Origin of the sequence: Leminorella grimontii, from assembly GCF_039789245.1 — a bacterium.
Classification (GTDB): Bacteria; Pseudomonadota; Gammaproteobacteria; order Enterobacterales; family Enterobacteriaceae; genus Leminorella; species Leminorella grimontii.
Map to the genome: position 1 here is coordinate 1,870,801 of NZ_CP146357.1, position 230,686 is coordinate 2,101,486.

At 52.9% G+C, this 230,686-nt stretch carries 190 protein-coding genes, 3 tRNA genes, 5 pseudogenes, 1 riboswitch and 1 other annotated feature (2 of these 200 running past the window's edge); of the genes and pseudogenes, 81 read left to right on the forward strand and 117 right to left on the reverse strand.

Going from position 1 to position 230,686, the window contains the following annotated elements:
• Nucleotides 1–96, forward strand: partial view of a fatty acid metabolism transcriptional regulator FadR gene (gene fadR, locus V8L73_RS08875; RefSeq protein ID WP_027273310.1) — the 3' end only. Its footprint begins 624 nt before the window's first position; 96 of the gene's 720 nt are visible here — the last part of the coding sequence; its start codon lies off the left edge, out of view; the stop codon is at nt 94–96.
• 417 nt (nt 97–513) lie between these two features.
• Here the strand turns inward: fadR and yegQ are convergent, their stop codons facing one another.
• Nucleotides 514–1,890 (reverse strand): tRNA 5-hydroxyuridine modification protein YegQ, encoded by a 1,377-nt coding sequence (gene yegQ, locus V8L73_RS08880; RefSeq protein WP_261831031.1) that lies wholly within the window; start codon nt 1,888–1,890, stop codon nt 514–516.
• A gap of 180 nt (nt 1,891–2,070) precedes the next feature.
• On the opposite strand from yegQ, the gene V8L73_RS08885 reads away from it, so the two are divergent.
• Entirely contained in the window at nt 2,071–3,990 is a 1,920-nt protein-coding gene (locus V8L73_RS08885; RefSeq protein WP_347254666.1) for a hypothetical protein, read from the forward strand.
• A gap of 9 nt (nt 3,991–3,999) precedes the next feature.
• Here V8L73_RS08885 and V8L73_RS08890 read toward each other — a convergent pair whose 3' ends face one another.
• The 6 genes from V8L73_RS08890 to V8L73_RS08915 form a co-directional block, all read right to left on the reverse strand.
• Complete coding sequence (locus V8L73_RS08890) at nt 4,000–5,004, reverse strand: LacI family DNA-binding transcriptional regulator (protein ID WP_347254667.1); 1,005 nt, start codon at nt 5,002–5,004, stop codon at nt 4,000–4,002.
• 154 nt (nt 5,005–5,158) lie between these two features.
• Nucleotides 5,159–6,088, reverse strand: coding sequence for a dihydrodipicolinate synthase family protein (locus V8L73_RS08895; protein WP_027273306.1), 930 nt, complete (start codon nt 6,086–6,088; stop codon nt 5,159–5,161).
• A gap of 20 nt (nt 6,089–6,108) precedes the next feature.
• Entirely contained in the window at nt 6,109–7,068 is a 960-nt protein-coding gene (locus tag V8L73_RS08900; protein WP_261831028.1) for a phosphoglycerate dehydrogenase, read from the reverse strand.
• 39 nt (nt 7,069–7,107) lie between these two features.
• Nucleotides 7,108–8,409, reverse strand: coding sequence for a TRAP transporter large permease (locus V8L73_RS08905; protein WP_347254668.1), 1,302 nt, complete (start codon nt 8,407–8,409; stop codon nt 7,108–7,110).
• Nucleotides 8,410–8,418: 9 nt separating this feature from the next.
• Nucleotides 8,419–8,919 (reverse strand): TRAP transporter small permease, encoded by a 501-nt coding sequence (locus V8L73_RS08910; RefSeq protein WP_051155548.1) that lies wholly within the window; start codon nt 8,917–8,919, stop codon nt 8,419–8,421.
• 76 nt (nt 8,920–8,995) lie between these two features.
• Nucleotides 8,996–10,006: a TRAP transporter substrate-binding protein gene (locus tag V8L73_RS08915; protein WP_036023121.1), complete on the reverse strand. Its 1,011-nt coding sequence runs from the start codon at nt 10,004–10,006 to the stop codon at nt 8,996–8,998.
• A 526-nt stretch (nt 10,007–10,532) separates the two neighbouring features.
• Between V8L73_RS08915 and V8L73_RS08920 the strand changes: the two genes are divergently transcribed.
• Nucleotides 10,533–11,708 (forward strand): immunity 26/phosphotriesterase HocA family protein, encoded by a 1,176-nt coding sequence (locus V8L73_RS08920; RefSeq protein ID WP_347254669.1) that lies wholly within the window; start codon nt 10,533–10,535, stop codon nt 11,706–11,708.
• 191 nt (nt 11,709–11,899) lie between these two features.
• Here the strand turns inward: V8L73_RS08920 and V8L73_RS08925 are convergent, their stop codons facing one another.
• The 12 genes from V8L73_RS08925 to sbcD form a co-directional block, all read right to left on the reverse strand.
• Nucleotides 11,900–12,793 carry a hypothetical protein gene (locus V8L73_RS08925; protein WP_347254670.1) on the reverse strand — a complete coding sequence of 298 codons (894 nt, stop codon included), beginning with the start codon at nt 12,791–12,793 and terminating at the stop codon, nt 11,900–11,902.
• 95 nt (nt 12,794–12,888) lie between these two features.
• Nucleotides 12,889–13,596 (reverse strand): two-component system response regulator BaeR, encoded by a 708-nt coding sequence (gene baeR, locus V8L73_RS08930; protein ID WP_051155547.1) that lies wholly within the window; start codon nt 13,594–13,596, stop codon nt 12,889–12,891.
• Complete coding sequence (gene baeS / locus V8L73_RS08935; protein WP_347254671.1) at nt 13,593–14,987, reverse strand: two-component system sensor histidine kinase BaeS; 1,395 nt, start codon at nt 14,985–14,987, stop codon at nt 13,593–13,595. Before baeS ends, baeR begins: the two co-directional genes overlap by 4 nt.
• A gap of 23 nt (nt 14,988–15,010) precedes the next feature.
• Nucleotides 15,011–16,420, reverse strand: coding sequence for a multidrug transporter subunit MdtD (gene mdtD / locus V8L73_RS08940; protein WP_027273299.1), 1,410 nt, complete (start codon nt 16,418–16,420; stop codon nt 15,011–15,013).
• 17 nt (nt 16,421–16,437) lie between these two features.
• A complete protein-coding gene (gene mdtC / locus V8L73_RS08945) occupies nt 16,438–19,518 on the reverse strand; it encodes a multidrug efflux RND transporter permease subunit MdtC (protein ID WP_347254672.1) in 3,081 nt (1,026 codons plus the stop codon).
• A complete protein-coding gene (locus V8L73_RS08950; RefSeq protein ID WP_027273297.1) occupies nt 19,515–22,643 on the reverse strand; it encodes an MdtB/MuxB family multidrug efflux RND transporter permease subunit in 3,129 nt (1,042 codons plus the stop codon). Before V8L73_RS08950 ends, mdtC begins: the two co-directional genes overlap by 4 nt.
• A complete protein-coding gene (locus V8L73_RS08955) occupies nt 22,640–23,857 on the reverse strand; it encodes an MdtA/MuxA family multidrug efflux RND transporter periplasmic adaptor subunit (RefSeq protein ID WP_347254673.1) in 1,218 nt (405 codons plus the stop codon). Before V8L73_RS08955 ends, V8L73_RS08950 begins: the two co-directional genes overlap by 4 nt.
• A 315-nt stretch (nt 23,858–24,172) precedes the next feature.
• Nucleotides 24,173–24,658 (reverse strand): hypothetical protein, encoded by a 486-nt coding sequence (locus tag V8L73_RS08960; protein ID WP_027273296.1) that lies wholly within the window; start codon nt 24,656–24,658, stop codon nt 24,173–24,175.
• A complete protein-coding gene (locus tag V8L73_RS08965; RefSeq protein WP_027273295.1) occupies nt 24,655–25,455 on the reverse strand; it encodes a hypothetical protein in 801 nt (266 codons plus the stop codon). The genes V8L73_RS08960 and V8L73_RS08965 overlap by 4 nt, the downstream gene beginning before the upstream one ends.
• 242 nt (nt 25,456–25,697) lie before the next feature.
• The gene (rdgC, locus tag V8L73_RS08970) at nt 25,698–26,609 is read right to left on the reverse strand and encodes a recombination-associated protein RdgC (protein ID WP_027273294.1); all 912 of its coding nucleotides are present in this window, start codon (nt 26,607–26,609) and stop codon (nt 25,698–25,700) included.
• A gap of 124 nt (nt 26,610–26,733) precedes the next feature.
• Entirely contained in the window at nt 26,734–30,414 is a 3,681-nt protein-coding gene (locus V8L73_RS08975; RefSeq protein WP_347254674.1) for an AAA family ATPase, read from the reverse strand.
• Nucleotides 30,411–31,670 carry an exonuclease subunit SbcD gene (gene sbcD, locus V8L73_RS08980; RefSeq protein WP_347254675.1) on the reverse strand — a complete coding sequence of 420 codons (1,260 nt, stop codon included), beginning with the start codon at nt 31,668–31,670 and terminating at the stop codon, nt 30,411–30,413. Before sbcD ends, V8L73_RS08975 begins: the two co-directional genes overlap by 4 nt.
• A 211-nt stretch (nt 31,671–31,881) precedes the next feature.
• Here sbcD and phoB point away from each other — a divergent pair, with 211 nt between their 5' ends.
• Both phoB and phoR read left to right on the forward strand, forming a co-directional pair.
• Entirely contained in the window at nt 31,882–32,571 is a 690-nt protein-coding gene (phoB, locus tag V8L73_RS08985; RefSeq protein WP_347254676.1) for a phosphate regulon transcriptional regulator PhoB, read from the forward strand.
• A 14-nt stretch (nt 32,572–32,585) separates the two neighbouring features.
• Nucleotides 32,586–33,875 (forward strand): phosphate regulon sensor histidine kinase PhoR, encoded by a 1,290-nt coding sequence (phoR, locus tag V8L73_RS08990; protein WP_347254677.1) that lies wholly within the window; start codon nt 32,586–32,588, stop codon nt 33,873–33,875.
• Nucleotides 33,876–33,941: 66 nt separating this feature from the next.
• On the opposite strand, the gene trpA is transcribed toward phoR, so the two are convergent.
• The 6 genes and pseudogenes from trpA to V8L73_RS09015 all read right to left on the reverse strand — a co-directional run bounded on the left by trpA (nt 33,942) and on the right by V8L73_RS09015 (nt 40,846).
• Entirely contained in the window at nt 33,942–34,748 is an 807-nt protein-coding gene (gene trpA, locus V8L73_RS08995) for a tryptophan synthase subunit alpha (protein ID WP_347254678.1), read from the reverse strand.
• A complete protein-coding gene (gene trpB / locus V8L73_RS09000) occupies nt 34,748–35,938 on the reverse strand; it encodes a tryptophan synthase subunit beta (protein ID WP_261831015.1) in 1,191 nt (396 codons plus the stop codon). Before trpB ends, trpA begins: the two co-directional genes overlap by 1 nt.
• 64 nt (nt 35,939–36,002) lie before the next feature.
• Nucleotides 36,003–37,364: a bifunctional indole-3-glycerol-phosphate synthase TrpC/phosphoribosylanthranilate isomerase TrpF gene (trpCF, locus tag V8L73_RS19860; protein ID WP_422655615.1), complete on the reverse strand. Its 1,362-nt coding sequence runs from the start codon at nt 37,362–37,364 to the stop codon at nt 36,003–36,005.
• A 3-nt stretch (nt 37,365–37,367) separates the two neighbouring features.
• Nucleotides 37,368–38,363: pseudogene (gene trpD, locus V8L73_RS19865) on the reverse strand (anthranilate phosphoribosyltransferase); the annotation flags it as partial.
• A 71-nt stretch (nt 38,364–38,434) separates the two neighbouring features.
• Nucleotides 38,435–38,537, reverse strand: a sequence feature (Trp leader region).
• 168 nt (nt 38,538–38,705) lie between these two features.
• Nucleotides 38,706–39,278: pseudogene (locus tag V8L73_RS09010) on the reverse strand (glutamine amidotransferase-related protein); the annotation flags it as partial.
• Complete coding sequence (locus tag V8L73_RS09015; protein WP_347254679.1) at nt 39,278–40,846, reverse strand: anthranilate synthase component 1; 1,569 nt, start codon at nt 40,844–40,846, stop codon at nt 39,278–39,280. The pseudogene V8L73_RS09010 and the gene V8L73_RS09015, both read right to left, overlap by 1 nt.
• Before the next feature lie 391 nt (nt 40,847–41,237).
• Here V8L73_RS09015 and V8L73_RS09020 point away from each other — a divergent pair, with 391 nt between their 5' ends.
• On the forward strand, nt 41,238–41,528 hold the full coding sequence (locus tag V8L73_RS09020) for a putative quinol monooxygenase (protein ID WP_027273283.1): 291 nt from the start codon (nt 41,238–41,240) through the stop codon (nt 41,526–41,528).
• Between the two features lie 93 nt (nt 41,529–41,621).
• Here V8L73_RS09020 and rne read toward each other — a convergent pair whose 3' ends face one another.
• Nucleotides 41,622–44,813, reverse strand: a complete 3,192-nt coding sequence (rne, locus tag V8L73_RS09025; RefSeq protein ID WP_347254680.1) for a ribonuclease E — start codon at nt 44,811–44,813, stop codon at nt 41,622–41,624.
• A gap of 55 nt (nt 44,814–44,868) precedes the next feature.
• Here rne and V8L73_RS09030 point away from each other — a divergent pair, with 55 nt between their 5' ends.
• Together V8L73_RS09030 and rluC are read left to right on the forward strand one after the other, a co-directional pair.
• Nucleotides 44,869–45,015, forward strand: a complete 147-nt coding sequence (locus tag V8L73_RS09030) for a hypothetical protein (protein ID WP_154656326.1) — start codon at nt 44,869–44,871, stop codon at nt 45,013–45,015.
• Between the two features lie 409 nt (nt 45,016–45,424).
• Complete coding sequence (rluC, locus tag V8L73_RS09035) at nt 45,425–46,378, forward strand: 23S rRNA pseudouridine(955/2504/2580) synthase RluC (protein ID WP_027273281.1); 954 nt, start codon at nt 45,425–45,427, stop codon at nt 46,376–46,378.
• A gap of 66 nt (nt 46,379–46,444) precedes the next feature.
• Here the strand turns inward: rluC and V8L73_RS09040 are convergent, their stop codons facing one another.
• Entirely contained in the window at nt 46,445–47,035 is a 591-nt protein-coding gene (locus V8L73_RS09040; RefSeq protein WP_347254681.1) for a Maf family protein, read from the reverse strand.
• A 250-nt stretch (nt 47,036–47,285) separates the two neighbouring features.
• Between V8L73_RS09040 and yceD the strand changes: the two genes are divergently transcribed.
• The 14 genes from yceD to V8L73_RS09110 all read left to right on the forward strand — a co-directional run bounded on the left by yceD (nt 47,286) and on the right by V8L73_RS09110 (nt 59,109).
• On the forward strand, nt 47,286–47,807 hold the full coding sequence (gene yceD / locus V8L73_RS09045; protein ID WP_027273279.1) for a 23S rRNA accumulation protein YceD: 522 nt from the start codon (nt 47,286–47,288) through the stop codon (nt 47,805–47,807).
• 16 nt (nt 47,808–47,823) lie between these two features.
• Complete coding sequence (gene rpmF, locus V8L73_RS09050; protein ID WP_071783248.1) at nt 47,824–47,994, forward strand: 50S ribosomal protein L32; 171 nt, start codon at nt 47,824–47,826, stop codon at nt 47,992–47,994.
• Between the two features lie 14 nt (nt 47,995–48,008).
• Nucleotides 48,009–49,037, forward strand: coding sequence for a phosphate acyltransferase PlsX (gene plsX, locus V8L73_RS09055; RefSeq protein WP_261831011.1), 1,029 nt, complete (start codon nt 48,009–48,011; stop codon nt 49,035–49,037).
• Nucleotides 49,038–49,043: 6 nt separating this feature from the next.
• Nucleotides 49,044–49,997, forward strand: coding sequence for a beta-ketoacyl-ACP synthase III (locus tag V8L73_RS09060; RefSeq protein WP_027273277.1), 954 nt, complete (start codon nt 49,044–49,046; stop codon nt 49,995–49,997).
• A 22-nt stretch (nt 49,998–50,019) separates the two neighbouring features.
• Nucleotides 50,020–50,949, forward strand: a complete 930-nt coding sequence (gene fabD / locus V8L73_RS09065; protein WP_027273276.1) for an ACP S-malonyltransferase — start codon at nt 50,020–50,022, stop codon at nt 50,947–50,949.
• Between the two features lie 33 nt (nt 50,950–50,982).
• Nucleotides 50,983–51,717: a 3-oxoacyl-ACP reductase FabG gene (gene fabG, locus V8L73_RS09070; protein ID WP_027273275.1), complete on the forward strand. Its 735-nt coding sequence runs from the start codon at nt 50,983–50,985 to the stop codon at nt 51,715–51,717.
• A gap of 153 nt (nt 51,718–51,870) precedes the next feature.
• Complete coding sequence (gene acpP / locus V8L73_RS09075; RefSeq protein WP_027273274.1) at nt 51,871–52,107, forward strand: acyl carrier protein; 237 nt, start codon at nt 51,871–51,873, stop codon at nt 52,105–52,107.
• Nucleotides 52,108–52,194: 87 nt separating this feature from the next.
• Entirely contained in the window at nt 52,195–53,436 is a 1,242-nt protein-coding gene (fabF, locus tag V8L73_RS09080) for a beta-ketoacyl-ACP synthase II (protein ID WP_071783247.1), read from the forward strand.
• Nucleotides 53,437–53,589: 153 nt separating this feature from the next.
• The gene (gene mltG, locus V8L73_RS09085; protein ID WP_347254682.1) at nt 53,590–54,609 is read left to right on the forward strand and encodes an endolytic transglycosylase MltG; all 1,020 of its coding nucleotides are present in this window, start codon (nt 53,590–53,592) and stop codon (nt 54,607–54,609) included.
• 2 nt (nt 54,610–54,611) lie between these two features.
• Nucleotides 54,612–55,247 (forward strand): dTMP kinase, encoded by a 636-nt coding sequence (gene tmk, locus V8L73_RS09090; RefSeq protein WP_027273271.1) that lies wholly within the window; start codon nt 54,612–54,614, stop codon nt 55,245–55,247.
• Entirely contained in the window at nt 55,244–56,221 is a 978-nt protein-coding gene (gene holB, locus V8L73_RS09095) for a DNA polymerase III subunit delta' (RefSeq protein ID WP_347254683.1), read from the forward strand. Before tmk ends, holB begins: the two co-directional genes overlap by 4 nt.
• Before the next feature lie 27 nt (nt 56,222–56,248).
• Nucleotides 56,249–57,028: a metal-dependent hydrolase gene (locus V8L73_RS09100; RefSeq protein ID WP_347254684.1), complete on the forward strand. Its 780-nt coding sequence runs from the start codon at nt 56,249–56,251 to the stop codon at nt 57,026–57,028.
• A 259-nt stretch (nt 57,029–57,287) separates the two neighbouring features.
• Nucleotides 57,288–58,010, forward strand: coding sequence for an RNA ligase family protein (locus V8L73_RS09105; protein ID WP_027273268.1), 723 nt, complete (start codon nt 57,288–57,290; stop codon nt 58,008–58,010).
• Nucleotides 57,994–59,109 (forward strand): AAA family ATPase, encoded by a 1,116-nt coding sequence (locus tag V8L73_RS09110; RefSeq protein ID WP_027273267.1) that lies wholly within the window; start codon nt 57,994–57,996, stop codon nt 59,107–59,109. Before V8L73_RS09105 ends, V8L73_RS09110 begins: the two co-directional genes overlap by 17 nt.
• Before the next feature lie 60 nt (nt 59,110–59,169).
• Here V8L73_RS09110 and sodB read toward each other — a convergent pair whose 3' ends face one another.
• Nucleotides 59,170–59,748 (reverse strand): superoxide dismutase [Fe], encoded by a 579-nt coding sequence (sodB, locus tag V8L73_RS09115; protein WP_027273266.1) that lies wholly within the window; start codon nt 59,746–59,748, stop codon nt 59,170–59,172.
• A gap of 313 nt (nt 59,749–60,061) precedes the next feature.
• Between sodB and V8L73_RS09120 the strand changes: the two genes are divergently transcribed.
• Nucleotides 60,062–60,397, forward strand: coding sequence for a Grx4 family monothiol glutaredoxin (locus tag V8L73_RS09120; RefSeq protein WP_027273265.1), 336 nt, complete (start codon nt 60,062–60,064; stop codon nt 60,395–60,397).
• Nucleotides 60,398–60,472: 75 nt separating this feature from the next.
• On the opposite strand, the gene rnt is transcribed toward V8L73_RS09120, so the two are convergent.
• Nucleotides 60,473–61,126 (reverse strand): ribonuclease T, encoded by a 654-nt coding sequence (gene rnt, locus V8L73_RS09125; RefSeq protein ID WP_027273264.1) that lies wholly within the window; start codon nt 61,124–61,126, stop codon nt 60,473–60,475.
• Between the two features lie 145 nt (nt 61,127–61,271).
• Nucleotides 61,272–61,679, reverse strand: a complete 408-nt coding sequence (gene gloA / locus V8L73_RS09130; RefSeq protein WP_027273263.1) for a lactoylglutathione lyase — start codon at nt 61,677–61,679, stop codon at nt 61,272–61,274.
• Between the two features lie 296 nt (nt 61,680–61,975).
• Here gloA and V8L73_RS09135 point away from each other — a divergent pair, with 296 nt between their 5' ends.
• The 8 genes from V8L73_RS09135 to pdxY all read left to right on the forward strand — a co-directional run bounded on the left by V8L73_RS09135 (nt 61,976) and on the right by pdxY (nt 68,398).
• A complete protein-coding gene (locus tag V8L73_RS09135; RefSeq protein WP_027273262.1) occupies nt 61,976–62,215 on the forward strand; it encodes a DUF1289 domain-containing protein in 240 nt (79 codons plus the stop codon).
• 164 nt (nt 62,216–62,379) lie between these two features.
• Nucleotides 62,380–62,904 (forward strand): superoxide dismutase [Cu-Zn] SodC, encoded by a 525-nt coding sequence (sodC, locus tag V8L73_RS09140; protein ID WP_347254685.1) that lies wholly within the window; start codon nt 62,380–62,382, stop codon nt 62,902–62,904.
• A 305-nt stretch (nt 62,905–63,209) separates the two neighbouring features.
• On the forward strand, nt 63,210–63,662 hold the full coding sequence (gene slyA, locus V8L73_RS09145; protein WP_027273260.1) for a transcriptional regulator SlyA: 453 nt from the start codon (nt 63,210–63,212) through the stop codon (nt 63,660–63,662).
• Nucleotides 63,663–63,767: 105 nt separating this feature from the next.
• A complete protein-coding gene (gene anmK, locus V8L73_RS09150; RefSeq protein WP_347254686.1) occupies nt 63,768–64,871 on the forward strand; it encodes an anhydro-N-acetylmuramic acid kinase in 1,104 nt (367 codons plus the stop codon).
• 30 nt (nt 64,872–64,901) lie between these two features.
• Nucleotides 64,902–65,201, forward strand: a complete 300-nt coding sequence (locus V8L73_RS09155; protein ID WP_027273258.1) for an MliC family protein — start codon at nt 64,902–64,904, stop codon at nt 65,199–65,201.
• 173 nt (nt 65,202–65,374) lie between these two features.
• Nucleotides 65,375–66,022 (forward strand): pyridoxamine 5'-phosphate oxidase, encoded by a 648-nt coding sequence (pdxH, locus tag V8L73_RS09160; RefSeq protein WP_036023110.1) that lies wholly within the window; start codon nt 65,375–65,377, stop codon nt 66,020–66,022.
• Nucleotides 66,023–66,134: 112 nt separating this feature from the next.
• On the forward strand, nt 66,135–67,406 hold the full coding sequence (gene tyrS / locus V8L73_RS09165) for a tyrosine--tRNA ligase (RefSeq protein WP_261831001.1): 1,272 nt from the start codon (nt 66,135–66,137) through the stop codon (nt 67,404–67,406).
• A gap of 131 nt (nt 67,407–67,537) precedes the next feature.
• Nucleotides 67,538–68,398, forward strand: a complete 861-nt coding sequence (gene pdxY, locus V8L73_RS09170) for a pyridoxal kinase PdxY (protein WP_027273255.1) — start codon at nt 67,538–67,540, stop codon at nt 68,396–68,398.
• 65 nt (nt 68,399–68,463) lie between these two features.
• Here the strand turns inward: pdxY and gstA are convergent, their stop codons facing one another.
• The 9 genes from gstA to V8L73_RS09215 form a co-directional block, all read right to left on the reverse strand.
• Nucleotides 68,464–69,069 (reverse strand): glutathione transferase GstA, encoded by a 606-nt coding sequence (gene gstA, locus V8L73_RS09175; RefSeq protein WP_347254687.1) that lies wholly within the window; start codon nt 69,067–69,069, stop codon nt 68,464–68,466.
• A gap of 233 nt (nt 69,070–69,302) precedes the next feature.
• Nucleotides 69,303–69,938, reverse strand: coding sequence for an endonuclease III (gene nth, locus V8L73_RS09180; protein WP_027273253.1), 636 nt, complete (start codon nt 69,936–69,938; stop codon nt 69,303–69,305).
• 11 nt (nt 69,939–69,949) lie between these two features.
• Nucleotides 69,950–70,645: an electron transport complex subunit E gene (locus V8L73_RS09185; RefSeq protein WP_027273252.1), complete on the reverse strand. Its 696-nt coding sequence runs from the start codon at nt 70,643–70,645 to the stop codon at nt 69,950–69,952.
• Nucleotides 70,642–71,271 (reverse strand): electron transport complex subunit RsxG, encoded by a 630-nt coding sequence (rsxG, locus tag V8L73_RS09190; RefSeq protein ID WP_261830998.1) that lies wholly within the window; start codon nt 71,269–71,271, stop codon nt 70,642–70,644. Before rsxG ends, V8L73_RS09185 begins: the two co-directional genes overlap by 4 nt.
• Nucleotides 71,272–71,280: 9 nt before the next feature.
• Entirely contained in the window at nt 71,281–72,330 is a 1,050-nt protein-coding gene (rsxD, locus tag V8L73_RS09195; RefSeq protein WP_347254688.1) for an electron transport complex subunit RsxD, read from the reverse strand.
• Complete coding sequence (rsxC, locus tag V8L73_RS09200) at nt 72,331–74,490, reverse strand: electron transport complex subunit RsxC (RefSeq protein ID WP_347254689.1); 2,160 nt, start codon at nt 74,488–74,490, stop codon at nt 72,331–72,333. It abuts the gene before it with no gap.
• Nucleotides 74,483–75,061, reverse strand: a complete 579-nt coding sequence (rsxB, locus tag V8L73_RS09205; protein WP_027273248.1) for an electron transport complex subunit RsxB — start codon at nt 75,059–75,061, stop codon at nt 74,483–74,485. Before rsxB ends, rsxC begins: the two co-directional genes overlap by 8 nt.
• A complete protein-coding gene (gene rsxA, locus V8L73_RS09210; RefSeq protein ID WP_027273247.1) occupies nt 75,061–75,642 on the reverse strand; it encodes an electron transport complex subunit RsxA in 582 nt (193 codons plus the stop codon). Before rsxA ends, rsxB begins: the two co-directional genes overlap by 1 nt.
• A gap of 118 nt (nt 75,643–75,760) precedes the next feature.
• Nucleotides 75,761–77,467: a formate--tetrahydrofolate ligase gene (locus tag V8L73_RS09215; RefSeq protein ID WP_347254690.1), complete on the reverse strand. Its 1,707-nt coding sequence runs from the start codon at nt 77,465–77,467 to the stop codon at nt 75,761–75,763.
• A gap of 226 nt (nt 77,468–77,693) precedes the next feature.
• Here V8L73_RS09215 and V8L73_RS09220 point away from each other — a divergent pair, with 226 nt between their 5' ends.
• From V8L73_RS09220 to rlmA, 5 genes are all read left to right on the forward strand, one after another.
• Entirely contained in the window at nt 77,694–78,674 is a 981-nt protein-coding gene (locus tag V8L73_RS09220; protein ID WP_347254691.1) for a bile acid:sodium symporter family protein, read from the forward strand.
• A gap of 200 nt (nt 78,675–78,874) precedes the next feature.
• Nucleotides 78,875–79,792, forward strand: a complete 918-nt coding sequence (gene lpxL, locus V8L73_RS09225; RefSeq protein ID WP_027273244.1) for an LpxL/LpxP family Kdo(2)-lipid IV(A) lauroyl/palmitoleoyl acyltransferase — start codon at nt 78,875–78,877, stop codon at nt 79,790–79,792.
• Nucleotides 79,793–80,082: 290 nt separating this feature from the next.
• Complete coding sequence (cspE, locus tag V8L73_RS09230) at nt 80,083–80,292, forward strand: transcription antiterminator/RNA stability regulator CspE (protein ID WP_027273243.1); 210 nt, start codon at nt 80,083–80,085, stop codon at nt 80,290–80,292.
• A 187-nt stretch (nt 80,293–80,479) separates the two neighbouring features.
• The gene (locus V8L73_RS09235) at nt 80,480–80,686 is read left to right on the forward strand and encodes a cold-shock protein (protein WP_027273242.1); all 207 of its coding nucleotides are present in this window, start codon (nt 80,480–80,482) and stop codon (nt 80,684–80,686) included.
• 131 nt (nt 80,687–80,817) lie between these two features.
• Nucleotides 80,818–81,636: a 23S rRNA (guanine(745)-N(1))-methyltransferase gene (gene rlmA, locus V8L73_RS09240; RefSeq protein WP_347254692.1), complete on the forward strand. Its 819-nt coding sequence runs from the start codon at nt 80,818–80,820 to the stop codon at nt 81,634–81,636.
• 46 nt (nt 81,637–81,682) lie between these two features.
• Here the strand turns inward: rlmA and V8L73_RS09245 are convergent, their stop codons facing one another.
• Nucleotides 81,683–83,050 carry an L-serine ammonia-lyase gene (locus V8L73_RS09245; RefSeq protein ID WP_027273240.1) on the reverse strand — a complete coding sequence of 456 codons (1,368 nt, stop codon included), beginning with the start codon at nt 83,048–83,050 and terminating at the stop codon, nt 81,683–81,685.
• 209 nt (nt 83,051–83,259) lie between these two features.
• Nucleotides 83,260–83,832 carry a CoA pyrophosphatase gene (locus V8L73_RS09250; RefSeq protein ID WP_347254693.1) on the reverse strand — a complete coding sequence of 191 codons (573 nt, stop codon included), beginning with the start codon at nt 83,830–83,832 and terminating at the stop codon, nt 83,260–83,262.
• A gap of 197 nt (nt 83,833–84,029) precedes the next feature.
• Here V8L73_RS09250 and V8L73_RS09255 point away from each other — a divergent pair, with 197 nt between their 5' ends.
• The gene (locus tag V8L73_RS09255; RefSeq protein ID WP_071783245.1) at nt 84,030–84,206 is read left to right on the forward strand and encodes a YoaH family protein; all 177 of its coding nucleotides are present in this window, start codon (nt 84,030–84,032) and stop codon (nt 84,204–84,206) included.
• A 25-nt stretch (nt 84,207–84,231) separates the two neighbouring features.
• On the opposite strand, the gene V8L73_RS09260 is transcribed toward V8L73_RS09255, so the two are convergent.
• The gene (locus V8L73_RS09260; RefSeq protein ID WP_027273238.1) at nt 84,232–84,735 is read right to left on the reverse strand and encodes a YgjP-like metallopeptidase domain-containing protein; all 504 of its coding nucleotides are present in this window, start codon (nt 84,733–84,735) and stop codon (nt 84,232–84,234) included.
• Between the two features lie 397 nt (nt 84,736–85,132).
• On the opposite strand from V8L73_RS09260, the gene cspE (V8L73_RS09265) reads away from it, so the two are divergent.
• Complete coding sequence (gene cspE, locus V8L73_RS09265; protein WP_027273237.1) at nt 85,133–85,342, forward strand: transcription antiterminator/RNA stability regulator CspE; 210 nt, start codon at nt 85,133–85,135, stop codon at nt 85,340–85,342.
• A 59-nt stretch (nt 85,343–85,401) separates the two neighbouring features.
• Here cspE (V8L73_RS09265) and V8L73_RS09270 read toward each other — a convergent pair whose 3' ends face one another.
• Nucleotides 85,402–87,345, reverse strand: coding sequence for an exoribonuclease II (locus V8L73_RS09270; protein ID WP_347254694.1), 1,944 nt, complete (start codon nt 87,343–87,345; stop codon nt 85,402–85,404).
• 233 nt (nt 87,346–87,578) lie between these two features.
• On the opposite strand from V8L73_RS09270, the gene ppnP reads away from it, so the two are divergent.
• Nucleotides 87,579–87,863: a pyrimidine/purine nucleoside phosphorylase gene (gene ppnP, locus V8L73_RS09275; RefSeq protein WP_027273235.1), complete on the forward strand. Its 285-nt coding sequence runs from the start codon at nt 87,579–87,581 to the stop codon at nt 87,861–87,863.
• A 53-nt stretch (nt 87,864–87,916) separates the two neighbouring features.
• Here the strand turns inward: ppnP and fabI are convergent, their stop codons facing one another.
• The 7 genes from fabI to pspF form a co-directional block, all read right to left on the reverse strand.
• Complete coding sequence (fabI, locus tag V8L73_RS09280; RefSeq protein WP_027273234.1) at nt 87,917–88,705, reverse strand: enoyl-ACP reductase FabI; 789 nt, start codon at nt 88,703–88,705, stop codon at nt 87,917–87,919.
• Nucleotides 88,706–88,892: 187 nt separating this feature from the next.
• Entirely contained in the window at nt 88,893–89,705 is an 813-nt protein-coding gene (gene sapF / locus V8L73_RS09285) for a putrescine export ABC transporter ATP-binding protein SapF (RefSeq protein WP_036023103.1), read from the reverse strand.
• Nucleotides 89,705–90,700: a putrescine export ABC transporter ATP-binding protein SapD gene (gene sapD, locus V8L73_RS09290; RefSeq protein WP_027273232.1), complete on the reverse strand. Its 996-nt coding sequence runs from the start codon at nt 90,698–90,700 to the stop codon at nt 89,705–89,707. The genes sapF and sapD overlap by 1 nt, the downstream gene beginning before the upstream one ends.
• Nucleotides 90,700–91,590 (reverse strand): putrescine export ABC transporter permease SapC, encoded by an 891-nt coding sequence (gene sapC, locus V8L73_RS09295; protein ID WP_027273231.1) that lies wholly within the window; start codon nt 91,588–91,590, stop codon nt 90,700–90,702. The genes sapD and sapC overlap by 1 nt, the downstream gene beginning before the upstream one ends.
• Nucleotides 91,577–92,542 (reverse strand): putrescine export ABC transporter permease SapB, encoded by a 966-nt coding sequence (gene sapB, locus V8L73_RS09300; RefSeq protein ID WP_027273230.1) that lies wholly within the window; start codon nt 92,540–92,542, stop codon nt 91,577–91,579. The genes sapC and sapB overlap by 14 nt, the downstream gene beginning before the upstream one ends.
• Nucleotides 92,539–94,215, reverse strand: a complete 1,677-nt coding sequence (gene sapA, locus V8L73_RS09305) for an ABC transporter substrate-binding protein SapA (protein ID WP_261830991.1) — start codon at nt 94,213–94,215, stop codon at nt 92,539–92,541. Before sapA ends, sapB begins: the two co-directional genes overlap by 4 nt.
• A 140-nt stretch (nt 94,216–94,355) precedes the next feature.
• The gene (pspF, locus tag V8L73_RS09310; RefSeq protein WP_261830990.1) at nt 94,356–95,372 is read right to left on the reverse strand and encodes a phage shock protein operon transcriptional activator; all 1,017 of its coding nucleotides are present in this window, start codon (nt 95,370–95,372) and stop codon (nt 94,356–94,358) included.
• A gap of 192 nt (nt 95,373–95,564) precedes the next feature.
• Here pspF and pspA point away from each other — a divergent pair, with 192 nt between their 5' ends.
• The 6 genes from pspA (at nt 95,565) to V8L73_RS09340 (ending at nt 99,654) form a co-directional block, all read left to right on the forward strand.
• Nucleotides 95,565–96,236, forward strand: a complete 672-nt coding sequence (pspA, locus tag V8L73_RS09315; protein WP_261830989.1) for a phage shock protein PspA — start codon at nt 95,565–95,567, stop codon at nt 96,234–96,236.
• A gap of 75 nt (nt 96,237–96,311) precedes the next feature.
• The gene (gene pspB / locus V8L73_RS09320) at nt 96,312–96,545 is read left to right on the forward strand and encodes an envelope stress response membrane protein PspB (RefSeq protein WP_027273226.1); all 234 of its coding nucleotides are present in this window, start codon (nt 96,312–96,314) and stop codon (nt 96,543–96,545) included.
• Complete coding sequence (pspC, locus tag V8L73_RS09325) at nt 96,545–96,889, forward strand: envelope stress response membrane protein PspC (protein WP_261830988.1); 345 nt, start codon at nt 96,545–96,547, stop codon at nt 96,887–96,889. The genes pspB and pspC overlap by 1 nt, the downstream gene beginning before the upstream one ends.
• A 98-nt stretch (nt 96,890–96,987) precedes the next feature.
• On the forward strand, nt 96,988–97,236 hold the full coding sequence (locus V8L73_RS09330) for a hypothetical protein (RefSeq protein WP_027273224.1): 249 nt from the start codon (nt 96,988–96,990) through the stop codon (nt 97,234–97,236).
• The gene (locus V8L73_RS09335; RefSeq protein ID WP_261830987.1) at nt 97,199–98,596 is read left to right on the forward strand and encodes a YcjX family protein; all 1,398 of its coding nucleotides are present in this window, start codon (nt 97,199–97,201) and stop codon (nt 98,594–98,596) included. Before V8L73_RS09330 ends, V8L73_RS09335 begins: the two co-directional genes overlap by 38 nt.
• A complete protein-coding gene (locus tag V8L73_RS09340) occupies nt 98,593–99,654 on the forward strand; it encodes a YcjF family protein (RefSeq protein WP_261830986.1) in 1,062 nt (353 codons plus the stop codon). Before V8L73_RS09335 ends, V8L73_RS09340 begins: the two co-directional genes overlap by 4 nt.
• Nucleotides 99,655–99,700: 46 nt before the next feature.
• Here the strand turns inward: V8L73_RS09340 and V8L73_RS09345 are convergent, their stop codons facing one another.
• Nucleotides 99,701–100,969, reverse strand: a complete 1,269-nt coding sequence (locus V8L73_RS09345; protein WP_347254695.1) for an O-acetylhomoserine aminocarboxypropyltransferase/cysteine synthase — start codon at nt 100,967–100,969, stop codon at nt 99,701–99,703.
• Between the two features lie 288 nt (nt 100,970–101,257).
• On the opposite strand from V8L73_RS09345, the gene tyrR reads away from it, so the two are divergent.
• On the forward strand, nt 101,258–102,817 hold the full coding sequence (gene tyrR, locus V8L73_RS09350) for a transcriptional regulator TyrR (protein ID WP_027273220.1): 1,560 nt from the start codon (nt 101,258–101,260) through the stop codon (nt 102,815–102,817).
• Nucleotides 102,818–102,888: 71 nt separating this feature from the next.
• On the opposite strand, the gene tpx is transcribed toward tyrR, so the two are convergent.
• Nucleotides 102,889–103,392, reverse strand: a complete 504-nt coding sequence (tpx, locus tag V8L73_RS09355; protein ID WP_027273219.1) for a thiol peroxidase — start codon at nt 103,390–103,392, stop codon at nt 102,889–102,891.
• A 385-nt stretch (nt 103,393–103,777) separates the two neighbouring features.
• Here tpx and V8L73_RS09360 point away from each other — a divergent pair.
• Nucleotides 103,778–104,608, forward strand: a pseudogene (locus tag V8L73_RS09360) (L,D-transpeptidase family protein); the annotation flags it as partial.
• Nucleotides 104,609–105,007: 399 nt separating this feature from the next.
• Here the strand turns inward: V8L73_RS09360 and V8L73_RS09365 are convergent.
• From V8L73_RS09365 to V8L73_RS09380, 4 genes are all read right to left on the reverse strand, one after another.
• The gene (locus tag V8L73_RS09365; protein ID WP_036023098.1) at nt 105,008–105,220 is read right to left on the reverse strand and encodes an LPP leucine zipper domain-containing protein; all 213 of its coding nucleotides are present in this window, start codon (nt 105,218–105,220) and stop codon (nt 105,008–105,010) included.
• Between the two features lie 339 nt (nt 105,221–105,559).
• On the reverse strand, nt 105,560–106,972 hold the full coding sequence (gene pykF, locus V8L73_RS09370) for a pyruvate kinase PykF (RefSeq protein WP_347254696.1): 1,413 nt from the start codon (nt 106,970–106,972) through the stop codon (nt 105,560–105,562).
• Nucleotides 106,973–107,347: 375 nt separating this feature from the next.
• Nucleotides 107,348–107,818 (reverse strand): hypothetical protein, encoded by a 471-nt coding sequence (locus V8L73_RS09375; protein WP_027273217.1) that lies wholly within the window; start codon nt 107,816–107,818, stop codon nt 107,348–107,350.
• A complete protein-coding gene (locus V8L73_RS09380) occupies nt 107,815–108,588 on the reverse strand; it encodes a transcriptional regulator (protein ID WP_347254697.1) in 774 nt (257 codons plus the stop codon). Before V8L73_RS09380 ends, V8L73_RS09375 begins: the two co-directional genes overlap by 4 nt.
• Nucleotides 108,589–109,324: 736 nt before the next feature.
• On the opposite strand from V8L73_RS09380, the gene V8L73_RS09385 reads away from it, so the two are divergent.
• The 5 genes from V8L73_RS09385 to V8L73_RS09405 all read left to right on the forward strand — a co-directional run bounded on the left by V8L73_RS09385 (nt 109,325) and on the right by V8L73_RS09405 (nt 118,953).
• The gene (locus V8L73_RS09385) at nt 109,325–109,714 is read left to right on the forward strand and encodes a winged helix-turn-helix domain-containing protein (RefSeq protein WP_036023096.1); all 390 of its coding nucleotides are present in this window, start codon (nt 109,325–109,327) and stop codon (nt 109,712–109,714) included.
• A gap of 133 nt (nt 109,715–109,847) precedes the next feature.
• A complete protein-coding gene (locus V8L73_RS09390) occupies nt 109,848–110,612 on the forward strand; it encodes a hypothetical protein (protein WP_347254698.1) in 765 nt (254 codons plus the stop codon).
• 38 nt (nt 110,613–110,650) lie between these two features.
• Entirely contained in the window at nt 110,651–117,148 is a 6,498-nt protein-coding gene (locus V8L73_RS09395; RefSeq protein ID WP_347254699.1) for a YadA-like family protein, read from the forward strand.
• Between the two features lie 82 nt (nt 117,149–117,230).
• Complete coding sequence (locus V8L73_RS09400; protein WP_347254700.1) at nt 117,231–118,010, forward strand: OmpA family protein; 780 nt, start codon at nt 117,231–117,233, stop codon at nt 118,008–118,010.
• Between the two features lie 16 nt (nt 118,011–118,026).
• Entirely contained in the window at nt 118,027–118,953 is a 927-nt protein-coding gene (locus V8L73_RS09405; protein WP_347254701.1) for a hypothetical protein, read from the forward strand.
• A 54-nt stretch (nt 118,954–119,007) separates the two neighbouring features.
• On the opposite strand, the gene prpF is transcribed toward V8L73_RS09405, so the two are convergent.
• The 3 genes from prpF to V8L73_RS09420 all read right to left on the reverse strand — a co-directional run bounded on the left by prpF (nt 119,008) and on the right by V8L73_RS09420 (nt 122,028).
• The gene (gene prpF / locus V8L73_RS09410) at nt 119,008–120,165 is read right to left on the reverse strand and encodes a 2-methylaconitate cis-trans isomerase PrpF (RefSeq protein WP_347254702.1); all 1,158 of its coding nucleotides are present in this window, start codon (nt 120,163–120,165) and stop codon (nt 119,008–119,010) included.
• Between the two features lie 234 nt (nt 120,166–120,399).
• A tRNA-Val gene (locus V8L73_RS09415) sits at nt 120,400–120,476 on the reverse strand.
• A 178-nt stretch (nt 120,477–120,654) separates the two neighbouring features.
• Nucleotides 120,655–122,028 carry an MATE family efflux transporter gene (locus V8L73_RS09420; RefSeq protein ID WP_027273209.1) on the reverse strand — a complete coding sequence of 458 codons (1,374 nt, stop codon included), beginning with the start codon at nt 122,026–122,028 and terminating at the stop codon, nt 120,655–120,657.
• 238 nt (nt 122,029–122,266) lie between these two features.
• On the opposite strand from V8L73_RS09420, the gene V8L73_RS09425 reads away from it, so the two are divergent.
• Nucleotides 122,267–122,881, forward strand: a complete 615-nt coding sequence (locus V8L73_RS09425) for a riboflavin synthase subunit alpha (RefSeq protein WP_347254703.1) — start codon at nt 122,267–122,269, stop codon at nt 122,879–122,881.
• Nucleotides 122,882–122,932: 51 nt separating this feature from the next.
• On the opposite strand, the gene aegA is transcribed toward V8L73_RS09425, so the two are convergent.
• Together aegA and V8L73_RS09435 are read right to left on the reverse strand one after the other, a co-directional pair.
• Entirely contained in the window at nt 122,933–124,930 is a 1,998-nt protein-coding gene (gene aegA, locus V8L73_RS09430) for a formate-dependent uric acid utilization protein AegA (RefSeq protein WP_347254704.1), read from the reverse strand.
• Nucleotides 124,931–125,234: 304 nt separating this feature from the next.
• Nucleotides 125,235–126,761 carry a YdgA family protein gene (locus V8L73_RS09435; RefSeq protein ID WP_347254705.1) on the reverse strand — a complete coding sequence of 509 codons (1,527 nt, stop codon included), beginning with the start codon at nt 126,759–126,761 and terminating at the stop codon, nt 125,235–125,237.
• Between the two features lie 264 nt (nt 126,762–127,025).
• Between V8L73_RS09435 and fumC the strand changes: the two genes are divergently transcribed.
• Nucleotides 127,026–128,423 (forward strand): class II fumarate hydratase, encoded by a 1,398-nt coding sequence (fumC, locus tag V8L73_RS09440; RefSeq protein ID WP_347254706.1) that lies wholly within the window; start codon nt 127,026–127,028, stop codon nt 128,421–128,423.
• A gap of 86 nt (nt 128,424–128,509) precedes the next feature.
• Nucleotides 128,510–129,106, forward strand: a complete 597-nt coding sequence (locus tag V8L73_RS09445) for a hypothetical protein (protein WP_347254707.1) — start codon at nt 128,510–128,512, stop codon at nt 129,104–129,106.
• Nucleotides 129,107–129,114: 8 nt separating this feature from the next.
• Here V8L73_RS09445 and V8L73_RS09450 read toward each other — a convergent pair whose 3' ends face one another.
• Both V8L73_RS09450 and V8L73_RS09455 read right to left on the reverse strand, forming a co-directional pair.
• Nucleotides 129,115–129,261, reverse strand: a complete 147-nt coding sequence (locus V8L73_RS09450; RefSeq protein ID WP_347254708.1) for a DUF2770 family protein — start codon at nt 129,259–129,261, stop codon at nt 129,115–129,117.
• Between the two features lie 14 nt (nt 129,262–129,275).
• Entirely contained in the window at nt 129,276–130,544 is a 1,269-nt protein-coding gene (locus tag V8L73_RS09455; RefSeq protein ID WP_347254809.1) for an MFS transporter, read from the reverse strand.
• 277 nt (nt 130,545–130,821) lie between these two features.
• On the opposite strand from V8L73_RS09455, the gene mlc reads away from it, so the two are divergent.
• The 3 genes from mlc (at nt 130,822) to V8L73_RS09470 (ending at nt 133,784) form a co-directional block, all read left to right on the forward strand.
• On the forward strand, nt 130,822–132,042 hold the full coding sequence (gene mlc, locus V8L73_RS09460) for a sugar metabolism global transcriptional regulator Mlc (RefSeq protein ID WP_347254709.1): 1,221 nt from the start codon (nt 130,822–130,824) through the stop codon (nt 132,040–132,042).
• 226 nt (nt 132,043–132,268) lie between these two features.
• Nucleotides 132,269–132,940 carry a dethiobiotin synthase gene (gene bioD / locus V8L73_RS09465; RefSeq protein ID WP_027273202.1) on the forward strand — a complete coding sequence of 224 codons (672 nt, stop codon included), beginning with the start codon at nt 132,269–132,271 and terminating at the stop codon, nt 132,938–132,940.
• Between the two features lie 94 nt (nt 132,941–133,034).
• Complete coding sequence (locus tag V8L73_RS09470) at nt 133,035–133,784, forward strand: SDR family NAD(P)-dependent oxidoreductase (protein ID WP_027273201.1); 750 nt, start codon at nt 133,035–133,037, stop codon at nt 133,782–133,784.
• A gap of 85 nt (nt 133,785–133,869) precedes the next feature.
• On the opposite strand, the gene osmV is transcribed toward V8L73_RS09470, so the two are convergent.
• From osmV to V8L73_RS09520, 10 genes and pseudogenes are all read right to left on the reverse strand, one after another.
• On the reverse strand, nt 133,870–135,009 hold the full coding sequence (gene osmV / locus V8L73_RS09475) for an osmoprotectant ABC transporter ATP-binding protein OsmV (RefSeq protein ID WP_027273200.1): 1,140 nt from the start codon (nt 135,007–135,009) through the stop codon (nt 133,870–133,872).
• A complete protein-coding gene (gene osmW, locus V8L73_RS09480) occupies nt 135,010–135,639 on the reverse strand; it encodes an osmoprotectant ABC transporter permease OsmW (RefSeq protein ID WP_373876148.1) in 630 nt (209 codons plus the stop codon).
• A gap of 29 nt (nt 135,640–135,668) precedes the next feature.
• Nucleotides 135,669–136,613: a glycine betaine ABC transporter substrate-binding protein gene (locus V8L73_RS09485; protein WP_347254710.1), complete on the reverse strand. Its 945-nt coding sequence runs from the start codon at nt 136,611–136,613 to the stop codon at nt 135,669–135,671.
• 19 nt (nt 136,614–136,632) lie between these two features.
• Nucleotides 136,633–137,361 (reverse strand): ABC transporter permease, encoded by a 729-nt coding sequence (locus tag V8L73_RS09490; protein WP_027273197.1) that lies wholly within the window; start codon nt 137,359–137,361, stop codon nt 136,633–136,635.
• Between the two features lie 378 nt (nt 137,362–137,739).
• A complete protein-coding gene (locus V8L73_RS09495; protein WP_051155546.1) occupies nt 137,740–138,087 on the reverse strand; it encodes a DUF1161 domain-containing protein in 348 nt (115 codons plus the stop codon).
• Nucleotides 138,088–138,230: 143 nt separating this feature from the next.
• Nucleotides 138,231–139,622: an L-cystine transporter gene (locus V8L73_RS09500; protein WP_027273196.1), complete on the reverse strand. Its 1,392-nt coding sequence runs from the start codon at nt 139,620–139,622 to the stop codon at nt 138,231–138,233.
• A gap of 202 nt (nt 139,623–139,824) precedes the next feature.
• Entirely contained in the window at nt 139,825–140,376 is a 552-nt protein-coding gene (locus tag V8L73_RS09505) for a hypothetical protein (RefSeq protein WP_347254711.1), read from the reverse strand.
• Nucleotides 140,377–140,393: 17 nt separating this feature from the next.
• Nucleotides 140,394–140,840, reverse strand: a pseudogene (locus V8L73_RS09510) (phosphotransferase); the annotation flags it as partial.
• Nucleotides 140,841–141,254: 414 nt separating this feature from the next.
• Nucleotides 141,255–142,439 (reverse strand): PLP-dependent aminotransferase family protein, encoded by a 1,185-nt coding sequence (locus V8L73_RS09515; protein ID WP_347254712.1) that lies wholly within the window; start codon nt 142,437–142,439, stop codon nt 141,255–141,257.
• Between the two features lie 244 nt (nt 142,440–142,683).
• Nucleotides 142,684–142,965, reverse strand: coding sequence for a hypothetical protein (locus tag V8L73_RS09520; RefSeq protein ID WP_261830966.1), 282 nt, complete (start codon nt 142,963–142,965; stop codon nt 142,684–142,686).
• 257 nt (nt 142,966–143,222) lie between these two features.
• Between V8L73_RS09520 and gcvA the strand changes: the two genes are divergently transcribed.
• The gene (gene gcvA, locus V8L73_RS09525; RefSeq protein WP_261830965.1) at nt 143,223–144,158 is read left to right on the forward strand and encodes a transcriptional regulator GcvA; all 936 of its coding nucleotides are present in this window, start codon (nt 143,223–143,225) and stop codon (nt 144,156–144,158) included.
• Nucleotides 144,159–144,249: 91 nt separating this feature from the next.
• Here the strand turns inward: gcvA and V8L73_RS09530 are convergent, their stop codons facing one another.
• The 3 genes from V8L73_RS09530 to V8L73_RS09540 all read right to left on the reverse strand — a co-directional run bounded on the left by V8L73_RS09530 (nt 144,250) and on the right by V8L73_RS09540 (nt 158,442).
• Nucleotides 144,250–147,513 carry an autotransporter outer membrane beta-barrel domain-containing protein gene (locus tag V8L73_RS09530; RefSeq protein WP_347254713.1) on the reverse strand — a complete coding sequence of 1,088 codons (3,264 nt, stop codon included), beginning with the start codon at nt 147,511–147,513 and terminating at the stop codon, nt 144,250–144,252.
• Nucleotides 147,514–148,010: 497 nt separating this feature from the next.
• The gene (locus V8L73_RS09535; protein ID WP_347254714.1) at nt 148,011–154,916 is read right to left on the reverse strand and encodes an autotransporter outer membrane beta-barrel domain-containing protein; all 6,906 of its coding nucleotides are present in this window, start codon (nt 154,914–154,916) and stop codon (nt 148,011–148,013) included.
• Nucleotides 154,917–155,598: 682 nt separating this feature from the next.
• Complete coding sequence (locus V8L73_RS09540) at nt 155,599–158,442, reverse strand: autotransporter outer membrane beta-barrel domain-containing protein (RefSeq protein ID WP_347254715.1); 2,844 nt, start codon at nt 158,440–158,442, stop codon at nt 155,599–155,601.
• Nucleotides 158,443–159,308: 866 nt separating this feature from the next.
• Here V8L73_RS09540 and V8L73_RS09545 point away from each other — a divergent pair.
• Complete coding sequence (locus V8L73_RS09545; RefSeq protein WP_347254716.1) at nt 159,309–160,211, forward strand: LysR family transcriptional regulator; 903 nt, start codon at nt 159,309–159,311, stop codon at nt 160,209–160,211.
• Nucleotides 160,212–160,260: 49 nt separating this feature from the next.
• Here the strand turns inward: V8L73_RS09545 and V8L73_RS09550 are convergent, their stop codons facing one another.
• The gene (locus tag V8L73_RS09550; protein WP_347254717.1) at nt 160,261–160,719 is read right to left on the reverse strand and encodes a (R)-mandelonitrile lyase; all 459 of its coding nucleotides are present in this window, start codon (nt 160,717–160,719) and stop codon (nt 160,261–160,263) included.
• Nucleotides 160,720–161,039: 320 nt separating this feature from the next.
• Here V8L73_RS09550 and V8L73_RS09555 point away from each other — a divergent pair, with 320 nt between their 5' ends.
• Nucleotides 161,040–162,026, forward strand: a complete 987-nt coding sequence (locus tag V8L73_RS09555) for an aldo/keto reductase (protein WP_347254718.1) — start codon at nt 161,040–161,042, stop codon at nt 162,024–162,026.
• Nucleotides 162,027–162,078: 52 nt separating this feature from the next.
• Here the strand turns inward: V8L73_RS09555 and V8L73_RS09560 are convergent, their stop codons facing one another.
• The 9 genes from V8L73_RS09560 to V8L73_RS09600 form a co-directional block, all read right to left on the reverse strand.
• A complete protein-coding gene (locus V8L73_RS09560) occupies nt 162,079–162,513 on the reverse strand; it encodes a DUF2501 domain-containing protein (protein WP_347254719.1) in 435 nt (144 codons plus the stop codon).
• Nucleotides 162,514–162,568: 55 nt separating this feature from the next.
• Nucleotides 162,569–162,991 (reverse strand): nuclear transport factor 2 family protein, encoded by a 423-nt coding sequence (locus V8L73_RS09565; protein ID WP_261830956.1) that lies wholly within the window; start codon nt 162,989–162,991, stop codon nt 162,569–162,571.
• A gap of 94 nt (nt 162,992–163,085) precedes the next feature.
• Nucleotides 163,086–163,649 (reverse strand): RNA 2'-phosphotransferase, encoded by a 564-nt coding sequence (gene kptA, locus V8L73_RS09570; RefSeq protein WP_373876142.1) that lies wholly within the window; start codon nt 163,647–163,649, stop codon nt 163,086–163,088.
• Nucleotides 163,650–163,672: 23 nt separating this feature from the next.
• The gene (locus tag V8L73_RS09575) at nt 163,673–164,422 is read right to left on the reverse strand and encodes an SDR family NAD(P)-dependent oxidoreductase (protein WP_347254720.1); all 750 of its coding nucleotides are present in this window, start codon (nt 164,420–164,422) and stop codon (nt 163,673–163,675) included.
• Nucleotides 164,423–164,499: 77 nt separating this feature from the next.
• Nucleotides 164,500–166,824, reverse strand: coding sequence for a hypothetical protein (locus V8L73_RS09580; RefSeq protein WP_347254721.1), 2,325 nt, complete (start codon nt 166,822–166,824; stop codon nt 164,500–164,502).
• Nucleotides 166,825–166,854: 30 nt separating this feature from the next.
• Nucleotides 166,855–166,926: transfer RNA gene (locus V8L73_RS09585), tRNA-OTHER, on the reverse strand.
• A 41-nt stretch (nt 166,927–166,967) separates the two neighbouring features.
• Nucleotides 166,968–167,039 (reverse strand) — tRNA-Arg (locus V8L73_RS09590).
• A 58-nt stretch (nt 167,040–167,097) separates the two neighbouring features.
• Nucleotides 167,098–167,592 (reverse strand): WapI family immunity protein, encoded by a 495-nt coding sequence (locus tag V8L73_RS09595; protein WP_347254722.1) that lies wholly within the window; start codon nt 167,590–167,592, stop codon nt 167,098–167,100.
• Between the two features lies 1 nt (nt 167,593).
• Nucleotides 167,594–168,742, reverse strand: coding sequence for a tetratricopeptide repeat protein (locus V8L73_RS09600; protein WP_347254723.1), 1,149 nt, complete (start codon nt 168,740–168,742; stop codon nt 167,594–167,596).
• Nucleotides 168,743–168,911: 169 nt separating this feature from the next.
• Here V8L73_RS09600 and V8L73_RS09605 point away from each other — a divergent pair, with 169 nt between their 5' ends.
• Both V8L73_RS09605 and V8L73_RS09610 read left to right on the forward strand, forming a co-directional pair.
• The gene (locus tag V8L73_RS09605; RefSeq protein ID WP_027273182.1) at nt 168,912–169,493 is read left to right on the forward strand and encodes a flavin reductase family protein; all 582 of its coding nucleotides are present in this window, start codon (nt 168,912–168,914) and stop codon (nt 169,491–169,493) included.
• 182 nt (nt 169,494–169,675) lie between these two features.
• Nucleotides 169,676–170,377 carry a transporter substrate-binding domain-containing protein gene (locus V8L73_RS09610; RefSeq protein ID WP_347254724.1) on the forward strand — a complete coding sequence of 234 codons (702 nt, stop codon included), beginning with the start codon at nt 169,676–169,678 and terminating at the stop codon, nt 170,375–170,377.
• Between the two features lie 27 nt (nt 170,378–170,404).
• Here V8L73_RS09610 and V8L73_RS09615 read toward each other — a convergent pair whose 3' ends face one another.
• The 6 genes and pseudogenes from V8L73_RS09615 to V8L73_RS09635 form a co-directional block, all read right to left on the reverse strand.
• Nucleotides 170,405–170,749 (reverse strand): hypothetical protein, encoded by a 345-nt coding sequence (locus V8L73_RS09615; protein WP_261830948.1) that lies wholly within the window; start codon nt 170,747–170,749, stop codon nt 170,405–170,407.
• 97 nt (nt 170,750–170,846) lie between these two features.
• Nucleotides 170,847–180,470: an autotransporter outer membrane beta-barrel domain-containing protein gene (locus V8L73_RS09620; RefSeq protein WP_347254725.1), complete on the reverse strand. Its 9,624-nt coding sequence runs from the start codon at nt 180,468–180,470 to the stop codon at nt 170,847–170,849.
• 147 nt (nt 180,471–180,617) lie between these two features.
• Nucleotides 180,618–180,716 (reverse strand): annotated as a pseudogene (locus V8L73_RS19870) (ESPR-type extended signal peptide-containing protein); the annotation flags it as partial.
• Nucleotides 180,717–180,997: 281 nt separating this feature from the next.
• Nucleotides 180,998–181,780, reverse strand: a complete 783-nt coding sequence (locus V8L73_RS09625; protein ID WP_347254726.1) for a TIGR03915 family putative DNA repair protein — start codon at nt 181,778–181,780, stop codon at nt 180,998–181,000.
• 10 nt (nt 181,781–181,790) lie between these two features.
• Nucleotides 181,791–183,050 (reverse strand): putative DNA modification/repair radical SAM protein, encoded by a 1,260-nt coding sequence (locus V8L73_RS09630; protein WP_347254727.1) that lies wholly within the window; start codon nt 183,048–183,050, stop codon nt 181,791–181,793.
• Nucleotides 183,051–183,208: 158 nt separating this feature from the next.
• The gene (locus tag V8L73_RS09635) at nt 183,209–183,637 is read right to left on the reverse strand and encodes a universal stress protein (RefSeq protein ID WP_027273176.1); all 429 of its coding nucleotides are present in this window, start codon (nt 183,635–183,637) and stop codon (nt 183,209–183,211) included.
• Between the two features lie 278 nt (nt 183,638–183,915).
• On the opposite strand from V8L73_RS09635, the gene V8L73_RS09640 reads away from it, so the two are divergent.
• Complete coding sequence (locus V8L73_RS09640) at nt 183,916–184,923, forward strand: purine nucleoside permease (protein WP_347254728.1); 1,008 nt, start codon at nt 183,916–183,918, stop codon at nt 184,921–184,923.
• 39 nt (nt 184,924–184,962) lie between these two features.
• On the opposite strand, the gene V8L73_RS09645 is transcribed toward V8L73_RS09640, so the two are convergent.
• From V8L73_RS09645 to V8L73_RS09665, 5 genes are all read right to left on the reverse strand, one after another.
• Nucleotides 184,963–185,397: a GNAT family N-acetyltransferase gene (locus V8L73_RS09645; protein ID WP_347254729.1), complete on the reverse strand. Its 435-nt coding sequence runs from the start codon at nt 185,395–185,397 to the stop codon at nt 184,963–184,965.
• A 116-nt stretch (nt 185,398–185,513) separates the two neighbouring features.
• Nucleotides 185,514–186,563, reverse strand: a complete 1,050-nt coding sequence (locus V8L73_RS09650) for an aldo/keto reductase (RefSeq protein ID WP_347254730.1) — start codon at nt 186,561–186,563, stop codon at nt 185,514–185,516.
• Nucleotides 186,564–186,582: 19 nt separating this feature from the next.
• Entirely contained in the window at nt 186,583–186,936 is a 354-nt protein-coding gene (locus V8L73_RS09655; RefSeq protein WP_347254731.1) for a TIGR04076 family protein, read from the reverse strand.
• Nucleotides 186,923–188,362, reverse strand: coding sequence for a Na+/H+ antiporter NhaC family protein (locus V8L73_RS09660; protein WP_347254732.1), 1,440 nt, complete (start codon nt 188,360–188,362; stop codon nt 186,923–186,925). Before V8L73_RS09660 ends, V8L73_RS09655 begins: the two co-directional genes overlap by 14 nt.
• Nucleotides 188,363–188,471: 109 nt before the next feature.
• Entirely contained in the window at nt 188,472–188,894 is a 423-nt protein-coding gene (locus V8L73_RS09665) for a pyridoxamine 5'-phosphate oxidase family protein (RefSeq protein ID WP_347254733.1), read from the reverse strand.
• A 92-nt stretch (nt 188,895–188,986) separates the two neighbouring features.
• On the opposite strand from V8L73_RS09665, the gene V8L73_RS09670 reads away from it, so the two are divergent.
• The 4 genes from V8L73_RS09670 (at nt 188,987) to ilvN (ending at nt 192,249) form a co-directional block, all read left to right on the forward strand.
• The gene (locus V8L73_RS09670) at nt 188,987–189,925 is read left to right on the forward strand and encodes a YafY family protein (protein WP_347254734.1); all 939 of its coding nucleotides are present in this window, start codon (nt 188,987–188,989) and stop codon (nt 189,923–189,925) included.
• A 135-nt stretch (nt 189,926–190,060) separates the two neighbouring features.
• A complete protein-coding gene (gene ivbL, locus V8L73_RS09675; RefSeq protein WP_071783243.1) occupies nt 190,061–190,156 on the forward strand; it encodes an ilvB operon leader peptide IvbL in 96 nt (31 codons plus the stop codon).
• Between the two features lie 111 nt (nt 190,157–190,267).
• Nucleotides 190,268–191,962, forward strand: a complete 1,695-nt coding sequence (gene ilvB / locus V8L73_RS09680) for an acetolactate synthase large subunit (protein ID WP_347254735.1) — start codon at nt 190,268–190,270, stop codon at nt 191,960–191,962.
• Nucleotides 191,963–191,964: 2 nt separating this feature from the next.
• The gene (gene ilvN / locus V8L73_RS09685) at nt 191,965–192,249 is read left to right on the forward strand and encodes an acetolactate synthase small subunit (RefSeq protein ID WP_261830938.1); all 285 of its coding nucleotides are present in this window, start codon (nt 191,965–191,967) and stop codon (nt 192,247–192,249) included.
• Nucleotides 192,250–192,794: 545 nt separating this feature from the next.
• On the opposite strand, the gene V8L73_RS09690 is transcribed toward ilvN, so the two are convergent.
• A complete protein-coding gene (locus V8L73_RS09690; RefSeq protein ID WP_347254736.1) occupies nt 192,795–193,418 on the reverse strand; it encodes a helix-turn-helix domain-containing protein in 624 nt (207 codons plus the stop codon).
• Nucleotides 193,419–193,902: 484 nt separating this feature from the next.
• A riboswitch (yybP-ykoY riboswitch) is annotated at nt 193,903–194,082 on the forward strand.
• Nucleotides 194,083–194,095: 13 nt separating this feature from the next.
• Here V8L73_RS09690 and mntP point away from each other — a divergent pair.
• On the forward strand, nt 194,096–194,671 hold the full coding sequence (mntP, locus tag V8L73_RS09695; RefSeq protein WP_261830937.1) for a manganese efflux pump MntP: 576 nt from the start codon (nt 194,096–194,098) through the stop codon (nt 194,669–194,671).
• Between the two features lie 13 nt (nt 194,672–194,684).
• Here mntP and modD read toward each other — a convergent pair whose 3' ends face one another.
• The 3 genes from modD to V8L73_RS09710 are packed head-to-tail and all read right to left on the reverse strand — an operon-like array spanning nt 194,685 to nt 197,065.
• Complete coding sequence (gene modD / locus V8L73_RS09700) at nt 194,685–195,533, reverse strand: ModD protein (RefSeq protein ID WP_347254737.1); 849 nt, start codon at nt 195,531–195,533, stop codon at nt 194,685–194,687.
• Nucleotides 195,534–195,542: 9 nt separating this feature from the next.
• Nucleotides 195,543–196,373 carry a class I SAM-dependent methyltransferase gene (locus V8L73_RS09705; RefSeq protein ID WP_347254738.1) on the reverse strand — a complete coding sequence of 277 codons (831 nt, stop codon included), beginning with the start codon at nt 196,371–196,373 and terminating at the stop codon, nt 195,543–195,545.
• Nucleotides 196,374–196,375: 2 nt separating this feature from the next.
• Nucleotides 196,376–197,065: a TetR/AcrR family transcriptional regulator gene (locus V8L73_RS09710; protein ID WP_027273162.1), complete on the reverse strand. Its 690-nt coding sequence runs from the start codon at nt 197,063–197,065 to the stop codon at nt 196,376–196,378.
• Between the two features lie 206 nt (nt 197,066–197,271).
• Between V8L73_RS09710 and eptA the strand changes: the two genes are divergently transcribed.
• Complete coding sequence (gene eptA, locus V8L73_RS09715) at nt 197,272–198,912, forward strand: phosphoethanolamine transferase EptA (RefSeq protein ID WP_347254739.1); 1,641 nt, start codon at nt 197,272–197,274, stop codon at nt 198,910–198,912.
• Between the two features lie 10 nt (nt 198,913–198,922).
• Nucleotides 198,923–199,306, forward strand: a complete 384-nt coding sequence (locus V8L73_RS09720) for a diacylglycerol kinase (RefSeq protein WP_347254740.1) — start codon at nt 198,923–198,925, stop codon at nt 199,304–199,306.
• 53 nt (nt 199,307–199,359) lie between these two features.
• On the opposite strand, the gene qseC (V8L73_RS09725) is transcribed toward V8L73_RS09720, so the two are convergent.
• The 4 genes from qseC (V8L73_RS09725) to qseB are packed head-to-tail and all read right to left on the reverse strand — an operon-like array spanning nt 199,360 to nt 203,422.
• On the reverse strand, nt 199,360–200,709 hold the full coding sequence (gene qseC / locus V8L73_RS09725; RefSeq protein ID WP_347254741.1) for a quorum sensing histidine kinase QseC: 1,350 nt from the start codon (nt 200,707–200,709) through the stop codon (nt 199,360–199,362).
• Complete coding sequence (locus V8L73_RS09730) at nt 200,706–201,368, reverse strand: response regulator (protein ID WP_347254742.1); 663 nt, start codon at nt 201,366–201,368, stop codon at nt 200,706–200,708. The genes qseC (V8L73_RS09725) and V8L73_RS09730 overlap by 4 nt, the downstream gene beginning before the upstream one ends.
• 39 nt (nt 201,369–201,407) lie before the next feature.
• Nucleotides 201,408–202,763, reverse strand: a complete 1,356-nt coding sequence (qseC, locus tag V8L73_RS09735; RefSeq protein WP_027273157.1) for a quorum sensing histidine kinase QseC — start codon at nt 202,761–202,763, stop codon at nt 201,408–201,410.
• Nucleotides 202,760–203,422: a quorum sensing response regulator transcription factor QseB gene (gene qseB, locus V8L73_RS09740; RefSeq protein WP_027273156.1), complete on the reverse strand. Its 663-nt coding sequence runs from the start codon at nt 203,420–203,422 to the stop codon at nt 202,760–202,762. Before qseB ends, qseC (V8L73_RS09735) begins: the two co-directional genes overlap by 4 nt.
• 164 nt (nt 203,423–203,586) lie before the next feature.
• Between qseB and V8L73_RS09745 the strand changes: the two genes are divergently transcribed.
• The 5 genes from V8L73_RS09745 (at nt 203,587) to V8L73_RS09765 (ending at nt 207,530) form a co-directional block, all read left to right on the forward strand.
• Complete coding sequence (locus V8L73_RS09745) at nt 203,587–203,988, forward strand: YgiW/YdeI family stress tolerance OB fold protein (protein WP_027273155.1); 402 nt, start codon at nt 203,587–203,589, stop codon at nt 203,986–203,988.
• Nucleotides 203,989–204,359: 371 nt separating this feature from the next.
• Nucleotides 204,360–205,214 carry a YadA C-terminal domain-containing protein gene (locus tag V8L73_RS09750; protein ID WP_347254743.1) on the forward strand — a complete coding sequence of 285 codons (855 nt, stop codon included), beginning with the start codon at nt 204,360–204,362 and terminating at the stop codon, nt 205,212–205,214.
• 34 nt (nt 205,215–205,248) lie between these two features.
• Nucleotides 205,249–205,575: a hypothetical protein gene (locus V8L73_RS09755; RefSeq protein WP_347254744.1), complete on the forward strand. Its 327-nt coding sequence runs from the start codon at nt 205,249–205,251 to the stop codon at nt 205,573–205,575.
• Nucleotides 205,576–205,886: 311 nt separating this feature from the next.
• Nucleotides 205,887–206,750 (forward strand): hypothetical protein, encoded by an 864-nt coding sequence (locus V8L73_RS09760; RefSeq protein WP_027273154.1) that lies wholly within the window; start codon nt 205,887–205,889, stop codon nt 206,748–206,750.
• Nucleotides 206,751–206,915: 165 nt separating this feature from the next.
• Nucleotides 206,916–207,530, forward strand: a complete 615-nt coding sequence (locus V8L73_RS09765) for a LysE family translocator (protein ID WP_027273153.1) — start codon at nt 206,916–206,918, stop codon at nt 207,528–207,530.
• 39 nt (nt 207,531–207,569) lie between these two features.
• On the opposite strand, the gene V8L73_RS09770 is transcribed toward V8L73_RS09765, so the two are convergent.
• The 5 genes from V8L73_RS09770 to hutW form a co-directional block, all read right to left on the reverse strand.
• Nucleotides 207,570–208,340 carry a heme ABC transporter ATP-binding protein gene (locus tag V8L73_RS09770; protein ID WP_036023077.1) on the reverse strand — a complete coding sequence of 257 codons (771 nt, stop codon included), beginning with the start codon at nt 208,338–208,340 and terminating at the stop codon, nt 207,570–207,572.
• Nucleotides 208,327–209,325, reverse strand: coding sequence for a FecCD family ABC transporter permease (locus tag V8L73_RS09775; protein WP_051155566.1), 999 nt, complete (start codon nt 209,323–209,325; stop codon nt 208,327–208,329). The genes V8L73_RS09770 and V8L73_RS09775 overlap by 14 nt, the downstream gene beginning before the upstream one ends.
• 34 nt (nt 209,326–209,359) lie before the next feature.
• Entirely contained in the window at nt 209,360–209,980 is a 621-nt protein-coding gene (locus V8L73_RS09780; RefSeq protein WP_261830929.1) for an NAD(P)H-binding protein, read from the reverse strand.
• The gene (gene hutX / locus V8L73_RS09785) at nt 209,977–210,489 is read right to left on the reverse strand and encodes a heme utilization cystosolic carrier protein HutX (RefSeq protein WP_422655616.1); all 513 of its coding nucleotides are present in this window, start codon (nt 210,487–210,489) and stop codon (nt 209,977–209,979) included. Before hutX ends, V8L73_RS09780 begins: the two co-directional genes overlap by 4 nt.
• 93 nt (nt 210,490–210,582) lie before the next feature.
• On the reverse strand, nt 210,583–211,884 hold the full coding sequence (gene hutW / locus V8L73_RS09790) for a heme anaerobic degradation radical SAM methyltransferase ChuW/HutW (protein WP_347254746.1): 1,302 nt from the start codon (nt 211,882–211,884) through the stop codon (nt 210,583–210,585).
• 417 nt (nt 211,885–212,301) lie between these two features.
• Between hutW and V8L73_RS09795 the strand changes: the two genes are divergently transcribed.
• The 4 genes from V8L73_RS09795 (at nt 212,302) to V8L73_RS09810 (ending at nt 218,474) form a co-directional block, all read left to right on the forward strand.
• A complete protein-coding gene (locus tag V8L73_RS09795; protein WP_347254747.1) occupies nt 212,302–214,458 on the forward strand; it encodes a TonB-dependent receptor in 2,157 nt (718 codons plus the stop codon).
• An 11-nt stretch (nt 214,459–214,469) separates the two neighbouring features.
• Nucleotides 214,470–215,312, forward strand: coding sequence for a heme/hemin ABC transporter substrate-binding protein (locus V8L73_RS09800; RefSeq protein ID WP_347254748.1), 843 nt, complete (start codon nt 214,470–214,472; stop codon nt 215,310–215,312).
• A 184-nt stretch (nt 215,313–215,496) separates the two neighbouring features.
• The gene (locus V8L73_RS09805) at nt 215,497–217,542 is read left to right on the forward strand and encodes a TonB-dependent receptor domain-containing protein (RefSeq protein WP_347254749.1); all 2,046 of its coding nucleotides are present in this window, start codon (nt 215,497–215,499) and stop codon (nt 217,540–217,542) included.
• A gap of 56 nt (nt 217,543–217,598) precedes the next feature.
• Nucleotides 217,599–218,474: an alpha/beta hydrolase gene (locus V8L73_RS09810; protein ID WP_347254750.1), complete on the forward strand. Its 876-nt coding sequence runs from the start codon at nt 217,599–217,601 to the stop codon at nt 218,472–218,474.
• A 31-nt stretch (nt 218,475–218,505) separates the two neighbouring features.
• On the opposite strand, the gene V8L73_RS09815 is transcribed toward V8L73_RS09810, so the two are convergent.
• The 7 genes from V8L73_RS09815 to V8L73_RS09845 form a co-directional block, all read right to left on the reverse strand.
• Nucleotides 218,506–220,956, reverse strand: coding sequence for a DUF3772 domain-containing protein (locus V8L73_RS09815; RefSeq protein WP_347254751.1), 2,451 nt, complete (start codon nt 220,954–220,956; stop codon nt 218,506–218,508).
• 53 nt (nt 220,957–221,009) lie between these two features.
• A complete protein-coding gene (locus tag V8L73_RS09820) occupies nt 221,010–222,938 on the reverse strand; it encodes a U32 family peptidase (protein WP_347254752.1) in 1,929 nt (642 codons plus the stop codon).
• A 157-nt stretch (nt 222,939–223,095) separates the two neighbouring features.
• Nucleotides 223,096–223,383 (reverse strand): IS1/IS1595 family N-terminal zinc-binding domain-containing protein, encoded by a 288-nt coding sequence (locus V8L73_RS09825; protein ID WP_036023075.1) that lies wholly within the window; start codon nt 223,381–223,383, stop codon nt 223,096–223,098.
• Between the two features lie 263 nt (nt 223,384–223,646).
• Nucleotides 223,647–225,191 carry a TolC family protein gene (locus V8L73_RS09830; RefSeq protein WP_027273143.1) on the reverse strand — a complete coding sequence of 515 codons (1,545 nt, stop codon included), beginning with the start codon at nt 225,189–225,191 and terminating at the stop codon, nt 223,647–223,649.
• Nucleotide 225,192: 1 nt separating this feature from the next.
• On the reverse strand, nt 225,193–225,723 hold the full coding sequence (locus tag V8L73_RS09835; RefSeq protein ID WP_347254753.1) for a hypothetical protein: 531 nt from the start codon (nt 225,721–225,723) through the stop codon (nt 225,193–225,195).
• An 88-nt stretch (nt 225,724–225,811) separates the two neighbouring features.
• Nucleotides 225,812–227,992, reverse strand: coding sequence for a peptidase domain-containing ABC transporter (locus V8L73_RS09840; RefSeq protein WP_071783241.1), 2,181 nt, complete (start codon nt 227,990–227,992; stop codon nt 225,812–225,814).
• A gap of 21 nt (nt 227,993–228,013) precedes the next feature.
• Nucleotides 228,014–229,099 (reverse strand): HlyD family secretion protein, encoded by a 1,086-nt coding sequence (locus V8L73_RS09845; RefSeq protein WP_161624100.1) that lies wholly within the window; start codon nt 229,097–229,099, stop codon nt 228,014–228,016.
• A 1,038-nt stretch (nt 229,100–230,137) separates the two neighbouring features.
• On the opposite strand from V8L73_RS09845, the gene V8L73_RS09850 reads away from it, so the two are divergent.
• Nucleotides 230,138–230,686, forward strand: partial view of an Ig-like domain-containing protein gene (locus tag V8L73_RS09850; protein WP_347254754.1) — the 5' end (the start) only. Its footprint extends 3,054 nt past the window's final position; 549 of the gene's 3,603 nt are visible here — the first part of the coding sequence; the start codon lies at nt 230,138–230,140; its stop codon lies beyond the right edge, outside the window.

The window sequence follows — 230,686 nt, forward strand, 5'->3', positions numbered from 1 at the left end:
ATGGAATGCGTTCGCCACTACGGTAAGGCAAGCGGCGTTATTTGGCAGAAAATGCAGCACTCGATCCGCGAAGAACATCTCCAAGGCAGCCGCTAAGCGCCTTTCCGCTCCCCACTTTCTTTATTCTTTTCGGTCTGCGTGGCTTAACGCAGACCGAAATTATCAAAAATATGTTTGCCAGCAATAGGGTAAATATCAAGCATTGCCCACGCTCAACGTTAGACGTATCGAATTAAATTTTAAGAAAATTCTCTGATGGGGAATAGGGGGCTGAAAAGCACAAGCGGAGTTTCTATACCCCGTTTCTATACCCCCTTAAAAAAAGAAACCAGCCCAAGGGAGATTGGACTGGTAAGGAGGTGGTTTCTATTAAACAGATAATAGGAACACATCTAGTTATTAATCTTTAGGACTGCGATGTTAGTCTATTTTTTTCCTCATAGATGTGATCGGTTTCTAAAAATTTACACATCATGACGTTTTTTTACTCACTCAGCTTGCGGAAACGCCGTTTTATGCATTGTTGGATGCACTGTGGGGATTGCGCGTGTCGTTTCCGTCACCGAGATTACGCATCAACAAAGCATACTCAAGGCTGACGTCGTCAGGCACCGGCAGATAAACCAGATGCCCGTTTCCCGGCGCGACGTCGGTCGCTTCACCCTTGCGATTTAGCATTTCCTTAATCACAAAGTGAACGTTGCCCTGCGGCGTCATCATCTCAACGCTGTCGCCGACGGAAAACTTGTTTTTCACCTCAACGGCCGCCATGCCGTCACGACGCTCTCCGGTAAATTCGCCGACGAACTGCTGACGGTCGGACACCGAATAGCCGTAGTCATAGTTTTGGTATTCATCGTGTACGTGGCGACGCAGAAAGCCTTCGGTGTAGCCGCGGTGGGCGAGGGACTCAAGCGTCGTTAACAGCGAGTCGTCAAACGGCTTGCCGGCGACGGCGTCGTCGATAGCGCGGCGATATACCTGAGCCGTACGCGCACAGTAGTAGAACGACTTGGTTCTGCCTTCAATTTTCAGCGAATGTACGCCAAGCTCGGTCAGGCGGGCGACGTGCTGAATGGCGCGCAAATCCTTGGAGTTCATGATGTAGGTACCGTGCTCGTCTTCAAAGGCGCTCATGTACTCGCCCGGGCGCATGGACTCTTCCAGCATAAACACTTTATCCGTCGGTTCGCCTGCGCCGAGGGTCGGCTCCACGTTTTTCACCGCAATCGGCTCATGAATATGAACGATGTTGCCGACGTCGTCCTCTTTGCCTTCCTGAACCTTATACTCCCAACGGCAGGCGTTGGTACAGGTGCCCTGATTGGGATCTCGCTTGTTGATATAGCCGGAAAGCAGGCAGCGGCCGGAATAGGCCATGCAAAGCGCACCGTGAACAAAAACTTCCAGCTCGATGTCGGGCACCTGCTGGCGGATCTCTGCGATCTCGTCCAAAGACAGCTCGCGCGAAAGAATGATGCGGGTCAGCCCCATTTGCTTCCAAAACTTGACCGTCGCCCAGTTGACGGCGTTGGCCTGAACGGACAGGTGAACGTCCATATGGGGGAAGGCTTCGCGCACCATCATGATGAGCCCGGGATCGGACATGATCAGCGCGTCGGGCCCCATTTCCACTACCGGCGTCAGGTCGCGAATAAAGGTTTTCAGCTTGGCGTTATGGGGCGCGATATTCACTACCACGTAAAACTTTTTGCCCAGCGCATGGGCTTCATTAATGCCCAACTGAAGGTTCTGGTGGTTGAATTCGTTGTTACGCACTCGAAGGCTATAGCGCGGCTGGCCGGCATACACTGCGTCTGCGCCGTAAGCAAAGGCATAGCGCATATTTTTCAGCGTACCGGCCGGAGAAAGAAGTTCCGGTTTAAACATAGGTTATCTCTGTATTGTCTGATCGCAGGTCAGAGCCGCGCGGGACATAGCCCTTTGGCGCGACTTTGGGAACGTTTTCCCAAGGCGGGGATTGTAGACTGCTAAAATCATGATAGCAATCATTGACGCTCTATAATGATAAGGGCAATTATTAGGTACTCTTTTTTACGGAATGTAGTTATGAAAACGTCCCCTTTACTGCTGTGCGTTCTTTTGGGCGCCTTCAGCCTTTCCGGCTATGCAAAAGAAGCAACCTATGGCGAATCGATGGTGCAGCAGTGGCTGAATGAAGAAGGCAGCCCCGATATGAGCAGCGCAGAAAAAGAGAAGCAGCGCCTGTCATATCTAAGCTGGCGGGCAGACATTGACGCCGCGGTAGAGCAGGGGCGAAAAGGGGAGCTATCGAACGCGCTGAGGCTGGCCCAGCGCGCGCGCCAAACGGCGGATTCGATGCCCGCTTTCAACATGTATGAGTATCAGCATACCATTGAGCTGATACTGTATCTGTTGGAAAAGCAGCATAAGTTCTCTGAGGCCAGCCAGCTGGCGGAAGAGTTTGCCAACAAGCCCTGGGGCGTTGTCGCTTCCGAGCCTGACAAGTGGCTGAATATTGCTATTTCCGATGCCTCCAATGCCGGGCGGATTAACGACGTCTATCGGCTTCAGATGCAGATGTTTCTCCAGTCTCGGGCCTGGCCTCAAATATGGACCATAGATGAACAAACTCACCGGCTCGACTACTCGTTGGCGAAGATGAGTTTTCCCCTCGTTCAGGACGGATGGGTGTTGGCGAGCTTCGATCCGGCTGACGAACGCTGCGACAGGGCCGAGATAACCTATATTCGCGACAGAGGGCTGGATAGCGCCGCGATGCTGAGCTTTTCCGTTTCATATCGTGAACCGGACTATCGCGATCCGGACGATCCGCCGCAGGGTGGCCCATCCTTTGCGCAGAAGAACCTCGACCATTGGCTGGACTACCAAACGAAATCTGATAAGGAGGCGATAAATAATTCGCTTCCGACGCTGAGTTTTCCGCAGGCCGTATCGGCAAGAACGTCGAAGGTATTGCCAGGAAACGATGAACATCCCGCTGACGTTCGCGCACGCTGGGCCGTGGCGCGAGGGGAGTGGATGCTGGAAGCGCAGGTTAACGTCTACGAAGATAAAGTGTCGGCGATGACGCCCAAGATTGAAAAGCTGTTCGCCGCGCTGACGTGGGACGACGCCCCCAAACTGTACGGGAAAATGACGATGAAAGAACGTCTGGATAAACTGTCGCCCAGCAGCCTGCGTATGGGGGATTCTCCATGGGAGGAGGTTATCGAACAGGCGACGCAGGCATTAAATGACGCCAAATTTCCCTATGAGCTGGTACAGCTTTACGGCGCGCTGGGTATCGCTCAGTATCGGATGAACGATCTGCAAAAAGCCAGCCAATCGCTGAACAGCATGATGGAGATGCAGAAGTACAGCCACAACGGCGATTACAGCGTTTATGATACCGCTTTGAAATACGTTGCGGATGTCGCCTGGAGCGAAGGGCGAACTGAGCGGGGGAAAGAGCTTGATAAGGCGGTGGTGACGTCCGGATTTTTTGGCCGATACTGGGCGTTCACGCAGGACAATACCGCCGTCGTCAGCAAAACGTACGACCTGACCCTGCCTGTGAGGATCGGTGACTTTCATCTGGAAGCGGACGGTGAAACGCAATTCTATTATCACAATTTGAAAACCGGCCAACTGGTATCGCTGGAAATTGAAAAAAGGCCGAAAGCCTCAACCTCAACGCCGCAGTTTGGCGAACAGCTGCAACAATATTTGAACCGAAGGTTTTCGACCGTGGAAACGGGTAAAGCTTCTCCCATAACGTTGGCTGAGGGATCATTCGCCAAGGCGGGAACCGCGTGGTCGTTCAAAGTGGTGAACAATGAATATGTCGACGGTCTCTACTTGGTGGCCGTTCAGCGAGGCGAGCAGTTAATGCTGCTGCGCAGCGCCTCTCAAAAGAAATATCCAGAGAATCAGCGGGGCTCGAAGGCGTTTATCGAGAAGTTCGTCTGGAAATCGGCTGATTTATCCCAACCGCTGGCTAGGTAACGCGCGCGTTTAGGGCAAGGGCGACATCAGCGTCGCCCTGCATACCTGAAGGCCAAACTTCGGACGGCCGGCAATCTGCTCTTCCATCGCGTTGAACGCGTTAGCCGCCAGCGCCTCCTTATCTTGGCGCATAGACCATACGCGGTTGGTTAAAAAGCTCAGCATCACGTACTCATCGAAGGTGCCAATATTCATTTCCGGAGGAATTGCGCCGAGCCGATTTTTAACGGCAAAAAGCGCGCCTTCCATCACCGTCAGCGAAGAGGCGATAAGCGCCTTTGGCGTACAACCGTGTCGATCGATAAAGGCATTCATCATCAGTTCCCCGTCGTCGATGGCGTCATAGGGGCTACAGGAAATGAGGTCGTCTTCCCGGCGCTTTTCGACAGACGTTATTGCCTGACGGTAGCCCTCCATGCGAGCAACGATGGTCGGCAGCGTTGGATTGCCGGCGAAGAAGTGAACGGGCGAAGGCTGCTGCCTGAGCATGGCGTCGGTTAGCGTAAAGCCGGCGTCGAGGTTGTCCGTCACGATAGCAGCAATGTTTGGCAGCGTGCTGCCGAAGTCGCGGTCGAGAAACACCAGCGGCTTTTTTCGATGCTTTACGTGGTGTTCCTGACTTTTTTTAGACGTCGGCGCAATGAATATGCCGTCAACGTTGCGTTCTTCCAGCGCTTTTACCAACCGGTTCTCGTAGGCCTCGTCGCCATAAGTGCAGCTGGTCATGAGCTGATAGCCCTCCTGACGACAGCGCGTCTCCAGCTTTTCCGACAGCTTGGCGAAAAAAGGGTTGGACAGTCTGGGAACGACAAGCCCCAGCGTGTAGGTTTTTTTCATTCTCAGGCTGCGAGCCGTGTAGTTCAGCGTATAGCCATGCTCTGCGACGTAGTCTTCAACCTTTTTTTGGGTAGCCGGACTGATGCGATATTGTTCCGCTTTGTTGGTCAACACCAGACGAACCGTGGTGATAGAGACGTTAAGAGCCTGCGCGATTTCTTCAGCGGTTTTAGCCATAGCGCTAGTGAACCTTTTGATGAGGAAACGAGAACGGCGCGTAATAAAAACGCACGAAAGCGGTCATTCTGAAGGAGTTTGGCGAAAGAAACAATCGATGAAAACGATTCGCGCGCGGCGTGGAAAACCCGCGCGCGAATGAACATTCAAGCGATCAGGGCCTCAGTCCGACTTTACGCTGATAGTCTTCCGTGCCTTCGCGGATCTGATCCAGAATAACGCTGAGCGCCCACTGGGTTTCCAACACGTCATCTGCGGTCACCCGGCAGTGTGTGCTTTTGAAAATGCCCAGACGCTGTTGATAAATTTTGGCATTTTTGGGATAGCCGCATTTCTCAACCAGCGCAGACAGCGAAAGAAAGCGGGCTACTTCGTCGGCTAACGCTGAACGGCGGCTTCCCTGTGACTGCAGCCATACGTAAAGTTCAGGATGCACGTTGGCCATTACGCCGCAAAATCCGCGCGCGCCTGCTAACATCGCGGGATAGGCGATAGCCGCATTGGCGTTGACGATGCTTAGCGGCGTATTTTTTGTCAGCGACAGGCGGCGTTGAACGGTCGCCAGATCGCAGCTAACGTCTTTTATCACCACAAAGCGCCCGCTGTTGGCGCAAAACGTCAGCTCTTCATCCGTCAACAGGCGGCGATAGGGGGCCGGGCACTCGTAAAGCCCCAGCGGAAGCTCTGGCGGCAGCGTATCCAACAGCGCCCGCAGATTGGATAAAAAGACCTCTGTTCCCTCGTTTTTAGGATCCAGATGGTTGGTCACTAAAACCAAGGCGTCCGGGCCGGTTTGCGCCACGGCCAGCAGCTCGCGCTTCTGGTCTTCCAGCTCGTCGCTGATGTGGCCGGAAGAGATAACCGGCACGCGCCCGTTGACCTGTTTTATCACGTAGCGGGAAAGTTCCACGCGCTCTTCCAAAGAGAGATAAATCATCTCGCTGGACTGGCAGACGGCAAACAGCGCGTCAATACCGCTGGCGATATACCATTCAATAAGGCGATCCAGACTGGGGTAGTCGATTTTATTATCCGGGGTAAAGGGGGTCAGCATAACCGGAATAATGCCGTTAATAGTCTTCATGAAGTCTCCTGTTGCTTATTTCAATTTAATAAATTCTTGGGTTCTCGCCCGTTGAACACGTCCAGAATCGCCTGTGCGGTCAAAAGTCCGATATCGTGATAGGTTTTATAGGTTTCTGCGGCGGTGTGGGGCGTAGTGATGACGTTGTCGAGCGTAAATAGCGGATTGCCTTTTTGCGTTGGTTCAGCCTCGTAAACGTCGATTGCCGCCCCGGAAAGCCTGCCGGAGGTAAGCGCACGGTAGAGCGCGGCCTCATCCACCAGCGCGCCTCTGGCGGTATTGATGAAATAGCTTCCGGGCTTCATCATGCTGAAGGCGTCGTCATTCATAAAATGGTAGGTCTCTTTCAGGCTGGGGAGCAGCAGAATGACGACGTCGGAGGTGCGCAAGATCTCCTCTTTATCGCAAATTGTGACGTTGAGCGCCCGCGCGGCCTCAAGGTTGGGATACTTGTCGTAGGCCGATACGTCAACATCAAAACCCATCAGCTTTTTCGCCACGCAGCGGGCGATGTTGCCAAAGCCCAGCAGGCCGACCTTTCTGTTTATCAGCTCGTCACCGACGAAGCGATCCCATTGCCCTTGCTGCGTGGTTTGATAAAGCTGAGGGATGTTGCGCATGGCGGATATCAACAGTCCGATGGTTAATTCCGCTACGGCGTTGGCATTCATACCCGCAGCGTTGGTGACCTTGATGTTGGCTTTTGAAGCATCTTCAAGATTAATATTGTCAACGCCGACGCCAAAACGACAAATTGCCTTCAGCCTGGGCGTCAGGCTAAATATGCTGCTGTTCCAGTCGTCAACGCCGGCTACCACGGCGTCGGCCTGCGGTGCGAACTCTTGCAGTTCGGAAAACGTCATCGGGCGCCCGAACGGGTTCTCAATAATTTCACAGCCGTGTTCTTCAAGCAGCTTTTTCCCCGCAGCGCACAGCCGCGAGTAGTTTGTTGCGGTTACTAACACCTTTTTCTTTTCCATATTTTCCTCGTCAGAGATTAACTAAAAACGATTCCATCGCTATGAATTCAGTACGGACGGCAAATAAAGAGAAATAGCCGGGATATAGCTGATGAGCGCCAGCGCCAGCAGCATGACCAACAGGAAGGGGAATATGGCCTTAATCACTCGGGCTATGGGGATTTCACTAATATTGCTGGCGACAAACAGGTTGATGCCGAGCGGCGGCGTACAAAAACCGATGGCTAGATTGCAAGTTAAGATGACGCCGAAGTGGACGGGATTGACGCCGAAGCCGACCATAACCGGCAGCAGGATGGGCGTCAGGATAATAATGGCGGCAATGGTGTCCATAAACATGCCGACGACCAGCAGCATCAGGTTGATAAGTAAAATAACCGTCCACTTATCGTTGGAAAGAGACGTAATGAATTCAGCGACCTGATTGGGCACCTGTTCAATGGTCAACAGCTTGCCGAAGGGGCTTGCCATGACCACCATGATAAGACAGCAAACGGAAGTGACGCTGGTGCGGGTCAGAATGTCCGGCATGTCTGACCATTTAAGCTCTTTATAAATAAACAGGCTGACGAACAGCGCATAGGCGACGGTAACGCCAGCGGCTTCGGTCGGCGTGAATATGCCGCCGTAGATGCCGCCGAGAATGATGATAGGCACCAGGAGCGCCCACCAGCTGCTGTTGGCGATGCCGCCAGCGATGGGCGGCGCTTCTTCTTTTATTCCCTGCGTCAGCTCCCGATCGTTTTTCTGATGGCGCAACAAGTAGCGCGACAGAAGGGCATAAAACAGCGCGAAAAGAATGCCGGGCACGATGCCGGCCAGAAACAGCGCGCCGATGGATTCGCTGGCGGTCACGCCGTAAATGATGAAGGGAATCGACGGCGGGATCATTACGCCCAGCGTGCCGGAGGCCGCGGTGACGGCGGTGGAAAAGGTCGGGTCGTAGCCATACTTCTTCATCTCGGGGATCATGTTGCTGCCAATGGCGGCGACGGTCGCCGGAGAAGAGCCGGAAATAGCCGCGAAGATCATACTGGCCAGCACGTTAACGTAGGCCAGCCCGGCTTTTACGCTGCCAACTACGCGCGCGGCGGAGGCGATGATCCTGCGCGACAGCCCGCCGGTCTGCATAATTTCGCCTACCAGTACAAACATAGGGATGGCGATAAGCGGAAAGTTGTTGCCGCCCATGACCGCGCTTTTCGTCAGCAGCGCCATACCGCCGGGCGCGCCGGGAACAAAATAGATGACGATAAAGGTGGCTATTCCCATGCATACGCCGATGGGATAGTTCAGAACCAGAAGGATCAGGAAAACGGAAAAAAGAACTAACGTAACCATGATGTCCCCTTAATGTTTATTAAAACGCCCGATATCCAGAACGGCGTTTTGAAACAGGCGAAATGAGGAAAGCAGGGCGCCTAAAGGCATCGAGGCGTAAAGCCAAAACATGCTGACGTTCTGTTTGTCGATAGGCCAGGCAAGGACGACGGAAGACTGGCGAAGCACCAGCGGGGACGTGGCCTGCTTATAGCTGTAGTAGCAAAGAAAGATGAAAAAGACGGCCATGGATAATTGAGTGAATATGGCGATGCCTTTTCTGATTTTGTCTGGGAACAGATCGACGATAAGCGGAATGCTAACGTGCTTTTTTAATTTAAAGCCGTAACTAATTCCAATCCAGATAAACCAAACAAAAAGCCAGCGGATAAACTCTTCAGACCAGGCCAGGGAGGATTGAAATACGTAGCGCATAACGACCTGAATAATGATAAATGCGCTCATCAGGCCCAGCGTTAATATTAATAATCCTTTTTCGAGGTTCTCGTTAATATAGTAAATAATTTTCATAACGCGTTTTCCGGCAATGGGATGCCCGCCTTCCTGTTTCAGAAGGCAGGTGAGGGTCGGGTTTTATATGCCTTATCTACTGCTTATTAGCGTGATATGCCTTAATGCTGCTCTCCAGCTTGTCCCAGTTTTCCTGGCCGATGGATTTAATCATCTGAGGACGAACCTCATTGACCTTCTCTTTGAATGCGGCGATTTGCTCTGGCGACAGCGAATTGACTTTAAGCCCAGCCTTTTCCAGAAAAGCGACGTAGCCGTCTTCTTCCTGCTTAATTAACTCCTGTTGATAGGCCATGGCGGATTTCATCGCATCTTTAATCAGCGTTTGGTATTTTTCCGGCAGCGAGTTGTATTTATTCAGGCCGATTAATACGACGTCGGTGCTATAAACGATATTGGCCAGAGAAACGTATTTCTGCACTTCATAAAAGCGGCTGGTGACAATTTGGCTTAGCGGGTTGTCCTGCCCGTCGACTACGCCCTGTTGCAGGGCCGAATAGAGCTCGCCGAACGCCATGGGAGTCGGGTTTGCGCCCATGTGACGATAGGCGAGAATGTGGGAGTCTATCTGCATGGTGCGTATTTTCAGGTTTTTCAGATCGTCGGGCTTATAAATCGGCCCGCGGTTATTGGTTATCTGGCGAAAGCCGTTTTCCGCCACGGCCAGTCCTTTAAGCTCCAGGGGTTCAAGCTTGCTAAACAGATATTGACCAAAGTCGCCGTTGAGCACGCTCAGCGCCTCTTCGCGGCTGGTGAAGACGTAGGGCATTTCGGTAATGCCGAACGCTTTATCCCAGTTGGCCAACAGGCTCATTGATTGGGAGGTCATGTCCAGCGTACCGGTTTGGACGTATTCGAGCTGTTCGAGGCTGTTGCCCATTTGGTCCGCCGGGAAGATTTGAACGTCTATCTCGCCGTTCGACCCTTTTTTAACCTCGTCGGCAAATTTTTCCCACGCTTTGTGCATATGAAAAGAGGTTTGGGCGCTGTGCCCGACTTTGAGCGTATATTGCGCGGCAAGAGCGGCAGAGGTGCAGGTAAGCCCGCAGGCTAAGGTTAGGGTAAAGAGGAGTTTGTTCGCTTTCATAGAGTGGTCCCTTTTATGTTGGTTATAAACCGGTTCCCCTTGATAGGCAGAGAGGTATAAAGGCGATATTTTTTGTTTTTCTATGTGCTAATTCGAATTAGCAGGTTACTTGAAGCAAAGTGAAAGACTAGGGGTTTTTATCAGGAATGTGATTTTTGTCGGAAATAATTTGTGTTTTATGGCGCCATGTTTAAATGAATATTATGTTTATTAATGGGTTATGGTTTTTTCATGGGGGATAAAAAATTATTGAAGCGTTCTGTGAACGAAGAGGGAGGTTATTGTTGTCCAGATATTAATTCAGCACAGAAATGGTATGTTTCATAATTAGCGTTTTAAGAATGTCCAACTGAGCGTCTGTTTCCTGCGGGCGGTGATATGGTATCATTGTTGTCTGTCGCCCATGCCAGCTTTTGCCACGGCGGATAGTGAAGTGTCCGTCAGGCCTACCGTCAGCAACCCGCGATATGTTGAGTGTTAGCCGTGAGGACAGATAGCAAGTAAATTAATAACGATTGAGATATAAATGGGAAAATTATTATTTGAGCTAACAAACGAGCAGAGAAAATATTTAGGACTTATTCCTGTAGAAGAACATTGGGAATTAGTAAGGTTGAACGATATGTATCTCTATTTCGACAATGACGTTATTCGCAAGAAAATTGTGGCAACCAATAATAGTTACATAGAGCAAGAGCTTTGCGAAAAAACATCTGAAAACAGGACGATACTACTTCCTAAAACAGCAAGAGGAAAGCCAAAGAAATTAAATTTCACAGCAACGCAATCATTTAGCCCGTTTGGCGTGTATTTCAATTTTTTGTCAACCGGTTATATTTCTATTGCAAACTACACAACACAAACTACTTTTTTCTCGGGAAATCTTGGCAAGGATAAAACCATTGAAGATTTAAAAAAATGGATAGATCAATGGATTGCAGAAACAACCGAAGAAGACTTATCTGAAATTGAATCATTTAAATCAGCCAAACGCCAACATTGTAAATTTAAAGAGGGCGATTTTTTTATTTTCAAAATTGGGCGCAGGAATTGGGGTTTTGGACGGATATTAATAGATATTGCCAAATTGAGAAAAGACAAAAATTTCAGGCTAAAGAAGAATTACGGGTTGGACAACTTCATGGGTAAGGCTTTGATTGTAAAAATATATCATAAAATAGCTGATACCCAATGTATTAATTTGAATGAATTATCCAACTGCACGGCCTTACCAGCCCAACCTATTATGGATAATCACTTTTACTATGGAGAGAACAAAATAATTGGACATAAAGAACTAAATTTGAATGATTACAGCGATATGCTTATTTCCTATGGTAGAAGTATTAGCTCAAAAGACAGAGAGACGGTTTACTTGCAATATGGATTAATATTTAAAGAAGCTAACATTTCAAAATTTGATAAATACCTTGTGGAAAACGAAAAAAACCAATATGGGTATTATGAAGAAAACCCATATAGGAACGAGAGTATTGGTTTTGGATTAGATATTGAAAAATTAGAGCAATGTATAGCAGAAAAATCAAATCAACCATATTGGAATAGCAATCATCATTATAAAATTAAGAACGATTTACGAAACCCTAAAAATATATCCATTAAGAGAGAAATTTTCAGCGCCTTTGGACTTGATGCAGATAAAAGTTATGCCGAAAATTTGAAGCTAATAAAATCGAATTAAAATGTTGCTCATTCAGCTGCACACACGCTTCCAGCGGGCGGCGATGCGGTAACATCACCCTTTGTCACCCGCGCCATCTTTTGTCTGGACGAGCAGCGAAGCGTCCGCAATTGACGACGCGGAGTGAAAGCAGATTCAGGCTTGCCGCGAATAGCGGCAGTGAGAAGCCCGCAAAGTAACGACATCTCCCATTACTCTGTTCCTGCCAACACCGTTTCTTTATTTATTGCCTCGTCATCCCAATAGCTAAAGGTAGATCGAAAAGCACTCTTCCTTTGAACGGCATAGTTAGGAAACAGCTCAATTTCATCGGAGACGGCTCTGGTACAGTCGTTATGGGAGTTCCATTCCGTACAGTCGCTTTTTTTGCTGCCGAAGTAGAACGATGACACGCTGATTTCGAGCGAACTGTCCTGACGCCCCTGTTTGTCGTACAGATAAATAATATGGGAGTTGGGGCTGGTGAATGAAAACGGCATGCCGCTGCCGTTGTAGAAAAAACGATTATCACCGCCGTCCGAGCCGAGCAGGGTTACGTTAGCAATACGCTTTGCGCTGTCTAACAGATAGCTGCCACGCGTTTCACCACTTTCGATTTTTTCTTTGCTGCCGGCGGTATAGTTTTCTATTGATCCGACGATAAGCCCGTTAGCGTCGGTGCGATAGCGGGTTGTCCCTTCGCGCGCGAATGCCAGCACCCGCTGTTTGGCAAAGATGTTATACATAGTGACGCTGTAACTATTTAGCCAGCCGTCGTCCATTTTCGTCAGGCCGTATTCCGAATCCAGAATAAAGCGCTGCTCGTTTTTTACCAGCTGATAGTGCATGTCGAGGATCTGGCCGCAGCGGTCATAGTTAAAGACCGAATAAAAGGCAGAGCCGGTGTCATCGCTTTCGGTGTAGGTCTCAACGCGCTTGACGGGCGTTGTATAGGGGTAACTTAAAAGAATAAGGTGGTTATTGGCGTTGACGCTTTCGCTGATTGCGCAGCCCTCTGAGGGCGCTGCAAGCGCATTCTGCGCACAGAACGCAGCGGTAACGCTAAGAAAGACCGCCGCAGCGGCGCTCTTTGATTGATATTTCATTCGACAGTGGACTCCATTGTCTTTCCTTGTATTAGGCCGTATTCCTTCAATTATGGGCGACATTGCGCATAAATCACTAAGGAATATAGCCTGGACTATCCCTCAAAACGGTATCCTAATCCGTAAACGGAGCGAATAAAGACCCGTTCTGCGTCCAACGTTTCCAACTTGCGGCGCAGGTTTTTTATATGACTGTCGACGGTGCGGTCGGTAACGACGCGGTAGTCATCATACAGATTATTTAGCAGAGATTCACGGGTCAGCACCTGTCCGGGATTGGCCATAAGCGCCTTAAGCAGTCGGAACTCAGCGGCGGTGAGGTCAAGCTGAAGTTCGCGATAGGACACCCGAAACTGCGTCTCGTCAAGCCTCAGGGCGTCGTCCTGAGCCGATAGCGGGCGGGGCGTCGTATAGCTGCGTTTGAGCAGCGCCTTAACTCTGGCGACCACCTCTCTGGGGCTGTAGGGCTTGCACACGTAGTCGTCAGCGCCGATTTCAAGCCCGGAAAGCCGGTCCAGCTCTTCGGTTTTCGCCGTCACCATAATAACGGGCACGTCGGAAAAGAGGCGAATTTCGCGGCAGAGGGTCATACCGTCGACGCCGGGCAGCATCAGGTCCAGAAGAATGAGCGAAGGCGGAAAACGGCGAACGTGCTCAACCACTTCGCCGCCGTGGGTTAACAGCTGCGTCTGATAGCCGGCCGCCTGCAGGTAGTCGACCAGCAGGCGCCCAAGCTTGGGTTCGTCTTCAACGATGAGGATGGGGGGCAGGCCGCCTTCGGCCAGTTCGCTTTTTTCTGTCATCGTACCGCTGCGCTCGCCGTAGAAATGAGAGGTAAGGTTACCGCAATTTCCAGTCCGCCTAAAGGGGAATGCGCTGCGCTAATGCGCCCGTCATGTGCGTTTACGATATTCCAACAGATAGAAAGCCCAAGCCCTGAGCCGCCGCTGGTGCGGTTGCGCGAGAGTTCGGTACGATAAAAGCGTTCAAAGATTTGCGTCATCTGCTCGTCCGTCACGCCGGGCGCGGAGTCCTGCCAGCGGATTAACAGGTTTTCTTTCTCTATATCGGCCGAAACGATAAGCTGCCCGCCGGGCTCGGTATCGGTATAGCGCAGGCTGTTTTCCAGCAGGTTATTGAACAGCTGGGCAAGCCTGTCGGGATCGCCGAAGATAACCGCTTTTGGCGGCAGGCAGGTCTCGATATCCAGGCCCTTTTGCTCAAAGCGCCCCCGATAGATAGCCAACGACTGTTCGAGAACGTCGATAACGTTTAGCGGCGCTTTCTTATAGCTCAGCGCGCCGAGGTCGGAAAGAGAGAGCTGGTGAAGATCGTTAACCAGCTTCGTCAGCGCGCTGACCTCCGCCTGAAGCGACTGAAGCGACGTTGGCGTTAGCTGGCGGACGCCGTCTTCCATGGCCTCAAGCTCACCCTGCAGGACGGCCAGCGGCGTTCTCAATTCGTGAGACACGTCGGCGATGAAGGCGCGCCGCATAGACTCGTTTTTCTCAAGCGTATGGGCAAGCAGGTTAAAGTCGTTGGCAAGCGTACCCAGTTCATCCTTGCTGGCGACGGCGACCCGGGCGCTGAAGTCGCCGGCGGCAAGCTTATGGGTGGCGTTGACCAGCGTTTTTACGCGAGAAAGCAGGCTGCGGGATACCAGCAGCGTCATCAGGGCAGCCAAAAAGGTGGACAGCGCGACTAAAATCCAGCTGGTGCGGCTTTGCTGCAAAGAGAAGTTGATATCGGCCTGCCGGGTTAGCTTTTCGCTGGGAACGGCGACGATCCAGCCGATGATTTTACCGTCGAGAGTAATGGCGGTGCGCGTCGCTTCGTTCGGCACGGGGTGGGACGAGCCGGAGATCAAGCGATCGTGAGTGTCGAACACCCAAAAGGGAACGCGCCATCCGGGCGGGGGCGGCATGTCTTCATGGCCGTCGTTTTGGTCAAAAGAGCGAAGGAGGCGGTAGAGCTGTTTCTCGTTATAGCGAAGGAAGTCCCAGTTTCCCTCAATGCGATAGCGCTCGGCCAGAGAGTTCGCCAGCAGGTTAAAGCGCTGTTCGTTAGAGTGGCGAATATAGTCGGTAAATCCCCGCTCAAAGCTTAAGCGTGCGCCCCAGTTCATGGTAACGATAACGAGCATACAGGTCGCCAAAATGGCGAGAAAGAGCTTACCGGTAATGCCTATTTTCATCTCTCGGCTTCTCCGTCAGGGCGTTAACGCTTCTTGCGCGATTCAAGCTGAACGTTTGGCGCATTATTAAGCGGAACTCGCATAAAGATAAAGGTTGGGATCGTCATAATCAGCGCCATGCCAAAGTAGGTGTGTAAAAACGCCTGCTGGATCTCAGGCGTTCCCGCCGCGGCCTGATGGGCTGAAAACACGCCCAGCAGAATGCCCGCGATGCTGACGCCAAGACTCATGGAAAGCTGCATGACCATCGACAGCATGCTGTTGCCGCCGCTGGCGAATTCGTCGGGCAGATCCTTAAGCGTCAGAGTGTTCATGGTGGAGAAACGCACCGCGTTGGTCACGCCGAGCAGGTACAGGATAAACGGCAGCGCCCAGAACCAGCCCCGTATGCCGCAAAGGGCGACAAGCAGCGTAAACACCGGCAGAGCAAGCGTGGAGACGCACAGAACGTGGCGATAGCCGAAGCGGTTGACGATGCGAACCACCAGCCGCTTCACGCTCATGCTGCCGATAATCAGCGGGATCATCATCAGCCCCGCGTGGAGGGGCGAAAACCCGAGCCCGACCTGAAGAAACAGCGGCGTCATAAAGGGCATCATGCCGCTGCCGATGCGGGCCAGCAGGCTTCCGCTTAGCCCGACGGAAAAGGCGGGGATGCGGAACATCGACAGGTTGAAAATAGGCGATTCTGCCCGGCGGGCATAGAGCCAGTAAAGGCCGAGCGAACAGGCGCCGCAGGCGCAAAGCAGAATGATGGCGGAATGCGTCAGCCCCAGCCCGCTGTGGCCGTCCAGCGACAGGGTCAGCGTCGCCATGGCGACCGCCAGCAAAATAAATCCCACCATATCAAACCGGCGCGGCGGCATCTTATAGTTGGGCATCAGCCAAAACGTGGCCAGTGCGCCGATAATCCCGACCGGCAGGTTAATCAAGAAGATCCAGTGCCAGCTGGCGTATTCGACCAAAAAGCCGCCCAGCGCCGGTCCTACCAACGGGCCTACCTGACCAGGAAGCGTGACGAAGGTCATGGCCGCCATATATTGCTCTCTGGGGACGATTTTCATCACCGTCAGGCGGCCTACCGGCACCATCATCGCGCCGCCGATGCCCTGGACGATGCGGGCGCGGATAAGCTCTTGCAGGCTTTCGGCCTGTGCGCAGAGCAGCGAGCCTAGAGTGAACAGCACGATGGCGGCAAGAAATACGCGCTTAACGCCGATGCGATCGGCCAGCCAGCCGCTGGCGGGTAGCCCAATCGCCACCGTCAATACGTAAGAAACGATAACCGACTGCATGCGCAGAGGGCTTTCGTTCAGGCTGTGGGCCATGGCGGGCAGGGCGGTATTGAGGATCGTCGTGTCCAGCGACTGCATAAAAAAGCCGAGAGCAACGATCCACAGCTGCCATCGTACGTGAGGGGCGTTATCGGTCATGAACGGACTCCTGAAAATTATGCCCGCTGCCCTATGGCGCGGCCTGACGCTCTGCGGCGTTCAAACCAGCGGCTAAGGCGGTCGAAATAAAGATAAATCACTGGCGTGGTGTACAGCGTCAGAAGCTGACTGACGATAAGGCCGCCGACGATGGTGATACCAAGGGGTTGACGCAGCTCCGCGCCGTCGCCGCTGCCCAATACCAGCGGCACCGCGCCTAGGATAGCCGCCAGCGTGGTCATCATAATGGGGCGAAATCGCAGCAGGCAGGCCTGATAGATAGCTTCACGCGGCGTCAATCTGCCTTCTCGCTCCGCCGCCAGGGCAAAGTCGACCATCATGATGGCGTTCTTTTTCACCAGGCCTATCAGCAGCATCACGCCGATGAGTGCTATCAGGCTAAACGGCGTATCGAAAAGCTCTAGGGCGAGTATAGCGCCAACGCCTGCCGACGGCAGCGTAGAAAGGATGGTCAGAGGATGAATATAGCTTTCATACAGGACGCCGAGCACGATATAGACGGTTATCACAGCGGCGACGATCAGCATAATTTGTGACTGCAGCAGCTCTTTAAACACCTGTGCGGTACCGGCGAACGAGCCGCGGACGGCCGGCGGGACGCCCAGCGCCGTCATCGTGCGCTCTATGGCAGAGGTCGCGTCTGACAGTGAATAACCGTCGGCCAGGTTAAAAGAGACCGTAGAGGCGGCTGAAAGCCCCTGATGGTTGACCGAAAGCGGCGCATTGGAAGGGTACCACTGCGCAAAATAGGAAAGGGGGACGGCCTTGCCCTCGCCGTTAATGACAAACATTTTGTCCAGCGCGCTGGGGTCCTGAGCGTATTGCGGCGCCACTTCCATGACGACCTTGTACTGGTTGAGCGGCTGGTAAATGGTGGAAATCTGCCGCTGGCCGAAGGCGTTATTTAAAAGCGCGTTGGCCGCCGTTACGTCGATGCCGAGGCGCGACATGGTCTCTCTGTTGTAGGTCAGGGCGATTTCCGCGCCCTTGTCCTGCTGATCGGAGTTAACGTCCGCCAGTTCGGGCAGCGCCGCCAGCGCTGCGCGAATTTTAGGTTCCCACTGACGAAGCGATGCAAGGTCGTCGGACAGCAGCGTGTACTGATATCCGGCGTTGGCCTGACGGCCGCCGACCCGTACGTCCTGTACCGCCATAAGATACAGGCTGGCGCCGGGCTCTTTGGCCAGCTTGCCGCGCAGGCGGCTAATCACCTGCTGTGCGGTGTCCTTACGCTCACCGAGCGGTTTGAGCGAGATAAACATTGAGCCGCTGTTGGTGCGCGAACCGCCGGTAAAGCCGGTTACGTTGTCAACGTCGGGATCGCCGTTGACTATCTTCATGAAGGTGCTCATCTTTTGCTTCATGGCCTGAAACGAAATGCTCTGGTCGGCCTGAACGAAGCCCATCAGCCTTCCTGTATCCTGTTCGGGGAAAAAGGTTTTCGGCACGATCGTATACAGCCAAACGTTTAGCGCTACGGTTGCGATAAAGAGAGTCAGCACCAGCGGCGCGCGGTTAAGCATCCAGGCAAGCGATCGCGCATAGCCGTGCTGCATGGCGAGAAGCCAGCGGCCAAAGCCGCGTTCGCTCTTGGGAGGATGAGCCTTAAGCAGCCGTGCGCACATCATGGGCGTGAGCGTCAGAGAAACCACCAGCGAAATGCCGATGGCGACCGACAGCGAGACGGCGAATTCGCTGAACAATCGGCCGGGCAGGCCGCTCATAAACAGCAGAGGGATAAACACCGCCACTAAAGAGAGGCTCATGGAGAGTACGGTAAAGCCTACTTCACTCACGCCCTTAAGCGCGGCGTCAAAAGGCTTAAGGCCGTTTTCAATATGGCGCGCCACGTTTTCCAATACGACGATCGCATCGTCCACCACGAAGCCGGTGGCGATGGTGAGCGCCATCAGCGACAGGTTATTCAGGCTAAATCCCAGCAGATACATGGCGGCGCAGGTGCCTATCAGCGATACGGGCACCGCGACGGCGGGAATAAGCGTCGCGTGGCCTTCGCGTAAGAACAGTAAAACCACCAGAATAACCAGCGCAACTGAAATGGCCAGCGCGCGTTCGACCTCGCTTAGCGAAGCGCGAATAGTCGGGGAACGGTCCTGAGCGATAGAAAGGTTAATTGCGCTGGGAATGGCGCTTTGCAGCTCCGGCAGCTCCTGGCGTATGCGGTTGACGGTGTCGATAATGTTGGCGTCCGCCGCTCGGCGCACCATGATGAGGATAGCCGGTACGCCGTTGGCCATCCCAGCGGTGCGGACGTCCTGCACGGAGTCGGCGACGTCGGCAACATCCTGCAGCCTGACCGGCGTGCCGTTTTGGTAGTGAATAATCAGCGAACGATAGCCTTCGGCGGTTTTTATTTCATCGTTTGTCTGCACCTGCCAGTTCTGTGATTCCAGATTCAGAGAACCCTGCGGCCTGCGCACGTTGGCTTTATTGATCGCGTTTCTGACGTCGTCCAGAGAGACGCCCTGATTAAAAAGCGCCTGCGGATTTAGCTCCACCCGAACGGCCGGCAGGGAGCTGCCGCCAACGCTGACGTCGCCTACGCCCTCCAGCTGCGAGATTTTTTGCGCCAGTTGGGTAGAGGCGTAGTCGTACAGCTCACCCGGCGAATAGACGTCAGACGTCAGCGTCAGGATCAGGATAGGCGCGTCGGACGGGTTCGCCTTGCGGTAGGTGGGACGAGACGGCATGCCGCTTGGCAGCAGGTTTTGCGCGGCGTTGATCGCCGCCTGCACGTCTCGCGCCGCGCCGTTGATGTCGCGGTCCATGTCAAACTGCAAAATGATGCGAGTGCTGCCCAAAGAGCTGCTGGAGGTCATTTCGTTGACGCCAGAGATAGAGCCCAGCGCGCGCTCCAGCGGCGTGGCCACCGAGGCGGCCATGGTTTCCGGCGACGCACCGGGCAGCGATGCGCTGACGGAAATCACCGGGAAGTCTATCTGCGGCAGCGGCGAAACGGGAAGCAGCCGAAAGCCCAGCAGGCCGGCGAGCACAATCGCCAGCGTCAGCAGGGTGGTCGCCACCGGCCGGTGAATAAACAGGGCGTAGAACCTCACGGCGCAACCTCTTGCTGCTCTGGCTTGCGTACGACCAGGCGGTGGCTAAGGCGGTCAAACAGCAGGTAAATCACCGGCGTAGTGAACAGCGTCAGCACCTGGCTTACCAGCAGGCCGCCAACCATGCAGATGCCCAACGGCTGCCTGAGCTCTGCGCCGATGCCCTGGCTTAGCATCAGCGGCAGCGCGCCGAGCAGGGCCGCCATGGTCGTCATCAGAATGGGGCGAAAACGCAGCAGGCAGGCCTGATAGATAGCGTCATAGGGCGACTTGCCTTCCTCTCGCTCGGCGGCCAGCGCGAAGTCGATCATCATGATGGCGTTTTTCTTGACGATGCCTATCAGCAAAATGATGCCGATGATGGCGATGATGTCCAGCTCCTTGCCAAATAGCATCAGCGCCAGCAGTGCGCCGACGCCTGCGCTGGGCAGAGTTGACAGAATGGTGACCGGATGAATAAAGCTTTCATACAGCACGCCCAGCACGATGTACATCGTGACGATCGCCGCCAGGATAAGCCACAGGGTGCTGGTTAACGAGGCCTGAAACGCCAGCGTGGCGCCTTGGAATTGAGTGACAATGTCACTTGGAAAGTTAAGCTCGCGCTCCGCGTCGGTGATGGCGCGGGTTGCTTCCCCCAGCGAGACGTTCGGCGGCAGGTTAAAGGAGACAGTGGCGGCCGGGAACTGGGAGATTCGGTTGACGGAAAGCGGCGCAAAGCGTTCTTCAACGGTGGCGATGCTGGTTAAGCGAACGGGCTGACCGCTGGCGTTTTTTAGGTAAATAGCGTCAAAGGCGTCCATCACCCGGTCTTTATCGACCTGCTGCTCCAGCACTACGCGGTACTGATTAGCCTGGGTATAAATGGTGGAAATCAGGCGCTGCCCAAAGGCGTTATACAGCGCGTTGTCGATAGCGCTCATATCGATCCCAAGCCTGCTCGCGTCGTCGCGGTTGACGTTCACATAGGCCATCAGACCGCGATCCTGCCAGTCGCTGGTGACATCAGCCAGCTGCGGCAGCGCTTTAAGGCGTTCGAGCAGTACCGGCACCCATTGGGTTAACTGCTCTTGCGACATGGCCTGTAGCGTAAACTGATACTGCGTTCGGCTGATTTTGTCTTCAATGGTTAAGTCTTGTACCGGCTGTAGATATAGCGTTATGCCGGGCACGCTTTCTACTCGAGCGAGCAGGCGATCGATGATTTCCGGCGCCCGCGCGTCGCGCTGGCTTAAGGGCTTCAGGTTGATTTGAACTCGCCCGCCGTTGAGCGTGGCGTTGTTGCCGTCGACGCCGATAAACGACGAAACGCTTTCAACGTCGGGGTCTTTTAACAGCAGTGCGGTCACTTCCTGCTGGCGCTTGGCCATCGCGCTGAATGAAATGGCCTGCGGCGCCTCCAGCGTTCCCTGAATGAGCCCGTTATCCTGCAGCGGAAAGAAGCCTTTGGGGATGAACAGATAAAGCGTGACGGTGAGCGCCAGCGTGCCGAGAGCCACGCCGAGCGTAGTCATCGGGTGCTTGAGCACGACGGTGAGATAGCGGCCATAGCCGGCGACCACGCGAGTAAAGAAGTTCTCAAAGGCTAAAGAGAAGCGGTTTTGTTTACGCAGCGACTCATGGCTCAGCAGGCGGGCGCACATCATCGGCGTCAGGGTGAGCGAAACCACGCCGGAAAGCAGTATCGCCACCGCCAGCGTTAGCGCGAATTCGTGAAACAGCCTCCCGACCACGTCGCCCATAAACAGCAGGGGAATAAGCACGGCCACCAGTGAAACGGTGAGGGACACGATGGTAAAGCCGATTTCTCCCGCCCCTTTAAGCGCGGCGTTAAGCGGTTTCTCTCCCTGTTCGATATAGCGAGAAATGTTTTCTATCACCACGATGGCGTCATCGACAACGAAGCCAGCGGCGATGATCATCGCCATCAGCGTCAGGTTATTAATGGAAAACCCGAGGAAATAGATGATGGCGAACGTGCCAACCAGAGAGAGCGGGACCGCGACGCTGGGAATAATCGTTGCGGGCAGATTGCGTAAAAACAGATAGATAACCAAAACTACCAGCGCGACGGCCAGCATAAGCTCTAGCTGCACGTCGTCAATGGAGGAGCGAATGGTGATGGTTCGGTCAGTCAGTATTTGTACGTTGACGGCGTTCGGCAGGCTGTTGGTTAACTGGGGCAGCAGGCTGCGAATTTCATCGGCGGTGGTAATCACGTTGGCGCCCGGCTGGCGCTGAATGTTGATGATGATGGCCCGCTTTTGATTCGCCCAGGCTGCAAGCTGGGCGTTTTCTGCGCCGTCTTCAACGGTGGCGATATCCTTGAGCCGGATAGGCGCGCCGTCTTTGTAGAAAATAATCAGCTGACGGTAATCTTCCGGCGAGCGCATCTGGTCGTTGGCCGACAGGGTGGCGGAACGGGTTGGCCCGTCGAGGCTGCCCTTCGCCGAGTTAACGTTGGCGCCGGTGATGGCGCTTCTTACCGTTTCGCTATCCAGCCCGTAGGCGGCCAGCGCCTGAGGATTCAGCTTTACTCTGACCGCCGGGCGTTCGCCGCCGGACAGGCTAACCAACCCGACGCCGGAAACCTGCGATATTTTCTGCGCCACGCGCGTTTCCACCATGTCGCGCACCTGCGACATGGGGACGGCATCGGAAGTCACGGCAAGCGTCAGGATTGGCGCATCGGCCGGGTTGACCTTACTGTAAATCGGCGGATAGGGCAGATCGCCCGGCAGCAGGTTGGTCGCTGCGTTAATGGCGGCCTGAACCTCCTGTTCGGCGACGTCCAGCGCCAGATCGAGCTGAAACTGAAGCGTAATGACCGACGCGCCGCCGGAGCTTTGGGAAGACATCTGCTTTAAGCCGGACATCTGTCCCAGCTGTTGCTCCAGCGGCGCGGTGATGGCCGAGGTGGTGACGTCCGGCCCGGCGCCGGGATAAAGCGTAACGACCTGAATCGTCGGGTAGTCGACTTCGGGCAGCGCGGAAACCGGAAGCGCCCGGTAGCCGAGAATGCCCGCCAGCAGGATTGCCACCATCAGCAGCGTGGTCGCAACCGGGCGGAGAATGAAAAGGCGGGACAGGCCGCCGCCCGTCGGCAGAGCGCGCTCGGCTTTCATTTCGTTGACGGTCCCCGGAGACCGCCATCCTTCGCGGCGCCAGGCGTGACGACCTCTACCTGCACGCCTTCCTTGAGGCGGTCGACGCCGTCGGTAACGACGCGCTGTTCTGGCGACAGCCCGCTGTTAATGACGCTCAGCTCGCCGTAGCGCAGACCGACGGTTACGGCCTGCTTCGTCACTTTGCTATCGTCGCCGAGGACCCAGACAAAGTTTTCATTGTTGCCGGTCTGTACGGCGGCGGCGGGAATGACGAGGGCGTTTTTAAGCGTATCGACCTTGATGCGTGTATTAACGAACTGATTGGGGAAGAGGCGTTCATCCTGATTGTCAAAGCGCGCCTTGAGCTTAATGGTGCCCGTAGCCGCGTCGATCTGGTTGTCCAGGCTTAGCAGCGTGCCGGTGGCGATAAGCCGCTTATTTTCCCGATCCCAGGCCTCAACGATCAGAGGCGCGCCGCTTCGATAGGTTGGGAGTATGTCGCTTAGCGCGGCTTCGGGTAACGTAAACAGGACGTCGATGGGGCGAGTCTGCGTAATAACCACCAGGCCAGTGCTGTCACCACTGGTGACATAGTTGCCGACATCAACCTGACGCAGGCCTACTCGACCGGAAATAGGGGCGGTAACTCGGCTGTAGGTCAGCATCAGGTGAGCGTTATCCAGCGTCGCTTGGGCCGCCTTGATGCTGCCTTCGGTTTGTTTGACCAGCGCAGTTTGTTCATCCAACTGCTGCTGTGAAATCATTTTGGTTTTAATCAGCGACTGATAGCGCGCCAGATCTCGCCTGGCGTTGACCAGCGTCGCCTGTAGGTTTTGTAGCTGGCCTTCGGCTTGAGCCCGCTGTATTTCGAAAGGGCGAGGGTCTATTTCAACCAGCAGGTCGCCTTCTTTAACGTCTTGTCCTTCGATAAAGTGGATGGCAACGATCTGGCCTTCAACGCGGTTGCGAACGATAACGGTGTTTGAGGCGGTTACTGTCCCCAAGCCGCTCAGGTAGCGGGGAACGTCTTGAGTCGTGGCGACAGAGGCCTGCACCGGAGGCATCGGCATATTGCGACGGCCCGTTGGCGCCTGGGTCTGGCCACTGGCATTTTTCACCGTTGACGTTCCGCTGTCAGTCGGTGATTTGAAGTAAAAGTAAGCCCCAGCGGCAAGTACCGCGACAATCGCAACGGTTAAAGGGCGTAACAGTCGGGAAGAAGGTCGTGTCATGTGGATTGTTCACCATAATAGCCCCGTCCAGTGGGCTATTCTCCAGAATTGGACGTCTTGGCGCTTAGTATAAATCGATGGCCAATAAAAAGAATGAAAGAAATATGAAGGTTTATATCCGTCATACTTCAAGTTGCCTGTGCGTTGGCTGCGTAATTCCCCCTACGGGGTTCACCCTTTCAGGGCCAGCGCTTTGCGCTGTTTAAAACGCCATAGGCGTTTTGTCATACAACTCGAATTATTTAGGATATAGCAATGAAAGGTCAGCGTTTTCACGAAATTTCGTAAGACGAAAAGCGCTGACCGGCGAACGCACTACTGGCAAATAAAATACGGCAGCGTTCCGTTGGAAAAAATCTTCTTGCCGCTATTCATATCAATGACGTGCAGATAGGTCGATTCATGGCGTTCCGTACTAAAGCGGTAAAGGTAGCGTTCGCCCAATTCATTGGGGAGCGTGTCGTGCGACGTGCGTAAGATATCGGTAGTATTTAGAGTAAAGTCATTGTTTTTACTGCGGTAATAGTCAAACAGAATCGTTCTGTCAATGATATAACGCTGGCCGTCGGTCTCAATGTACCCCGTTATCATGTTCTTGCCTTTACCGTTTTTAAAATGAAACGTCATGTTGGATATCATTAGCGCATCCGTACTCTTATCGCTTCTTTCAAACAGATAAGAGCCATGGGTAGAGCAGGTGAACGAGTCCTGTTGGCGGGTGTAGAACAGATAAATGCTGGTTATCAGCAGTATTGTTGCTCCCACAGCAGCGATGATGATAAGAGACAGGCTACGTTTCATTTGACCTTCACCACATAGTAATTAACGCAGGGAGCGTCATCTTTATCCGGATCGCCCTGACAGACCTGAAAGGACTCCCGCCTGTCGTCGGCGGGAAGGCTGAAGTACACGTTTTTAGGTGTAGAACAGTCTATTTTCAAACTGTCGATGCGCTGTTTCAGGCGAGCTAAATCGGTTGGCTTTTGGTTATGGATAAACACCTTACAGCTGTAATAGTTGCCCTGATAGTGATAGTCGGCGTAGTAGTTAGGCCGGCTGGAAAACAGCGACAGGGCGCCATAGAGCAGGATGATAAACAGCGCCGCCAGCAGCGCAACGCGAATGTAGTACCAAATAAACCGGCGAAGCCGACTTTGGGAAGACGTCTGAATATTGGATTTCTCCGCCAGAAGCGTCGCGTTGAGAATGGGCCTCTTGGCAATATAGGGTTTTTCTTTGCCGTTGTTGTTAAAGGTTCTGTAGCTGGCAATAACCTTAAGTTCAACGTCGGTTGAAAGCTGAACGCCGTAAGAGTAGGTGGTTAATATGGGTTCCGGCTCTCGAATTTTCAGAAACGATTCAGAGATGCCTTCCAGTATGTGTACCAAAAGCGCGGTGGCTTCAGAAGAAGGCGGGCGGTGAATTTCCTGCGCCAGCTGATCGAAGGGAATAATCTGATAACCGCTGTCTATCAGGCGCAAAAACAGGCGCTTAGCGTGTCCGTCGAGCGTGCTTATCTGCCGCGGGTCGTCAAGGCGGCTTAACGTACCGGTATGCGTATTAAAAAGAACCCGGTCGTTAATGATATAATTATGCAAACGCTCCCTCCGTTTACTTTCGCTAAATTGGTTCGCAAAACTGTGTTTTTAGCAAATTATGGAACTAATGGGTCAAAAACTAAAAAAGAGTAAAACTATAATTCTGTTTATAATGTGTTGTAAGCAGGAGGGTAGTTTACCACTCCTGCCTACAATGAAAATATAAATCCCACCATTTTTAGACCGTCGCGCCTTTATTTATTCTTAGCGCGAGAGGTTGAAAAACCATGTATATATAAAGGTTATTCTGCGCGTTCGCCGCCGAGCGCCTCGATGAGCTCGCTAATTAACGCGGCGGTCTCTCCCGTCATAAGAGAAAAGTCTGCGTCAAAGCGGGCTGCGTAATCCTCTTTATCAATGTCCTGATTTTGTTCACGCAGCGTTTCCGTAAACTTGATGCGCTTCAGACTGCCGTCGTCGGCCAGCATAAACTCAATGCGCTCGCGCCAGTCCAGAGCCAGCTTGGTGACGAGCTTACCTGCCTCGATGTGCGTTGCGATTTCGTCGCACACCAGCTCCTGCCCTTTACAGCGAATCACTCCACCGCCTTCCAACAGCGCCTTAAGTTCGGCTTCCTCTTGAAGCGTAAAGCCTTCCGGCAGTTGTCCGGAACGAACCCACTCGGTCAGCGTCAGCTCGATGGGGCTTTCCATCGTAAGAGGCACGACCGGCAGCGAGCCAAGGCTCTTGCGCAGCAGGGCCAGCGTATCTTCTGCTCGTTTGGCGCTGGCTGCGTCGATCATAATCAGGCCGTTTACCGTATCTATCCACAGGCTGGTCTGGTTGAAGCGACTGAAGGCGCGAGGGAGGAGCGTATGGAGCACTTCGTCTTTCAGCGCGTCTTTTTCCGTTTTCTTCAACTTGCGGTGCTGCTCCGCTTCAAGCTGTGCGATTTTCGCATTGAGCGCCTGCTTAATGACCGGCGCCGGCAAAATTTTCTCTTCTTTACGGGCAACGATGAGGATCTGGTTACCCGTTGTGTGCGTTAATGCGTCGCTGTGCGAACCCATCGGCGAAACCCAGCCTGTTTTAGCCATATCCTGACTGCCGCAGGGGGTGAACGTTAGCGGCTTGAGCTGCTTTTCCATTTCGTCAGCAGAGAGTGAAACCTCACGGCTGAGGCGATAAATCATAACGTTTTTAAACCACAACATACTTATTTCCATTTAACGTAAAGAGAGCAGCGCTCTGTATAAACATAGATGCCATCATACCCAATCGCAACGTGGCTTGCCGCACTTTTACTTCAGGCCGCGCGTCGCTATTGGAAATAACGCACTAATTTCTAAACTTTTCGTCTAACCGACTCACGCCAAGCCCGTTCACCTTTTTCACATTAATCTGTACCGGAATTCGCTCTTTCATTGCGTCAATATGGCTAATGACGCCAATGGTTTTCCCGCTGGCGTTAAGGTTGTCCAGAGCGTCGAGGGCGATGTCGAGGGTTTCGCTGTCCAGCGTGCCGAATCCTTCATCCAGAAACAGGGAGTCGATGCGCGTTTTATGGCTCACAAGGTCGGATAGCGCCAGCGCCAGCGACAGGCTGACTAAAAAGCTCTCGCCGCCGGACAGCGTGCGAGTATCACGCACGCTGTCCGCCTGCCAGGTGTCAATGACCTGCATTTCCAGCGCGCCGTCTGACTTGCGCTGAAGCTGGTAGCGACCGTGCAGCCTCTCAAGCTGAAGATTGGCCAGATAGACCAGGTGATCCAGCGTCAGGCCCTGCGCGAACCGGCGGAACTTGGCGCCGTCGCTTGCGCCGATCAGCGCGTTTAGCGTCGACCAGTCGTCCAGATTTTTCTGATGGCGGGCAATAAGCGCCTGAAGCTCTCCCTGGCGTTCGCGGGCGATCCCATCTTCCGTCAGCTTTTGGCGAACCTCCCCCTGAAGCACGCTGTTGGCGCGGATCTCCTGAGAAAGCTGCGCCAGCCGCTCCGCGATCGTCTGGCGAGTTTCACCATGCGGCAGGTGAGCGGGGCGCGTTTCGACGTGCTGGAGAAGGCGCTGTTCGGCCGACTGAACCAGCGCGGTAGCCTGAGCGAACGCCGTTGCCAGGCACTCTTTAAGAGCGTTAAGCGACAGTCGTTCTTCGTCGCTAAGCCGGGCGGCCAAAAAGGCGTCTTCGTCGCTGAAAACGCTGGCGTTGAGCGCCTGAAGGAAAAGCGTTTCGAGCTTCGTCAGGCGTTCCCGGCTCTGGCGAAGCTGTAGGTCGAGCGCCGACAGCCGCCCGCTCATCGACTGCAGCTCGCTGTTGTTTTGCTGCCAGCGTTGGCGAGTTTGGGCCAGCGCCTGTTCTCGTTCAGCACGCGCCTTTGTCATTTCACGCAGGGCTTCCGCCGTCGTTCGTTCGCCAAAGAGCGCCAGGCGCTCCTCGTTTAAGCGCTCGACCTCTTTTTGACCGGCGGCAAGCCGCTCATCGACGTCCTGTAGCTGGGCCTGTATATGCGATATGCGCTCCCGCTGCGCGAGAAGATCGCCATTGAGCGCAACGGCCTGCTGCTCCAGCTCTGCGGATTCAGCGCGGTGGGTTTGCCATTGGCGCCATTCGCCTTCGCGGGCGCTAAGCCAGTCCGCATAGCCTTCTGGTAAAGGCAGGGGAAGCGAATGCTTTTCCAGCCGCTGGCGCAGCTGTTCCAATCGGCTTTGATATTTATCGTCAGCAGATTTGAGCCGCTCTTCCGACTGCTGGCTTTGCTGCGCGCGGTGCGCGAGATCCTGCGCCAGCAGCGTTACGCGCTGTTGAGCCTCTTTCAGGCTGACGGCGTGCTGATTTAACCGCTCTTTCTGCTGTTGGAGATCTTTTTCCGCCAGTTCCAGATGCGAGAGGTTCTCTTCCAGCGCTTGTTCGTGCAGCAAAAGGGCGCTCAGATGGTCATTGAGGCCTCGTTCATCCTCAATGCTAAAGGTTGCCTCTGACGTTTGGCCAAGCGTTTGCCACTGGGATTGCGCTTCGGTCAACGAGCGGTCTAACGCCGTCGCTTCGGTTCGCAGGCGCTGAACTTCGTCTTCTCGCGCCTGAATCTGGCTCAGTAGCCGTACGTCGTCATCGTGCAGACGCTGAACGTCGGCCTTTAGCGCAGCGAGCCGCTCCGCACTGCCGTTATCGCTATGGGCGCCGCTTTTTTCATTAAGGGGATGCTCCAGCGCGCCGCAGAGCGGGCAGGGAGTGCCTGATTTCAGCTGTGCTCTCTCTTGCGCAAAGCGGGCTAGCAATACTTCTTGTTGGTGTAGCGTTTCCAAATCGGCCAAATGGGCCTGCTTATCTTCCAGCTCTCGCCGGTTGGTCGCTCGCCTGACCTTTTGTTGCTCAATATCGACCATGAGCAGCGCCTGTCGTTCACCGAGCGCGCTGCGCCGGACCTGCGTTTCTAAATAGCGAGCCTGAAGCTGGCGCTGCTCGCGCGCGCCCTCTCGGGCGTTTGCCAGCGCCGTCCGCCGTTTTCGAAGGGACGCCAAGTCGCATTCAGCCGCTAACGCACGATGCTGTTTCTGAAGGCGCTCAAACGCCTCTTGCTGGGACTGAAGCCTCGTTTGTTCTTCCTGCTGCTCCTGAGACGTTTGGGTGAAGGCGCGCTCAAGATTTTCCCGATCCTGGCGGCGCTGTTCTACGTCTTGAGCCAACAGGACAAGCTCGGCTTTTTGTCTCGTTAGCTCTTCCATCAGGCTTTGCCACAGGGGGAGGTTTTCCCCCCACTGAGCGTGCTGCTTGTGGCGAGAGAAGTAGTCTTCCAGGTCGCTTTGTCGTCGTTCAAGCATCTCGCTCTGGGCAAGCTGTGCTGCGTGAGCAGAAGACGCGTTTTGCTTCTGCCCGGTCAGTTCAACCCTCTGCGCCGTCCACTGCTCCAGCTCCTGACGCCTGGCGGCAATGTGTAAATCGAGCGGCGCTATCCGTTCATCGATCAGCGTTCTCGTTTGTTCATGCTCAATGAGCATGGCGCTTAGCGCCTTTTCTTCCTGTTCACAGGCCCGCTGGCTCTGTGTGACGTTCAGGCGAAGCCGTTCCGTCTCTGTCGTTAAGCGAACAAGCGTTTGTTCCAACTCACGAGTTTCATCCCGCAGCCGCTGGCGTTCGCCGTAAAGGGGATTAAGCTTTTCAGCCGGTTCGCTTTGCCGCAGGCGCTCCAGCCGATCGGCGCTCTTTTGCAGCTCGTCCTGAGCGTCGGTTAACTGCCGCTGGGCCGTCGATAGCTGCTGCCGATAGTCGTCCTGCTGGGCCAGCCACTGCCCGTCGTTGGTCAACTGCTGAATTTGCTGCTCCAGGACCTGCTCCTGTTGGTGAAGCTGTTGTGCCTGTTCGCGTAGCGAATTCAGCTCCTCATCGCCAAGCAGCCGTACGCCCTCGAATCGGGCGTACAGCGCCTCCAGCTCGCTTTTGGCCTCTTTATGGCGCAGGAAGACCCGCTCGGAAATCTGGCCGTATATCTCGGTGCCGGTCAGCTCTTCCAGCAGCTCAGCCCGTTCGTTAGGTTCGGCGTTGAGAAAGGCGGCGAACTCCCCTTGGGAGAGCATCATGGACTTGGTGAAGCGTCCGAAATCGAGGCCGGTGATTTGAGCTATGGCCTCAAGCTTGTCGCGAACCTTATCGGTGATGATTTTTCCGTCGCTCAAATAGGCGAGTTCAACCTTCGGCGCCTGCAGGTTGCCGTCCGCTAGGCCTTTGGCGCGCCGCTGGCTCCAAAAGGCGCGGTAGCCGATGCCCTGAACCTCAAATTCGACCTCCGCCAGAGATTCGGCGGTATGGTTGGTCATCAGATCGTTTTGCGTCGGGCCGACGGCGAGGCGGGGCGTTTTGTGATAGAGCGCCAGGCAGATGGCGTCCAGCAGGGTGGTTTTACCCGCTCCGGTGGGGCCGGTGATGGCGAACAGCGCATTGTCGCAAAAAGGCGACTGCGTGAAGTCGATTTTCCACTCGCCCTTAAGCGAATTGAGGTTTTTAAGGCGTAGGCTGAGAATTTTCACTTTATCTCCTCCTGTGCCTTTTGTTCACCCTCAAGCCTGACTTCATCCAATAAGCCGTTAAACATCTCTCTTAGCCGAGGATAGCGCGAAGCGACGTTTTCATCGGGAGATTCCTGCTGCTCCTGCGCCAGTCGGCGCTCAAAAACGTCATTGGCGGTCAGTTCGGTCAACGTTTCTTTCTCCTGTCGTTCCAGATGGCGATGCGTCATGGTTTTGCTGCGCCGCAGCAGAACGATCTCCACCGGCAGGTCGTCGGCCATTAGTTGAATGCGCTTTTGTAGATCGCTAAGGTAAAGTGCGGTATCGACTTCTATATCCAGCCAAACGGGGCGCTCCTCGCTGGACGATTTAAACGCGTCAAGCCTGGCCAGCACCTCGTCGATATCGCCTTTGATTAAGCGCATGGGCTGGAATTCCGGCACCGGCAGCAGCGTTATTTGCGGCGAAGCGTCAGGATTAAGGTCGACTAAAACGACGCTCTTTTCCTGGCCGGTTTCGTCAAAGCTTAGGGCAATGGGGGAACCGGAGTAGCGAACGTGTTCAAGGCCTGCCACCCTCTGAGGCCGGTGAATATGGCCCAGCGCGATGTAGTCGGCCGGCGGGAAGGCCTGTGCGGGAAACGCGTCAAGCGTACCGATGTAAATCTCTCTGACAGAGTCCGACGTTGAGGCGCCGACGGTCGTCAGATGCCCGGTTAATATAATGGGAAGGTGACGATCGAGTGCTGCTCTTTTAGCCAGCGCCAGTTCGTAAACGCGCCGATAGTGCTCGGCGATGGCCGACTGCATTCCTATACGCTTTTCCTCCGCCGACTGCCCCGCCTGGCTAGTGACAATGTCACGCTGTCGTATAAACGGCACGGCGCACAGCAGGGCCGAGGGCTCTCCTGTTCTATCATTTAACAGCAACAGCTCTTGTGATTCGTCTTCTGCGACGCCGGCTATTACGTCAACGTTAAGGCAGGCTAAAAGCGCGCGGGACTCGTTCAGTACGGCAACGGCGTCGTGATTGCCGCCAAGAACCACCAGGCGGCAGCCCGTCGGCTGAAGCCTGACGATAAACTGGTTATACAGCTCGCGGGCGTAGCTGGGCGGCGACGCCGTGTCGAACACGTCCCCAGCGACGATAACGGCGTCGACTCGGTAGGTAACTACCTGTTCAGTCAGCCAGTTCAGGAATGCTTCATGCTCTGCGGCGCGGCTTTTAGTAAAAAAGTATTGTCCCAGGTGCCAGTCAGACGTATGAATAATTCGCATGGATCCTCACGGTTATCGTTCGCAGTAGTGTAGAAACCTTTTCTTCGCGACATTATACGCAGCGAATGGCCGAGCAGCGGTCTTTTTCCGTTAATCTCGAGTTAATTCACAACGTACAGGTTGTTAACGTCATAAAACTGTCATATATCTGTAGCATACTGGCCCGCATTACAGCTCCAATAAAGATCTACAGCGAAAGAGCCTAACGCCGATGATGAAACGCATACTGATCGTTGAAGACGAAGCGCCTATCAGGGAAATGATCTCTCTTGTGCTGGAACAGCACGATTATCAGACGATAGAAGCGGGGGACCTGGCCAGCGCGCAGGCGCAGTTAAAAGAGCCGTATCCCGATCTGGTATTGCTGGACTGGATGTTGCCGGGCGGTTCCGGCATACAGTTTATCAAGTCGATGAAGCGCGAAGCGCTGACCAAAGATATTCCTATCATCATGCTGACCGCGCGCAGCGAAGAGGACGACAGGGTGCAGGGGCTTGAGTCCGGCGCTGATGACTATGTGACCAAGCCGTTTTCGCCCAAAGAGCTGATGGCCCGCATGAAGGCGGTGATGCGCAGAACGTCGCCGATGACGGAACACGAGCAGCTGACGTTTAGCGGCCTGGTGCTCGATCCGTCTTCTCATCGAGTCATGGCGGACGACGTGCCGCTCGATATGGGACCGACGGAGTACAAGCTGCTTCACTTTTTTATGAGCCATCCGGAACGGGTTTACAGCCGCGAACAGCTGCTAAATCAGGTATGGGGCACCAACGTTTACGTTGAGGACAGAACGGTAGACGTGTTTATTCGTCGACTGCGTAAGACGCTGGAGGGCAGCGGCTATGATAAGATGCTGCAGACCGTACGCGGTTCCGGCTACCGTTTTTCAACGCGCTTTTAATTAGGAAACTGCCAGTGTTAGAACGCCTGTCGTGGAAAAAAATCATTTTAGAGCTGTTTCTCTTTTGTCTTCCCGCGCTGCTGTTAAGCATTTTTATCGGCCATTTGACGCTGCTGTTGCTGATTTCCGTCAGCGCCGCGCTGTGCTGGCACTTTTACAACCTGCTGAAGCTTTCTCACTGGCTGTGGTTGGATCGCAGCATCATGCCGCCGTCGGGAAGAGGAAGCTGGGAGCCGCTGTTTTACGGCCTGTATCAGATGCAGCACCGCAACCGCCAGCGTCGGCGAGAATTGACTTCGCTTATCAAGCGCTTTCGCAGCGGCGCGGAATCGCTGCCGGACGCGGTGGTGCTCAGTACGGAAAGCGGCCATATCTTTTGGTGTAACCGCCTGGCGCAAAGCATGCTGGGCTTTCGCTGGCCGGAGGACAACGGCCAGCACATTCTTAACCTGATCCGCTATCCGCAGTTTACCGACTTTATTAATCAGCGGCAGTTCGGCGAACCGCTGACCCTTCAGTTCAACAACGGCAGCCACATTGAGTTTCGCGCGGTGCCCTATGATGAAGGACAAATACTGATTTCAGCGCGCGACGTGTCGCAGGTGCGACAATTGGAAGAGGTGAGGCGCAAGTTTTTCACCAATGCCAGCCACGAGTTGAAAACCCCGCTGACGGTGCTTAGAGGCTATCTGGAAATGCTGGACGATGAAGATACGCGTCCTGAAATTCGCCAGCGCGCCGTGGCCAGCATGAAGGGGCAGACCGAGCGCATGGACCAGCTGGTCAATCAGCTGTTGACCCTGTCGCGCATTGAAGCCGCGCCGCGCCACGTATCGAATGAAAAGATTAACGTTCCGGCGCTGCTGGATACGCTGCTGCGCGAAGGAGAAGTGCTAAGCGGCGGTAAGCATAAGCTTAACTTCAACGTTACGCCGGGGCTGTACGTTTACGGCAATCAGGAGCAGCTTTACAGCGCGATGTCTAACCTGGTGTATAACGCGATTAACCATACGCCGGAAGGAACGGCCGTTCAGGTCGACTGGGCGTTGACGCCCAAAGGCGCGCGCTTTAGCGTAAAAGACAATGGGCCGGGCATTGAGCGGCAACATCTTTCCCACCTGACGGAGCGGTTCTACCGGGTCGATCCTTCCCGCTCCAGGCAGACAGGCGGCAGCGGGCTGGGGCTGGCGATTGTTAAACACGCGCTCAACCATCACGATTCTCGGCTGGAGATTGAAAGCCAGCCGGGCAAGGGCAGCGAGTTCAGCTTTGTGCTGCCGGTGGGCGCAGTAGTGAGTGAATAATTTCCGATTGCTAGACGACGGGCGCCGTTATAGGCGCCCGTTTTGCATTATGGCTTCTTGAATGAATTACCTTTTAGTTGCTGCCTTCATGTTTCTTACAAACTCGGCCAGCCTGTTGAGCATCTCATCCGGCTTGGCGCTGAGCTCCTCAATAATTTTTACGATAGCCGAGCCCGATATCGCACCCGCAGCGCCGCTGTCGATGGAGGCCTTAACCTGAGACGGCTCGGAAATGCCGAACCCTTGAATGGCTGGGGCGGCGTTGTACTCTTTAAGCCGGTTTATCAGGTGCTCAAGCGGCTGATGGGCCTTGTTTTCTGCGCCCGTAACGCCGGCTCGGGAGAGCAGATAGGTATAGCCCCGGCCGTGGGTGGCTATTTGGCGCAGAAGGTCGTCGTTAGCGTTAGGCGGACAGATAAAGATCGGTGCTACGCCGTGGCGTAGCGCTGCGGTGCGAAACGGCTCTGACTCTTCGAAAGGCACGTCGGCAACCAGTACGGAGTCTACGCCAACCGCGGCGCAGCGGGCGTAAAACTCGTCGATCCCTCGGGTGAAAACCAGGTTTGCGTACATCAGCAGGCCGATCGGAATATTGGGGTGACGGGCGCGTATTTTTGCCAACAGGTCAAAGCAAAGTGACGGTGTCACTCCTGAGGCAAAGGCGCGCAGAGTGGCGTTTTGAATGGTGGGGCCGTCCGCTAGCGGGTCGGAAAACGGGATCCCGAGTTCCAGCGCGTCGGCGCCTGCGTCAATCAGGGTATCAATAATCTTTAGCGACAGCTCGGGGTTTGGATCGCCCAGCGTGACGAAGGGAACAAATGCGCCTTCTCCGTTGGCTTCCAATTGGTTAAACAGGCGTTGATAACGTTCCATCAGATCTCTCCCCGCGCTTTTAAAATATCGTGAACGGTAAATATGTCTTTGTCTCCCCGGCCGGACAGGTTAACCACCAGGATTTGTTCTTTTTGCGGTTCGGCCGCAATCATCTTCAGCGCGTAGGCCAGCGCGTGGGAGGACTCCAGCGCAGGAATGATGCCCTCGTGGCGCGAAAGCTGTTTGAAAGCGTCCAGCGCTTCGTCGTCGGTAATGGAAACGTATTCCGCACGCCCGATGCTGTTGAGGTAGGCGTGCTGCGGCCCGACGGACGGGAAGTCCAGCCCCGCAGAGATAGAGTAAGACTCTTCGATTTGCCCCTCGTCGGTCTGCATCATCGGCGACTTCATGCCGAAATAGATGCCTACGCGACCGTGTTTCAAGGGCGCGCCGTGTTGACCTGTTTCGATGCCAAGCCCCGCTGGCTCAACGCCGATAAGGCGCACTCCCGGCTCGTTGATAAAGTCGGCGAACATGCCGATAGCGTTAGAACCTCCGCCGATGCAGGCCAGCACCGCATCGGGCAGGCAGTCTTCTCTTTCTTTCATCTGCGCTTTGGTTTCCTCTCCGATCATGCGCTGGAATTCCCGCACGATGGTAGGAAACGGGTGAGGACCGGCGGCGGTGCCGAGCAGGTAGTGCGCCTTGTCGTAGTTGGCGGACCAGTCTCTCAGCGCCTCGTTACAGGCATCCTTAAGGGTGGATGAACCGCTGTGAACCGGAATAACTTCAGCGCCCATCAGACGCATTCTGAAGACGTTCGGCGACTGGCGCTGGACGTCTTTCGCACCCATGTACACCCGGCACTTCAGGCCCAGCAGCGCGCTGGCGAGAGCGGCCGCCACGCCGTGCTGGCCGGCGCCGGTTTCGGCGATAATTTCCGTTTTACCCATTCTTTTGGCTAACAGCGCCTGGCCGAGCACCTGGTTGGTTTTATGGGCGCCGCCGTGCAGCAGATCTTCGCGCTTGAGGTATAGCTTCGTCTTGGTGCCAGCGGTCAGGTTGCGGCACAGAGTTAGCGGCGTGGGGCGCCCCGCGTAGTTCGTCAACAGGTCGTGGAATTCCCGCTGAAAGCCGGGATCGCTCTGCGCGCTGACGAAGGCCTGTTCGAGCTGCTGTAGCGCCGGCATTAATATTTGTGGAACGTACATTCCGCCAAATTCGCCGAAGTAAGGGTTAAGCAATGTCATGTTATATCCTTTTGTTGCCGACATCAGGGACGTCACGAATTGAATTATTGTGTAATAAACGAATTTAGTATTGGCGTAGGGTAGAAAACGCCGCGCGAACCTTATCGTTGCATTTTTTTCCTGGTTCGCTTTCCAGCCCGGAATTGAAGTCTAGCCCCCGACAGCCAAGCCCTGCGGCCTGTTGTGCGTTGTCCGGCGTCAATCCGCCGGCCAGCATGGCGTTCTCAAGCGCGGCGCCGGCTAAAAGCGACCAGTCGAAGGTTTGCCCGGAGCCGCCCGCGCCGTTGTCCAGCAGGTAACGGTCGACGTGCGGCGTATCGAGTTTAGGAATACGCTCGCCGACGCTTCTGGCCTGCCAGATTTCACAGCCGCCGGGAAGGCGTTGGCGTAAAAGGGCGATATAAGCGTCATCTTCCTGGCCGTGAAGCTGGACGGCGCTGAGATTAAGGCGCTCGACCGCCAAACAAACGGTTTCCGGCTTGGCGTTGCAAAATACGCCGACCCAGCGCAGAGGCGCGGCGTGAACCACTTTTTGCGCCTGAGCCAGATCGATATAGCGGGGCGATTTGCCCACAAAAATTAATCCACCGTAGACCGCGCCGGCGCGATAAGCGGCTTCGGCGTCTTCCGGTCGGGTTAATCCGCACACTTTGTTATCGCCGAAAACGACGCGACGGACCGCCAGATCCAAATCGGGTTCAGACATCAGCGCGCTGCCAATGAGAAACCCGTTGGCATATTGACTCAGCTCCCGCACCTGACCATAGGTATGAATACCGGATTCGCTGATGACGATGGTTGAAGATGGCAGCCTGGGCGCCATTGTTCTGGTACGGTTGAGGTCGATGGAGAGATCCCGCAGATCGCGATTGTTGATGCCGACGACCTTCGCGTTGAGGGCGATAGCTCTCTCCAGTTCCTCTTCGTTGCTGGCTTCGGTCAGTACGCCCATATTTAGCGAGTGGGCAACGGCGGCCAGTTCCTGATACCGTTCGTCATTTAGCACCGACAGCATGAGTAAAATGGCGTCCGCACGGTAAAAGCGCGCCAGATAAATCTGGTAGGCGTCAATGATAAAGTCTTTGCACAGCACGGGCTGATGCACCTGCTGGCTTACTATCGTCAGGTAGTCAAAGCTGCCCTGAAAGTACTTTTCGTCGGTTAAGACGGAAATAGCGGAGGCAAAAGGGCGATAGCTTTCGGCAATGGCGCGAGGGTCAAAGTGCGAGCGAATCAGCCCCTTTGACGGCGATGCCTTTTTGCATTCCAAAATAAAGACCGTTTTGTCATCGGTCAGCGCCTGATAAAAGCTGCGCTCGCTGGGCGATATTTTACTTTTAAAGCTTTCTAACGGCTGCTTTTGGCGGCGTTCATCAACCCACTGTTGCTTGTCTTGAACGATGCGCGCTAATACGGTTTCCTGCATGATTTATCCTCTTGCCGCGAGAGCCTGAACGCGGTCATAGGCTACGCCGCTGTGAATGATGTCCATTGCTCTTTGCGCGTTTTCTTTCAGGCATTCCTGGCCAAACAGCCGCATCAGCACGGCGACGTTGGCGGCAACCGCGCTGGCGTGAGCCACTTCGCCTTTTCCCTGTAACAGTCTAGACAGAATATCGCGGTTTTCATCCGGCGTCCCGCCTTCCAGTGAGGACAGTGCGTATTTATTCAGGCCGAAATCGCGGTGATCCAGACTGTAAACGCTGATTTCGCCGTCACGCAGTTCCGCGACCTCCGTAGGCGCGTGGATGGCGACTTCGTCCATGCCGCCGCCGTGCACGACGGCCGCCTGTTCGTAGCCCAGCACTCGCAGCGCTTCGGCGATAGGGCGAACCAGCTCGGGGCTATAGACGCCGATCAGGGCTTTTTTCGGGCGGGCAGGGTTGATAAGCGGCCCTAATACGTTGAACAGCGTGCGGGTTTTAAGCTGCTGACGCACCGGCATTGCGTGGCGAAAGCCGGCGTGATACTGCGGCGCGAACAGGAAGCAAACGCCGAGGTCGTCCAGCGCCTTGCGGGACGTTTCGGCCGGCAGGTCAAGCCTGATGCCCATTGCCGCCAGCAGATCAGAGGAGCCCGAACGGCTTGATACGCTGCGGTTGCCGTGCTTGGCGATCTTGATGCCGCAGGAGGCCGCTACGAAGGCGCTGGCAGTGGAAATATTGATGCTATTGGTTCCGTCACCGCCGGTACCTACGATGTCGGCGAAGTCGTAATCTGGGCGAGGAAAGGGTTGAGCATCGGCTAAAAATGCGGATGCCGCGCCTGCGATTTCGTCCGGCGTCTCCCCGCGGACTTTCATGCTGATCAGCGCGGCGGCCAGCTGCGACGACTCCAGTTCTCCCCTGGCGATGGCGCTGAACAATGCCTGACTTTCTTGCTGAGTGAGCGCCTGTGCGCCGTAAAGCTTATTAAGGATTGACTGCTTGATGTCTTGTGTTTGCATTTTCTTTCGCCGCTCTAAGTTATGTTCTTTACGCACTGTGGGGAGCGCCCACAAAAAAGCCCGCAGGGCGCGGGCTTCTTGGTTATTGCGTTGTTTGATGACAAACAGGTGCAAGTAGACCGCCCGCTAAAGGAGAGGTCGCCACCAAAGGGTTAATTGAGTTTGTATTGTCATCATAAGTACCTATATGTTTACGAGGTGTTTACGAACAGCCTGTTGCAAATAGTGCGCTGCGTTTCTGTGTACTAGTTAACTAGTTTGAAGGGGCGTTGTCAATCTTTTTATAATAAAAAATAGCCGCTTTGATCTCGCCTCCTACGATTCGGCCCAGGCCAACGTTTGGTCCAGCAGCTTTGCGCCCTGGGTGGTCAAAATGGACTCCGGATGGAACTGAAACCCACAAACGCGATGGGCGTCGTGTCGAACGGCCATCACCATCTGCTGATAGTGTGCGTTGACGATAAGCTCATCGGGAAGCTGGCTTCCGACCAAAGAGTGATAGCGGGCGACGGGCAGCGGGGAAGGCAGCCCGGCAAACATAGCCTGTCCGTCATGCGTTACGGGGGAGGACTTGCCGTGCAGAATTTCGCCCGCCTGGCCTACGGTTCCGCCATAGGCTTCAACAATCGCCTGATGGCCCAGACAGATGCCGATAATCGGCACTTTCCCCTTTAGCCTTTGCAGCAGCTCCGGCATACAGCCCGCCTCGGAAGGCTTACCAGGGCCAGGAGAAAGCAGCAGGATAGGCTTTTTCATATCGCTCATCCGCTGGAGAATAAACTCGGCGGGCAGGTGGTTACGGTACACGGTGACGCGGTGCCCGCTGACTCTAAGCTGATCGACGAGGTTGTAGGTAAACGAGTCGACGTTGTCGAGAAGTAAAATATCGGCCATTAGAAAATCTCCTTAACCTGATGGGCGCTGGCGATAGCGCGCAGCACCGCTCGGGCCTTATTGCGCGTTTCATCGGCTTCGGACTGGGGATTTGAATCCAAAACGACGCCCGCGCCGGCCTGAATGGTGGCGATGCCGTCTTCAACGTAGGCCGAACGGATAACGATACAGGTATCAAGAGAGCCGTGAGCGGTAAAATAGCCCACGGCGCCGCCATAGCTGCCGCGGCGCACGCCTTCATACTGTGCAATAAGCTGCATAGCCTTAACCTTTGGCGCACCGCTCAGCGTTCCCATGTTCATACAGGCCTGATAGGCGTGCAGCGCATCCAGATCGCGCCGAAGGGTTCCGACAACGCGCGATACCAAGTGCATAACGAAAGAGTAGCGGTCAACCTTGGTCAAGTCGGCGACGTAGCGGCTGCCTGGTTCGCAGATGCGGGCCAGATCGTTGCGCGCCAAGTCGACCAGCATGATGTGTTCCGCCAGCTCCTTATGATCGGTACGCATGTCGAGTTCGTAGCGGCTGTCCAGATCCTTATCCAGCGAGCCGTCGGGAAGGCGGCCGCGCGGGCGCGTGCCGGCAATGGGGTAGATCTCAATCTGGCGGCTTTCTGCGTCGTATTTCAAGGCGCTTTCGGGAGATGCGCCAAACAGCGTAAAGTCGTCATCCTGCATGAAAAACATGTAGGGGCTGGGATTATTCTCTTTTAACGTCTGATAGGCGGCTAAAGGCGAAGGACAGGGAAGCGTGAAGCGCCGGGAAGGAACAACCTGAAAAATATCGCCCTGGCGGATGGACTCCTGTAGCTCCTGAACGATTCGGCCGTAGTCTTCATCGCTGCGATCGCAGTCAAGCTGCATGCTTTCGAGCGCGACGGCGTGAATGTCTGACGGCGGTTCAAGGAGCTGGGTTTGAAGCTCGCTTAAGCGAGCCTTCAGGCGCCTTCTTTCGGCATCGTCCCGGTGGGGGACGAACAGGCTGGCCTGCAGGCGCGATTCGCGGTTTTGGTGATCGAGGATCAATAACGTCTCGGCCAGATAAAAGCAGTAGTCCGGGCAGTTGCGATCGCTTTTAAGCTGGGGCAGGTCTTCAAAACCGGCGACCAGATCGTAGGCAAACAGCCCGCCTATCAGCATGGCCTCTTTCTGATCTGCGGGGACCTCAAGCAGCGATAAGAGCTGACGTAGGGCGTCAAAGACGGAGCTTGCCTTCAGGCGCGCGTCTTCATCCTGTGCGGCGTCAGGGGGAGAATAAACCAACTCTCTGAATCGTGGGCCGCTTCTATGGGCTACGTCGCTCGATAGCCGCTCGTCTAACAGCGTGAGCAGGCGGTCGCCGTTTTCCGTCAATGCTTGCAGCGTTACGCGATGCCCGTCAGCGGTAATGCGCAGCGCGCTGTCGATAACCAAAAGGCTTTTCAGATTTTGCTTGCTGTCTATCTCTGCGGACTCGAGCAGCAGCGTGGCCGGGCGTTGATGGCAGAGCTGGCTGAATATGGCCGTGGGATCGTTTCGGTAGGGCGTCTCTACCGTGACGATCTGTAAAGCGGGTTTCTGTATTGGCATAGCGTCTTATCACCGTATTTGTTTTGCGTTTTTATCAAACTTACCGAACGGCGGGCACTAAAAAGCCCGCAGGCTGCGGGCTATAGGCGTTCTTTTTACAGCAGAAAGCCGACCCGCCGTTAAGGCTTGTCTGGCCACCAGATTAACGTCTTGGCCGAGAGGGGGCGTGTTGCAGCTGTAGTCATTGTCATCATGAGCGTATCTCTCTGGGAGTATTTGTGTACTAGTTAACTGGATTAAGGGCGAAGTGTCAACGCTTTTATCCGCATAAAGAAAAATGGCCGATTAAGTAAAAATAGTGTGAAAGATGAAGTTTAAGAGGCTGGCTAAAAAGTTCGTTAGAGGAGAGAATACCGAAAGTACACTTTTTACGGCAAAGGAAAAATCAATAATGAGTGAAATTACCATTGTGGCTACGTTGACGATTAAGAGCGACTTTCAGGCGCCTTTAGTGGAAGCATTGAAAAAGATCGTTGACAGCAGCAGGGCTGAAGAGGGCTGTCACCAGTACGACCTGCATCAGGATAATCAAAATCCCATGGTGTACGTCTTTATTGAACGCTGGGCGTCACAGGAAGCGTTAGATCTGCACAGCCAGTCTGAGCACTTCACCTCGTTTGCGCAGTTCACGAAAGGTAAGGTTGAGTCTTTGGTTATTAACCTGATGCATAAAGTGTACTGAATTTCTCCAAGCCTGGCCGTTTATATTGGCCGGGCGCTTAAAGCGAACCATAAAAAAACCCGCCAAACGGCGGGTTTTTTGTGTTATTGACGGTTAGTCGTCAATGGGAGCAGGCCTTGCCGCCGGGGCAGCCGCATGGCTGGTTGCCGAATGGCCGCCTGCAGAACCTTTGGCGTTCTGCGCCGAGGCGTCGGTTGAAACGGCAGAAACGACAGGCGCTTGCGCTACGGGAGCGGGCTCCGCGTCGTCCATCGGTACAGCAGCAGGCTTAAAGGCCGGAGCGCTGGAGACGTTTTGCTCGCGCACGGTTTGTTCTACCACAGTAGCAGCCTGAACTGCGGGCTCTTCAAACGGCTTTGGAGCCGCTTCCTGAACCACGGGTTCAGCCGTTTCTTCCGGCATGACTGGCTTGGCGGCGGGCGCAGAAGCGGACGCGCCGTAGGCATGGCTAGCCGGTTGAATGGTTTCTACGCGGATCGGCGCAGGCGTTTCAATCGAGGTCAGAACGTCCGGCGTTGATTCTTGTTGAACGTGAACGGTTTCTTCCTGCTGTACGGCAACGGCTTCAGCTTCAGCCTCAACCGGCTCAGCGGAAGGCTGAATCACTGCTTCAACCACTTCAGGCGCTGCCGCTACGGCTTCTACCGCCGGAATCGCAGCGACCTCAGCTATCGGAGACTCAACGACTTCCGGCTGCTGCACGCCTTCAGCGATAATGACGCTGGAAACGACTACCTGCTCTTGAACGTCGCTCTGAACTTCAGCCTGAACGGCGTCTTCCTGTAGGGCGGCCTGAGCGGCGGCGATTGCCGCATAGTTGATAAACACCTTACCTGACGCAAGCTCGGGAGAAGCAACGGCAGCAGCTAAAGGCATCGCTGATACGGTTGGGTACTTCTCATCGCGATAGCGACGGCGACGCTGCCCGCTGACGCGCAGGTGGCGAGGCGAACGGCGAGAACGACGAGGCATGCCGTTGTTTTCACCGCCGTTATTGGTAAAGCCATTCTTTTCAGCGTTTTCTGATGCGACGCCGTTTTCCTGAGCTACGTTAGCCTGATGCAGAAGCTTGATTTCTTCTTTCTCGGTCGGCGGTACTGGCGCAGCGGTACTTTCGACGGCGTCTGCGCTGCGTTCGCCCTGAGTCGCAGTGCGAACTTTTTGCGACATCTGGCGGCGCTGGCGGCGCTGGGTCGGAACGGGCTTCTCTTCTTCTGCGACGGCGTCTTCCGCTGCGCTTTCAACGATGGCGTCGTTTTGCTGATTTACAGCCTGCTGTTGGCGTTTTTCTTCGTTACGGCGACGTTGACGCTCGGCGCGGGTTTCGCGGCGGTTATCAGCACTGCCTTCAGTTGCGGCATCCTGACTTTGCGCTTGACGGTTATTGCGGCGAGATTCCTGACCAGCTTCACGAGTTTGGCGCTCGGAGTTGCGGTCAGTGCGCTCGGTACGTTCACCGCGCTCTTTACGTCCGCCGCTGCGGCGATTATTTCGGCGATCCGGCCTCTCGGATGAAGACTTTTCTTTTGTCTCTTCGACTACCGGTTTAGTCGGTTCCGGAGAGGCAAGCAGGTTCTTCAGTCCGCTAACAAGGCGGCTAAGCAGCCCTGGTGCGGCAGGCGCTGTCGCAGCCGTACTGACGGGAGCAGGCAGAGCCTTGGTTTCTTCTAGAGGCGCGCTGTCAGCAGGCATGGAGAAACTGGCCAGAGCAGGCTGCTCGGGCGCTTTTCGCTCGTGATAAACTTCCTCTTCCGACTCGATTTCACTTTCGTGCAGCTGAGGCAGCATGTAGCTAAGCACCTGGCTTTCTTCACCCGGCTTCTTACGGATAACTTCGTAGTGCGGCGTTTCCATGTTGTCGTTGGGAACGACCACAACGCGTACTTTACCGCCGGAGCGGCGTTCAATGGCGTTAATGGCTTCGCGCTTCTCGTTAAGCAGGTAAGAGGCGATAGGAACAGGGACAATCGCATCGACTTCTCTGGTGTTGTCCTTCAGCGCCTCTTCTTCAATCAGGCGAAGGATGGACAGAGAGAGCGATTCGTTGTCGCGAACCGTACCGGTGCCGCTGCAGCGAGGGCAGATATGATGGCTGGATTCGCCCAGCGACGGGCTCAAGCGCTGGCGGGACATCTCCAGCAGGCCAAAGCGAGAAATGCGGCCAATCTGAATGCGGGCGCGGTCCTGACGAACGGCGTCGCGCAGGCGGTTTTCCACTTCACGCTGATGGCGAACCGGCGTCATGTCGATAAAGTCGATGACGATAAGGCCGCCCAGGTCACGAAGGCGCAGCTGACGCGCAATTTCGTCCGCGGCTTCGAGGTTGGTGTTGAACGCCGTCTCTTCAATATCGCCGCCGCGGGTAGAGCGAGCGGAGTTGATGTCGATGGCGGTCAGCGCCTCGGTGGTGTCAATAACGATTGAGCCGCCGGAAGGCAGGCGCACTTCGCGCTGGAAGGCAGACTCAATCTGGGATTCGATTTGGTAATGGCTAAACAGCGGGATTTCACCGGTATAGGGCTTAATCTTGCTGCTGAAGTCCGGACGGCCTAGCGCAGCGATGTGCTCTTTGGCCAAGTCGAGAATTTTGATGTTATCGATCAGGATCTCGCCGATATCGGGACGAAGGTAATCGCGGAAAGCGCGAACGATGACGTTGCTCTCCTGGTGAATCAGGAATGGAGCAGGACGGCTTTCGGCCGCTTTCTTGATGGCTTCCCAATGCTTTAAGCGGAAGGAGAGATCCCACTGAAGGGCTTCGGCGGATTTCCCAACGCCGGCGGTACGGACGATAAGCCCCATGCCGTCAGGAATTTCCAGCGAGTCCAGCGCTTCCTTAAGCTCTTGGCGATCTTCACCTTCGATACGACGGGAGATGCCGCCGGCGCGAGGGTTGTTCGGCATCAGAACCAGATAGCTGCCCGCCAGGCTGATAAAGGTTGTCAGCGCGGCGCCCTTATTGCCGCGCTCTTCTTTATCGACCTGAACGATGACTTCCTGACCTACGTGAACGGCATCCTTAATGTTAGGACGGCCGCCGACGCCGGAGGAAAAGTATTCGCGAGAAATTTCTTTAAAGGGGAGGAAACCGTGACGTTCTGCGCCGTAGTCAACAAAGGCTGCTTCCAGGCTCTGCTCTACGCGGGTGATCTTTCCTTTGTAAATATTTGCCTTTTTTTGTTCATGGCCAGGACTTTCAATATCTAAGTCATACAAACGCTGTCCATCAACTAAAGCAACGCGCAACTCTTCCTGTTGAGTTGCGTTAATCAACATTCTTTTCATTAAAAAGTACTCATTTTTCTATTGTCCACTGAGTCTGCGCGAGAGGTGTCAATAGATGGCATTAACCGACGGCCCCGAGTCTTATAGCAGGATCGTCAACCTCACGGTTGTCGCCTGCGCAGGGGCGCATTATCTCGGTAAGCCCGTTTCTGCTTTGCAAAAAACGGCGCTTTTTATCAGGAAAATCGGCGACCGATATTGAATCATCTCAGTGCAAACCGGTTTTCTATGTGTCCATCCAAGCCGCTCGCAGCAGCCCGCTCATTGCCCGATACTCACCGTGTCTTACGCCATTGCTGCACCGTTTGAGCTATCTGCAAATGTCATTTTTTGCCTATTACTCTTGGTTCAGAGTGAATAAGGCAGAAAATCAGCCACATTATTAACTGCCAAAGGCATTATGGCAAGGTGACTTTTGCACTTAAGCATAATGTTGTGGAAAAGGTGTTGAAAACCGTACGCCGATTGCCCTCGGCGACGGAGGATATTTTTTTATCCACAGCATGTTTTAAACCGTTTGATGGCGTAAACGGGGCTTATCTTAAGTGTAGACACAAAACAATTTCATCAAGGCATATTTAGCAAAAAACGATCGTGTTAAACTCTGCGCCATGAAAACACATCAACCTACAGTACAAATGGTCACCGTAACGGCCGATACGGCCGGTCAACGGGTCGATAACTTCCTGATCGCCCAGCTTAAAGGCGTCCCTAAGAGCATGATTTACCGAATCCTGCGCAAGGGAGAAGTGCGCGTGAACAAAAAGCGCATTAAGCCGGAGTATAAGTTGGAAGATGGAGACATACTGCGCATTCCGCCCGTCAGAGTGGCCGAGAAGGTCGAAAACGTCGTTTCAGCCAAATTGGACAAGGTCGCGGCGCTGGAGCACTGCATCATTTTTGAAGATGAGCATCTGCTGGTATTGAATAAACCTTCCGGAACGGCGGTTCACGGCGGCAGCGGCTTAAGCTTCGGCGCGATTGAAGGGCTTCGTGCACTAAGGCCGGACGCGCGCTTTCTTGAACTGGTTCACCGCCTCGACAGAGAGACCTCGGGGGTGCTGTTAGTGGCGAAAAAGCGCTCTGCGCTGCGTTCGCTTCACGAACAGCTCAGGCTTAAAACCATGCAAAAGGACTATCTGGCGCTGGTCAGAGGGCAGTGGCAGTCCCATTGTAAGGTGGTGCAGGCGCCGCTGCTTAAGAACGTGCTGCAAAGCGGAGAGCGTATTGTTCGAGTTGATGCCGAAGGCAAGCCTTCAGAGACGCGCTTTAAGGTAGAAGAGCGTTTTTCATTTGCGACGCTTATCAAGGCCAGCCCTGTGACGGGAAGAACCCACCAGATTCGCGTTCATGCGCTGCACGCAGGGCATCCTATTGCATTTGACGACCGTTACGGCGATCGAGAATTTGACGCGCAGCTTGCGGGGACGGGCCTGGACAGGCTGTTTTTGCACGCAGCGGCGCTAAGGTTTGAACACCCGGCAACGGGGGAGACGATGCGCGTTGAAGCGCCAATGGATGATAGGCTGCGCCGCTGTTTGACCGTTTTGCGCGGCGCGAAATAGCGTTTGAATGCAGGAAAAAGGGCCGCCTTTGCTTTTATCGTAGGCGGCCTTTTATTGGTGACAATGTCACTTATTGTTCAGCAGCGGATTTACTCCGGCCTCCAGCAATAGTCTATTCAGCGCAATCAGCGGCAGGCCGACGAGCGTATTGGGATCTCGGCCCTCCAAGCGTTCGAACAGCGTAATGCCCAAACCTTCCGACTTAAAGCTGCCGGCGCAGTACAGCGGCTGTTCTTTGTCTACGTAGGCTTCTATTTCGTCTTTACTTAACGTACGGAAGTGGACGATGAACGGTTCGCATACCGTCCGATAAGTTTTTGTCTGCGGTATATAAAGGCAAAGTCCGGTATAAAACGTAACGGCATTCCCGCTCGCCAGAGTTAACTGCGCCACGGCGTTTTCGCGCGTGAGCGGCTTACCTGCAATCTGCCCGTTCAGCACGCAAACCTGATCGGAACCAATCACCAGCGACTGCGGATGCTTAAGCGCAACGGCCTGCGCTTTTAGCTTTGACAGCCTGACGACGAGTTCATCCGCGGATTCGCCCAAAAGCGGCGTTTCGTCAACGTCGGGAGCCAGCGCCGTAAAGGGAAGCGCAAGCTTTGATAATAAGGACTGGCGATAGGGCGACGTTGAGGCGAGGATGAGCGAAGTCATAGCGTTTCCAAAGCTGTTGTGAGAAGCGGCAGTGTACCCGGTTTATTTTATCGAGCACAAATAGTGAAAGAAAATGTAAACATACAAAGAAGAAAAGGGGATTTCTATTAATAGACGTAGCGAAACGACGTCGTCTATCTTAAACTACGCGCCTTATTGAAAGCCCTTTAGGTCAAAAAGCACGTTTTTAGCGCGCATCTCGCGCTTTTCCTTTGACTAAAGGCCATGACAACGTTAATATGCGCGCCCTATGCAAAAGGTAAAATTACCCTTAACTATCGATTCGCTTCGCGCGGCTCAAAAAAGCCTAGACTATGCCGGTGTTTATACCGCAGAGCAGGCTACGCGTTTAGCCGAGTCGGTAGAGAGCGTGGATGGTGATATTGAGGCTGAGCTATCGTTTTTTATCGATAATCAGCGCTTGGTCGTGTTGAACGGAAAGGCGACGGTTCCCGTTACGCTGCTCTGTCAGCGCTGCAATCAGCCTTATGCATACACCGTTCAGGCAACGTATTGTTTCAGTCCGGTCAAAAATGATGAGCAGGCTGAAGCATTACCGGCAGGTTATGAGCCGGTCGACGTCGATGAGTTTGGCGAAATCGATCTGCTGGCTTTGACAGAGGATGAACTCATTCTGTCTTTGCCGATCGTGCCGGTGCATGAACATGAACACTGTGAAGTGTCCGACGCGGAAATGACGTTTGGCGAGCTGCCTCCCGAGGCGGAGAAGCCAAATCCATTTGCCGTATTAGCCAGTTTAAAGCAAAAGTAACCGAGGAGTAAGGTCGATGGCCGTACAACAGAACAAAAGTACCCGTTCAAGACGTGGCATGCGTCGTTCTCACGATGCACTGACTACCGCTGCAGTATCCGTGGATAAAGTTTCTGGTGAAACCCACCTGCGTCACCACGTTACCGCTAACGGTTACTACCGTGGCCGCAAGGTAATCGCTAAGTAATTTTAGGTGATACCTTGGCAAGTCTAACCATTGCGTTAGATGCTATGGGCGGGGACTTCGGTCCCTGCGTCACAGTGCCTGCATCTTTGCAGGCATTGGCTTCTAATTCAGAACTAATCATTAAGTTGGTTGGTCTCTCTTCTGATATCGAGCCACTGCTCAAATCCGCCTCGTCCGAGGTTCTTTCCCGTCTTGAAATTATTCCCGCTGAGTCCATGGTGGCTAATGACGCGAAGCCGTCGCAGGCTATTCGCAATAGTCGAGGGACGTCCATGCGCATTGCCTTGGACTTAGTGAAAAGCGGAGAGGCGATGGCGTGCGTCAGTGCCGGCAACACCGGGGCGCTTATGGGGCTGGCAAAGCTTATGCTCAAGCCGCTTGACGGCATAGAACGCCCCGCGCTGGTGTCGGCGATTCCGAATCAGCAGGGCGGCAAAACGCTGGTTCTTGACCTGGGCGCCAACGTAGAGTGCGACGGCGACATGCTGGTGCAGTTTGCGGTAATGGGCGCGGTGATGGCGGAAGAGATTTTACAGGTCGATAATCCTCGCGTTGCGCTGCTGAATATTGGTGAAGAAGAGACCAAAGGTCTTGATAATATTCAGGCCGCCGCCGCTATACTCAAGAATGCACAGCAGATAAACTATATCGGCTACCTTGAGGGGAACGATCTTTTAACCGGGAAAACCGACGTATTGGTGTGCGATGGTTTTGTCGGCAACGTAACGCTGAAAACGCTCGAAGGCGTTATTCGAGTCTTCCTTTCTTTACTTTCATCGGGGAAGCGCAGGCCGACCTGGTGGATGAAGATCTTTAGCTATTGGTTCAAAAAACGTTTATCTAAACGTTTCGGACACTTAAATCCCGATCGATATAACGGGGCTTGTCTGTTAGGATTACGCGGTACGGTGATAAAAAGTCACGGTGCGGCTAATCAACAGGCTTTTGCTGTAGCCATAGAGCAGGCCATACAGGCCGTGCAACGCAGCGTGCCCATGCAAATTGCCGCTCGTCTTCAGGCGGTATTACCTAAGAGTGAATGACATTTCATGTATACAAAAATTCTCGGTACAGGCAGCTACCTGCCTGTACAAGTGCGTACCAATGCTGATTTAGAGCAGATGGTGGAAACCAGCGACGAGTGGATCGTGTCCCGTACCGGCATTCGTCAGCGTCATATTGCTGCGGCGGATGAAACCGTAGCGACAATGGGGTGTCACGCGGCAGATAAGGCAATCGAAATGGCGGGTATCGATAAAAGCGATATCGGCCTGATTATTGTTGCTACTACGTCGTCAAGCAATGCGTTTCCAAGCGCGGCCTGTGAGATTCAAAATTATCTAGGCATTAAAGACGCGGCCGCCTTTGACGTCGCCGCCGCCTGCGCGGGCTTTGCCTATGCGCTGAGCGTGGCCGATCAGTTTATTAAAACCGGTTTTGTAAAAACCGCGCTGGTTGTGGGGTCTGACGCCCTTAGCCGCACGTTGGATCCAGCCGATCGCGGAACGGTTATTCTGTTTGGCGACGGTGCGGGCGCCGTGGTTATCGGGGCGTCCGAAGAGCCAGGTATCATCTCGACGCATCTTCACGCCGACGGCCGCTATGGCGAACTGTTGACGCTGCCGAACCACGATCGCGTAGATCCTTCCAAACCCGATTTCTTGACCATGAAGGGCAACGACGTATTTAAAGTCGCGGTAACGGAGCTGGCCCATATCGTTGACGAAACGCTTGGGGCGAACGGTATCGACAGGTCCGAGCTGGACTGGCTGGTTCCCCACCAGGCGAACCTACGCATTATTTCAGCGACGGCCAAGAAGCTAGGCATGGGGATGGAAAAAGTTGTCGTTACGCTCGATCGTCACGGCAACACCTCGGCGGCTTCCGTTCCGTCCGCGCTGGACGAAGCGGTGCGCGATGGTCGTATTCAGCGCGGCCAGTTAATTTTGCTTGAGGCCTTTGGCGGTGGTTTCACCTGGGGCTCAGCGTTAATTCGATTCTAACTGCATCAGGAATAATAAAAGTATGAGTCAATTTGCCGTTGTTTTTCCGGGCCAGGGATCTCAGTCCGTAGGCATGCTCGCCGCATTGGCCGAAGAGAATTCACTGGTAAAAGAAACGTTTGCCGAAGCCTCTGAGGCGCTCGGCTATGACTTATGGCAGCTGGTCCAGCAGGGGCCGGAAGCCGAGTTGAACAAAACGTGGCAAACGCAGCCCGCGCTGCTGGCCGCTTCGGTTGCCGTTTGGCGCGTATGGCAGCAAAAGGGCGGTAAGGCCCCAGCGATGCTGGCGGGCCATAGCCTGGGTGAATACTCTGCGCTGGTTTGCGCCGGCGTTCTGGCGTTTAAAGACGCCGTTCGCCTGGTTGAGCTGCGCGGCAAGCTGATGCAGGACGCCGTGCCGGAAGGTACCGGCGCGATGTACGCCATCATTGGTCTTGGCAACGATGAAATTGCCAAAGCCTGTGAGGAGTCCGCTCAGGGGCAGGTCGTTGCGCCCGTCAACTTTAACTCGCCGGGGCAGGTTGTTATCGCCGGTAATAAAGAGGCCGTCGAGCGGGCCGGCGCTGCATGTAAAGCCGCTGGCGCCAAGCGCGCGCTGCCGCTTTCCGTCAGCGTTCCGTCCCACTGCGCGCTGATGAAGCCCGCGGCCGACAAGCTGGCTCAGGCGTTGAAAGACATTGAGTTTAGCGCACCGAAGATCGCCGTTATCAATAACGTAGACGTAAAAGCTGAGACCGACGGCGATGCGATTCGCGACGCGCTGGTTCGCCAGCTTTATAGCCCCGTTCGCTGGACGGAAACCGTTGAGTTTATGGCGTCGCAAAACGTGACCCATCTTCTGGAAATGGGGCCAGGTAAAGTGCTGACCGGTTTGACTAAGCGCATTGTGGACACTCTGTCCGCGGCTGCGGTCAACGATCCTGCCAGCCTGCAAGGCGCGCTTGAAGGGTAAGCGAAAACCGAATTTATCCTAAAGGGGAACTGCATGAAGTTAGAAGGAAAAATTGCTCTTGTCACCGGCGCCAGCCGCGGGATTGGCAAAGCTATTGCACAGCGACTGGCCGCTGAGGGCGCACGCGTCATCGGCACGGCTACGTCAGAAAGCGGCGCTCAGTCTATTAGCGAATATTTGGGCGCACAGGGCAAAGGCCTGGCGCTGAACGTCACCGACGCCGCTTCAGTCGAATCAACGCTTGAGGCGATTCGTGCGGAATTTGGCGATGTTGATATTCTCGTCAACAATGCCGGCATTACGCGCGATAACCTGCTGATGCGTATGAAAGACGAAGAGTGGCAGGACATTATTGATACCAACTTGACCGCCATTTTCCGCCTGTCGAAGGCCGTTATGCGCGCCATGATGAAAAAACGTTATGGCCGCATAATTACTATTGGCTCAGTTGTTGGTACAATGGGTAATGCAGGGCAGGCTAACTACGCCGCGGCTAAGGCCGGAGTTATCGGTTTTAGCAAATCGCTGGCGCGTGAGGTTGCCTCCAGAGGCATTACGGTTAACGTCATCGCTCCCGGTTTTATCGAGACCGACATGACGCGTGCATTGACAGATGAACAACGGTCAGGCATTTTGTCACAGGTTCCCGCAAACCGTTTAGGCGACGCAAAAGAGATTGCCAGCGCTGCTGCATTTTTGGCCTCTGATGAAGCTGGATACATTACGGGTGAAACCTTACATGTGAATGGTGGCATGTATATGCTGTAAAGAATCGATGAATTTTTGTTCAATTTGCGCTAAATTTAGCAAGTTGGTTCAAAATTCTGGTTCGACCAGCCTATATTTGGTTGCATCTTTTTCAACATTGAATAAACTACGAAAACCATCGCGTTAGCGAGTTTTGATAGGAAATTTAAGAGTATGAGCACTATCGAAGAACGTGTTAAGAAAATTATCATTGAGCAACTGGGTGTTAAAGAAGAAGAAGTCAAAAACAGTGCTTCTTTCGTAGAAGACCTGGGCGCTGATTCTCTTGACACCGTTGAGCTGGTTATGGCTCTGGAAGAAGAGTTTGATACTGAGATTCCAGACGAAGAAGCAGAAAAGATTACTACGGTTCAAGCGGCGATTGATTACATCACGGCTGCTAACGCGTAATCAGACATATCTATCTAGGCGGTCACTCGACCGCCTAAGTTTTTTCATATCCAACAACAAGTCATTCCCCCCTCTGGAGGATTCAACGTGTCTAAGCGTCGAGTTGTAGTGACCGGAATGGGCATGTTATCCCCTGTCGGCAACACTGTAGAGACTACATGGCAGGCTCTTCTTGCCGGGCAGAGCGGTATCAGCCTTATTGACCATTTCGACACCAGCGCCTTTGCCACGCGTTTTGCTGGTTTAGTAAAAGGTTTTAATTCAGACGATTTTATTTCGCGTAAAGACGCGAGAAAAATGGATCCCTTTATTCAATACGGTATCGTAGCCGGCATGCAGGCTATTAAAGATTCCGGTATTGAAATTACCCCGGAAAATGCGCCTCGCATCGGCGCCGCCATCGGCTCTGGCATTGGCGGTCTTGGCCTGATTGAGGAAAACCACGGCGCTTTGATGACCGGCGGTCCGCGTAAGGTGAGCCCATTCTTTGTGCCTTCAACGATCGTGAACATGATCGCCGGCCATTTATCCATTATTTATGGCTTTAGAGGTCCTAGTATCTCTATTGCTACGGCCTGTACTTCTGGCGTTCACAACATTGGCCATGCGGCGCGTATTATCGCCTATGGCGATGCGGACGTCATGGTAGCCGGCGGCGGCGAGAAGGCGAGTACGCCGTTAGGCGTTGGCGGTTTCGGCGCGGCCCGCGCGCTGTCTACGCGTAACGATAATCCGCAGGCGGCGAGCCGCCCCTGGGACAAAGACCGCGACGGCTTTGTGCTGGGCGATGGCGCAGGCATTCTGGTGCTGGAAGAGTACGACCACGCCAAGAAGCGCGGCGCCAAGATCTACGCTGAAGTCGTCGGCTTCGGTATGAGCAGCGATGCCTACCACATGACGTCACCGCCGGAAGACGGCGCGGGCGCCGCACTGGCTATGGAAAACGCGCTGCGCGATGCAGGCGTGACGCCGTCACAAATTGGCTACGTCAACGCACACGGCACCTCAACGAATGCCGGGGATAAAGCTGAAGCGCAAGCGGTGAAAACGATCTTCAAAGAAGACGCCAAGCGCGTGATGGTCAGCTCAACCAAGTCAATGACGGGCCACCTGCTGGGCGCAGCCGGTGCGGTAGAGTCTATTTTCTCTATTCTTGCGCTGCGCGATCAGGCTATACCTCCTACTATCAACCTGGACAACCCGGACGAAGGGTGCGATCTGGACTTCGTGCCTCACGAAGCGCGCCAGGTTAAGGGGATGGAATACGCGCTGTGTAACTCTTTCGGCTTCGGCGGAACCAACGGTTCTGTTCTGTTCCGTAAGGTTTAAGCAGTGAACGGCTCTGCGGAGCCGTCGCGATAATATAATTAAGACGGCCCGGTATATTCACCGGGCCGTTTTGCTTATAGAATTTGGTATTGTAGTACCACGAAGCGTCATACAGTAACCGCGTTTAAAACCACCCATTAAGTGACCAGGGCAATGAAGAAAAAACTCATAGGGATTTTAGCCGTCGCAATTCTGGCAGGAGCTGCCGGAGCCTTTGTCGGGTATCAATGGCTGCAAAAATACGAACAGACGCCGCTTAGCGTTCAAGACGCCGTTTATTTTACGCTTCCTGCGGGAACCGGACAGGCGGCGCTTGGCAAACTCCTGGTGGATAAAGGCGTTATCAGGGACGTTAAACCGCTGCCGTGGCTGCTGCGCCTCAAGCCGGAACTGGGGGGATTTAAAGCGGGAACCTACCAGCTGACGCCGGATATGGACGTGAAAGCGATGCTGCTGCTTTTTCGCTCCGGAAAAGAGGCTCAGTTTTCTATTCGATTCATTGAAGGCACGCGAGTGCAGGACTGGATCCCGCTGCTTGAACAGGCGCCTTATGTGAAGCATTCATTGCAGGGGCTGAGCGAAGCGCAGATCGCGGAGAAGCTGGCAATTGACTCCCCGGTTCACCCGGAAGGTTGGCTGTATCCGGATACCTATAACTATACGGCCGGGACGACCGATCTGGCGTTGCTTAAGCGCGCCCACGATAAAATGAAGAAGACCGTAGACGAAGTTTGGGCGGGGCGCGAAGAAAACCTGCCGTATAAGACGCCGTATGAAATGGTGATCATGGCGTCGATTATTGAAAAAGAAACGGCGGTGGACGCCGAACGCGACAAGGTGGCTTCCGTCTTTATCAACCGCATGCGCATTGGCATGAAGCTACAGACCGATCCGACGGTGATCTACGGTATGGGTAGCCAGTATAACGGCAACATTACCCGTAAAGACTTAACTACGCCGACGCCCTACAATACTTATACGATTGACGGACTGCCGCCGACGCCCATCGCCATGCCGGGGCTGGCCTCTTTGAAAGCCGCGGCGCATCCGGCGAAGACCAACTATCTGTATTTTGTCGCCGATGGTAAGGGCGGCCATACGTTTACCACCAACCTGCAAAGTCACAATCAGGCGGTTCGTCAGTATTTGCAAACGCTTCGAGCGGGAAAATAGTAATGACTCAGGGTAAGTTTATCGTTATTGAAGGACTGGAAGGCGCGGGGAAAACCACCGCGCGGGAAACCGTTGTTTCTGAACTTAAGCGTTGGGGCATCGAACATATCCGCTTTACGCGAGAGCCTGGCGGTACGCCGCTGGCGGAAAAACTGCGTGCGCTGGTCAAAGAGGGCGTGCACGATGAACGAATTACGGATAAAGCCGAACTGCTGATGATGTACACGTCACGCGTGCAGCTGGTCGAGAACGTAATAAAACCGGCTCTGGCGCAGGGAGAGTGGGTGATAGGCGATCGGCACGACCTTTCGTCTCAGGCCTATCAGGGAGGCGGCCGAGGCATCGATGCAGGGCTGATGACGACCCTTAGAGACGCCGTTTTAGGCAATTTCCACCCCGATTTGACGCTTTATCTGGATATTCCTCCCGAGCAGGGTTTGGCGAGAGCCAGAGCAAGAGGCGCTTTGGACCGCATAGAAAAAGAGTCTTTGGCCTTTTTTGAGCGTACTCGCGAGCGCTATAGAGAGTTGGCCGAGCAGGACTGCTCGATCGTTACTATCGACGCGTCTCAGCCTTTAGAGCAGGTGACGTCGGATATTCGTACCGCCGTAAGGCAGTGGTTGGAGAAAAACGCGTGATTTGGTATCCGTGGCTGACCCCTGCATACCGGCAGCTGGTTGCCCAATACTCCTCCGATCGCAGCCATCATGCGCTGCTGCTGCAGTCGATCCCTGGCTGCGGCGATGAGCCGCTGGTTCAGGCGTTGGGATACTGGTTGATGTGTCAGGAACCGCAGGGGGAGAAAACCTGCGGCGTCTGCCATAATTGTCACATGATGAAGGCGGGAACCCACCCGGATTGGCACGTTGTCGAACCGGAAAAGGGCAAAACGGCTATCGGCGTTGAAACGGTGCGCCAGCTGACGGAAACGCTCTACAACCGTGCGCAGCAGGGCGGCGTTAAGGTCGCCTGGATCCGTGAAACGGAACGGCTGAGCGAAGCGGCGGCCAACGCGCTGCTAAAAACCCTCGAAGAGCCCCCGGAACACACCTACTTTTTGCTGTCTTGTCACGAGCCTTCTGCGCTGCTGCCGACCATTCGAAGCCGGTGCCTGCATTGGCTGCTTGCGTGTCCGGATGAGGCGTTTAGCGTTGAGTGGCTGCGCCGGCAGAACGCCGGACAGCCGGACAGCCTGCGCACCGCGCTGCGATTAAGCAACGGCGCGCCCGTTGCCGCACAGCAGCTGTTAACGTCTGACGTCTGGGCCGCGCGCGCGGCGATTTGTCAGCGGATGGCTGAAGCCTTTGAACGGCGCGATTTGCTGCTGCTTTTGCCGCTGCTCAATGAAGACAATGCGGCCGAGCGCATCCACTGGAGCGTTTCGCTGCTGCTGGACGTCGTTAAGCATCAGCAGGGCGCGGGGAACTTTATCGTCAATCAGGATGCGATCGATGCCGTCCAGCGATTGGCGGTCATTATGGCCCCAGGGCAGATTAACCGTATAACGCAGCGCTGGCTTGCGTGTCGGCGCGAACTGCAGACGGTCGCCGGCATAAATCGCGAGCTTTTATTAACCAATATGTTAAACCAGACGGAGAGCGGATTAGCTTAACGTTGGGTTCTTTGAGCAATATTTCTTATGTACTTAGTTGATTCACACTGTCACCTTGACGCTTTAGACTTCGACAAGCAGGGCGTCGATCTGAACGACGTTCTGGCGGAGGCCAAGCGCCGTGACGTTCATGCCTGCCTGGCAGTATCTACAACGTTGCCAGGCTTTCAGGCGCTTTATGACAGCGTCGCTGCGTACCCAAACGTCTTTCTTTCCTGCGGCGTTCATCCGCTAAATCTCGATGAGCCGTATCGGCTTGAGCAACTTCAGGCTTTGGCTGCGGCTTCTCGCGTAGTGGCGCTGGGAGAAACCGGGCTGGATTACTATTATCAGCAGGATAATATTCCGCTACAGCAGCTTAGCTTTCGACAGCATATTCAGGTTGGCAATGCGTTGAATAAGCCCGTGATTGTTCATACTCGCGACGCGCGTAAAGATACGCTCGCTATTCTGAAAGAAGAGAATGCGAGAGACTGCGGCGGAGTACTGCACTGTTTTACCGAAGACTGCGATACGGCAAGGCAGCTGTTGGATCTCGGTTTTTATATTTCGTTTTCCGGCATTGTGACGTTTCGCAACGCGGACGCGCTGAGGGAAGCGGCGCGCTACGTGCCATTAGACCGCATGCTGATTGAAACCGATTCGCCTTATTTAGCGCCGGTGCCCCATCGCGGCAAGGAGAATCGCCCCGCCTACGTGCGCGACGTGGCCGAATACCTGGCCGTTTTAAAGCGCGTTGAGCTTGAAGCGTTTGCGCAGGCAACGAGCCATAACTTCCGTCAGCTTTTTAAGGTTGAACTGCCGTAATTGAACAATAGCGGTGAGAATTTGTGCTCCCCGCTATTGGCAATCCCCTCTCTATCCTGTTAATATTCGCGCGCTTTCACCTACACTGCGTTTAATCTCCTCCGTTATTACGCTTTTTTCTCGTTAAAATAGCCCGCTAGCCTGGGTAAACAGACCGTGCGCTCGTTTCAGACACAGTTGCCTTTTGACCATTACTCATGAGGACAGCGTCTACCGCGCGGCGAAACTGCGCGCACTCGTAGACATAGGAATAAACATGATGAATGGACAATCAAGGAAATACGGCAGGACCTATCACTATCCGTTTTCGCCCGGTACTACCAGCGACGATCGCATTAACCCTACGTGGTGGGATGACGTTTCCCGCATTGAGGCATTGGTGCATACCGAAAAGTTGGACGGCGAAAACAACTGCCTGAATAAGTACGGCGTATTTGCACGCTCTCATGCAGCACCGACGCAGTCGGCGTGGACGCAGAAAATTCGTCAGCGCTGGGCGCTGATTAAGAACGACTTAAACGACATCGAAATCTTTGGTGAAAATTTATACGCTATTCATTCGATTGAATACCGCCGTTTGGAGCATGACTTTTTCGTCTTTGCGGTACGCTGCAAAGACTGTTGGCTAAGCTGGGAAGAGGTTGGATTTTACGCGGCCCTGTTTGATTTTCCTCGGGTACCCGAGCTTAATATCGACAGCGCCAGTGATGGAGTCGCGTTCAGCCGGCAAATTATTGAAACGTCCCAAGGGCCCAGCGGTTTTGATTCGTGGGATACGCATACAAATCAACCCTGTTCTATGGAGGGGGTTGTCAGCCGAAATCAGGATGAATATCCCGTAGAGGCATTTGCGCACAACGTCTTTAAGTATGTTCGAAAAAATCACGTAAAGACCGACGTTCACTGGAAACGCAGCTGGAAAAGGGCGCAGCTCCGCTATGAGCGTAACGATCGGGGAGGCGAGCATGAACTGGCGCTTTAGTGACGACAGGTCGTGGAGCCACTTAACGCAGCGCTTTTCTTTTTTTGCCGATATGCACGGCGTTATGCAGGATCCAAAGCATCACGCCGAGGGCGACGTTGCTGAGCATACGCAGCGCGTACTGCGTGCGTTAGTCGAACTGCCGGAATATCAGCAGCTTTCTTTGCTGCGTCAGGAAGTCCTCTGGGCGGCGGCGGCGCTACACGACGTAGAAAAGAGAAGCACAACCCGAATTGATGAAGACGGCACTATTGTTTCTCCTGGGCATGCGAAACGAGGCGAGCTTAGCGCCAGGCAGATCCTGTTTAAAGACGTTCCTACGCCTTTTGCTCTTCGTGAAGAGATAGCAGCGCTTGTTCGCCATCACGGGCTGCCGCTGTGGATCATGGAAAAGCCCGATCCGCAAAAAGCGCTGCTGGCGGCATCTCTGCGATGCGATATGGGGCTATTGGCAACGTTGGCTAAAGCTGACGTACTCGGGCGCGAGTGTGGGGACCGACAGGCGCTTTTGGAGCGTATTGAGCTTTTTGAACTGTACTGTATGGAACAGGCCTGTTGGAAAAAGGCGAGGGAGTTTCCTTCTGCGTTGGCGCGTTTCGTCTACTTTTCAAAAGAGGGCGGGCAGGCTGACTATCAACCTTATGACGATTGCGAATGTCAGGTGACCATGCTGTGCGGCCTGCCGGGGATGGGGAAGGATCGCTATCTGGACCGATACTGCCGGGGGATGCCGGTCGTGAGTTTGGACGACATCCGTCGGCAGCACCGCATTGAGCCGAATGACAAAGCCTCTAACGGCTGGGTGGTTCAGCAGGCTAAGGAACGGGCGAGAGAGCTATTGCGGCAAAGCAGCGACTTTGTCTGGAATGCGACAAACCTGACGTATTCGCTTCGCCAACAGCTGGTTTCACTGTTTGTCGCCTATCGGGCAAAGGTCAGGATAGTTTACATCGAGGTTCCTTTTGCCCGCTGGAAAAAGCAGAACGCCGACAGGCCTTACCCCGTTGCAGAATCGGCGCTTGCCAGGATGCTGGATAAGCTTGAGGTTCCGGCGCCGCATGAAGCGCACGAGGTCGTGTACTTCGTCGACGATAAATGAAAAAAGCCGCCTTCTTTAACTAAAGAGGGCGGCTTCGTTTAAAGCGTTAGGTAAGGGGGATTAGCCCAGATTCTTGGCGACGAACGCCCAGTTAACCAACGCCCAGAAGTTTTCCATATACTTAGGACGCGCGTTGCGATAGTCGATGTAGTACGCGTGTTCCCAAACGTCAGCCGTCAGGAGAGGCTTATCGCCGTCGGTCATCGGGTTAGCGGCATTCGAAGTGTTCACGATAGCCAGCTTGCCGTCAGCTTTTTTCACCAGCCACGTCCAGCCAGAACCGAAGTTCTTCACGGCAGAGTCGGTAAACTGTTCCTTGAATGCGGCGAAAGAACCGAAGTCTTTGTTGATAGCGTCAGCCAGCGCGCCGGTTGGCTCGCCGCCCGCGTTAGGCGCCAGGCAGTTCCAATAGAAGGTGTGGTTCCAAACCTGAGCCGCGTTGTTGAAGATGCCGCCGGAAGATTTCATGATAATTTCTTCCAGTGATTTACCTTCAAATTCACCGCCTTTAACCAGATTGTTCAGGTTAACGACGTAAGTGTTATGGTGCTTGCCGTAGTGGTATTCCAGCGTTTCTGCGGAGATATGGGGTTCCAGGGCATTCTTGGCATAAGGCAGTGCGGGTAATTCAAACGACATTATTTGCTCCTTTTATAAAAGTAGAGTTCTGTGACGACATAGCCTGCGATTGAGGGCCATGCGTCATGACTCATTTGAAAATAAAATGTTGTAACTTTGTTATATTGGGTAATTCTATCAACTTTTTCCTATATTAAAAGAGAAAAAAGGAAAAAGCATCGTAACGAACGGGGGCATGAATGCCCGAACTCACTAAAGGATAGGCGAAAATCGGCATCCTGGCTTAAATCCCTGTGAAAAGTAGTGTTTTTTCTGTTCGTATTCAAGGCTACAATACTCAAAAATGCGCAATGTCTGCTTAAGGAAGCAAATCATGACCACAGTAGAAAAAATTCAGGCTCAAATCGCGGAAAACCCAATCCTGTTATACATGAAGGGCTCTCCTAAACTGCCAAGCTGCGGCTTCAGCGCACAGGCCGTTCAGGCTATTTCTGCCTGCGGAGAGCGTTTTGCCTACGTTGATATTTTACAGAACCCGGATATCCGGGCAGAGCTGCCCAAGTATGCTAATTGGCCGACGTTCCCACAGCTTTGGGTTAATGGAGAGCTTATCGGCGGATGCGATATCATTCTTGAAATGTATCAACGCGGTGAACTGCAGCCGCTGCTAAAGGAAGCGGCTAAAGCCCAAAGCGCGGACGAAGCGTAAGCGTTTCTCATTAGTCGAAACCAGTGAAGCATCGGCCATCCCTCGGGGTGGCCGATATCGTTTAAGGGACGCTATCTAGCCGTGAGTGGACAGTTCCGGCGTCAGCGGCCAGCCGCCCAGCTTCTTCCAGCGGTTAACCAGCTCACAAAAGAGCGCGGTCGTTCTTTCGGTATCGTAAAGGGCAGAGTGCGCCTGCGCGCTGTCGAAGGGAAGCCCGGCCGTAATGCAGGCTTTCGCCAGTACCGTTTGTCCCAGCACCAGGCCGCTCAGGGCCGCGGTATCGAACGTAGCGAAAGGATGAAAGGGGTTACGCTTCAGGCCTGCACGCTCAGCGGCGGCCATTAGAAATCCGTGATCGAAGGCCGCGTTGTGCGCTACGACGATGGCTCGATTGCACGACTGGTCTTTTATCCCTTTGCGCACCATTTTAAAAATAGCGTGCAAAGCGTCATATTCGCTGACCGCGCCGCGTAAAGGATTATGGGGATCGATGCCGTTAAAGGCCAACGCCTCCGGCGATAACACTGCACCCTCAAAGGGAGCGACGTGAAAATGCAGGCTTTGGTCGGGAATTAACCAACCCTGTTCGTTCATCTTTAAGGTAAAGGCGGCGATTTCCAGCAGGGCGTTAGTTCGAGGGTCGAATCCTGCCGTTTCTACATCAATAACGACGGGATAGAAGCCGCGAAAGCGCTCGCTTAAGCAGTTCTGTGTATTTGTATCAGCCATACTTACCTGTTTTGCGGACGATTAAAAGGGGGCATTATGCCAAAAAACGGAGCCAGATGCTCGGCAATCTCTTTGGTAATGGTCATTTTGGGGGATAGGTCGAAAAACTATCGGACGCGAAATGCGCCCGATAGACGAGAGGGGATCAGTTGCCCAACGCGTTGGCGGCCTGTTTGTTTTCAATAAGCTCTATCTTGTATCCGTCCGGATCTTCGACGAAGGCGATAATGGTCGTTCCGCCTTTGACCGGGCCCGCTTCGCGCGTCACCTTGCCACCGGCGCTGCGAATTTGTTCGCAGGTTTGTGCAACGTTATCAACGCCTAGAGCGATATGGCCGAACGCGGTGCCCATTTCATAGCTTTCCACGCCCCAGTTGTAGGTTAATTCAATAACGGCGCCCTGGCTTTCGTCGCCATAGCCAACGAACGCCAGCGAGTATTTATATTCTGTATTTTCGCTGCTGCGCAGTAGGCGCATGCCCAAAACCTGAGTATAGAAATCGATAGAGCGCTGTAGGTTACCTACGCGGATCATGGTGTGAAGTAAACGCATGCTGCAGTCCTCGTAATACAAAAAAGCGATAGTGATAGGCGTAATGAAGTATACCCGAGCGTCGTTATTAATAAACGATTATTCTTATCGTTAATGGACTGATATTCCATCGATATGATAATCAGGCTGTGACCCGCAATTGCGCACGGATGGCGCTGGCGGCCATTTTTACGCAGAACAAGGCTCGAGGGATGAGGTTTGGCGAGTCAAATAAGCTGCTTGCTTTCTGGTCAAACTGCATCTATTACCTTAGAGTAATCTTTCGTTTAATTATTGCGCTCTCTAAGCAGACAACTATGCCTCAACAGTTAGAGTTTTTTGCAATTCCCTCTCCATGCCGTGGAATTTGTCAATCTGACAATCGAGGCTACTGCTTGGGCTGCTTCAGAAGCAGGGACGAGCGTTTCCAGTGGATGAGCATGACGGATGCTGAAAAGCAGAACGTGCTACGCTTATGCCGTCAACGGAAAATGCTTAAGAACAGGAAACCTGTAGATAAAGAGGATGACACACATAGCCAGCCCTCTCTTTTTTGATATGTACACACGTTTTTATATTTCGATACGATATAAAAATGGTTTTTCTACAAGCGGTTATCGTGACTTTGGTCACTTTACCAAGTTGCAAAAATGTAATTAACCAATAGATGACTCATAATAAAAAGGCTTAGATAATTAAGCATTTTTAAAAGGATAAAACAATGAAACGTTATTTAACCGCTTTAGCCGCACTGGCGGCCTGCGCCAGCGTTCAGGCCACTACCGTAGAGGTTCCAGTGAATAGTGTTTCCGCTGAGGGAGTTGGGCAATCTATCGGTAATATCACTATTACGGAAACGGAATATGGTTTGCTGTTTACGCCAAACCTGACATCGCTTCCCGCAGGAGTGCATGGATTCCACGTGCATGAAAAAGGCAGCTGCGACGCCGGTATGAAAGACGGTAAATCGGTAGCCGCGCTGGCTGCCGGTGGACATTTCGATCCGGAAAAAACCGGTAAGCACTTGGGGCCGTATAACGCCAAAGGGCACTTGGGCGATCTGCCGGCTATTTACGTTGATAGCGATGGTAAGGCCAGCTATCCCGTACTTGCACCGCGTCTGAAAACCATTGCCCAGATTAAGGGGCTTGCGCTAATGGTTCACGCAGGCGGCGATAACCATGACGATCATCCGCAGGCTCTGGGCGGCGGTGGCGCGAGAGCCGCGTGCGGCGTGATAAAATAATTTAAAACGCTTTAGATGTCAGTTTTATATAAGCGCCAAAGGACGAAGTTGGCGCTTTTTAATTGATAATTACTTAATGTTAAGTTCAGTTTTATTAATGTATTGAGCATGTTTTATCTTTGCGGTGTGGCACGCCACATCACTTTTCCCTTTATTTAATGTTGCTTTAACGGTAGATTAAATCCATATTAATGTCGATTAATTTTGAAATGATGCTTTATTTATTAGTCTTTTTTGATGAAAGGCGTAATAATTGTAAACGTATTAATGTTATTGATGTTTTACACTAATTGTCAGGTTATCTTATGAATTCAAAAAACGATTATACCTTAGGGGCAGATATTGCCCGTTTGGTCCGTAGCTGGCGCAGTATTATTGACCTTCAGCTTAAGCCGCTCGGGCTCACTCAAACGCATTGGGTGACGCTCTATTATCTGAACGGGCTGCCTCCAAACCAGTCTCAAATTCAGTTGGCTAAAGCGATCGGCATCGAGCAGCCGTCACTGGTTCGGACGCTGGACCAGCTGGAAGGTATGGGATACGTAAAGAGAGAACCTTGTCCATGCGACCGCAGAGCTAAGCAGATCAATCTGACAGAAGAAGCCAAACCAATTCTGGAACAAGTGAACAGCGTTGTTGACGGCGTTAGAAAAGGGATTGAACGGGATATCCCGAAGGAGCAGCTGGCGCTGTTTGCCGAGATCATTCGTAAATTTGAGAAAAATATCGCAGACATGGAAATCAGCAGTAAGGGATAGCGTTTCGTTCCCACGCTTATCGTTCTTTCATATGGCAATCCTGGGGGTATTTTTGTTTTAATAGCCCCAAGCGGTTACGACGAAAAAAGCCACGGGGATGAACGAATGAAAGCGGGTAACTATATAGGTATCATGTCAGGAACCAGTCTTGACGGCGTTGATGTAGCTTTGGTGACGATCGCTGAAGCTACCGTAATTCAAAAAGCCAGCTATTTCCATCCTATGCCTGACGATATCCGTCAGGATGTCCTTTCCGTCTGTCAGGGACAGTCCGTTACGCTTTCCCACTTGGGGCGCCTGGATCTGCGCCTGGGCATTCTGTTTGCCAAGGCCGTTCTGGGGCTTTTGAAAAATAACGGCATCGAATCAAAAGACGTTGTGGCCATTGGCTGCCACGGTCAAACCGTGTGGCATGAGCCGACGGGGGAACTGCCGTTCACCATGCAGTTAGGCGATAACAACCGCGTTGCCGCAATGACCGGCATCGTCACCGTTGGCGATTTCAGGCGTAAAGACATGGCCTTCGGCGGCCAGGGCGCGCCGCTGGTGCCTGCGTTTCATCAGGCCGTGCTGGCCGACGATACGCAAAGACGCTTTATTCTCAATATTGGCGGCATCGCCAATTTGTCCTTACTCATTCCAGGCCAGCCGGTAAGCGGCTACGACACCGGCCCGGGCAATATGCTGATGGACGCCTGGATACAGGAGCACAAGGGCGAGGGTTTTGATAAAGACGCCCGCTGGGCGCGTGAAGGCCGCGTAAACGCAGACTTGCTGGCAAAACTGATGTCCGATCGCTATTTTCAGCAGCCCCCGCCCAAAAGCACCGGAAGGGAGCGCTTCAATCTTCAATGGTTGCATGAGCAGCTTGAAGGCTTCTCGCATCTCGAGCCGGCGGACGTACAGGCGACGCTGGTGGAATTTACGGTTCAAACGATCGCCGAACAGGTTATCGCTGCCGGAGGCTGTCATCGTTTGCTGGTATGCGGCGGTGGTGCGCGCAATCCGTTAATGATGTCGAGGCTGGCTGAATGTTTGCCCGAGTCAGCGGTTGAAACGACGGACAGTTACGGCATCAGCGGTGACGATATGGAGGCGATAGCGTTTGCCTGGCTGGCGGCAAGAACGCTGTCCGGCGAACCCGGAAATTTACCGGCGGTCACCGGCGCATCCAGAGAGACGGTTTTGGGCGCAGTTTATATTCCTTGATTTAATAAAATACCTTTACGGGGGAACACGATGAAAAAGCTGTTTACGATCGCTGCCGTTATCGCGATAGCGGGATGTAGCGCGCAGGACGCCGCGAAAGAGACGTTGGTTTATCAGTGTGAAACGCAAACGCTGGAAGTGACGCTGGACAATGCCGGCGATTCCGTCACTCTCATGATGGACGGTCAGTCCCGTCGGCTGGTTCAGGCCGTTTCCGCCTCTGGCGCCAGATATAGCGATGGGGAATATACCTTTTGGTCTAAAGGGGACGGCGCCATCGTTATGCGCGGTGAAGATATCAGGCTCAGGGAATGTCAGCTGATCAAATAGTCCGACTTTTTTGACATCCCGCCCGAGTCAGCGCAAAACGGCGCTTGAGTCCGGCGGGATTTTTGTACACCGTCAACGCGCCGTAACGCATTGCTTTTTCTCGCCCACGTTTGAAATCCTGCCGGAGTGGGTGCAAGATAGGACCTCATTTCACACTGATAGGCTTTTTGACGATGCCCACTTCAAAAAACATTGCCGATTTGCGTCGGGAGTATGCGCAGGGCGGCTTACGTAGAAAGGATCTTCCTGAAGATCCGCTTTCCCTTTTTGAGCTTTGGCTAAAGCAGGCCTGCGAGGCCCAGATTTCCGATCCGACCGCGATGTGCGTAGCGACGGTGGATGAAAACGGCCGCCCGTCTCAGCGCATCGTGCTGCTCAAGCACTACGATGAAAAGGGATTTGTTTTTTATACCAACTTGGGTAGTCGAAAAGCGCGCGAGATTACGCAAAACAATCAGGTAAGTTTACTGTTCCCGTGGCACATGTTTGAACGTCAAGTGATCGTTTCGGGGAGAGCGGAACGCCTGTCGCCGACAGAAGTATTAAAATATTTTCATTCCCGGCCTAAAGAGAGCCAGATTGCGGCCTGGGTCTCCCAACAGTCGTCGCGTATTTCGGCGCGAAGCGTCCTTGAAGGTAAGTTTCTTGAACTTAAGCAGAAGTTTTTGCAGGGAGAAGTGCCTTTGCCCAGCTTCTGGGGCGGCTTTCGCGTCAGCATTAACGAAATCGAGTTTTGGCAGGGGCGCATAAATCGGCTTCACGACCGTTTTCTGTATCAGCGAGAGCAAACTCATTGGAATATCGATCGTTTAGCGCCTTAAGTACTGGTCATTATTCGTGGCGGCGTTTATGCTATCCCATTCGACAAAAATATGTGTTTTAACCACGCGGCCTGAGGCCTGCGTAAAACTATAACAACGGAGTTATCTATCGATGGCGAAAAACCTGATTGAACAACTGCAAGAGCGTGGGCTGGTAGCCCAGCTTACGGATGAAGAAGCGCTGGCGGAGCGGTTGGCGCAAGGGCCGATTGCTCTCTATTGCGGCTTCGATCCGACGGCCGACAGCTTGCATTTGGGTCACTTGGTTCCGCTCCTGTGCTTAAAGCGCTTTCAACTGGCGGGCCATAAGCCGGTTGCTTTGGTCGGAGGCGCGACGGGTCTGATTGGCGATCCCAGCTTTAAGGCCGCAGAGCGTAAGCTGAACACGGAAGAGACCGTTTCCGAGTGGGTAGAAAAGATTCGCCAGCAGGTTTCGCCGTTTCTGGACTTTAACTGCGGCGCCAACAGCGCCGCGATGGCTAACAACTACGACTGGTTCGGCGGCATGAAAGTGCTAACGTTCCTGCGCGACATCGGTAAACACTTCTCTGTTAACGCGATGATCAATAAAGAAGCCGTTAAGCAGCGCTTAAACCGCGACGACAGTGGGATCTCCTTCACCGAGTTTTCTTACAACCTGCTTCAAGCCTACGACTTCGCCTGTCTGAATAAAGAGCTTGGCGTAGAGCTGCAAATCGGCGGCTCTGACCAATGGGGCAACATTACGTCGGGTATCGATCTTACTCGTCGCCTTCATCAGAAGCAGGCCTATGGGTTCACCGTTCCGCTTATCACCAAGTCTGACGGCACCAAGTTTGGTAAAACCGAAGGCGGCGCGATTTGGCTGGATGCGAATAAGACCAGCCCTTACAAGTTTTATCAGTTCTGGATCAATACGGCCGATGCGGACGTTTATCGCTTCCTGAAGTTCTTTACCTTCATGAGCATCGAAGAAATTGACGCCTTGGAAGAAGAGGATAAGAACAGCGGTAAAGCGCCGCGTGCGCAGTACGTGCTGGCCGAGCAGGTGACGCGTCTGGTTCACGGAGATGCGGGGCTTCAGGCCGCTCAGCGCATTACCCAAAGCCTGTTCTCCGGCGAGTTGGCCGAGATGACCGAGCAGGACTTCGCCCAGCTGGCGCAGGACGGCATGCCGGTTATTGAGCTGGAAAAGGGCGCCGATCTGCAGCAGGCGCTGGTTACTGCCGAGCTGGTTCCGTCTCGCGGCCAGGCCAGAACGATGATTAGTTCTAATGCGGTCACGATCAATGGCGAAAAACAGTCAAACCCTGAATATGCCTTTGCTGACGGCGATCGTCTGTTCGGTCGCTATACGCTGCTGCGTCGCGGTAAGAAGCACTATTGCCTGATCGCCTGGAAATAGTCGGAAAGATTATGTTCCATTTCGTCGGCCGCTCTGCGGCCGAATTTTTTTGTCTCATCGCATAGCGCGGCGATAGCGGTTTCTGACACAATGGCCTCACTGCGTTTTTAATTCAGGTTCGCGTTTTAACTATGAAAAATATACTTTCCATCCAATCTCACGTTGTTTATGGCCATGCGGGAAACAGCGCCGCCGAGTTTCCTATGCGCAGAATGGGGGTTAACGTCTGGCCGTTGAATACGGTTCAGTTTTCCAACCACACCCAATATCGCCAGTGGACGGGATGCGTAATGCCGGCTGCCCACATTGCGGAAATAGCCCGCGGCATTGACGAGATCCACCAGCTTGCCCGCTGTAATGCCGTATTGAGCGGCTATATTGGTTCGCCGGAGCAGGGAAAAACGATTCTAGACGTTGTTGCAAAGGTTAAGGCGGCCAATCCTGACGCTTGGTATTTTTGCGACCCGGTGATGGGGCATCCAGAAAAAGGGTGTATCGTTGCGCCGGGCGTGGCGGAGTTTTTCTGTGCCGAAGCGCTGCCCGCAAGCGACATGATGGCACCCAACCTGCTTGAACTGGAGCAGCTGAGTGGAAAAACGATTGCCAGCGTAGAAGAGGTTGTTGCCGCGGCCCGAGAGCTTTGTCGAAAAGGGCCCAGAGTGATACTGGTGAAACATCTTAGCCGAGCCGGCTATCGTGCCGACTGCTTTGAGATGGCGCTGGTAACCGCCGATGAAGCCTGGCACATCAGCCGCCCGCTGGTTGACTTTGGTCCCCGTCAGCCGGTCGGAGTGGGCGATATTACCAGCGGCCTGATGCTGGTGAACCTGCTGCAAGAAAAGCCGCTGCCTGAGGCGCTGGAACACGTTACCGCCGCGGTGTATGAAATCATGCTGGAAACGCAGCGCAGAGGTGAGTACGAGCTGCAGATCGTGGCCGCGCAGGATAACATCGTCGCGCCGGAGCATCATTTTAAGGCCGTAAAGCTGTAATTCGACCGTAAGCCTCTCTTTACGAGAAACGGGCCAAAATGGCCCGTTTTTACATGCGTACGTTGCTAGTTTAAGCCTTCGGCTTTAAGAGCAGCCTTAACGGCAGGGCGGTCAGCCATACGGGCCATATAGTCCGCCAGCGCCTTCAGGCCTCTGAGATCCAGTTTTACCGCCGCCGCCCAACGCGTTACGGTGAACAGGTAGGCATCCGCCACGCTGAAGCTGGCGCCGAGAATGTAAGGACGCGTCTGCAGCACGCTGTCTACATAGCTAAAGCTGTTGAACAGCTTTTCTTTCGCCACTTGCTTATACTCTTCCGGCGTTTTGGGGTTAAACAGGGGGCTAAACCCCTTATGTAGTTCAGTAGAGATAAAGTTTAACCATTCAAGCGCATGGTAGAACGGCTTAGTATCGGCAGGCGGCATTAAGTGTTTGGTAGGAGCGCGGTGCGCCAGATACTGCACGATGGCGACGCCTTCGGTCAGAATATCACCGTCATCAAGCTGAAGCGTAGGCACTTGCCCCTTCGGGTTGACCTTTAAAAAGTCTTCGCCGTGTTCCGTTTTTTTGGTCGCCAGGTCGACTTTCTCAACGGAATAGCTAAGGCCGATTTCGTTAAGAATGATATGGGGAGACAGAGAACAGGCGCCCGGCTTATAAAATAGCTTCATTGTTATACTCCACGATCCGTTAGTGATAGAGTCCGCGCGGGCGGCTATCTATGCTGTGTCCGCCGCGCTTTGTTGACGCCGAAATGGGCGATTAACCTATCTAGTATAGGCTACGCGGTTGGTGAAATGTTTGATATTTGTTGTGAAAGTTAAAAGCTCGGTTTAAGCATGCGGGAATGGAAAAGCGGTAGAGTAATGGGCCAGCGAAAGGTCGCTTCGATAGCCCAACCGGGTCAGATCTCGGTCTTTTCTTTGTATTCGCAAAGATCTTCAATCAGGCAGGAGCCGCAGCGGGGCTTACGGGCAATACAGGTATAGCGGCCGTGAAGGATAAGCCAGTGGTGGCAGTCTACCTTGAATTCTGCTGGAACGACCTTTAATAACTTTTCTTCAACCTGCTCGACGTTCTTCCCCGGCGCGAAGTTTGTGCGGTTACAGACGCGGAAGATGTGGGTGTCTACGGCGATGGTGGGCCATCCGAAGGCGGTGTTAAGAACTACGTTGGCGGTCTTTCTTCCGACGCCGGGCAGCGCTTCCAGCGCGGCTCTGTCTTCCGGAACCTGGCCGCCATGTTTTTCAATCAGCAGGCGGCAGGTTTTAATCACGTTTTCCGCTTTGCTGTTATACAGACCAATCGTTTTTATGTATTCCTTCACGCCGTCTACGCCGAGCGCCAGAATGGCTTCTGGCGTATTGGCTACAGGGTATAGCTTGGCGGTCGCCTTATTGACGCTGACGTCCGTGGCCTGCGCTGAAAGCAGAACGGAAATAAGCAGCTCGAACGGAGTGGAGAAATTTAGCTCCGTCGTTGGCTTAGGATTGCTGTCCCTAAGTCGGGTGAGGATTTCTATACGCTTTGCCTGATTCAAACTGGGTGTCCTTACTGAATGGGTTCGTGGCTTTGCTGTGAAGCAGAGGCTACGGCGACTCTCTTTTTGTACGCTTTAACTTTGGCATCAATAACATATTTTAACGCCAAAAGAAAACCGAGGCCTAAAAACGCGCCGGGAGGCAGAATTGCTAACAGAAAGGCGCTGTCCAGATGAATGACTTCAATTCGCAATACTTTTGCCCAAGAGCCGAGCAGCGCGTCGGCGCCGTCAAACAGCGTTCCGTTACCTAAAATTTCGCGCATAGCGCCAAGAATAAACAGCGCAAAGGTAGCGCCCATGCCCATAGCAAAACCGTCAACGGCGGACAGCGCTACCGGATTTTGCGCAGCAAAAGCCTCGGCTCGCCCGATAACGATACAGTTGGTGGTGATAAGGGGAATAAAGATGCCCAGCGACTGATAAAGGCCATAGGCGTAAGCATTAATCAGCAGTTCCACGACCGTAACCACGGACGCAATGATCATCACATAAATAGGAATGCGTATTTCCTGCGGCACCCAGCGGCGCAGGGCCGAGACGGCGACGTTGGTGCAGACCAGCACTAGCGTAGTGGCAAGTCCCAGTCCAAGCGCGTTGGTGGCCGTGGAGGAAACTGCCAGAAGCGGGCAGAGGCCCAGCAGCTGAACCAGCGCAGAGTTGTTTTTCCACAGGCCCTGACTGAGCAGGTTTTTCATTTCACTCATGGCTTAGCCTCACAGTGAGGAAGGGCGCTAAATTGGGAATGGTGGGTCTGAACGTACAGCGCCGTCCGTTTTACCGCTTTGACGACGGCGCGTGGCGTAATGGTCGCCCCCGTAAACTGATCGAACTCACCGCCGTCTTTGCGAACGGCCCAGCGAGAGTCCTGCTCGCCGTTAACGGTTTTCCCTGCAAATTTGGTGATCCAGTCGGAAATGCGCAGCTCGATTTTATCGCCCAGCCCCGGCGTTTCGTGATGCTCAAGCGTACGAACGCCCAGTGTGGTCCCGTTAAAGTCGGCGGCGACGATAAGTTGGATTGCGCCAGAATAGCCGTCGGGCGCGGTGGTTTCAATCACGGCCGCAACGGGCGCACCGTCCTTTCGAGCCAGGTAAAGCCGATGGGGGGCGCCATTACCCAGCGCGTCATCCGTGACAATGTAACATTCATTTTGCAGCGCGTTGTTATAGGCGCTGGGCGGCAACAGGTTGTCAAACAGCGCCTTTTGCTGGCGCGCGGCCTGTTCTTCGACCGTTGAACGCGTCATTAAATAGACGCCGGAAGTTAACGCCGTTGATAGCGCCGCGTAGAGCGCCAGCGTCAGTCCGTGCTTTCTCATGGTGTTCAGCATGCCGTTACCTCACCGATGCCCGTATGCGCGAGGCTGCGTATAGTGGTCGATCAACGGTACGGTCATGTTGATAAGCAGCACGGAGAAGGCCACGCCGTCCGGGTAGCCGCCATAGCTTCGAATCAGCCAGACCAGTGCGCCGACCAGCGCGCCGAAAATCAGCCGCCCCGTAACCGTCGTTGAGGCCGTTACCGGGTCGGTAATAATGAAAAAGGCGCACAGCATAGTCGCTCCGCTGAGCAGGTGAAACCATGGGGCCGCGTTGTGGCTCGGGTCAATCAACCATCCCAGAAGAGAAACGGCGCCCAACGAGCATAAAAAGCTGACGGGGAGGTGCCAGTGAATGATTCGTTTAATCAAAAGAAGAAGGCCGCCGATGAAAAAACCAACGTTGACCCACTGCCAGCCTACGCCGCCGAAATCGTTATAAACGGGGGCCTGCATCACGTCGGCTATCGCATGCCCGCCACGCAGCCCGGTTTTCAACGTATCTAGCGGCGTCGCCTGACTCATGCCGTCAACGCCAAGCATTAGCGTAAATACGTCGCCGCCGCTTGAGGTATGGCCGGTAAAAATCAGGTTCACTGAATCTAAAAGCGTGATGGTCGTCGCTCGTAGCGGCTCTGGCGGCAGCCAGCTGCTCATTTGAACGGGGAACGATATCAGCAGAATAACGTAGCCTACCATGGCGGGATTAAAGGGGTTTTGCCCCAGTCCGCCGTAAAGCTGTTTAGCGATGACGACAGCAGCCAGCGTGCCGATAGTGATAATCCACCAAGGCGCGAGCGGAGGAATACTGATGGCCAGCAGCAGGGCGGTTAATAGCGCGGAATTATCGGTCAGGCTGTTTTTTATCGGCTGATGGCGAAGGCGCAATACTAACGCCTCTGACAGTAAGGCGACAGGAACGGCCAGCGCGATCTGAATCAGCGTACCGTAGCCAAAGAAGTACCACTGCACGGCAATTCCCGGCAGGCAGGCCAAAATGACCCACAGCATCAGCCTTTGCGTTGAACGCTGGGAATGAGAGAACGGTGAGCTGGTAATACGAAACGACATCTATTTTTCACTCGCTGTTGTCAATGCGGCGGCCTGTTGGGCTTTACGCGCCTTTACTCTGGCGATGGCTTGTGCCACGGCCGCCTTTCGCTCATCGGCTTCAGACAGGGGGACGTTCTTTCCCTGAAGTCCTGCCGTTTCAGTCTCATCCGTCTCAGGGGATAAGGCTGATTGCGCCAACTGCTCTTTTTTCGCTTTAGCGCGGGCGATAGCGGCGGCAACGGCGACCTTGCGGTCGTCCTGCGCGTGCTCTTCCCGCAGGGGAGCGGCGACGTCAGGCTCCGCTGACTGTGACTGCTCCTTTTTCGCTTTAGCGCGGGCGATGGCGGCAGCTACGGCGGCTTTGCGATCGTTCTGTTCGGTTTCTTCTTTTGGCGCAGCCTGAACGGCAGCCTCTTTGGCCGTCGCCGACTGCTGTTGGGCTTTTTTCGCCTTGGCGCGGGCAATTGCCGCCGCTAACGCGGCCTTACGGTCGTCAGCGGCGGGAGTTGAAGCTTCTGACGGTGTGACTTCGGTTCTTGCATTAGCCAAACGCTGGGCTTTTCTTGCCTGGCGGGCCGCGATGGCGGCGGCGTTATCCGGTAAGGCTGCGCCCTCGATGGATTTAATCACCGGAGGCGTAGAGACACTGCTGGCGCTTTCACGTCGTTTTTTCACTCTTTCCAGCGCGGATTGAATCAGTTCGCTGTCTTCGCTATCAGGCTGCGTTTCGGCCTTCTTGTGCCTTAGCTGTCGCGCCTGTTTTTCTCTTTCAAGACGGGCCTGCTTTGCTTCAAAACGAATTTTTGCAGAGCGTGCGAGTTCGGCCTGTTCGTCCAGATCGCGAATTTTGGCCTTTTCCTGCCGATAATACTGTATTAGAGGAATATGGCTTGGGCAGACGTAGGCGCAGGCGCCGCACTCAATGCAGTCAAACAGGTTATAGGCGCGGGCCTTTTCGTGTTCTTTTCCGCGGCTAAACCAATAGAGCTGTTGGGGCAAAAGGCCTGCCGGGCAGGCGTCCGCACACTGGCTGCATCGTATGCATGCCTGTTCCGGCTCGGGCGATGCGATTTCTTCTTCCGTTGGCGCAATGAGGCAGTTGCTCATTTTGGTAATCGGGACATCCACGTCGGGAAGAACGAATCCCATCAGGGGGCCGCCCATAATGACGCGCGGCGGCGTCTGCGGGAGATAGCCAGCCTGCTTAAGCAGAAATGAAACAGGCGTGCCCAACAGGGCCCATACGTTGCCTTTGTGCGCCATGGCTTCGCCCGTTAGGGTGACGATCCTCTCCAGCAGAGGTTCGCCGTCGATGATGGCGCGCTTTATGGCGTATACCGTACCGACGTTTTGCATCAGTACGCCAATGTCTGACGAACGTCCTTGGTGTGGAACTTCTTCGCCCGTAAGGATCTTGGTAAGCTGGCGGGCGCCGCCGGAAGGGTATTTGGTTGGAATAACGCGAACTTCTATCGCATCATTTCTGTTACGCTGTAACGCATTGTTTAACGCACTAATGGCCTCAGGCTTGTTGTCTTCAATGGCTATCAGGATAATTTCCGGCTCAAGTACGTGGCGAAGAATTTCACAGCCCTGTACGAGCTCATCGGCGTATTCCTGCATCAGGCGATCGTCCGCCGTGATGTAGGGTTCGCATTCTGCGCCGTTGATAATCAGCGTCCTGGTTTTGCTCAGGCCGCCGTCTATCTTATTGGCGGTGGGGAATACGGCGCCGCCCAGCCCGGCGACGCCAGCCTGATGAATATGGGCAATAAGCCGCTGTGGCTCATAGTCGCGATAGTTTACAAGCGTCGGCATCTTGCCCCACTTGTCCAAGCCGTCTGGTTCCAGTTGGACGCAGCGCTCGGGGAGCGCGGAAGGGTGAGTGCTGGGGTAAAAGCCAATATGGGTCACGGTACCTGACGTTGATGCGTGTACGGGAAGCTCTCTGCCCGTACCGGCCGTTAGCGGCTGGCCTTTCAGCACGTAGTCGCCTACTTTGACCAGCAGCTCGCCTCCCGGCCCCGAGTGCTGTTGCAAAGGGATATATAGCCGTTCGGGAAGCGGTAGGCGGCGAATGGGGACGTGACGGGTTTGATCCTTCATCTCTGGAGGATGAATGCCGCCTTTGAAATCCCACAGGGCGGTTTTTTTGAATCGAGCGAACAGATCAAACATGTGAATTTATCTCGACGATCCTGACCGGAATTGACTGCAAATTCCACTTCCAGTTTGTTGTCGTTTCGGGCACAGGGCGCATTTCAATACAGTCCGTTGGGCAGGGAGCGACGCAGAGGTCGCAGCCCGTGCAGAGCGCCGTTATTACCGTATGCATAGCGCGAGTTGAGCCAACAATGGCGTCAACCGGGCATGCCTGAATGCACTTCGTGCATCCGATGCAGTTGTATTCATCAATGACGGCAACTTTTCTTACAGGATTGATTTCCGCCACGTCCGGATCGAAAGGCTGAGGCTCTACGCCCAGCGTATCGGCCAGCTTTAACATGACGCTTTCACCACCGGGAGCACACTTATTAATCGCTTCGCCCTGATTGGCTACGGCTTCAGCATAGGGACGGCATCCCGGGTAGCCGCACTGGCCGCATTGGCTTTGGGGCAGCAGGGCTTCGACTTTATCCACGATGGGATCGGCCTCAACTCTGAACCGGCGCGCGGCAAAGCCCAAGACCGCGCCGCAAACCAGCGCAAGCAGCGTCAGGGCAATGATGCTAGACCACAGTGAAATCATTAAAATCGTACCAACCCGGTGAAGCCCATAAATGCTAATGACATCAGCCCTGCGGTAATCAGGGCGATCGATGAACCTTTAAACGGCGCAGGAACGTCGGCCAGCGCGAGACGCTCGCGCAGCGCGGCGAACAGCACCATAACGAAAGAGAAGCCAACGGCGGCGCTAAAGCCGTAAATCGTTGACTGCATAAAACCGTGCGACTGATTTACGTTAAGCAGGGCGACGCCCAGAACCGCACAGTTTGTGGTAATCAGCGGCAAGAAGATGCCCAGCAGCCGGTAGAGCACCGGGCTGGTTTTACGCACGGCCAGCTCGGTAAACTGTACTACGACCGCAATGACGAAAATAAACGCCAGCGTGCGCAGATAGCCCAGTCCCAGTGGGGACAGGATGTAGTTTTCCACCAGCCAGGCGCAGATCGACGCCAGCGTTAATACGAACGTAGTCGCCAGCCCCATGCCAATCGCCGTTTCAAGCTTCTTGGAGACGCCCATAAAGGGGCACAGCCCGAGAAACTTGACCAAAACGAAGTTATTGACAAAAACGGTGCCGACAAAAAGCAGCAAATAGTCGCTCATCTTGATGCCTAAAAGAAAAAAAGCCGCCGTATTATCGGTAATTGGCGGCTTGAGCACAACACTGTAAGCGTAGGGTTATTGAGGATTACCTACAATTGGGTAAGAATTGAGCGGTATTTTAACTTAATCCTACGATCTCCCCATTGTCGTCAAGATCGATATTTCGATAGGCAGGCAGCGTTCCCAGACCGGGCATCGTCATGATATTTCCCGCATAGGTGCGGATAAAGCCTGCGCCCGCCGAGACTTTCAGCGATGAAATGGTCACGGTAAACCCTTGCGGAACGTTTTTCAGCGAAGGATCGGCGCTGATAGACAGCGGCGTCTTGGCGATACACAGGGGGAGGCGTCCGAAGTCCTGCTTTTCCAGCGCGGCCAGCTGCGCTTCAGCCTGCTCGGTTAATATCAAGGAGTCTGCGCCGTAGGTATCAACCAGCGTTTGGAGCTTGCTGCGTAAAGGCACTTCATCCTGATAAAGCAGGTTTACCTTTGCTTCATTCTGGCTTGCGGCCACGACGGCCTTGGCCAGCTCAGCCGTACCCTGACCGCCTTCGGCAAATGCCCGGCTGACCTCAACGCCCACGGCGCCGCAGGAAAGCGCAAATTCGCGCAGGTAGTCCAACTCCTGCTCGGAATCCGTCGGAAATTTGTTGATGGCGATAACTACCGGTAAGCCATAGCGCTTGGCGTTGTTGATGTGCCAGCCGAGGTTTTGGCACCCCTGAGCCAGTAGCTCAACGTTGCTTTCGGCGATCTCAGGTGGCAGCGACTGGCCTGGCTTAATGTTGAACTTGCCGCTGTTGGCCTTCAGGCTGCGCAGCGTGGCGACCAATACAACGCAGGACGGCTTGATGCCCGACTGGCGATACTTAATGTTAAAAAACTTTTCCATTCCCATATCGGAACCAAAGCCGGCTTCGGTGACGACGTAGTCAGCAAGCTGAAGCGCAATGCGGTCGGCGATAACGGAAGAGTTGCCGTGGGCGATGTTGGCGAACGGGCCGGCGTGAATAAGCACCGGCGTATTTTCGCTGGTCTGCATCAGCGTAGGCTGAATGGCGTCTTTCATCAGAACGGTCATCGCGCCGGCGACTTCCAGCTTTTCTGCCGTAATCGGCTGGCCTTGAGTATCCAGCGCCAGAATGATGCGGCCAATGCGCTGGCGCATGTCCTTTAGGTTTTCAGACAGGGCCAGAATGGCCATCAGCTCGGACGCCGCCGTGATGTCATAACCGTCCTGACGTTCAACGCCGTTAACGCCGCCGCCGACGCCGACCTCAATGTGGCGCAGCGCTCGGTCGTTGTGGTCAACGACGCGTTTCCACAGAATGTGTTCGACGTCGATATTCAGTCGGGGTAGGCCGGTCTGTTCGGTAAACGCATCGCCCAACCGCTGTTCGTGATACAGGCGGGCGTCCAGCGCCGCGGCGGCAAGGTTGTGTGCGGCGGTGATGGCGTGAATATCTCCGGTGAGGTGTAGGTTTAGCTTCTCCATAGGCAAAACCTGCGCTTTTCCGCCACCGGCCGCGCCGCCTTTCACGCCGAAAACCGGCCCAAGGCTTGGCTGGCGGATGCAGGCGATCGCGTCGTGACCGATTGCGTTAAGTCCCTGGCTTAGGCCAATGGTGGTCACTGTTTTTCCTTCGCCCAGAGGTGTAGGCGTAATGCTGGAAACTAAAATTAGCTTTCCCTTGACCGGGCGGGAGTTCAGCAGCGATAAATCGACTTTTGCCGCATCGTTGCCATAGGGTATGAGGTGTTCAGAGGAAATGCCGTAACGTAGTGCAATATCGCTAATTGGTTTTAATGCGGGTTGAGAAGCCATTCTTTCTACGATCCTGTCTGTTCGTCATGTTGGGTGGGACATAGCCTGATACGAAGGCAGGATTATGTCATAAAGCCGAACGGAAAAAAGCAAACGATATCGTTTTCTTGATACAAATTGCGGGATATTCGGATGGAGAATCGAACGAAGCGGGGCGCTTCAGGTTGCTTTTACAGCAAAATAGCATAGATTAAAGAATACGCTTGTTGTATGGGATGTTTGTTTCATGTCGTGGCTGAAGTTCCTCCGGATCGATCCTTTTTTATTAATCCTTATTACCGTCGTCGTTCTTGCATCGCTGTTCCCCTGTGAAGGTGACGCCAAGATTTTTTTCGGCTGGTTGACCAAGGCGGCGATCGCGCTGCTGTTTTTTATGCACGGCGCCAAGCTGTCGAGGCAGAATATCGTCAATGGGCTAGGGCACTGGCGTTTGCACCTGGTCGTGCTGTTTAGCACCTTTATACTGTTTCCTTTATTAGGGCTCGGGTTAGGCGTTTTTGTCCCTGGCGTAATGTCTTCCGGCATCTATTTAGGGTTTCTTTATTTGTGTGCGCTACCGGCGACGGTTCAGTCGGCCATCGCCTATACCTCTATTGCCGGAGGTAACGTTGCGGCCGCCATTTGCAGTGCTTCGGCTTCCAGCCTGCTTGGGGTGTTCCTTTCCCCCATTCTGGTCGGATTGTTGATGCATACTCAGGAAGGGAGTGCGGATACGGTACAGGCCATTATCGATATCATTATTCAGCTGATGGTGCCGTTTGTTATCGGGCACCTTGCCAGGCCGCTGATCGCCAATTGGGTAGAGCGACACAAAAAGCTGATTAACAAAACGGACAGAACCTCCATTTTGTTAGTCGTGTATACGGCCTTCAGCGAAGCGGTCGTTGAGGGGATTTGGCACAAGGTCAATGGATGGTCGCTGCTGACCATCGTTTTCTTCTCGCTTGTTTTGTTGGCTATCGTGCTGGTGGTCAATACGGTGGTTGCGCGCGCGCTGGGTTTTTCTAAAGAAGATGAAATCACGATCGTTTTTTGTGGTTCGAAAAAGAGCCTGGCTAACGGCATTCCGATGGCCAACGTGCTGTTTCCCGCAGCGGCAGTAGGAATGATGGTGCTGCCGTTAATGATTTTTCACCAGATCCAGCTTATGGTTTGTGCCGTAATGGCGCAGCGCTATGCCCGGAGAATTGAAAAGAAAACCGAGTGAATTTAAATAATTGTCAATCTATCGGTTTTTTTTTAGATAAACGAACTTTCACACATCCGATCTGTCATAATGAGCATAGATAGCGTTGTATCAATGGCATTTTAATCTGCCTATCTGGCTCATTAATCTCTCTTTGTACAATGGCTTTTCAGCCCGTTTTTAATTGTGTTACGAGTAATCAGAGAGATTGTATGTCAGTTATGAAGCCTCCGCGTTTTCGCTATTCTTTCCTACTGCCTAAGTATTGGCACGTATGGTTTGGGTTAGCGCTTCTCTATCTCCTGGTTCAGCTGCCTTATCCCGTTATCTTTTTTATCGGCAGCAGAATCGGGCGTTTTTCTATGCGCTTCCTTTCACGCCGACGCCACATCGCGCGAAGAAATATCGAGCTCTGCTTTCCTGCGCTCAGTCAGGATAAAAAAGAGAGAATGCTGGTTGAGAACTTTGAAGCTTTAGGTATGGGGCTGTTTGAAACCGGAATGGCATGGTTTTGGCCCGATAGCCGAATCAAAAAGTGGTGTAAAATCGATAACCCCGAAATCATGTCTCGCATAAGGGAAGGGGGCCGAGGCGTTCTTCTCGTTGGAATCCACTTTTTAACGCTGGAGCTGGGCGGCCGAATCTACGGCATGTACAACCCCGGCATCGGCGTTTATCGAGCCCACAATAACAAACTGATGGACTGGGTTCAGTTTTTAGGCCGCAGCCGCTCAAATAAAGCGTTTATTGACCGCCATAATGTGAAGGGCATGATTAGCGCTTTGCGTAAGGGAGAGATCCTCTGGTATGCCCCCGATCATGACTACGGCCCTCGTAACAGCGTCTTTGCGCCGTTTTTTGCCGTTCCTCAAGCGGCAACGACGGTGGGAACCAGTATTTTGATGCGTCAGGCCAATCCGGTTATTTTGCCCTTTACGCCGAAGCGCCACGCTGACGGCAGTGGATACACGGTAATGATTACCGAACCGCCTGAAGGGTTCCCCATGAAGGATACGGCTGAAGCCGCGGCCTTCATGAATAAAATTGTGGAAAAAGAGATATTAAAAGCGCCGGAGCTGTACATGTGGCTGCACCGTCGTTTTAAAACGCGCCCGGCGGGCGAGTTATCGCTCTATTAATCTGTTTTAACCGATTGATGACGCCAGCATTTCTTTTATTCAAAAGAGGGAAGAAAACGCTTGCGTTATGCGGGGCATTATGAGTAAATGTAACCCGGCCTGTGTTGCAGACCTATTTATGTGTACGACATTAGAGTAAAGCTCGTTCCCTCTTAAAGCCGTTATCGTTTGATTTCGCTTGTTAGATGAACATCTTCTTAGTGCCTCCATAAGTAAACTCTGAGAATCTGGCCGTAATGCCTATACCCTATGATGTATGGCAGGTTAACTAAATTAAAGGTAAGTTAAAGATGTCCAAGAAAACTGGCAAAGTTAAGTGGTTCAATGAAAGCAAAGGTTTTGGTTTTATTGAGCAAGATGATGGTGGTAAGGATGTATTCGTTCACTTTTCTGCAATCATGAGCGAAGGTTTCAAGACCCTGGCTGAAGGCCAGAAAGTCGAGTATACCATCCAGGATAGCCCGCGCGGTCCGGCCGCTGCCAACGTTATCGCGCTGTAATCAGCACGCAACGTTAGCACAAGAAGCCCGCATCCTGATGCGGGTTTTTTTATGGCTGTTTTTCTTAACACGGTTTTAAATCGGACTAACCGATAACTGCCTGTGACTCCAAGTACAGACGTTTTTATAACTCACTGTAGAAGGAAATAGACTATTTGAAATTAATTTTGAAGTAAGAGGTATAACAATGACTTTAAGAACTGGATATGTAAAGTGGTTCGATAAAGACCACGGTTTTGGTTTGATCTCCCCCCTAGACGGCACTTCCGATGTTTACGTTGATCGAAACGCCATTGCGACGTCGACCAAGCAGCTGATTGAAGGCCAACACGTTGAGTTTTCTACGCAGAGAAGTTCAAGGGGCCCGTCGGCTCTGGACGTTATTGCGTTTTAATCCGTTATTGACGTATACACAGTGAAGGAAGGATGCGTTAACGCGTCGGCTTAGCGCGGCGTTAATGGTATACTTCCTTCATGTTTGTTGTGTAAAAACGCATTTTTCTCATTTGTCCATTAGGAACTCCTATGCACTATCAGTGTCCTCTCTGTCATTTACCCCTTCGGCTAAATGACAGAGCGTGGCTGTGCGATAATCGGCATCAGTTTGACTGCGCAAAAGAAGGCTATGTTAACCTGATGCCCGTACAGCATAAGAAGTCTAAGCTGCCCGGCGACAACGCAATGATGATGCAGGCAAGGCGGCGTTTTTTAGACGGCGGACACTATCAGCCGCTACGCGAAACGGTAATGCATTTTTTAGATAGTGCGTTACCGAGAGACGGCCATTTATCCTTATTGGATATTGGCTGCGGAGAGGGCTATTACACCGGCTTTATTGCACGATCGCTTAGCGCTAGTCGCAACATTGCCGCCTACGGGCTTGATATATCAAAGGACGCAATACGAGCCGCCGCCAAACGCCATAGCGGCATTGAGTTCTGCGTTGCTTCGAGCCACCGCTTGCCGTTTACCGATGATGCCATCGACGGCGTTGTGCGCATTTACGCACCCTGCAGAGATGAAGAGCTGAAAAGAGTCGTCAAGAGCGGCGGCGTTATCGTCACGGCAGTTCCCGCTCCGCGCCATCTTTTTCAGTTAAAAGCGCTGATTTATCGCGAAGCGAAACCGCATGATGACATATTGGAAGAGATTGACGGATTCGAGTTCGTTAGCCAGCAAAGAATAAGCTATTCAATGACGCTTACGGGAATGCAGGCAGCGGATCTGTTGTTAATGACGCCATTTGCCTGGCGTGCAAGCGAAGTACTGACTGCCGAATTAAAGGGGCAAACGACCTTTGAGTGCGAGGCCGATTTCTACGTTCGGCTCTACCGAAAGCGGTAAAAAATAACGGCGCCAAAGGCGCCGTTTTAGCTATATCAAATGCGCGTTAATCACAGGGAACGACCTTAATCGCCAGCCCACCGCGGGAGGTTTCCCGGTATTTGGCGTTCATGTCCTTACCGGTTTCGTACATGGTTTCTATCACTTTGTCTAACGACACTCTGGGCTCGCTGGTGCGGCGAAGCGCCATTCGGGATGCGTTAATAGCCTTTACCGACGCGATGGCGTTACGTTCAATGCAGGGAACCTGTACCTGCCCGGCGACCGGGTCGCAGGTCAGGCCAAGGTTATGTTCCATACCGATTTCCGCTGCGTCGCAGACCTGCTGAGGGCTTCCCCCCAAAAGTTCCGTTAAGCCGGCCGCCGCCATTGAGCAGGCTACGCCCACCTCTCCCTGACAGCCCACTTCAGCGCCGGAAATGGAGGCGTTCATCTTATAAAGCGTGCCAATGGCGCCCGCTGCCATGAAATAGCGGATGTAGGCTTCGGGGGAAACCGGTTGAATAAAGCGATCGTAATAGGCCAATACCGCAGGCACGATGCCGCAGGCGCCGTTGGTTGGTGCGGTGACGACGCGGCCGCCGGCGGCGTTTTCTTCATTCACCGCAAGCGCGAACATGTTTACCCAGTCGATGATGTTCATCGGATCGTTAGACAGCTTATCAGACGACAGCAGCATACGGCGCAGGGGCGCCGCGCGACGAGGTACCTGAAGTGGGCCGGGCAGTACGCCTTCGGTATTCATTCCGCGATCGATACAGTCTTTCATCGTTTGCCAGACGGCGGCGAAGTAGCTGTCAATCTCCTTAACGCTGTGCATAGCGAGTTCGTTTTGCATAACGAGCCCGGAAATAGAAAGCCCGTACTGCTTACAAAGCGTCAGCAGCGCCTCGGCGGATTTGAACGGATAGGGGACGCTGATCTCACTCTTGTCCTCTTTTCCAAAGTTTTCGTCATCAACGATAAAGCCGCCGCCGATGGAATAGTAGGTTTTACTATATACCGCACGTTCGCCTGCAAACGCAGTGATTTTCATGCCATTTTCGTGACGGGGAAGGTTTTCGCTGTGAAAGACCATGCCGCCTACGCGTGGAAATAGAACCTCATGCTGGCCGGCGGCCAGCGACAGGCGCTCCGTTTCTTCTACCCGACGGATAAAGCCGGGAATGCTGTCAATATCGACCGTATCGGGCTGATTTCCCGCCAGCCCCATAATAATGGCAATGTCCGTATGGTGCCCTTTACCGGTAAGGGAGAGTGAACCATAAACGTCGACGACAATACGATTCACATTAGTTAACATCCCGCTGCGGCAGAGATCGTCGACAAACGCTTTGCCGGCTTTCATTGGCCCAACCGTATGTGAGCTGGAAGGGCCAATACCAATTTTGAACATGTCGAAAACGCTAATCACGCGGGGTTCCTCAGGGAAATAAATGATGTAAAAACGGCTCAGGTCATTTCATTGAACTAGTCAATTGGCCTGAGCATAAAGATATGGGTGAAATTTAGTTTTACAATACTCGCTAATTATAGTCTTTTTATCGTGAGGCTAGCTATAAAATTAGAAGATTATTAAAGCAATCGTTTTCTTCTCATTTATCTAATTCAGGCTGAAAATAGTTATCTTGAAAACGTTTCCTGTATTGCCAGCTGTCGAAGTATTGCTGCGGTAAGTCCCCAGATTAGGTGGCCTTCGTACGGCATAACGTAAATATCATGACCTTGGCCCCGGCGAAACACGTTAATCGTCCGGTAGTTTTGGATGCGCAGAATGTGGGTTAGAGGGACTTCGAACAGGGCGTCGACCTCATCGCGATTTTGCCTAAAATGTAGCCCATCGGGCAGCAGGCCGATAATGGGCGTGACCCGATAGCCGCTGATGCTGTCCTGCGAGGGAAGCTGCCCTAATACGTCAACATTTTTGGGCTCAAGGCCTATCTCTTCACAGGCTTCCCTAAGCGCCGTTGCGCTGAGGCTTACGTCGCTGATGTCGACGGCGCCGCCGGGAAACGCCACTTGCCCAGGATGGTGGCGCAGCGTTCTTGAACGGCGCGTGAGCAGGATCGATGGCTGTTCTTTTCGAATGATTGGAATCAATACGGCAGCCTGCTTTATCTGTCGCCCGAGCGGCGTTTCGGGTAATGACAGCAGTTGGAAACGTCGTATAAAGTGATTGAGAATGTCGTTGTTCATGACTGTAGAAATTTGATTTTTTGAGCGTTAAGCCAAGCTGAGTCACCAAACCCACTAGCAACTTCTGGATCAATGAATTTGTACATGTTTCGCACCTCTAAATGGGAGTATAATCTTCTTCGCGCCAAGAGCGTATTGATTTTATTGGGCTATCGAGTGCACGACGCTCTGATGCTCGCCAGTGTAAAAGGGCGTTTATGTTTTCAGCAGACTTTCCGACGTTAAATCATGAAGAGCAGCAAAAAGCGGTTGAGCGCATTCAGGAGCTGATGGCTCAGGGCATGGGAAGCGGGGAAGCGATTGCGCTGGTTGCTCAGGAAATCAGAGAAAATCATACGGGAAAAGGGCGCGTCGCCTTTTGGGACGAGGAGTAAAACGCCAACGCCTTTGTTCGCTTTTTCAATAGAGTGGCCCGAATTTTTCCAGATAGGTCAAATAGAGTCGCGCATCGAATTCCAACTGATGGTACTCCGGTTCCATATAGCAGCATAATTGATAGAAGTCTTTGTTGTGCGACTTTTCTTTTAAGTGGGCTAATTCGTGAACTACGATCATTTTTAATAAGGGTTCGGCCGCCAATTTGAATACATTTGATATTCTAATCTCACTCTTGGCTTTTAATTTACTTCCCTGAATTCTCGATATTGACGTGTGCATACCCAATGCATGTTTAATAATGTGAATCTTATTGTCATAGCAAACTTTACTTAGCTGCGATGAATTTCTTATATATTCATTTTTTATTAAAGTAGCATATTGATATAACGACTTATCTGTCGTATAGCCGTGAGGGGTAGGATAGCGCTTCAAAAGGAACGTTCCCAATTGATCCCTTTCAATCAGAATCTTAACCTGTTGCCGAAGCGTTTCGGGGTAGCCGTTTAAATACTGTAACATTGTCATGAATTGAGCATATTGTATTATGATTAACCTTTCTATTTTATCATGAGATAAAAAAGGTTGCACGAGCGTCTTAATTTTGTCCTTTTTGGTATATTTACTACTCGATGAATTAGAAATGGAATCAAAACTGCTTAACCGTTTCTATAAAAGGCGTGTGGTAATTTATGTGCTCCCGATCTAATTTTTAATTGTGTGGTTGAAAACACCTTGCCTAAATTTAATAGATATGAGGTAATGAAATTGACCCATTAATGAGAGCTACTTTGGTAATCATTTTGGACTTCCCTATGGTTAATGACAATAGTGGAACGATGAGTGATTTTTGTCCTTAATAGATAGTCCGAATGGGTCGTATATGCCTTTTTTGGCAGGTTAAATATCAATAGGAATTTTTGTAATGTCTAAGAAAACTGGTCACGTTAAGTGGTTCAACGAAAGTAAAGGTTTTGGATTTATCACCCCAACCGACGGCAGCAAGGACGTGTTCGTACACTTCTCTGCTATCGCTGCTGATGGATTCAAGACTCTGGCAGAAGGCCAGCACGTTGAATTTTCTATTCAAGACAGCCCACGTGGCCCGTCTGCTGCCAACGTTGTAGCCCTATAAGGCGTCACCCAGCAGCCAAAAACCCGCCTTCGGCGGGTTTTTTATTGGCCGCAGCGTGATTACGCGAGCGACGGCGCCGGTCTGGCAATGACTGAGCGGGTCTCTATTCGAACTTCTTCGACCGTCACGCTGATAGTGTCACCCTGACGATATAGCGGCTCTCCCTTTAATATAACCGTTCCACTCTCTGAGCTACAGGTAAGTTCATCGCGTACGGCATGGATAAAGGGTGCCGGTACAAAGGCCACTGCACCGTTATCCAGCAGTCTGACCCGCATTCCGCCGCGAGATACGTCAATAATCTCGGCCTGATAATGAACGCCGTTTCCGGCCTTATCCTGAAGAAATCGGGCGTAGAGCCAATCGCTGACGTCTCGTTCAGAAAGGCGATTTGCGCGGCGGCGATCGCTCAGCGGCTGGATAACGCTCCGATCCGGCGCGGTTGACGGTTGTCCGTGAATGAGCGCTTTAAGCAAGCGGTGGTTAATGATGTCTCCGTACTTTCTTATCGGCGACGTCCAGGTTGCATAGGCCTCAAGCCCCAGGCCATAGTGGGGGGCTGGTTCAGTGCTTACCTCTGCATAGGTTTGATATTTCCTGATGCGGCCGTCCAGATAGGACGTCGGCTGTGCGTCAAGCAAACGGCGCAGGCGACAGAAGCCTTCCAGCGTTAAGAGTTCATCTTTATCGAAACTAATCCCGTTATTTCTTAATACGTCGACGGCCTGTTCAACCAGAGCGGGATCGAAGCCGGCGTGGGTGTTGAATATTCCATAGCCCAGCTTTTGTTTTAATACGCTAGCTGCACAGACGTTTGCCGTAATCATTGATTCTTCGACGATGCGGTTAGCGATGCGGCGGCGCTCGGTCACGATATCTAAAACGGCGCCGTTTTCTCCTAAAATGAAGCGATAATCGGGCCTGTCTTTAAACACCAGGGCGTGTTGAGTGCGCCACTCTATGCGGCGAAGGGCGATTTGGTTCAACAGGCGAATTTGTTCAGCCGATGGTTCACTCTGCGGTTGCCAGCCGTCTTTGCCTTCCAGCCAATCAGAAACGTGGTCGTAGTCCAGCTTATCTTTTGACGTTACCCAGGCGCTGAAAAACTCAATATCTTCACTCAAAGCGCCATCAGCCGAGATGGATACCTGACAAACAAGCGCAGGGCGCCGCTCGTTTGGTTGAAGAGAACACAAATTTTCCGATAAATCCCTTGGCAACATGGGAATATTAAAGCCGGGAAGATAGTGGGTGAACACACGTGTTTGTGCGATAACGTCCAGCTCGCTTCCCTCGCTGACGTAGGCCGTAGGATCGGCAATAGCGATAAACAGCTTGAGAATGTCGTTATCGCCGCGTTCAACGTAAAGCGCGTCGTCCATATCCTGCGTCGATTCACTGTCAATGGTGACGAAGTGCAGCGGGCTTAGGTCGCGACGAACAATGCCGTCATCCTGAATGTCGCAAGGGGTCCACTGCGGCGCCTCTCGCTCCAGCTGGTGACGTGACAATGTCACCCACCACGGCGCATAGTGATCGCCGCTAAAGGTGATAAATTCGGTTATTAGCGCGCTGAACCCGCGCTCTCCGCTGAGCGGATGGCCCTTCATTTCTGCAACGACCCAGTCGCCTTCGTTAAGCGGCGTAGGAACGTCGCTTTTCACTTTTGCCGGAAAGACGTCTTTTACCATCGGGTGATCGGACTGAACGAACAGGCGCTCGCCTTTTTTTACCACGCGGGCGATAAAGCGCGTCAGAAAGGGTTCTACCAGCGTTTCAGGCTCTGCCTGCTCTTTGTCATTTTGGGAGTGCAGCGTTGCAATAATTCTGTCGCCATGGGTCACTTTTTTCATCTGCGGCGGTGGAATGAAATAGCTCTTTTGATTGTCCGCTTCAAGAAATCCAAAGCCTTTTTCCGTTGCTTTGACGATGCCTTCTACGCGAGGCGCGGTGGCGTGGAGTTGCTGTTTAAGCTGGGCAAGCAGCGGGTTATCTTGAAACATATTTTCCGCAGTAGTGAATAGGCGTTTTATGATGGCCTTTTTACACAAAACGCCGCGTGGGGGCAAGCTAATTGAATAAATTGATGGGTGAGGAGCGGCTTAAAGTATGTTACAAAAGAGGAACGGCTCGGCGAATGCTGAACGTAAGGGCGTTTCATCATTAACTGTTTTTAAAACCAGAGAGCCTCGCTTTTTATAAGCAGTGCGGTTCTAAACTATTGGGCGGTAGGAATATGCTGAGCGTAAATGAATATTTTGCAGGAAAAGTAAAATCTATCGGCTTTGAGAACGGCAGCATTGGCCGTTCGAGCGTCGGCGTAATGGAAGTGGGAGAGTATAATTTCAGCACCAACCAACCGGAAGAGATGACCGTCATTGCCGGTTCATTAAACGTTCTGTTGCCCGGTTCGACGGAGTGGGTTGCCTTTGGCGTGGGAGAATCGTTCCCCGTTCCAGGAAAAAGCGAGTTTACGGTTCAGGTATGTGAGACTAGCGCTTATCTGTGTCGCTATCTGTAAAAAGTAAAAAAGCGGGCCGATGACGGCCCGCTTTTTGATGAACGATCAATAAATTATTTCAGTTCTAATTCATTCATTGCGGCGATGCTGAAGCCGCCGTCGACGTGAACCACTTCGCCGCTGATGCCGGCAGAAAGGTCAGAGCACAGGAAGGCGGCGCTGTTGCCGACGTCCTCAATGGTAACGGTGCGACGGATCGGCGTGACCGCTTCGCAGTGGGCCAGCATCTTTTTGAAGTCCTTAATGCCGGACGCGGCCAGCGTACGGATCGGGCCGGCGGAAATCGCGTTAACGCGAACGCCGTCAGGGCCCATGGCGTTAGCCATATAGCGTACGTTAGCTTCCAGAGAGGCTTTAGCCAGGCCCATGACGTTGTAGTTCGGGATAGCACGCTCTGCGCCCAAGTAGGAGAGCGTCAGCAGCGCAGCGCCTGGGTTCAGCATTGAACGGCAGGCCTTGGCCATTGCGACAAAGCTGTAGGAGCTGATGTCGTGAGCGATTTTGAAGCCTTCACGGGTAACGGCGTTAACGTAGTCGCCGTCCAACTGGTCGCCCGGAGCGAAGCCGATAGAGTGAACAAAACCGTCAAACTTAGGCCAGGTTTTCCCTAACTCAGAGAACAGGGCAGTAATGCTGTCATCTTCCGCTACGTCACAGGCCAGAACGAGATTCGCGCCAAGTTCGGCGGCAAATTCTTCTACGCGCGACTTCAGCCTGTCGTTCTGATATGTCAGAGCCAGTTCAGCGCCCTCGCGTTTCATCGCCTGCGCGATGCCAAAAGCGATTGAGCGGTTGCTGGCAACGCCGGTTACCAGAATACGTTTACCGGTTAGAAAACCCATAGCTATGATCCTTGTAGTCAATATAGACCGACGGAATGTGTCCGAAACGATCTCTGTTAATAAAACGGTGCGATTCTATCATGCCTGTTGTAAAGATCGTGCACCTTTGTCGCGTTGCATCGTACGACCATTTCCTCCTACGCCCGTTTTATACGTAAAGCGCAGGAAAAAGAGGCCGCACAAACGGTTAAATATGGGCAATGTCCTTTCGCCAGTGATCGGCGGTCAGCGCTTCGGTAAAGTGGCTGTTTATCATTCGGCGCGTAATATCATGCAGCGGGGAAGCGATAACTTCCGCCGTATTGCCGCGTTCGACCACCTCGCCCTGTTGCATAACGATAAGCTGATCGCTGACGTGTTTGACCATGCCGAGATGTTGGCTGACGTAGATATAGGATATACCGTGTTTTTCCTGCAGTTCCATCATTAAGTTGATTAACTGTGAACGTAATGACATATCCAACGACGCCAGCGCTTCGTCGGCAACGATAATTTTGGGTTGCAAAATCAGCGCTCGGGCTAAGGCAACCCGCTGCTTTTGCCCGGAGGCCAGCATCTGCGGATAGTAGTAAGCGTGCTCGGGCAACAGCCCCACCTGACGCAGCGTCAGATTAATGCGCCTTTCTCGCTCAGAGGCTTCCAAAGAGGTATTTAACCGCAGGGGAATATCCAACAGCTGGCCAATGCGCTGGCGTGGGTTAAAGGAGGTGTTGGGATCCTGAAAAATCATGCGGATATGCTGGCTGCGGTAGCGATAGTCGCCAAACTCCAGGCGGTGTCCGTCGATCACGATATCGCCCGAGGTGGGTTTGATCATGCCTGATATCATTTTGGCCAACGTTGATTTTCCCGAACCGTTTTCCCCGATAATGGCCAACGTCTGTTTTTCTCTCAGCGTAAAGCTGACCGGCTTTACCGCATCCAGTTCATGCGGACGGAACAGGCCGGTTCGGTAGCGAAACGTCTTGGACAGGTTACGGACTTCAAGCAGCGTATCCATCAGGACGGTTCCTCATAGTTAAGCGGGAAATGGCAGGCGAACTTGTGTCCCTTTACGTCGCGCAGGCGCGGCGTTTCAATACACTTCTTTTGTGCGTAGGGGCATCGAGGCCCAAGGCGACAGCCAATGGGGAGGTGCTCCAGTGACGGGATGACGCCGGGAAGCGTATTCAGGCGGCTTTTATGGGGCAACGCGCGCTCAAAGTCCGGCATTGCGCGGATCAACGCCTGAGTATAGGGGTGATGGGGCGCCGTCAGAAGCTCCTCGCAGGGGGCGCTTTCTACCGTCTGTCCGCAGTACATGACGTTGATGCGCGTCGCCCACTTGCTCATCATTTGCAGGTCGTGGCTGATAAGCAGGATGGTCGTGTTGTTATTCTGATTCATGCCTGCAAGCAGGCGAAAAATCTGCGCCTGAGTCGTAGACTCCATCGCATTGGTTGGCTCATCGGCGATCAGAAGCCGCGGCTGGTTAGCCAGGGCGATAGCTATCATGACCTTTTGACATTCACCTTCAGTCAGCTCATAAGGATAGCTGTTCATGATGTCCTTATGATCTTTGATGCCTACGCGATGAAGCAGTTCTATTGCGCGATGCTTGCGCCAGTTAAAGCGCTGCCACCATCGGCCTTTGTAGGTCCAGCCGGGGATCGTCTGAACGATCTGCTTGCCGACTTTCTCCATCGGATCGAGACAGGACTGCGGCTCCTGAAAAATCATTGAAACGTTGTGGCCAACGAGCTTTCGACGCTGACGAGGCGAGAGCTTCAAAAGGTCAACGTCGTTGAGCCGAAAGCGATCGGCGGTAATGCGCCAGCTGTCTTTGCTAATGCCGCAAATGGCCTTGGCGATAAGGCTTTTTCCTGAACCTGATTCGCCCACCAGGCCGCGAATTTCACCTTCGGTCAGAGCCAGGCTTACGCGGTCAACGGCCTTTACCGGGCCGTCCGGCGTCATAATTTCAATGGTCAGATTGCGAATATCCAGAAGCGGCATTATTCATCACCTGTCGTAATTGTGCGGTAGACGCCTTCACCGAGAAGGTTAACCAGCAGTACGCTAATCATCACCGCAGCGCCGGGCAACATGACGCACCAGGGCGCGACGTATACCAGCTCTAAAGAGTCGCCCAGCATGGTTCCCCATTCGGTAGAGGGGAGCTGGGCGCCAAGGCCGAGAAAGCCGAGTGCGGCGATGTCCATAATGGCCATCGACAGCGCTCGGGTGAATTCAGAAACCAAAACCGGCGCGATATTCGGCAGCAGGCCGTTCCACAGGATATAGCTCGTAGACGCTCCGTCCAAACGCGCGGCGATCACATACTCTTTTTCCAGCTCGTCATGTACGGTGAGGTAAATGGTGTGAATGATGCGCGGCAACAGCGCCAGCCATACGGCGAACATCGCATGTTCCAGCCTGGGACCGACAAACGCAACAACCACAATAGCCAGCAGTAGGGAAGGAACGGCCAGCAAAATGTCGAGAATATGGTTAAGAAATGCGGAGCGAAGCCCGCGGCTAACGCCGGCCAGCACGCCCATCAGAGTACCTACCAGCGCAGCGGCCAGCGTAACCAGAATCGCCGAGCCAACCGTCGGCGCAGCGCCGTTTAGCAGGCGGCTTAGCACGTCGCGGCCCAGATCGTCGGTGCCGAGGAAGAAGGAAACGTCCCCATGGCGGGACCAGGAAGGCGGCAGCAGCTGATAGCCGAGAAACTGTTGATCGAGCTGATAGGGCGCGAGCGCTTCGCCAAACAGGCAGAGCACTATCAAAAACAGCATGCCGTACAGGCCAATCATGGCCAAAATATCCCGGTGGATATGATGCCAGACGTAGTTCAGCGCGCTGGGCATCTTCTTTTCTCGGTATACGTTATCGGAAAGCATACCATTCCTTATTTTTCAACGGGTTGGTCATGGCGTTAAAAATATCGGCCAGCAGGTTAACGACGATGGCCAGCGCGCCCATGATGATGATTCCCGCCGAGATAACGGCGAAGTCCTGTTGACGAATGGCGATAATGAGCCAGCGCCCCAATCCCGGCCAGCTAAACACGGTTTCCGTTACGATAGCCAGCGCCAGCATGGTCGAAAACTGCAGGCTTAGCTTCGGTAAAATAATGGGTAGCGCGTTGTGCAGCACGTGGCGCCTTATAATCGTAAAACGAGAGAGCCCGCGGGTTGCGGCCGCTTTGATATAGTTTTGACCAATAATCTGAAGAACGCTTTGGCGCATCAGGCGAATAACTTCCGTTGTCGGCGCAACCGACAGCGCCGTGACCGGCAGAATAAGGTGCATGATAACGCTAATCATCATCTGCTCCCGATAGGGAGAGTCGGACATCCAGGCGTCAATCAGGGCGACGCCGGTCACTGGAGGAATTTGATAGAGCAGGTCGTAACGCCCGGAGGCAGGCAGCAGGCCAAGATTCAGAGAAAACAGCAGCGTTAGCAGCAGGCCCAGCCAAAACGTGGGGATAGAAAAACCGAACAGGGAAACTGTAGTAATGACGTTATCGGGCCACTTGTGTTTAAACATCGCGGCCATAATTCCCAGCGGCAGGCCTAACCCAAGGGAGATAGCAAAGGCCAGCACGCACAGCTCCAGCGTCGCGGGGAAAACGAACTTCAGCTGTTCGCTAATTGACTCGCCGTTGATAGCGGAAACGCCAAAATCGCCCTTCAGCAGGCCGCCGATATAGTGAATATAGGCGGGAACCGCGCTCTCATTGGCCAGCGGCGCGTGGAGCGTATAGTAAGAAACGCTAAACCCTACGATAGTCAGGATAAAAAGCGTTACCAGCGCCAGCAGCAGTCGACGAAGTAAGTAAATAATCATTGCTGCTCCTTAGACGCCTTTTCCCGATACACGCCGGCAAAAGAGACGTTGCCAAGCGGGCTGAGAACCAAGCCTTTTATATCATAGCGGTAGGCCTGAATGCGCAGCGATGAGGCCAGCGGCAGGATCGGCAGCTCATCCGCCAGCGTCTTTTGCGCCTGACGGTAGATGGCTATGCGGGAGGAAAGATCCTGCTCCATAACGCCCTGATTCAGCAGACTATCAAACTCAGGGTGGCACCACCGGGCGTAGTTTGTCTGTGAATCAATGCCGGCACAGCTTAGCAGCGGGCGGAAGAAGCTGTCGGGATCGTTGCTGTCGGTCGCCCACCCGGCAAGCGTAAGATCGTGGTCCTCATCGCTTAAGCTGTTTTCCTGAAAGCGGCCTTCAATCGGCACGATGGTGACTTTGATATTGATGCGGGCCAGATCCGCCTGCAAAAGCTCCGCCGTTTTCAACGGGCTTGGGTTATAGGCTTGAGACGCGGTGGAAACCCACAGGTGCAGGCGAAGAGGACCGACGCCGGCTTCTTTTAGCAACTGCTTGGCTTTCTCAATGTTGTATTCGGTAATTTCCGATTCGCTGTCGTAGGCCCAGGAAGTACGGGGCAGAATAGAGGACGCCGTTTCCGCCGTGCCGTAATAGATGGACTGCATCAGCCTTGGGTTATTGATAGACAGCGCGATCGCGTGGCGAACCCGCTTATCGTTTAGCGGCGGCTTGCTGGTGTTGAACGCCAGATAGGCCACATTCATGCCGGTACGCAGAGAGATCCGAAGCCTGGGATCGTCGCGTAAAATAGTCAACTGGCTGGCGGCCGGGTAGGCCAGTACGTCGCACTGACCGGTCAGTAATTTTGACAGGCGGCCCGTCCCGCCTGCGCCCAGATCGATAACCACCTGCGGCATGCGGGGCAGGCCGCGCCAGTAGCTTTCATTGCGCTGTAGCCGAATAAACTGACCGGGACGGTATTCGTTGAGTAAAAACGGTCCGGTGCCGACCGGCAGTCGGTCAATACGTTCCTGCTTTCCGATCTTCAGCAGATTGCGAGAGTACTCTTCGGACAATACGGGCGCATAGTGCGTCGCCATGTGCCACAGAAAGGAGGCGTCCGGCTGCTTGAGCCGAATTTCGACCGTGTAGCTGTCGATTTTTTTAATCTCGCGAACCGTATTGGAAAACTGCATGCTGTCGAAATAGGGGTAATGGCCGCCGTTGACGGCGTGATAGGGCGCTTCCGGGTTAAAAATCCGGTTAAAGCTGAAAATCACGTCATCCGCGTTCATTTTTCGAGTTGGCGTAAACCAGGGCGTAGTCTGAAACGGTACGTCCTTGCGCAGATGAAAACGGTAAGCTGCGCCGTTGTCCAGCGTTTCCCAACGCTCGGCCAGTTCGGGAACCAGACGATAGGTAAGAGGATCGACGTCCAGCAGGCGATCGTAAAGCTGGGCCGCAATGGTATCCACCATGACGCCGCCGTTGGCAATTTGCGGGTTAAAGCTGTCAATGAGGCCATTGACGCAGTAAACGAAGCCGCTTTGACGAACGTCGGCAGCGGGAGACGCCGCCTGCGTTGTCGCAGCGCCCTCCACGGGAGATTCGTCATTTGGCGCCGCCTGAACGGGCAGCGCAAGGCTGGCACAGAGCAAAGCCCCTAATTTTAACCCACGCATATCTCAAAAGATCTTGGTTATGGAAGTCAGCCGATGATTATACAAGAGTATAGCCGCCATCCCAATCTTTAACCGGTATTCATCGCGGTTGAGGCGTAGAGTGGTTAAAAAACTATCGGCGCGGGAGTGCCGATAGTGAGTCATTCATCTTTCTTACCCTGCTCATATTTACGCAAAATGCCGCGCAGCTGGTCATAGCTGAGCGATAAAAGCTTTGCCGCCTGCCGCTGGTTGAACTGGCTTTTCATCAGGGCCAGTTCAACCAGCTCCCGTTCCTGCTGCGCCAGCCAGCCTTTAAGATCGACGGGCAGCGGTGGAAGCGATGATAAAGGCGCTTCAGACGATAAAGGATCTTTTTGTTTTGCGCTCTGCGTGTGAACGAAAGGATCGATAATAATATCGTTCAGCGGTTCATCGGCATCCTTATTGCGATAAATGGAACGTTCAATCACGTTCTTCAGCTCTCGCACGTTGCCCGGCCAGCGATAGCCCATCAGCGTATCAACGGCAAGCGGCGTAAAGCCGGGGAAAAGGGGGCGTTCCAGTTCTCGACACATCTGAATGGCGAAATGCTCAGCCAGCAGCATGATGTCTGAGCGCCGCTCTCTAAGCGGAGGGAGGTTAATAACGTCAAACGCCAGGCGATCGAGCAGGTCGGCGCGAAACTTCCCCTGGCGAGCCAGTTCGGGGAGGTCTTCGTTGGTTGCGCAGACCAGGCGCACGTCCACTTGCAAAGGCTGAGTGCCGCCAACGCGCTCTAGCTGACCGTATTCAATCACCCTCAACAGCTTTTCCTGCACCAGCATGGGAGCGTTCGCCAGCTCGTCAAGAAACAGCGTTCCGCCGTCGGCACGCTCAAAGCGTCCTAGGTGTCGCTTTTGTGCGCCGGTGAACGCGCCGGCTTCGTGGCCGAACAGCTCTGAATCGAGCAGGGTGTCGCTCAGAGCGGCGCAGTTCAGCGAAATAAACGGCCCCTGCCACCGTTTGGACAAATAGTGCAATCGATGGGCGATGAGCTCTTTCCCCGTGCCGCGTTCGCCGATAATCAGCACTGGCTTGGTGAGCGGAGCGACTCTGGACGCTTGTTCTAACACGTCAATAAAGCTGTTGGACTGACCGATTAGGTTATCGATACCGCTGTTTACACCGCTGTTCATGGTTAAATTCGCCATTAGTTGGTTTTTTTCATCAAATCATTTTTTATAGTCAGATGGCAAGTAAAAATATATTTTCTTTAAAATCAGTTAATTATAGGTTGGTGCAAACTTGGCACGCTTCTTGATATATGCAAAGGGAAGGCATCTTGCCACTACCTTAATTAACGACCGTAGATAAAGAGGAACACAGCCATGGGTATTTTTTCTCGCTTTGCAGACATCGTAAACGCCAATATCAGCACTCTGCTTGAGAAAGCGGAAGATCCGGAAAAAATGGTTCGCCTGATGATTCAGGAAATGGAAGACACGCTGGTTGAAATTCGTTCTACCTCCGCCAGAGCGCTGGCCGAGAAGAAGCAGCTGACCCGCCGCATTGAACAAGCCACGGCGCAGGTGGCCGAGTGGCAGGAAAAGGCGGAGCTGGCGCTGCGTAAAGATAAAGAAGATCTGGCGCGCGCCGCCCTGATTGAAAAGCAGAAAGTGGCCGATCTGGTGGCCGTTCTGGAGTCAGAGCTGACGCTAGTTAACGAAACGCTGGAGCGTATGCGTAGCGATATTACCGAACTTGAGGCTAAACTGAGCGAAACGCGCGCTCGCCAGCAGGCAATGGCGCTGCGCCATCAGGCCGCCGCTTCATCACGCGACGTCCGTCGCCAGCTGGACAGCGGTAAGGTCGATGCAGCGATGGCCCGCTTCGAGCAGTTCGAGCGCCGCATCGACCATATGGAAGCAGAAGCGCAAAGCGTCGGCTTCGGCAAAGAAAAGAGCCTACAGCAGCAGTTCACCGAGCTGAAGGTCAACGAAGCGATCGACAACGAGCTGGCCGCGCTGAAGGCCAAGATGAACAAAGATAAAGAAGCCTGATAGTCAGGTGTAGCTATGTCGCTTATCCCTTTGGCGGATAAGCGACCCCCGAATCATCAAAAGTAAGGAATATCAATGAGCTGGCTAATGGGTTTACTTGCCGTACCGTTGACGCTGTTTATTCTGTTTATTGTCCCGATCTGGCTTTGGCTGCACTACCGCAATAAGCAGAGTAACGGCGGACAGCTTAACTCGCAGGATATGCAGCGCCTCATGGCGCTGAGTGAACAGGCTCAGCGAATGAAAGAACGCATTGCGGCGTTGGAATCTATTTTAGACGAAGAGCATCCCAACTGGAGGCAACGTTAATGAACAACAAGCTATATCGTATTCCTGAAGAGGGCATGATTAGCGGCGTTTGCGCGGGGATCGCCCGCTACTTGGGCATTCCGGTCGTCGTTGTACGCATTCTGGCGGTACTGGCGCTGTTTTTCGGCTTTTTCTTTATCACCGTCGTGATTTATTTCACCATGGTTTTCTTTCTGGACAGCGCTCCGAGCGCGGAAGCATCGTTACACAGCCGCATTCCGGTTCGCCAGCGGCTTCATCAGGCGACGCAGGAGCTGGAGGCGAGCGAACGCCGCCTGCGCGAGCTGGAGCGCTATCTGACCTCCGACACCTTTCAGGTTGAAAGCCGTTTTCGTCGCCTGTAGCGCCTTCAATCGACACTTTCCCTTCTGCGCCGGGTTCCTTGCTTAAGGAACCTTCGGCGCGGTCTGATACAAAGCTCCACGGGTAAGGAATTCAAAAAATGACGCGTTCTTTTAAAAGGCAGCAGGTCGTTCAAACGCTGGCGATGCTGCTCTTTTTCCTGAGTAAATATTACGGCCCGACGTTCGTGTTATCATTGCTATTGAAACTTAACCTGTGGCGGCCGGCGCGTACGGCCTTAATTTTGTTTGGCGAACCTTTGTTGAGAAAAGGAATAGCGTTGACCGCCCGCCGCATGAAGAAGGCTTCTGATGAAACGACTGAAGAACGAAATTCAATCGCTGGTTAATCGCGGTCTGGATCGTCACCTAAGGCTGGCGGTGACCGGGCTTAGCCGCAGCGGCAAGACGGCGTTTATCACGGCGTTTGTCAATCAACTGCTGAACGTCAACAACGGCGCCAGGCTGCCGCTGTTCTCCGCCGTGCGCGAAGAGCGCCTGCTTGGCGTGAAAAGGATCCCTCAACAGGACTTCGGCATTTCCCGCTTCGCCTATGATGAAGGGCTGGCGTCCCTCTACGGTACGCCGCCAAGCTGGCCGGTGCCGACGCGCGGCGTCAGCGAGATCCGTCTGGCGTTACGCTTTCGCTCCAACGATTCCCTGATGCGCCACTTTACGACGCATTCGACGCTCTATTTGGAGATTGTCGACTATCCGGGAGAGTGGCTGCTCGATCTGCCGATGCTTGAACAAAGCTATCTGGAATGGAGTCGGCAAATGAACGACGTCCGCCAAGGAGAACGCGCCAAATGGGCCGAGCCTTGGCTGGAACTGTGCCGTAAATGCGACCCGCTGGGGCCAGTAGATGAAAACCTGTTGGCGGAAATCTCGGAGGCCTACAGCCTTTATCTGCAACAGTGTAAACAGGAGGGGCTGCACTTTATCCAACCGGGGCGGTTTGTTTTACCTGGGGAGCTGGCCGGCGCGCCGGTGCTGCAGTTTTTCCCCTGGCCGGAGATCGACGAGAAAAATGAACCCAGGCTTGCGCAGGCCGATAAGCACACTAACTTCGGCATGCTGAAAGCGCGCTATGACTACTACTGTCAGCATATTGTGAAAGGGTTCTATAAGGACCATTTTCTGAATTTCGATCGCCAAATCGTGCTGGTGGACTGTCTCCAGCCGCTAAACAGCGGTCCGCAGGCGTTCAACGATATGCGCCTGGCGATGACGCAGCTGATGCAGAGCTTTCATTACGGCCAGCGCTCTCTTTTCCGCCGGCTTTTTTCACCCTGTATCGACAGGCTGATGTTCGCCGCCAGCAAGGCGGACCACATTACGCCCGACCAGCATGCCAATCTGGTTTCCCTGCTTCAGCAGCTCGTACAGGAAGCCTGGCAGAATGCCGCCTTTGAGGGGATTACCATGGACTGCGTCGGGCTAGCCTCCGTACAGGCGACCGATAGCGGAATTATCGAGCATCAGGGAAACCGAATGCCGGCGCTCAAGGGGCATCGATTAGAGGACGGACAGCTTTTAACCGTCTATCCCGGAGAAGTCCCGGCTCGTCTGCCGGATCCCTCTTTTTGGCAAACGCAGGGCTTCCACTTCGACGCTTTCCGGCCTAAGCCGATGAGCGTCGATACGCCGCTGCCGCACATTCGACTGGACGCGGTAATGGAGTTCCTGTTAGGAGACAAACTGAGATGAACCAACCCATCAAGGGACGAATCGAGTTCGATAAGCCCCTGGTCGAAGAAAAAGAACCTGAGCTGCGTCACCATCAGCGGTTTGATGACGAGCAGGCCGAACGTTTTTATCCTACGGCGCCGGAGCTTGAGGCCGAGGAGGCGGAAGGCGAAGCCGAAGGGCTAATCGCCAACGCGCTGAGGCCGAAAAAAAGCCTGTGGCGAAAGATGGTGACGCTCGGCTTAGGGCTGTTTGGCATTAGCGTCATTGCTCAGGGGGTTTACCGTATTTCCGATGCAATCGCTCAACACGAATGGATCACGCTAGGCGCTTACGGCGCAGGCGCGATTATCGTCGTAGCGGGAGTGGGCTCGGTGATTACCGAATGGCGGCGGCTTTATCGCCTGAGAGAGCGGGCTCAGGAGCGCGATACGGCCCGCGAACTGCTGCAAAGCCACGGGCTTGGCAAAGGTCGCGCGTTTTGCGAAACGCTGGCCAAGCAGGCGGGAATTGACAACAGCCATCCCGCGTTGCGCCGTTGGCAGGCCTCTTTGCATGAAACGCAAAACGACAGAGAGGTGGTTACGCTCTACGCCGAGCTGGTGCAGCCCGTGTTGGATCAGCAGGCGCGTCGGGAAATCAGCGGTTCAGCGGCGGAATCGGCGCTGATGATCGCCGTCAGCCCGCTGGCGCTGGTGGATATGGCGTTCATCGCCTGGCGCAACATTCGCCTAATCAACCGCATCGCCAACATCTACGGCATTGAGCTGGGCTACTTTAGCCGCATTCGGCTGTTTAAGCTGGTGCTGCTAAACATTGCCTTCGCCGGCGCCAGCGAGCTTATCCGTGAAGTCGGCATGGACTGGCTGTCTCAAGACATCACGGCAAGGCTTTCGGCCCGCGCGGCGCAGGGCATCGGGGCAGGGTTGTTGACGGCGCGTCTGGGCATCAAAGCGATGGAGCTGTGTCGACCTCTGCCCTGGCTGGACGGCGATAAGCCTCGGCTGGGCGATTTTAGAACCCAGCTTATCGGCCAGCTTAAAAACGGGCTGTCGAAGGTTGGAGGAAAGGACAAATAGTAAAAAGGCCGCTTTCGCGGCCTTTGTCTTACGCTTACGCCCGCCGTCAGGCGCTTAACGCCTGATTCAGATCCTCAAGAATATCTTCGATGGCCTCAATGCCGATAGACAGGCGTATCATCTCAGGCTTCACGCCCGCCTTGGCCTGTTCTTCTTCGGACATCTGGCGGTGGGTAGTGGAAGCAGGGTGGCAGGCCAAAGACTTGGCGTCGCCGATGTTGACCAGGCGCTTGAAAATCTTCAGCGCATCATAAAAACGAACCCCGGCCTCATATCCCCCCTTCAGGCCGAAGGAGAGGATCGCCGACGGCGTGCCGTTCATATACTTCTGCGCCAGCGCATAGTGGGGGTGATCGGGAAGGCCCGCGTAGCTGACCCAGCCAACCTTATCGTGGCTTTGCAGGTATTCGGCCACTTTACGCGCGTTCTCGACGTGGCGTTCCATTCTCAGCGACAGCGTCTCTAGTCCTTGAAGCAACAGAAAAGCGTTCATCGGAGAGAGCGCCGCGCCGCAGTTGCGCAGCGGTACGGTGCGCGCGCGGGCAATAAAAGCCGCGGGGCCAAAGGCGTCGGTATAGACCACACCGTGGTAAGCGGCTTCCGGCGTGCTGAACATGGGAAAACGTTCTTTATGTTCAGCCCAGGGGAATTTTCCCGAATCGATAATTACGCCGCCGAGCGAGTTGCCGTGACCGCCGACGTATTTGGTGATTGAGTGAACGACGATGTCCGCGCCGAACTGAATTGGCTTGCACAGGACCGGCGAAGCGACGGTGTTGTCGACGATAAGCGGTACGCCTTTGGCGTGAGCGACGTTGGCCAATCCCTCTATATCAACAACGTTGCCCGCGGGATTGCCGATGCTTTCGCAGTATACCGCCTTGGTGTTTTCATCGATAAGTTCAGCGATGGCCTGCGGCGAGTCGTCGCGGGCAAACTTCACGTTGACGCCGAATCCGGGCAGCATGTGGGCAAATAGCGTATAGGTGCCGCCATAAAGCTGGGGCGTGCTGACGATGTTGTCCCCAGCGCTGGCCAGCGTTTGTATGGCATAGGTGATAGCGGCGCTGCCGGCGGATACCACCAGCCCGGCGATTCCGCCTTCAAGGGCCGCCAGGCGTTTTTCTAGAATATCGTTGGTCGGGTTCATGATGCGGGTATAGATATTTCCGGGAACCGCCAAATTAAAGAGATCCGCGCCGTGCTGGGCATTGTCGAACTCATAGGCGACCGTTTGATAAACAGGAACGGCGACGGATTTTGTTACCGGGTCACATTGGAATCCGTGGTGTAGGGCTAGCGTTGCGTCTTTCATGCTGTGTCTCGATAAGGTTATTTATTATGGAAACGTTAATTAATCACTGTTTTCGCAGAAAGGGAACTAAAAAATTCATTTCTCCAATGTAATAGAAAGAGCCCTTAGCAGTAGAACATTGTCTTAGAATTCATGAGATAAGTAATTTTGAGATGGCTAGTTTCATTTTGTCGGCGTTTTAGTGTTAGATCTGTCAACTTTTTGTGACACTTATCTTCATTTGGCGGGCGTCTGCGGGTATGATAGCGCCTCACCCGATTACAGCGTCCACGGTACAAGGCTTTTATCATGCGTCTTGAAGTCCTTTGCGAAGACAGACTGGGGTTAACCCGGGAACTCCTCGATCTGCTGGTTGAACGTCATCTCGACCTTCGCGGCATTGAGCTTGACCTCAGCGGTAAGATTTATCTGAACTTTTCCTCTATAGATTTTGACGTATTTAGCGCGCTGATGGTCAGCATCCGGCGTATTAAAGGCGTTATCGACGTACGGACCGTGTCCTACATGCCTTCGGAGCAGCGCCTGCGCGCGTTGAAAGCGCTGTTTGAATCGCTGCCGGAACCCGTTATGTCTATCGACCTGAAAGGGCGCATTGATTTAGTTAACTCTGCGGCGCTAGCGCTGTTTGGCGTGACGGAAGATAAAATCGTGGCGCAGCCCGCCTCTGTTCTGGTTAACGGCTATCCTTTCCTTCGCCATTTGGAAGGCGAGAGCATTACGCCTCACTCTGAGCGGGTTATTGTTCGCGGGCAGGATTACCTGATGGACATTATGCCGATATACCAAAGCGATGAAGGAAGCGCCGAAAAAACGGTGACCGGCGCCGTCGTGGTGCTGAAGTCGGCGGTTAAAATCGGACGACAGCTGCAAAATAAAAACGTGGCGGACAATCAGGCCTTCAGCCACATCGTTTCCGTCAGTGGTAAAATGAAGACTCTGATTGAGCAGGCTAACCGCCTGGCGATGCTGGACGCGCCGCTGCTGATCGTCGGTGATACCGGTACGGGAAAAGACGTTCTGGCACAGGCTTGCCACATGAGGAGCGCGCGTCGCGACAAGCCCTTTCTGGCGCTGAGCTGCGCCTCGCTGCCTGACGACGTGGTTGAAAGCGAACTGTATGGGCATGCGGGAAGCGCCCAGCAGGAAGCCAAAAAGGGATTTTTTGAGCAGGCGAATGGCGGAACGGTGCTGTTGGATAACATCAGCGAGATGTCGCCTAAAATGCAAAGCAAGCTGCTGCGCTTTCTGAACGACGGCACTTTCCGCCGGGTTGGTGAAGATAAAGAGGTGCACGTCGACGTGCGCGTTATCTGCGCGACGCAAAAGAGTCTGTTTAACTTGGTTAGCCAGGGCGTATTCCGCGAAGACCTGTACTACCGCCTAAACGTGCTCACGCTGACGCTGCCGCCGCTTCGCGAGCGCGTACCCGATATTATGCCATTGGCCGAGCAGTTTATTACGCTGTTTGCTGACCAGTTAGGTATCACGAAGCCGCGTCTGTCGCCGGATATTACGCCGCTGTTGACCCAGTACGGCTGGCCCGGCAACGTAAGGCAGTTAAAAAACGTGCTTTATCGTGCGGTAACGCAGATGGAAGGCAGCGAGCTACAGGCGAAAGATATCGTTCTGCCCGAAGTGACGGCCGAGATGATGCTCAACAACGACATTATGGACGGTTCGCTGGACGAAATATGCAAGCGGTTTGAGTGTGCGGTGCTGACGCAGCTCTACGGCAGTTATCCTAGCACCCGTAAGCTGGCCAAGAGGCTGGGCGTATCGCATACGGCAATAGCCAATAAGCTTCGGGAGTATGGGCTGAGCCAGCAGGCGAAGGCGGAAAGCGAATAGCGTCGAGGCTGAATAAAGCTAAATAAAGAAGGGAGAGCCAGCCGGTTCTCCCTTTGCTTTTTATGATGCCGTTATTTTAACGCGGCCAGCGCTGCGTCATAGTCTGGCTCAGTGGAAATTTCTTTGACCAGCTCGCTGTAGAGCACGCGGTCATTTTCATCCAGCACGACTACCGCACGGGCGGTTAAGCCTTTAAGCGGGCCGTCGAGCACCTCAACGCCATAGTCCTGCTTAAAATCGGGGCTGCGAAAAGCGGAGAGAGTAACGACGTTGCTAAGGCCTTCCGCGCCGCAAAAGCGGGATTGAGCAAAGGGCAGGTCGGCGGAGATACACAATACAACGGTGTTATTCGCTTCACCTGCGCGCTTGTTGAAGGTTCTTACCGAAGTAGCGCATACGCCGGTATCAATACTGGGGAAAATGTTCAGAATTTTACGCTTTCCTTTATAAGCGCTGAGGCTGACGTCGGAAAGATCGTTGGCCGTGAGTGTGAATGATTTTACTGAAGCGCCGGCTTTTGGAAGCTGACCGCCAACGGATACGGGATTACCTTTCATAGTAACGGTTTGTGCCATGACGTTCTCCATAATAATTTACTTTGAATTAACATTTAATTATCTTAGTCCATCTCAGCGGCTTTGAATACATCATTATTGTTATCACAGAGATAGAGTCTTTTATAGCAAATAATTGACGAGCTGTTTTTACTTATAAATCATGGGTATGATAAGAAATCTTACCATTTCTCAAGGCGTTCTTGTGCGCTTGAACTAGGTGAAGGCTCTGTTTTGCGACATAATAGTAATCTCCGGCGGTTATTTACTAAGCCCGTGTTTGAGAACCAGCCAAAGAGACCGATTAATAGCAGAAGGTTAGGAATTAAGCATGAACCGTGTTTTTGCAGTATGTAAAGCCATTGTGGCCTTAGTGTTGATAGGACAGGCGGCCTTCGCCCAGGCAATGGAATATCAGTTGCCACCAAGCAACAGCCGTTTAATCGGCGAGAATAGGGTGCTGATTGTTCCGAACGACGGGCGTTCTCTGGAGCGCATCGCGGCGGATTATCAAATTGGCCTGATTGCCATGCTGGAAGCCAACCCTAACGTTGACCCGCTGTTGCCTAAACCAGGCTCAGAGCTGATCCTCCCGCTTCAGATGATCCTGCCGGATGCGCCTCGTGAAGGCATCGTTATTAACCTGTCTGAACTTCGCCTGTATTACTACCCTAAAGGCAGCAATACCGTTATCGTTTATCCGATCGGCATTGGCCAACTGGGGCGTGAAACGCCGGTTATGACCACGGCGATTACGGAGAAAAGAGCGAATCCAACCTGGACGCCAACGGCTAATATCCGTAAGCACTATGCGGCTCAGGGAATTACGCTGCCGGCCGTGGTGCCCGGTGGTCCGGATAACCCGATGGGGCTGTTTGCGCTGCGTTTGGCCGCTGCCGGCGGTACCTATCTGATCCACGGCACTAACGCCGATTTCGGTATCGGCATGCGCGTTAGCTCTGGCTGTATTCGCCTGCGTCCGAACGACATTGAAGCGCTGTTTAACACCGTACCTGTCGGCACGCGCGTTCAAATCGTTAACGAGCCGGTGAAGGCTACCGTAGAGCCTGACGGCAAAAGGTATATCGAGGTTCACCAGCCGCTGTCTCGCACCGAGCAGGACGATGCGCAAACCATGCCTATCGAATTGCACGGAGCCGTTGCAGAGTTTATGAACGATGCCGGTACTGACTCTGCGAAAATGAGCGCAGAAATTACTCGTCGTTCTGGTTTGCCGCTGCAGGTAAACCGCTAATTATCGTAAGTTGTTCAGAAAAAGCGCGGTCGTTCACTATGAGCTACCGCGCTTTTTATTTTTTACGCATAGAACGCTGTTTAAGGCGTTGCAAATTAAAAGGTGCTGTAGATGTAAGTTCTATCTAAAAATGCACCTATCGCGTTTTTAAGCGCTCTGGCATTGAAGAATGGAACCGAAGGTGTTTATGTACGCGACCTGAGTTCAACTATTTAGCGTTGGCAATAACGTGTTGGCCTCATGGCCTATTTTGATTTTTGAACTCAATGAGAAAATAAAAGAAGAAATACGCTCAGTTATGCATGAAAACGGGGAGAGTATAGGGCAGAGGGTAAAAAAAATGGCGCACTGAAGTGCGCCATTTTCCTTACAAAGAAGTTATTACTTCTTGTAACCGCGAGTCATGTTGTCTAAACGCTGGTTAGCACGAGCTGCTTCATCTTTAGCAACTTGTACATCAGAACGTAAAGCAGCAACATCGCTGATCAGTTGAGTCAGCTTGCTGTTAGTAGCAGTGTCAGTGCTTTTTGCACAGCCAGCTAACAGAGTAGCACCTAAAATTACTGCACCCAGTACCACTTTAGTACGGTTCATATTTACACCCTCAATTTGAGTTAACTTTTTGCATGTAGCCCTATAAGTATTACACAAACTTTTTTGGAATGAGAATAAATTTTTAACTTACTGCAAAGTATTTAGCTCGATTGGTTAAAGAATGAGCAAAATATTTTCCACCGTGAAAAAAGGGCTTACTCAGTGTTAACAAAAGCCTAGGGAAAAGCGGCGTGGGCGCAGCCATTGAGCTGAATCGTATAAAGGTTTACCCACGTCTCAAATGTGAAAATGGCGCGCTTTGAAAAATACCCTAAGAAATTTTATCAATACATAAAAAAAGCGCCGCAGTGCGGCGCTTGAAAGTGCTTCTGGAAAAAATTACAGGATATGAACCGATGTGGTGTTGGTGGTTCCACTTGGAACCAGCGCGCCAGAAACCATTACGATCACGTCGCCTTTCTTAGCCAGGCCGCTGGCCAGAGCGGCTTCTTTACCAATGCGGTAGAAGTCGTCGGTAGAGGTGATTTCAGTGACGATCTGAGTCGTTACGCCTTTGCTCAGCAGCAGCTGGCGGGCGGTCGTTTCGTTAGTGGTCAGAGCCAGAATCGGCGCGGTCGGGAAGTACTTGCGCACGGCCTTGGCAGATTTACCGCCTTCGGTGGCTACTACGATAACCGTTGCGTCCAACTTTTCAGAGGTTTCAACGGCGCCGCGACAAACGGCTTCGGTAATACGCAGCTTGCCGGTCGTCGTCAGGGCGTCTACGCGGCAAGGCATTACGCGGTCGGTGCGATCGCAAATGGTCGCCATGATGGTAACGGCTTCCAGCGGGTACTTGCCCTTGGCGCTTTCGCCTGAAAGCATAACGGCGTCGGTGCCGTCCAGGATCGCGTTCGCTACGTCGCCGGCTTCAGCGCGAGTAGGGCGCGGGTTCTTGATCATGGAGTCCAGCATCTGGGTCGCGGTGATAACCACTTTACGCGCCTTGACGCACTTCTCGATCATCATCTTTTGCGCGAAGATAACTTCTTCAACCGGGATCTCAACGCCCAGGTCGCCGCGGGCAACCATGATGCCGTCGGAAGCTTCCAGGATTTCATCAAAGTTGTTCAGGCCTTCCTGGTTTTCGATTTTGGAAATGATCTGAATGTGTTCGCCGCCGTGCGCCTTAAGGTGCGCACGAATGTCTAACACGTCGGAACGCTTGCGAATAAAAGAAGCGGCAACGAAGTCAACGTTTTGCTCACAGCCGAAAACCAGATCCTTCTTGTCCTTTTCGGACAGGGCAGGAAGTTGAATAGACACGTTAGGCAGGTTGACGCCTTTGTTCTCGCCCAGATCGCCGTTGTTCAGTACTTTACAAACCACTTCGCCTTTTTTGATTTCGATAACTTCCATACCGATCAGGCCGTCGTCGACCAGAACGGTATTACCGACCTTAAGGTCTTCGGCAAAGCCGCTGTAGGTGACCGCCACGCGATCTTTGTTGCCTACGACGCTGAGGTCGGTGGTAAAGGTGAAAGTCTGACCTGCAACCAGAGAGACGTCGTTTCCGCCTTCCAGCTTAACGGTACGGATTTCCGGACCTTTGGTATCTAGCAGGATAGCGGCCTTCAGGCCGGTTTTTTCTTGTACTGCGCGGATGTTTTTGATGCGCTGGCCGTGTTCTTCGTAATCGCCATGAGAGAAGTTTAAGCGCATGACGTTCATTCCTGCTTTCAGGAGTTTACCCAGCACTTCTTCTGATTCGGTTTTCGGGCCAATGGTACATACAATTTTAGTTTTCTTCATGATGACACTTTTACCAATACGTTGTGAGAGAAGATGATGATGAAAGCCGGCACTCTCGGCTGGAATTCTATTAGTATTGCGAAACATTGCCCATCTCGCCAGAAATTCGCGACAGGCCGCGACTATCAGGGCGAAAAGGCATGACTCCGATACTTTGCTGAAACCTTTCACCTAACGAATTTGCCTATTATAAAGGGGAATGTGTCAGGAAGAAAATGGATAAATGTCGAAATAATCAGGAAAATGGCAAATGAATTTAGTGGGAATCTCCAAAAGTCCCGATAAACAGCGGTCTGGCGGGAAGTTCGCGCGAAGGGAGAAATGGCGGCTTTGAGTGCGGGATTTATATTGTGGCAAGTGAATAATAGCTCTATTTTAATCTTTCGACTTACAGTAGAAGATCGGCGTGTCGTCGTGAGTAAACATAAAGCTATTGCGGTTTATTTTCAGAATTTTTAGCGCAATGCCCCGATCGCGATACAAGAAAAAGTCGGGAATATCCAACAGCGGTTTAAGGGTTTCAGAAAGCGCATTGTTGCTATCCGATAACATGACGGTTTCATCGCCTTCGCGCCAGTATTTGAAATAAATCGTGTTGCTGAACGATTGGTCAGGTACCCCCGTCTGCGTGACGGTGGCATTAGAATCATAGCGGCCATTGCCATCGGTAAAGTTAAATTTTATTGATGACGCCATTTTAGTTTTATGTCCGATGGGAATGACAACAACCTCTCCTTGACAGGAAAAATCACTGACGGAGGATGTTTTCATAAATGTTAGCCCTGCTGCACCGATTGACATGAGGATTGCCACGCCCCAGAGTGCGAATACGCCTTTTTTATTCATTGGTTATCTCCAAGTTGGAGCCATGTGCTGCATTTAGCGTCCGGTGAACTTATATCATTGCTGCATTTTATAGCTGATTTTACTTGAAGTTGATGATTAAGCGTCAACCATATGCTGTCGCCCTTATAGCAGGTCAAGCCGGTTAAACGGGTGAGGGCAGAAAGAAAGGTATGGTTGATGCCGAGGTTTTGATTGGTTGAATAAATTTTGCACCCTTCAAACTCATCAATATAGCTATATTCGTTGAAGAAACGTTCGGTCTGATTGTTCTTCATCATAAACGAGTAAACAATCAGAAAGAGAGACAGTACGATCGTGGTTACTGGAATTAACCAGACCGCTTTTTTTCGCCACGGTATGAATTGAGAAGCTTTTTTTACTTCCATGTCGCTACTTCTTACCGTCGGTGGCGCCAAGACTCTATCTTTATCAGGTTCGACGTCTGGTAATGGTGCTTGTCGCTCGATAAGTGCCTCGATCTTCTCTTCATATTGAATAAGGGTGCTCTTTCCAACGAATTTCAGCCCTTGTCGAGGAATTGTTTTAATCACTTCTTCTTTAATTCCTATCGACTTAAGCGCCTTACGAAGCACGGCAATATTTTGATAGAGCGTATTGGCGTTAACGTACAGACCGTTTTTCTCCCAGACTTCGGCAAAAAGAAATTTTTGACTTAGTGTGTCACCCGCATTTTGTAAAAGCAGAAGGAAACACTGGCTGGCGGTAGCATAAAGCGTGATCCGAGCTAGGGGATCGTCCGTAGGCCACATAGTGCACGTTTCCGGAGCAAAGATTACCTTCTTTTCGATCTCATAATGGACTTTCATAACAGGGTTACCGAATGGCCTATAAAATCAATTTGTTGCATGAATGATCATCAATCAACGGTGAACCAAACAAATTTCTTAAGAAATCTAAAGCCAATCTATTCAAATGGATAGCGTTAGACGGCGTGTTTTTCTTAAGTGCGACGCTATGTATTGCTATTTTTATTTTATTACAACAGGTTAGTCTACTCTTTAGATTACTTCAAATTACTTTTGTCCACTATTTTCCCTTTTCTACTTACTATCTTTCAACGCCAGCATGAGGCAAGAAAACATACTGTTCTCACAACTGTGCTTGATAAACGCATTTACGTTTACGGTACAAAGGATAGGAAGAATTTTTTCAAAAAAATTTACGTAATTTTCTTTATGAAACATGAGGATGATTAAATATATTGTTATTTAATTTTTAAGTGAAAATGAATTTTGCTGTTTTATGTTGAGTTTATAAAACTAACGCTTTGTTGTATCAAATATCATTTTTTTGGTACGCATTAGTTTTTATGCCTTTTCCGATGCTCTTTAATGGGTTTTAAATCTAAAAAAACGGTGTGAATTGATTTCAAGAACATGTTTTCCAATGCGTTGAATGTAATGTGAACACTCATATAATCACGCAAAATTGGAAAAGGGTTTTTGAATGTATTTATAACCTGAGTAATTATTTGGATGTAGGTTTATGCATTATCAATTGTATGGGTATCTTATTGGTAAAGATTTTCATTTAGATATAGAAAATAAATGCCTTTATAGATTGACAACCAGCGGTTCAGAAAAAAACTTGCTCTTCGGTGCGTTATTTTTTAACGACACGATGATGAACCTTTTTCTTTATCTCTTAAACCACGCACGTTTCCATGGTGTAAGTAAAGAAGTGCTTTTAAAAGAAATATGGGAGGACAACGACCTAAGTCCTTCCACGCAAAGGCTATGGCAAGTGTTCACTCATTTAAATAAAAAAATTAATTCTATAGGTATGCCAGAGGGATTCATTCAGTACTCAAAGGGGCGTGGTTATCATATTAAATATAGTGATATTACACCGCTTTATTATAAGGCTGGCGAATAAATCTTATAAAGATTAACTGATGATGATTTTCATTTTGTTATTTTGGAAAATGTGATTTCCATCGTGTCACAATTAACAAAATAGCTTGGAAGTCATTGCGTTGTTTTATTTTTGCAAGTTCAGGTACTTTCAAATGCATGACGTAGTAGATTTTTCTTCTTGTCGAAAAGTTTTTTTAGCAAAAAAGCTTTTCTCATATGTGATGTTTGCAGGATTTTTTGTAATACATGGGCATACCGCTATAGCGGAGCAAGAGCGCGCCGAGCCTACCATTTCAAAAGAGATGGGATCAACGCACCAACAGCTGTTTTTGGACGCCATCAACGACGATCTATCCGGTCGCAATAAGGAGGCTAGAAGCATTTACGATCGCCTAAAGATTAGTGAAATGGCCACCGTGTCAGCGGTTCCGTCAGCTATCAACTATGCGGCGCTTGGTCAATATGATGACGCAATGAAGGCGTTTCGCATGCTGAGTTCGTCCGCTAATGCACGGGAAAGAGACTACGCAAGACTATGGCAACTGTGGCTAACGGCGAAACAGTGGAAAGGCACCCGGGCTGAATTAACGCATAACCTGAAAAAGCAAGCTGTCAATTATAAGTGGCAATTACCTTATCAACAGGAAATTGCTCAACTTTATATCGGTAAAGGTTCTGAAGATTCCGTATTTCAGTCTATTGAAAATTGGAATGTAGAAGAAGCAGTAAAAAAAGACGCGCTTACAGAAGCAACTTTCTTCGTAGGTGGTTATTTACAACACGTTAAACAGGATATCGACAGGACCAGAGCACTGTTTAACGCCAACCAAAGCAAGCTTAATAGCGTTTCGCTTGAACGACCGTTTATTGATCGGGAATGCATCGCGTTAAACAAGCTTACCCATCAAAGTAAATAAGGATATTGCCGTTTCATTAGAAACAGCGGGAGTTAGATATGAATAAGATTTATCGGCTGGTTTGGAATCCCAGTTTAAGAATATGGACTGCGGTAAGTGAATTTGCTAAAGCAAAAGGTAAAGGCAAAAGCGGCAGCCTTCAGCTGTCGTCTTATGCCGCAGGGATTATCGGCGCCGCCGTTTTGGTAATGATTCCGATTGAAGATGCGCGAGCCTGGGTTGCGGGTACTGGCGTCAGCAGTGCAACGCTGGATAGCAACGTCGCAAGTAACACCTCAGTTAACGGCGGAAAAGCAACTGCGGCTACGGGTAACGCGACCGCCATTGGGCCAACGGCGACGGCCAGCGAGCAATATACTATTGCAATCGGCGCTAACGCGTTGGCTAATCAACAGGATGCCGTTGCCATTGGTAAAGGCGCTCAGGCTACCGGTGTCGATTCAGTCGCGACGGGAACTAACGCTATCGCTTCCGGCTTGGCGGCTTCCGCTTATGGCAACGGTGCGCAAGCCGCCGGAGAAGCCTCGTTGGCAATGGGGCAAAATGCCATGGCGACGAGCAATAACTCCGTCGCGATGGGCCTTAACGCACAAAGTACGTCTGGTAGCGGCGTCGCTATCGGCCAGTCCTCGAAAGCATTAGTCGATCCTGCCGACGCTGCCTCTACGGGGGCTATCGCCATTGGCTGGGGCGCATTTTCTAATGCTCAAGACGCCATGGCGTTGGGTGCCTCTGCTAAGGCAACCAAAAAACAGGCTTTCGCTATGGGCAGCGGCGCAGCGGCATCGGGAGATGCGGCAACCGCCATCGGCGCGCTAACGAATGCCTCAGGGTCAGGTTCTGTTGCTATGGGTAACCTTGCATCAGTAACGTCAAGAACCGGCATCGCCATTGGCCAACAGGCTCAGGCGTTAAGCGACCCCGCGAATCCGGCGTCAACCGGCGCATTGGCACTCGGCTTTAAGGCTCTGGCTTCAGCACAAGACGCGCTGGCAATGGGTTCCAGCGCTTCTGCGACCAAAACGCAGGCCTTTGCCATGGGGACGTTGGCGACAGCGAACGGTACCGCCTCGACGGCTATCGGCACGATGTCGACAGCATCGGGCGCTGGATCTATTTCTGTTGGCGTAAGTTCTCTGTCAACAGGAAGCGATAGCGTTGCTATGGGATCCAGTGCGAAAGCACAAAACTTCAATGGTATTGCTATCGGCAGTCAGGCAACCGTAAATAATAGTAATGGCAACAATATTGCTATCGGCGCCAAATCATCCACAACGGGCTATCAGTCTTTGGCGTTGGGTAATAACTCCTCTGTCACCAGTGATAACGCTGTTGCGGTAGGTTCATTTAGCACTGCTAGCGGTAGTTCAGCCACTGCAATGGGTGATACTGCTAACGCCAAGGGGAATTATGCGGTTGCGGTCGGTCGGGCAACTAAAGCTACGGCTGAAAGCGCGGTGTCTGTTGGCGCCGGAGCGGAAAGTGGTTATTACGGAACCGCGTTAGGTGCTGTGGCAAAGGCGAATGCCGATAATGCGACTGCGGTGGGTAATATGGCCCAAGCTAACTATACGGGCGCTTCCGCACTGGGTTATGGTGCGAAATCGCAGGCCTCATATTCAACGGCGATTGGTTCTTACAGTACTGCTTCTGCACAGGGGGCGCTTGCGCTGGGCGGCAACTGGGGATTGGCATCCAGCGCTACCGCCCTTAATGCGGTGGCGTTGGGAGCAGGCTCTGTCGCATCAACGTCTGCGGGTGCTGTCGGTTACGATCCGTTAACCAAAACGGCCAGCCTCGATACTGGTTCAGCTTGGAAGAGCACACTAGGCGCGGTCAGCGTCGGCGACGTTGCGAATAACTACACTCGCCAAATTACCAGTGTTGCCGCAGGTACACTGGATACTGACGCCGTTAACGTGGCGCAGTTAAAAAGCGGGTTAGATGCCGCCTCCACGCATTATTACAGCGTTAACGATTTCGGCAATATCGGCGTTAACTATGACAACGACGGCGCAACGGGCATGAACTCGCTGGCTGCAGGGGTTGGCGCGCTATCGCTTGGACAGGCGTCTTTGGCCGTAGGGCACAACGTCAAAGCCATTGGCGAATCCAGTATTGCTACCGGCTACGGCGCAAGTTCACAGGGAATCAACAGCATTGCGTTAGGCGTTGACGCCAGCACGAGCAACCCGACCAGTACCGGCGCGGTTGCGATTGGCTGGGAATCGTTGGCGGCGGATACTGATGCGACAGCCATAGGTTCCGGAGCGAAGGCTCAAAAAGCCGGAAGCACGGCAATTGGTCCGTTTGCAAGCGCAGAAGGCGACAGCAGCATTGCGCTGGGCGATCGCGCTACGGCAATGAATGGAAGCGGTATTTCCATCGGTACGCGCAGTAAATCTATCGGCTCTCGTTCAATGGCGCTGGGTGAATTTGCCGAGGCGACTTATGACAATGACGTAGCATTGGGCGCCGGTTCCATAACGGGTCTGACTTCCGGTACTCCTGGCGTGACCATTAATGGCAATAACTACGCCTTCGCTGGCGCCAATCCGACCAGTCAGGTGAGCGTCGGTTCGGCGGGCAGTGAACGTCTAGTTACCAACGTGGCGGCGGGCCATATCAGCATTGACAGCACCGATGCTATCAACGGCTCACAGCTGTTTGCCACTAATTCAGCTATTGAAGCTCTGGATGCGGGCGTCGTTCATTACAATACTAACGTTGACGGCACGGTGAACTACAACAGCATCACCTTGGGTGGAAACACCTACGACAACAGCACCCACACGGGCGGCACCACCATCACTAACGTGGCCTATGGCGTGGACGGCAGCGATGCGGTCAACGTCGATCAGCTTAACGAAGTGGTTGACGGCGCGAAGACCCACTACTACAGCGTCAATGACAATGGCGCTGTCGGCGGCAACTATGACAACGACGGCGCAACGGGGCTTAATTCTCTGGCGGCGGGCGTGAACGCTACATCATCAGGTCAGGATGGCGTGGCGATAGGCCTGTCCGCAAATGCCGCAGGCGCTGAGTCGACGGCGATTGGCGCAAACAGTATCGCCAGCGGCGAAAAAACCATGGCGCTGGGCCAGGACAGTAATGCTACCGGCTATATCGCTACTGCGATCGGTCAGTCAAGCAGGGCTACAGGTGACTACTCACTGGCTCTGGGGGCGAACAGTCAGGCTAACAATGTTGCGTCCGTAGCTATCGGTCAGGCAAGCACTGCCTCATCCGATTTCACTACCGCGATTGGTGCCAACAGCCAAGCGACGCAGTTTGCTTCTACCGCAGTCGGCCAGAATGCTCAGGCGCTGGACCAGTTTTCTGCTGCCTTTGGCTCTGGCGCCATTGCATCAGGGTTAGGAAGCTCAACCTTTGGCGCGAACTCTTCTGCGTCAGGTGAACGTGCGACGGCGATTGGCGCAAATGCTGCGGCTATAGGAACAAACAGTCTGGCGCTGGGACAAGGCGCCCAAGCTTTGGATGACGGTTCTGTAGCCTTGGGGTCCGGCGCTAAAACGCTGGCCGCGGTAGCTACCGCCAGCACGATGATTAACGGCGAGCTGTTCAATTTTGCAGGCATCGCTCCCGTTGCGACGGTCAGCGTTGGTGACGTAAATGCTGAACGAACCATCACTAACGTTGCCGCGGGGCGTATCTCATCCAGCAGTACTGACGCCGTGAATGGCTCACAGCTGTTTGCAACTAATTCAGCCATTGAGTCACTGGATGCCGGCGTCGTTCATTACGATACCAATGTTGATGGCTCGGTGAATTACAACAGTATCACCTTGGGTGGAAACACCTACGACAACAGCACCCACACGGGCGGCACCACCATCACCAACGTGGCGGACGGCGTAGCGCCGAGCGATGCGGTTAACTTTTCTCAGCTGACGGAGACCAACAACAACGTCACCAACATTACTGAGACGGTAAACAACTTCGCCGGCGATCAGAGCGAGAGCTATACCGAAATCAACGGTCGCGGCATTCGCTACGTTCGTACCAACGATACCGGCCTGCCGGAGTCGGACGCTTTCGCCCACGGTCAGGGCAGTACGGCGGTGGGCTACGATGCGCGCGCAACCGGGCAGAACAGCCTGGCGCTGGGTCGCGACGCGCAGTCGCTCAATGACGGTGACGTGGCGCTCGGCTCCGGTTCCGTAACGGGGACCACCACCGGTACGACGGGCGTGACGCTACAGGGCGTGGATTATTACTTTGCAGGCGCAACCCCGACCAGTCAGGTGAGCGTAGGCTCTCTGGGCAATGAGCGTCTGGTTACCAACGTAGCGGCAGGACGTTTGAGCGCTGACAGTACCGACGCGATTAACGGTTCACAACTTTATGCTACCAATCAGGCTATTAATGGTCTGGATCAGGGAGCGGTGAAGTATGACGTTAATCCTGATGGAACTATCAACTACAACAGCGTTACGCTGGGTGGTGATACATACAACAGCACCACTAAAACAGGCGGTACCCGCATCAAAAACGTGGCTCGAGGCGTGGATGATAGCGACGCGGTAAACATGTCTCAGCTGAACGAGACCAATGAAAACGTTACCAATATTATTGATACCGTTAACAACTTCGCGGGCGATCAGACGACGGAATACACCGAGATCAACGGTCGCGGCATTCGCTATGTGCGTACTAACGACACAGGGTTGGCGCTCTCTGACGCTTCGGCACAGGGGCAAGGCAGCACTGCCGTAGGGTACAACGCTTTGGCTACCGGTGACAGTGCGATTGCATTGGGCCGTGAAGCTCAGGCGCTAAATGCTAACGACGTGGCGCTAGGTTCCGGTTCCGTAACGGAAGCGGCCGTAGGAACCGCGGGCGTGACCATCAACGGTAAATACTATCGCTTTGCCGGTATCGATCCGCTGAGTACGGTCTCTGTAGGAAGCCGTGGTAACGAACGGACCATCATCAACGTAGCCGCGGGTCGTATTACAGAAGACAGCACGGATGCGATTAACGGTTCCCAGCTGTATGCCACTAATCAGGCTATCGATAATCTGGATAAGGGTTCCGTGAAGTATGACACCAACGTTGATGGCTCGGTGAACTACAACAGCATTACGCTAGGCGGCGACACCTATAACAGCATCACGAAGACCGGCGGCACCCGTATCACTAACGTGGCTTACGGCGTCGATCCAAGCGATGCGGTTAACGTACAGCAGCTCACTGATGCAACGACCAACATTTACGAGAACGGCATCAAGTACTTCCATGCGAATTCGGATAAAGCGGATTCCGTTTCCATCGGCGTAGATTCCATTGCGGTAGGGCCTAACGCCAGATCCACCGGAAACGGCTCAATCGCCATGGGTGACGATGCGGCCTCCATCGGCGCAAGCAGCGTAGCTGTGGGTCAGGGCGCTCAAACTCTTGGTGATAACAGCGTGGCAATGGGGGCTGGCGCCGTTGCTAACAATGCCGGTGACGTCGCTCTTGGGGCTGGTTCGGTTACTTCAGCGGCCGTTGCGACGACAGAGGTCACGATCAGAGGCGATAAGTACACATTTGCAGGTACTGCGCCAACCAGTACGGTAAGCGTCGGCAGTGAGGGCGATGAGCGCACGATCACCAACGTTGCCGCGGGCCGCATTTCTGCCGACAGTACGGATGCCATCAACGGTTCCCAGCTCTATGCCACCAATCAGGCGCTTGAGAATATTAATGTCAATATCAACGAAGTGGATAAAGGCAGCGTTAAGTACGACATCAACGTTGACGGCTCAGTGAACTACAACAAGGTGACCATGGGAGGAGATACCTACGATAACTCAACCCATATCGGCGGTACGACCATCACCAACGTGGCGAACGGCGTTGATCCAAGCGATGCGGTGAACAAGTACCAGCTGGATCTGGTCGATCAGCGCGTGACCAATATCTCTAACGGTACGGACGGCATGTTCCAGGTGAATAACACCAGCGAACTGCCAAAGCCTACGCCAACGGGGAGAGACGCAGTGGCTGGCGGCGCCGGTGCGACGGCATCAGGGGACAACAGCGTGGCGATTGGTACGAAATCGAAAGCCACCCATACCAACTCGGTATCGCTGGGTAATAACTCGGTCACCGATCGTGATAACAGCGTCTCTGTAGGGTTCGCCGGCGGGGAACGTCAGATAACCAACGTTGCGGCCGGTACGCAAAACACCGACGCAGTAAACGTGGGCCAGCTGAAACAGGGGATGAGCAACTCTTATCAGTACACTAACAACAAGTTCAACGATCTGAAAAACATGATGAACGACCAGAAAGACAAGCTGAGCGCCGGCGTTGCCGGGGCAATGGCGATGGCGGGGCTGCCACAGCCTTATCAGCCAGGTGCAAGCATGGTCGGCCTTGCGGGCGGTACTTATCAAGGTGAGTCTGCCGTTGCGCTGGGTATATCAACCATCTCCGATAACGGTAAATGGGTCACTAAGCTATCGGGCTCGACTAACAGCCAGGGCGACCTTGGCGCCACCGTTGGCATAGGTTACCAGTGGTAATCCTCTGTTAATCAACCTTAACTCCCCGGCCTGTAGACGGGCCGGGGGATCCGTTTCCCCATTATTGAATGAGAAAGTCATTATGAAATATGTAAATATTCCCCTGGTGCTGGTCGTGGGCTGTATGGTGTTGTTATCCGCCTGCACCCGCTCCATCAGCGATGTAAATTCAGAAGGTAAAACCGAGAATCCGGTATTTCCAGAACCTAATAGCGCCGTGAGAGCAGAGGGCAGCTTTGTAAATCAGGATAACCTGAAGCAGATGCGTCCGGGCCTATCTAAAGCGCAGGTCTACGAGTTAATCGGTACGCCGCACTTTAAGGAAGGCGTATTTCGGGTGAAAGAATGGGACTATATTTTCCATTTTACCCAGCCGGATAATTCAGTACTCACCTGTCAATATAAAGTGATATTTGATTCAAACATGACTGCGCAGAGCTTCTACTTCAAACCGGAGGACTGCCTGGCGCGTCTAAGAATGCCCGTAAAGACGGTATATAAGGAACTGAGCGCGGAGAGCCTGTTTGCTTTCGGTAGTGCGTCCTTAAGCCCGCAGGGCGTTGAGCAGGTCAATCGCCTGGCTGAAGATCTCAAAGGCGAAGTGCAGAAGGGAAAGCGGGTGACCGTAACCGGCTATACCGATCGTATCGGTCAACCGGTGAAAAATCAGCAGCTCTCTTTAGCGCGCGCGGAGTCGGTCAAAAGCCTTTTGATAGCTCGCGGTATCTCCGCATCGCAAATCGAAACGCGCGGTCTGGGTGATGTTATGCCAAAGGTCACGTGTCCGGGGCAAAAATCCCCCGCGGTGATCGCATGCCTGGCGCCCAATCGCCGTATGACTATTGATGTTGCTAATCATTAACGTTGGTCGTGTAAAAATGCGTTTAACATCTGTAATCAAGACCGCCGTCGGCGGTCTTTTTCTCCTTTCGGCCAGCCAGGCAATAGCCAGCGCCGACGATCTTGCCGTGAAATATGTCAGCATACCGACGTGGAATATTATTACCGACACGCTAAATGAGATGACGCCAAAGCTTGAAGGAAAACGCGATGATTTTCTGATGAAGCAGGTTTGCGATCTGGCGCGCGGCGATGTCACGCAGCAGCAGGTTAACGTCGAGTTAAGCAAGCGGGGCATCAATGCCAGAAAAATCCCCACGTCCGGCAGCCCGTGGTCCTTGCTGGTGAACGGCAACCTTAAACAGCAGCAGGCGGTATGCACCGCTTATCTGGCGTCTTCCATGTTTCAGCCGGTGAACACGCGCATCTACCTTGAAAACGCGCCGAAGCCTGCGGTAAAGGAGAAGAAAGAAGAGAAAGAGCCGTCCGGTTGGACTTTCTGGAAGTCAGACAATAAGGAAAATGCGGGCAAAAATGCGGTATCGCAAAACGAACAGGTCTTCAATTTACCCCGATTTAATAAGGATATGCATGCCAGAATGGCCGTTGCGCAGTCTACCGCGCAGCTGTATGCGGTGATTGCGGCGAATATAAGCGACTCTACGCCGCTGACGTGGCCTGAATATCAACAGCGCGTTATCGCCATTGTTAACAATTATGGCGCGGAATATTTGCGATCGATTGATATGTTCTACGCTTCGGGGTTAGACAAACCGATTTTGGCGCGAAGCATTGAAGATAATGGTTACACTATTGAAGATAATGAAGGGAATCGGCTCATCCAGTCTGATGCCAACCCACAGCTGATATCGCACGGCGTAACCTGGTTTGGCAATGGCCGAATCCTTGGTAACGACTACTTCGTCAATATGACGGTAATTGGTTCTTCCAGAAAGGACAATTAGCGCGAAAGAAGGGCGGAAGCGTTGTCACTTCCGCCAACGTCTGACCGTGTTGAACTATACCACGTCGTTCGGTACAAACACTTCTCCAACCATTATTCGACGCGCCGTTCTGCTCATCGTCGCCTTAACGATTCGCCACTGGCTGCCGCTGTTTTCCGCCTTAACGCCAACTTGAACGCGCCCGGCTGGGTGGCCCATCGTTAGCTGCTGCCCGCGAGGCTCAGAGAGCAGCTGCTGAACCAGCGTACCGGGGATTGCCGCCGCCGCTGCGATGCCGATAGCGCCGGTGCCGGTCATGGCGTGGTGCAATTTGCCCATGGAAAAAATGCGGGCGTTCACATCCAGCGTTTCGGCCTCAACGCGCACGCCGCCGGTAGAGAGGTAGCCGGTCGGCTTTGCCAGATAAATCAGCTTTGGCGTATGAAGTCGATTGCGGCTGGCGTCTTCCAGATCCTTCGCCAGCCCCATCCGTACCGCCGCCGTGGCGCGGATAAGTTCAGCCTGCGCCAGCAGGCTCTGATTTCCGTTTATCTCCACGGGAAGCTCGGTACCGGACAGCCCAAGCGTTGAGGCGTGAATAAAGACGGCGGGGTTAGCCGCATTCATCATGGTCACGCTTACAGGGCCGATGCCGGGTACATCAATGCTGTCTATGACGTTTCCCGTAGGGAAGACCGGCTGATTGCTATCGCTGGCGCCGCAGGGATCTAAATAATCAATGACGATCTCGGCGCCCGGAAAGGGGATGCCGTCCAGCTGAAAATCGCCTTCCTCCTGCGGTATTCCATCTCGCATGGGAAAATGTGAAATAATTCTGGCGTGAATATTCGCCTGCCAAATGCGCACTTCCGCCATTCCGTTCTCAGGCGCATGCACCAGCCCTTGGCTGACGGCAAATGGCCCAACCGCAGCGGTCAGGTTGCCGCAGTTTCCCGACCAGTCGACAGTAGGCTGGTTGATGGCGACTTGGCCAAACAGATAATCGACGTCGCTATCTGCGCGCTGCGATCGAGAAATGATAACTACTTTACTGGTGCTGGAGGTTGCGCCGCCCATGCCGTCAATCTGAGTAGCGAAGGGGTCAGGGCTTCCCATTGCTCGAAGCAGCAGTCGGTCTCGCGCTACGGGATCCTCGGGTAACCATTCTTTCAGAAAAAAGAGCCCCTTACTGGTGCCGCCGCGCATGTAAACGCCTTTGAGTGTCGTTGCCACTTGTCCTCCAACTGCCGAGTAATGCGATCGATAAGTGGCGTCAGAATAGCATTCTTCTTCCCTCTGGCTCAAAGGCGGAATGTGGTTATAGCACGAACGTATTTATGGGAAACGGGCAGGGCAGTAGGTTTCAATCTCAATGAAAAAATTCACAAAATAGAGGAGGTGTCAAAATACTAAGAGAGGATTAAACGGGAATGAAGACTGAAGGCGCCAGATTTATAAGTTAAAATCTGGTGCGTCCGAGTGGACTCGAACCACCGACCCCCACCATGTCAAGGTGGTGCTCTAACCAACTGAGCTACGGACGCATAACTGATTTCTTAACAACTGCATCAGCAGTGCGGACGAATATTAACGGTGAACGCATTCACTGGCAAGGGAAAAAAACGATTTTCTTGCAATAACGCGTTCAATTGATGAGTTACTGCGCAGTCCGTCGTTTTTTTATTCAAATAGCCCTTCTGCCAGCGGCGTTCACCTCGCAGGTTATCGCTGTACGCGCCCTAAAATGGTTTCGGTCGGCTGTTTTTGCAGCCACCGCATGCGCGACATCATCATGATAGCCGACGCGGTTAAACCAATAATGAATCCCGTCCAGAACCCCGCAGGCCCCATGCGTGGCACGATGGCGTCCGTCAGGGCCAACGTATAGCCGACGGGCAGACCGATAATCCAGTAGGCGGTAAAGGTGATAAAGAAAATAGAGCGCGTGTCTTTATAACCCCGCAGCACGCCGCTGCCGATAACCTGAACGGCGTCAGAACACTGATAAATTGCGGCCAATAGCATAAGCTGAGTCGCCATCGCCACTACGGCCGGCGTATCGTTATATAAAAGCGCAATCGGATGGCGAAAGATGACGGTCAACAGTGCCGTGATCGCAGAGATAATCAAGCCCATTATCAGGCCCGTATAGGCAGCAACTCTGGCGTCATCAACCTTTTTTTGTCCCAGGCTGAAGCCGATGCGAATAGAGGTCGCTACGCCTAAAGACAGCGGAAAAACGAATACCAGGCTGCTGAAGTTCAGCGCAATCTGATGGCCTGCGACGGGGACGACGCCCAGCGGCGAAACCAGAAGGGCGACGACGGCAAACAGCGTCACTTCAAAAAACAGCGCCAGCGCAACGGGCAAGCCGAGGCCAATCAGGCGCTTTAGCGTCGACCATTGGGGGAGCTCAAATCCGCGTTGGGCGTTAATGTCCTTTTGTGAACGCGCGGTGTGAACGTACAGGCGAAGCCCAATAAACATGACCCAGTAAACCGATGCGGTAGCCACCGCGCAGCCCACGCCGCCCAGCTCGGGCATGCCGAACTTGCCGTGTATCATGACGTAGTTAATGGGAATATTGACCATCAGGCCGATAAAACCGATTATCATGCTCGGCTTGGTTTTAGACAGTCCGTCGCACTGGCTGCGAAAAACCTGAAACAGCAGATAGGCGGGAGCGCCCCACATGATAACGCGCAGGAACCTGACGGTTATACTGGCAAGCTCGGGGTCGACGTTATGCATGCTCTCGATAATATAGTGGCTGTTGTACAGCACCGTCATGACGAGCAGAGAGACGAACAGGGCCAGCCAAACGGACTGCCGAACCTGATGGGCGATTTTGCCCCGTCTTCCGCTGCCGTTAAGCTGAGCGACGATGGGGGTCAGCGCCATTAGAAGCCCTTGCCCAAAAAGAATAGCCGGCATCCAGATTGACGTCGCGACCGCAACGGCAGCCATATCGGTTGCGCTGTAGTCGCCCGCCATAATAGTGTCAACAACGCCCATAGCCGTTTGGGAGAACTGCGCCGCGATAACGGGGAGAGCCAATACCAACAGGCTACGCGCTTCTTTAATGTAGTTCTGCACGTATATACCTTATCTGTTTTATAAAGTGAGACTGTTTTAAAACGCGAGAGTCATAACGCGATGGCGCCAATCTCCAAAAGCGCCAAAATGCGTGGGGGGATGATTCTACCTGTCAAACGCAGGTAAAGCCAATATGGGATTGAAATGAAAACTGCATTTGGTTTTTCACACATTTTGAGTCAAACTTCCCGCAGGCAATGTTAAGTCCAGTTTACTCTTTTTGTTCCGAGGCCCGCTTATGTTTACCGGTATTGTTCAGGGGACAGCGCCCGTTGTCGCCATTGAAGAAAAGTCCAATTTTCGCGTTCACAAAGTTAAATTTCCCAAAGCGCTGCTGCCTGGGCTTGAGCTTGGCGCTTCGGTTGCGCATAACGGCTGTTGTTTGACGATAACGGCGATAGAAAAGGACGTTATCAGCTTCGATCTGATGAAAGAAACGCTGCGCGTAACCAATTTAGGAAATCTGAAGGTCGGCGACAGCGTCAACCTGGAGCGGGCCGCGCGCTTCGGTGATGAAATCGGCGGGCATCTGATGTCCGGCCATGTCATCTGTCAGGCTGAGATTGTGAAGATCCTGACGTCGGAGAACAACCGTCAAATCTGGTTTAAGATGCCCGATGCGCTGATGAAGTACGTTCTGTATAAAGGATTTATCGGCATTGACGGCATTAGCCTGACGATAGGCGAAGTGTCAAAAGGGCGCTTTTGCGTGCACCTTATCCCGGAGACGCTGGAACGAACTACGCTTGGAGCGAAAAGGCTGGGAGATTCTGTCAATATAGAAATAGACCCGCAAACGCAGGCGATTGTCGACACCGTCGAACGCGTACTGGAAAGTCGCGCAGAGAAGTAAAGCAATCGGGCGCCGCTAATGGCGCCCGATTCGGTTTAACGCGATGTTTTACTAGGCCGCTTTGCTTTGCAAGGCGTCATCGCCGGTCAGGTAGCGAACGATGCTCTTGGCCGCCTTTCTGCCGTCTGCGATAGCCGTCACCACCAGATCGGCGCCGCGAACGACGTCACCGCCGGCAAACACTTTCGGATTGCTGGTCTGGCAGGCAAACTGCTTGAGGTGAGGCGCAAGGATGACGCCGTAGCTGTCAACTTCAACGCCAACGTCAGCAAGCCAGGGCATTGGGTGGGGGCGGAAGCCAAAGGCTTTGATAACGGCGTCAGCGGGCTGAACAAACTCCGAGCCTGCAATCACTTTAGGACGTCGACGACCTTCAGCATCGGGCTCGCCCATTTCGGTTCTGACCAGGCGTACGCCGCACACGTGGCCATTGTCGTCTAGCTCCAGGGCGACGGGCTGAACGTTGAACATAAACTCAACGCCTTCTTCCCGCGCGTTTTTCACTTCTTTCTTAGAGCCCGGCATGTTGGCCTCGTCGCGCCGGTAGGCGCAGGTGACTTCGCTGGCGCCCTGTCGAATAGAGGTCCGCAGGCAGTCCATCGCCGTATCTCCGCCGCCAAGCACCACGACGCGCTTACCGGACAGATCGATATAAGGCTCTTCCTTCAGCTCGGGCAGGTGCATTACTTTCTTGGTGTTGGCGATAAGGAACGGCAGCGCGTCATAAACGCCCGGCGAATCCTCGTTGTCCAGTCCGGCGCGCATAAACTGGTAGGTGCCAACGCCGACAAAAACCGCATCGTAGTCGTTAACCAGCTGGCTAAACTCGACGTCTTTACCGATTTCCGTATTTAAATGGAAGGTAATTCCCATTTCAGTGAAGACGTGGCGACGATTGACCATCACATCTTTATCCAGCTTAAAGGAAGGGATGCCGAACGTCAGCATGCCGCCGATTTCCGGATGGCGATCGAAAACGACGGCCTCAACGCCGTTACGCGCCAAAATGTCCGCACAGGCGAGTCCTGCCGGCCCCGCGCCAATGATAGCCACTTTTTTGCCCAACGGTTTTACGTGGGAAAGGTCAGGGCGCCATCCCATTTCAAAGGCCGTATCGGTGATGTAGCGCTCAATGTTGCCAACGGTAACGCCGCCCGTCGCGTTCAGCGTACAGCTGCCTTCACAGAGGCGATCCTGAGGGCAAACGCGCCCGCAAATTTCCGGCAGGCTGCTGGTCTGGTGAGATAGTTCAGCGGCTTCGATAATCTTCCCTTCTTTAGCCAGAGAAATCCAATGGGGGATACGATTATGCAGCGGGCAGGTCCATTCACAGAAGGCGTGGTTACCGCAGGTAATGCAGCGGTTGCCCTGAGTTTCTACCTGCTCGGGCGTAAAGCGCTTATAGATTTCAACGAATTCTTCTTTGCGCGCCGTAAGATCTATCTTATGCGCATCGCCGCGGGGAACCGAAACCTTTTCCGCCAGTCGGTCCGTTAGCTGACGGGGGGCCTCGACAACGGGGCGCGTCGCGCCGGTTGGGGCTTCTCGCAGCGCGGCGTGCTGTAGCTTCTGCTTTTGCTGCGCCAGCATGGATTCTTCACTCACTACGCGCAGAGCCTTCGTCGGGCAGGCCGATACGCAGGCGGGGCTTTGAGCGTCGTTGACGCACAGATCGCACTTGTGGGCCGTCGTGCGTGCGTCAGAATGACTTCCCGCAAGCGTTATGCTTTCTTCAACCATGCCGATAGCGCCGAAGGGGCAGGCCAGTACGCAGGTTTTACAGCCGATGCACTTATCCTTATTGAGCTGAATGCTGTCGTCTGCGTGAGTCAGGGCGCTGCTGGGGCAGACCTGAGCGCAGGGCGCATCTTCACAGTGCCGGCAGGTTACGGCGGTTCTGATAGCGGCGGTCTTGATAACTTTGATTCGGGGAAGGTAGAGCTCAGGGACTTCCGGGTGTTGTCCGTTATTGTGGGTCATCACGCAGGCGACTTCACAAACGCGGCATCCGATGCACTCTTTTGCATCGGCAATGACAAAGCGGTTCATAAAAACTTCCTGTTATGTTCCGATGTGCTGGAACGCTATTGTAATTGGGTTAACCATCACTTTTATTATGGTTATGGTGTTTATCACAGGAAAGAGGGCTTAACAATAGTGAAAATGCCGAAAAAATTTGTGAAACGGTGGGGTAATTCTTGAGTAAAGTGAAGGGATTAGTAACTTAATCAAGTGATAATAAAAGGGAAATAATTAAAAACATTAAAAACAATCGCTAGCTGACACGTTTCCGCCTGAAACAATTTATTTCAAGCGGAAACGTTTATTTTTTCATCAATCGTTCATATTCTGACTAGTTGAATCCTGGCCCAAAGAAAAGCGCGAGGAAGCTTTCCAAAGGCATCTTCTGGCCGTTTAAATCAACCTGAGCGTCCGCATAGTTAAGCGAGAAGGTTGCAGTGTTGTCATCAACCTTGGTCAGAAGCTTTTGGTTCACGCCCATATCTATCAGCTGGCGGATAGAGTCTGACGCCTGAGCCTGCGCTTCTTCGCCCGTGATGTTGCCTTCAAGTTCAGCCGTCATGCGAGCCTGTTCAATCATCATCGGAACGGAAAGCTTAACCTTGCTGCTAAACGATTTTGTTAAGCTGACTATTTGTTGAACGGGATCCGTTTGTTCACCTAAATCAGCGGGGCGCATAAGGGTTAGCGAAGTGTCTAGCTGGCTTTCGCCCTTGTCATTTTTCCAAACGAAAGGCGCGATGCTGAGGGTTGGATTGCCTTCCAGAAAGGTCATCAGATTAACGTTCAGACCCTGAGCCGAATTCGGATCGAGGGGAATGCCGCTTAACATATAAACCAGGATATTGGAGTTTTGGTTAAAGTACTGAAGCGTTTTTCCATCAAAATTGTCCAGCTTGATTTTTGCTGAACCGGAACCCATGTTCTTGCCTTCAATGCTAAGCTTATCAACCGCAACGTCTACCGTTTGGTTAATGAACTTACCGCTCTCCTGCGCGTTGCTGTTAACTTTCAGGCCTTCAATCGTAGAATAGGGCGTGCCGTTTTTGCTGATGTTCATATTCTTCAGCGCAACGTCGACCTGTCCCATATTCATTCCGAAAGAGCCCGTTTTGCCGCGGCTGTTGACGGTTAACTCATCCCACTGAATCTGCTCCTGTCCCGCTTCTTCCTCATCACTCGGCGAGGTCATAACGGTTTTACCGAGCCTGCCGGTAACGGTGTACACCTCGTCTTTATCAATCGCCACATCAAGCTTGAGGGTGTCGTAGCGGAAGGTCGAACCCAGTTCGTTAAGGTCGAGAGGAGAGCCGGTCAGAGAAAGGCTTCTGGTGTCGCCCTGAACGCGCACCTGGCCGTTAAAGGTTGTACCACTAAACGTCAGTCCGCCTTCCGTTTTTTCCCGTAGGGGCAGTAACGTAAAATCAAGTTCGCTATCGCCGCTGTAGCCGGTCAATACGCTAGCGGTAAAGGGCGATTTGCCTTCCGTCATGACAAACAGGTCTTTCAGCGACGCCTGCTCCATCAGCGAAATCTGTGAATAGGCCAGTTTAGGCGCCAAGCTGAACTTGGCTAAAGGGAAAGGGCCGTGGCTGATAGTTTGTAAAAGAGAGACGGTATCGGATTGCCCCTTTTCTGCAACGGTTACTGTGTACGTTGCCTGAGAAGAAAAAATGCCGCGCTGATAGTCAGAAATTTTCACATTGGCCTTATAGCCTAACTTATCAAGGCGCGTTTGGGCTTCCGCTATGGACGTTTCTATCTGAGTTTGAATCTGTTTTCCCGTATACCAGGCGCCGCCAACCCAAGCGCCGCCTAATACGGCCACTATTCCAATGGCAACCAGCGATTTTTTCATTATGCAATCCTTATCGTTCTGTTGGGGTATTGACCAGCAGCCTGCCTGGCTAGTGGTAAACTTAAATTCAGCAGCGTTTTTTCAACAGCAGAAAATACATAAATAACGTTAATCTATTACATCAGTAATATTAATGAGTCTCATCCCCATTAACGGCGGTATCATCACAGAAACGTTGTCGCAGTTGAAGGATGATAGGTATTCGCTGCGGGTAAAGTATAACGTAGTTCGCGATTTTTATTATATCGATATCAGGAGAAAATCATGGTTGCTATGCGTACAGAAAAAGATTCTATGGGTCCGATCGGTGTTCCTGAGAACAGCCTGTGGGGCGCACAGACTCAACGTTCGCTGGAACATTTTCGCATTTCTCAGGAAAAAATGCCCAAAGCGCTTATCCACGCTCTCGCTCAGGTCAAGCGTTCTGCGGCGGTGGTGAACATGCAGCTGGGGCTGCTGGATGAGAAAAAGGGCAACGCTATCATCAGCGCGGCGGATGAAGTGCTGGCGGATAAGCACCCGAACGAGTTTCCCTTAGCTATTTGGCAAACCGGTTCCGGTACGCAGACCAACATGAACATGAACGAGGTTTTGGCCAACCGCGCCAGCGAGATCCTTGGCGGAAAGCGTGGTAACGATCGCCTGGTGCACCCAAACGACGACGTTAACAAGAGCCAGAGTTCTAACGACGTATTTCCGACCGGAATGCACGTCGCGGCGGTTATTGCGGTTCGAGAGCACCTTATTCCTGAGCTTAAAGCGCTCCATAAGGTTCTGGCAGACAAGGCCGCGGCCTATCAAGACATCGTCAAAATCGGCCGCACTCACCTGCAGGACGCCACGCCGCTGACGCTGGGGCAGGAAATCTCCGGCTGGGCGGCAATGCTGGCCTATAATCTCAAACACATTGAAGATTCGCTGCCTCATCTGTGCGAACTGGCGCTCGGCGGTACCGCCGTAGGCACCGGGCTTAATACCCATCCCGAATACGCCGTTCGCGTTGCAAAAGAAATTGCATCACTGACCGGCCAGCCGTTCGTTACCGCGCCCAACAAGTTTGAAGCATTGGCAACCTGCGACGCGCTGGTTCACAGCCACGGCGCCCTGAAGGGCCTGGCGGCATCGTTGATGAAAATCGCCAACGACGTGCGCTGGTTGGCCTCCGGGCCGCGCTGCGGCATCGGTGAAATCGCCATTCCGGAAAACGAGCCGGGCAGCTCCATTATGCCGGGTAAAGTCAACCCGACGCAGTGTGAAGCCGTGACCATGCTGTGCGCACAGGTGATGGGAAATGACGTCGCCATCAACATCGGCGGCGCGTCCGGCAACTTTGAGCTTAACGTTTACCGCCCGATGATCATCGATAACTTCCTGCAGTCCGTACGCCTGCTGGCCGACGGTATGAACAGCTTTAACGTACACTGCGCTTCCGGCATCGAGCCGAACAGAGAGCGCATCACGAAACTCCTCAACGAGTCGCTGATGCTGGTTACCGCACTCAATACCCATATCGGTTACGACAAAGCGGCGGAAATCGCCAAAAAGGCCCACAAAGAGGGACTGACGCTGAAAGCTTCCGCGCTGGCGCTGGGCTACCTGACGGAAGTACAGTTTGACGAGTGGGTCCGCCCGGAAGATATGGTTGGCAGTATGAAAAAATAGGCCGTTAGGATAGGTAAGACTAAGGCGCCGAAGGGCGCCTTTTTCGTATAATGAATGGAATTGCAGCCTGTCAGGGAAAATAGAAAATGGGAAAGCGTAATTTAGAGGACTTGAAGCTGGGGATTGTTGAAGCCAATTTCACCTTTGTCAGCGATTTACAGGAGCGTCAGCGTTGGGAAGAACGAGGCTTCACTCCTACTGACATCGTCCCCACGATTGGCGCCGATGAAGGAGACGTTAGCCTTGTCGGTATGCCGCTTCGTCTTGTTGATATACAAGATAAGTATGTTGGCCGGGAAATAGTTGGACTGGAAACGTATTTCGGCACTTACGGTATGGGCGGCGCGGGATTTTTAGGTATTCAGTTGGACTGTGATGAAGCTGTAATACCTTCGTGGATCATATTTTGCCTTTGGTGTAGCGACAGGCATACGAGACTTGACGCACTGCCGTTTCAGAACGATGAAGAAAGCAGAGGGCGGATTATAGGGGCGAAGATTATCGCCATTGATTTTTCATCTGAATGCGTAGCGTTCTCTTTGATTAAAGACGAACACACAATGACGCTGGCATTTTGCTATACGCCAGATGCCAAAAAGCTGATAGTTGAGCAGTTGGAATATGAGCCGCCGTTAAGAGAGCTCGTGTTGGCAATCTATGACGGTTCAAACCTGCTAGTTTAACGCAGCCACTATTCGTAGAACCAGATAAAGTAAACATCCAGCGCCAGCACGATAAGCCAAATCACCAGATAAATCATCAGGTGCTCTCGTACGTTTTGCACCACGGCGTTCAACAGGCGCGAGAGCAGGTTTGGCTTGTCGTTTGCGTTACTCATTTATAAACCTCTCATCAGGCGGTTTTCTTTTTGCCTACTGAAGGCAAAAGTGACAGCCATCGGCTGATAAACAGCGCGCAGACCAGCATCAGGGATAAGAAAAGCACCAGGCCGGACCAGCCGTAATGATACCAGACCAGCCCGCCAGAGGTGCCTGCTATGCTCGATCCCGTATAGTAGAAAAACAGATAAAGTGCCGACGCCTGGCCTTTTGCTCGCTTGGCCCGCTGCCCGATCCAGCTGCTGGCAACCGAGTGGGCGGCGAAAAAGCCACAGGAGAAAATCAAAAGCCCAAGCAGAATCAGCCAGATAGACGAGAAGAGGCTAATACACAGACCCAGCAGCATCAGCCCGACGGAAATCATAAATACCCGCCCGCGGCCGTACTTAAACGTCAGCGCGCCCGCTTTCGGCGAACTGTAAGTACCGGTGAGATAGACCAGCGAGAGAAAGCCGACGAAGGTTTGGCTTATGTTGTAAGGCGCCTCCATCAGGCGATAGCCGATGTAGTTAAACAGCGTCACAAAGCTGCCCATCAACAGGAAACCCTCGGCGAACAGTAGCGGCAGTCCGCGATCGTGCCAGTGCAGGCGAAAGTTGAGCAGAAGCGTTCTTGGGCGCAGGGATGAAGGACGAAAGTGCCGAGACGGCGGAAGAATGCGCCAGAAAACCAGCGCCGCCGCCAGTGCGATAAGGCCGATAATGCCAAGCGTAATCCGCCAGGAGAAAATGTCGGTCAGCACGCCGGTTAAAAGGCGGCCGCTCATGCCGCCAATCGAGTTGCCGCTGATATAAAGCCCCATGGCAAAAGCCACGTGCATAGGGTCTATTTCTTCGCTCAGATAAGACATCGCGACGGCGGCAACGCCGCTCAGAGCAAGGCCGACCAGCGCTCGGGTTATCAGAATGCCGTGCCAGCTGGTCGTCAGCGTACTGGCGATAGTGAATAGCGCGGCCAAGAGCAGTGCTGTCACCATCACGGGTTTGCGGCCCACCGCGTCGGAAATAGGGCCGGTAAACAACAGTCCTACCGCCAGCATCGCCGTAGACAACGATAGCGACAGGCTGCTGCTGGCGGGAGAAATGTTAAAGTCGGCGGATAAAATCGGCAAAATGGGCTGAACGCAGTAGAGCAGCGCGAAGGTGGCAAGCCCGGCGGAAAACAGCGCCGCGGTTACGCGGGCAAAGCTCGGCGTGCCGCGAACGATAAAGGGCGTACGACGATGGCCGCTTTTGGAGGCGGTATCTGTGGGGGCAGTGGGTTCAGGTTGAGATTCGGTCATTGGTGCTGCGTCTTTTTCAGACTCATTGCGTTCCACAGCAATTCCTTAGTCAGTTAACCCGCGCAAGGAAATCGGCTCGATAGGGATGACAAACCGAGTGGCTTAAACGATAATCCACTGCCATCGGGCACGGTAGTCTCAATGCGTCGTTTTGAGTCACGGCGGGTAGAATTCGACGATCTTGTGCTTTTTCTATAAACAATGATTATACATAGCTTGTCGAATAAATTCCGGCGACCGCGACAATTATTTCGCAAGTGAGAAAAGAGGCAGTAGGGTGAACAGAGAAGGGCAACCGGGGCATATTGACCACATCAAACAGGCCAATGCGGGAACCGTATATCGTCTGATTGATATGTTTGGCCCCATTTCTCGAATTTCCCTCTCCAAGATTTCCCAATTGGCGCCGGCAAGCATCACCAAAATCGTACGTGAGCTTCAGGACGCCCACCTGGTAAAAGAAACGGAAGTCAGCGAACCCGGCAGCCGAGGGCGGCCGGCGGTAGGCGTAGAGCTGGACACGAAGGCCTGGCACTATCTTGGCGTGCGCGTCCACTATGGCCATCTGTCGCTGGCGCTGCAGGACCTCAGCAACCGCCTCATTGTTGAAGAGCAGATTCCTTTCCCGGTAGATAATAAAGTCGTTCCTTGGCTTACTCGCTTTACTGCCGTCATCGAGGCCTTTTTTGAACGCCATCAGGCGCTGTTGGAGCGATTGACGGCTATCGCCATCACCGTTCCCGGCATTATCGATACCGCGACGGGCGTCGTTAAAAAGCTGCCTTTTTATGATGAAGAAGACCTTCCGCTGGCTGCATCGCTGAATAAAAAAACCGGACTGCCGGTATACGTACAGCAGGACATCGCCGCCTGGGCGATGAGCGAAGCGCTGTACGGCGCGGCGATGAACTGTCAGAACGTCATTCAAATCACCATCGACGATACCGTCGGTGCGTCAGTTATCAGCGGGGGACGCATGCTGCACGCGGACTCCAGCCGCCGCATAGAAATTGGCCATACGCGCGTTGAGGCAGGTGGTAAAGCCTGTTACTGCGGCAATAGCGGATGTCTGGAAACTATCATCAGCATGGGAAACATTCTTGAACGTACGAAAGGCCTGCTGAGTTCCCATCCGGAATCGCTGTTAAATTTCTCTTCCCTGAGCATCGATAACCTGTGCCGCTATGCAAATGCGAACGACGCGCTGGCAAAAGAGATAATTCAGCACGTAGGCGCGCACGTGGGCCAAATCGCCGCCGTCATGGTCAACGTGTTCAACCCCGAAAAAATCCTCATCGGCTCGCCGCTCAACAAGGCGTCTTCGATTCTTTATCCCGTCATTGAAGAGAGTATCCGCAGCGCGGCGATGCCGGACTACACCCATTCGCTTCGCGTGGAGCCGACGCGCTTTATGAACGTAGGCACTATGCCCGCATCGACGCTGGTCAAAATGGCGCTTTATGATGGTTCTTTGCTGTTAGGATTACTTCAGGGATAGCTACCGAAGTAACCATTAACACTTTGTTTTTATGACGCATTTCCCTTTATTCATTAAACATTGAGCTAACGCAATCTATTGCATCAGGGCATCGCCTAGACTTTTGACATTAACGTAATGACGCCTTTGTATGTGCAAAGGTTAATCTGTAAACGCTTAACGGCGCTTTTCCGCACGTTCTACAGATGCTGTTCTTTTTATTGAAGGTTCTGGAGCAAATACCTTTATGCCAAATCGATTTTTTGTAACGGGGACGTGTACCGAAGTCGGTAAAACCGTGGTTTCACGCGCCCTGCTGCAGGCCTTTATTAAGCGAGGGAAGAGCGTTGCTGGCTACAAGCCCATCGCCATCGCTTCTCATGAAACGGATGAAGGGATGCGAAACCACGATGCGCTGGTGCTTCAGTCTTCCTCGTCCGTAGCCGTCACCTATCGAGACGTTAATCCCGTTATTATTGAACACCATGCCGCACTGACCTATGGCGAAAGCCCTCTGGATTATGAAAGCCTGTCGCGTGGGTTAAGCCGACTCCAGTCGCAGAGCAACTGCGTTATCGTCGAGGGCATTGGCGGTTGGCGCTTTTTACTCAACGGCATGCGCCCGCTGTCCGAATGGGTGATTGAAGAAAAAATGCCGGTTATTTTGGTGGTCGGCATCCAGCAGGGCTGCGTCAACCACGCAATTTTAACGGCTGAAGCCATTATGCGCGACGGATTGACCATTGCGGGATGGGTCGCAAACCGCATCAACCCAGGCATGGCCTACTATGCAGAAACGATCGCGGCGCTTAAACAGAATATCTCTGCGCCCTGTATCGGCGAATTGCCTTATCTTGCTCGCCCGGAAGAGCGCGATCTTAGCGGCTATATTAATCTGGATCTTATTTGCTGCGAGTAGCGCGCCGTGTGCCCGCCGAATTATTGTGATACGCTCAGACAGCCACCGCTTTTGCCTTTAAGCAGTGCGTTCAACCGATTAAAAAGGAGATGCCATGATTGTTTTCGTAACCGGTGCGTCCGCCGGGTTTGGTCAAGCCATCGTTAGGCGATTTGTTAAAGAAGGGCACCGAGTCATCGGCGCGGCCCGCCGCCTCGATCGCCTGCAGCAGCTTAAAAGCGAGTTGGGGGAGCGCTTCCTGCCGGTGGAGCTGGATGTGTGCGATCGCGAAAAACTGCTGGACGTTCTGAAAAACCTGCCGAGCGATTTCAAAGAAATCGATCTATTGGTGAACAACGCTGGCCTTGCTTTAGGCTTAGAGCCAGCGCATCAGGCGCAGTTTCAGGACTGGACCACCATGATCAATACGAACGTTATCGGCCTGGCGTCTGTAACTCACGCCATTCTGCCGCAGATGGTCGAACGCAATCGCGGCCACGTTATCAACCTGGGCTCAATCGCCGGCACCTATCCGTATCCCGGCGGCAACGTTTACGGGGCGACCAAAGCCTTCGTTAAGCAGTTTAGCCTCAACCTGCGCGCCGACCTGTCCGGCACGGCTATCCGAGTAACTGACGTAGAGCCGGGCCTTTGTGGGACGACTGAGTTCTCCAACGTGCGCTTTAAAGGTGATGACGAAAAGGCGGCAAGCCTGTATGACGGCGCTAATCCGCTGACGGCGGACGACATTGCGGAGAGCGTATTCTGGATAGCGACGCTGCCGGCCCACATGAATGTGAATCGCATTGAGCTCATGCCGGTAACGCAAAGCTTTAACGCTCTGAAAGTGACCAAGGCCTCCTGATTATTCAGTACGCTTTCTATATTTCCCTATATAAGATAACGGCGCCGAATGGCGCCGTTTTAACATTGTGAGTGACCGCGTCACGTTATTGCGCTGAAATCTTGCGCCGCGTACGGCCCGAACTCAGGTAGTCGGCAATATAGTCCTGCGATATTTCGCCGCTGTAGCGTCCCTGTTCGTCCACAATAGGCATCCACACCAGGTTGTGCTCATAAAGTTTAGACAGCACGACTCGCAGATTGTCTTCCGCTCGGGCGGTTATGGTGATCGGGTGCGTCAATTCACCGCAAACGCCGTCAGCGCCGCGGGCCTCCCGACGCTTTACAAATCCAAGCGGCTTCTCATCGTCGTTAACCACCACGATAGAACGCATATCGTTATCGTCCATGACGGCAAACGCTTCGCTCAGCGGCGTTGAGCGGCGAACGGTCAACGTCTCCTGCATATCGGTCACGTCTCCGGCCTGCACCAACAGCAGGCGCTTGAGGGTGCGGTCCTGACCAACGAAGGAGCCGACAAACTCGTCGGACGGCTTGGCCAACAGCTCATCCGGCGTCGCACACTGCACGATCTGCCCTTTACGGAAGATGGCGATGCGGTCGCCCAGCTTTAGGGCCTCATCAATATCGTGGCTTACCAGCATGACGGTTTTTTTCAGCTTGCGCTGCATCTCCTGGAATTCGTTTTGGATGGACTCGCGGTTGATGGGGTCTACCGCGCCAAACGGCTCATCCATCAGCAGAACCGGCGGATCCGCGGCCAGGGCGCGAATAACGCCGATGCGCTGCTGCTGACCGCCGGACATCTCTTTCGGGTAGCGCTTCAAGAAGCGGTTAGGGTCCAGGGCGACCATATTCATCAGCTCGGCAGCGCGCTCTTTGCAGGCCTTCTTGTCCCAGCCCAGCATGCGGGGAACGACGGTGATATTCTCTTCAATCGTCATGTTGGGAAACAGGCCAATTTGCTGAATGACGTAGCCGATTTTACGGCGCAGGGTGACGGTATCCATATTGGCGGTGTCTTCGCCGTTGATAAGAATGCGGCCGCCGCTGGGGCGAATCAGACGGTTTACCATTTTTAGCGTCGTAGTTTTGCCGCAGCCGGAAGGGCCGAGCAGGACGCACATTTCGCCTTCAGGAACGTGCAGATTGACGTCGTTGACGGCCTTGAAGGTCTGGCCGTTCTTTTGCTTAAACTCTTTGGTCAGATTTTCTAATTTAATCATTTATCGAACTCCTTTAGGCGTCAGGGCAATCTGTAAGCGGTGCAGCAACCAGTCCATCGCGATAGCCAACAGGCTAATCATGACGGCGCCGGCAATCAGCAAACGAGGGTCGCTTCGGCTAATGCCGTGCAGCAGCAGCAGGCCTAATCCACCTGCGCCGATGACGGCGGCAATGGCCATAACGCCGATATTCATCACAACGGCGGTTCTGACGCCGCCAAAAATCACCGGCAGCGCCATGGGGATTTCAACCCAGAGCAAACGCTGCCAAAAGGTCATGCCGATGCCTCGACCCGCCTCGCGCAGGCCCGCCGGCAGGTTGCTGAGCGCAATGTGCGTGTTGCGCACGATGGGCAGCAGCGAGTAGAGAAAGACGGCCGTTACGGCAGGGACCGCGCCAATGCCTTGGCCTACCATGGAAAATAGTGGGATCATCAGGCCAAAAAGGGCGATGGAAGGGATCGTCAGCACCACGGTCGCCAAGCTTAAAACCGGCGCGGCAAGCCATTTATGTTTTACGATCAGCACGCCCAGAGGCACGCCAATGACAATCGCCATGCCTACGGCCAGGCTGACCAGCAGCAGGTGCTGGCCTGTAAGGGTGGCGATATAGCCTGCGTCTTGCCACATATACTGTAGAGTTTCCACTTAGCGCCTCCTTAAAGCAGTCCGTTGTCTTTCAAAAACTGCGTCGCTACGCGCTCAGCGGACTGGTGTTCAATATCCACTTTGGCGTTTAACGCTGAAATAACGTCGTTGTTCAACAGGCGCGACAGGGTATTGAGCGCATCGGCAAGCCCCGGCGTGCGCTCGAGTATGTCACTCCTGACGATAGGAGTGACGGCGTAACTTGGAAAGAAGCCCTTATCGTCTTCCAGCACCTGCAGATTGAACCCCTTGACGCGGCCATCGGTGGTATAAATCAGCCCGACGTCAACAAAGCCGTCGCGAATGGCGTTATATACCAGCCCTGAGTCCATTTGGCGGATCTGCGGGCGCTCCAGCTTCAGGCCATACGCTTGCTGCATTGGCGCCAGGCCGTCAGAGCGGTTTACAAATTCGGGGTCGAAACCCATCATCCAAAGCCGCTTTTGGTCGCCGTTTTGCATTTGATTGAGGCGTTCAACCAGCTGAGAGAGCGTATGAATATTCTCTTTCTCCGCTCGCGTCTTTTGCATGGCGAAGGCGTAGGTGTTGTTCATTTTGGCCGGTTCAAGCCAAACGATGCCTTTTTTTCCGTCCAGCTCCTTAACCGTCTGGTAGGTTTTTTCCGGCGTCATTGGCTCTTTGATCTGGTTATAGACGATGAGCGACGTGCCGGTGTACTCCCAAGCCATATCTACCTGCTTGTTCAACATCGCCGAACGAATGATGGTTGATGCCAGATCGGTTTTAGGCGTTACTTCAATTCCTTTAGTCGCCAAATATTGAACGGTGATAGCTGACAAGATGTGCTGTTCGGTAAAGTTTTTACTGGCAAGTACCAAAGGATCCGCGCAAGCGGCGGCGCTGCAAAGCAGCCCGGCGCACAGTGTGCCGACCGAGGCGGCGCGCTGCCAACGCGCCCGGAGTTTATTGATGAGTCGCTTTTTGAATATAGACATAGGTATCCCGTTAAGTTGTTTATCTGGCCAGCTGTGGGCTAAGCAAATAGCTCAGTGCGGCAAGGGCGGTGTCCAGCAGCAGGGCCACAACGGCCGTTGCCGTGGCGCCCAGAAAGAGAAGCGTCGCGTCGTTCAGATAAATACCGGGGAAGATCAGCTCGCCGTAGCTGCTGGCGCCAATAAGGAACGTCAGCGGTACAGTACCTACGTTAATGGCGGCCGCAATGCGGACTCCCGTCATGATGACCGGCAGCGCATTGGGCAATTCCACTTTCATTAATCTTTGTAGCGGCGTCATGCCGATGCTGTCGGCGGCCTCAATTAATGAAGGGGGAATTGCCTTCAATCCGGAATAGGTATTGCGGACGATAGGTAAAAGAGAAGCCAAAAACAGGGCAAAAATGGCGGGCTTATCGCCGATGCCTACGACGACCATCGCCAATGCCAGCACGGCAAGAGGCGGCAGCGTGTTGCCCACGTTGAAAATCTGCATGGCGGGTTCAGCCCAGCGCCTTGCAAAGCGTCGACTTAAAAGCACGCCGCTGGGCAATCCGACGACAAGCGCCAGAAGCATAGAACAGGCGACCAAATAAAGGTGTTGATGGCCTAAATAGAACAGATCTTCTTTATGCTGTTTAAGCGCGTCGATGCCGATGCCATAGGCAATAAAAGCAATGACGACGATAAACAGCAGCCCCCCCAAAATTAAGCGTTTTATTAACGCCGATTTATGCCAGTTGTTATGCATATAGTCCCCAGGAGAAAACGATGTGAGCTGACAGAGCTCTTGGACAAAATCAATTCGCTGATTCAGACGGTCGCTGCGCTAGCGAAATTGGTTTAAACATGGAAAAACGCGGATGTATCTAGCAAAAAATATCAATAAGTCCTCTGGAAACAGCATTTCCAAGGCTTATCGTACGTTTTAAGGTATAACATCATACCAAGCGGATTTCCAAATTATGGGGGGATAAATTTTATGGGAATGGGGAGGGAATAGAGCGACAGCCCTTGTAGAACAAGGGCTATAGCCAATTTAACTTTTTTTACACAATTTTAGTGACAACGTCACACGTGAGGGTGCAGCTAACTTCTGAGTACATAAAGAACCCATACTCATACACCGTCAAGGCTGGGTTTGGGATTCGGTTTTAGGTTCGGTTTGGGGCTGAAGGTCCGGGTGTTCCGTGTCTTCAACCTTAGGCGTTTGCACCGCGTCTGCAGCAGCGGAACCGCTTACGCGGCTATAGATAATTTGCTGTTGGCCACCGCCGCAGGTGCCAACGACTTTAGCGTCTGCGGATACGTCCTGACCAACGGGCTGAGTTGACAGGGTAAAGCTGGATTCCGGAACGCCGTTATTAATAATTTTTTGTGAAATGTCGGCCTTTATCTCTTCACAGTTGTTGGCCAACGCGGCCAGCGGAGCGACAGAGAAAAGGGCGGCAACGGCCATCATCAGCGGTTTATTCATTACAGGGCTCCTTGGTTTACGATTTGCCGATATGTTTTAAGACTAGCAAAGTCGTGTGTTTTTTTGGTGAAGAAGTGAGTAATGAAATGAAAAAATGCAGCCCGGAGATGGCTGCATTTCTTTACATATGAACAGAAGAGCGCTTAGCGGTGGGCTAATTCGCCGTCATCCTCAGAGTCAAGCACTGCCTTATCCGTCTGCCCTAAAATCTGGCTTGTTATTGTACCCGCCGTCATGGCGCCGTTGACGTTAAGCGCCGTGCGGCCCATATCAATAAGCGGCTCAACGGAAATCAGCAGTGCGACCAGCGTTACCGGCAGCCCCATCGTCGGCAGTACGATAAGCGCAGCGAACGTTGCGCCACCGCCCACGCCGGCGACGCCCGCAGAGCTTACGGTAACGATAGCGACCAGCGTCAGGATCCACATTGGGTCGAACGGGTTGATGCCGACGGTTGGCGCCACCATCACCGCCAGCATGGCGGGATAAATGCCGGCACAGCCGTTTTGCCCAATCGTCGCCCCGAACGAAGCCGAGAAGCTGGCGATGGTCTCAGGGACGCCGAGGCGGCGGGTTTGCGCCTCTACGTTCATCGGAATACTGGCAGCGCTTGAACGGCTGGTAAAGGCAAAGGTCAGCACCGGCAACACTTTGCGGAAAAACTTCAGCGGGTTAATGCCGGTGAAGCTCAACAGGATGCCGTGAACCACAAACATCAGCGCCAGCGCGATGTAGGAGGCCACGATGAAGCTGCCAAGCTTAATCAAGTCCTGTACGTTCGAAGAGGCTACGACCTTGGTCATCAGCGCCAGTACGCCGTACGGGGTCAGTTTGATAACCAGACGAACCAGCTTCATAACCCAGGACTGCAGCGTATCGATAGCCGTCAGCACGCGCTGTCCTTTAGCTTCGTCATCCTTAAGCAGTTGAAGAGACGCGACGCCCAGGAATGCGGCGAAGATAACGACGCTGATGATTGACGTTGGGTTCGCGCCGGTCAGATCGGCAAACGGGTTCTTGGGTATAAAGGAGAGGATCAGCTGAGGCGTGGTCAGGTTGGCCACTTTCCCTATATAGTTGGATTCAATCGCTCCCAGGCGAGCCGTCTCCTGCGCGCCCTGCACCAGGCCTTCCGCCGTCAGGCCAAATGCCAGCGTGATCATAATACCGATAAAGGCCGCGATCATGGTGGTAAACAGCAGAATGCCGATAGTTAAGAAGCTGATTTTACCGAGCGAAGAGGCGTTATGCAGCTTGGCGACGGCGCTGAGGATGGAAACAAACACCAGCGGCATCACGATCATCTGCAGCAGTTGGACATAGCCGTTGCCGACGATGTTAAACCATGAGATGGACTCTTTTAAAACCGGGCTGTCGACGCCGTATACGAACTGAAGGCCTAAACCAAACAGAACGCCGACGATCAGGCCGACCAGCACTTTTTTGGCCAGGCTCCACTGCGTGCGGCGGGTTTGCGCCAGCAGTACCAGAAGTGCTACGAAAACGAGCACGTTAATCGTTAGTGGTATATTCATTCCCAACCTCAGAAAAGTTTTTATTGTTCAAAAGGTAATCGCCAAAAGCGGTATGAAAAGAAGTTTATCAGTTAATTGTTATGACTACTTATAGCAAAATAGTATTGGTTATGCTGTCTAATTGTATATAAAAAAGAGATCGTATTGATTCTAATAGCTATTGCCGTTGATAGTATCCATCTATGGTAGGAATAGCCTATTATTATTTCGGTCTGGCGTAGCTCACGGTGATATAGCGCTCACCGTCGAACAGAAACGAGCCGACTTTCGTTGCCCCCAATCCGATAAGATGGGCATTGAGAGAGCGCTGATTTCCTTCATTAATAAAAGCGAATCCGGTTTGATACTCCGATGCCGGCAGGAAACGCCACATGGCGGCATAAAGCCCTTTAAAAATCCCTAAGCCGCCGGCGTTTTCCGCTACGCAAACGGGGCCAAAGATAAAGGGGGCCAGAGCCGAACAGGGTTGCAGCGCCTTGACCATCGCCTCGACGACCGGTGAAGGGGAATCGAAAGAAAAGGGCGAAAGGCCCAAAAAGCCAAGAACAACGTGATTTTCATCCTTTGCCACTAACAGCCCCAATCGCGTATTGATCGCATCCAGCATCGGCGCGCTGAAACGCCTGTCGAGAAAGCCTTTCTGACCGTCGTGATTGTTGACGTCGGGGTAAAAGGGCTCGGCTATCTCCAAAATGGCGGGATAGTCTTCAGGCCGGGCGCGAAGGTAACGCAGCTGTTTCGCCGTTTTAGCCATAAGAGACGCTCCAGTTGTAGACGAAATATGTGATCGCTGTTAAAAGGGCAGTTACAAACAGGAATCGAATGCAACCGGCGCAGGAATACTGCCAGGGCATCAACAATATTTTCATGGGAATCAGGATATTCTTCTAACATCTGAAATGCCGTCTTTCCTGAGATCGCAGTTGTTAGTAGCCATGCATGATCGGGAGTACGGATAAAATGCCTGATGACCGGAAGAGGCATGAAAGCCGTCAGCCAGTTAAGTCGAACCATTTCATCTGTAATGTCATCGGCGATGGTACCTTTGCCATACTTTAGAAATAATTCTGGCGCATCGGGTTTACCATATAATCGATAAATTGTTGCGCCGGATTGACCGACATTATCGCGCGCCCATTTATAACCATATAGCTCGGCATCCAGACTTGAATTTAATCGCAGACCCGGACAAGGCGTTTCCCGCTGAATATGATCCATAACACTCCTTAATTAGCGAGGTCAGACGCCGGTCGACAGCATCCTGGGTTAAGTAAATAACTCAGCAGCGTGAGCCTTCATAGTGATTATACATGGCGGGCATCACTTAACCCAAAACGGACTACAGCTGTCAGATTAAAGGTTTTTGACAGCCTTTGGCCAGTACGTATGAGACCGTAGGAACAGCATAAGTCATCATGCAAAACATCAGATTGCAAAATCCGACACTTTGGTTCGCATAATGTATATTATGTTAAATAAATGATGGCAATTAACAAACCAAATCTGTTTGACGCTTCCGCGTAAACGGCCCTTTCTCATAAATCGATTATCCACAACGTCACTCCTGCGACAGCTGCTTACATCGCTGAGCGAAGTAGCAGCTGTCTTCAAATGTCCTGACTATGAGGATGGCTAATTTAAAGAAGCCTTTAATCTCATAACGGCCTCTTTAAGATTTTCATCCGTGACCGTGACGTAAGACATTCGCAAGGTTGAATATTCAGGATCACTACAGTAAAAGAATTCTCCCGGAACATAGACTACGCCGTTGTCTAACGTCTTTTTTAACCATTCCGTTGTATTCATTTCATATTTAAATCTTGCCCATAGGAACATCCCACCCATAGGCTTATGGAACGTCAAATGCTCGCCCAGCTCATTCTCAATGTGTTCACATAGCGTTTGGCATTTATGTTTATATGATTCGCGAATAATTTCTATTTGCGCCGCCAGGCGACCGGTTTCTAAATAATGATAAGTTAACGACTGCGAAAGCGCGCTGGTATGCAAATCCGTTGCTTGCTTAAGATTAGTCACCTGTCTTTTTAACCACGCGGGCACAACCAGCCACCCTATTCTTGCGCCAGGCGTTAAGATTTTTGAAAACGTGGATGTATAAATCACGTTATCGCTATTGTCCATTTCCTTCGCATAGGCTTTAAGCGGCTTAAATTTTTGGGACGTAAAATTAATTTCGCCATAAGGGTCGTCTTCAATAATGACAAAATCATAGCGTTTCGATAATTCGACTAATTGCCTACGGCGACTATCTGAAAGCGTTACTCCACTGGGGTTTCCAAACGTTGGGACAATATAGACGGCTTTAACCGATGTGGTTTTTACCATTTGTTCAAGCTCATCAATATTCATTCCGTACTCATCGGTGCTTACGGAAGCTAGCTGAGCCTCAGCTAGCTGGAGCACCTGTAAAGCAGCAAGGTAGGTCGGCCTTTCGACGATAACGACATCCCCTGGATTAATGAGCGCCCGAGCAAGAATATCGAGCGACTGCTGGGAGCCTGAAGTGACAATGACATCGTCCACATTACAGGTTATCATTCGCCCAGCCATCAGTTGGCAAATTGATCCACGCAATTCAGGGCTGCCTTCGCTTAAACCGTATTGAAAGGCATCCTTCCAAGAGGCGGATAAAACCTTGTCCATAGCAACTTGTAAACCTTCGCGATCAAAAAGGTCAGGATTCGGTATTCCCCCGCCCAGTGAAATAACGCTCTCCATCTTGCTGTGTTTCAATAGTTCTCTGATTGCTGATGATTGAAGGTTTTGTGCTTTCCTGGCTATTTTAAAATTTGACATCTGATGGTTCCTTTTTTGTTGTATCTCAGTCTTAGTATCACATGTCAGACTTTTTGATAATCACTTTTGCGTTAAGAAACAGTGTACGAGCTATGATGAAGGTAATTTATGATGATTCGCAATATATTGAGAATGGGAGACGCTAAACAACGCTATTTATCTTCAAACGGCGTAATAGACGGAAATTCCTGCGTGATAAAATTAACGGCCTCCCGAGAAAGCCGTTTTGATAAGAATATGTAAACTACGCCACTGCGTAAATTCTCACGTCCGGTGCGCCGTTCAGATATGGCTTAAGCGCTTCAACGACGTCTTCGATAAATAACTGAGACCCCAGATAGGCTTCAGCCTGCTTTTCCGTTTTGAAGCCATGCAGAACCTGAACGTCTTCTTTACGAACCAGCAGCTCTTTAGAAACCGCACCGTCAACGTTATTCAGGAATGGCGCCTTGTATTTCTGATACACTGCCGCTGCCGCCGCACGATTCTGTTCACTGATATCCAATGTGATTTGTAAATAAGCCATTGTTAAGTTAACTCCTACCTTTTAGTTAAATTGCTGGCCAACCCATCTAAAGCTGCTCAGCGCCCTTATTGCCGTTACGGTTTAATCGCTTGATTTCAAGACCTCAAAACAAAAACTCTGTATCATGGCCTTTGTTGCAAGCTAAAATATTCAAACGATTTCTATTGATTATCTCTACCGCTTGTTCATTATGTTGATGTTTTTATTGGCAAACAAATGAGATAAACTTGATTATCTAAGAAGATTTTCTATCTAATATGAAAATACCTATTCACCTTAATGCACTACGCGCATTTGAAGCCAGCGCACGCCATCAGAGCTTTTCATTGGCGGCGGAAGAATTGAACGTAACCCCGGCCGCGGTCGGGCAATTGGTTCGTTCGCTTGAAGAAGTCATTGGGTTCCCCCTGTTTCATCGCAGTAATAATCGGCGTGTGGCGTTGATTTTGACCGAGCCTGCGCTGCGGGCATTGCCGGATATTCGTTCAGGATTTCAGAGCCTGAATCTGGGCATGACGCTTCTGCGAGAAGGGATGACAAATGGGATCCTCAACGTGACCACCAGTCCGGCTTTTGCCGCGAAATGGCTACTTCCGCGAATTGAGGATTTTCAGCTCCAGTGGCCAGAGATAGACGTTCGTCTGGAAACCAGTCTAAAACTCATGGACTTCACTGCCCAAGGGATAGACGTCGGTATACGCTATGGGTTGGGACGATGGGAAGGGCTGCAGACCGAGCTGTTGATGTCAGAAGAGGTTTTCCCCGTTTGCGCCCCCGCGATGCTGTCAGAAAATCCTCGGCTAAATTGCTCAATGGGAATGGCCGAACAGACGCTTATTCACGATCTGTCAATGGAACACCATCAGGATTTTATAACCTGGGATCGGTGGTTCAGGCGCTTTAGTGTTCAAGCGATAACCAGCAAGCCAGGGCTGAGGATCAATAGCTCAGCGGCGGTGCTTCAAGCGGCGGTCGATGGGCATGGCATCGCGCTGGCGCGAAGCATCATGGTTGATGACGATCTTAAAAGCGGTCGGCTAGTCAGGCTTTGTCAGAATATCTCGCTACCTTGCCCTCTGGCCTATTATCTGGTCTATCGTCCAGGGTGCGACAGCTTACCGAAAATTGCCCATTTTCGAGAATGGGTACTCCATCAGGCTGACGAGCTTAGCGCTAAACGGGAGCTGCAATGACAAGGCGGTGTGGTCAAAATAGAAAGAAATAAAGTTGCCGAAGCAAAAAAAAACCCGGCAATTTTCATTACGTTATGAACAATTGACTACGTCATTTCCTCGAAGATTGCCCAAAGTTATATTTGATGCCCAGCATGAATGCCGCATCGCTGTATCCGCTATCGCCAACCTGCACGCCAACGTTCCCCCACAGATTGAAATGAGGATTTATCTGGCCTTCAACGCCCAGCTTAAGTTCGGCGATGTTATCTGTGCCAGCCTGCGTAACTCGCTTATTTCCCATTTCCGTACTGAATTTTTTAGTATTGTGTATCCAGTTGGCTTCGACAAACGGCTCGAATTCGCGTCCTTTGCCTTCATCAGACTGATGATGCCCTTTAACAAAAGTACGAACGCCTAAACGAGTTTGAATATTCCCCGCGCCTTTGCTGTGAATGCGAGTGCCGTTAGCCTCGGTGAAAGAATCGGCCTTGATGCCCATCCAGACTAGCTGTGCCTGAGGTTGTACAAACCACTCGTTGGTTTCATCTTTACTGTCTTTATATTCGCCGGTTTTAAAGGTATAACCCGTTTCAATAGAGGCCGTAATACCTTTAGACTTATAGGATTCCGTCGCCAGGCCCTGCCCTTGAACCTGGTTATCGAACCAGCTATACAAGGCCCAGGTATCCACATAGGCCCCCGTGTTTTCGCCTTCATTCTGTTGCCAGGTGCCATAGCCGCCAAGGCTGTAACCGTCTACGGAACTATCGGCTCTGTAATACGTTATCGATGAGCGCGTATTGCTGCGGCTGTTGGCATAGCCACCCATAACGCCGATATGCCAACGATCCTGACCGTCGTTGCTCCACTGGGCAACGTCGCCGCCTAAGTGCAGAATGTAGCGATTGGTCTGGCTTTTGAGCTGCCCGCTGCTGTCTCTTGAACGGGTATGTCCGCCAACGTTACGCATCCACATGCTGGTGACCTTTTCTTCGCCAGTAAGCGCATCGGTATAGTAGGTTTCACCCAGTCGATCGTGTAAGCGATGAACAAAAAGCATGTTAGACGAGGCGATATTGTGAATATAGCCTCCGGCCTCAGGCCTGATCGTTGGTTCAGGATCGGGTTCAGAAGGCGTTGGAATTGGATTTGGTCGATAGTTAGTCAGGTACCAATTCTTACTGTCAGTACCTTTTTCCTCATTTCCTTTATTGAGAAAATACTCATACGCTCCGGCGGTAATGCGCCCCGCTTGGCGGAAAGCACCGTCCGATTGGCCGCGGACGTTAATCAACTCAATGCCTTTCTCTGTGTAATCCCCCATACCGCCGACGTTAGTGACGTACACGCTGGTTTCTCCTGAGGTATTACCCATTATCGTCATGTGGTCAGTGACGGAGTTATCATCGCCGGCAATGGTATTAAAATGAAGTGAACCGCCGCCCTGGTAGTCGCCGTTAACCACAAGCCGGTTTCCTACCAGCGTCCCGTCGCCGTTGTTGACTCTACCTATATAGGTATTGCCCTGATTGCTGAAGCGGCCATCAATGGTCAGAGTCGATAAGCTCGGCTGATTAGCGTGATACAGGCTTCCGACCAAAAGGCTGCCGCCAGAGGTTACCGTTGTCTCCCCCAAATAGCCCTTGGCGGAAAGCAGCGCATCCGGTTTAACGATTATCTGCCCGCCTAAAGCGTTGGTTGAATCAAGGTTGCCGCTATAAACGGTGGTTATTCCGCTGTAGTCATGGCTGTCGCCGCTAAGGGCTAATTGAGCCGTTCCTGACTTAGCGATAGTTCCTGCGCCAGCAAATTGCCCTGCAAAATAGCTGTCATTATTCTGATTTATCGTCAGATCCGCAGACGTAACGTCAACTACGCCGCCCGCGCCGGAGAGTGATGACATAATAAGGTCGTGGTGGTTAAGGTTTAGCAGGCCGCCATTGACCGTATAAGTCGTATTATCAACAAATGCGTTGGTGGAGTTTGCTCGAAGTTCTCCCGCCTCTACGCGCGTTCCGCCGGTATAATTATTTTCACCGGAGAAAATAACGCTTCCTTCGCCGGTTTTGACCAGCCCGCCCTCGCCCACCAAATTGCCGTTAAGCATCATCTGCTTGTCGGCATCAGCTTCCAGGAACGATTCGGAGAGAACGTTCATATTAACTGCGGTAGTCAGCTTATCGTCGCAGTACTCACATGAATTAACGCGAAGCGTCCCGCCATTAAGATTAAAGTCATATGTGCCGTCGCCGGCAACAATCCCGTCTTCAGTCGGGGACAGGATGCTGTCAGAGATGGAAATCGTACCGCCCGCGTTAAGGTTTACGGTGGCGGAAGTACCGGCCTCACCGGCCAGAAACAGGCCCGACGTCGTATTACCGAAACCGTCCGAGTCCATATAGCCCTTGCCTTCAAAATAAACCTCCGCACCGTCTGCGACGGTTAGGACGGCGGTTCCCACCCCTTTAACTTGAGCGTTGAAATCAATACTGTAAACGTTGCCAGCATCGCTTGAGGCCAGCGCCAACAGGCTTTGAATACCTAATTTGCTCTCTGAACCCGTAACGTTGATATTGACGGTAGGCGTTTTAGCTAAATTGTCAGTAGCGTCATTATGCCTTGCAAATGACGCTATCATGCGACCGGTAATCAATGAACCGCCGTCAGATATGTTAACCGTGGCATCGCCGAGGTAACCCAAATAGGCATTCCCATCGGCAATATAGTCTTCAACATAAGGACTGGATTCTATAATTTCATTACGTATATAGAGCTGGCTATTTTTTCCACTGACGTTAATTATGCCCGTGTTGGCGGTATTTCCGCTTCCGGCCCAAAGAATACCGCCCATAGAGGTTCCCGGCGAACCGGAAACCGGACCAACGCTTACGCTGGCGCCATCAAGAATATTTAATATCCCCGTAACGCTTTTATCTCGTTGGGTATATCTGTCGTATACCGAGGTATCGCCAACTTTCAATACGCTGGCGTTAATGTGACCAATGCCGGCGCCGATAAGATTTAAAACGCCTTTTGTTTCATTAGATTGCGTTGTCTGGCTGTTGGCTGTCCCTACGCTAAAGCTGGTAATCTCGCCAATGAATGCAGCATTGTCTTTAATTGTCAGAGAACCATTGCCGCCGTTGTATCCAACAAAAAAAGGATTATTGTAGCTGGCTGAGCCCTGCAGAACTAATTCGCCGCTGTTCCCGTCCCCACCGCCAATAACGTTGCCCTGATTTTCCCAATCCCATAGGCCGCTGCTGATTTCACCGGTGCTATTATAATAAGGAGGGGCGGCATAAACCGAATGGCCAATCAATGAACTGGTAGCCAACCCAATAAAAATAAAGCATTTTTTGTAATGAAACATGATGATATCCATTTCCAGTGTATTATGAATCCAATCAGTAAAAGCGTTGTTATTATGCATTGATTTCGCTGGTTTATCAAATTTTTAATCATCACAAAATCGTGTTGTTAATTGTGTGTTTTTTGGCTATTGATGTGATTGGTTTTATCACCTTTTCATGGTGATCGTTAGATTTAAATAACAAGTCAAATAAGTTGTTAATTAAAAATGAAATTATAGATAATTAATTTTTCTTTAAGTGAAAATAAAAGCAATATTATAATTTCACTGGTTGTTTAATTACCGGGAAACAATGGTTACAGGCCCAATAGAGATTATGATTTACAGACTAAGTAGAGAGTGACTTTGTTGTCTCATTATCATGCAGAAGGAGGTCGAGGCTTTCATTTCCTTCCCAGGGAAGTGTGTTGTATAAACTGAAAAAGATGAGTTTTCCAACTAACCACCATAAGGGGAGAATTTCTCCCCTTATGATTGCCAGTTTTATTGCCGTTTACTCAGAAGCGATATTTAATGCCCAAATTAACGGACGTATCGCTGTATCCTTTATCTCCCAACTGCTGAGACACGTTAGTCCACAGGTTGAGCGACTTGTTAAGCTGCCCTTCGGTACCCAGCTTCAGTTCGCCAATGTTGCGGGTTCCAGCCTGCTTGATTTGATCCCCGTTCATCGTGACGCTGGCCGGTTTGCCGTTATACAACCAGTTGGCTTCGGCGTAGACGGTAAAGAGCTTATCTTTACCCTTATCCGCATCGCTAACGCCATCGCGAGAGACCTTCAGGCCCATACGCGTCTGGATGTTGTCGCGTCCGCCTGATTTAACCCAGGTGCCGTTGCTTTCTCGGTGGTCATCCGCCTTCAGGCCGTTCCAGATGATTTGCCCCTGTGGCGTGACGAACACGCTGCCGTTTTCCCCTTGATAAACCGGCATGCGATAACCCGTTTCCATCGAGGCGCTGTAACCGCGGATGTTATAGGACTCCGACGACAACTGCTCACCGTTAACCGTGGCGTTCAGCCAGCTGTAGTTTATCCAACTATCCACGTACATGCCGTTAAGCGAGTTGGCATCCTGATACCAGGTGCCGTACAGGCCTGCGTTATAGCCCTCTACGCTTCCTCTGGACGAATAGTCGCTAAGCGAGGAATGCGTGTTGGTATCCGCTTTACCGTAACCCAGCATGACGCCCAGGCCTAAACGGCTGTCCTTATCAAACTGGACGTTAGCGACCTCTCCTCCGCCCTGAACGACGTAGCGATTGGTCTGGTTACGCAGTTGGTCGGAGCTGTCCCTAAAGCGAGTATGTCCTCCAACTTGGCGTAGCCACATGCTGGAGTTTTCTGCACGGCCTTCGCGATCTTCCAGACGCAGGTTAAACATCGCATTCGCCGTCGCTATATTGCCCAGGTAGCTGCCGGATTCAGGACGATAGACCTTATCGTCCTGATCGCCTTCCGGCGTTGGGTTTGGCCCCTGCTGCGTCGTTGAACGCAGGTACCAGTTGCCATCCGCCGCGCTGACGCCGTCTTTGTGCAGGAAGTATTCATATGCCCCGGCCACGGCTCGGTTTTTCAGCGTAAACTGACCGTCAGACTGACCGTCGACGTGGATAACCTCAATGCCGTTGACCGTCTGCGCGCCTGCGCCCAGAACGTTGTTAACAACAACATCGGTGCTGCCGGAGGTATTGCCGGTGACGACCAGCTTATCCGTTTCTGACGCGTCGTTGCCCAGTACCGTATTGATCCGCAGCAGGCCGCCGTCGCCGTGGTAGTTACCATTGACGACAAGCCGATTACCCGCCGACTGCCCTTCGCTTCCCAAATTGACCTGGCCGCTGTTGGTCAGATTACCGCCAACGGTGAAGGTTTGAATTGGGCTGCTTGCGCCATTGCCAAGCTGGAATGTTCCCGCGTTGTCAACATGGCCCGCCGTGCCGCCAAAGCCTGAAAGCGTTCCTGCGCTGGCGACGTTGACCTGCTGGCTGGCAAGCGTTATCGGTGCGGTTTCGCTGCCTAAAACCAGCGAGCCCTGCTGGATATTCGTGTCGCCGGTATAAACCGCGCTCGACGTCAGCGTAAGGCTACCTAATCCCTGCTTGGTCAAGCTGCCGCTACCGTCAACCGCGTTGCTCAACGTCCAATCGTCGGCGGCGTTAAGCACCAGTTCACCCTGATTATGAATGTCCGCACTGCCTAATTGATTGGCCTGTGAAGCCGTCAACTGAGAGCTACCGTCGATATCAAAACGCCCGTCGAAATCTGCGTTATTGCCTGCCAGGGTGACTTGACTTGCAGTAAGCTCCACCTGGCCGCTGTTGCTGATATTGTTGTGCAATACGCCTTCTGCCGCATTAAGCGCCAGCTTGCCTGCGGCGACAACGTCGCCCGTTCCCAAGCCCAGCGTGTTGTCCAGTACAACCTGAGCAGTTGAAGCAATGGTTGTCACCGCGCTAAGCGCAGCGTTAGCGCCGCTAACCGTCAGGGTATTATCGGAAACGTTCAGCGCGCCGCTCCCCGTTAGCGTACCGGCTGAATGACCGCCGTGAGCGAGCGTCAGGCTGCCGCCGTTGATATTCAGCGTTGAATCAGCGGCGCCGCTGAGCTGGCCTATCGTCTGGCTGTGGCCATTCATGTCAAAAGCGGTATCTGCCGCCAGCTTAAGCTCGGCGCTGCTGCCTAGCACGTTGTCGTTAAGCATCAACAGATTGCCGCTGCGTACGTCGGTAACGCCGGTGTAGTCGTTATCCATGTTGGAGAGCGAAACCGTCTGGCCAGACTGACTGTCCAGCGCCAGATCGCCGCTACCGGTCACTTTAGCGCTCAGATCGGCGGCGTTACCGGTCTTTCCGTTAGCGTCTAAAATCAACGCCTCGGTTCCTTGTCCCAGCAGTTCAACCTGCGTTAAGCCGTAGTTGACGTAGAGGCCATCGTTATGGCTTCCACTCGTCAGGCGATAGTCATAGGTTCCGCGGGCGACAACGTTGCCGTTCTGGCTGATGTCCGCCTCGACGGCGTCGCTGATAACGTTTCCACTGCTATTCACCAGCGTCAGATTCCCCGCGCTGCCCTGTACCGCCGTGTCCGAGGTTGCCAGCATAATCAGGGCTTGTCCGTCATCCTGCTCTAAAATAGGACTCTGGGTATTTGCAACCGGGCGGTCGTTATTGACTGCGTTAATGTTGACCTGAACCGTACCGCGACCGAGCAGATCCATGCTTGCGCTTTGGATTGTTCCATCTGCTGCGGCGTTGCCCGGCGTGACGTCGTCAAAGCTGGCGGTGCCGCCGTCAAACGTCAGGCCGCCGATATGCTGTACGCCGTTGCCGACGTGGGTGACGTTACCACTGCCAATGCTTAGCGTTGCGTTACTTAACGCCTGCGCGTTCAGCCCCGCCAGTTCGAAGCGGCTGTTGCTCAATGCGACCGTGCCGCTGAAGCCATCGTTGGCGTTGTTACTAGTGAAATCAACGTTGCCGTTATTGGCGTCAACGGTTACCGTTCCGCGGCCCGACAGATGGCTGTTGAAGGCCAAGTCACCGTCGGCTTTAAGCGCCAGCGTACTGGAGGCGTCAATGCTGTAGCCGGTACCAGTAGCATCGTTTTGGCCATCGCCCAGCGCCAGCGTGATGTCGTCAAGGGTCAACGTAGACCCGTTGATTAAGTCGATGTGCTCCATACCGTTGATAGCGCCAGCGCGGCTGACTACGTAGGCCGAATTATCCAGCCGCAGCGTGTCGTCGCCGCTGCCGCCGTTGAGCGACGTAAACAGCGCCGTTTCGCTTTCGCTAATGCCGCTTAACAGGAACAGATCGTTGCCATTGCCGGTAGTGAAGTCATTGCCCGTACTGCCGGACTCAAGCGTAATTTGGTTATCGCCGCTGAGCAGGTTAACCTGTCCTTGAATCGAAGCCCCGGCGGCGTTGGTGAACGCAATGCCGCTGCCGCTGTTGGTAGAAATAGCGACACGACTGCTGTCTAAGGCCTGAATGGCGCCGTTGTTAACAAAGCTGCTTACGTGTCCGTTATTGATATCAATCACGGGTGACGTCGTTGACTGAGATCTTAACGTGCCCGATTGAACCACCCGCTGCGTAGAACCTTGTACGATCAGCGCTGCGCCGCCATTGCTGTCTAATACGTTGACGCTAGCGCCGGTGTGTAAATCCGTTGAGGCGTTGGTAACAATACCTCTACCGCCGGCCTGATTAACGTTAATCACCAGTTCGCGCGAGTCGGACATATCCAGCACCTGATCAGTCTGAGACCCGTCGACGTTTTCAAACAGAATACCGGTGCCGCTGCCCGTGACGTTGATCGTCCCGGAGTTCGTCTGCGCCATAGATGCGCCAGTATGAACGCCAATGCCGTTGCCGACGTTGATAGTGGTATCTTTGAGCTGAATGCCGCTGATATTGGCTTTGTTTTCAATCGCGCTGCCGCTGCCGTTATCGCTCATTGTGATAGTGGCGCCGTCGACCGATAGCCCGCTGGCGCCGTCATCCAGCAGGATGCCGTGCGCGCTGCCTGCCGCATTGGTGACACCGTCACCATTAAGGTTAAGGCTGGCGCCCCTGCCGACCAGATAGGCGGCGGTTCCGTTCGTCGCGGTGACGGTTCCGCTGTTTTTAACTTCGGAATTGGCGCCCTGAATATTTACCGCCACGCCGTTGACGCTGACGGTTGACTGGTTATCTAAAATCCCGCCGCTCACCAAAATCCCGGTGCTGTTTGCCGCCGTAAAATCGATAGAACCTTTATGAACCAGCGTACCGCCGTTACGGGCGATATAGCCAAAGGCGTCGTCCGCTGTATTGGAAGACGCCAGTTCGGCGTAGCTCACCAGCACTGAATCGCCTTTCTTGGCCGCGTTTTCACTGCCGTCCAAATCGTAATAGTTACCGTCTACAATGCCTGCGGTAGTGCCTTTACCTGCTACGGTTATCACGGTATCTGAGGTAATTTCTCCGGTCGCGCCGCCTTCGATTCGAATCCCTGTCGCTCCGTCACCCGTTACGTTTAGCTCCAGCCTGCCTGAGCTAAAGGTACTGCCCTCGCCGGTCGTGCGAACGATTGTCGCGCCATCGCCAGAGGCATAAAGCTGGGCTGAGCTGCTGCCAGAGCCATCAAAGGCGGCACCGCCGTCAACTCGGTAAAGGGTTGAATCCGTGGTAGAGACGTCCTGTACGCTACTAGCGCTGTTTTTAATGCTTGAGCCTGCGCCATAAACATAATAACCGGTTTGATTAGTGCCGCCGTTAAATGCGACCGTACCGTCTTGGGTTACGTTTATTTCACCTTTATCTCTGGCATGAACGCCGATAGCACCGTCACCGGTGAGGTTTACCGTTCCGGATAGCGTCGCCTGCGCATTTTCACCTTGGGCATAAATACCGTAGTTGGCATAGTGGCTGACCGGATCGAGGCCGCCGTTGACGTTAATCGTACCCGAGCTGGTAATTTGCCCGTTAGCCAACACTTTAATTCCGGTGCTATTTAAGCCATTGATATCGATCGTGCCGCTATTGACGACCTTACTGGCGCTGGTGCCTTCACGCACCAGAATCCCTGTATTGCTTGAAACCGAGCTTCCCGATACTGCGCCGTTGAGTTGAATGGTCCCCTGTTGAGCGAGCGTAGCTGAACCGCCAACGTCAATCGCCGTCGCGTTTTGGACTTTACTGCCAATAATAATCTCGGAATTGTTTGTACCGTTATAAGTCCCGTTACCATACAGATGAACGCCGATGGAAGACTGCTTGATGGCAATATCTTCAGTAACGTCCGTCGGCGCACGCTGCGCCAGGCGGCCGATATACAGCGTGCCTTCGTTATTAAACGTCGTATTCTGCTGGGTGATGACGCCAATATTGGCAGCGTTGCCAAGAATACTGTCTGCCTCAGTGCTGGCCGCAATGTTAATCGCACCGAAGTTATTTAACGTGGCTGATGAGCTAAGCAATACGCCGGTATTGCCCTGGTAGTTGCCCCTTGCCGCAAGGTTGATAACGCCTGAAGCGTTATTGTTGATGATGGATGCCCCGTTCGCCAATACTGCAGTGTGAGAGCCGTTTGCGACGCCCATGGCGCCTGCCTGAAAGAAATCGGCCATTTCGGGGTTGGTACCGGCGTCAATAACGCCGTTATTCTCAACAAATGACGTATTGCGCGCAGAGACAACGTAGGCGCCGCGATAAGTATTTCCCGCGCTCCCAAGCGTACCGTCGTTGACAAGAGTCGCTCCATTTTCAAGATTCACGACCATGGCATCAGAGCCTACCAGCTGAATATTGGCATCGGCGTCAATATTCACGTTAGAGCCTGCGCCTTCGGCATGAATATAGGAAACGACGTCTCGATTGACGGTTGCTCTTACCGCGTCATCAGAAGCGATATTGCTGGTATTGACGACAATGCCATGCAGGCTTTGATCTCTTGCCTTGTTTAACTCACTAGAATACTCAGCCTCTGTAAGCTGTATCTTTCCCTCTTTGATGGCCTGGATAAGTGCGTCATTATAGGCTTTGAATTCAGCGACATTAGTGACGTTTTGCGCACCGATAACGCTGTCAAACGAACCCACAAAATCTGCGGCAGTCATCCACGCGACGGGGTTACTGGCGTCTCGAATGTTATTGTCGTTATTGCCTAACTGCACGACCGTTTTTGACAGGTAGTTTATCTCACCGCCGTCGGTTGCATGAAAGACGGATGCTGTGTTTATATTATTTGACGAACTTTTTAAAATAACGTTAAATTGATTTTCCGCAGCGCCGACCCAATTCTCCGTCGTTTGCCCCACGCTTACGTCTAACGATGCACCTGAGCCAATTTGATAAAAGTTTCTGTCAACATACTGACTGTTTGTACCCACCGGTACTGAAATAGTAATTCCAAAGTCTTTAGCTGGCTCAGTCTGAATATCACTATTGTCATAGACTTTCATTGTTACCGTATTGCCGGTAATCGGGTCGATATAATTAATTGACTTTGTTTGCGAGCCCATTCTCAAAATGTCATAGTCAATCCATTTGGCGCTGTCGCCGGTAATCAGGCCGTTGTCACGGGCCTGACCCAGCGTCGTCCAGGTATACCCCGTCATACCTCTTTGGATGCCAGCAAAGCTTCCTACCAGACGATTAGATCCGGAAAGAACCTCTTCGAAGGAATTCTGTGGCGTAAAGTCAAATACCTGAATATCAGCAGCCGATACAGGGCAAGCCAGAAGAGACAGCGCGGCAGGTATCGCCCCCCATTCAAAGTGACGCAACGTACGCAAATCGTTAGGTGAGTCATTAAAGACCCTTTTTGAGGACGAGTAGATATATCCTTTCGCAAACTCGGAAGCCACAACAAGCATTTGCAGCTGAGAGTTCCACACAAGCTTAAATATTTTATTCATATTCTCACACTATCTAAAATTGGTTTTAATTGAAGAATGCGTACGTTAATCGGATGAAGGAGTGCTTTCTAAAAGCAATAAGAAGCCTGTCTGATTGTTGATGAATAATTCTCATCAACGAGAACAGACAATTATAGGTATATTTAATTATTTGCATGATAATTACTTCCCTGTAATTTTATAAGAGTTGCATTCGAATTATTAAAAACGCTTTAGCAATGAATTTTATCAGGCGAATGACACACATCAAATAGTTTTGAATGATCGTTGGTAGATTTTTTGATAGGCAAAAACTATCAAATACATCAATTTGATCGAAAAAATAAATTGATAATGAAGTAGATAACAACTTCATTAAAATTAGATAGTTAATCTGATTCCACACGCTGTATTACATACAAGCGGATAGTGAGAAAATATCCTTTAAAATTAGCACATTAAAGAATTTCACTCACGTAACAATCGATACCCCTATCTCACTACTTTTATAGGTGTAAATTCTGTTTTTTACCTATAAAAGTGGTATGTGAGTTGAGGTTATAACCTCATTTGTCCATTATTGGAGTTTTTAGTCTCCGACTTCTGCTTTTTCCTGATTGAACAAGATTATTCTGGGCAGAGTAAAAATAATGCCCTCAGCACAGAGGGCATTGCCATAGTTTGAATCGTTAAGAATAAAGCGTCAGAAGCTGTACTTAACCCCAACAATCGCCAAGGTATCGCTGTACCCTTCCCCGCCGATCTGTTGAGCCACGCTGCTCCAGATATTCAGGTTCTTGTTTAAGTGCCCCTCAACGCCGACCTTCAGTTCGCCGATATTACGCGTGCCGGCCTGGTAGTCGGAAGCATCGTTCATCGCCACGCCGAAGTTTTTACTGTTGTATATCCAGTTGGCTTCCACGAACGGCTGGAATACCCGGCCGGTGCGATCATCGACTTCACTGTGGCCCTGAACATAGGCGCGCAAACCTAGACGGGTAGACAGATTGTCACCCATGCCGGTCACTTTCGTACCGTTTACTTCATCATGTTTATCCGCATGAACCCCCATCCAGATCAGCTGTGCTTTAGGCTGCAGCCAGTAGCTGGCGCGCTCATTTTCTCCCATTTTAAAGCTGTAGCCCGTTTCAACCGAGGCCAGCCAACCCTGAGAGTCATAGCTTTCCTGAGCGAGGCCGTCGCCCTGAACGGTATTGCCAAACCAGGCGTACTGCACCCAGCTGTCGACGTACAGCCCGGATTTGTCTGCCCGATTGGCGTACCAGGTACCGTACAGGCCCAGCGCATAGCCGTCCACCTTGTTTTTGGCGCGGTAGTCAGTGTATTTCGCATGGGTGTTGCCCTGAACGTGGCCATAACCGGCCATAGCGCCCAGATGGAAACGGTCAAGCCCGTTGCTGCTCCATTGGGCAACGTCACCGCCGATTTGCACGACGTAGCGATTGGCCTGGGTTTTTATTTGACCGGACTGCGTTCTGCTGCGATTGTGGCCGCCTTCCTGACGCAGCCACATGCTGGTGACCTTAGCTTCACCCGTCAGGTAGTCGGTATACTGAGTCTCGCCTAAACGATCGTGTAGCCGCGTCGTAAACAGGGTATTTGCCGCGGCCAGGTTAGCGATATAGGCGCCGGTTTCAGGGCGGATAACCTTGGTGCTGTCTTCATTTTCTTCAGGCGCGGGATCCGGATCGGGGCCTGGCTCTGGTTCAGGCGTTGGCTCAGGAGTGAGCGTATTGACCAGATACCAGTTCTTGCCTGCTTTCGCCACGCTGTATTCATACGCGCCGGCAACGACTCGATTTCTCAATTCAAATATGCCGTCTGACGCACCGGCAACGGTAATAATTTCGATGCCGTTCGTCGTTTTCGCTCCGGTACCGTTGTAGTTGTTGACAATTAGCCCGGTCGTGCCGGCTGTCGTACTTCCCTCTACAATCAGCTTATCGGTGGCGGAGTCATCGCCTCCCAATGCCGTGTTCATGGTTAAGAGCCCGCTGCCGACGTAATCTCCGTGAACGGTCAGCGTTTTAAACGCCCCGCTGTCGTTCGGAGCCATAAAGTTGACGTGGCCCCGATCCAGCGTCAGGCTTGTGACCCGGGAATTCCCCGTCATGTTCCAAACTGCGCGATCGGAGATATCCATATTGACCGTGCCCCTGCTGGTTGAACTTGAGGTAGAGGTATAGCTGGCCGCCGTCAAATAGGAGTTGGCATTGTCCATCGTCATGTTGATGGTACCGCCGTTAATGGCGCCAACATCCCCAACAACCTGTACAACGCCAGCGCCCAATGAGTTAACGTCAATCTGACTGTTTGCCCCTCGGGAATAGAGCGACCAATAGACGTCGCTATTGTCATTCAGAATAAGTCCCTTTCTTACGTCGACTTTACCGCCAGCCGCCGCCTCTATTCCAGCAATATAGCGGGCTTCGGTATCCGCTAATGAAATAGCCAAATCATCGCTAAATACCGCTTTACTCGTGCCAATGCCGCCGTCATAGACATAGACTGCTCTGGTTGTGTCTACGCCATTTTTCATAACGATATTGGTTTTTCCGTTCAGATGCGCCTGGCTTTCCCACACGTATAGGCCGGTATTGTAGTAACCGCCGTTGCTGCTTATAGCAACGTCTGCGTTAGCCTCTAAAACGGTTTCGTCCGTCAGTGAGACGGTTCTCAACCAATAGGGGTCTATCCATCCGGCATATTCATGCTGGTAGCCGGGGCGTGTCCCCAAAGGCGTTAAGTTTTCACCAATCAGGACAACGGTGTCATTACTGTTAAACGTGATATCTGTCGCCATAAGGTCTAGTGCCCGCCCCCCGCCGACTTCGCCAAAAAGGTTATTCTCATCGCCCCGCACGATGGCTTCAATTGACGTCTTGCCGGTAAATTCGATAACGTTCCGAGTTCCGAAGTAGTCGCTTGAAAGCCCGGCTAAAATGCCCTGGCTGCCTTTGAAAATGATAGAGTCAGCCTCAAATTTTGCGGTATTCACGACGTTATAGGCCGTGGGATTGCTGGAACCGGTCGTTCCGGCGAAATGGAGCGCCAGCTCGTTGGCATCGATATAAATCCGATCGGCGTTAACGTCGACGCTACTCCCTGCCGCTACGACGATACCGACTCGTCGATCGATAGAATTAGCGCCCGGATCGCCGTCAACGCGGATAACGAAGTCCCCGCCGTCGAACGCCAGCTCTCCTTTATAAAGGCCTATCCCCCAGCGGTGGGTGTTAACCAGACCGGCCTGCGGCATCAACACGGTAAGGTTGACCTTATTATCCCCATCGCTTTTAAAATCAAACTTGCCGCCTACTCCTGCAAACAGGCCATAGACGTTTGAATAGCTGTTGGTCACTTCATTACTTACTACGATGTTGCCGCCGGTAAAGGTCATGATCCCGCTTCGCGTACCGTTTTTATAGGCATACAGCGTAGAGCTTTGGTTCGACGTATTATTATTGAAGCCTCTTATCGTTAACGTCTTGCCCTCATTGATATTAATGTTTACTGCGCCATTCATCGTATTGATGATAGCCCTTTGGTTGGCCGAGCTCCCGGTATATCCTGAGGCGTTTAAAGTGACATCGCCGTTGCTAACGGTATGATTTCCACTAGTAATAGAGCTAATACTGCTCGTATAGTTCTGGTTCGTTAATTCTGCCGCTTCTATGAATGGACTACAAAAGAATGAGCCACCTAACACCACCGGCATTACTTTTTTCCATTGTTTTTTCATTATATTATTATTCTCCATTTTAATTATAAAGCGTGTTTCTACTTGGTGGTCTAAACTAAAAAAACGACAGTTGCCCATACAAAGAAATGAGCATAAAGATCCGAAAAGACCTGATAGCAGGCGCGCTTATCAGCAGTGAAGACGTTATTTTTTCGAGGAAAATAAAGGGCGTGTATATAAGCGAGTTCATAAGCATCCTTCCTGATGACATTCATCCCTACACCACGCATTTAAACACGATCGAATATATTGTGCAAACCACATGAAATGGATTAATGGTTTGGTTGTTGTTTAAATTTAAGAATTTAACTCTGATTTGTAGTTAAAAATCAACATCAACGCGGTATATTGGTTTGGTATTTAGCTGATAACACTTTTTTAATTCACCAGCCTTATATTTAGTCCATATTTTTATTTTGTGATAATTGCTTCATGAAAAAGAAAATTGAATGTGAAACATGCGAAAAATTTTTAATAAAACCACCGTTTTTTTATAACCATTTGGAGGTGTTTTTTTCAATGGTCGTTATTTATTCAACCTTTTAATTCACTTTAACCGCTACGAATAAAAATAATTTCCATTTATGAGTTAAGTTCATAGTTAACCCTATATACTTATATTCCTCGGCTTGTTTTAAAGGAGTGACGCTGTGCTAAAAGAAAATTTCAACGATCTCATTGCGTTTCTCGTCGTCGCGCAGGAAAAGAGTTTTACGCGGGCGGCGGCGAAACTGGGCCTGTCTCAGTCGGCGTTAAGCCATTCCATGCGAGGCCTTGAAGAACGTATGGGCATTCGCCTGCTTACGCGCACAACGCGCAGCGTGTCTCCTACCGAAGCTGGTGAAAGCCTTATTGAACGTATCGGCCCTCATTTTCAGGATATTGAAACCGAGCTGAACATGCTCAAGGATATGCGCGACGTTCCCGCCGGTAATATTCGAATTACCGCTGGAGAGCACGCTGTAGACCGCGTTCTATGGCCGATTTTAAAGGATTTTTTAGCCAAATGGCCGGACATCAACGTAGAAGTTACTGTAGATAACGCCTTGATGGATATCGTTACACAGCGCTTTGACGCTGGGATCCGATTAGGCGAAGCCGTTGCAAAGGACATGGTAGCCATACCGGTAAGCCCGCCGATGAGAATGGCGATTGTGGCATCTCCCGAATATCTCAAGCGCTATTCTGCCCCGCGCGTTCCGGCCGATTTGCAAACGCATCGCTGCATTAACATGCGCCTTCCTACTTCCGGCGGCCTGCTCCCATGGGAATTTTCTCAGCAGGGAAAAGCCCTGAAAGTACGCGTTGAAGGCCAGCTTACGATAAATCCGCTGGCTCACCGAGTTGAGGCGGCAAAAGCGGGTCTGGGTTTAGTTTACATCCCTGAGGACGTTGTAGCGCGGGAGCTGGAAGACGGTCAGCTGATACGCGTTCTTGACGAATGGTGTGAGCCGTTTCCTGGCTACTACCTGTATTATCCCAGCAGAAGGCAGCATACGACCGCCTTTTCACTTTTTATTGAGGCTATACGCTACGGCGGTTCAGAGCCATAAAACGGACTCGCCGCAGCCTGGTGCAACGAGCCCTTCAGCGGGATATGCGTTAGCATTCGCCCTTATACTGTTTGTCATCGACCTTCTCAAGCCACTCCACTGCGCTCCCGTTAAGGGATTCCGCAATGGCTATATGCGTCATGCCCGTTTCGGCGGTTGCGCCGTGCCAGTGCTTAACGCCTTCAGGGATCCAAATGATGTCTCCGGCGTTTATTTCGCGGACAGCTTTACCCCATTCCTGTATCCATCCTCTTCCCTGCGTAACGATAAGCGTTTGTCCAAGCGGATGAGTGTGCCATGCGGTGCGCGCTTGGGGTTCAAACGTTACCGTCGCGCCGCCAACGCGTGCAGGCTCCGTCGCTTGAAAAGGCGCGTCAATCCTGACGTTTCCGCTAAACCATGCGTCCGGCCCGAATACCGACGCCTGAGATCCGCTGCGCGCTATTTTTACTTTATCGATTTCCGCGCAGGATGAGGCCCCGATGGCCATTGTTGATATTAAAGTCATTGTGGTTCCTCGAACTGTATTTATAGGCCTTTTTCTACTCTTATCTTCATAAAAGTGAGATATATCGATTCACATAAACAAGATAGCGCAGTTATCGCAGGCGCATTACTTATTGAAATACGAAAGGAGCTATGAAATTAACTCATTAGTTAATCATTTATATTAAAAAGCAACGAATTAACCACGCCTTACCTGTCTCTATTGCTCATGAATTAAATTCATATCTTTATGTGGATTATCCTATCTAATCTTGTTACTAGGCCGGCGCTACACTCTGACTTCCCCTGTTTCTGTTCAAACTCGTTTGGAGGTATTAGCTTATGCAAAAGCGCATTCTTGGTAAAAGTCTGGAAGTCTCATCTTTAGGGTTTGGATGCATGGGGTTAAGCCACGGTTATGGCCCTGCAATCGATACAAAACGGGCTATCGAACTTATTCGCTCCGCCGTTGAACAAGGCGTGACCTTTTTTGATACGGCGGAAGTGTATGGCCCTTACCTTAACGAAGAGATCGTAGGCGAGGCGTTAAAGCCCCTTCGAAACCGCGTAGTTATCGCCACCAAGTTCGGTTTTACTTTTGGCGATGATAATAAGCAGCAAATTCTCAACAGTCGGCCAGAGCACATTCGTAAAGCGGTTGAAGGTTCTCTGCGTCGGTTAAAAACCGACGTCATTGACCTGCTCTATCAGCACCGCGTCGATCCGGCCGTACCGATAGAGGACGTCGCCGGTACGGTAAAAAAACTCATTGAGGAAGGTAAGGTGAAACACTTCGGCCTTTCCGAAGCCGGTGTTCAAACCATTCGCCGTGCCCATGCCGTTCAGCCCATTACCGCGCTGCAAAGCGAATACTCCATGTGGTGGCGGGAGCCTGAGCGGGAAATCCTTCCCGTACTGGAGGAATTAGGCATCGGCTTTGTACCCTTCAGCCCGCTGGGTAAGGGATTTTTGACGGGGACAATCAGTGCTGAAGCTACCTTTGGTCAAGACGATTTTCGTAGTCAGGTACCGCGATTTTCTCCTCAGGCGCTTGAGGAAAACCAGAAGCTGGTCGCTCTGCTAAACGACATCGCGGCTGAAAAAAGAGCTACGCCCGCACAAATCGCGCTGGCGTGGCTGTTAGCTCAAAAGCCGTGGATTGTCCCTATTCCCGGTACGACCAAGCCGCATCGCCTTACGGAGAACCTGGGCACCACGAACGTTGTGCTTGAACGTCAAGATTTGGCAAGCATCGCTCAGGCTCTTGACGCCGTGCAAATAACGGGAGAAAGATACCCGGCAGCGCTACAGGCGCGGGTCGGCCGATAAAAATAATGCCCTCAGGTTTGAGGGCGCTATTCTCACCGGCTTTAGCCATCGATTACTTGGAAATGTAGTTCATTCCCTGCGACAAAGCGACGTCGCAGGCCTTGGATTTCACCTTCTCTGCCAGCGCCGAATTGCCTAAGCTGTTGAGGTCGAGCGTCTTATTATTGTGAAGCGTGATAACGCCTTTAAGACCGTCCATATACTCCTGGTATTCCTTCTGCTTGCTGGCTTTAGGATCGCTTAGGCCAAGCTTATCCTTCAGCTTATTTTTGAGGTTTTCAGGATCGGTCGCCTCAACCAGCTTTCTTTTTACGCAATACTCCATCACACCCGCTGCGTTGCTCATGGTCTTTGCCGCGACGGCCTGCGTACCGCCCTTTATCAGGCTGGTCAGAAACGCCAAAGAAACGCCCTTGCTTTCTCCGGCCGCGTGGGCCGTTAAGGCGAACAGCAGGCTGAGGGCCAGTGCTGGTTTGCTAAAACGCATACGATTCTTTCTCCATGAATTCAGTTCTTCGATAATATTATTGGCAAACGTCCTCTCAAAGGGCCTGCGCTAGCGTGGGCGCGATAAGCGAACACCCCTTCCACCCCCAATAGATGCGCTGATGTTGAATCTTACCGTTACGAATTTCCATGACTTCAAGGATATCCAACTGTTCGCCGTCGGGTGTCTGCCGCGGATATTCCCAAATCAGCGTATCGCCGACGCTGAACCATCTGTCGGAGCGATACCAGCGCACTAAGGGATTCGGCCTTCTCTTTGCCCCTTCATCGAGAAAACGTTTAATTTCCTTGCGTCCTCGTAGGATGCCGTCGGATTTTTCATCAAGAATGGCGGGAACCAGAGGACTTTCTAGAATAGCGTCGTCAGCATAGAGATTGATTAACGCGGCCTGGTCTGAAGTACTCGCGGCTCGATGCCATTCGGCCCAAATTCTGGCATGTTCTTCATTTGACTGCATGTTTTACTCCATATCGTGGGTATCCTGAAATACTCAAAAAGCACCGACATTTATCAGGCTAAACGCGGAGGCTATTTTGCTAAAACTCACACCGTTATTCCAAAAACGCCACTGCAACAAACGGCGTTAACCACACGCCGTTATCAGCCTGATAGAACTTCAGACCTTGCCTGTGCATTTCACCGGCCTTGACCTTCAACAGCACGGGCGAACCGTGTCGACGCCCTACCGCTACGGCAGTTTCTTCGTTGTCCGAAAGGTGCACATAGTGCCGAGAGCCGGGAATAAGACCCTTTGCCTTAATCGAGTCAATAAAGCGGCTTGCCGTTCCGTGGAACAGAAATTCAGGCGGCGTCTTTTCTTCATAGGCAATAGACACCTGCTCCGTCGAATGCCCCTGAGCGGCGCGGATGCGTTTGCCGTCGTCGGAAAGGCTAAACCGCTTTTTAGCATTAGTTTCTACAACCGTAGCGATAAGGGATGGCGTTAAGGTTTTTCCGGATGTCTTTGCGCGCTCAATGAGCGTATCAACATTCGCCCAGCCTTCCGAATCCAGCGTCATACCAATAGCCTCAGGCTTATGGCGCAACACAAAGCTTAAAAACTTGCTTAGTTCCGTTAGCTGCTTTTCCATTATCTTCCGTTCCTCTTTCTTCATGCTTTCCATGCTTGCCAAAGCCGCTATTGTGACAGATATCCGCCGTCAATGGGATAGATGCCCCCGGTACAGAATCCCGACTTATCAGACAGAAGGAACATGATAAATTCGGCAACTTCCTCCATTTTTGCCAACCTTTTCATCGGGTGACTGTCGGCAAAGCTTTTTAAAACGTTTTCCGGCAGCGCATTGACTCTGGGCGTGCCGACATAGCCGGGAGCAACGGCATTAACTCGAATGCCTTTATCAGCGAATTCCAGCGCAGCGGTTTGGGTTAAGCCAATGACGCCGTGCTTTGCTACCGTATAGGGCGCCAATCCAGCAATACCGACAAATCCATTTACTGCAGATAGGTTAACTATCACGCCCCCTCCGGATTTCAGCATTTCCGGTATCTCATATTTCATGCAGTAAAAAACGCCGCTCAGCGTTGTGGCTATCACTCTTTCCCAATTTTCTATCGTCTGCTCCGGCAGGCTTTTGTCGTGGTCGCCTGTCGTGCCCGCACTATTAACCGCAAGATCGAGCCTGCCAAAATAGCTAACCGTATCGTTAATTAGTCGTTCAACCTGCGCCGGATCGGACACGTCACACTGAATGCCCAGAACTCTCTCGCCATCCGGAGACAGGGATTTCGCTTTGTTCTCAACAAGACGTTTGGATCTTGATGCAATAACGACGCTGGCCCCTCGCTGATATAAGCAATCGGCCACCGCCTCGCCAATGCCATTAGTGCTTCCGGTGACGATCGCCACTTTACCGTGAAAATCCATAAAGCCTCTCATAACGTGTTTATGTAAACGGTTTATGAGAGCTTAACGCGCGGTTGTGACAGTTTTTGGCAGTAGGTTTATTGATGGCCGTTCGGCAGTTCCTTCAGCAGAGGTAGCATCCAATGCTGAGCCGACCAGCCGTAGAAAGCCCTGGGATCGCCTTCTTTTTCAGGACGCATTTGCGGCGACCGTCCTTGAGCCGCCATAATGAGCCCGCGCCAGACGGGCGAAAAGAGCGACTGAAAGCTCGGCCTTTGCTTTTGAAGGTGCGCCTCGGCCCATGCAACAAATGCCGAACGTGGCTCTGGAGGCAGGAAAGAAAGATAGAAAATTAGCTGCCGCCACGCGTAAGCGGACTGCTTAATCGTAATTAACGCACTGTGATAGCCTTCGAAAGGCACCTGTAGCCTTCGACAAATCCACCTAAAGCAAAATTCACACATTTCGGGTAAGAACGGCGTAAGGCGTCTTTCTAAGCCAAGCCCGGTAAAAACCGTATTCATGTTATGGGTGGTTAAAACCAGCTGCTGCTCAATAAGCATCCCGCTTTGAGCCACCTTATAGTATTCATAGCGAACGCCCGCCCGCTCTTCGCAGATCTGAAGTAAGGCGGCTTCCGGCTTTACATTTTTATGGGTGCTTCCCGTCAGGCGCTCTAATATGTTGATCTTCGAAACGTTACCGTTCGCCGCAAGTCGTTTTTTTATCTGGTCGTAGTCGAGCCCAAAATAGGTTGCGTAGAGGCTGTTTTTCATGGCGTCGGCCGCGCTAATCGCGGCGTGAACGAACTTGTTCGAGAACTGCCCCATAAAAATGTCAGCGGCCAGTTCGTCCGTCCAAAAAAGCGGCGGCGTCACCGGTTTGCTCAGCGAACTGAGTTCCTGCAAGAGCCTATTGGGCAACTGAGCCTGTGGAAATGACTTCACGGCCAGAAAACCAATTTCCCGCATTGTTTTCTGCGCCAGCTCCTGCTCTGAAAGGCTTTTCTGACGATACGGCTCTATCGCTGCAATCCACGGCAGCTCCTCTAACTGAATCTGATGCTGTAGATCTAACAGCAGCAGCGACCGGCGGCAGCGAAAGGCTCGGTAGATGGCCGCATAGAGTTCTCTTAGCGCCTCATCGGCAATACAAGAGGCACGGATCCCCGAAGTCGTCTGCGGCAGTATGCGCGCCAGTACTTCCGAAGAGGTAATCAACTTTTGCGCTATCAGCTCCTCCGCCGTTGTATTCAGGCTGCGGAGCGCCTTGCGCTGTATATAGGCAGGGATCTGAGTACCTGCGGGAACCCTGACGCCCGTAGCCTCTTGCTCAGACAGCGCGCACGAAACGGTATCTAGGCTATCAATACCGCCTTGAGGCGGCAGGCGTTCAAGCCTGGCCGCCAGGGCTTGGCTGACGTCATAATGCGCAGGAGCTTCTACTGCGCGCTGACGCAGTTCGCTTACCCGCAGGCTTTGTTCTGAATATGGTTCGCCATACTTTTGAATATGCGATCGTAAAATAAACCGGATCTGTTCTATATCGCCGGGCGCAGCCGACATTTTGCTATCTTCAGACAGGCGCTCGATAAAGCGCCGCAGCTGAGAAAAATGACCCTTATGTTTTTCAGGCTTACCGCAAAGTGAATACACCGCGCGCAGGCGCTGATATTCGGTCAACAGCGCCTTTGCCTCCTTTTTCCACTCGTCGATAGCTTCGCCACCGTCAAGCGCCTGCTGAACCAAATGCACCATATTGACTTTGAACGGCAGCCAAATTTCTACAGACTCTTTTTGGGCCAAAAGTCGACGATTGGGCTGAATTCTACGCAGATCGGCAATGCTGTCGCCAAGCTCCTGCAGGCGAACCATCTCGCTCGACGAACGTGGGGCATCCAGCGGGATGGGATAAAATCGAAGGAAAGAAAACCAGGGTGAAATGGCGTCAATAAGCTGGCGAGCGGGCTGGACGTCGTTATTTTTCAACAGCCACGCCACGGTAAGCAGTGCACCTTCTTCCGGCGCGCTTATCTCATAGGCGCCCGTTTCCAAGCGCTGGCAGAGTACGTCAAGGCCCGCGTCCGTCAGGTAGTAACCGTTTAGCGCCAGCCGTTCACATCCGGTATCGGCCTTCAGGGAATACGCCTTTAGCTGCGCCACTTCATGTTCAAGAAGCTCTCCACCGGCCATGTGGCGACCGGTCGCGAAGCCCCCCGTGACCACCTCAGGCGTCACCCAGGCCGGCACATTGTTAAAAGGCGTTCGGGAACCGTACTGCGCCTGCGCGTTAAGAATGTTATGAAGCACGCCCTCCCAGCGCTCGGTTTTTTCTTCAGCATTGAGGGGGCTCATTAACGCTTTCGCCAACTGCGCCTGTGCGTACCCTAATCCAATGGGCAATGCGTCTTTTTTCTCTGCCATGAGCGACCGCCTGTAAAGCCATTTTATGGTGTCCGGAGGATAGGAATCGAACCCTCGCCTTTTCGGTTAAAGCCGAATGCTCTACCACTGAGCTACTCCGGAATTGCAGCGTCTACATTTAAAATGTCGGCGCGTTTTATAGGGTCCAGAAGCAGGAGTTGAACCTGCGCCCTTCCGGTCCGAAGCCGAATGCTCTACCGCTGAGCTATTCTGGAATGGATACTGATTGCTAGATTATAAGGGAGCACCAAAAATAAAAGAAATCGAGAAAAGCTACCTATACTTGCGAATCGGATATTTCTCCATTGCCTCCCTCAGCGCGAACAAAATAGATGAAAAGTCATTTTCGCTCAGGTTAAAAAATAGTTTCCAGCCCTTATCGACAACGCAATAACGGCCAGGTGAACCATAATAGCGAACGTCTGAGCGTTTTAAAGCAAATGGAGGCTTAATTTCGCACCCAAGCTCAACGGCTATGGTGACATTGTCACCTTTGTAGGACACATATTCCAATTCCAAACAGGGTTCAACAAAGTTCAATCGCGCACAAGACGGCAGCTTTCTTTCCGACAGCGCAAGAAACCAATTATAGAGGCGAGTCAGATCCCCCGTTTCCAGCGAAGGATCGACTTTATCAAACCGATCGCGCCCCTGTACGACGCCTACTTTTAATAAACACCAGTTATCTTCTTCATCGGCGGGGAATTGATAGCCCACGACGTCTAGCGTCAGGCTTACCGTTCCTTCGATATTTGTCAGTGCAAGCATATTAATTAACGTATTTCCCGTCGGGTGAAATAAATGTCTGACCGTAGGGCAAACTTTCGGGACGCATGGTTATGTCTGGTGCATAGCGGTCAAGGCGGATATCCATATTTTGCGCGGCGATCAGGCTTTGCTGAGCGCCTCTGTGCCCAAGTTCAGCCGCTTTGGTATACCAGTAAATGGCAAGCTCAGGTTCCGGATTAATCAGCTCGCCTTCCTGATAGAGAGCGCCAAGCAAAAACTGGGCATTGGCGACGCTTTGGGCCGCGAGCGTGTGAAGAATATCGAATGCCCTTTTGCGCTGCGCCGCATCGCCGCTTTTTAAATAAAATATGACGAGATTGTATTGAGCCTCTGGGCTGCCCTGTTCCGCCGCCGTTTTACACCAGCGAAGGGCTTCTGCGAGATCCTTTCCTACGCCATCTCCGTGTATATACCTGTCGCTCAGGTCAAGCTGGGCTAAAAGACAGCCCAGCTCGGCAGAGCGCCGAAGGTAGGAAAGCCCTCGTTCGGGATCTTCTCTACCGGCTTCACCAGAGTAATACATATGGGCCAGGTTGAATAAGGCGGAGGGATGGTCTTTCTCGGCGGCCAATTGATACCAGTAGACGGCCTGACACAGGTCAATTTCGACGCCGCCGCCCTGATGATACTCATACCCCAGCCGGAACTGCCCTTCACTCAGGTTCTTTAACGCCGACTGACGCCAGTATTCCACGGCTTTGGCCAAATCCCTTTGGGGAAAGTCTTCGGCGTAATATAGCGATCCTAGGGCGAACAGAGAATGGGCAACGCCGTCGTTTTCAACCGCCTCAAGGTACCAGAAGAGCGCCTGCGGATAGTCCCGTTCGACCGCCTCTCCCGTATGATACATCCGGCCAAGGTTGTGCTGTGCCTTTGCGTTGCCAAGCTCCGCCGCGCGGCGATAAAGCGACACCGCCCTTTGGCTATCGGGCGCAACGCCCTTACCCCGTTCATAAAGCAGCCCCAGGTTATTTTGCGCGTTGGTGTGCCCCTGCGACGCGGCTTTTTCATACCAGAAAAAAGCCTGAACAAAATCTTGCTGAGCCTCAAGGCGTTTAGCCAACAGGAATCGTTCTTCAGCGCTATCGGGAGACTCTCTGCGGGAAAAAAATCGGGTAATGAATTTCAACAATAATTCCTTTTATTTTGAGATCCGCTATCGCCGTAGTGTAGCGCAGCAGTATAAGAGAACGATACAGCCAATTGAGTGCGCTGGTTATTTTCACGACCTGTGGATATGATGAAGCGATCCGCTTTTTTAGTTTCTACCGCTTTAGCGCCATCGATAAGGAAAAGCCATGTCCCACTTTCGTCCCGTTGACTTAAAGCACGCCAGCCGTTTGCTAAACCACGGCCCAACGGTGCTTATCACTAGCCGAGATCCCCTATCGCAAAAGAGAAACGTGATGGCGGCCGCCTGGTCGACGCCGGTAGAATTCGCACCGCCCCGAGTGGCCATCGTTATTGATAAGAGCGCCTGGACGCGGGAGCTTATCGAAGCCAGCGGCGCTTTCGGCATCTGCATTCCAACCGCAGCCAGCGCGGATCTTACCTATGCGGTCGGCAGCGTATCGGGGCGCGAGGAAGACAAATTCAGCCGTTTTTCTATTCCATATCGGGATTCGCAAACGCTAAGCGTGCCGCTGCTTGAAGAAGGCTGTTCCGCTTGGTTGGAGTGTCGCCTTCTGCCGGAGGTCGGCGCTCAGCAAAAGTACGACACGCTGTTTGGCGAAGTGATTTCCGCATCGGCCGATGAACGCATTTTCAACCGCGGTCGCTGGCTGTTTGACTCCGCCGATCCTACGCTGTTTACGCTCCACCACCTCGGCGGCGGCGGCTTCGTCAGCGCGGGCCGCATTATTACGGCCAAGCCGCTATAGGCAAATTACGCCGGGCCACACCGGCCCGATAATTTATGCGTCCGATCTTCAAAAATGGCGTCAGGCCTGCGCCACACGGACAGCACCGTTAAACCTCCGTTACTGTGACCTGTGACAACTTTCCTACTCCACGTTCAGTGGTAATCTGATCGCTTTCAACAAGTTGATTTCAGGGAAAATATATGTCGGGAATAAGTAATGAGCTTGCCCAAGCCAGCGGGCTGGGCTTTGCGATAAATCTGGGTAATCCGGTGCTGGCCTATCAGGAAGACGGACAAAAAGAGCCGGGTGGGATCAGCGTTTCTCTGGCCAGAAAAATTGCCAACGAGCTTGGGCTCACGCCGCGATTTCACCCCTATCCCACCGCTGGCAGCGTGGTCGACGACAGTGCCGCTAACCTGTGGGATATCGCATTTTTAGCCGTTGACCCCAAGCGAGAAGAACAGCTGGCGTTTACAACACCCTATATCACGATTGAGGGCACCTGCCTGGTTCTTCGCAGCGCGGGCTGGAAAAGCGTTAAAGAAATGGACAAACCCGACGTGGTGATTAACGTTGGCAAGGGCGCTGCCTACGATCTTTTCCTAACCCGCTATTTAAAAAACGCCACGCTAAACCGCTGCGTTTCCTCACAGGAGGCCATCGACCGCTTCCTGGCGGGTGAAGGCGACATGGCGGCGGGCATCAGACAACCTCTCGTTCGCGCCGCCAAGCTCAACCCGGACTTTGTCGTTCTGCCGGACAGCTTCACCACCATTCGCCAGGCGGTTTGCGTTCCTCGCGCCAAGCCGGAGCTTTTTGCTCGCGTCAGCGCCTTGATTGAGCGCTGGTTGCAAAACGGCGAGCTGGCGGAACTCATAGAGCGCGAATCGCGCGACTTTTAGCCAGACGTAAAAACGCGGCGCGGCGCTTTACTCCGCGCCCTCTTCTTCACGCAGATAGTCGTTCAGCATCGCTCCCGACGTATTAAAGCAGCGCTCAAACAGGCGAAGGCAGACGGAGTCCAAGCGCCTTTCGAACGCCTTTTTTCTGTGATTAAGCAGCAGAACGTAGCCGCCCATAATGAGGGTAAAAACCAGCATGGGAATATCCAGCACGCTGTTGACCAGTATCAGGTAGGCGTCAATAGCGACGCTTAAGAAAAATACGATAATAATTTTACGCAGCGAACCCTTAACGGTGTGGTACTCCGCCAGCAGTTCTGTAATTTGCGTCCTGCCGGGAACGCTGGGCTGCGCGTTTGCTTCTTCCGTCATTGATGACAATATCTCTTATAGTATTTAGACGATAAAATCGGGCCGGTAGTTTGTACCACCGGCCCGTATTCGCGTAGTCTAACGTAAACGCCGTCGCTTAGAAACTGTACTTGATCCCCAGCGTAACCGACGTATCGCTATAGCCTTTGTCGCCGAGCTGCTGGCTGACGTTGCTCCACAGGTTCAGGCCGCCGTTGAGCTTGCCTTCCGCGCCCAGCTTCAGCTCGCCGACGTTTCGACTTCCGGCCTGCTTTATTTTTACGCCGTCCATCACCGCGCCCGCCTGTTCGCTGTTATACAGCCAGTTAGCTTCAGCATAAGCGGTAAACAGTTTATCAGCTCCCTTATCCGCATCGTTGACGCCGTCGCGAGAAAGCTTCATTCCCAGCCGGGTCTGAACGTTATTTTTACCTGAACCAGTAACATAGGCTTTACCGTTAGATTCCCAATGATCGTCAGGCCTAATGCCGTTCCAGGTGACCTGCCCCTGCGGCGTCAGGAAGACTTCTCCGTTAGCGCTCTGGTAAACCGACATGCGATAGCCCGCTTCCAAAGAGGCGGAATAGCCTTTCATGTTATACGACTCTTTTGCCATGCCTTCGCCGTTAACCTCGGCGTCCAGCCAGCTGTACTGCGCCCAGCTGTCGACGTAGAGGCCGTTCAACGTGGTGGCATCCTGATACCACGTGCCATACAGCCCTGCACTGTAGCCGTCAATCGAACTCTTGGCATGATAATGCGTTTGAGTTGAGCGAACCTTGCTGTTTGCCTTACCGTAGGCCAGCATAACGCCCAGCCCTATGCGATCCGCGTCGCCAAAATCCGTACCCCAAATCTCACCGCCGCCCTGAACCACATAGCTGTTGGTCGCCGTATGCAGCTGGCCTGACGTGTCACGGTGCTTGGTTCGGGAGCCGACTTGGCGCAGCCACATGCTGGAGTTTTCCGCTCGGCCCTCACGATCTTCCAGCCGCAGGCTAAACAGTTTACCCGCAGCCGCCATGTTGGCCATATAGCCAGCCCCCTCCGGGCGATATACGCTGGGATCCGGCGTCGGTGAGTAGATCTCTGAACGAAGATACCAGTCGCCGTCGTCCGGTGTCGCTGCGCCGCCCTGATACAGGAAGTATTCATAGGCTCCGGCCACGGCGCGTCCGCTTAGCTTGAATACGCCGTCAGAGTTACCGCCGACCTCGATAAGCCTAATGCCGTTTTCCGTCTTTTCCCCTGCCCCGTTAGCGTTAAGAACGACCACGTCGGTGAGACCGCGGGTATCGCCCGCGATCGTCAACCGGTCGGTGGAAGAGCCGTCCCCGGCGAGTTGGGTATAAAACACCACTTTACCACCGCTGCCGACGTAATCGCCGTCAATGGTGAATCCACCGTACTCGCTGCCGCTTTGCGCACGTCCAACCGAGATGCTGCCTTTGTTCTCTACCTCGCCGGTCACCGTGCCGTAGCCGCCGACAATGCCCTGCGTATCGATAAAGACGTCGCTGACCAGATTCGCCGTCGAACCTGGCTCGCTGCCGAGCAGCAGCAGGCCGTTTTCAACTCTGGTCTGGCCGGCTGTGACGTTGCTACCGTCAATCTGCACCGTGCCAAAACCGCGTTTGACCAACGTACCGGTTCCCTGAATGTCGTTCTCAAGCTCCCAGTGTCCACCGGCGTTCAAAACCAGCGTACCGTCGTTATTTACGGAGGCTGAACCCAGCTGCCTTTTCTCCGACGCCGCTAGCGTTGAACCGACATCGGTCGTGAACAGGCCGTTGAAACCGGCGTTATCCGCCGTCAGGGTTACGTTAGCTGCATTGTTTAGCGCAACGTGCCCACTGCCTCTCAGCGCATTGTTTAGCGATCCGCCTGCGCCGTCCAGGTCCAGCAGCCCTTCAAGATTTATAGCGCTCAGCCCCAGGCCCTGGGCCTGAATCAGCCGAGCGGTTGCGCCCGCGTCAACGTTCACCTGCGCGTTAAGACCGGCATTATTTTGCGTTACGTTCAGTACCCCGCCGGTCAAATTCAGAGTTCCCTGACCGACCATCTGCCCGTTTGTCATTCCTCCCTGATTAACCGTCAGCTCGCCGCCGTTGAGGTTCAACAGGCTGCCGCTTTGGCTATTGAGCGAGCCTACCGTCTGGGCACTGCCGTTAAGGTCGACGCCGACGTTGGCCTGCATCAGCAACTCGGACGTTTGGCCGAAGGCGTTGTCGGTAATCAGAACCACGCTGCCCAGATTGACGAGGGTCGTCCCCCTGTAGTCGCTGGCAGCGTTGCCGATGCGTACGGTTCCCGCTGCGTTAACGGTAAATCCGCCGTCTCCCGTTAGCCTGGCGCCCAGGGCGTTATCCACGGCGTTGGTATTATCCAAAATGATGGACTGGTTAGCGAAAGCGTCCAGCTGTGTTAGGCCATAGCCCAAATACAGACCATCGTCTCTCACTGCGCCGAAGTAACCATAGTGCGCGTTACCTGCAGTTACGCCGCTTTGAATAAGGCCGACGATGGTGTCCAAACCAACGGGCGAGCCGTCCGCTTTAACCAGTGAGATCTGGCTGCCGCTGCCGTTTACCAACGCAGCGGCGACGATTTGGTCATAGACGCCGTCGTCCTGATCGAACAGCGACGCGCCGGTCACCGGTAACGGGTTCGGCAGGTTTGCCGGTGTGGTAATGGCCAAGGAGCCGCCGCCGGAAGCATCCAATCGGTCTACCGTCAGGAAGCCGTCGGGACGATGGTCCGCCGCGCGGAAGTCAACTTCCAAACGACCGCCGTTGAGCGTTAGGCCTGCCATTAAATGGTTACCCTGTAACTTCATGCTGCCCAGCTTACCGGCCCCGCCGTTCAGAGCTAGCGTTGCATTACTCATCACGCTGTCGGCCTGAGTATCCAGAATGAAGTGCCCGTCGTTCATGGTCAACGTACCGCTAAAGTCACCGCCACCGGCGCTGGCGTCAAAGGTAAACGCCTTATCGCTGTAGCCCAGATTGATGCGCAATTCGCCGCTGCCCTGAAGCTGGCGAGTAAAATGCAGGTTGTCCGCCGTCGCGCCGGTTTTTAATACCGACAGCGCGCTGCCGGACAATAAATTAACTACCCCGGTCGCGCTGGCTAAATTCTCCAACGCCTCGACCTGCAAGACGCCGCCGGTCACGTTGACCGCTGCCGCGTTGGCGCTGTTATCACCGTTCCAGATGAGAATTCCATCGCCCGCTTTGGTGATGGCGAGCGCCGCATTGCCTCCGTCATTCCAGCCGTTCAGCGTTGCGGTTACGCCGCTATCAACAATTACGCTACCGCTTTTCGCTAGCGTAACGTCGCGCCCTGAAGTCGTATTTGCGGTGATTTGTAAATGGCCGCCGTCGAGCACCACGCGGTTGGTTGAGGACCCATCCCCCAGGTTCGCACTTTGGGAAATGGCCACGTTGCCCTGTTGAATCAGCGTATCGCCGCTATAGGTATTACTGCCGGAGAGCGTCAGCGTACCGGCGCCGTTTTTTACCAGCGAACCAACGCCGTTAACCAACGTAGGCAGCGTCATATCGGCTGCGTTATTCACGATAAAGCGCCCTGCATTCTGAATAGCGCTGGCGGCTCCTACGTTTTTACCTTCGTTTACCGTTAGCGAGGAAAGGCCATCAATTCGCATTTCGCCGCTAAAGCCCGCGTTGTTGCCGATAAGCGTCACGACGCTGCCGTTTTGGCTTTCCAACGTTCCGCTGCCGGAAAGCGCGTTAGTGAACGCGCCGCTGGCGTTATTCAGCGTCACTGCGCCGTTGGCCACAACGCCGCCGGTTCCCAGCGCTGCGACGTCTTTCAACAGCGCGATAGCGCCTGCGTCAACGGTCGTCGTGGCACTCAAGCCCGCATTGGCATTGTTTACGGTCAGCGTTCCGCCGCTGACGGTTATCTGCCCGCTGCCGCTCAGAGCGCCGGAAGAAGAACCGCCGTTAAGCATCGTCAACCAACCGCCGCCTAAATCCAGCGTGGAGCCCACGCTGCCGTTCAGTTCACCGACGGTTTGGCTATAGCCGCTGGCGTTAACGGTTGTTGCATTAGCCAGGCTTAGCTTTGAGGTCTCACCCAGCGCTCCGTTGCTGCCTAAAATCAGCGTACCGGTCTGCAGATCGGTTTCCCCGCTATAGTTATTGTGTTCATTGGCGATCGTCAGCGCGTTCGCGCCGTTTCCTGCCTTAATGCCCAAATCGCCCGTGCCGGTAACCTTGGCGGACAGCGTTTTTTCTGCGCTGTGGGAAGCGTCGATCGTCAGCCGAGTCAAACCCGACGTCAGCAGGTTTACCTGCGTCAGGCCGTAGCCGACGTATAGCCCCTTACCGCCTGAACCGTCCGTTACCAAGCGGTAGTCGTAGGTGGCGTCAGCCGCGTGCGTACCGTTCTGACCAATGGCCACAACGCTGCCGTTGCTGATGGCGGCGCCGTTTTCATCAATCAGGCGAATCGCGCCCGCATTGCCGTTCACGGTAGCAGAGGAAACCAGCTGCACCAGCGCCTCGTTTTGCTGATCCAATAGCCCCAGCGTAGCATTAACCGTCGGCGCCGTACCGTTGTCAAAGCCGGACCTGTTGACCTTCACACTGCCGCTGCCGCTTACGTCCAGAGCATCGGTTGCGCGGATAAACGCCCTGGAAACGCTGGCGTTAGGAATCGTTATGCCGAAATCCAGCATGCCGCCGCCAAACGCTAACCCGCCGACATTCTGCGTTCCGATGCCAACAATTGTGACATTGTCACTCATAACGGCTAGCGTTGCGTTGGTCAGCGCCAGCGTATTCGTACCGGACAGCGCAAAGCTGTCGCTGTTCATCTGTACCGTGCCGGTAAACTGATTGCCGACCGTTGAGGCAAAGTTGAACGACGTGCCGGAAACGACGTCGAGCAGCCCACTGCCCGTAAGCTGGTGATCCAGCGTATAGGCGGCCAGGGAGTTTAGCTTCAAGGTTGATGAGCTATCGACATTGATTACGCCAAGCGTCGAAGGTCCGTCACCCATTTGTAGCGCTAGAGCGGTCGTAAAAAGAGCGCCATTAATCAGGTTCAGCCGGTCAAAGTGCTGAATACTGGAGACGTTGGTCAGCGCGTAGCTGGCGTTATCAAACGTCAGGCTGTCGGCTGCCCCGCCCGTTCCGGCGTTCAGCGTTTGAAAGGTCGCGCCGTCTTTTACCGTGACGTAGTTTTCTCCACCGCTGACCGCCGTAAAGTTATCGAGGTGTGAAGCGTCTGACAGCGTTAGCGCATTGGCCCCCGAGCCGACCGACAGCGTGCCGGCCAGCGTAGCGCTGCCGCTCAGATAAATTTCGTTATTGCCGCTGCCTGTGCTCGCGTTGCCGGTCAAAACGGCGCTGTCGCTCAGCGTGAGCCGGTTATTTCCGCCGGCCAGCAAGACACTGCCGGTGACATCGGCGCCGTCCTGCAGCGAAACTCGATTGCCGTTGCCCGTACCGCTGATATTGCCGGTCAGCGAGTTTGATGCGCCGGAAAGCGTAATCTGGTTGCCGTCGTCGCTGCCAAGCGCAATATCGCCGTCAATGGCGCTGCCGTTTTTCAACTGTACGACGTTAACCCCAGCGCCAAAGTTCAACTGGCCGAGAATATTGCCGGTATTGGTGAACGACTTGTTTAGCGCGTCGTTCATTACTACGACGTTGCTGGTACGAGAACCTGCGTGGATCTTTCCGCTGTTAATAATCGCGGTCGCGTTGCCCGCTTTGATTACGTCGTCGGACGCGGAAACGAGGTCGCCGCGTTGTATAAGCGTCGCGGCCCCCGTAACGTCCAGTGCAGCACTGCCGGAAGCGCTGAGAATGTTGACATTAACCGCAGAGTCTACGGTTTTATCTGCGCCGGTCATGTTGGCGACGATGCCTCGCCCGCCGTTTCCATTAACGTTAATCGTCAGGCCCTGTGAGCCTGACAGGTCCAGATCGTTAGCGGTCGCTGTGCCGTTAGTGTTTTGGTACAGAATGCCAACCCCGTCGCGAACGGCGATCGTACCGCTGTTGCTGGCGTCAAGCGTTGCGCCCGTGTAGATCCCTACGCCGTCGTTAACTCGGATAGTGGTGTTGTCTAACCGAATGCCGCTGATACCGGCCTTGTTGTGAATGCCGACGCCGGTGCTGCTGACGTCGCTCATGTCGATGGTGGTATCGGAAACGTTTAGCGCAATAGCGCCTTCGGACAGCAAAATGCCGTCAGCCGTGCCTTTTGCCGTAATCGTTCCGCTGCCGGATACGGCGGCCAGATCCAGACTGGCGTCCTGCCCCAGTTCAATAACTGCTCTGCCGCCGGTCGCCTCAATGCTGCCGTTATTGTTGATAACGGAACCGGAACCGCGAATATGGATTGCCGTACCGTTCGCCTTGATGCTGCCGGAGTTGTATACCTTACCGTTGAAGATATCAATAGCTACGTTCTGGCTGCCGGCGGACAGGTCAATATTGCCGGTATTTCTCAGCTCGCCGCCGTTTCGGGCGATAAACGCCGTAGAGCCGGAGCTGCCGACGGAGGACGTGACGGTCGCGCCGTTAGTAATCACGGAACCATCGTCTTCGGCAATACCCACGGTAGCCGAAACGCCGCTAACGGTAAACGCTGCGCCGCTGGCGATGATTGCGCTGCCGCCCAGCTGCGCAAGCACGCCGGTTGCGTTTTCGCCAGTGACTTCAATTTGGCTGCCTGAATTCACTGTAGCGGTAGAGTCAGTACCACTGACCCGCAGACCGCTGGCGTCCTTACCCGAAACGAGAACGTTCAGAGCGCCGCTTAGGTTTGCCGCTCCGTCAACGAAAAACAGCGTCGATCGTTCTCCGGACACGCTATACGGCGTCGCGCTGGCGACTACGTTGACCGTTGAAGACGCGCCCGCGTCGGATTTTCCGCTTAGCCAGAAGGCAATTTGGTCGGTCGCAGAAGCAGAGAATTCAGTAACGACGCTGCTATCCAGATTAACGACGCTGCCGCCAGACGCCTTAACCCCAACGGCGTTATTGCCGTTCATTTTTATTGTTGGCGTGCTGCCGCCGCTGCTTACCATGTCTACGACCACTTTCGAGCCCGTAGCCGAAATGCCGACGGCGCCATCGCCATTTAGCGTCAGGTTGCCCGTATTGGTTAAAGACGTCGTATTGGTATTCGCCGAGGCAAACAGGCCGACGCCGTTTTCACCTAACGTTATATTGCCGTCGTTGACACCGGTCGCCCCTTCTTCAACCATGATGCCGGTCGCGCCAACGCCGGTGAACGTGATGTCGCCGGTATTCTTCAGCGTTGCCAGATTTCGGACAATATAGCCAATCGCGCCGTTTAACGTCGAGGTCAGCGTTGCGCCGGCCGTCAGTTCGGTAGCGCGCATTTCCGTCTCGGTAAGAATCTGTTCTTCACCGCTCAAGCTATGCTTTTTTCCATCCGCGATCCCCGCCGTGGCGCCCACACCGTCAAGGTTGATTATCGCCGTGTTATCGATGGTTCCCTTGGCTCCGCCTTCGACCAAAAAGCCGGTGGCGTCTTTACCGCTGACGTTAACCGTCATGCCGCCAGAGCTTACCGTTGTGCCGGTACCGGTTGCTACGATCACCGTCGAGCCTTCACCCGACGCGCTCATGGTGGACGCTGCGCTGGCGGAGCCGGTAAACGATGCTCCGCCGTCAAGGCGCATCAGCGTTGAACGAGCGGTCGTGACGTCCTGCGTGCCAGAGCCGGTATTGTTGATGGCTGAACCCGCGCCATAAATGTAATAGCCTATCTGATTTTCACCGTCGGCGAAGGTAACCTGGCCATTGCCGGAAAGCTTAATCGTGCCCCGATTAGTGGCGTACACGCCGATAGAGTCGTCGCCGGTCAGGTTGACGTTGCCGGAGATCTCAATGAGTGAACCGGAGCCCTCAACCCAGGCACCGTAGTTGTTTAGTCCTGACGAGGTTCGGTTTCCCTTGACGTTAATCGTGCCGGAAGAAATGATTTTTCCACGCGTCACGGCCTTCAGAGCAACGTTGCCGTAGCCGTCGACGTTAATGGTGCCTTGGTTTTCAAAGTCTATCGGATTGGCGCTGGAGCTGTTGGAACGATACATGGCGGCGTTAAAAACTGCATTGGACGCCAGATCGCCGTTTTCATCGCGGTTACCGTCGAGATTAATCACGCCGTAGTTAGTGAAATAGTTTATTCCGGTGCTGATGGCGTAAATCAGGTTTGAGCCGCTAACGCGGCTTCCGGCGTTAATTTTGCCGTGGTTTTCGCTTTGAGTGGTCGGCGTATTTTGCGTGTCCAGCTTCAACAGGAAGCTGTTTGTGCCAACGCCTGTTGAGCTACCGTCTTCGGGGTCGATGCCCAACTGCAAAATGCCATTAGCCGTATTGATAAAACGGCTGTCGCTGCCGGTCAGGCCGATGCTTCTAATGGTTTGATAGCCACCGTTAGACCACTGCTTTTCCGTCGAGCCGAGAGAGATCAGGCCGTCATTGGTTAAGACGCCTTTGTTGTATACATAGAAAACCACTGACGCGTCAGACGTTGAGGCGTTTGAGCCATAGTGAACGATGCGGCCCTGGTTCACGACTTCGCCGCCGTCGCGCGCAACGATGGTCTGAGTGCGATTTTTGCCTGAATCGTCGGTCAATGAACCTGAGCCGATTTCAATCAGCCCGACGCTTTCGTTGGTAAATCTGGAGCCCTCTCCCTGTGAGGAAACCAGGCCGTATCCTCCGTGAGCCCGCAGCGTTCCGTAGTTGTGGCCCTGGCCGCCTTCCGTCACCAGAACGACGCCATAGGGTACGCTGGCGTTATCCGCATAGTCGGCGTTGCCAACGGCGGACGTCGGCCCCGTTTTCTGAGTAATGGTCACCCCCGCGGCGACCTCTACCGTTGCGTTAGCGCCCTTCGCCATCAGCAGCGCATCGCCGTTTTTTGCCGCATAGAGTTCGGCAGGCCCCGTTCCCGCAGGTATTAAGTAATCATAATCAAACGCCTGCTGCGTATACGCGGCCGACTTATAGGTTTCGTACTTGGTCGCCGAGTTAATGCTGCCGTCCCTGACCTTGTCGTTCAACCAGGCCAGATAGTCTTTATAGTCATCCAGACCGTTAACGGTCCACGGCGTGCCGTCGAAGGCGGTAAACGCCCCTTTGAATGTGTAGGACAGAACCTGCTGTGAGCCGCTCGTATTGGTTAAGGAAAAATCGTCCTTTAAAATGATGGGCTCATAGACCACGTCACTTTCCCATACGATTTTGGCCTTCGTGCTCCCAGTACCATCGGCCAGAGCGAAGGCGGTATTTCGGGACAATCCGGTAGTGATAGCGTCAAGCCCGCTGAGGCGTACGCGCGCCTCCCCGTCAGTGACTTTGACAAATCCCGCATCATAGTAAAAATCGACGTTTGTTACGCTGGGATCGAGAATCGTCACGATCGTTTGAGATGCGGAACTCGACGTAATCAGCTTGGTGGGATCGTACAGGTTTACCGTTTCGGTAATGCCGGAGTCGTTGACGACGGTTGCGCTGCCCTCATAGTTATTTGAAAAGACTATCTGGCCTAGCGTTGACGGATCGACGGCGGCCGCCAACCCGCTCACCCAACCGTTATTCCATGCGTCAGTGAGCGTTATGGCTTTGCGGACTGGATAAGTAATATTGGTTTTCATCGACGTCGGGCCGTAAACCGTATAGGCATTACCGTCGTTAATTAACAGCGTTCCGACGCCGTTATTCATACCTTGGTGGGTCCACGTGGAGTCTAAGTAACAAACGTAGCCTGCGTCGCAGAGGGGGGAAGCAAAGGAAATATTAGGAACCGAGCCGAACGCCGCCAGCGCCAGCGTGCTCAAACACAGCTTTTTTATTCGAGAACTCTTATTTCTGCATTTGGCTAATTCAGATGTCACAATCCATTGGCGCTTATCCTTATCAAATATGGTTCTAAACATCCTATTATTCATAAGCCAATTCCTTTGCTTCATTTTATTCACAGGTCGCAAAATACATTAACAACGCGTTTAAATCAACAAAGTAAATTCTAACAAATGGAATATATAGCCTTGTTATTATTTTTATTACTCTTAATTCAAAAAATAAAATAAAATATAACCTACTAATAAATAATAAATTACTATTTATGTGGATAGGGTTTTATCAACTTTGTTATATTAACGTCGATTAATAAAAATCGTTTTAATTGCTCAAAAAACACGCTGGTGAATATTGGTATAATATAGTAAGGCTATCCTAAATTCAGGCGTAATCAGGTAATGATGCGATCGTACATTTCCGGCAGCAAATGCCAAAACCGCCTGGGCATACAGCGCGCCTGCTGCTTTGGATTAGCTCTTTCTTTTATTGATATGGACTGAAAATAGGTTACCCAGAGATTTTGGAATATGCGTTCATTTTCATGAAGCAAATCGGGGTTAATCTTTCCACCTGACGTTATGACGTTTCCATCGTCCGGAATGACGACCTCTTTGAGGACGCTTAAATCATAATAAAAGCCATATTTCCTTTTGATGTCGTATATGGCCCACGGCCTGTCGGTGAAACGATCGGTGAAATGAGAAATGGACATCGGCAGGACGTTATAGTCTGGTGAAACCAAGGCGAAGAAAATGCCCTCTTTCGTTTGCTGAAACCGAACGAACTGGATTAAGTGCATCCGATCGTTACCCACCCTTTTGGCTATTTTCAACATCTCGCTAACCACGCTATTGGTGAAGTCGGTTTCAATGGGCGTTGGTGAATCAATCACCTTACGAATATAGTTAAAGATCAGCATGTCAGCGCCCTGCTGTTCCGATTGCCAGACGTACATAATATGGTTAAGCGCTCTGCCGGAAAGGCGTTTCCCTAAGGCGGTCCACACTCTGTCCGCTTTGGCTGCATCGGTCACGCTCGTGTGCTGCCTGGTCATAAACAGCGGCTCAACGTCGCCTTCGGTCAGCAGCAGTTCAGGGAAGATCTTTAGCCTATAGGCGTCGAAAACGGTGGAGAGCAGCCCGTCAAAGGTTTTGTCATAGTAAAAAATAGACACGGTCTGCCCCTTAAAATCCTAACGACAGCTGCTGTGACGGCGGCCGAACGCTTGCGGGTTCGGTCAACGCGCGCCTGACGTATTCAGGCGTCGCTTCCTGTATGGTAAAGTGCGGCAGCTCGTTATTGGCGATGAAATACTGCGCCCGCTTTAGCACTACGCCGATCTTTTTTAATCCGCTAAGCGTCAACCGCCCGTGCCGCCTGGCGGCGACGATCATTTTCGCCGACTTAACGCCGACACCGGGTATGCGTAAAATCATGGCGTAGTCCGCCGTGTTGACGTCCACAGGGAACTGCTCCGGGTGCCTGAGCGCCCAGGCCAGCTTGGGATCCATATCCAGTTCAAGATAAGGCTGGCCGGAATCGACGATTTCCGTCGCGCTGAATTGGTAAAAGCGCATCAGCCAGTCGGCCTGATAAAGGCGATTTTCCCGCTTGAGGGTGTTTTCACGCACCGTGGTCGTTGGCAATCTGGCGTCGTAGGTATTCACGGGAATATAACCGGAGTAATACACCCGCTTCATTCCGCTGCGCTGATAAAGGGAGGAGGAGAGATGAAGAATATCCCGATCGTTGTCGCCCGCAGCGCCGACGATCATCTGCGTGCTTTGCCCGGCCGGGGCGAAGCGCGGCGCGGAACGAAACTTCTTTCTGTCCTCCAGGCTTTGCTGCATGCCCTGTTGAATAAAGTGCATCGGTTTATAGACGCTCTGATGATCTTTCTCCGGCGCCAGGCGCTTGAGGTCCTGCTCCAGCGGGATTTCCAGATTTACGCTCAGGCGGTCGACTACCAGCCCGGCCTGATAAACTAACGCGCGGCTGGCGCCGGGGATGGTCTTCATATGGATATAGCCTTGGAAGCCGTGAACGGTACGCAGGCTTCTCGCTACTCTTATCATTCTTTCCATCGTGTGATCGGGACTTTTCAGCACGCCCGAGCTTAAAAACAGGCCATCGATATAATTTCGACGATAGAACTCCAGCGTGATTTCAACCAGCTCTTCGGGTGTGAAAGCAACCCGCTCAACGTCATTGCTGCGTCGATTAACACAGTAGGCGCAGTCATAAAGGCAAACGTTGGTCATGAGCACCTTAAGCAGCGAAACGCAGCGCCCGTCTTCGGTAAAGCTGTGGCACACGCCCCAGGCACTGGCGTTCCCTAGCCCGGAACCGTTATTCTTGCGCGCAACGCCGCTTGAGGAGCACGACACGTCATATTTTGCCGACTCGGCCAGGACCTTAAGCTTATGCAACAGTTTGTCTTTCATTTTCTCCCCCTCACTGGCCGGGGCGTTTGTAGAAATACGAAGACGGCCCTGACCGAAATGACAGATATAAAGATACTGTATGAAAATACAGTATTCAATATTGAGAAAGAGAAAATAAAGCATGCCGGACGAAATGTTCCGCCCGGCACCTGAGTTGATTACCTGACGACGAGCACCGACGTCGTTGCATACCGTACGATGCCGGAGGCGTTGGAGCCTAAAAGATGGGTTTTTATATTGGGCCTGCGCGAGCCGATAACGATAAGGTCGGCCTGTACGGTTTGCGTCGATTCAACAATTTCATCCCTGGTTGAACCGAAGGCCAGCGAATAAGAAACGCGGTCTTTGGGCAGGTCAACGCCATCAGCCAGATGCTTTAGGCGCTCTTCGGCAATCGCCGACGCCTTGTCTTTCAAATCGAGATAGCCTAGCTCATACGCGTTGATGATCGTGGTGGAAATGGGCAAGACGTGCAGCAAATGCAGCTTCGCTCCGGTCATTTTCGCCAAACCAACCGCGTGCTTTAACGCATTGTGGGACAGAGCGTCTTCCATGACGTCTAAAGGGACTAAGATGGACTTGTACATCGTGCGCCTCCTCTATTTATGCCAGTGGTTTTTCTTCTTTTAGTATAATTCTTAAGCAGTTCTTCTGCCGTGAAGCGCGTTCAGATTTTCATTGTCGCAGACATCGCCATCAAGAAAAATGGCGCCTATTCCATCAGGTTTAATTACAAGCGATAAGCACCTGGCATAGTCCTGCCAAACTTTAATGACATAAATTCATTATCGACATCTGGCCTTTTTGTTCCCAAACGGAGAAAATAGCGCAAACGATTACGTACACAAAAACGGGAAACAAAACGATGTTTAAAAAAGGTATTAGTTCGCTGGTTCTCCTTCCTCTTCTGGCGTCAGGCCACGCACTGGCCGACGATGCGCCGATTAAGGTGAAGGTTTTTGTCGGCTCTATGTTTGAAATTGGTAAAAACACCGGAGATAAAGCGGGCGAATTCCAAAACTGGTACGAAAAATATTTCAAAGACAGCCAGCCCATCACAGTCAAGGGCGCGTCAAACCCCGTCTTCTGTAACGACAGCGGCGTATGCGGTTCCGTGCTGGGCATGGGGAAAGTCGCCTCTTCTTCATCCATGCAGGCGATACTTCTCAACCCGAAGTTTGATATGTCCAAAGCCTACTTCATCATTAACGGCGTCGCCGGTACGCCGCCGTCTCGCGGAACGATTGGCGACGTGAGCTGGGCCACCTGGGCGGTGGACTACGACCTTGGCCACCGCTGGGCGCCGGAAGAAGGCCTTCACGACGGCCAAACCTTTATGCCGCGTAAAGGCTATGAAAACATCCGCCGCTATCAGTTCAACCCAACGCTGGTTTCCTGGGCCATGAAGATCACGGGAGACACAAAGCTACAAGACTCCGAAGGCGCGCAGAAATACCGCCAGCGCTATCCGGACGCTAACGCTCGCCGCACGCCAAAGGTGCTGACCGGCACGCATATGACCGGAGACACCTTCTTCCACGGGCCGGGCATGTCAAAAGAGGCGCAGTATATCGCCAAGCTGTACGGCGCGGACGACTATCTGATGACGGAAATGGAAATTGCGGCGATTACTCAGGTTATCGCCAAAACGGAAGGCTCCACGCAGCGGATTTTAAGCCTGCGCGGCGCGGTGAACTTCGATCAGGGCAACCCGAAAGAAACCACGCTGGAACACCTGGACCCGGCTCCGGGCCAGACCGCCGGCGGCTTTAAGGAAACGGTGGAAAACATCGCGACGGTAGGCTCAGAGATGACCGACTATATCGTAAACCACTGGGATAGCTGGCAGGACGGCGTGCCGCCGTTGAAGTAGCGCGTATAAGAACGTAGGGCCGCATTCGCGGCCCTTTCTCTATAACTGCTTATACAAACTCACCCTACTTTCATTCTGGTTAACCACAACAAACCCTCTGCTGCCGTACAGCGCCTGCGCCGGACTGTCGATAAAAACGCTCAGCCTCAGGTGCTGGATTTCTCTTTGACGCGCCAGGCGCTCAATGAGCGTCAGCACCTGAGAACCGATGCCCCGCCGCTGATAGGCCTTATCCAGCTGCAGATCGTGGATATACAGTTCGCCGGATTCCGGTTCGGCTTCCAGCATCAAAAAACCGACGTGGGTATCGTCGTAGACGACGCGGTAGTTTTCCCGCATCTCCCAGTTGGTGGTAAACAGGTGGGTTTTCCAGCTTATGCCGTATTTGGCATAGTAGTCGGCCGTGTTGTATTGGCTAAGGGATTCGGCAAGCCATACGTCGTCCGGCTCGGTTTTCACGAGTATCACGTTCATGAATGCTCCCGCTTTTACTTTTCTTATTGCGGGGCCAAAGCCTGACGGCCCCGCCGGTCTGAGTAACAGAAGCATAACGCTAAAGCGGCGCCACGAGCACGCCTTTATTGCGTTTTTTACTCGTCGTTCAGGTTCATTTTCATGATATTGCGATGCTTGTTGCCCTCTTCCCGCTCCAGCCCAAACGGCTCTCCGTCGGGAATGCGGTGCTGATTGAGGAAGTCGTCGATGCGCTGAACGTCTTCCGGCAGCAGCCGCGAGCTAAAGACCTTCTCGTTGGAGGCAATATGCCGCTCACTGCGGGTGCCGACAATCGCTGCGCCAACCGCGGGCTTATTCAGTATGTACATTACCGCCACGTTGGACAGTGAACAGCCTCGAAGCTCGCCAATCTCTTTCATCAGCCGTAGCAGCTGCTGATAGCCATCCCAACCGACGGAGTCATCAATAATCAGGCGATATTTCACCAGAGAGCGGTTTTCCAACGTCGAAGGCGCAGGCTTACCCAGCCATGACTCAGACAAAAAGCCGCCTGCCAGAGAGCCGTAGCACAGAAGCTTGACGTTGTTGCGCTGGCAGAAGTCGACCATCGCCCGCTCGGGGCGCCTGTCGAGCACGGAGTACTGCGTCTGGTTGCTGACTAAGGGGTAACCGGCGTCGACCAATTTTTGCAGATGAGCCGTGTCAAAGTTGGTGGTGCCCAGATTTTTAATCAGCCCCTCCTCCTTCAGGCGAACCAGGTGCCCGGCGATGTCCAGAAAGCCGGGCACCTGGTAGTCCCACCAGTGAAACTGCACCAGATCCAGCTGCTCTTTATTAAGGCGCTTTAGGCTGCGGGCGATGATGCGTTCGACGTAGTGATAGTCGACCTCGGACAGCGCGGACAGGTCGGGCACAAACTTGGTGTGAACCTGAACGTCGTCTTTCCCCGTGTCGCGCCTTCTTTCAAGAATAAACTGGCCGATAAGCTCTTCTACGCCGGTATAAATATCGGCGCAGTCAAAGGTGGTGAAGCCGCGTTCCGCCAACTGATGAAAGGCTTTTAGAACCGACGAGAAGTCGTGCTCACCCTGTAGCTTATGTCCTTCGGAGAGCTGCCAGCCGCCGTTGATGATTCGACATGTCTGATAGTCGGGCGTCAAATTAATTCGTGTCGCGTTTTCCATTATTGTTTATCCGTTACTCTTATTTTGAAGGCGTATCCGCATTAAGCGGTACGACCGTACACTCACCGTGCCTGAACGTTCTAAGGCCGGTGCGCGTAATCCTAAAACGTGCGCCGCAGTATGGGTCCGGACAGGCTATCAGCGCATCGGTCGTCATCCAGTCGTGCGCATGAGTCATTCTTTGCTTGGCCGGAAGCAGAGGCAGCAGCGCCCCCATGGCGTAGAGAGAAAAGCGGCCCCCTTCTGGAAAAATCAGGTTCTCACCCACGACGTCAAAGCCTTGCCCCGTGTGATGCGAACAAACGTAGGGCCTGTCGCCGTCAGGGACGACCTCAACGTGCAGATCGTAAAGCTCAAACTCATCGTTCATCATTTTCATTCTCCATCGGCGCTTTCAGCGAGGCGCGGTTATTGCCTTCAAAGCGACGCCCCAAGCCCGTTATCACGCTGCCGCCAAAAACGAGGAACAGCGCCCAGGGATAAAACGCGCTGGTTAAGAGCGTAAACGGCGTGATAACGTCGCCGGAAGACTGACTCTTCACCGCGATCATCACGACGAAGACGAAGGCGCTAAACGGCAGAATGACCGGTATGCTGTTGGCCATGGCGCTCATAATGTGGGAACGTCGGTACGGGTGCAGGCCAGCGCTTTTGCCAACCTTATCGCCAATCGGACCAAACAGGATGAGCGCCGCGCTGGTGACGCCGGCAAACACCGTCGAACATAAAAATGCCCCGGCGGCGAGGATGCCCTCTGCGCGGGCGGCGCTCATAGTTTGATTGCCGCGGGTCAGGCGCTGCGTCATGGCGGCGATGGCGCCGCTTTTCTCCAGAATGCCGATAACGGCAAACAGCGACAGGCACAGCATAATCGTTCCCGCCATGCTGCTTACGCCGTTATAGAGAATGCCGTCCAGTTGGCCGTCTTTCACCGACAGGATTTGACTGACCTCCAGGCGCCCCATCAGCAGGCCGATAACCAGCCCAGAGATGACGCCGACAATCAGCGCTGAAAAAATATTTCGGGTATAGATGGCCACCGCGACCAGAATAATAACCGGAACCAGCATGCTCAGGCCGCTGGCCGATGCGGTTTCCGTAAGCTGCATGTTGGCCTCTTGACCCTGACCGAACAGCAGATAAAAGGGAATGGTCAAAAGCCCGGCCAAAATCGCATACGGGCTACGGGACACCACCACGCCGCCCACTTCGGCGGTTTCGCCGTCGCGATAGGTTTGGGTGCTGGCGGAGATAACCGTTACGTCGGACACCGGCGCCAAATTATCGCCGAAAATGGCGCCGCTCAGTATCGCGCCCGCCAGCATGGCCGGATCGCCGCCCAGCTGAACGCCCGCGGCAAAGAAAACCGGCACGGCGGCAAAAATAGTGCCGATCGAGGTGCCGGTCGCCGTTGCGATAATGGCGGTGGCAATAAAAGTAAAGGTGCAGAACAGCGCGCCGGAAATCCCCGTTTCAACGCCTAACCAGACGAAGCCCCCGGCAATGCCGCCGGCCTTCATCATGGAAGAAAAAATGCCGGCCATCACCAGGATGCAGACCAGCACGCCGGTTAGCGGCGCGGCGATGCCGGCAATCGCGCCGTTCCAATAGTTGACGCTGTTTTTCGCCAAAAGCGAGCCGGCGATAACGCCGAGAAAACCGCCCATGGCAAGCCCGTTCATGTCGAACGCCTTTTGGAATATAAACAGGTAAACCGCAACGATGAGGAAAACCACGGCGGGAACCAGCACCATCAGCGGGCCGCCGCGGAATTCTATTTTGGATGAGGACGAGGACAAAGGTGGCTCCCTAACCTATACGATAATAAAGATAACGTCGTCTCGTCACATTAACTGAACTAGTACACTATTACAATGGGTTGCCGAGGTGAAATTATTTGTGACAATGTCACAATGATACGTTCCCCATTCTTTCCGCATCCAGCACCACGCTGGCCTGAGAAAAATGGATTTCGTACAGCGCTAAAGCCTCTCCCGCCATAGTAATAATATCAGCGTAGCCCGGTATTTTATCGATAAAGGCATCCTGCAACGCGCTCAGCGGCAGCGCGCTTTTTTTCACCTTCGCCCGCGCAGCGCGAACGTGCTCCGTACCGCCGTAGGGAACTGTCGTAAAAGCAACGCGATCGTTTTTCTCAAATTCCGCCACCTTCACGTTATCGCTAAAGGTCGCAAACCAAAGGACGCCCGGGCTTTCCTGAGAATAATAAAAATTGACGATCCTAACGTTAGGTTCGTCGTTCAGGCTGGTCGCCAACGCAATCTCTTTTTGCGTGTCCATCAGGCGGTGAAAGTCGTCTAAATAGCTCATTGTCTAACCTCCGTTAAGATAAATACCCTCGCTTTTTCAAAACTATGGCATGCTAACCCTGACATCTGTATGTCAGCATTTAGAGGCGAACGATGAAAATAGATCGAATTGTTGCCATCCTGATGGCCCTATTGGAAAAGGACAGGATAAGCGCCGCCAGGTTGGCCGAAATGTTTGAAGTTTCCGTTCGAACGATATATCGCGACGTCGATACCCTGGCGCGGGCCGGGATCCCGATTGTCACAGAGCCGGGGCCGAATGGCGGCATCGGGGTTATAGAACGCTTTAAAGTCGACAAGCGACTGTTTTCAAACGCAGAAATTTCAACGCTGCTGACGGGGCTAAACGCCCTGTCTCCCGCCCTGTCGACGCCAGAGCTTAGCGCCGCGCGGGCGAAGGTGAGAAGCCTGATTCCCCCTCAGCGCGCCGAAGAAGTGGCGTTTAAAAGCGGCCAGGTTGCGATAGACCTCACGTCGTGGACAGGCTACCCTTCGCACCATGTAGACCTTAATGCGCTGCGAGACGCGCTGGAAAAACATCGGGTGCTGGAAATCCACTACGAAGACGGCGACGGAGCGCAAAGCGTACGACGCGTTGAGCCCTATCAGCTGCTGTTAAAAGAGCAGCGCTGGTATTTGCGCGCTTACTGTCTGCAACGCAACGATTTCCGCACCTTCAAGCTGAGCCGAATTGTCCACATGCATGAGCAGAATACTGTTTTTACGCCCAGGCCGTTTAATCCAACCAGCATGGAGTGCAGCGCATGGATAGATCCGAGGCTGATAGATATTGAGCTCATTGCCGATAAGGCTCTGCGTGAGGCTCTGAGCGAATACTGCCCGCCGCAAAATATTACCCCAACTGAAGATGGCCGACTTCACGTCGTTATGCCGTTTGTGCCGGATGAACGGGGTTATCGGCTTTTGTTAAGCTTCGGCACTCGCTGTACCTGCATTGGGCCAGAGAGCGTACGCAGAGAGCTTATGCGCTACGTTCAGGCGCTCTACTCACACTATGAGTTACCCACATAAAGGTGATGAATATCCCATTTTTTACTGGGAGAGCGCATTTTTTGCATAAACCCGTTGAGCCTTTCGTAAGCCTGTGCTTTTATAAAAACGTTCGCGTCATTTACTGACACATTTAACAGATAAGGTAATCCCGTAATGACAACCCCATTCGCTCAATCGCTCCTCCTCACCGCGCAACCTGCCGCGGTGGTCGTCGTGCGTGTGGTGGTGGTCGTCGGCAGTGCGCCGTAACGGGTCCGAATCAACGCAAGATTTCGAAACCCCGCCGGCGCAAACCGGACGGGGTTTCTGCTTTATAGGCGCCCGCCCGGGAACGTCGGCCCAAACAGAAGGATAAAAACGATGGTCGAATCGGGCAAGCCACATCCAAAAACCTGCTTTACCGGAGCGGAGTTAATCGTTCGCTTATTGGAACGTCAGGGCATCACGACCGTTGCCGGCATTCCCGGCGGCGCGGCGCTTCCGCTGTACGACGCTCTTGGGCAAAGCAAGGTCATCCGACACATACTGGCTCGCCACGAACAGGGCGCCGGGTTTATCGCCCAAGGAATGGCAAGAACTAACGGCAAGGCCGCCGTGTGCCTGGCCTCAAGCGGCCCCGGCGCGACTAACCTCCTCACCGCCATCGCCGACGCCAAGCTGGACTCCGTGCCGCTGGTTTGCATCACGGGCCAGGTATCATCTTCCATGATAGGTACCGACGCTTTTCAGGAAGTGGATACCTATGGCATGTCGATTCCCGTTACCAAGCACAATTATCTGGTGCGCCACGTCAACGAGCTGCCCCAGGTTATCTGTGACGCGTTCCGCATTGCTGAATCCGGGCGCCCGGGGCCGGTATGGATAGATATTCCCAAAGACGTGCAGACCGCCACCATCGAGCTTGACGAACTGCCGCCCATCGCTAAACCCGACGCACCGCCGCCGTTTGACGTTCACGCCGTGATGGACGCCGCCACCGCAATCAACCAGGCTAAGCGCCCGGTGCTTTATTTAGGCGGCGGGATAGTCTGCGCCGAGGCGCAGCGAGCCGCAATGGAGCTGGCCGAGCGAGCCGGTTTGCCGACCACCATGACTCTGATGGCCCTGGGCACCATGCCCGCGGAACATCCGCTTTATCTCGGCATGCTGGGAATGCATGCGACTCGCAGCACTAACCTTATCCTGCAACAGGCCGATCTGCTTATCGTCATGGGCGCGCGCTTCGACGACCGCGCTATCGGTAAAGCGGAGCAGTTTTGCCCCGACGCTCAAATTATCCACGTAGACATCGATCGGGCGGAAATCGGTAAAATCCGTCGGCCGCAAATCGCCATTGCGGCCGACGTCGGACAGGTGCTTAAAAACCTACTGCCTCTGATTGAAGCCAACCCACGAGCGGCGTGGCGAGCAGACATCGACCAGATTAAGTCGGACTATCCGTCCGTTATGAACGACATTGACAACCCGCTGAGCCACTATGGGCTTATCAAAGCCGTGGCCGACTCCGTGGACGAAAGCGCTATTGTCACCACTGACGTGGGCCAGCATCAAATGTGGGTAGCGCAGGCTTATCCGCTGCGCCGTCCACGCCAGTGGCTGACCTCCGGCGGCCTGGGTACGATGGGGTTTGGCCTGCCTGCCGCCATCGGCGCAGCCCTGGCGGAACCCTCTCGTAAGGTACTTTGCTTCTCCGGCGACGGCAGCCTGATGATGAACATTCAGGAGCTGGCGACCGCGGTTGAGCATCGTCTGGACGTTAAAATCATTCTGATGAATAACCAGGCGCTGGGGCTGGTTCACCAGCAGCAGACGCTGTTTTATCAGGAGCGCATTTTTGCCGCCGCCTACCCTTACCTAACCGACTTTGTGAAGATCGCCGCCGGCTTTGGTCTGGATACCTGCGACCTGAATAGCGAAGCCGACCCTCAGACCGCGCTGGCCGAGGCTATCCGCCGACCGGGCCCCTGTCTGATTCATGCGCTTATCGATATCAACGAGAAAGTGTATCCGATGGTGCCGCCCGGCGCGGCGAATATTGAAATGATTGGAGCCTGAACATGTCGCAAATAAATCAAGCCATTGCTTTGGAACTCATCGTGCGCAACCATCCTGGCGTCATGTCGCACATTTGCGGCCTGTTTGCCCGCCGGGCGTTCAACGTTGAGGGTATCCTCTGTATGCCAATCAAAGACAGCAACCAAAGCCGCATTTGGCTTTTGGTACAAAAGGATTTACGCCTCTCCCAGATGGTCAGTCAGGTGGAAAAACTTGAAGACGTGCAGGCGGTCAACTACAGCGAAAACCTGCAAATTTTTGAGGAAATGAGCCGCTTTATGCAATAAAAACGACGATGCGCTTTCCGGTCGGTCCAAAGGCCGGAAAGCGGCGTCCACGCCCCGTTAATCGGATTCCTTCATTCGATGTCTTAAAAATCACGCTGACTATAAACAACCTCTATCTGAGTATTCATATTTTAGTATTAGTGCTGCCACGCCTGCCCCCATGCTATACAACCTAAATTTTCCGCTTACCTGATGGCTTGAAGAGCTTTGCTTTTATCCGCAAGGCTCTGTCAGCCAAGCGTGATGCTCACAAATAAGTTCAACCACAAAGTCGTCTTCACGCCTTAATTAGCAACGCGCTAAACTATTTAATGATGAAATTAGCACCAGAGAAAACAATGAACACCCTTTTAAAATATATTAAAAAAACAAAACGCCAAGGATTTCAGAAAAAATCTTGGCGTTTTAATGTCAATTTGATTATAAGAAACGATGCTTTTATTATCTGAGGTTATCATACCGACTTGCAGAATGATGTGTTGTTTCTTTCGAAATTTGATTTAATCGTGAAAGGATTTTTCTTACAAAACATCAGATAGGAATGTTTAATACTTCTCAGGCAACTTTTTGCATATCTGAATCAGCTTCCCTCTTTTCATTTCTATATAGCCACCCATTTTGAGATCGGACAAAATGCGCATCATCCCGCTGCGCGCCATATCGCTGTACTTGAGGATATAGCTTCCTACGCTAATTTTTTCACGCTCCGCCAAGGGCAGTTTAGCCAGCTCTTCCAGCAGGTTGCAAATAACGCTATAGGCAGAATTTTTGATGATCAACTCTCTTCGATAGAGGAGTATATCAAAGACATATGCTTGATAGTTAAGAACATCATTCCACAATCCCTTTTGAGTTATGGCTTCCATCGCCGTGCTACGTTCAGTGGCAACCATAACGCTATCGCTGCTGGGTTTTAAATGGTAGAAATCGATAAGAAAACAGGACTGCAATAGCCCCATAATACAAGGCGCGCTTAGCTCGCCAATGAAAACATTTTTTCTGTAAATTTCCACCTTTCCTTCCTGCACGGCGAAAACGAACTCTTTTCTCTTATTCTCAATTTCCTGACAAAATACAACCTGCTGGTTGTGGGAATAGATTTCACCTATATTTGAAATACACTCAACAAGTCTTAAAGTGCTTTCCTGCGGTTTTTGAGGTAAATTCATAGATACCATTCATTTTATGATTAACGTCAAAGAGTTAAATTCATATCCCTGCTGACTTTTTATTGTTTCGATAAAAGCAATTAATGAAATATGCTTTTGTTATCACGATAATAACAAGAAACATTATTTGTTCATAAGTCCACTATTGGACCATAAGGATATTCGAGTGTAACTCTCTTTCATTTTAAGATAAAGTGACGACATTTTTACCACTTGTTCATTCCATGAGTAACCTCATTGATGTAATTCCTTAATAACATATGTAAAACTTTATGTTTTAAGTGAAGTGATATCTCCCTCTATACGGTAAAAGATTATTACTTTTATCATTTCACCCTTATATTTAACTATTGCTAATATTATTTTACTCATCAAAAGTTAGAATGTTTTAAATATAGCTATTGATGAAAATAATTCTCATTTACTGATGAAAATAATTGATAGGCGCTTCTTAATTTCAGACTTTCGTTTCAAATGTTAGAATGCGTCCGTTATTGGGGAGTAGCCGGCTTTTGTCTTTGACATTAGCGCCTGCATCAACATACTCGCCGGGCTTTACGTCTGGCGTGGTGTAGGCAGCCCTATCGGGTAGGCGAGACCATTAGCATTCCGAACGTGCGGTAAGGTTGGGCCACGTTCGGTTTTGCTATTGGCTTTCCCGACCAGAGAAAATAATAATGAATCTTTCCGCAACGCTTATTCTTGCTTTTGGCATGTCAATGGACGCTTTCGCCGCCTCTGTCGGTAAGGGCGCAATTTTACACAAACCCCGCTTTCGCGAAGCCTTCCGCACAGGCCTTATTTTTGGCACGATTGAAGCCATCACGCCGCTTATCGGCTGGGGCCTCGGCCTGTTTGCCGGCCAATATATTACCGAGTGGGACCACTGGGTCGCGTTTGGCCTGCTGCTTATTCTCGGCGCCCGGATGATAGTTGAAGGCCTTAAGGCGCCGGAGGTTGAGGCGCCCAAGCTGCACAGGCACTCATTCTGGATTTTAGCCGCTACGGCGGTCGCCACCAGCCTCGACGCCATGGCGGTCGGCGTTGGTCTCGCCCTGCTTCAGGTAAATATTTTCCATACCGCAATGGCTATCGGGCTTGCGACCATGATTATGGCGACGCTGGGTATGATGCTGGGCCGGTTTATCGGCCCGCTGTTAGGCAAGCGCGCAGAAGTATTAGGCGGTCTGGTGCTTATCGGCATTGGCGTCAACATTCTGTTTGAGCACGTGGGCCCAACGCTGGGGCTGTGACCCACTGAGATTCCTACCGCTGAGGCTCTAAAACGACCTTAACGTCCGCGGGCGTCGCGTAATATGGAGACGACGTGACGATAAGGTCGACGCCGGTTGCCGCGTAGTCGGCAACGTTCTCCTGATGAACTCCTCCGGCTACCGACAGCCGACAGCGTGACGAAGTCGCCACGACGAGATCCTGAAGGCGGCGGATCTGTGGCAGGGTAAACTTATCCAGTTGAATAATATCAGGCTGCCCAGCTAAAGCGGCCATTGCCTCCTCCTCGCTGTCGGCCTCTACGATGATTTTCTTTTCCGGCGCCTGCGCTCTTAGCCTTGAGATCATGCCAGCCCAGTCGTTCGGATTAGAAAAAAAGCGACGATGGTTTGCAAACAGCAGTACCGTTTCCGCCGTTCCACCCCGGTGAATGATGCCGCCGCCGTCGAGTACGGCGGGAATAGCCAGCGCTTTGGTTGCCGGGATGCTTTTTCGCGTGCAGGCGATGCGCACTGAAGGATTTACGCTTTGCGCTCGCTGCATCATTTCGGCCATGTACTGGGCGACGCCACAGCTCCACTCCAGCACGTTTTGCGCCACCTTCCATCCTTGGTGCAGAGCATCAGCCCGGCCCTCTGCCGTCAATAGCACCTCTCCTGATTGGGCGTTCTGCCCGTCGAAAACGAGGATATCAACCGTCAAACCAAGCTTTAACAGTATGCGAGAGGCGACGAAAACGCCGCTTACCCTACCGGCCTGCCGTCGAATAAACCGCATTTTACCGTTTATTGAACCGATACCCAGCGCTCGAGTCGTCAGATCCCCTAGCTGAACGTCATCGAGCAGCAGTCTGTCTATAAAATCATCAGAAATATAAAACACGGTAAATCCTTATTTGCCGCCTTGCGTTTGCCAGGAGATAAACGCCCAACGCCTGAGAGAACTCAGTGGCGCCACGTCGTCCTCTTCACAGCGGCGGTAGTAGCTTTTAAGGCGTCGCTTTTCCGTCAGGCTAAGCTCCCCCAAAGACCAGCCCACGGCCCGTTCAAGCGCCTCATAGCTTTCAGGCTGCGGCTGTGGATAGTGGGCGTCAATGTAGTCGAGACGTGGATGAATGCCCATTTGATAAAGAATATTTAGCGGATAAATATAGTTAGGCAGCCCATCGCTTTGGCGCTCCAGGGCACTAAGAATGCGTTCGTCGATAAAGTGGGATTGGACGGCGTGCGTGGTATAAACGCGCATTCTTGCCTTTTCATTAAGCTTACGCAGCGCGCTTGCCATGTCGGCAACCAGCGTAGAGCGGGAAGCGACGACGATATCGCAAACGGGGACGTCGTCCCACGCGGCGTCCCATTCACGCTGAATAAATGCCGCATTGACGATCCCCGCCTCATTAGCCCGTCGACATGCTGCGTCAAGCATACCGGGGCTGTAGTCCAGCCCATAAACCTGCCTCAAGCGCGGCGCGCAGAGAAGGCAAATCGTGCCGGGGCCGCAGCCAACGTCAAGCAGCGTCTCTGCGCCACTCAGGTCCATTCGCGACAGAAACGCTTTTAAATACTCGTCTTCAGGATTGGCGCAAACTCGCGCCATCTTTTCCGCTTTTTCGTCCCAGCTGCTAGCGGGCTTTGTCACCCTTCCCGCTCGCCGCATGTGGTTAAGATAAAGCTGTGAAAAATCGACATCCTGATAAACAGCGTCGCTCTTTTTCTCAGCCATCGTCAAGACGTGTGGGAAAGCGCTTCCTTCCCCTCACTTTCCTTCGCATCGGCCCGGGCCTGATTCAGTATGGCCTTCGCCATCCACTGCGTCATCGACATCACTTCGTCGTTTTCCAACTGCCAGATGTCTTTTAACACCATGAAAACTTCCGAGCCGTACACCATAGACAGCGCGCAGTTGACCTTTTTAACCATCGCTTCCGGCAGTTCGTGGTTAAGCGGCTCCGTAACCAGAGACAAAATCGCCTTACGGTGGCCCCGCACCAGTCGGTCCTGCGTATCTGCGGAGGTTTCATCATCCAGAGACGTCAACTTAAACTCCGCCGCCCGCCGCTGGGCCCACTGCTGTAAAGAGAGCAGAAGCGCAGCGCGCAGCGCCCCTTCATGCTTCAACATTTGGGGGTAGGCAAAGCGCAGCAGCGCCTCTACGCGGGACTCCGCGTCGCTCTGTTCCGGCTGCCAGTTGATAATGGGTTTTAGCGTTTCTTCTACTACGGCAGCGATGAGATCGCTCTGGGTGGGAAAATAGCGGTAGGCCGTCGCTCGGGATACCTGCGCCTCGACCGCGAGTTCGCTAACGGTTGGAAAAGCGCCTTCTTCAAACATCTTCATCGCGTACTTAATTAGGAGACTATACTTTCGCCTTTTTAAGTGGCTCAGCGTGGTCGCAGGTTGTGTTGTTTGTTCCATTTACAGCCCCCTTATTGACGGAGTCTCGTCATTTATCATTCACCTTTAGCTTTTTCAGAGGATAGGGAATGAGCCTATGGCCCATATATAGCAATAAATTTAAAGGGTTGCCAACGAACTCCGTCACTATTTTGGCTTAATAATTGATTAAGGTTTAATTGCTCAACTATGCACGTTTGAATAATTGCTATCTCTGGAGCTCTGTAGTGAGAAAAGTCTTGAAAATTCAATGCAGCGACCTGACGTTTATTCTTGGCGTGACGCTGTTTATTACGCTTGCGCAAAATACCCGATTTTTTACTCAGGCCTGGAAGATCGTCGGCGTCGATTCTCTCGCGACGTTGGTATTTTTCATCTCCATGCCGATAGTGCTCTTTTGCCTGCTGAATATTATTTTTAGCCTGCTTTTTTGGCCCTATATTCGAAAGCCCTTGGCAATCGCCTTCATTCTGATTGGCGCCGGCGTTAACTACTTTATGTATGCCTTTAACGTCGTTATCGACCGCAACATGATCCAAAATGCGCTGGAGACCAACGTTCACGAAACGCTGGATCTGGTATCGCCGCAGATGGTGCTGTGGTTTACCTGTTTAGGTATTATTCCCTCCATTATTGTTCTGCTCACGAAAGTCACGCCTTCACGAGGCGCCATACGTTTTTTTCTGACCAAAACGGCAAGTATCGTTATTTCCGCTTTAGTGGTCCTCATCATCGCGTTTTTCCTTTTTAAGGACTATGCGCCCTTTTTTCGCAACAACCGCGGGGTAGAAAAAACGCTGGTGCCGTCAAACGCCGTTGCCGGGCTGATTAGCAACGTGTCCAGCTATATTGATTCGCAAAAGCCCTTTGTGCAGATTGGGCTGGATGCAAAAAAAGGCCCGGAGGCGCAGCAGAGGAAAAAGAAAACGCTGCTGGTGCTCGTGGTTGGCGAAACGGCCAGAGCGGAAAACTTCTCGCTCGGCGGCTATTCTCGTGACACCAACCCGATGCTGTCCAAGCGCGACGGCGTGCTGTTCTTCCAGAACGTCAGCTCCTGCGGCACGGCAACGGCCGTCTCCGTACCCTGCATGTTCTCCGACATGAACCGCAAAGGTTACAGCGGCTCCAGAGCTAAGCATACCGAAGGCGTGCTTGATATTCTTGCCAGGGCGAAAGTGAACGTCTTCTGGCGTGAAAACGACGGCGGCTGTAAGGGCGTTTGCGATCGCGTACCTAATGAAGATATGACGCTGTTGAAACTCCCAGACCTTTGTAAGAACAGAGAGTGTAAGGACGATGTCCTGCTCTATAAGCTGGAAGACTATATCAACGGCCAAAATGACGACGGCATTATAGTGATGCACCAGATGGGGAGCCACGGCCCCAGCTATCACGACCGCTATACCAGCGAGTATCGAAAGTTTACGCCGACCTGCGATACCAACGATATTCAAAACTGCGACACAAAAACGCTGGTTAACACCTACGACAACACCATCGTCTATACCGACGCAATGTTAGACCAGGTGATTGCGGTTTTAGATAAACATCGGGATAAGTTCGCGACCGCCCTGATCTACCTGTCCGATCACGGTGAATCTCTGGGTGAGAACGGCCTTTACCTGCACGGCGCGCCTTACGCCATCGCACCGTCACAGCAAACGCACGTTCCGTTTATCCTGTGGACGTCGCCCGAATACCGGGAAAGTCAAAATCTGGACGAAAACTGCCTGCAAAAAGAAGCCAAGACCGGTACGTTCAGCCAGGACAACCTGTTCCACTCGCTGTTAGGCATCTTTGATATCCAAACGAACGTCTATAACCCGGCTCTGGACATGTTTAAAACCTGTCGATCCGCTGCAAAATAAGGGGGTAGCGATGAGCAAAGTACAGGCCAAAGGGATGACGAGAATCGTTAAGGCGGCGGGATATTCGCGCGCCGGGCTGATAGCCGCTTGGCGAAACGAGGCTGCCTTCCGACAGGAATGCCTGCTGTGCATCGTCGCTACCGCTGCGGCGCTGTGGCTAAACGTGCCGGCGATAGAGAAAATTTTACTGATAGGCTCGGTCTTTCTGGTGGTGATTGTCGAACTGCTCAACAGCGCGATTGAAGCGGTGGTGGACAGAATAGGCTATGACCATCATGAACTGTCTGGACGAGCAAAAGACATCGGTTCCGCCGCCGTGCTGGTGACGCTTATCCTCGCCGTCATCGTTTGGGGCGGCCTGCTGCTTCCTGGGCTGCTCTTCTCCGCATCATAAAACAAAACGGCGAGGTCGTTCAGGCCTCGCCGCTTGCTTTTATCCCATTCACGCTATTCAAAAGAAACTTCCGCAATAAATCCCCGCTGTTCCCCGTTTCGAAACGCCACCTTCAGGCGATGCAGCTCGGCAATCTGCTTCACGATAGAAATACCGAGGCCGCTGCCGATCTTCTTTTGCCCCGGAGGACGATAAAAACGCTCTCCCATGCGCGCCAAGTGCTCTTTCGTCACGCCCGGCCCGGAATCCTCGACGATAAACGTTTCATGGCTCAACGTTACGTGGACGGTACCGCCTTCCGGCGTGTAGTGCAGCGCATTGTCGACCAGGTTACGGATAAGCAGCGACAGCAGGACGACGTTTCCCTGCGTCACCGGCGCATCGCCCCGATAGTCGATTTTTAGCTCCGTGCCTTTGGCCTGTGCCGTATCTTCAAACGTCGGACGCATTTCTTCCAGCAGCGCGCGCCAGTTAACGGCTTCACGGTCCGGGATTTCAGACTGTGCATCCAACCTTGACAGCGTCAGCAGCTGGTCGACGAGCCGGGAGGCGCGGTCAATGCCCAGCGTCAGGTTGCCTAACGCCCTCTTTTGTACTTCAGGCTTATTGGCCGTCATCTGGGCAACTTCCGTTTGCACCTTCAGCGCCGTTAGCGGGCTTCTCAGTTCGTGAGCCGCGTCGGAAACGAAGCGACGCTCCCTTCGCAGCAGATCGCCCGTTTTACGAAACAGCGCGTTCAGCGCATTGACAAACGGCTGAACTTCTTTCGGCATATGCTCTTCTTCAATCGGGCTTTCGTCATCCGGCGCCCTTTTCTTTAGCGCTCGCGAAACGCGCTTAAGCGGAGCGAGTTCGTGGCTAATTAAAAAGAAAATGGCGATAAGCATGATAGGCAGCATAATGCCCCACGGCGTCACCTGATGATCCCACAGAATATTTTTGGCCAACCGCTCTCTGTAAGCGGTTTCCTGAGCGATGGCGATAACAAACCGCTTGTCCTGCGAAACCAGCCACAGCACTCGCCACTTTTTCCCTTCAATAAACTGCGGCTTGTCGCCAAGCAACATCTTGTTGGGAGAATACGTTATCTCCGCTTCGTCAGTCTTGTCGCCGATTAGCCGCTTCCCTTCCCGCGTAAAAATCGCATAGGAGATCGCTTCACGCGCCTGATGACTAAAATGCGGGGAAAATGCGGTTTTTTTATCGTTGGGATCGAGCTTTAATAAATCGTCCAGCCCCGAGCGCTCAAGGCGCTGAGCGAAAAGGATCTGCTCGGCGTCGAACATCAAGCGAACGCGGTGGCGAACCTTGACATAACCAATCGCGGCGGACACCGTCCAGGACAGTACGATCAGAAGCGTAAAAATGGCGATAAGGCGCGTACGCAGGCTGAGGTTTTTCATTTATCGCTGCCCAGAGCATAGCCCATGCCGTAAATAGTTCGAATCAGGTCTTTTCCCAGCTTGTGGCGCAGGTTATGGATATACACTTCAACGGTGTTGCTGCTGACGTCGTCGCTCCAGGAATAAAGCTTTTCCTGAATCAGCGCCTTGCTCAACACGCGGCTTTTACTGAGTAAAAAGAGTTCAAGCAGCTTCAGCTCTCTTGCGGTTAGCGTTACGGGTTCTCCAGCTTTGGTCACGCTGCCGCTGGCGACGTCAAACACGATATCGCCGTATTCCAGCACCGAACTCAGCTGCCCGTGCCGCCTGCGCACCAGCGCCTGCAGGCGAGCCGCGACCTCTTCAAGAGCGAAAGGCTTACACAGATAGTCATCGGCGCCGAGCTGCAGGCCGCTCACCCGCTCGTTCAGCGCGTCTCTGGCGGTAAGAATAAGCACCGGGGTATCCACCCTTTGTTGGCGCCAGTGCTTAAGGATATCCAAACCATCGACATGAGGCAGGCTTAAATCGAGGATTACAGCATCGTAAGGCGCAGAGAGTATCGCCTGCTCGCCCAGTCGCCCATCGGTAAACCAGTCTACGGTAAAGCCCATCTCTTCAAGGCCAACCTTTATGCCGTCCCCAATTAACTCGTCGTCTTCGACCAAAAGAATTCTCATCCCGCTCCTTGAACGTCACTGTTGTTTTAGCATCTGAGTTTAGTCGATATTTATATTTAGTTCAGCCACAAAGCCGCCCTGAGGGCGATTGCGGAAGCTGACGCCAAGCCCGTGCAGGCGGGCTATCCGTTCCACGATGGATAGCCCCAGCCCGCTGCCGCTTTTCTCCTGGCCCGGCGGCCTGAAAAAGCGTTCGCCTATGCGCGCAAGAAAGTCTGAATTAACGCCCGGGCCGTTGTCTTCTATGCGAAAACCGGTTGACGTCAACGTCACGGCCACGGTACTGCCCGGCGGGCTATAGCGCATCGCGTTGTCCAACAGGTTGCGCAGTAAAATAGACAGCAGCAGCGGCTGGCCGCTTATCGGTTTAGGCGTCTGCTCTACCGACAGGCTAAGCTCGATGTCCTTTGCGCGCGCCTTTTGATAGTGGTCGGCAATCGCCGTCTGAAGCAGCAGCGGCCACTCAATTTCCTGAACGTCGCTCAGCTGGGACAGAGAATCCAGCCGAGACAGCGTCAAAAGCTGGTCGACGACGCGGGAAGAGCGGTCGATGCCGTCCATCAGGTTCACAACCGCGGCGTTGCGCATATCGTCATCGTCCCCCGCCAGCTGAACGACCTCCGCCTGCACCTTTAGCGCGGCCAGAGGGCTTCGAAGTTCGTGTGCGGCGTCCGACGTAAAGCGTCGCTCGCGGGTCAGCATCTGGCCAATGCGGGAAAACAGCCGATTCAGCGCGTCCACCATCGGCTTGACTTCGCTCGGCACCCGCTGGACGACGAGCGCCGCGTCGTCGTCAGGGCGACGCTGGTTCAGCTGATTGACGATCCGCGTTAAGGGGCGCAGCTCATAGGTAATCAGGCCGATAAGCAGCAGGATCATCATCGGTAGCGCAATCAGCCAAGGGGCCAGTTGCGATAAAATGATGTCCCTTGCCATGTCTTCTCGGTACTCCCACTCCTGACCGACGGCGACAATATGCTTTTTGTCGTGCGCCATTAGCCAAATCACGCGCCAGGGATCGTCATCGTCAACAAGGCCTCCGTCGGCAAACCCGTCGGTGCGATAGTCGAAGATTAGCCTTTTGCCGTTGTCTCCGTCGCTAAGAACGCGCTGGCCGTCAAGGGTGAAAATAGCAAACGCCAGCGCGTCGTCGTCCAGTTTGCCGCGATTGTGGCGAACCGTCTTTTTCATTTCCTGCAGGCTTTGCGGTTCAGAGAACGACTGAGGGTTTAGCACCGTTAGCCGCTTGGCAAACAGCATCTGCTGAGTGTCAAACAGTTCGTTGACGCTGTTGTTTATTTGCCACCAGGCCATCAGGCTGGCCGACGCCCAGGCCAGCAGCGCGACCAGAGAAAACAGTAAAGTTAAACGCAGCCGCAGGCTGTTGAATTTCACTTGGGTTCTCCCAGCGCATAGCCTACGCCGTAAACGGTGCGAATAGTCTCATTGCCCAGCTTGCGGCGCAGGTGGTGAATATGCACTTCGACGGCGTTGCTGGAAACGTCCTCATCCCAGTTATAAATTTTTTCTTCAATCAGTGAGCGAGGAAGCACGCGTCCCGCGTTGTGCATAAACAGCGTAAGCAGCGCGAACTCTTTTGGCTTAAGGATAACCGCCTTCCCCCGCTGGGTGACGGCCATCGTAACGGGGTCAAGCGTAATATCCCCATAGGTTAGCGTAGGCGTAAGCTGGCCGTGCCGACGGCGGATAAGCGCCTGCAGGCGAGCGGCGACTTCCGTCAGGGCAAACGGTTTGCACAGGTAGTCGTCTGCCCCCTGCTGTAGCCCTTCTACGCGTTTCTCGATAGCGTCGCGCGCGGTCAAAATCAGCACCGGAACGTCATGCCCGTCGGTTCGCCAGGCGCGCAGGATGTCCATACCGTCAATGCCGGGTAAAGAGAGATCGAGCACAACGGCGTCATAGGGCGCTGCGCTTAGCGCTCTTTGGCCAACCAGGCCATCTGAAAACCAGTCCACGTTAAAGCCTAGCTTTCCCAATCCGGCTTTCAGACCGTCGCCAATCAACCTGTCGTCTTCTACCAATAAAATTCGCATGCGGTTCTCCTCGTATCCGGCCCCTTTTTACCGTATAAAAAGAGGGATATCCACCCAAGATCCCCACTATTTTTTTATTTTTTCGCCTTAAGATCTGGTTAAGAAAAAGCGTGTTAAATAGCCTGGTCAATAGAGGAAATCACATTTAAAAGAGGAGGATGTTAATGAAAAAATTAACCATGCTGGCGTTAGTCACCGCGTTAATCAGCACGCCGCTGCTGGCTCAGTCAACCGGTGGGTTCAACGGCCCGAATTCAAGCACGGCACAAACCGCGCCGGCGGGCGGTTTCTCCGGCCCAAAAGCCTCTGCGACAACGGTAGACAAGGCCCTTAAGATGAGCGACGACGCCTGGGTCACTCTACGCGGAAACATCGTTCAGCAAATCGGCAAAGAGCTATACCTGTTTCGTGATGAAACCGGCACGATGAACGTAGACATTGACGATAAGCGCTGGCAGGGTCAGGTTGTGACGCCTGACGATCTGGTCGAGCTACAGGGCGAAATCGATAAGGACTGGAATTCGATTGAGCTGGACGTGAAGCGCGTTATTAAGGTTAATAAATAACCATACCGTGCGGGAGGCTTTCGCGCCTCCCCCGTTTTCTCATTTCTTACGCAATAAGTTCCCTATCCCCCAACGCAATACCCCCACAACGGTTTCTCTTCCGCGCTCTTTCTATTGAATCTTGTTCAAATATAAATAGCTGACTATTAGTTTATTTTTAATTGATTTAATAATTAAATTCAGAAGCAAAAATTAAAATCACAACACATTCAAAGTCATATTTAAACCTAATAAAAAACCAAATAAAAAGACTTTACACATTCTATCATTAGTCTATAACCTCATATCAACAATAGACTTATAAAAGACTTTTAGCCAGTCATAAATCATGCGTTATTAAACTGATTAAAACTTATGTAGGAAGTATTTAGATGCACATACGTAACTTGACCGCTCTAACAGCCCTGTTCGCCGCCTCTGCTGTAGCCACTCCGGTTACAATGACTATTGACCAGTATGACGCACTGCTGCAAGCAGCCCGAACCAAGGCAAACGATGCTTATAACGCGTTTAATGCCGACCGGAGTGACTATCACAAGGCTTATGCATGGGTATATGCAGGCAATGAGGTGACGCGTATTCAAAATATGGACGTCATTTTTGCACCACCGCCGGTTGCTATAACCCCTCCGCCACAACCCAAAGCGCCAACAATCACTCAGCAACTGACCAAGGCTCCCGTCATAACATACGGCAACGCCACTCCCCCAACGCCAATCATGCAGACAAACCTGACGCCGGCGCAAAGAACGCCTCAGCCGATCGCACAGGCAATACCGCCTAAAAACGGCGTTGACGGCAAAGATGGCCGGGACGGTAAAGACGGCATAACGACGATCAGAACGATTCACAGCTATACCGTTGATACAGCGACAGTGGCTCAGGTAGACACGAACAGCGGCAATATTAACCACAATAGCTCCGCTATCTCACACAATGCCGCAGCCATTGAGCAAGACGGCCAGCAAATAGACCAAAACCATAGGGACATTGACCAGAATCGCCAGAAAATAAAGAAGGTCGGGGCAATGGCGCAGGCTATTGCGGGGCTGCACTATGACGCCAATAACAGCGGATTAGCCGTAGCCGTGGGTGAATACGATGGCGCAAGCTCCGTTGCGGGCGGCGCACAGTTTCGAACCACGTACCGCTCCGCTGCGACGGTAAGCGTCTCATGGGATGGCGACGCCGCTGGCGCTAACGTCGGCTGGCATATGTCTTTTTAACCGTACAATTTAGGCAACGAAGGAAACCTACGACATGCGTAAGATAGTCACCATCGCCCTGCTGGCTTTCGTCACTTTTGGCTGTTCTGCAATGGAAATACGCGATCGGGCTCAGCGTCCTGATAGTCAGCAGCAGAAACAGCAAAAGGCAGAACGGGTTAAAATATTCAAAGGCTATGGATTAGAATTCAGGCTGGTTTCAGAAGATGAAGCCTATATCAACGGCAAGCGCGCGCAGATTGCGGAACGCGAGCCTACCGCCACCGTTTATACCGAAGCGCAGTATTCAGTGATTTACTACCGTAAAGGCAAAGCGGCGCTGTCAGCGTTCAACAGGTTTATTGGTTATCTGAAACAATGAACCGCGCCGTTTAGCCTGACGTGCGACAACGACAACGGAGCCAGCTTACCGCTGGCTTTTCTAACTATCCCTTCAAACAAATGCGTTCGCATCTACATTCATATCGTTTAATAGCCATCGGCAATTAATTGACATATCAAAGACTACTAAGATAATAAGTCTTTGGAAAACGCATCCGTATCACACCGCATTGGTATGACTTCACTGTACGTCATACCGTTGATAAACGTTTTCATCCGGGCGGTTAATGGTGTGTTTAGGGAGTCTGTGATAATCTATAAAAGATAGAATACCAACAGGAAGTCGCCGAAATGTTTCACATTTTTCTTGAATTCTCCGACCTTGAGCCGGGTGTGAAGTCAGTAGAAGATCTTAACTATGTCTTACGAGATGCCGACAGGCAGTCAGCCTTCGTGATGTCTCATGAGGTCGCAAAGTTTGTTAAAGATGCGATGACGTTCGGTAATCCTATTAAAACCTTCAAGAACTGCCGATTTGCCTTCAACGACGGTGCGGAATTTGTGGAGTTCGACGGCAGCGGCAAGCCAAAGAAATTTGCCGATCCGATACCCGCCTGGTTTCAAACGCCTAACCAATTCGCTCGGGGCCAATGGTTAATTAATCATGAACTGCATGACCTTATCACGCCTGAATTTATCACGACATTTCTGGAAATGTTCCAGGACGTCAAGAAGCGCCGCGAGCACTGCAATCTGCTGTTCGACCTTCAGTTAAACGACCCGTCGTCACGAGAAAAACCTGCCCCGTCGACGAACAGGTCAGGAAATAAGAACGGAATAACCACAAAGCCAAAAGTTGCAGACTTACAGTCGTTTGAAATCTTCGCTCAGTTTTTTAACCGTCTGAAAACCGCGGTAAACGCTGACCAGTTCCCTACGCTGCAGGTATTGACTAATAGTGAAAACGTCGCGAAGGTGCCGAACGCGCTAAAAGGCTCCGTGCGTACCTGGTTTAAGTCAATTACCGGGGAATTGCCGCCAAACAATAAGCGAGTCGAGGCCGGTAACGCCGAGCTGTTTTGTGCGCCTATACGTCAGCATATCCATCAGATTGAAAGCTATGGGTTAGAGACATATTATCGCGCGCTGTCGCAGGCTATTGCACAAGCCGGAGAACAGTTTATCGCCGACTTTGCGTTCAAATTTCCTAAATAATCCGGGGCAAGCGGCTTTCGCCGCTGTTCAAAGAGACGTTTTAAAACCGCATCGCTATCGCCCCTGAAGTGAGCTACGTTCCCTTGGCTGCTTTTCCCCCTTGTTTTTCAGCCCAATGCTCTGACATTATGGACAATTGTGCGTTTACGCTTTCCCGGAGCCGCTATGTTAGAAACCTCGCTTTTTGTCGCCACCATCGCAACCCTCGGCATGCTGTCCCCCGGGCCTGATTTCTTCTTGGTGATAAAGAACGCCGCGCGCTATCGCCGCTCGGTGGCTATGGTGACCGCGCTTGGGATAATCGTTGCGGTAGCGACCCACATGGCCTACTGCGTCGCGGGCCTGGCGGTGGTGATAACGACCACGCCCTGGCTGTTTAACCTGTTAAAGTACGCCGGAGCGGGCTATCTCATCTGGATTGGCATACAGGCGCTGTTGGCTAAAGGCGCGGGAAAGATGGACGTATCGCAGGTCGAACGGCAGCAAACAACCTACAAGAACGCGTTTATTCAGGGATACCTGTGCAATCTGCTTAATCCAAAGGCCACGCTGTTTTTCCTTTCGGTTTTTACTCAGGTGCTGAGCCTGGACTCCAGTACGGGAGAAAAGCTGTGGTACGCCTTTATCATCTGGATCCTCGCGGCCATTTGGTGGCCTCTGCTGGTCGTTCTTATTCAAAGCGCTCCCGTTCGGCGCGGGCTGGCAAAGGTGCAGCGCTCTGTAGATAAGGTCCTTGGCGTCGTGTTGATTGGGTTGGGTATAAAGGTCGCCTTGAGCTAAGCGACTTTTGCCGCCGCCCAAGAACATTTAGTGACATTGTCACTGACGTAGATAAATTTGCGGCTGCTGCGTTTCAGGGTGGCGCTGAATGCCCAAATCAGCCTGATACCATCGGGTCAGCGATTCAGCTTGCATAACCTGCTCCGGCGTCCCCTGCGCCACCAGTTTTCCCTGATGCAACAGCACGACGCGGTCAGCGTAAAGCGCCGCCAGGTTGAGATCGTGCAGTACGCAGCAAACGTTGAAATTCAGCTCCTGCGTTAGCTGTTTAAGCAGCCTCAGGGTCTGCTGCTGGTGATAAAGGTCGAGCGCCGACGTAGGCTCATCGAGAAACAGCCATTTGGCTTCAGGCTCAGGTTGCCACAGCTGAACCAGCACGCGGGCCAGCTGAACCCGCTGCTGCTCCCCGCCGGACAGCTGTCGATAGTCGCGATTGGCCAAAGGCATGCACTCCGTTCGCGCCATCACTTGCTCAATAGCCTCATGCTGGCGCGCCTTGCCGTAGGGAAAGCGCCCCATCGTCACGACGTCTCTGACGCTAAAGGGAAAGGCCAGCCCGGAATGCTGGCGCATCACTGCGCGTGTGCGCGCCAGCGCGTGAGGACACCATTCCGACAGCCGCTTCCCCATCAGGCGACACTCTCCCTGAGACGGCCTCAAATAGCCGGTCAACAGACGAAGAAGCGTTGATTTACCCGCGCCGTTTGGCCCGATAATCGTAACCAGCTCGCCGGGATTGAGCTTCAGGCTGACGTCCTGCGTCAGGCAAAGTCGCCCGGCCTGATAGTAAACGCCCTCAGCCTCCAGCATGGGTGCCTCCTTTAGGTTTAACAATAAGCCACAGGAAATAAGGGCCTCCGATAAGGCTGGTAATCAGCCCAACGGGCATCTCGGACGGCGCGGCCGCCGTTCTCGCAATCGTATCGGCCAGTAAAAGCAGACACGCGCCCCCCAGCGCCGCGCCGGGCAGAAGCCAGCGGTGATCGGCGCCGATGCGCATGCGGATCAGGTGTGGAATAACCAGCCCGATAAAGCCGATGATGCCGCTAACGGCAACGCAAACGCCGACCAGCAGCGCGCTTAACACCAGCAGCCTGATTTTGATTTGGTGAACGTTGACGCCGAGATAGTGCGCCTCTTCATCGCCAAGCTGCAGCAGGTTCAGGCGGCTGGCGGACAGCAGCGTCAACAGCGTGACGGGAACAATAACCGACGCGGCGATAGCCAGCGTAGACCACTGCGCCTGCCCCAGGCTGCCCATCATCCAAACGGACAGCTGGCGAAGCTGCTGATCGTCGCCTACGTAGCTTAATATCCCAACCGCAGAGCCGCACAGCGCGTTAATGGCGATACCGGCCAGCAGCAGGCGGGACATCGTTCCGTGGCTGCTGCGGCTCAGCAAAAAGATAATTATGCTGACGGCTAAACTACCAAGGAATGCGGCAACCATATGGCCATAAAGGCCAAGCGCATAGGGAAAAACGATGGCCAGGCCGACAAACATCGCCGCTCCGCTGCTGAGGCCGAGCAGTCCCGGATCCGCCAGCGGATTGCGGAACAGCCCCTGCATGACCGCGCCGGACGTCGCCAGAGCGCAGCCCACCACGGCGGCCAGCAGCACTCTGGGCAGGCGAATGTTTAACCAGATATCCCAGACGACGTCGTCCGCAGACGCGTGCCAAAGCGTGGCGAACGACAGCTTTAGCGCACCGAGGTTCGCCGCCGACAGGGTGAGTACCAGCAATAGCGCCAACAGCCCCCACAGTACCGTTTTTGCATAGCGATAGCTTTTCAAACTGCTTTTCAATTGCGATGCCTCTGCAACAGGATTATCGAACCGGTGCCAGCCCTGGCTCGATCAGGCTATAAACCTGTCCGCTCAGACCGCTACCGATGAGATTGGCAATGGTTAACGCCACGTCGCTGCGGTTGACGAACCCATGCACTTCCTGATGCTGATAGCACTGCGCTTTTCCCGTCGCTTCGCCGTTTAAAAGGCCGCCAGGACGAAGAATGCCGTAGTTAAGCCCGCTGGTCTGTAGCCACACCTCCGCCAGCGACTTCTCTCTAACCGCTTGCCCAAACGCCGCCTTGGCGCGATCGGACAGCGTTGGCCAACTGTCGCCGCAGCCGAGCGACGTCACCATCACCATATCCTTTATGCCCGCTTTTTCGGCGGCGTCGATAACGGTACGGTGCGCCAGATAGTCATGGCTGCCGCCCATCGTAGAAACGATAGTGCAATCCGCTCCCGCCATCGTACAAATTCGCTCGACCGCGGCGGCATCCGTCGCATCGCCAACCAGAGCGATAACGCCCCGCTCGCGCAGGCGCGCTGCATCCTCTTCTCTACGCAGCAAAGCAAAAACCTGCCGTTGGTGCGCCAATGCGTATTCAAGTACGTGAGCGCCGGTTCCCTTCGCCGCCCCAAAGATTAACCACGCGCTCATTTAGCGCCGCTCGCTAAGTCCGCGCCCAGGCGCCGGAAGGCCTCAACCTGCTCGGGCAGAAGCTGGCGGTGGCTGTCGCGACCAAGGAAAACCTTGAACATCGCCTGCTTTTGCTCATTGAAAAATACGATAGAAGCGGTCGCCATGCCCATAAACGGACGCTCGATAAGCGCAATATGCCGGACGTTTTCCGCCTTGATGTGCCCACTCAGACCGTTCTTTCCGCGCAGGTTAAAATAGCCGTGGCGATGGAAGCCGGAAGGCAGCTCGCCGTGAAACTCCAAAATGACGTCATGATTGTGAACCAGCGTGGTTAACGGCCCCCAGGTGGTCAGCTCATCCCATACGGCGTCAAACTTTTCGCCGCCGACCAGCGTGCGCGAGGGTAAGGCGTCTACCACGTCCAGCAGCGACGTCTGGTATTGACGCGCTATGTCCTCCAGCGTGCCGTCTGGATTGGTCTTCATAAATTCACTCAGGCCGGTTTCATTCAGGCTTACTTCACTCATGGGAATGTCCTTTCTAATCACGTTATGGTTTTATCTTCTTGATATCTATGCCGTCAGTGGACAGCGGTATAGATCGGGGATAAGGCGATAGCCTTAGGCGTTAAGCTGCATAACCAGCTGCTGCAAAGAGCCTAGCAGGTTACTGGCCCAAAACCGCCCTTCGTCCGTCAGCCGAACGCAGAGATCGTCATCGCGCACGAGCCCGGCCTGACGCCACTGAGATACCAGCGGCGTCAGCTCCCCAGCTCGCGGCGTGAGTGCGGGCAGGTCAATTCTTCCCACCTCGATGCCCGCCTGCAGCTCGTGCCGCCAGCGAGAAGCGCTTCCCGCTGGCTGAGTCATCATCATTATCGGCTTGCGGCCTGCATCAAGGGTTTGATAGTAGCTTTCCAGACGGCGCTCCATCATATAGGCCTGCCCGTTCAGGTTGCCCCCGGCGCCCGATCCCATGGCCAGGCAGTCGGCGCCCTGTTTAATCAGCAGGTTGTAGAGATTGCGTTCGCGGGTCGTCCTCGCCCAGTGGCTGTTGCTCAACTGGCGCCATCCGTACTGGTCTAAAATGTCGGCGCCCTGAAGATAAAAATCGCGGCGAGCGGAGACGTCCGGCAGCGTGACGCGCTGGTTTTCCGCCGCTTTGGCCAGCGGCGTTGTCGGCAGCAGGTTTAGCGCGTACAGGTCGACGCCGTCTAGGCCTATATCTCTAACGATGGCGATATCTTCACGCCAGGTTTCCGTTGTCTGCCCTGGGAGGCCGAAAATCAGATCGCACACCACGGCGGCCTTGTCCCGCTTGCACAGGTTTTGCAAAAACGCGATGGACTGCTCTTTATCCGAGGTTCTGGCCATACGCTGGCGAATATGGGAATCAAAGGTCTGAATGCCGATAGAAAAACGGTTTGCCCCTGCAGCCAGACAGGCGTCAATGCGCTCGTCGTTAAAATTGAGGATCCGCCCTTCAACCGTAATTTCGCAGTCCGGCGCCAGCGGAAGGCTCGACTTTAGCCGCTCAATAATGCGAAACAGCCCATCGGCTGAAAGAGACGTCGGCGTTCCGCCGCCAAAATAAACGGCATGGATCGGCGCGGACTGATGCAGGCGGCTGCCCGCTTCCAGAGAAATCTCTTTGAGCAGATAGTCAACGTAGCGCTGCGCGCTATCTTCATGAAACTTGTTCTGATAAAAGCCGCAAAAGGTGCAGTGGGTGGCGCAAAATGGAATGTGAAGATACAGCAGGCGCTTACGCGCAGGCACCGTCGTTTGAATAAGCGAAAGCCAGGCGTCATTTATTTCTTCCGGCGCAAGCGGCACGCTGTTGCGCCACGGCATCGTTGCATGACGATCGGGAAAAGGCAAAGGGCCGGGCTGAGCATAGTAAGGCGTTAAATCAATAGCCATCTTTGGATCTCTGATTTGTTCTGACGTTTTAAGCTAAATTCACCGCATTAAATGATAATAATAATCGTTTATCAAATGAAATTTTTCTCACTAATACGGGGTATTTTTTGATCTCCCCGTTTAGCCGTTTATAAAAATTTTCTTTTTTTTAACAAATTCCTCTGGACATAAAGATGTATTTTTTATGTTTGTTTTCATTTCATTATGTTTTTTTATTAAATGTAAATGTTAATCATTTGCAAAAACAAACCAGGGTTAATTATTTAACTCATTGATATTTTTTATATTTACTCCAAAAAAATAATTTTGATTTTTATGACTGCGATCAAATATCGGTAAATTAGTACTCGAAACTCATCTTTTCTTTCTTTATAAAAGCTAACGATAATCATTCTCATTAAAAAACAGAGGAAAAATATGAAAGCGACGATAAAGACAAGGAAAACTTTCTTAACCACCCTTCTTCCTCTGCTAATGATTTCCAACGCTAGTGCCGAAGCGATATCTGGATCGGACAAAGAAAAAGAAGATGAGACGATGGTGGTCAGCGCCAGCCGTACGGAAAAACCGCTGTGGGAAAGCCCGGTGTCCATTCAGGTCATTGACCGTCAGGCGCTGGACAAGCTTACCGGCGATTCCGTGGCCGAAGCCCTGCGCGACGTTCCCGGCGTAGAGATCTATGACAATGCGCTTGCGGGTAGAAAACAAATCCGCATCCGCGGTGAAGCGCCATCAAGAGTGCTGCTGCTTATCGACGGTCAAGAGGTCACTTACCAACGCTCCGGCCACACTTCTGGCCCCGGCCTGCTGATTGACAGCTCTGCGCTCGAACGTATCGAAGTCGTTAAAGGGCCCCATTCAGTGCTTTACGGCTCACAGGCCATTGGCGGCGTTATCAACTTTATCACCAAAAAAGGCGGTGATAAGCCGATCGGCGGTAAGGTCAACGTCGTTTATGACGGCGCAACCGACGGCTGGGCGGAGTCGGCCGCCGTTTACGGCTCGGTCGGGGGATTCGACTATCGTCTGAACGCCAGCTATGCCGACTATGGCGATCGCGATACGCCGGACGGCCGCCTGCCCAATACCGGCTTCGACAATCAAAGCCAAGGAGCATGGCTGGGCTATACGCTGGGTAAACACAAGGTCGGGCTTTCTCTCGATCGCTACAAGCTGGATACTCAAACCTACTTCGACGAACCGGGTTATCAAGCCTTTAGCGTAAAAATCCCCAAGCTGACGCGCGAAAAGATTGGCCTGTTCTATGACTACCGGCTCGACGGCGACGTACTGAAAAATCTCCACCTGGACGGCTATCACCAGGAAACCGAGCGCCAGTTCCGCAATCATGTGGAAGTCAGCACGGCGACGGGCAGCCCAATGATCGGTGACCTGAACGTTGCAACGAAAAGCAATATTAATGATAAACAGAAGACGGACGGGATAACGTTCCAAGCCGACCTGACGCCGTTTAACAACGACACGCTTATCTTTGGCGCACAGTATCAACGTGACAATGTCACGCAAGATTCTTTAAGCCAAGTGGCGTCCTCCACGTCAACCGGCTTTCCCCCGGCAACTAACTACCAGCGGCAGAAGGACTCTGATAACGCTTGGGAGCAGTCTAACTGGGCGCTCTTTGCTCAAAACGAGCTGCAAATAGCAGAAGACTGGACCTGGACGCTGGGCGCTCGCCAGTACTGGCTGGAGTCGAAAGTTCTTAGCGGGCACAGCCGCACCGTTCATTCAAGCCAAGGAACAAGCTATGCGACGGAAAATGAAAAAACCGTCAGAGACAACACGCTGACAACGTCTACCAGCCTGCGCTATTCCGGCTTCGCCAATACCGAGCTGCGCTTCTCTTATGCCGAGGGTTACGTATTCCCTACTCTGTCTCACCTGTTCATCGAATCGACCGCAGGCGGCAGCGGCATACTCTACGGCAACCCGAACCTGAAGGCGGAAACCTCCGATAACTATGAAATCGGGCTTCGTTATAACGGCTACCAGTGGTTCATTGACACCGCCGTTTACTACTCCGTAGCCGATAACTACATCACGACGCTGCCCTGCAGCGGCGGCGCGGTCTGTAACGGTAACAGCAACGGCAGCCGTTCAGCCTATGAGTACTACGCCAACGCGGATAAGGCCTATACCTACGGCATGGAGCTTCACGCGGAATACAGCGGCTGGGCCGTCGTTCCTTACATCACCGGCAACATGATGCAGCGCGAGCTGAAGATGGAAAACCGAAGCACCTATGACACCGGCGAGCCGATGCTGACGGGCCGTTTCGGCGTGAAGAAAAGCCTGTTCCTGGACTTTATGGACCTAGATGCTGATTTCTATATCCGCGCGGCGTCCGAAGCAGATAACAAAATGACCGACAAAGAGTACCACTATCCGGGCTGGGCGACGGCAAACCTGGGGCTAACCGGCTACTTTGGCTCTGAAAACCAGTATCAGGTCAACCTGGCGCTGAATAACCTGACGGATAAGCGCTACCAAACGGCGCACGAAAGTATTCCGGCATCCGGTTTTAATACCGCCGTCAGCTTTGGTTTTAGCTTCTAAGGAGACGCTGAATGATTCGACTACTTACTCTAGTGGCGGCGCTTAGCGCCCCCTTATGGCTGCAGGCTCAGGAGCGAGTCGTCATCGCGGGCGGTTCGCTGACCGAGGTGGTATACGCGCTGGGCGCTGGCGATGAGGTTATCGCAGTGGACCAGACAACCTCATATCCGCCGCAAACCCAGTCGTTGCCGCAGATAGGCTATTGGAAGCAGCTCAGCAGTGAGGGCATCCTCGCACTAAAGCCAACGCTGTTTTTGACCTGGAGTGACGCTGAGCCCGGGTACGTGCTAAGCCAGCTGCCAAAGCTCGGCGTTAAGGTCGTGGCGCTTCCCCGTACGCCGGCCACCGTTTCCCAGCTAAGCGATAACATTCGCCAGGTCGCCACTGTGCTTAACCGTCAGGCGGCGGGTGACGCGCTGATCGCCGACATTGAGAAAACGCTCATCACGGTCAAAGAGAACGTAGATAGGCACGCCAAGAAAACCAACGTGCTGTTTTTACTCAATATTGACAACGCCGAGCCTCAGGTTGCTGGCAGGCAAAGCATTGCCGACGGCATTATGGCAATGGCGGGTGGCGTTAACGTCGCCACTCACGTTCAGTACAAAAAGTACAGCGGTGAAGGCATTATCAGCAGTAATCCAGACGTTATTGTGGTAACACAACAGAGCCTGAGCGTCGCCGGCGGAATGGCAAAGCTTGGCGAGATCCCCGGCGTACAGCAAACGCCAGCCTGGAAAAATCAGCGCATCGTCGCCATCGACAGAGCGATTATTCTGGGCATGGGGCCCCGCGTCGGGCTGGCGGTAGAGCAGCTTTATCAGGGATTCTACCCTGCCAATGGCGATAACTGATTAAAACGTTCCGTCTATTTCCCTCATCTCGCCTTCGTGCTTCGGCCGGAGGCGAATTTATTTGTAAAGATTTCTCAATAAAATGCTTGATCAAATCTAAATAGAAATTATTATCATTGCGATTTCTTTACATAACCACACAAATTCACACAGATGTTTTCATACCGTTGAGTAGGGATAATAAATGAAAAACAACTCGCTAAATCGCCTCACGTTGGCCATTATCGGCAGCTTCGCCCTCCCCGTCTTTGCTGCCGATGGTGATGAGACGATGGTCGTAACAGCGTCCGGCTTCCAACAGTCTATTCGCAACGCCCCCGCCAGCATCTCCGTCGTTACGCGTGAAGATTTAGAGAAAAAGCCGTTCCATAATCTGGCTGACGCCGTTAAAGACGTTGAAGGCATCAGCATCACCGGCAGTGAAACCAACACCCAGGACATCTCTATTCGCGGTTTACCCGGCGACTACACGCTGATCCTGGTCGACGGCAAGCGCCAGAACAGCCGTGAATCACGCCCGAACGGCAGCGGCGGTTTTGAAGCCGGCTTTATTCCTCCGATGGAAGCGATTGAACGCATCGAGGTCATTCGCGGCCCAATGTCCGCACTGTACGGCTCTGACGCTATGGGCGGCGTTATCAACATCATCACCCGCAAAGTCGGCACCGAATGGGTCGGCGCGGTCGGTATGGACGCCACCATTCAGGAAAACGCCGATTCCGGTAACCTCTACGGTGGCAATTTCTACCTTTCAGGCCCGCTGATGGACAATCTGCTCGGCTTCCAAATCTACGGCAACGCTAACTACCGCCCTGAAGACGACATTATTGGCGGCTATAACAAAAACGATAACAAAAACTTCACCACCAAATTCAGCATTTCGCCGACCGAATCTCAAGATATTACGCTAGAAGCCGGCCGCACCGTACAAAAGCGCGAGTCAACGCCGGGGAAATCTATCGATGCCTATACCATTCGCGGCGGCTTAAAGCAGCCCAATGCAAAAACCGATTTGAGCAACGAGCGCAACCACTGGGGCATCACCCATAACGGCCGCTGGGACTTTGGCTTTACCGACGTCAGCGTTTATCAGGAAAAAACCAAGCGCATCACCAAAAGCTATAAGCTAGACGCCACTACTGGCGCCTGGAACGGCGGCTACGACGCTCGAAGGCCTGAAATCACCAACACGGTGGTCGACGCCAAAATGACACTGCCTCTACCGAGCAACATGGTGACCATTGGCGGTCAGTACCAGTATTCCGAACTGGAAGACAGCTCGACGATTGGCAAAGGAAAGACGGAAGGCGCCAATATTTCGGCCTACCAGCAGTCCCTGTTCGTCGAAGATGAAATCTCGTTAACCGACGACCTAATCTTTACCGGCGGCGTTCGCCTTGACGACCACGAGACCTACGGCGACTACTGGAACCCTCGCGGTTACCTGGTTTATCACCTGACGGACGAAATTACGCTGAAAGGCGGCGTGGCTAAAGCGTTCCGCGCCCCTACGCTTCGCGAGATAAGCCCCAGCTACGGTACGGCAACCCAGGGCGGCGCGGGCATCATTTACGGCGATCCTAACCTGAAGCCGGAAACCAGCGTAAACGAAGAAATAGGCATCGCCTACGATCACGAATCGGGCTTCAGCGCCGCGCTGACGCTGTTTAACACCGACTTTAAAAACAAGCTCACCAGCTACAGTACGGGCACTAAAGATCCCATTACCGGCCTGAATCTTTATACTTTTGACAACGTCGGCGAAGCCAATATCAAGGGCGTAGAAGCGGCGACCAGCATTCCTCTCGCTCCAGCGTGGAAGCTGGACTTAAACTATACCTATCTCGACTCCAAGCGTACGAGCGACGATGAGTCTTTCAGCAGCGGCGTGTCGCTTAAAGGCGAACCGCTGGCGCAAACGCCGAAGCACAGCGCCAACGGCAAGCTGACTTGGGAGGTTAACGACAGGCTGGAAACCTACGCGCGCGTCACCTACACCGGCAAGCAGGTGTGGGCCGGGCAGCGCAACGGCTATACCGGCCCCCGCTATCGCGACGCCTTTACGACCGCTGATGTAGGCGGCTCTTATCAGATTAGCAAAAACGCCCAGCTGAACATGGCCGTACTCAATATCACCGACGAAACCGGGGATGATATTGATACCAACGGCGGCAACTGGATAGTTGAAGACGGCCGCCGCTTCTGGGTCGGCCTCAATCTGAAGTTCTAACCCTCATGCGGTATCCACTACCGGATACCGCTATTTTCTCTTCGGAAATGTTATCCATGTATAAATCGCTCATCGCCGCCGCATTGCTCTTTTCCACCGGCGTATCCGCCAAGCCCTCGCCCGTTATTCCTCCAATTGAAGAAAGCGCCCGTCAACACTTTACGCTCAGCCAGCACGACATGACCTCCGCACGAGGGTACGAATATCGTATTTACGTCGCCTTGCCGAAGGCGCCTGCGCTAGCGAGCGGCTACCCCGTTTTATACATGCTGGACGGCAACGGCCAGTTTCCCGTCGCGGTTAACGGCTATCGTTCTGAAAACGGCCCGGCCCCCCTAATTATCGCCATCGGCTACCCGACCGGCGTCAGCTACAATACGGAGCTTCGCACGCGCGACTATACGCCGCCGGCGGAAGGCGAAGCGTTCGCCAAGGGGGGGCAGTCAGAGGCTTTTTATCAGTTTATTGAACAAGAGCTGAAGCCTTCGATTACGGCTAAGTACGCCGTTGACGCGTCTCGCCAAACGCTGGCGGGCCATTCGTTCGGCGGGCTGTTTACGTTGTACGTTCTGTTTAATCACCCGCAAAGCTTCCAACGCTACGTGGCGGCCAGCCCTTCGCTATGGTGGGGAAAAGGCGTCGTTATTCCTAAACGCTCCCCGCTGTTAACCGCTAATCCAAAGTCCATCACGATGACCGTCGGCGAGTACGAAGAGAAGCCCGATCCGGCCAAGGTCAATCAGCCGGTTGACCCCGAACGCGCCAAAAGGCAGGCCGAACGTCAGCAGGTGACAAAAGCGCGAGATCTGGCGGCAACGCTGGCTCAACAGGGCGCCAGCGTAAGCTTTATCCTGTTCCCGGGGAAAAACCACGGCAGCGTCATTCCTGACGCGGTGAATACGGCGGTTGCCGTGGCCGCGCAGGATAAATAGGCGTCAGGGGAAGCGAGAGCTTCCCCCTTTTCTATTCTTCCCCTCTATGCTCAATCCCCACATCATCCTGCGGATGCCGCTGAAGAACCAAACTCTGAGGGCTGGACAGCTTAACGCCCGCCGCACGCAGGCGCTTTAAGATTTCATACAGCAAATCGCTTTTGGTGCGGCTCACTAGACGAGGGCTGCTGACGTAGCCCGTAACGCTTAGCGTAATGCCGTCAGGCGTTAGCTGGCTAAAGGTGACCGACGGCCCCGGCGTGTCAAAAATCAGTTCATGGGAGGAGTAGGCCTCAATCAGGATATCGCGTACCTGCTCCGGATCGATATCCAGCGGAAAGGTCAATGCGATAGTGGCGACGCCCTGTGCGTTACCCATCGTCACGTTGCGGACGTTTTGAGAAATCAGCTGGGAGTTGGGTACGATAACCGTCGATTTATCACTGAGCTGAATCTCCGTTGCGCGCACGTTAATGCGGCGAATGTCCCCCTCAACGCCGCTGATGCTGACCAGATCGCCCACCTTTACCGGCCGCTCCGTCAACAGGATAAGGCCGGAAATAAAGTTCTTTACGATCTCCTGCAGGCCAAAACCGATACCCACCGACAGGGCGCTGACGATCCACGCCAGCTTGTTCCACTCGATGCCGAGAATCGACAGCGTAATCAGGATAAGCAGCACGTAGCCGACGTTGCTAAACAGCGTAACCAGCGACATGCGCATCCCTGCGTCCATCGCCGTTTTGGGAAGAAACTTGGCGCTCAGCCAGCGTCGGGCGGTCCGCAGGATATAAATGCCGATCGTCAGGCTGATGGCCGCATTAATGAGATTCGCCGGAACGATGTTGATTTTGCCCAGGCTGTCGCTACCTAAAATCTCAACAATTTTTTCAACCAGCGTTATCGGCGTCGTCGTGCCGTAGGTACCGTTGAACAGGGCGACGATCGCCAACAGCAGCAGCACCGTCTTGCCGATGGCGGAAAACAGGATGGTGGCCTGATCCAGATAGCGTTCATTCAAATTGAACGTCTGTTTTATCCACTTTCCGCTGGCGTTATTAAGCGAGAACAGGCTTTCGCACAGGTCGTTGACAAACTTTACCGCCAGATAAAGCACCGACAGAACGATGCCGACCCACACCAGCTCATAGCTTAAAAAGCGCGCCAGAGAAATATAGCCAATGAGCAGCGCCAGCAGAGCCACCGTGGAAACCAGCGTAACGCAGACGTAGATCAAACCGGCTATCGTACCTTTGACCTCCGCCGCCGCATCTTCCTCCAGCAGCGAGCGCCTCACGATGCGAACGCGGTACAGCGCTGAAAACATCAATAGCCCAATCAGCAGCGCAATAATGCCGTTGCCGAAGATAGCGGTTGGCACGCTGCTGTTAATGGCGGTATTGACCTGCTCTACGGAGCCGAAGGCCATTAGCAGCGCGGCCAGCATTGGAGGATAGAACTGCAGCGCATTGGCGATAGGATCTGGCATGGCAATAAGCCGCCATGAAGGGCGCCGGATGGACAGCAGCGCCCTGCCCAGCCCGACGACTAATGCTGAAAATATCGTCAACCCGAGCAGCGCGTTAGAAAACTGTTCAACGATCGGCGTGAAGGCATCCAGATCTTCAAAAATCTGATAGATCAACCGCGCGCCGCCCCAGAGCGTAAGCACCGTCACCGTTACCGTTCCCAAGGCTAAAAAGCTGCGCCGCAGGCGGCCATCGGGAAATGCCTGAATGCTGAGCCAGACGAGCCCTCGCTCCAGCAGCCGACGGCCAAACGCCCAAAAGGCCAGCGCTAACAGCCCCAGCACAACGGTGCCGGAACGGGCGCCCGGCTGCCATGCCTCATTCCAGACGTTTGCCCACTGCTGGTTGAAGTCGTTAAATTTTTTTAAATCTTCCTGCTGGGGCGTAAACAGCACGGCCCAGAAGCGCCAGTTCATGATGCTGCCGGAGTTAAGGGCCAACTGGGTTTTCAGCGCGCTTCGGCGCAGTTGAACAATATGTTTGGACAGGTTTGTCGCATCGGCTTTTAGCGTTTCAAGCTGGCCTTGCGTCTTCACCATTTGCGCTTTGGTGTCTGTCAATTCACGGCGCTGGCGGGCCACTTCCGGCGCTTCGGCCGGTGCGCCCGCGGCGGGTGGCGCGCCCACCACGTCAAGCTGGGTATTTACCTGCTCTAATGCGGGATGCAGGAGCTGAACGCCGTCCTCAGCCTTGCCAATCAGCTCCTGCGTTTCAACGTACAGCTCACTTAGCTGTTTATCCGTCGTGGCGACGGAGACCCCTTGCTTAATATCGTTTAAATGCTGTTGGAGTTTGACCAGGGATTCGGCATCGAACTGCTTTTGGACGTTAACGTTGGCCGATGCATCAGAGTCGGGGGCATCCGGCGTTGAAGCCCCCTGCGCCATTGCGCTGAGCGAAAAAAGAAAAAACAGTGAAACAATGAACGTACGCGGTATAGAAAAACCAAACATAGAGAAAAGCCCCTATTTATTGTCTTACTTGTCGCTATTTTGTATCCACCCATTCAATCGTCGGCATTTTCCTTAACGCTTCCCGGCGGCGGCGATTTTAGGATATGGGACTTTATCTTACCCCACACCTGCATTTCACAGGATTTACAGTCAAATTTTAACGTCAACGTTTCCTCGCCCTGCACCAGCTGCATCGGCGTTACGCGGGTTTTCACACCCTGTACGCCTTTTGCCTGCTTGGGACACAGGTTAAAGGCAAAGCGCAGGCAGTGCTTGGTTATCATCAGCGGCACCTCGCCCTTTTCTTCGTGCGCCTCATAGGCGGCATCGATAAGCTCTACGCCGTGGCGCTGGTAAAACTCGCGGGCCTTATGGTTGTAGACGTTAGCTAAAAAAGTTAAATGGGTTTGCGGATAGGTCGGCAAAGGCAAACTTACGGGCCTGCGGCTCCCGCGCTGATAGCTCGCCAGTCGGGCTTCCGTCAGCCTATCCACCGCATCGCGGCGCAGCTGGTTGAGCTGGGCGCTGGGGATAAAAGGCACCGTCGGCAGATCGAGCGTGACCTCTGCGGCGTAATACATCGTCTGGCCCAGCTTGCTGAGCCCCTCCTTCAGAGAGGCCTGCGCTTTTTCAGGCTGATTCGCCGGTTCATATGCGCCATCAAGTGACGCCGTAACTAAAATGCCTTCTTCGCTGACGGCTTCCAGCAGCAGCCCACGTTCTCCGCTCTTTAAGTGTAGCCGAATCCCCACTCTGCGTTCGCTGGAGCTTTTCATCAGCGACTGTTGCCACTGATGATCGAGGTTTCGATTAAGGGGATGATGCGGTCTAAGCTTGGTCAAGGCCTGCGGCATTTCGTTGGGATAAAGGCGGTAGCGCCCGTCCGCCAGCTTTTCGGCCTTATTGACCCGAAAGCCGACAACTTCCCGTTTAATCAACACGTTGAGGCCGTCGCCGTTGTTTATCGGCGCCTCTGAGCTGACGTCTAAATATTGTTCACTGGCTTTAAGCACGTCGCCTACGGGTAAGCCGATAAACTTCGGCGAATCGAAGGCGCCGATATCTATCCTGCGCTCGTTGACGAAGTAATCGGTGCTACCGCGGTGAAAGGTTTTATCCGGATTGGGCACGAAGTAATGCTGCGTTCTGCCGCTCGAGGCCGCCGTCAAATCCGAACGCTGCGCCATAATGGCGTCAAGCCGTTGACGATAGTAGGCGGTAATATTTTTGACGTAGCTGAGATCCTTGTAGCGCCCTTCAATCTTGAAAGAACGAACGCCGGCATCGATAAGGGAATTCAGGTTCAGAGACTGATTGTTGTCCTTCATCGACAGCAGGTGTTTATCGTAAGCGACAATGCCGCCCCGCTCGTCTTTTAGCGTGTAGGGAAGCCGGCACGCCTGAGAGCAGTCGCCTCGGTTGGCGCTGCGCCCTGTCTGGGCGTGAGAGATGTAGCACTGGCCTGAAAACGCAACGCACAGCGCGCCGTGAATGAAAAATTCCAATGACGCATCAACCTCTTGGCGAATGCGCCTGATTTGCTCCAGGCTCAGCTCCCTGGCAAGCACCAGCTGGGAGAAGCCGACCTGAGATAAAAAGCGGGCCTTTTCCAGCGTACGAATGTCGGTTTGGGTGCTGGCGTGGAGGTCGATAGGCGGGATATCCAGCTCAAGGATGCCCATATCCTGCACGATAAGCGCATCTACCCCTGCGTCATAAAGCTGATGAATCAGGCGCCTGGCGGGCTCCAGCTCTTCATCATGCAGGATGGTGTTCAGCGTGACGAATACTTTGGCGTAATAGCGGTGAGCGAACGTCGCCAGCTCCGCAATGTCTTTCAGCGAATTACCCGCATTGTGACGCGCGCCAAAATCCGGCCCGCCGATGTAAACGGCGTCTGCGCCGTGTAAAATCGCCTCTCGGGCAATTTCTACAGTGCGGGCCGGGCTGAGTAGTTCAAGCTGATTGTCTGAAAGTCGCATAGGTTACTGGCTTAGCCTTGAGTTCATCGAAATTGTGCGAGCGGCATTGTAACCTACTTTTTATCTACCGCGTATCCGGATGAGTATTCCAGATAACCCACAAGCGTAACTCAGACGGAGCAGCGCTATCTATGCGCTTACTGACAAACGGCGCGTTTTAGGCGTCCCCTTCTATAAGCAGCAGGTACAGATAGCGATCGACCACGGTGTGGGAAACGCCCAGATTAGAGCAAATTTCGCTGCGGCTTTTTCCCTGTTCATACAGCGCCTCGACCTGCTGAAGGATTTTTCCTTCGTTCCCCTGATAGATGTAGTTTATCTGAAACGTGCGTTTACAGTTGGAGCAATAGTAACGCTGCAGCCCCGAACGCGCTCTGCCATGCCGCCGAACGCCGCTCTTTTCGGAGCAGTGGTGGCACATGATTTGATTATAATTTTTTCTCATCTTCCTCTCCCTATAGTGTCAAAAGCCGCTTCGCTTAAGTAAGCGAACTGTCTTTAACAGCCATAAACGTTTAACTGCCTCAGACCAGCCGCCGGACGACGTCCAAACAAGCGCCGCATCACTATGCCGCTAACGTTATCTCTATCGGCCTCTGACGAGTCGTCTTATGTATTCAGTGGCCACAAAATAGCAGTGGTATCACATGATCTAATTATGATTTTTTCTCATATTTTCTCCCCCAAAGTGCCAAAGGCCGTTTTCGCTTAGTTAAGCGGACTGTCTTTAACGGCCGTTACGTCCAACTGCCCCAGGCTTGCTGCCAGACGAAGTCTGGACAGGTGCCACTCCACCATGCTGTTAACGTTATCCATTTCGGCCTCTGACAGATCGTTTTGCGTGTTTAGCAATTCCAAAATGCTTCCGACGCCGGATTGATAACGCCCACGTGCGATGTCATAGGCGCGTCGCGATGACGCAACTAAATCGCTCATGTTCTTTAAGTTACTTTGAGTCGTTGAAAGACTCTGATAGGTCTGCCAAACCTGAAGCGCGATATCGCGCCGCGACTGGGCATACTGGTTTTTCGACCGTTCAAGTTTGTTTTGAGCGCTCCTGACGGCGTTGTACTGACTGAAACCGCTAAAAATGGGCACCTTGACGCTAACGCCCATATAAAACTCGTCGGTGTTATAAGTCGGGCCGTACTTCGCCTCGCTGTCCCCCCATCGGGACGTCAGGTAGACTGACGGTAAAAATCCGCGCTGAGCGATAGCCAGCTCTTTCTCCGAGACGGCGATCTGCTCTTTAACGGACAGCAGATAGGGATGCTGATTAAGCGCCTTATCAATTAAGCGCTGAATGTCGGCCAAAGAACGCTCGGAGGGAACCGTCAGCCCCTTTTGGAAGGTGATGTTTTTTGTAATGTCCAGACCAATAATCGACGCCAGCGCGCCCATGGCGTTACGCACGTCGCCTTCGGCCTGAATGCGGTAGTTGGTTGACGACAGCGCGGCGTTTTTCGCCTGCAGTTCATCGGCCAAAACGCCGACGCCGGCCTCCCGCTTACCCTGAGTCACCTGTAGGCTTTTATAGGCGATAAGCTCAATGTCGCGCGCGGCGTCCAGATACGCCTGAGCGGCGATTACCGCAAAGTACTTTTGCGCCGCGTCCAACACGACGTCCTGCAGGTCCGACTGCGTCATAAACTCCATCGCGCTAAGTTCGCTTTTCGCCCTGTCGACCCCTGCCTCCCGTTGCCCAAAGTCAAACAGCAGCCAGCTGAGTTCCAGCGTGTTTTTCCAGTTTTCCGTTGTGCTGTCGAGCGTTGTCTGCGGATAGTGCGTTTTCGTCTCCTGATGGCCGAACGTAGAAAGCCCATCTACCGTCGGCATATAGCCCGCATAGCTTTTATCTTTCTCAATTTGGTAGTAATGAAGATTCAGCCACGTTGCCTTCGCCTTCGGGTTGTTACACATGGCCAAAACGACGACGTCATAAAAGCTCAACACGCCTTTTTGCGCCGTACCGTCAATACAGATATCTCGTTCAACGTTCTCCTGAGAAAGCGCCGCGGCCTGCGGCGCTGCAGTTTTGCTCTCCGCCGCCCGGCCTTTTCTGTAGAGCATGTCATCCGTAATAACCGGCCGCGCGCCCTTTTGCGCATAGGCGCTACTGCCGGTGGCGCCAGCCGCCGGTTTCGACGACGACAGCTCGTCAATCAGCGACATCACGTCCTGCGAAGGCGCGGCGTTGCACCAAAGGGGCAAACAGGAAGACGCTATCAGCGATACTAAAAGCCAGTTTCTCATCCTATTTATTCCCCTCCATGATGGAATATCGTTTGGGAGGCGCAGGCGACATTACCGTTTCCGTTTCGATATAACCGGGTGATGACAGCGGCTTCTTGCTCTTGGTGCGAGATACGGCCTGCCAAGACGCCGCAGCGCCCATTCTGGGCAGCATCATTCCGCTCACGCGGGATGAACGCGCGCCCGGTGGAGATATTTGCGTCTCCGTTTTTATCTGAAGTGGGGAAGCATCGACGGTAACGATATCCTTTTGTCCATAGGCCATGCTTTCAAACTCAGGCACGGGCGGCGGCGCATAGTGATAGCGGCCGGTCGCCTGTACTGCTGGCGCCGCCGAAGGCCACGTATGAATGCTTGTTTCAACGCGAATGTTCCCCTGCGACGGCGTTTCAATTTCTCTGCTTTGCGTCCCTACCAGCATCGCCGTTGATTTCCTGGTCTGATAGATAAGCTCATAGCCTTTCGATGCGCCTTTTTGCACTACGCTGCCATCTACTCTGGGCGCTCTGGCCTGACTAAGTTCATCAATCATTTTTTCGATATCCTGCCTTGAGCCTGCGTGGCAGACACCGATTGTTACGACAAAACAGGTTAATGCCGTAAACACTCGTTCATTCATCCTAGATTTCCTCCTCGGTAACTGGCTCTGTTGTGGGTTTGGGGCTCTCCGGCTGACCAAAAAGCTGGGCGGGAGTGAGTTGCTGAGTTGACATGCCGTTTTCAATAACAATGATTCGGTCGACAGAGGCTAGCGTCTGCGGGCGATGGGCAATCACCAGACGCGTGATCTTCAGCCGGGAAACGGCGGCATTAACCACCTGCTCCAGCTGAACGTCTAAATGGCTGGTAGCTTCATCCAGAATCAGAAGCTGAGGGCTCTTATAGAGCGCTCTGGCTAGCAGGATCCGCTGCTTTTGCCCTCCGGAAAGCGCAACGCCCATATCGCCGACCAGCGTGTTGTACTGCATCGGCATCTGTTCAATATCCTGATGGATAGCCGCCATCAGCGCGCACTTCACGACGCGTTCCCTGTCGATATCGCGATCGAAAAAGGTGATGTTGTCCATAATTGAGCCAGCAAACAGCACGTCGTCTTGCAGCACCGTCGCGCTAAACCGCCGCAGCCCGGCCGGCGTCAGCTTTTTAAGGCTTGTGCCATCAATCAGGATGTCGCCGCTGCAGGGCGTCAGGCTGCCGCACAGCAGCTGGCTTAGCGTGGTTTTACCTCCACCAGACGGGCCTGCCAGCGCGACGCACTCTCCGGGTTCAATGACGAAGGACACGTCCTTAATAACCATGGGTTCGCTATCGGCGTAGCGGAAGCTGACGTTTTTGAACTCAATTTTGGGCGGCCGGGACTGCTGCGTCTCAGAAACCGGTTCAATAGCGTCTTCAGGGGCGGTAAGAACGATATCGGCCAGGCGCTCGGTTTGGATGCTCAGCATCTTCAACTCGAAGAACTTGTCGATAAGGCTGCTTATGCGCTGGCTGAACTGGGTTTTATAGGAGGTAAAGGCCATAAGAACGCCGACCGTAAAGGTCTGGTCCATAACCATCATGGCCCCCAGCCCCAAGACCACCAGGTTTTCTACGCCAAACAGCAGTCCGTTAAGCTGCTGGTAATAAATTTGCAGCTTCTGCACCCGCACGCCGGCGTTAATCTGGCGAATAAGCAGCCCCATCCAGTCTGCGGTTCTCTCCTGCTGGCGTTCAAACAGCTTGATGGTTCTTACGCCGCGCACCGTCTCCAGAAAGTGGCTTTGCTGCTTGGCGCCGTGGACGATTTGCTCCTCCGACGCCATGCGCAGCGGCCGGTACCATAGGATGCGTCCGATGACGTAAAGCATCATGGTAATCAGACAAATGGTCGCCAGCAGAGGGCTATAGATATACATCATCACCAGCGTGACGATGGTCATTAGCCCATCGAGAATAGCGACGAAGAAGGAAGACGACAGCGTGGACTGAATGGAATCAACGGCGCCAAAACGGGAAACGATGTCGCCCAGATGGCGCTTCTCAAAGTAGCTGATGGGTAAACGCATCAGGTGACGAAACACGCTGTCGCGCCACTGTACGCTGATCGAGGTCGAAATATACATCATGACCCAGGCGCGTACGGCTGAAGTAAACTGTTGCACCAGCATCATAACGCCAAAGCCGACAAGCAGCGTAACCAACAGATTTTTATCGTTAGAGACGATAACGTAGTCGATGGTCCACTGTGTAAACAGCGGTGAAACAATGCTGAATAATTCAATCCCCAACGCCAGTATTAACACCTGGATAAAGCTGCTTTTAAGCCCAGTGATTTTCCCTATCAAATCGCGAAAGCGAACGTGACGACGCTGTTCCTGCGGCTTAAATCCTTCATCCGGCCAGAGCTCTATCGCCACGCCGGTAAACGATGAAGAAACTTCAGACAGCGTTAACTGACGGGCGCCGGTCGCGGGATCGTGAATTACGCACCGATTTCCTTTGACTGACTTTAGCACCACAAAATGGGAGAAATCCCAGTGCAAAATGCAGGGAAGTTTCAGCTTAGGAAGCTCGTCGAGCTCTAAGCGCAAAGAGCGGCTGTTCAGGTTTAACTGTTTAGAAATGCCTATAAGCTGGCTTAGATTGATCCCTTTTTGAGAAATACTGAACTTACCGCGTAGCGTCGCTAAATCGGTATTGTAACTATGGTAGCCGGCAATCATTGCCAGACAGGCCAGTCCGCATTCGGCAGACTCCGTTTGGATCACGACAGGCAGCCGATGGCTGGTCAGCCCAAAATTTATTTTTTTAACAAAACTCATCCTTCAATTCGCCCCTTAACCTCAGTCGCTTGCCTTTTGCGTAATGCTAAACAGTGGCTCCAATACCCATTCATAAACCTTGCGCTTGTCCAACGTGATGTCTGCTTCCAGTTCCATTCCTGGCTGAAGCGCTTTCTTTTGGCCATAAGCAAAGACGGTTTGGCTCTCAGGCTTAACCGTAATTTGATAAAACGAAGGTTCATTGGACGTAAGTGACGTAGCCTGAATTTCATGCTGTGTCAGCGTCACTTTAGAAACAGAAACCACCCGGCCTCTATACTGGCCAAACTTCTGGTAAGGGTATGACTGGTAGCGCAACCAGACTTCCGCCCCCTCCTGAATAAAGCCGACCGCTTTGCTGGGCGCATAGAGATGAACCTGCAGCATCGAGTTTTCAGGAATAATGCTGACCATCGGTTTGCTGCTTTCAACAAACTGCCCTACCTGCGCGACGGCGGCCGTCACCGTCCCTGATTGAGGAGCCTGAATAACGATCTCGCGCTTGGCTTCGCTTTCGGCCAGCTCCTGTTTGGCGCTGGAAATGTTTCGTTCGAGCTGTCCCTGCTGTTTTTCAAACTTCAGCAGCAGCCCATCCAGCTCAGATTGACGACCGGCCAGTTCCTTTTCGGTGTTGAGCTTTTCTCTTTCATAGCTGCTTAGCGCGCTCTGCTGTTGCAGAACCTCTTCTTTCACTCGCTCATACTGTTCCAGAGAAATGTATTCTTTCTGATAAATCTGCTGATATTGCTGCTGACGGCGCTGAACCAGCCCCAGAATACGTCGCTGATTGACGATTTGTTTATTTAGCGCATCAATCTGGCTATTTAACTTCTCGATGTAACTTTCAAGCAGAGACTTTTCCGCTGAGAACTGTTCCTGATTTTTATTCAGCTCATCGTTAAGTGAATCCAACCTTGCCTGAATCTGCGTGCTTATCGTTTGCTGAGTGCCGAGCGCGTTAGCGCCTTCTCTTTCGCTTGAAATAACATACAGCGCATCGCCCTGTTTGACCCTGTCGCCTTCCTTAACCTTTTTCTCAATAACGATGCCGTATTGTTGACTATAAACTTTAATAACGCCCTTATCGGGGACAAGCTGCCCCGTCACCGTTTGTTTTCTGGTATATGAAAACAAAATGCAAAACAATATAACCAGTGCTATAACCGCACAGATAAAAAAAGTAAAAAAACGCAGAGATAAAGGCGTACTTAATATTACGCTCCCTAGCCATTTCTGCCTTTCTGCCTGAAGCGCCTCCTGGCGAAACAGTCCCATATGTTTCCCATCCTTTATAAAATGAATAAACCCCAAAAAATCGCCAGTACATTCTTAATATTAGATAAGAATAAAACTTAGCTTTACTTATGATTAATTTCCCACGGGAAGATATTCTCACCCTACACTAGAATGAAGAAATTTAAAAACACAAAATCAATAACCATCAAGCTGGCGTAATAATAGAAAATCCCTTCAGAACAATAGAATGAACGTTTAATTATTAGCCATTATTTATTACATTCTTAAACTATCAAGCGATATAATATTTACGCATAAAAAATTTTATATAACAACGTGTATTATTTGGATGATTTTAAGGCATTACCGGCCTATATACCCTATTTAAGACATCACTCCCAGCGCCGACGCCTTACCAATCCTCAAAGTTTCTTATTATATGCTACAATGCTTCAAACCTCCTGTCGCGGCTGAATCCCCTCTACTAAAGTACACTGCAAAACGGTGGAATTTAGCAAATGCTAAAAGATTATTTATAAAAATAATAAGGACATGTTGAGATTAAAAAGAGATTTATAAAAAAAGTAACACCAAAAATAAATATTGACTTATTTGCACATAAAAATCGGCTTTACTACCGCCCTTTAAATTTGCATTAACATCTTTTTTTGATAGATTAACTTCACCGAAAAAACCAGCATTAACCATATGAGGAGGATAGTAAGGTTAATTAAAAAGTAGTTAATAAACACACCCAATTAAATTACTCATATATTTATTTAGTAGAAAAAACTGGTTTTCAAGCGCACAGGATCCTCAGCATTGAAAGTCGGTTTTATACCTCAATTATAGGTTATGGATATGAAACTATACATACAACAAGCAGGGCAAGCTGTACAAGAGGTTTCGTTGAGTTCTTCAACGAATATTCACGCAACGCCGGGAACCCGACTGTTTATTGAAGGAAATAACGGTCACGTTTCTCATATGGCTCGTAACGGATCAGGACTTATTATTAACACCAGCGATGGCAATGTCGTTACGGTTGATAATTTTTTCGGCCCCGCCGACCAAGGGCTAAGCTCTCTGACAATTGAAAATACGCCTGAATCAGGTTTGCCGGAAAAGCAGATCGTTCTGGGCGATGAGCGCGTCTATAACGACGGCGCTGAAGTTGTTGCCTATACCCCTGAGCAACTTAAAGACATTATTTCAGGCTGGGACTACTATGAAGTCCGCGGCGAAGAAGCGGCTGCGGCTGGTGACGATGACAATACCGGTCTGTTCGTTGCATTGGGCCTTGGCGCCGCAGGCGTAGCCGGTCTTATCGCATGGGCAGCAAATGATGACGATGATGATAACGATCACTCATCTTCTAACCCTGCGCCTACGCCAGATCCCAGTGAGGTAACCGATCCGACGACGCTGACGCTGAACCGTTCTAACGGTTCCAGCCTG

What these genes read in the sequence shown, in the direction of transcription:
- yegQ (WP_261831031.1), bottom strand. Translation starts at nt 1,890, where the DNA reads ATGTTTAAACCGGAACTTCTTTCTCCGGCCGGTACGCTGAAAAATATG.
- V8L73_RS08885 (WP_347254666.1), top strand. Translation starts at nt 2,071, where the DNA reads ATGAAAACGTCCCCTTTACTGCTGTGCGTTCTTTTGGGCGCCTTCAGC.
- V8L73_RS08890 (WP_347254667.1), bottom strand. Translation starts at nt 5,004, where the DNA reads ATGGCTAAAACCGCTGAAGAAATCGCGCAGGCTCTTAACGTCTCTATC.
- V8L73_RS08895 (WP_027273306.1), bottom strand. Translation starts at nt 6,088, where the DNA reads ATGAAGACTATTAACGGCATTATTCCGGTTATGCTGACCCCCTTTACC.
- V8L73_RS08900 (WP_261831028.1), bottom strand. Translation starts at nt 7,068, where the DNA reads ATGGAAAAGAAAAAGGTGTTAGTAACCGCAACAAACTACTCGCGGCTG.
- V8L73_RS08905 (WP_347254668.1), bottom strand. Translation starts at nt 8,409, where the DNA reads ATGGTTACGTTAGTTCTTTTTTCCGTTTTCCTGATCCTTCTGGTTCTG.
- V8L73_RS08910 (WP_051155548.1), bottom strand. Translation starts at nt 8,919, where the DNA reads ATGAAAATTATTTACTATATTAACGAGAACCTCGAAAAAGGATTATTA.
- V8L73_RS08915 (WP_036023121.1), bottom strand. Translation starts at nt 10,006, where the DNA reads ATGAAAGCGAACAAACTCCTCTTTACCCTAACCTTAGCCTGCGGGCTT.
- V8L73_RS08920 (WP_347254669.1), top strand. Translation starts at nt 10,533, where the DNA reads ATGGGAAAATTATTATTTGAGCTAACAAACGAGCAGAGAAAATATTTA.
- V8L73_RS08925 (WP_347254670.1), bottom strand. Translation starts at nt 12,793, where the DNA reads ATGAAATATCAATCAAAGAGCGCCGCTGCGGCGGTCTTTCTTAGCGTT.
- baeR (WP_051155547.1), bottom strand. Translation starts at nt 13,596, where the DNA reads ATGACAGAAAAAAGCGAACTGGCCGAAGGCGGCCTGCCCCCCATCCTC.
- baeS (WP_347254671.1), bottom strand. Translation starts at nt 14,987, where the DNA reads ATGAAAATAGGCATTACCGGTAAGCTCTTTCTCGCCATTTTGGCGACC.
- mdtD (WP_027273299.1), bottom strand. Translation starts at nt 16,420, where the DNA reads ATGACCGATAACGCCCCTCACGTACGATGGCAGCTGTGGATCGTTGCT.
- V8L73_RS08950 (WP_027273297.1), bottom strand. Translation starts at nt 22,643, where the DNA reads ATGAAAGCCGAGCGCGCTCTGCCGACGGGCGGCGGCCTGTCCCGCCTT.
- V8L73_RS08955 (WP_347254673.1), bottom strand. Translation starts at nt 23,857, where the DNA reads ATGACACGACCTTCTTCCCGACTGTTACGCCCTTTAACCGTTGCGATT.
- V8L73_RS08960 (WP_027273296.1), bottom strand. Translation starts at nt 24,658, where the DNA reads ATGAAACGTAGCCTGTCTCTTATCATCATCGCTGCTGTGGGAGCAACA.
- rdgC (WP_027273294.1), bottom strand. Translation starts at nt 26,609, where the DNA reads ATGTTGTGGTTTAAAAACGTTATGATTTATCGCCTCAGCCGTGAGGTT.
- sbcD (WP_347254675.1), bottom strand. Translation starts at nt 31,670, where the DNA reads ATGCGAATTATTCATACGTCTGACTGGCACCTGGGACAATACTTTTTT.
- phoB (WP_347254676.1), top strand. Translation starts at nt 31,882, where the DNA reads ATGATGAAACGCATACTGATCGTTGAAGACGAAGCGCCTATCAGGGAA.
- trpA (WP_347254678.1), bottom strand. Translation starts at nt 34,748, where the DNA reads ATGGAACGTTATCAACGCCTGTTTAACCAATTGGAAGCCAACGGAGAA.
- trpB (WP_261831015.1), bottom strand. Translation starts at nt 35,938, where the DNA reads ATGACATTGCTTAACCCTTACTTCGGCGAATTTGGCGGAATGTACGTT.
- trpCF (WP_422655615.1), bottom strand. Translation starts at nt 37,364, where the DNA reads ATGCAGGAAACCGTATTAGCGCGCATCGTTCAAGACAAGCAACAGTGG.
- V8L73_RS09015 (WP_347254679.1), bottom strand. Translation starts at nt 40,846, where the DNA reads ATGCCAATACAGAAACCCGCTTTACAGATCGTCACGGTAGAGACGCCC.
- V8L73_RS09020 (WP_027273283.1), top strand. Translation starts at nt 41,238, where the DNA reads ATGAGTGAAATTACCATTGTGGCTACGTTGACGATTAAGAGCGACTTT.
- rne (WP_347254680.1), bottom strand. Translation starts at nt 44,813, where the DNA reads ATGAAAAGAATGTTGATTAACGCAACTCAACAGGAAGAGTTGCGCGTT.
- V8L73_RS09030 (WP_154656326.1), top strand. Translation starts at nt 44,869, where the DNA reads ATGGCATTAACCGACGGCCCCGAGTCTTATAGCAGGATCGTCAACCTC.
- rluC (WP_027273281.1), top strand. Translation starts at nt 45,425, where the DNA reads ATGAAAACACATCAACCTACAGTACAAATGGTCACCGTAACGGCCGAT.
- V8L73_RS09040 (WP_347254681.1), bottom strand. Translation starts at nt 47,035, where the DNA reads ATGACTTCGCTCATCCTCGCCTCAACGTCGCCCTATCGCCAGTCCTTA.
- yceD (WP_027273279.1), top strand. Translation starts at nt 47,286, where the DNA reads ATGCAAAAGGTAAAATTACCCTTAACTATCGATTCGCTTCGCGCGGCT.
- rpmF (WP_071783248.1), top strand. Translation starts at nt 47,824, where the DNA reads ATGGCCGTACAACAGAACAAAAGTACCCGTTCAAGACGTGGCATGCGT.
- V8L73_RS09060 (WP_027273277.1), top strand. Translation starts at nt 49,044, where the DNA reads ATGTATACAAAAATTCTCGGTACAGGCAGCTACCTGCCTGTACAAGTG.
- fabD (WP_027273276.1), top strand. Translation starts at nt 50,020, where the DNA reads ATGAGTCAATTTGCCGTTGTTTTTCCGGGCCAGGGATCTCAGTCCGTA.
- fabG (WP_027273275.1), top strand. Translation starts at nt 50,983, where the DNA reads ATGAAGTTAGAAGGAAAAATTGCTCTTGTCACCGGCGCCAGCCGCGGG.
- acpP (WP_027273274.1), top strand. Translation starts at nt 51,871, where the DNA reads ATGAGCACTATCGAAGAACGTGTTAAGAAAATTATCATTGAGCAACTG.
- mltG (WP_347254682.1), top strand. Translation starts at nt 53,590, where the DNA reads ATGAAGAAAAAACTCATAGGGATTTTAGCCGTCGCAATTCTGGCAGGA.
- tmk (WP_027273271.1), top strand. Translation starts at nt 54,612, where the DNA reads ATGACTCAGGGTAAGTTTATCGTTATTGAAGGACTGGAAGGCGCGGGG.
- V8L73_RS09100 (WP_347254684.1), top strand. Translation starts at nt 56,249, where the DNA reads ATGTACTTAGTTGATTCACACTGTCACCTTGACGCTTTAGACTTCGAC.
- V8L73_RS09105 (WP_027273268.1), top strand. Translation starts at nt 57,288, where the DNA reads ATGAATGGACAATCAAGGAAATACGGCAGGACCTATCACTATCCGTTT.
- V8L73_RS09110 (WP_027273267.1), top strand. Translation starts at nt 57,994, where the DNA reads ATGAACTGGCGCTTTAGTGACGACAGGTCGTGGAGCCACTTAACGCAG.
- sodB (WP_027273266.1), bottom strand. Translation starts at nt 59,748, where the DNA reads ATGTCGTTTGAATTACCCGCACTGCCTTATGCCAAGAATGCCCTGGAA.
- V8L73_RS09120 (WP_027273265.1), top strand. Translation starts at nt 60,062, where the DNA reads ATGACCACAGTAGAAAAAATTCAGGCTCAAATCGCGGAAAACCCAATC.
- rnt (WP_027273264.1), bottom strand. Translation starts at nt 61,126, where the DNA reads ATGGCTGATACAAATACACAGAACTGCTTAAGCGAGCGCTTTCGCGGC.
- gloA (WP_027273263.1), bottom strand. Translation starts at nt 61,679, where the DNA reads ATGCGTTTACTTCACACCATGATCCGCGTAGGTAACCTACAGCGCTCT.
- V8L73_RS09135 (WP_027273262.1), top strand. Translation starts at nt 61,976, where the DNA reads ATGCCTCAACAGTTAGAGTTTTTTGCAATTCCCTCTCCATGCCGTGGA.
- sodC (WP_347254685.1), top strand. Translation starts at nt 62,380, where the DNA reads ATGAAACGTTATTTAACCGCTTTAGCCGCACTGGCGGCCTGCGCCAGC.
- slyA (WP_027273260.1), top strand. Translation starts at nt 63,210, where the DNA reads ATGAATTCAAAAAACGATTATACCTTAGGGGCAGATATTGCCCGTTTG.
- anmK (WP_347254686.1), top strand. Translation starts at nt 63,768, where the DNA reads ATGAAAGCGGGTAACTATATAGGTATCATGTCAGGAACCAGTCTTGAC.
- V8L73_RS09155 (WP_027273258.1), top strand. Translation starts at nt 64,902, where the DNA reads ATGAAAAAGCTGTTTACGATCGCTGCCGTTATCGCGATAGCGGGATGT.
- pdxH (WP_036023110.1), top strand. Translation starts at nt 65,375, where the DNA reads ATGCCCACTTCAAAAAACATTGCCGATTTGCGTCGGGAGTATGCGCAG.
- tyrS (WP_261831001.1), top strand. Translation starts at nt 66,135, where the DNA reads ATGGCGAAAAACCTGATTGAACAACTGCAAGAGCGTGGGCTGGTAGCC.
- pdxY (WP_027273255.1), top strand. Translation starts at nt 67,538, where the DNA reads ATGAAAAATATACTTTCCATCCAATCTCACGTTGTTTATGGCCATGCG.
- gstA (WP_347254687.1), bottom strand. Translation starts at nt 69,069, where the DNA reads ATGAAGCTATTTTATAAGCCGGGCGCCTGTTCTCTGTCTCCCCATATC.
- V8L73_RS09185 (WP_027273252.1), bottom strand. Translation starts at nt 70,645, where the DNA reads ATGAGTGAAATGAAAAACCTGCTCAGTCAGGGCCTGTGGAAAAACAAC.
- rsxG (WP_261830998.1), bottom strand. Translation starts at nt 71,271, where the DNA reads ATGCTGAACACCATGAGAAAGCACGGACTGACGCTGGCGCTCTACGCG.
- rsxD (WP_347254688.1), bottom strand. Translation starts at nt 72,330, where the DNA reads ATGTCGTTTCGTATTACCAGCTCACCGTTCTCTCATTCCCAGCGTTCA.
- rsxC (WP_347254689.1), bottom strand. Translation starts at nt 74,490, where the DNA reads ATGTTTGATCTGTTCGCTCGATTCAAAAAAACCGCCCTGTGGGATTTC.
- rsxB (WP_027273248.1), bottom strand. Translation starts at nt 75,061, where the DNA reads ATGATTTCACTGTGGTCTAGCATCATTGCCCTGACGCTGCTTGCGCTG.
- rsxA (WP_027273247.1), bottom strand. Translation starts at nt 75,642, where the DNA reads ATGAGCGACTATTTGCTGCTTTTTGTCGGCACCGTTTTTGTCAATAAC.
- V8L73_RS09215 (WP_347254690.1), bottom strand. Translation starts at nt 77,467, where the DNA reads ATGGCTTCTCAACCCGCATTAAAACCAATTAGCGATATTGCACTACGT.
- V8L73_RS09220 (WP_347254691.1), top strand. Translation starts at nt 77,694, where the DNA reads ATGTCGTGGCTGAAGTTCCTCCGGATCGATCCTTTTTTATTAATCCTT.
- lpxL (WP_027273244.1), top strand. Translation starts at nt 78,875, where the DNA reads ATGAAGCCTCCGCGTTTTCGCTATTCTTTCCTACTGCCTAAGTATTGG.
- cspE (WP_027273243.1), top strand. Translation starts at nt 80,083, where the DNA reads ATGTCCAAGAAAACTGGCAAAGTTAAGTGGTTCAATGAAAGCAAAGGT.
- V8L73_RS09235 (WP_027273242.1), top strand. Translation starts at nt 80,480, where the DNA reads ATGACTTTAAGAACTGGATATGTAAAGTGGTTCGATAAAGACCACGGT.
- rlmA (WP_347254692.1), top strand. Translation starts at nt 80,818, where the DNA reads ATGCACTATCAGTGTCCTCTCTGTCATTTACCCCTTCGGCTAAATGAC.
- V8L73_RS09250 (WP_347254693.1), bottom strand. Translation starts at nt 83,832, where the DNA reads ATGAACAACGACATTCTCAATCACTTTATACGACGTTTCCAACTGCTG.
- V8L73_RS09255 (WP_071783245.1), top strand. Translation starts at nt 84,030, where the DNA reads ATGTTTTCAGCAGACTTTCCGACGTTAAATCATGAAGAGCAGCAAAAA.
- V8L73_RS09260 (WP_027273238.1), bottom strand. Translation starts at nt 84,735, where the DNA reads ATGACAATGTTACAGTATTTAAACGGCTACCCCGAAACGCTTCGGCAA.
- cspE (WP_027273237.1), top strand. Translation starts at nt 85,133, where the DNA reads ATGTCTAAGAAAACTGGTCACGTTAAGTGGTTCAACGAAAGTAAAGGT.
- V8L73_RS09270 (WP_347254694.1), bottom strand. Translation starts at nt 87,345, where the DNA reads ATGTTTCAAGATAACCCGCTGCTTGCCCAGCTTAAACAGCAACTCCAC.
- ppnP (WP_027273235.1), top strand. Translation starts at nt 87,579, where the DNA reads ATGCTGAGCGTAAATGAATATTTTGCAGGAAAAGTAAAATCTATCGGC.
- fabI (WP_027273234.1), bottom strand. Translation starts at nt 88,705, where the DNA reads ATGGGTTTTCTAACCGGTAAACGTATTCTGGTAACCGGCGTTGCCAGC.
- sapF (WP_036023103.1), bottom strand. Translation starts at nt 89,705, where the DNA reads ATGGATACGCTGCTTGAAGTCCGTAACCTGTCCAAGACGTTTCGCTAC.
- sapD (WP_027273232.1), bottom strand. Translation starts at nt 90,700, where the DNA reads ATGCCGCTTCTGGATATTCGCAATCTGACCATTGAAATTATGACGCCG.
- sapC (WP_027273231.1), bottom strand. Translation starts at nt 91,590, where the DNA reads ATGCTTTCCGATAACGTATACCGAGAAAAGAAGATGCCCAGCGCGCTG.
- sapB (WP_027273230.1), bottom strand. Translation starts at nt 92,542, where the DNA reads ATGATTATTTACTTACTTCGTCGACTGCTGCTGGCGCTGGTAACGCTT.
- sapA (WP_261830991.1), bottom strand. Translation starts at nt 94,215, where the DNA reads ATGCGTGGGTTAAAATTAGGGGCTTTGCTCTGTGCCAGCCTTGCGCTG.
- pspF (WP_261830990.1), bottom strand. Translation starts at nt 95,372, where the DNA reads ATGAACAGCGGTGTAAACAGCGGTATCGATAACCTAATCGGTCAGTCC.
- pspA (WP_261830989.1), top strand. Translation starts at nt 95,565, where the DNA reads ATGGGTATTTTTTCTCGCTTTGCAGACATCGTAAACGCCAATATCAGC.
- pspB (WP_027273226.1), top strand. Translation starts at nt 96,312, where the DNA reads ATGAGCTGGCTAATGGGTTTACTTGCCGTACCGTTGACGCTGTTTATT.
- pspC (WP_261830988.1), top strand. Translation starts at nt 96,545, where the DNA reads ATGAACAACAAGCTATATCGTATTCCTGAAGAGGGCATGATTAGCGGC.
- V8L73_RS09330 (WP_027273224.1), top strand. Translation starts at nt 96,988, where the DNA reads ATGACGCGTTCTTTTAAAAGGCAGCAGGTCGTTCAAACGCTGGCGATG.
- V8L73_RS09335 (WP_261830987.1), top strand. Translation starts at nt 97,199, where the DNA reads ATGAAACGACTGAAGAACGAAATTCAATCGCTGGTTAATCGCGGTCTG.
- V8L73_RS09340 (WP_261830986.1), top strand. Translation starts at nt 98,593, where the DNA reads ATGAACCAACCCATCAAGGGACGAATCGAGTTCGATAAGCCCCTGGTC.
- V8L73_RS09345 (WP_347254695.1), bottom strand. Translation starts at nt 100,969, where the DNA reads ATGAAAGACGCAACGCTAGCCCTACACCACGGATTCCAATGTGACCCG.
- tyrR (WP_027273220.1), top strand. Translation starts at nt 101,258, where the DNA reads ATGCGTCTTGAAGTCCTTTGCGAAGACAGACTGGGGTTAACCCGGGAA.
- tpx (WP_027273219.1), bottom strand. Translation starts at nt 103,392, where the DNA reads ATGGCACAAACCGTTACTATGAAAGGTAATCCCGTATCCGTTGGCGGT.
- V8L73_RS09365 (WP_036023098.1), bottom strand. Translation starts at nt 105,220, where the DNA reads ATGAACCGTACTAAAGTGGTACTGGGTGCAGTAATTTTAGGTGCTACT.
- pykF (WP_347254696.1), bottom strand. Translation starts at nt 106,972, where the DNA reads ATGAAGAAAACTAAAATTGTATGTACCATTGGCCCGAAAACCGAATCA.
- V8L73_RS09375 (WP_027273217.1), bottom strand. Translation starts at nt 107,818, where the DNA reads ATGAATAAAAAAGGCGTATTCGCACTCTGGGGCGTGGCAATCCTCATG.
- V8L73_RS09380 (WP_347254697.1), bottom strand. Translation starts at nt 108,588, where the DNA reads ATGTGGCCTACGGACGATCCCCTAGCTCGGATCACGCTTTATGCTACC.
- V8L73_RS09385 (WP_036023096.1), top strand. Translation starts at nt 109,325, where the DNA reads ATGCATTATCAATTGTATGGGTATCTTATTGGTAAAGATTTTCATTTA.
- V8L73_RS09390 (WP_347254698.1), top strand. Translation starts at nt 109,848, where the DNA reads ATGCATGACGTAGTAGATTTTTCTTCTTGTCGAAAAGTTTTTTTAGCA.
- V8L73_RS09395 (WP_347254699.1), top strand. Translation starts at nt 110,651, where the DNA reads ATGAATAAGATTTATCGGCTGGTTTGGAATCCCAGTTTAAGAATATGG.
- V8L73_RS09400 (WP_347254700.1), top strand. Translation starts at nt 117,231, where the DNA reads ATGAAATATGTAAATATTCCCCTGGTGCTGGTCGTGGGCTGTATGGTG.
- V8L73_RS09405 (WP_347254701.1), top strand. Translation starts at nt 118,027, where the DNA reads ATGCGTTTAACATCTGTAATCAAGACCGCCGTCGGCGGTCTTTTTCTC.
- V8L73_RS09425 (WP_347254703.1), top strand. Translation starts at nt 122,267, where the DNA reads ATGTTTACCGGTATTGTTCAGGGGACAGCGCCCGTTGTCGCCATTGAA.
- aegA (WP_347254704.1), bottom strand. Translation starts at nt 124,930, where the DNA reads ATGAACCGCTTTGTCATTGCCGATGCAAAAGAGTGCATCGGATGCCGC.
- V8L73_RS09435 (WP_347254705.1), bottom strand. Translation starts at nt 126,761, where the DNA reads ATGAAAAAATCGCTGGTTGCCATTGGAATAGTGGCCGTATTAGGCGGC.
- fumC (WP_347254706.1), top strand. Translation starts at nt 127,026, where the DNA reads ATGGTTGCTATGCGTACAGAAAAAGATTCTATGGGTCCGATCGGTGTT.
- V8L73_RS09445 (WP_347254707.1), top strand. Translation starts at nt 128,510, where the DNA reads ATGGGAAAGCGTAATTTAGAGGACTTGAAGCTGGGGATTGTTGAAGCC.
- V8L73_RS09450 (WP_347254708.1), bottom strand. Translation starts at nt 129,261, where the DNA reads ATGAGTAACGCAAACGACAAGCCAAACCTGCTCTCGCGCCTGTTGAAC.
- V8L73_RS09455 (WP_347254809.1), bottom strand. Translation starts at nt 130,544, where the DNA reads ATGACCGAATCTCAACCTGAACCCACTGCCCCCACAGATACCGCCTCC.
- bioD (WP_027273202.1), top strand. Translation starts at nt 132,269, where the DNA reads ATGCCAAATCGATTTTTTGTAACGGGGACGTGTACCGAAGTCGGTAAA.
- V8L73_RS09470 (WP_027273201.1), top strand. Translation starts at nt 133,035, where the DNA reads ATGATTGTTTTCGTAACCGGTGCGTCCGCCGGGTTTGGTCAAGCCATC.
- osmV (WP_027273200.1), bottom strand. Translation starts at nt 135,009, where the DNA reads ATGATTAAATTAGAAAATCTGACCAAAGAGTTTAAGCAAAAGAACGGC.
- osmW (WP_373876148.1), bottom strand. Translation starts at nt 135,639, where the DNA reads ATGTGGCAAGACGCAGGCTATATCGCCACCCTTACAGGCCAGCACCTG.
- V8L73_RS09485 (WP_347254710.1), bottom strand. Translation starts at nt 136,613, where the DNA reads ATGTCTATATTCAAAAAGCGACTCATCAATAAACTCCGGGCGCGTTGG.
- V8L73_RS09490 (WP_027273197.1), bottom strand. Translation starts at nt 137,361, where the DNA reads ATGCATAACAACTGGCATAAATCGGCGTTAATAAAACGCTTAATTTTG.
- V8L73_RS09495 (WP_051155546.1), bottom strand. Translation starts at nt 138,087, where the DNA reads ATGAATAAACCGCTGATGATGGCCGTTGCCGCCCTTTTCTCTGTCGCT.
- V8L73_RS09500 (WP_027273196.1), bottom strand. Translation starts at nt 139,622, where the DNA reads ATGAATATACCACTAACGATTAACGTGCTCGTTTTCGTAGCACTTCTG.
- V8L73_RS09505 (WP_347254711.1), bottom strand. Translation starts at nt 140,376, where the DNA reads ATGGCTAAAACGGCGAAACAGCTGCGTTACCTTCGCGCCCGGCCTGAA.
- V8L73_RS09515 (WP_347254712.1), bottom strand. Translation starts at nt 142,439, where the DNA reads ATGTCAAATTTTAAAATAGCCAGGAAAGCACAAAACCTTCAATCATCA.
- V8L73_RS09520 (WP_261830966.1), bottom strand. Translation starts at nt 142,965, where the DNA reads ATGGCTTATTTACAAATCACATTGGATATCAGTGAACAGAATCGTGCG.
- gcvA (WP_261830965.1), top strand. Translation starts at nt 143,223, where the DNA reads ATGAAAATACCTATTCACCTTAATGCACTACGCGCATTTGAAGCCAGC.
- V8L73_RS09530 (WP_347254713.1), bottom strand. Translation starts at nt 147,513, where the DNA reads ATGTTTCATTACAAAAAATGCTTTATTTTTATTGGGTTGGCTACCAGT.
- V8L73_RS09535 (WP_347254714.1), bottom strand. Translation starts at nt 154,916, where the DNA reads ATGAATAAAATATTTAAGCTTGTGTGGAACTCTCAGCTGCAAATGCTT.
- V8L73_RS09540 (WP_347254715.1), bottom strand. Translation starts at nt 158,442, where the DNA reads ATGAATGGCGCAGTAAACATTAATATCAATGAGGGCAAGACGTTAACG.
- V8L73_RS09550 (WP_347254717.1), bottom strand. Translation starts at nt 160,719, where the DNA reads ATGACTTTAATATCAACAATGGCCATCGGGGCCTCATCCTGCGCGGAA.
- V8L73_RS09555 (WP_347254718.1), top strand. Translation starts at nt 161,040, where the DNA reads ATGCAAAAGCGCATTCTTGGTAAAAGTCTGGAAGTCTCATCTTTAGGG.
- V8L73_RS09560 (WP_347254719.1), bottom strand. Translation starts at nt 162,513, where the DNA reads ATGCGTTTTAGCAAACCAGCACTGGCCCTCAGCCTGCTGTTCGCCTTA.
- V8L73_RS09565 (WP_261830956.1), bottom strand. Translation starts at nt 162,991, where the DNA reads ATGCAGTCAAATGAAGAACATGCCAGAATTTGGGCCGAATGGCATCGA.
- kptA (WP_373876142.1), bottom strand. Translation starts at nt 163,649, where the DNA reads ATGAAGAAAGAGGAACGGAAGATAATGGAAAAGCAGCTAACGGAACTA.
- V8L73_RS09575 (WP_347254720.1), bottom strand. Translation starts at nt 164,422, where the DNA reads ATGGATTTTCACGGTAAAGTGGCGATCGTCACCGGAAGCACTAATGGC.
- V8L73_RS09580 (WP_347254721.1), bottom strand. Translation starts at nt 166,824, where the DNA reads ATGGCAGAGAAAAAAGACGCATTGCCCATTGGATTAGGGTACGCACAG.
- V8L73_RS09595 (WP_347254722.1), bottom strand. Translation starts at nt 167,592, where the DNA reads ATGCTTGCACTGACAAATATCGAAGGAACGGTAAGCCTGACGCTAGAC.
- V8L73_RS09605 (WP_027273182.1), top strand. Translation starts at nt 168,912, where the DNA reads ATGTCCCACTTTCGTCCCGTTGACTTAAAGCACGCCAGCCGTTTGCTA.
- V8L73_RS09610 (WP_347254724.1), top strand. Translation starts at nt 169,676, where the DNA reads ATGTCGGGAATAAGTAATGAGCTTGCCCAAGCCAGCGGGCTGGGCTTT.
- V8L73_RS09615 (WP_261830948.1), bottom strand. Translation starts at nt 170,749, where the DNA reads ATGACGGAAGAAGCAAACGCGCAGCCCAGCGTTCCCGGCAGGACGCAA.
- V8L73_RS09620 (WP_347254725.1), bottom strand. Translation starts at nt 180,470, where the DNA reads ATGAATAACGGCGTCGGAACGCTGTTAATTAACGACGGTAATGCCTAT.
- V8L73_RS09630 (WP_347254727.1), bottom strand. Translation starts at nt 183,050, where the DNA reads ATGAAAGACAAACTGTTGCATAAGCTTAAGGTCCTGGCCGAGTCGGCA.
- V8L73_RS09635 (WP_027273176.1), bottom strand. Translation starts at nt 183,637, where the DNA reads ATGTACAAGTCCATCTTAGTCCCTTTAGACGTCATGGAAGACGCTCTG.
- V8L73_RS09640 (WP_347254728.1), top strand. Translation starts at nt 183,916, where the DNA reads ATGTTTAAAAAAGGTATTAGTTCGCTGGTTCTCCTTCCTCTTCTGGCG.
- V8L73_RS09645 (WP_347254729.1), bottom strand. Translation starts at nt 185,397, where the DNA reads ATGAACGTGATACTCGTGAAAACCGAGCCGGACGACGTATGGCTTGCC.
- V8L73_RS09650 (WP_347254730.1), bottom strand. Translation starts at nt 186,563, where the DNA reads ATGGAAAACGCGACACGAATTAATTTGACGCCCGACTATCAGACATGT.
- V8L73_RS09655 (WP_347254731.1), bottom strand. Translation starts at nt 186,936, where the DNA reads ATGATGAACGATGAGTTTGAGCTTTACGATCTGCACGTTGAGGTCGTC.
- V8L73_RS09665 (WP_347254733.1), bottom strand. Translation starts at nt 188,894, where the DNA reads ATGAGCTATTTAGACGACTTTCACCGCCTGATGGACACGCAAAAAGAG.
- V8L73_RS09670 (WP_347254734.1), top strand. Translation starts at nt 188,987, where the DNA reads ATGAAAATAGATCGAATTGTTGCCATCCTGATGGCCCTATTGGAAAAG.
- ivbL (WP_071783243.1), top strand. Translation starts at nt 190,061, where the DNA reads ATGACAACCCCATTCGCTCAATCGCTCCTCCTCACCGCGCAACCTGCC.
- ilvB (WP_347254735.1), top strand. Translation starts at nt 190,268, where the DNA reads ATGGTCGAATCGGGCAAGCCACATCCAAAAACCTGCTTTACCGGAGCG.
- ilvN (WP_261830938.1), top strand. Translation starts at nt 191,965, where the DNA reads ATGTCGCAAATAAATCAAGCCATTGCTTTGGAACTCATCGTGCGCAAC.
- V8L73_RS09690 (WP_347254736.1), bottom strand. Translation starts at nt 193,418, where the DNA reads ATGAATTTACCTCAAAAACCGCAGGAAAGCACTTTAAGACTTGTTGAG.
- mntP (WP_261830937.1), top strand. Translation starts at nt 194,096, where the DNA reads ATGAATCTTTCCGCAACGCTTATTCTTGCTTTTGGCATGTCAATGGAC.
- V8L73_RS09705 (WP_347254738.1), bottom strand. Translation starts at nt 196,373, where the DNA reads ATGGCTGAGAAAAAGAGCGACGCTGTTTATCAGGATGTCGATTTTTCA.
- V8L73_RS09710 (WP_027273162.1), bottom strand. Translation starts at nt 197,065, where the DNA reads ATGGAACAAACAACACAACCTGCGACCACGCTGAGCCACTTAAAAAGG.
- V8L73_RS09720 (WP_347254740.1), top strand. Translation starts at nt 198,923, where the DNA reads ATGAGCAAAGTACAGGCCAAAGGGATGACGAGAATCGTTAAGGCGGCG.
- qseC (WP_347254741.1), bottom strand. Translation starts at nt 200,709, where the DNA reads ATGAAAAACCTCAGCCTGCGTACGCGCCTTATCGCCATTTTTACGCTT.
- V8L73_RS09730 (WP_347254742.1), bottom strand. Translation starts at nt 201,368, where the DNA reads ATGAGAATTCTTTTGGTCGAAGACGACGAGTTAATTGGGGACGGCATA.
- qseB (WP_027273156.1), bottom strand. Translation starts at nt 203,422, where the DNA reads ATGCGAATTTTATTGGTAGAAGACGACAGGTTGATTGGCGACGGTCTG.
- V8L73_RS09745 (WP_027273155.1), top strand. Translation starts at nt 203,587, where the DNA reads ATGAAAAAATTAACCATGCTGGCGTTAGTCACCGCGTTAATCAGCACG.
- V8L73_RS09750 (WP_347254743.1), top strand. Translation starts at nt 204,360, where the DNA reads ATGCACATACGTAACTTGACCGCTCTAACAGCCCTGTTCGCCGCCTCT.
- V8L73_RS09755 (WP_347254744.1), top strand. Translation starts at nt 205,249, where the DNA reads ATGCGTAAGATAGTCACCATCGCCCTGCTGGCTTTCGTCACTTTTGGC.
- V8L73_RS09760 (WP_027273154.1), top strand. Translation starts at nt 205,887, where the DNA reads ATGTTTCACATTTTTCTTGAATTCTCCGACCTTGAGCCGGGTGTGAAG.
- V8L73_RS09765 (WP_027273153.1), top strand. Translation starts at nt 206,916, where the DNA reads ATGTTAGAAACCTCGCTTTTTGTCGCCACCATCGCAACCCTCGGCATG.
- V8L73_RS09770 (WP_036023077.1), bottom strand. Translation starts at nt 208,340, where the DNA reads ATGCTGGAGGCTGAGGGCGTTTACTATCAGGCCGGGCGACTTTGCCTG.
- V8L73_RS09780 (WP_261830929.1), bottom strand. Translation starts at nt 209,980, where the DNA reads ATGAGCGCGTGGTTAATCTTTGGGGCGGCGAAGGGAACCGGCGCTCAC.
- hutX (WP_422655616.1), bottom strand. Translation starts at nt 210,489, where the DNA reads ATGAGTGAAGTAAGCCTGAATGAAACCGGCCTGAGTGAATTTATGAAG.
- hutW (WP_347254746.1), bottom strand. Translation starts at nt 211,884, where the DNA reads ATGGCTATTGATTTAACGCCTTACTATGCTCAGCCCGGCCCTTTGCCT.
- V8L73_RS09795 (WP_347254747.1), top strand. Translation starts at nt 212,302, where the DNA reads ATGAAAGCGACGATAAAGACAAGGAAAACTTTCTTAACCACCCTTCTT.
- V8L73_RS09800 (WP_347254748.1), top strand. Translation starts at nt 214,470, where the DNA reads ATGATTCGACTACTTACTCTAGTGGCGGCGCTTAGCGCCCCCTTATGG.
- V8L73_RS09805 (WP_347254749.1), top strand. Translation starts at nt 215,497, where the DNA reads ATGAAAAACAACTCGCTAAATCGCCTCACGTTGGCCATTATCGGCAGC.
- V8L73_RS09810 (WP_347254750.1), top strand. Translation starts at nt 217,599, where the DNA reads ATGTATAAATCGCTCATCGCCGCCGCATTGCTCTTTTCCACCGGCGTA.
- V8L73_RS09815 (WP_347254751.1), bottom strand. Translation starts at nt 220,956, where the DNA reads ATGTTTGGTTTTTCTATACCGCGTACGTTCATTGTTTCACTGTTTTTT.
- V8L73_RS09820 (WP_347254752.1), bottom strand. Translation starts at nt 222,938, where the DNA reads ATGCGACTTTCAGACAATCAGCTTGAACTACTCAGCCCGGCCCGCACT.
- V8L73_RS09825 (WP_036023075.1), bottom strand. Translation starts at nt 223,383, where the DNA reads ATGAGAAAAAATTATAATCAAATCATGTGCCACCACTGCTCCGAAAAG.
- V8L73_RS09830 (WP_027273143.1), bottom strand. Translation starts at nt 225,191, where the DNA reads ATGAGAAACTGGCTTTTAGTATCGCTGATAGCGTCTTCCTGTTTGCCC.
- V8L73_RS09835 (WP_347254753.1), bottom strand. Translation starts at nt 225,723, where the DNA reads ATGATTGATGAACTTAGTCAGGCCAGAGCGCCCAGAGTAGATGGCAGC.
- V8L73_RS09840 (WP_071783241.1), bottom strand. Translation starts at nt 227,992, where the DNA reads ATGAGTTTTGTTAAAAAAATAAATTTTGGGCTGACCAGCCATCGGCTG.